Source organism: Bradyrhizobium sp. 170 (assembly GCF_023101085.1).
Lineage (GTDB): Bacteria > Pseudomonadota > Alphaproteobacteria > Rhizobiales > Xanthobacteraceae > Bradyrhizobium.
This window is the reverse complement of sequence record NZ_CP064703.1, coordinates 737,752-968,437: the sequence shown is the minus strand read 5'-3', so window position 1 is coordinate 968,437 and position 230,686 is coordinate 737,752. Positions and strand designations below refer to the sequence as shown.

Genomic DNA, 230,686 nt, shown 5'->3' with positions numbered 1-230,686 from the left:
GATCAACATCGACACCGATAACCGCATGGCGATGACCGGGCAGATCCGCAAAGTGCTGAAGGACAATCCGGAAGAGTTCGATCCGCGCAAATATCTGAAGCCGGCGATGGAAGCGATGGCCAAGCTGTGCAAGCAGCGGCTGCAGGAATTCAATACCGCAGGCCAGGCCAGCAAGATCAAGAAGGTGCTGACGACGGCCGAAATGGCCAAGCGCTATACAAAGGGTGAACTGGACCCGCGGGTTGCCTGAGCAGGCCGCCCGCGCCTCGCAAACACCCCCGCTGCGACGAACGTTTTCTAGGCAATTGCCCGAGAACCGCCTATTTTGGTGCGCAAGGGCATGATGTTTCTGGAGAACTTCGATGAATCTTGCTGACCTCAACAAGGTTGCCCTCGCCATGGTCACCCCGGGCAAGGGCATTCTCGCCGCCGACGAATCCTCCGGCACGATCAAGAAGCGCTTTGACGCCATCAAGGTCGAATCGACCGAGGAGAACCGCCGCGACTATCGCGAGATGCTGTTCCGCTCCACCGAGGCGATGAGCAAGTATGTCTCGGGCGTGATCCTCTACGACGAGACCATCTGGCAGAATGGGAAGGACGGCACGCCGCTGGTCAAGCTGATCGAGCAGTCCGGCGCGATCCCCGGCATCAAGGTCGATGAGGGGACGCAAGGCTTGCCGCAATGTCCGGGCGAACTGGTCACTGTCGGTCTCGACAAGCTCGCCGAGCGGCTGAAGAAATACTACGAGCGCGGCGCGCGCTTCGCGAAGTGGCGCGCAGTGATCGACATCGGAGCGGGCATTCCGACGATGGCCGCGATCAACGTCAACGCGCATGCGCTGGCGCGCTACGCCGCGCTGTGCCAGGCCGCGCAGATCGTGCCGATCGTGGAGCCGGAAGTGCTGATGGATGGCGATCACGACATCGACCGCTGCTATGACGTGACCCAGCGTGTGCTGAACAAGACGTTCCAGGAATTGCGGGTCCAGCGCGTCGAACTCGAAGGCATGGTGCTGAAGCCCAACATGGCCATTTCAGGCAAGAAGTGCGCGAAGCAGGCTTCCGCCGAGGAAGTCGCGGAGAAAACCGTGCGGCTGTTGAAGGCGTGCGTGCCCGCAGCAGTGCCCGGCATCGCCTTCCTTTCCGGCGGACAATCCGATGAGGATGCGACCGCGCATCTGAACGCCATGAACCGGATCGGCGGACTTCCATGGCGGCTGACCTTCTCCTACGGCCGCGCACTGCAGGCGGCGCCGCAAAAGGCGTGGTCGGGCAGGCCTGAGAATATCGCCGCGGGCCAGCGCGCCTTCACTCACCGTGCGCGGATGAATGCGCTGGCGAGCAAGGGCGAGTGGGAAACCGGCCTTGAAAAGAAGGTCGCCTAGACTTGGCTAATAAACACTTGGCCAATAAACCTGTTCCGCCGCGCCCAGCGCCGCGCCTCTATCTCGCGACATCAGAGGTGGACGACCCGGCGCAGCTCGCGGCCCAGCTTCCGGAACTATTGGCAGCGGCCGACGTCGCGGCGGTTCTGCTGCGGCTGAAGCAGACCGACCAGCGCACCATGATTTCGCGCGTGAAGGCGCTGGCGCCCATGATCCAGAACGCCGGCGCCGCGCTCCTGCTCGACGGTTACGTCGAACTGGTGGCGCGCGCGGGCGCCGACGGCGCGCATCTGAACGGCCTCGCCGCGCTGGAAGATGCCTTGCCGTCGCTGAAGCCGGACCGCATTGCCGGCGTCGGCAGCCTTGCCACGCGGCACGATTCGATGGCCGCGGGCGAACGGGGCGCGGACTACGTGCTGTTCGGCGAGCCCGACGCCAAGGGCCAGCGGCCCTCGGCTGAAGCGATTGCCGAGCGCCTGCAATGGTGGGACGAACTGTTCGAGCCGCCTTGCGTCGGCTTTGCCGTCTCGTGCGAGGAGGCTGCCGAATTCGCAGCCAGCGGCGCGGATTTTGTGCTGGTCGGCGATTTCGTCTGGGCCGACCCGCGCGGCGCAAAGGCGGCGCTGATCGATGCCGCGCAGGCGATCGCGCAAGCGCACGAAACAGCGTTTGGAAGAGCCAAGGCTGGTACTGACAAGGCTGGCGCTGACAAGGCCGGCACGGATAAGGCCGGGCACGGATAACGCCGGACCATGAAACTCCTGCGTCCCATATCGCTGCTTGCGGGCCTCTTGATGACGATGACCGGCGCCACCGCGCAGATCTCGCTGACGCCGCCTGCCGCGCAGCCGCCCGCGAGCCCTCCGCCTGCGAAAAAGGAGGCGCCCAAACCAAAGGCGCCGACGGCTGCGAAAAAGCCCGCTGCGACGCCGACGCCGACGCCGTCGGCGCCGCTCAAGCCTGCGGTAACGACCAGGCCCGCGGCAACGCCTGTGCCGTCCCCCTCGCCGACGGCTGCCTTCGAGGACCCGAATGTCGACCTCGTCTACGGCGCCTACCAGCGCGGCCTCTACAAGACCGCCTTCGATCTCGCCACCACGCGCGCGCAATATAACGGCGACGCCAAGGCGATGACGATGCTGGGGGAACTCTATGCCAACGGGCTCGGCATCAAGCGCGACTATGCGAAGGCCGCCAATTGGTACCAGCGCGCGGCGGATGCCGGCGATCGCGAAGGCATGTTCGCGCTCGCCATGATGCGGCTGTCCGGCCGCGGCGGCGCCACCAACCGCGAGCAGGCCGTCAAGCTCTTGGCCTCCGCGGCCAAGCTTGGCAACCCCAAGGCGGCCTACAATCTGGCGCTGCTCTATCTCGACGGCAACACGCTGCCGCAGGACCTCAGGCGCGCCGCCGAGCTGCTGCGCGCTGCGGCCGACGCAGGCAACCCGGAGGCGCAATACGCGCTGGCAACCTTCTACAAGGAAGGCACCGGCGTGCCGAAGGACATCGACAAGGCGGTGCGGCTGCTGCAGGCGGCTTCGCTGGCCGACAATGTCGACGCCGAGGTCGAATATGCCATCGCGCTGTTCAACGGCACCGGCACGCCGAAGAACCAGGCCGCGGCGGTCGCGCTGCTGCGCAAGGCGGCGCGGCAGAATTCGCCGATCGCGCAGAACCGCCTCGCCCGCGTGCTCGTGAGCGGACAGGGGGCGCCGATGGACAAGATCGAAGGCCTGAAGTGGCACCTTGTCGCCAAGACCGCCGGCAAGGGCGATCCCGAGCTGGATGAACGGCTCTCGGAGCTCAGCCCCGAGGATCGCGCCAAGGTCCAGGAGGCCGCAAAAAAATGGACCGGCACCACCGCTGGCACGGCCAACAAATGACGCCTTGACGGCGGCACATCTGCAGGGCACCCAGTCCCCAATCCCCTGACGGCTTGGGCCGTTCCCTCACACCATAAGCTCGCATCATGCTGTATTCCGCCCTTATCAACGTCATGGTGAAAGCCGCGCGCCGCGCCGGCCGCAGCCTCAAGCGCGACCTCGGCGAGATCGAGCACCTGCAGGTGTCGCTGAAGGGGCCGGCGAACTTCGTCACCAAAGCCGACAAGCGTGCCGAGGAAATGCTGTACGAGGACCTCGCCAAGGCGCGGCCGGGCTACGGCTTCATCGGTGAGGAAGGCGGCAGCCGCGAAGGCGCCGACAAGAGCCACACCTGGATCGTCGATCCCCTCGACGGCACCACCAACTTCCTGCACGGCATCCCGCAATTTGCGATCTCGATCGGCCTGCAGCGCGAGGGAACGATCATTGCCGGCGTGATCTACAACCCCGCCAATGATGAATTATACATCGCCGAGCGCGGCAAGGGCGCGTTCCTCAACGACCAGCGGCTGCGCGTCGCCGGCCGCCGCAGGCTCGATGAATGCGTGGTCGCCTGCGGCCTGCCGCATATCGGCCGCGGCGACCATGAATTGGCGCTGAAGGAAATGGCCGCGCTGCAGAACAAGGTCGCCGGCTTCCGCCGCTTCGGCGCCGCCTCCCTCGACCTCGCCTTCGTCGCCGCCGGCCGCCTCGACGGCTACTGGGAACGTAATTTGCAGCCCTGGGACATCGCCGCCGGACAGATCATGGTGCGCGAAGCCGGCGGCACGATCTCGGGCATTGAGGGCAGTGACGATCCGCTGAAGACGGGGCATGTGATCTGCGGGAATGAGTATGTGCATGCGGAGTTGGTGAAGATCCTGAAGCCGCTCGGCTAGTAGAGCGACGGTTCCAGCCGCGCGCCGTAGTCATCATCCGCGACCGGGTGATGCAGCCTTCCGGAGGCGGCGGAAGGACACGTAGGAGCCTCGGCGCTCCCAGCCAAAATATTGAAAACAACCCCATGCACAGTAGCCGGCACGCGTCGAGTGCCGAAGTAGACATTTGACACGTCGGGCAAATCAGCGAGACAAGACCATCATCCGCCGAACGAAGCGATTGTAACAAGTCGTGCGGAGACTATAGGTCGCCGGCAGGTCGCGCCATGACCTGAACGCAGGACCCAAACGATGCCATCGCGCACGCGGCGGTCATCTACTCGCCGAATGCCGCGCGGCTTGTTCGGCAACATCGGCTTAATGGCGGTCCACTCATGTTCGCTGAATTCGCAGCGCATGATTCGAGGCTCCGATCGAAGCTTGAATGACGTCCACGGTAGCGCCATCAATCCGCACCGGCCTGTAGCGAAGCCGCTAATGCTCTGAATTTCTTTCGGAGGCATAGCCGACATGGCCGAACTTGCCGCTGGGGTCGCCCGTGTAGCGATTGACCCATTTCGGATGTCGGCCGGTTTCACGGCTCATATTCGAATGCGTCGTCGGCGTAACTGCTGACGTTGCCGCGGCGTCCGAGATTGCAGATGTCAACCATGAAGACATTTGAGTCAGAGCTCGCGAGCCAGAAGCAATGCCGTCTCATTACCGCGTTTGGACAGCTCTTCGCAACGCGATATCGAGAGCATTGCACTAAAAACTGGAACGGCCAGTGTCCATCACCGATCAGCAGCCGCAAACTGAACGTCGCTTTGGCGCGTGGAAGTGCGTGATAATTGTTATGCCACTCCCGCCCGTCGGATTTCGTACTGTGATTTGAGAGCTGCCTCGAATACTTCGAGCCCGGAAGTCGTTAGTCCGTTTCGGGTGACTAGACCGCGCTGAATAAGGTCTGCCGTTTCGACGCTATCATCACCGCGTAATGACCCGCCTCCGAAGAGCTTGATGAGTATCCTTTGTTGACGGCGCGTAAGCTCGTTCCACGACATCGTGCCGGCCCCTCAACTCCGAGCGAATCCACAATCACTCAGCAAGAGTTAGTGGCACATGAGGCTAAATCGTGACGGTTCGCCGTTCAGTAGACGCCTTAACCTCGCAGGATGAGAAAGAGCGAATCCATCGAACAGGCTTGGTGCTGCTCCCACGGATGATGCAGACATAGCCCGATATCGGAGATCATCGATCTACGCTAGTAGACCACGCTCCGTGTGAGCCCTCGTGCTGAGCTTTAGGACGACACGGTCGTGGCGCTCCTTTGAGACGGGAGCTTTAGATAAATGCTTAATAGATTGGCGCTATGTTCACTGACGCGCGGATTGGTATTGCGTGGCTGAGTGCTCCTTCTTCCCACCGCCCCTCCACCTTTAACACTGGTCTGACGCAGCTCTGGCCTCGCAGGATGCAAAGTACTCTTCGGATTGCGACCGAAGGCCTGCTCGGCCTGGCGCGAATCCAAAAGTACGCGTGGACTTGGGTGACTGCCCAGAGACGACTCGCTCGATGCAAGGGGCTTTCAGGTGACCCCCACCGTCAGACGGAAATGAGCGCATAGGACAACCCTGAAGGCTTCTGCACGCCCATGGCGACGTTGTACACCCGCGCTCCGGCGGGCGTGCGGCCCTCATACTTCCCGCGATGCGCATGACCATGCACGACGGCGCATACTTTGAAGCGGTCAATGGTCTCTGCAAGGCGCGAGCACCCGAGGAAGGGATAAATTTCGAGAGGTTCACCCTCCACCGTGTCGACAATCGGGGCATAGTGAAGGACCACGACGGCGCGCCGGCTGTTCACCGTGCGCATGATGTTCTCCAGCCGCATCGCTTCATTCATCGCTTCGGCAACAAACGTCTTGATCGCCGGCTCGCCGAAAGAGCTTAGCATTCGTGGACCAAATCCGCCGGCAAAGCCCTTCACGCCAATAAATGCCACGCCATTAACTTCGGCTGCCTGGCCATCGAGCAGGTGTACGCCCGCGTCACAAAGGATTCGTTTCACCTCGTCGGCATGTCCCGACTCGTAATCGTGGTTCCCAAGGACGCCGATTACTGGGACAGAGCAGGCACGCAGCTCTTTAGCGAGGATTTCCGCCTGTGCCGGAGTTCCCGTATCGGTGAGGTCGCCGCAAAGGACCAGGGCGCCGGCACTCTTCGAGATTGCTTGAAACAATTCGCGGAGCGAGCCCGACTGCCCATCCTTCACATGAAGATCGCCCATGCCTGCAAATGTGAATGAACTTGCATCATCGTTCATTGCCGCACTCGTCTTCGACGTTCAGGAAGCCCCACTTCTCGGTCGCACTTCGGTAATCGGAGCTGGAAAGCAACCGACCGCGGCAGAGTTTCGTCGCCGGTGGCGGACCTTCCCGCTGCCGACTCAATCGTTCAAGAAGATCGTCAAGCAGCCAATCTGGAATGGCATCTCGCTCACTCGGATAGATCCAACGAAACGTGAGCAGATGACAAAGCAGTATCTCCCAATGTGGGTTCATGTACATGATCAGGCGCTGCCAATCGATTGCCTCTCGCTGCTTAAGAATGAGATGGACGATATCGACGCCATCATGACGGTTCCGCTTCTGGATGAACGCCTTGGTCCAGATCAGCTCGGTGGGGTTGATCACAGGCACGCAATGCCCGAGCACTTGAGCCTGTGTTGCATACTGAAACCACTCTTCCTGAACCGGCACGGCGCCATTGCTGGAACCAAAGATGACGTCGACGAAATCGCGACCGCGGTGAACTTTTCCCAGCCAACTCTCATTCGCCGATACCCGATTGTTCCGCTGTAGGTGAGAGAGCAGGCGAGGGAATTCCGCGGCAGTCGTAAAAATGTCTAGGTCCTTTGTCGGGTACCGCGCATGGGTATAAAGATTTACGGCGTACCCGCCTCCGATCATGAACGGAAGGTCCGATTCGAGGAGATCCCTCAGGACAATTGAATAGAACTGCTCCGTATGGGTAAGAGACGCGAGTTTGAACGCATCGACATCTGTCGAACGTACCGTACCCGGCGCTGGGCGATCTCGCGCGTGCACTGATCACTCCATTTGGTCCTGAATACTAATCGGCGCGCATCGTGGAAGTTCCTTTGAGTTCCGAATTGAACGACTCGGCGCGAACGGCCGGGCGACAGCAGAAGGCGTGCGAAAGAGCAGGACAAACGCTTCCTAGCGACGTGAGGTGGACAATCGGTTGATTGTCTTTGACTGCGTGCCGGCCCGCGCCGCGCCAGAAACTTCAGCCCTTGTCCCTGAGCGCATTCGTGGCGAAAAAGAACTCCTCCAATTCATCGCGCGCTCGCGACGAAAGGTGGCGGATGTCCTTCAAATTCGTCTCGAGAGGCAAACGGTCACGCACTGCGAGCGCGCTTCAACATTGCAATAACAGCGGCGACGACCTAGCGCGATCACTCTCAAAACGAACGGTCGCCGCAATCATTCCGATAGTCTCATCCAGGCGGCTGCAACCCCGGCGAAGTCAGCCATTCGTCGATATGAGCGGCATCGCGCGCCTTCTTCAAAAGAAAGTCTCGATCCTCTAAAAGAAGGTCTCGATCCTCTCCCGGCGGCAGACGCTCGGCTTGCCTTCTGACCTGCTCGGCTTCTCGGAGAAGGCTCTCTTCAATCGAGGTCGAGGGCCTACTACGGTGCTTCATGAGGGCCTCCGTCGTTTCGGTTCCCCGCCCGAGGCCCATTGATAACCCCGCTGACCAGGGCCGGGTTCCCTCTCCGCACGGTAGGAGCATCATGCTGATCGGCATGCTATCGGGCGCTTTCTCAGGCGCTACGTGCCTGCGCTCGAATTGCAGAATTGATCGGGATTTCCCTTCCTCCATCGCGGTCCTATCAGACGTTTGCTGGTTTTTTTGCTTCAGGAATTCGGTACCATCCCTACCATTGGCGATAGAATTGATGTTAAGGGATGGCGATTCGAAATTGTCGGCCTCGACGGCAGGCGCATAGACAAGGTTTTGGTCAACTGGCTTGGAGCCTCAATAAATGCTTGATAGCTGCTCCTGGCACTTTTGAGACATGTCCGCCTATCCTGAGAATGTCCGTTCGCCGGGGTAGACCGGAAGTCGCCGTCATCCGGTCAAACCGACGCGATTGACCCAGGCTGTGTGAAAACCCCGTCGATGCTATGATTCTCTTGCTGAATCGGCGGGGGAAGTGATGCGGGGTTTCGTTCAAGGGGCGGATCGCCAGCAGACGACGCTGTTGCCGGAATGCCTCGATGATTGGGTCGACGAGAGCAATTCTATTCGCGCGGTCGATGTATTCGTGGATGCATTGGAACTGCGCGACCTCGGGTTCGATGGCGTTGATCCTGCGGCGACCGGCCGGCCGGCGTACCATCCTTCGCCGATGCTCAAGCTCTACATTTACGGCTATCTCAACCGGGTGCAATCGAGCCGGCGGCTGGAGCGCGAGGCTGGCCGCAATCTTGAGGTGATGTGGCTGACCGGACGGCTCGCGCCGGATCACAAAACCATCGCCGACTTCCGCAAGGACAATGGCGCAGCGATCAAAAAGGTTTGCGCGCAATTCGTCGAGTTGTGCCGCAAGATGGGCCTGCTGACGAAGGCCAGCGTTGCCATCGACGGCAGCAAGTTCAAGGCCGTGAACAGTCGCGACAACAACTTCACGCAAGGCAAGATCCAGCGCCGCCAGAAGCAGATCGAAGAGAGCGTGGCGCGCTACATGAGCCAACTGGACACCGCCGACCGCCAGACGGCCGCAGGAGAAGAGCCGTCGGAAACGGTGCTGATGACCAAGACGCGGCTTAGGGAAAAGCTGGCGAAGCTCGAAGAAGAAGTGAAACGACTGGCCGCGATTGAAAAGGCATTGCTCGCCTCGCCCGACAAGCAGATATCGCTGACCGATCCCGATTGCCGCTCGATGGCAACGAGCGGGCGCGGCTCAGGCATGGTCGCCTACAACGTACAAAGTGCGGTCGACACCACGAACCATCTGATTGTCGCGCACGAGGTCACCAACGTCGGCACCGATAGATCGCAACTGGCGACGATGGCGCAGGCGGCGAAAGCCGTGCTGCGCAGCGATAACTTGGACGTCGTTGCGGATCGGGGCTACTTTAAAGGTGAGGAAATCCTGGCATGCGAACAGGCCGGGGTCGCGGTCACGCTACCCAAGCCGCAAACTTCGGGAGCCAAGTCGGCAGGCCGCTTTGGGAAACCTGATTTTGTCTATTTGGCCAAGGATGACGTCTATCGCTGTCCGGCCGGCGAGAAGCTGGCGCACCACTTCACCGCTGATGAAGATGGCCAGAAAATGCGGATTTACTTGACGAAGGCGTGCCGCACATGCCCGTTCAAGGATCAGTGCACAACGTCCAACGAGCGCCGCATCAAACGCTGGGAACACGAACACGTCGTCGAGGCCGCGCAGACGCGGCTCGATCAGAACCCGCAAGCCATGCGTGTGCGCCGCGAAACCGTCGAGCATCCGTTCGCCACACTGAAGATGCGGATGGGTGCGACACACTTTCTAATGAAGCGGTTGCCCAATGTCGCGACCGAAATGGCGCTGAACGTACTCGCCTACAACCTCACGCGCGTAGTGAACATCGTCGGCATCAAGCCGCTCCTGGTGGCAATCCGGGCGTGAAGAGCTCGTGCTGTTATGCGCATCGTGTAACCGCTCAGGTCGCTCAGCGTGGCCCGAGGTTGCGCCCGGATTGACTCCAGACTCGATACAGCAAAAATACGCTCAGACCGTCGTGTCGACGCGGATCGTCCCCGGTTGCGTGCAGTTTTTGGGGGCGGAAAAACGTTTTTACACAGTCTGGACCCAGAGCGGACTTCGCTGACGAGTTCGGAATAGTTTCCCGATACAGCTTTTTGTTCGCTATCTCCTTAAGATTGAGACAATCAATCCACGCTATTGTCTGGCCTGTGTCCTTCAAGATGGTAACGGTCGGCACCAAGTGTAATGTCTGGTTACTTCCTCACTGCCTGTCTGTTCGTGGTAGCCTTGGGTTTCGAGGTGTCGTTTCGCCGATCCTGGAATCTATCACGGAACTCTGATCTGCTTGGCCCGGCCCAGCGGCTCGCAGTTCGGCGGCGTGCGTTTTGGCCGGCAGGCTGCGGGCTAATCTGCATGCTGCTGGGGTGGATGGTCTTTCATTTTGTTCAAGACAAGCTTGTTCTCTCCGTGACGGGCAGTCTAATGATGCTTAGTGCTTCTTTTTTCACCGGATCGTTTATTGGCGCTATGGCCGGGACAGTGAATCGGGTTTGAAGCGCCGCAATCAACGCAAAGCGAAAAAGTGCATCAGGCTATGGCCGCCGACAAGCTGCCATGACTTTGGCATCGTCCTGTTGATTTCCGGTTTTGGCCCAGGCTGTGTGAAAACCCGGTCGATGCTATGATTCCCTTGCTGAATCGGCGGGGGAAGTGATGCAGGGTTTCGTTCAAGGGGCGGATCGCCAGCAAGCGACGCTGTTGCCGGAATGCCTCGATGATTGGGTCGACGAGGGCAATTCTATTCGCGCGGTCGATGTGTTCGTGGATGCGTTGGAACTGCGCGACCTCGGGTTCGATGGGGTTGATCCTGCAGCGACCGGCCGGCCGGCGTACCATCCTTCGTCGATGCTCAAGCTTTACATTTACGGCTATCTCAACCGGGTGCAATCGAGCCGGCGGCTGGAGCGCGAGGCTGGCCGCAATCTCGAGGTGATGTGGCTGACCGGACGGCTCGCGCCGGATCACAAGACCATCGCCGACTTCCGCAAGGACAATGGCGCAGCGATCAAAAAGGTTTGCGCGCAATTCGTCGAGTTGTGCCGCAAGATGGGCCTGCTGACGAAGGCCAGCGTTGCCATCGACGGCAGCAAGTTCAAGGCCGTGAACAGTCGCGACAACAACTTCACGCAAGGCAAGATCCAGCGCCGCCAGAAGCAGATCGAAGAGAGCGTGACGCGCTACATGAGCCAACTGGACACCGCCGACCGCCAGACGGCCGCAGGAGAAGAGCCGTCGGAAACGGTGCTGATGACCAAGACGCGGCTTAGGGAAAAGCTGGCGAAGCTCGAAGAAGAAGTGAAACGGCTGGCCGCGATTGAAAAGGCATTGCTCGCCTCGCCCGACAAGCAGATATCGCTGACCGATCCCGATTGCCGCTCGATGGCAACGAGCGGGCGCGGCTCAGGCATGGTCGCCTACAACGTACAAAGTGCGGTCGACACCACGAACCATCTGATAGTCGCGCACGAGGTCACCAACGTCGGCACCGATAGATCGCAACTGGCGACGATGGCGCAGGCGGCGAAAGCCGCGCTGCGCAGCGATCATTTGGACGTCGTTGCGGATCGGGGCTACTTTAAAGGAGAGGAACTCCTGGCATGCGAACAGGCCGGGGTCGCGGTCACGCTACCCAAGCCGCAAACCTCGGGAGCCAAGTCGGCAGGCCGCTTTGGGAAACCTGATTTTGTCTATTTGGCCAAGGACGACGTCTATCGTTGCCCGGCCGGCGAGAAGCTGGCGCACCACTTCACCGCTGATGAAGATGGTCAGAAAATACGGATTTACTTGACGAAGGCGTGCCGCGCATGCCCGTTCAAGGATCAGTGCACAACGTCCAACGAGCGCCGCATCAAACGCTGGGAACACGAACACGTCGTCGAGGCCGCGCAGATGCGGCTCGATCAGAACCCGCAAGCCATGCGTGTGCGCCGCGAAACCGTCGAGCATCCGTTCGCCACACTGAAGATGCGGATGGGCGCAACACACTTTCTAATGAAACGGTTGCCCAATGTCGCGACCGAAATGGCGCTGAACGTACTCGCCTACAACCTCACGCGCGTAATGAACATCGTCGGCATCAAGCCGCTCCTGGTGGCAATCCGGACGTGAAGAGCTCGTGCTGTTCTGCGCATCGTGTGACCGTTCAGGTCGCTCAGCATGGCCCGAGCTTGCGCCCGGGTTGACTCCGGACTCGATAAAGCAAAAATATCCTCAGACCGTCGTGTCGACGCCGATCGTCCCCGGTTGCGTGCAGTTTTGGGGGAGGAAAAACGTTTTTACACAGTCTGGGCCCTTTTCAGACCTGCCGATCCTCGCAGCGAACGTCGGCTTTGAGGGGTAAAGCGGAAGTGGCGCGGACGTCGCCAAACCGGCGCGAGGACGGAGAAGTCAGTGGAGCCGTTCTCGCCGGGTGTGAGGCCGTCGTGAAGGTCGTTAAACCTCATGAAGCGCGCAGCGAGTTCAACTTCAGTCGAGCGGCTAGCGCTTCGGCTTCCTTTTGGGTTCCTTCAGAAGCATCCGTTGCGCCCTCAACTCCGCACGTTTCTTGATCTCGGCCTTGATCTTATCAATCAAGGTCTTCGCTTCAGGTGGGCGTACTTTGAGGGTTGAACCCACTAGCGCCTCGACGTTTTCGCTTTCTTTTTCTTCGCAACTTTCTTCTTCCCAACAACCTTACGCCCGGCAGTTGCGGGTGAATGCTTGGCCGCCCTCTTTGATTTTTTAGCAGCGGATTTCTTTGCAGACTTCTTGGCGGTTTTCTTAGCCGCCTTTTCTCCGGCTGCTTTCTTCGGCGGCGTCTTCATCGGTGCGCGTTTGACCCGGGCCTTCCGCTTCTTTGGAGCAACAAGGGGTATAGGCATCGCCGCCGCATCGGCGACTAACGGCACGTCCATTACGGTCATCTTCTCTTCTTCACTTGGCGTAGCGGCTGACTTCGCAGCGTCCGTTATCGAACTCGCCATATCCTTCACGGCCTCTATCGCCTTCTCAATTCGAGACCTATCGCCCTCGTCGTCGTCCATGGCGCCCTCCGATGAGTCGGAAGGACAGTATAGCTCATTTGGCGCTCGCCGCATACGCGGCGGGCAACGCGTCCGACCATCCCATGGCTAATCTCATCCTGACGGAGGAGAACACGGCCAAGGCGGCCAGTGCGGCAAGGGCGCGCTACAACCCGCCCAGGAAATGCTGACTGCCGCCAACGCCGAGGTAGCGCAGGGTCACGAGCTTGCTCGCCGTCCGCCAACGCGATAGGCTCGTCAAACTTGCGGCTCCAGCCTGTTGAACGCTTCGACATCTCCCTCGCCCCGGGGCATACACGAACTACTTTTTTAACTGATGTCGGAGAGCACGAGCAAAAAAGTCGCGAGCTATCGTGTCTAAGACCGCGGAGATTTGTTCGCCTGGCTCCGGGGCCCTTTCGAGTCGTTCGGCCTCGCGAATGTAGTCTAACGACAATTCGCGCAAGCGCTGGACTTCGGAATCATCCGGCAAGGGAGCGATTTGAGCCAGCAAGTGTAGTGCGCGCGCACGCGCGCGTTCGCTTCTGGAGCCATCCATGATGGGCCTCCAAGATTGTTATTGTGAGCTTCTGATATTGAAGACCGCGGTTGCGGTCTGTTCTCCCCAGCCCGAACCATAACATTCGGCACACATTGGAGAGGGCCGTTGAGCCCGGCTCGATTAAACTAAACGCGCTTCCTTGTGTCTGGTTCCCGACACTAGGCTTCGCGCTGTGAGCCGCCTAAACGGCTACCATCCCGATCAGCCGCGCGGTCAGGGCGCCCGGCATCACAATTCGCTTTTCGTCACCGGGCTGGGGCTCTGGCGCGTATTCGGCGAAGCGGTTCGCAGCGACTAAGCATCGGTACCGGCCTCCAGCGAAGCCGCTGATGCTGTGAATCTACTTCCGCTTTCGGAGGCATAGCCGACATCGCCGACTTGCCGCTGGGTCGCCTGTGTAGCGATTGACCCGCAAGAGATATGCGGTAAGTCGTGACGACATCTGCCGAGTTCAGGAAAGGTTCTCGGTTATCGAACTGTGCCTATTGAAACTCGGGTGCTGGCCTGTTTTAGGCCCTAGTGACCTGTTCTGATTTTCGCAGTAGCCTAGTTTGCCTTAGCGATGTTCAAGCTGATCGCCATTGAAGATGTGCAACATGCCGGAGAAGGCAGGGTGGTCTGCCTCCACTACATACCGAACGGCCCCGGCTCGGTTTGTAAAAACCGACACGATGAAGCCCGGATATTCGTAGCCTGAGCGCTTCTTTACTCGGTCGCCTACTTTGAACGGTACGTCTGTCATTTTATCCCCTGTAGGCCGCCTCAGTGGGCGGCCTCTTTCATATCAAACCAAGCGTGCGATGTCGCCCATTGGCACATAGCGTCGTTTCGCTGCTATGGAGCAGCACGCCGGGTATCGGGGCATAGCGGACGCTGGCGCGGCGTCAGCCCGGCAAATTTATGGGTTCATGGACTGGATGCATCGGCCGCCGCCTGCGCCAAGGCTTCTCGACGGCCCGAGACCGCAAGTCCCGGCGAAGCTCTGGCGTCGCGGGGTCACGGAGCATGACAACGTCTATCACTTCACTGGCGCCGGCGGGCCGACCACCTCGGCTCCCGCCGCCTCCTCCACTTTCTCCCTGTCCCCCGCCAGCACGCGCTGCACGCTGACGAAGAACACCGGCACCATCAAGAGCGCGAGAATCACCACCGCGATCATGCCGCCCATGACGCTGGTGCCGAGGGCCTGCTGGCTGGCGCCGCCGGCGCCGGTCGCGACGGCCATCGGCAGCACGCCGCAGACGAAAGCGAGACCCGTCATCAGGATCGGGCGAAAACGTAACGAGCATGCCTCGATCGTTGCCTCGACCAGCGGCTTGCCCTGGGCGCGCAGATCCTTGGCGAATTCGATGATGAGGATGGCGTCTTTTGCCGCCAGGCCAATGATGGTGATCAGGCCGACGGTGAAATAGACGTCGTTCGGCAGGCCCCGGATGGTCGCGGCGATCACCGCGCCGCAGATGCCGAGCGGCACCGTCAGCAGCACCGCGAGCGGAATGGTCCAGCTTTCATAGAGGGCTGCGAGCAGCAGGAACACGACCAGCACCGAGAGGCCGAGCAGGAACGGCGCCTGCGAGCCCGACAGCTTTTCCTGCAGCGACTGACCGGTCCATTCGAAACCGAAGCCGCGCGGCAGCTTGCCCGCGAGCCGCTCCATCTCGGCGATGGCATCGCCGGAGGTGAAGCCGGGTTTTGCTTCGCCGGAGATGCGCACGGCGGGATAGTAGTTGAAGCCCGCGATCTGGGTCGGCCCCCTCGACCACTGAACCGTGGCAAAGGCCGAGAACGGCACCAATTGCCCGCGGCTGTTCTTGACGTTGTAATTGAGGATGTCGTCCGCGTTCATGCGGCTGGCGCGGTCGGCCTGCACGATCACGCGCTGCATCCGCCCGCGGTTCGGGAAGTCGTTGATGTAGTTCGAGCCGAGATTGGTCGAGATGGTCTGGTTGATGTCCTCGAAGGTAACGCCGAAGGCGCCCGCCTTTTCGCGGTCGATCACCAGGTTGACCTGCGGCGCCGGCGGCAGGCCCTCGACATAGACTTTCTGCAGCACGCGGCCGGCATTGGCTTCCGCGATCAGTTGGTCGGCCGCGCTGACCAATGCGGGATAGCCCTTCTGGCCGCGGTCCTGCAGGCGGAACGAGAAGCCCGAGGAATTGCCGAGATTGTCGATCGGCGGCGGCTGCAGCGCTGAAATCCTGGCGTCGCGGATCGATGACAGCTCGCGGTTGACGTCGGCGACGATCGCGGCGGCGGAATCCTTCGGACCGCGCTCCGACCAATCCTTCAACGAAATGAACGCCTGCGCGGTGTTCATGCCCTGGCCGAGGAAGCTGAAGCCGGTCAGGAACGTCACGTCCTCGACGCCGGCACGCTCGCGAAGATATTTTTCGACCTGCTCGACCGCGGCCTCGGTGCGGGCATAGGAGGAGTCGGACGGTGTCTGCACATCGGTGGTGATGAAGCCCTGGTCGTCGACCGGCAGGAAGCCGCCGGGCAGCCGGACGAAGGCCCAGCCGAGGCCGATGAACAGCACCGCGTAGATCGCCATCAGCCGCCCGGTCCGCTTTAACGAACCCTTGACGGTGCGCGTGTAGCCGCCGCGGCCCGACTCGAGCACGCGGTTGAACCAGCCGAACACGCCCTTGCGCGCATGGCCATGGCCGGCCTCGACAGGCTTCAGCAGCGTCGCGCACAGCGCCGGCGTCAGCGACAGCGCCAGCAGCGCGGAGAAGGCGATGGCCGAGACCATGGTGACGGAGAACTGGCGGTAGATGATGCCGACCGATCCCGGGAAGAACGCCATCGGCACGAACACCGCCATCAGCACCAGCGTGATGCCGATGATGGCGCTGGTGATTTGCGACATCGCCTTGCGGGTCGCTTCCTTCGGCGGCAGGCCCTCCTCGGCCATGATGCGCTCGACGTTCTCGACCACGACGATGGCGTCGTCGACGAGGATGCCGACCGCCAGCACCATGCCGAACATGGTCAGCATGTTGATGGAATAGCCGGCCGCCATCAGTATCGCGCAGGTGCCGAGCAGCGCCACCGGCACCACGATGGTCGGGATGATGGTGTAGCGGATGTTCTGCAGGAACAGGAACATCACGATGAAGACCAGCACCACCGCCTCGACCAGCGTCATCAGCACCTTGTTGATCGAGGCCTTGACGACGGGGGTGATGTTGTAGGGGATTTCGTAGCCGATATTGGCCGGAAAGAACTTCGACAGCTCTTTCATCTTGGCTTCGACGGCGCTCGCGGTCGCAAGCGCGTTGCCGGTCGGCGACAGCAGCACCGAAAGGCCCGCGGTCGGCTTGCCGTTGAGGCGCGTGTTGAACTGGTAGCTCAGGCCGCCGATCTCGATGCGGGCGACATCGCGCAGCCGCACGGTTGATCCGTCTGCGTTGGCGCGCAGGGTGATCGCGCCGAATTCATCGGGCGAGGCGAGCTGGCCCTTGACCAGCACCAATGCGGAAATCTTCTGCTCCGGCGTGCTCGGCTCGGCGCCGATGCTGCCCGAGGCGACCTGCGCGTTCTGGGCTGTTATCGCCTTGTTGACGTCGTCGGCGGTGAGGCCGTAACCGACGAGTTTTGCCGGATCGATCCAGATCCGCAGCGAACGCTCGGTGGAATAAAGCGTGGCGCGGCCGACGCCGGGAATGCGCCGGATTTCGCCGAGCACGTTGCGGATCATGAAATCGCCGAGGCCGATTTCGTCGAGCGAGCCGTCGGACGAGTTCAGGGTGATGATCTGCAGCACGGCGGAGGAGGCTTCCTCGACCAGGATGCCCTGCTGGATCACCGCGCGCGGCAGCCGCGCCTCGACGCGCTTGAGGCGGTTCTGAACTTCCACCGAGGCCGCGCCGGTTTCGGTGCCGGGCACGAAGTTGGCGATGATTTCGACCTGCCCCAGCGAGTCAGAGGTGGATTCGAAATTGAGAATGCCGGAGGCGCCGTTGAGCTCCTCCTCGATCAGCCGCGTGACGCTGTTGTAGAGGTTTTCGGGCGACGCGCCGGGATAACTGGTCGAGATCGAGATCGAGGGCGGCGCGATGATCGGATATTGCGCGACCGCCAGCAGCGGAATCGAGATGGCGCCAATCAAACAGATGAAAAGCGCCACGACCCAGGCGAAGATCGGCCTGTCGATGAAGAAACTAGGCATCGGCTAGCGGGCCGCTTGCGTCGCCGGTGCGGCCGGAATTGTACCAACCGAGGCATCCGCGTCGATCCACGCCTTCGCCTTGACCTTGTCGCCGGGCACGAATTTCTGGAACCCGTCGACGATGACGCGGTCGCCGTCCTTGAGGCCCTCGCTGACCAGCCAGAGGCCGTCCTGCACCGCGCCGGTGCGGACCGGCTGCGTCGCCACGCGGCCGTCGTCCTTGACCACGAACACTTCGCTGCCGCCGCCGGCGTCGCGCTGGATCGCCTGCTGCGGCACGGCGATGGCATCGGAATCGATACCCTGTTCGATCAGGACGCGGACATACATGCCCGGCAGCAGCTCGCGATGCGGATTCGGAAATTGTCCGCGCAGCGTGACCTGTCCGGTATAGGCATCCACCTTGGCTTCCGAAAACAGCAGCTTGCCGGGAACCGGATAGACCGTGCCGTCGTCGAGCACGAGGCGGACCTTGGCTGCATCGGGCGCAATCCGGTCGAGATCGCCATTGTCAAAGGCACGGCGCAGCTTGTGCATCTCCGAGACCGATTGGGTGAAATCGGCGTAGATCGGGTCGAGTTGCTGGATCGTGGCGAGACTGGTGGTCTCGTTCTGGATCACCAGCGCACCTTCGCTCACCAGCGCGGCGCCGACGACGCCGCTGATCGGCGCACGGATCGTGGCATAATCAAGGTTCAGCCGGGCGCGGGCGACGTCGGCCCTGCGGCTGCCGACCTCGGCCTCGGCCTGGCGCTGGGCCGCGATAGCCTTTTCGTTCTCGGCCTCGGGCGCCGCGCGCTGGCTGGTCAGCGTCGCGATGCGCCGCGCATGCTGGGCGGCGAGATCGAGCGCAGCTGCAGCCTTGTCCTGCGCGGCTTCGCTCGCCTGCAGTTCCACCTCGAACGGCTTCGGGTCGATCCGGTACAGCGGATCGCCGGCCTTCACCTCGGTGCCCTGCTGGAACAGGCGTTCGACGACGATGCCGGAGATGCGCGCACGCACTTCCGACACCCGGGTGGGCGAGATCCGGCCGGGCAGCTCGCGAACGAGGGCGCGGGACTGAGGCCGTACGGTGAAGGTGCCTACTTCAGGCTCGGGCGGCTTTGCCGCCGCAGTAGCGGCGATCGGTTCATTGCAGCCAGCCAAAAGCGGCGCCATCGCCGCTAACATCAAAACGATGCATGCCGATTGCGTTCGTAGTCCGGACATTGAAAGCATTGCCCCAGTTCAAAGTTGAAGCGCGAATTGAGCATTCGCGACGTTGTCGTAGGAGATCTTGGGAACTCACGGTTGATGGTATATAGGATAGAGAGAGCCTGCTGCGACGCAATACGGTCTCGCGGCGGCCCAATGTCACACAACGCTATCGCGCTGAATTAGCGCCCATTTTTCCGGACTCACTCGATTGTGAGCCGGAGTTCCATCGGAGCGTTCTTGGTTTGGATCGAAACCCAACGGCCGGGAACTGTCGTTTGGCCGCATGAGATCGCAGCAGATGCCGGAGCGCGAGGCATCCGGCACGAATCAGTTGAACCCGGCCTAACCGGCCGCCTTCAGCCGGTAATGGCTGACGCCCCACTCGCTGCCGTCGGCGTAACCGAACAGGCCTGATGTGGCGAGCAGGAACCAGCGCCAGCGCCGCATCCACAACGCGGTCTCGCCGCCATGGACCTTGCGAAGCACGCGCTCGATTTCGTCGCGATGGGAATCGAAATTGTCGAGCCAATCCTGCGCGGTGCGCTGATAATGCACGCCGCTCCAGCGCCATTCCTTTTCGACCTCGAACAGATCGGCATATTGCCGGATCAGATGGTGGCTCGGCATCACGCCGCCGGTAAAGAAACGTTGCGCGATCCAGTCCTCGCCACCGGCGCGGTCGAACAGATAGGCGCCGGAGCGATGGGTGAAGATGTGCAGGAAGAAGCGGCCGTCGGGTTCCAGCCATGTGCGCAGACGCGTCATCAGTTCGCGCCAGTTCACCATGTGCTCGAACATCTCGATTGCGAGGATGCGGTCGTACCGCGCTTCCGGCGCGAACAGGTTCACGTCTGACGTGATGACCCGCAGATTGGCTAGGCCGCGCTTTGCGGCCTCGCCCTCGGTATATTCGCGTTGCGCGTTCGAGCTGGAAACCGCCGATATTTGCGAATGCGGGAATTGCCGCGCCATCCACAGCGACAGCGAACCCCAGCCGCAGCCGAGTTCGAGGATCGATTGTCCGTCGGCCAGATCGGCATGCTCGACGGTCTGGCGCAGCGCTTCCTCCTCGGCCTCCTGCAGCGTCGAGGCCGCCTCCCGGTAGAAGCAGCAGGAATATTTGCGGTTTGGCCCGAGCAAGCGGGCAAAGAACTCGACCGGCACCTCGTAGTGCCGGACATCGGTCTCGTCGGAATATTCGGCGATGGCGCGCGCCGCCATTTCGTCGGCGAGCCAGGCATCGCTTTCCGCATTCCCGGTGGCGAGCCGCGCGGCGGTGCGCGAGCAGAGCTGGTGGATGGCGGCCCGGATAATGGCGTCGGGCAGCGGTACCCGCTCGGCAGTGCCAATGATCGTGGAGACGAAGCTCATGTAGCCACTCCCTTCGGCAGAGAACGGGCTGCTGCGGCTGGTCTATCCCGCAATAAGTGCTTCCTTCGAATAGCCGCGGGACGGGGCGGCCGACCCTGCGGGGGCGGCCGCCGATCCCGCGAGATATAAGGCCGTCATGAAAAATCCCGGTTGGACAGCGAAACGTTCCAAAATACGCTGATGTCAAAGCCGGGTTTCGGGAGAGGTTCCACCATCGTCTATTCGAAATCGCGGCTTCCCAGCTTTTTTCTCCAGCCCGCTGTGCCATATTGGTTCCACAACGCGGCTTTTCGTAACGGATGACACCTGCAAATGCCCTCAGGCCCTTCCTCCCGCTCCGAAATGGAGATCGAACTGAGCAAACTGTCTTCGCCCCGGATTTTCCTGGTGCGGATGCTGGTGTTCCTGGTGCTGTGCGCGCTGGTGACGGTCGTGCTCTACAAGCAGATCATCGTCGCGTTCTTTGCCAACCCCGGCCTCAACGCGCTGATCGGCGGGGTGCTCCTGATCGGCATCATCCTGTCGTTCCGGCAGGTGATCCGGCTCTATCCGGAAGTGGCCTGGGTGAACAATTTCCGTATCGCCGATCCCGGGCTGGCGATCGAGCGGCGGCCGACCCTGCTGGCGCCGATGGCGGCGATCCTCGGCGGCGAGCGCTCCGGGCGGATGACGATCTCGCAGCAGACCATGCGGCATTTGCTGGATTCGATCGCGACGCGGCTGGACGAGGCCCGCGATATTTCCCGCTACATGACCGGCTTGCTGGTCTTTCTCGGCCTGCTCGGCACCTTCTGGGGCCTGATCGAAACCGTCGGCTCCGTCGGCAAGGTGATCGACGGCTTGAAGGTCGGCGGCGATGCCGGTTCCCTGTTCGACACCCTGAAAGAAGGGCTGGCGGCGCCGCTCAGCGGTATGGGTATTTCGTTCTCGTCCTCGCTGTTCGGCCTCGCCGGCTCCCTGATCCTGGGCTTCCTCGACCTGCAGTCGAGCCAGGCGCAGAACCGTTTCTACACCGACCTCGAGGACTGGCTCGCCTCCACCGTGCGCGAATATGGCGATAGCGGACCCGGCATCGGCGGCGAATTGCAACATGCGATGGAACGTATACGCGCGGTGGTTGAAGAGAGCGGCGGCAGCCGCAGCACCACGGCGGCGATGGCCAACCTCGCCGAAGCCATCCAGGGCCTGGTCGCGCATATGCGCACCGAGCAGCAGATGATCCGCGAATGGGCCGACGGCCAGGGCGAGCAGAACCGCGAGATCAAGAAGCTGCTGGAGCGGATCGCCAAGCAGCCCGAGAAGAGCTGAACGAGAGCGCGCGCCCCGGACGCAGTGCGGCACCATAAGCGCGTTTACGCGCGTCTTCGACGCGCTATGGTGCTGCGCTGCAGAGCCGGGGCCCATCGAGACAGGTCCGGCTCTGCGGAGCAGCGTTTGCACGCTGTACCGCGTCCGGGACACGATAGTGGAGACGACGAATGGCCCTCGCCCGCGCACGCCGCAATGATTCCGGTTTCAACTACTGGCCGGGGTTCGTCGACGCATTGTCGACGCTGGTGCTGTCGATCGTGTTCCTGCTGTCGGTGTTCTTGGTGGTGCAGTTCTTCCTGTCGCAGGAGGTCACCGGCAAGGACAAGGCGCTGGAGCAGCTCAACGCCAAGATCGCGCAGCTCAACGACCTGCTGTCGCTGGAAAAGCTCGCCAAGATCACGCTCGACGACCAGGTCGGGCAATTGCGCGCCGGCCTTGCCGCCGCGGAAGGCGAGCGCGACCGCATCAAGGGACTTTACGACGGGCTGGCCGGCGCCGGCGGCGACGCCCAGGGCCGCACCAACGAGCTCAACAAGGCGCTCGAATCCGAAAAGACGGTGAGTTCGCGCGCGCTCGCCCAGATCGAGGTGCTGAACCAGCAAATCAGCGCGCTGCGCCGCCAGCTCGCGGCGCTCGAGGAAGCACTGGAAGCATCTGAGAAGCGCGACAAGGAATCGCAGGGGCGGATTGCCGATCTCGGCCAGCGCCTGAACGTCGCGCTGGCTCAGCGCGTGCAGGAATTGTCGCGCTACCGTTCGGAATTCTTCGGCCGCCTGCGCGCCATTCTGGGTAATCGCCCCGATATCCGCATCGTCGGCGACCGCTTTGTCTTTCAGTCGGAGGTGTTCTTCGATACCGGCCAGGCGCTGTTGCTCCCCGAAGGTCGCGCCGAACTCGACAAGCTCGCCACCGCGCTGATCGATCTGGACAAGCAGATTCCGAGCGAGATCGCCTGGGTGCTGCGGGTCGACGGCCACACCGACATGCGGCCGATCAACTCTCCGCTGTTCAAGTCGAACTGGGAATTGTCGTCGGCGCGCGCCATCTCCGTGGTGCAATATCTGGTCTTCCTCGGCGTCCCCGCGCAGCGGCTGGTCGCCGCCGGCTTTGCCGAATTCCAGCCGCTCGATCCAGCACCCAACGAAGACGCCTACAAGCGCAACCGCCGCATCGAACTGAAGCTGACGGAACGGTAGGGCATGATCCCGACCCGGAGGGCCGCGTTAGCGCAAAGTGGGCACCGGTTTTCGGATCAGATCATGCCCAACAAAAACGTCGCCACGTGATGACCGCAGATTTCACGCTCCGTCCCTATCGTCCCGAGGACGAAGACGCGGCGATCGAGCTGTGGCGGCTGACGTGGCAGCAGGCCTATCCCGCAATCGATTTCACCGCCCGCGTGGCGTGGTGGCGGGAGCGCTGGCGCAATGAACTGGTGGCGAATGCGGCGATCATTGTCGCCGAACAGGCGCACGCCCTGACCGGTTTCGTGACCATCGATGGCAACGGCTATCTCGATCAGCTCGTGGTCAGCCCGGAACACTGGGGCTCGAAACTGGCCACCGCATTGGTCGACGAAGCCAAGCGCCTGTCGCCCGGTGGCGTCACGCTTCTGGTCAACAAGGATAACGCACGGGCCATCCGTTTCTATGAACGCAACGGTTTTGAACATGCCGGCGAGGACGTGAACCCGACGTCGGGAAGGCCGGTACTGAAAATGGCGTGGCGGGCGTGACATCAGTCACGGCGTTGACGGCCTGGAACCTCTAGCCAGTTCGGCGATTGCAAGCCCAACGGCGGAGACGTTCACATGACGCTGGCTGAATTTGCCAAGGGTACGACAACGTTCGTGTTGGTGATCGTCGCCGGACTGCTTTCGGAGGCCTATCTGGATCGGCATCTCGCCGCGAGCGAGACTGACAAAAAAGTGGCGTCAAGCGATGGCGCCGAAGCGTCGGCGGCATGCGTCGAGAAAGACGGCACCTGGAAAAACTGGCCGTGGTCGAATGTGCCTGCGCTATCGCCGAAATGCCGCGAGGATCGCTAAATTCTTTGACGCGTTTTCTTCACGCGAACCGGCGTCCACTTCGCTCGAAAACACTATGGCCGCTCACACACGCCGAAACAGTACGCCAATAAGCAACACGACATAGGCAATGGCCAAAACGTCGAAAACCCGCGACGAGCTGACGATCGGGACGGAAACGTGGGCGTAACGAACAAGCAGGGCGATAGCCGCCAGCACCAGCGAAATCAGGAATATCACGAGCGACGGCGGCGTCAGCGCAAAACCTGCGCGGCGGTAAGGCATGCCCCTCTCCTGTTCGATCGAACCCCGGTTTGAACGAGGTTACAACAGGCACGCGACGTTATGGTTCCCGCTTTTTTATACTCCCTCGAACTGCAACCGTGCCAGCCGCGCGTACAACCCGTTCGCCGCGACCAGCTCCGCATGCGTGCCCTGCTCGACGATCTTGCCCTGATCCATCACCATAATCCGGTCGCAGGACAACACGGTGGCGAGGCGGTGCGCGATGACAAGCGTAGTCCGGTGGCGCATCAATTCCTCCAGCGCGGTCTGCACCAGCGTTTCGCTTTCGGCATCGAGCGCGGAGGTGGCCTCGTCGAGCAATAGCAGCGGCGCATCGCGCAGGATCGCGCGCGCGATTGCGATGCGCTGGCGCTGACCGCCGGACAGCGTCACGCCGCGCTCGCCGAGCTGCGCCTCGAAGCCGCCGGGCAGGCGCCGCAGGAATTCGGTGGCATGGGCGAGATCGGCGGCGCGCTCGACTTCGGCATCGGTCGCATCTGGCCGGCCGAAGCGGATGTTTTCGCGCGCGGAGGCCGCGAACACGACCGAGTCCTGCGGCACCAGCGCGATGCGTGAGCGAACGTCGACCGGATCGGCCGACCTGACCGGCACGCCGTCGAGCGAAATCGTGCCGCGTGCGGGATCATAGAAGCGCAGCAAGAGATGAAACAGCGTGCTCTTGCCCGCCCCTGACGGTCCGACGATCGCGACTTTTTCTCCCGCCTTGACCGCAAGCGAGACATTGTCGATCGCAAGCACGTCCGGCCGTGCCGGATAGGCGAAGGTGACATTCTCAAAACCGACGTCGCCGCGCGCAGGCTGCGGTAGTGCTGCCGGCTGCGGCGGGGCCGTGATCTGCGATTTGACCCGCAGGATCTCGAACAACCGCTCGGCGGCGCCCGAGGCAGCCGAGACTTCGCCCCAGACCTCGCTGAGCTGGCCGAGACCGGTGGCCGCGAACGCCGCATACAGCACGAACTGGCCGAGCCGGCCCGGCGTGATCTGGCCGGTCAGCACGTCGTGCGAGCCGACCCAGAGGATCGCCACGACGCTGGAGAACACGATGAAGATGATGATCAGCGTCAGCACCGCGCGCGCGCGCGTCGAGCTGCGCGCCGCCTCATAGGCCTGCTCGACCTCGCCGCCGAAGCGGTTGGTCGCCATCCGCTCGCTGGTATAGGCCTGCACGGTCCTGATCGCGCCGATCAGTTCGGAGGCGTAGGCGCTGGCGTCCGCCAGCGTATCCTGCGCGTTGCGCGACAGCCGCCGCACCCAGCGCCCGAACGCGACAAGCGGAATCACGATCAGCGGGATCGCCAGCAACACGAAGCCCGACAATTTCGGGCTCGTGATCACCATCATGGCGGTGGCGCCGATGAACAGCATCATGTTGCGCAGCGCGATCGATACCGAGGCGCCGACGGCGGATTTGATCTGGGTGGTATCGGCCGTCAGCCGCGACACCAGTTCGCCCGAGCGCGCGGAATCGAAGAATGCGGGCGACAGCGAGACCAGATGCGCAAACACGTCACGCCTGAGATCGGCGACGATGCGCTCGCCGATCGTCATGACGAGGTAGTAGCGCGACGCGCTCGCCGCGGCGAGGACCGCGACAATGGCGATCATGACGCTGAAATAGCTGTTGATCAGGGCGATGCCTTCGGGGCTGAAGCCGAAATCGATCATGCGCCTGACCGCGATCGGCACCACGAGCGTGGTGATCGCCGCGACCGTCAGCGAGATGAAGGCGAGAGCCGCGCGTCCGCGATAGCGCGCAACGTAAGGCGCCAGCTCCAGCAGCGGGCGGAGCCTGGCGCTCGTCTTGGCCGGCGACTGCGTCAGCTGGGCTTCGATGAAGGCCTCTTCCGCAAGCAGGGCATCGCGCCGTGGAGGCGTGCTGGGGGGGGCTTCAAACTGTTCCGCTGCGCTCATGAAATCCGACCGGTTTTGCCGCCCCCAGATAGGCCCCGCGGCCCCCGCTGGCAAATCCGGGAGATTCCCAATCAGGGCTTATACGTAGCTTGTTTTGGCGGGCTCCTTACGTTATAGAGCCGCCAAATCCCGTATCCCCTGACATTTGAGATGGGCGCCGGCGCGCCGAAGGATATGCCATGAAAGCCGAAATTCACCCGAATTATCATACGATTACGGTCGTGATGACCGACGGGACCGAATACCAGACCCGCTCCACCTGGGGCAAGGAAGGCGACAAGCTGAACCTCGATATCGACCCCAAGTCGCATCCGGCCTGGACCGGCGGCTCGCAGCAGCTGCTCGACCGCGGCGGCCGTGTGTCGCGCTTTCAGAAGAAGTTTTCGGGCTTCCTCAAGAAGGATTGAGGGTTTTCGGACCCCGCCTTTCCGGCCCAGAAATGCAAAAACGCCCCGGTTTGCCGGGGCGTTTTTTGTTGGGCGCGATCCTATCCCCGTCATTTGCGAGCGCAGCGAAGCAATCCATCGCGCCGCAAGCGGAGATGTGGATTGCGTCGTCGCTTCGCTCCCTTGCGCAAACGCTTCGCGTTCGTCGCAGGCAATGACGCTGATGGAGCGGGCCTTGGGGCTTACCGCTCGAAAGCCGCCTTCAGGCGGTTGAGCTGCGGAACCAGCGGGTTGCCGATCGGGGCCCGTTCGGCTGGCGACGCGTGGATCGTGGTGTCGAGCCGGCGGACCCGCGTCTGCAGGCTCATCGAGCGCGCAATCAAATCCTGCAATTGCTGCGGCAGCTTTGCGATCATCTCCTCAGTGCCGGGATCGGCGGCCGTGAGCTTGACCTTGGTCTTTTCCCGATTGGCCTGGGTCAGCGTCATCTCGCCTTCCTTGACCGCGCGATGCAGCAACAGCCAGGACGCGAGCTGCATCAGGCGGGTGGTCAGGCGCATGCTTTCGGTTGCGTAAGTCAGGCTGACAGAACGCTCGAGCGCCTTGGCCTCGGTGCGGCCGTCGCCGTCGAGATAGGCGGCGGTTTCCTCAACCAGGTCCATGCCTTCCCGAAACAGAACTCCGAATGCCGCGGAATTGGTGAGCCGCTCGCTGAACTGAACGAGCGCGGATTCGCTTTGCGAACGGTCCGCCATGGTTAACGCCCTCACGCCACTATTTGCCCCACCGGCTGTGAACCACCGGCTTATGATGAACAAATCATTGCTCGGGCGAGGTCGAGAGTCCAGCGGCAACCGGATTTATGGTTTCCAGCGTATGGGGGCACAAAATAGCCGTGCTGCGCACAAAAAAGAGCCGCCGTTTCCGGCGGCTTTTGAAGTTGATAACAGGGAGGCGTCAAACAGAGTGGACAGGAGCCACTCGGTGTCCAAACGAGGACAATGCCAGTCATAAAGGAGAAAGCTTAATCCTTCGTAAACGAGCGATTTTCTTTAGGGATTATTTGCCATGTCGGCCACTGGCCGAGTTTTGAGATTGACTCCGCAGCTGGTCGTCCCTGCGAACGCAGGGACCCATAACCACCGGCGGTGATGATTGAGGGAAAGTCGGCCAACGGCCTGCCACAAGATGGGCCGCGGCGTATGGGTCCCTGCGTTCGCAGGGACGACGTGGTGAGAGATCGCGTTCGAAGACCTTACGACTTGAAGAAGCTGTCCGCGGCGTCCTTTGAGGCGCGCTTTTTGGTGACCGCTTCTTGCAGCCGTTCGATTTCCGAATTCATCAGCGCGATGCGCTCGGTCAATTCCTCGACCGACAGCAGCGACAGATCCTGGCCGATTTCGTGGGTGATCTTCTTCCGCGGCTTGTCGTCATCCTCGATCGCCATGCGTTTCTCCTTGCGCTGGGCGGTCCCCGGAGCGGTTGCCAGCCGGGGCCGGGCTGGCTAATCAGGGGCCGCCTCAATTCTCAGCATTTCGCAAGGACAAATCATGGAAAAGCTGCCCGCGCAAATGACCGTCATCGGCATCAGCAAGCCCGGTGGTCCGGAAGTGCTGCTGCCCGAAACCCGTGCGGTGCCAACGCCCGGTCCGGGCGAAATCCTCGTCAAGGTGATGGCCGCCGGCGTCAACCGTCCCGACGTTGCGCAGCGTTCCGGCGCCTACCCGCCGCCGCCCGGCGCCAGCGACCTGCCTGGCCTTGAAATCGCCGGCGAAGTGGTCGCGCTCGGCGAAGGCGCCACCAAGCACAAGCTCGGCGACAAGGTGATGTCGCTGGTGGCGGGCGGCGGCTATGCCCAATATTGCATTGCGCAAGACGCGCAGGCGATGGCGGTGCCACCCTCGCTTTCGATCCAGGAAGCCGGTGCGCTCCCGGAAACGCTGATGACGGTCTGGCACAATGTGTTCGAGCGCGGCGCGCTGAAGCCGGGCGAAACCTTGCTGATCCACGGCGGCTCATCCGGCATCGGCACCATGGCAATCCAGCTTGCGAAAGCGTTCGGCGCGAAAGTGATCGTGACCGTTGGCTCGCAGGACAAGATCGACGCCTGCCTGAAACTCGGCGCTGACCGCGCCATCAATTACAAGACCGAGGACTTCGTCGCCGTGGTCAAGGCGGAGACCAACAATGCGGGCGCCAACCTGATCCTCGACATGGTCGCCGGCGACTATGTCGATCGCAACTATGACGCTGCCGCGGTCGATGGCCGAATCGTGCAGATCGCAACCCTCAACGGACCCAAGGTCACCGTCAACATTGCCAAGGTGATGGTGAAGCGGCTGACCCATACCGGCTCCACGCTGCGCCCCCGTACTAATGCGGATAAGGCGGCGATGGTGTCAGCAATTGAGGCCAAGGTGATGCCGCTCTTGCGCGAAGGACGCGTAAAACCGCTGATGGACAGCTCATTCCCGCTGGAAAATGCCGCCGACGCGCACCGGCGGATGGAGACCAGCGCACATATTGGCAAAATTGTGTTGGCGGTATAGCCGATCGCGCGCGGAGTGAAGGCGGAAACCCTTTGATTCACTTTGCTTTCATGTCATTTATCGCGGCAACGCCGACCCGTTCGCTGGGCCGGGAGGGTCGTTGTTCGCGGAGTAATGACATTGCGTCTGATCAGGTGCCTTGCGCTGGTTGCGCTGGGCCTCATGATTGTTGCGGCTGCGCCTCCGGCGCACGCCATTGACGCGGTCAGCGTCCGCAGTGACGCGCCTGCCATCGATCTCACCGCCGTGCTCGATCACCAGCGCAGCGAAACCGACCGCATCCAGGTTTCGACGGCGCCGGGAACCGATGGCATCGTCCGCCGCATCGAGGTCCGCGCCCGCGAGGGCGGACAGAACTGGGTGGTGTTCGCGCTCGCCAACAACACCGACGACCAGCTCGACCGCCTGATCGTCGCGCCCCACTATCGCATCGTGTCGTCGGGCCTGCTGTGGCCCGACCTCGGCCTGTCGCGCATCGCCACCATCACGCCATCGACCGGCGATCGTCCGGAGCGCCAGGAAAGCGCGACCGCCGACATCTTCCGCATCACGCTCGATCCCGGCGCCGTCATCACCTTCGTGGCGGAACTGCGCACCGACAAGCTGCCGCAGCTCTATCTGTGGGAACCCGACGCCTACAAGGACAAGGTCAACTCGTTCACGCTCTACCAGGGCATCGTGATCGGCATCTCCGGCCTCCTGGCCCTCGTGCTCACCATTCTGTTCGTGGTGAAGGGCAGCATCATGTTTCCCGCTGCCGCCGCGCTGGCCTGGGCGGTGCTGGTCTATATCGGTGTCGATTTCGGCTTCTGGGGCAAGGTGCTCGACATGTCGAACAACGCCGAGCGCGTCTGGCGCGCGGCGGGCGAAGCGATCCTGGCGGCGACGCTGCTGGTGTTCCTGTTCGCCTATCTCAATCTCAGTCGCTGGCACGTGCGCTATTCCCACATCACGGTCGGCTGGCTGGCCTTCCTCGGCTCGCTGGTGGCGCTGGCGCTGTTCGATCCCGCGGTAGCTTCCGGCATCGCGCGCATCTCGCTGGTGCTGATCGCCTTCGCCGGCTTTACGCTGATCGTCTATCTCTCGACGCATGGTTTCGACCGCGCGGTGCTGTTGATTCCGACCTGGTTCCTGCTGGTGGTCTGGGTGATCGCGGCCGGCATGACGGTGGGGGGCTCCGTCACCAACGACATCGTCGGCCCCGCTTTGCTCGGCGGCCTCGTGCTGATCGTGATGCTGATCGGATTTACGGTCATGCAGCACGCGTTCGCCGGCGGCGGCGCGACCACCGGCATCGTCTCCGACGTCGAGCGCCGCGCGCTGGCGCTGACGGGCTCCGGCGACCTGATCTGGGACTGGGACGTCTCCGCCGACAAGGTGTTCACCAGCCCGGAGACCGAAAGCCTGCTCGGACTGAAGCGCGGCACGCTGGAAGGCCCCGCCGCGAAATGGCTCGAGGTGCTGCACCCGCTCGACCAGGATCGCTTCCGTGCCGCGCTCGACAGCGTGCTCGACCAGCGCCGCGGCCGGCTGGTGCAGGATTTCCGCCTGCGCACGCCCGACGGTCATTTCATGTGGTTCGCGCTGAAGGCGCGCCCGGTGGTCGGGTCCGACGGCGAGGTCTCGCGGGTGGTCGGCACGCTCACCGACGTTACCGACATCAAGAACGCCGAAGAGCGCATGCTCCATGACTCCGTGCATGACAACCTCACGGGTCTTCCGAACCGCAAATTGTTCATGGACCGCCTCGGCGCGGTGGCCAATTTCACCAAGAGCATGCCGACGCTACGGCCAACGCTGATGGTGATCGACCTCGACCGCTTCAAGCAGGTCAATGATTCCGTCGGCATCGCGGTCGGCGACTCCATCCTGCTGACGCTGGCGCGGCGGCTGACGCGCATCCTCAAACCGCAGGACACGCTGGCGCGGCTGGCCGGCGACCAGTTCGGCCTGATCCTGATATCGGAGCAGGATCCGGCGCGCATCACCGCGTTTGCCGAAACCATCCGCAAGACCATCCGCGCGCCGATCGCCTTCAACGATCGCGAGATCTTCCTGACCGCTTCGATCGGGCTCGCGCTGTCAGATCCGCAGACGCAATTGACCGACGAGATCATCAAGGACGCCGAGCTTGCGATGTACCACTCCAAGCGCATCGGCGGCGACCGTATCGATGTGTACAAACCAGCCATGCGCGCCCGCAAGACCGACCGCCTGACGCTGGAAAGCGAACTGCGCCGCGCCATCGAGCGGCAGGAAATCACCATTCTCTACCAGCCGATCGTACGGCTGGAAGACCGCTCGATCGCCGGCTTCGAAGCGCTGGCGCGCTGGGATCATCCCAAGCTCGGGCGGATGTCGCCGTCGGAATTCATCTCGATTGCCGAGGAGATCGGCCTGATCGTCGATCTCGGCATGTTCGTGATGGACCAGACCGCGCGGCAGCTTTCGGTGTGGCAGCGCGCGATGCGCTCGCGCGAGCCGATCTTTGCCTCCGTCAACGTCTCCTCGCGGCAGTTGCTGCGCCACGATTTGATCCACGATATCCGCACCGTGCTGTCACGCTCGTCGGTCGCGCGCGGCACACTCAAGCTTGAGCTTACGGAATCGCTGGTCATGGAAAATCCCGAGCACGCGGCGCAGATGCTGACGCGCATCCGCGAGCTCGGCACCGGACTGTCGCTCGACGATTTCGGCACCGGCCATTCCTCGCTGGCCTATCTGCAGCGTTTCCCGTTCGACACCATCAAGATCGACCAGTCCTTTGTGCGCACCACCAGCCGCGGCACGCGCCCCGTGATCCTGAAATCGATCATCGCGCTCGCCCACGACCTCGGCATGGACGTGGTGGCGGAAGGCGCCGAGACGGATTCGGATGCGGTCGAGCTCTATCAGCTCGGCTGCGAATACGCGCAAGGCTTTGCCTTCGGCGAGCCGATGGACGCCGACGCCGCGATGCGGCTGCTCACGGAAGAGCGGCTGGAAGCGGCGAGCTAAGCAGCCCCGGCAAAGGCGGCGCGCCATACGCCGCGGCTTGTCTGTGAGGCGATGCTACAACAACGCTTGTGGTTACGGGTCCCCGCTTTCCCTACGCGCGGCGCGCCACGTCTTACTGCCACCAGCCCGGTTGCGCCGGACGATAGTACTGGCCGCCGCCGCGGCGGCGCGTATTACCGGTTTGGGAGTACGGATCGCGCGGGAAATTGAAGAAGCCGAAGCCGTTGTCGCCCTGGACGTCGTCGCTCGCAATGAGGACATCGGGCGTAGGCCGGCGCGTCACGAAGCCGCCCTGCGGCTCGGTGCTCAGCACCGCGACGAACTCGGTGCGATAGTTGGTCTCGCTGCTCAGCGGCTCGTCCGAGATGACGATCGAGGATCGCGGTAATGCGGTCGGCGCGATGCGATCGAGCACCTCCTGCGGGATGGTGATGCGGTCGAGCGCGGCCTTGGCGTTGTCGCCGTTGTCGATCGTGACCGCGGTCCAGCGCAGGCCCGCCTCGTTGCGCGCCACCGCCGTGAACACATGCGTGCCGATCGGTCTTTCGGGATTGCGGATCGTGACCGGAGCCTCAATCGTCGCATCGAACACGATGCCGCCGCCGTCAGGTGCCGGCTTATGCGTGGGGCGGCGCACGTAAAGCTTCTGCGTCGCGCGGCTGATGTAGATCGAGACCGGCTCGAGCGCGAGCTTCGCTTCGTTCGCCGCTTTGGCGCTGTCGGCCTTCCTGGTCTCGGCCGCCTTGGCGGCGTCCTTTGCGGCAGCAGCGGCGCCGGGTTTCGACTGCGCGTCATTCCTGGCAGTGTTGATCTGGTTCGCCAGTTCCGCGGCCTTGGCGGCGGCCTTTTGCTTGAGGTCCTCGGCCCGCGCCTTGGCCTCGTCGGTCTTGGCGGCAGCGAGCGTCTTGTCGGCGTAGGCGAACTCGGCGTCGGCGCGGGTCTTGAGCCCCTCCAGCTTGCGCAGCGACACCTTGAGCGACGCCGCCTCGCGCGCCACAGCCGCGGCGGCTTTCTTCGCCTCTTCGGCCGTCCTGGCGGCCTCCGCCGCCTCGCGGGCGAGCGTCTCGGCGCGCGTCGGTGCAGCCGCAATGGCTTCCGCCTTCGGCACCAACAGCGCCGGGTGGGAGAACTCGACCGGCTCGGCGTTATCAGGCGAGACGATTACCCGCATCCCGATCCGCGTCCTGTCGAACAGCTTCTCGGCAAAGCCAAAGGGCATCCGCACGCAGCCGTGCGAGGCCGCATATCCGGGCAGCGGCCCGCCGTGCAGCGCGATGCCGTTCCAGGTGACGCGCTGCATGTTCGGCATCTCGGCATCGTCATAGAGGCTCGAGCGGTGGTCCTTGTTCTTCTCGAGAATGGCGAACACGCCGGCGGGCGTCTCGCGTCCCGTGGTGCCGGTCGAAACCGGCGCGCGCAAGATCCAGCCGTCGGCGTCGTAGATCGTGACCTGCTGGGTCTTGATCGACACGATCGCCATGATCGGCTCGCCTGCATCGCGCGGCGCCGCCGCCTCGGTGGGAGGCTTGGGGCGCGCCGCCTGTCTCGCCGCGGCGTCGGCAGTCAGCGCCGTCAATGCGGCCATCACCGCGAGCGTCACAGCGGCGGGGGAACCCCAACGCCGCATCGCCACGGTGGATCGCGCCGTCGTAAATCGATTCACCATGCCATGCCCCGGTTGAAATGCCTGTCCGCGCTTGCGTCGATCAAGTGTCAGATCGCGACTTTGGATTAACTAACGCCGTCACCATCCACGCCGCCAATTCGCTCCCGGAACTATCGGCATGTTCCGTTGGGCAATTCTTCATATACGACAGCCCGCGTAGCAGGAAGGGTGGCTCGCGACTGAAATTGGCACTTTTGGGACGCGTAGAGCGCGGTTGCTGTGAGCAGCGCTCGTCCCCTCAAACAAGCCGGGACCGGTGTTACTGCGCCAGAAATCTAAATGCGACAATCAGCGCCACCATGCTCGCGAAAATCAGCAGTGCCGGAAGGTATTTTCGGCTCATTGGCCTGGTCGAATGGCGCGCAGCCGATAGACCGGGCTGAGGTTTAGGCCGTCTCTGGAGCCGCACGGCCTTGCCCTCTGTCGTCGGTGTGCGAGCCTTTTGTTCCGGGGCCGCGCCCACGCCTCCCATCTCGCTGTAATAAGCGCTGTAGACCTCGCGAATGGCCAGGGCCGTGGACTCGGCCTCGCTCATCGTCTCGAGTCGGGTTCGATAGTCAGTCAGAAAGCTCTGTGCGTTTGACGGAAGGTCATCGAAACCACCGAGCTTGGCCATCATGAGCCAAGTGGCGAAATCCGCCTCGGCCTTCGTGCGAGCTTTCTTGGCGATACTGGTGTTGGAGCTAGAGGACATGGTGGTCCGATTGGTTAGTCCGCCCAAACTCGCCGGCGTTCATGGCGATCGTTGGACAGTCCGCCCGCCTGGTCAGGCGGTCGATGTCCGCATGCGCGGTGATGACGGGTTAACGGCCACGCGCTCACTGCCTCACCGGCATCTTCTTGAACTTCACACTCTTGCCATCCGCCTGCCGCGTCGCAATATAGCCGGCTTCCAGGCAGGCCTCGCGCTGCGGCATCTTCTCCTGCGGGCTGCGCAGCGTCTCCCACCATGATGCGCGCTGCGCGGCGCGCGGCAGGGCTGCGTCGATGATCTCCTCGATCTGTTCGAAGCTCAGCACGAATTCAGGAAGTTTTTGCTTCTTCAGATAGTCCCGCAGCAGGTCGTAGTCGTTCACCCGTGTCTCCAATGGCGATTTGCATAAAACCGTCTCTCCCGGCAACCAAGCGTTAACTGATTATCATATCGCTGTCGCCGTTTAAGGCCGCAACAACATATCTGGCAGCATACCGGAAGGCTTGGAGCGGACCATGCTGTTCGGACGGCAAAGCGATGTGGCCGGAAAGGGTTGGTTCAGGAGAGACTCCGGCCGCCGGCCCTGGCGATTGTCCGCGAAGCTGTTGATTGCGTCGTCGATTGCGACCGTGATCGGCTTCTCCACGATTTGCGCCAGCGTCATGCTCGACATGCGCCGCGGCGAGGAAGAGCTCGCGCGCCAGACTCTGGAAAATCTCGCAGCCGGCATCGATGCCGATATCAGCCGGAACATCGAACTGTATGACCTCTCGCTCCGCAACGTCGCCAGCAATCTGGTGATGCCGGAGATCATGGGCGTCAGCAGAGAGATCCAGCACCTGATCCTGTTCGATCATGCCGCCACCGCCAGACATTTCGGCGCAATCCAGGTATTCGACGCGCAGGGCAAGCTGACACACGATGCGGCAAGCCTCGATCCGGCGCCGGAGGATCGCAGCGACGAGGAGTATTTCCAGGTCCATCGCGGAACTCCCGATGCAGGCCTGTACATGAGCCGCCCGATGCTGCGCCGCGGCGCCTATTCGATCGTGCTCAGCCGGCGCATCAACGACACCGATGGTGGTTTTCTTGGCGTCGTCGTGGGCTCGATCCGTTTCACTTATTTCCATGACCTGTTCGGCCGGCTCACCCTCAACCCCGGCGATACGATCACCGTGTTGCGCCGCGATCGAACGATCATCATGCGGACGCCGTTTGACCTGGATGTCATCGGGAAGAACCTGGCGGAGCGGCCAAAATGGCGCGCGGACAATCTGAAGGAAGGCACCGCCTATGCCGGCATCGGGCCGGTCGATCCGACACCGCGGCTTTATGTTCGAAGCGGCAGCACGAACTTGTTCTTTGTCGTGGTCGGAAAGCCGCTGGCGAGCATCCTGAACCTTTGGCACCGGGAAGTGCTGCGGATCGGAGCGGTCATGATGACGCTGATCCTGTTCGTGGTCGGCACCACGCTGTTCCTCGCGCGTGAGATCGGCCGCCGCGCCGAGGCCGAAGAGAAACTCGAAGAGCTCGCGACGACGGACTCGCTGACGGGGCTGAAGAACCGGCGCAAATTCGATATCGAGATCGATCTGGAGTGGCGGAGAGCAGCGCGCAACAAGACCCCCGTCGCGGTGCTGATGATCGATGCCGACCATTTCAAAGCCTACAACGACACCTACGGGCATCAGGCCGGCGACCAGGTCCTGGTCGGCATTGCGATCTGCATTTCGGACGCGGTTCGGCGGGCCGGCGACTGCCCGGCGCGCTATGGCGGCGAAGAATTCGCGGTACTGCTGCCGGGCCTCTCGGCCGTGGAAGCGTTCACCGTCGCCGAAACCATCCGCCTGAAGGTCGAACAATGGGCGGAAGATCCCAATGTCACGACGGTCAGCGTCGGCGTGGCGAGCATGACGCCCACGGCAGCCATCGACTGGTCCTATCTCATCGAAGCGGCCGACAAGGCGCTTTACGCGGCCAAGGCCAACGGCCGTAATCAGTCCGTGCTCGCCGCGATCCCGCAGCTCGCGCTGGTGGCGTGAGGCAGTCTCGTCATGCCCGCGAAGGCGGGCATCCAGTACGCCGCGCCGCATCGGATGAATCACCAATGCCGCGGAGTACTGGATCATCCGCCGGAGCCTGTCATCGGGCGCGCATTCGCGCGACCCGTTGGCGGATGATGACAGCGGAGAACACTGACCGAGTACGTCTCCTCGCCTCACTTCTCCAGATACTTCTTCATCTCCTCGCGCAGGCCGTCGCGCAGGTCGTCGCGCGCCATGCCGTAGGCGATGTTGGCGCGCAGGAAGCCGGATTTCGAGCCGCAATCGTGCCGCTCACCCTCGAACTCCACGCCGTAGAACTTTTGCGTCCTGGCAAGGGTTTTCATCGCATCGGTGAGCTGGATCTCGTTGCCCGCACCGCGCTCCTGGGTTTCCAGGATCTTGAAGATTTCCGGCTGCAGGATGTAGCGCCCGGTGATCGACAGGTTTGACGGCGCGGTGCCCTTTGGCGGCTTCTCCACCATGCCGTCGACCTCGAACATGTTTTTGGCGAGGCGCTTGCCGACGCCGCAGATGCCGTATTGGTGCGCGAGATCGTCAGGCACCGCCTCCACCGCGAGCAGGTTGGACTTGCCGCCGAGCTTGGCGGCAGCCTCGATCATCTGCTTTAGGCAACCGGGCGCATTCAGCACCAGTTCGTCCGGCAGCACCACCGCGAACGGCTCGTCACCGACGATGTCGCGCGCGCACCAGACCGCGTGCCCGAGGCCGAGCGGCGCCTGCTGGCGGGTGAAACTCGTGGCGCCGGCTTCGGGCTGGTCGCGCGCCAAAATGTCCTGCTCGGCCTTCTTGTTGCCGCGCGCAGCCAGCGTGGTGTCGAGCTCGAACATCCGGTCGAAATGATCCTCGATCACGCCCTTGTTGCGCCCGGTGACGAAGACGAAATGCTCAATCCCCGCTTCCTTGGCTTCGTCGAACACGTACTGAATCAGCGGCTTGTCGACGATGGTCAGCATTTCCTTCGGCATCGCCTTGGTGGCGGGCAGGACGCGGGTGCCGAGACCGGCGACCGGGAAGACGGCTTTGCGGATTTTCATGGGATGTCGCGGGCCTTGGAAATGAGGAATTTGGGAACGGGGGAAAGTGCTTTGATTGCACGTTGCTAGCCGGTTTGCATCCCCCAACAAAGGCGGATGTATGGTGCCGATTGTTTCGCCTCCCCTTGCGCTGGCGGGGGGCGACAACGAAATTCCGCCTCTGTTAAGCTGTTGGAAACCGTGGCAGGGCCTTCTGAACCGGGGTGAGAAGCAACGGACGGACACTGAATGGGTTTGCCTGAACGAGCGATGACTAATCGAGCCGGCGCGATCATAATCGCGGCGGCGCTGGTGTGTTCCAGCCATGCCGTTTTTGTCAGCCCGTCCCAAGCTCAATCTCAACCCCAATCCTCCGGCAACGGGGTTTCGAACTTTTTCGGCAACATCTTCTCCGGTCCTAAATCCGGCCCGGCGCCGCAGGCCGCGCCCGGTCCCGACGGCGGTCCGCCGCCCTGGAGCGGCGAGGACGGCGCCTCCGGCCATCCGCTGATGACCGCCTCCGCCATCCGGGAAGCGGCGGCGAATTTTCAAAATTGCGTCGCCTCGATGTGGCCTGATGCCGCACGGCGCAACATCACCCAGCAGAATTTCGAGCGCTTCACCGCAGGTCTCGCGCCTGATTTGCGCATCATGGACCTGATGGATTCGCAGCCCGAATTCACCAAGGCGATCTGGGACTATCTCGACATCCTCGTGAACGACAACCGCCTCGCCAAGGGCCGCGAGATCCTCGAGAAATACAAGCCGCAGTTCGACGCGGTGGAGAAGGCCTATGGCGTCGACCGCTACGCGATCGCCTCGATCTGGGGCATCGAATCCAACTACTCGACGCAGATGGGCGACCGCAACGTGGTGCAGTCGACGGCGACGCTGGCCTGCGTCGGCCGCCGCCAGGCCTATTTCAAGGACGAATTCCTCACCGCGCTGGAAATCCTTAACCGCGGCGATCTGCGTCCCGAACAGATGCGCGGCTCCTGGGCCGGCGCGTTCGGGCCGACGCAGTTCATGCCGACCGCCTTCAAGCGCTATGCCGTGGACGCCGACGGCGACGGCCGCCGCGACGTGGTCGACAACGCTGCCGATTTGATCGCCTCCACCGCCAACAACCTCAAGAAGGACGGCTGGCAGACCGGGCGGAGCTGGGGCTACGAGGTGGTGCTGCCGGAGGGTTTTAATTTCATGCTGGCGGACAAGGCCAAGGCGATGACGATCGCGCAGTGGCAGAGCCAGGGAATGAAGCGGGCCGACGGCAAGCCGTTCCCTGACACCACGGAAAAGGCCTACCTGCTGGCGCCTGCCGGCACGCAGGGGCCCGGCTTCCTGATGCTGCAGAATTTCCGGGTGATCATGAAATACAACCCGGCGGAGGCCTATGCGCTGGCGATCGGCCATTTTGCCGACCGCCTGCGCGGCGGACCCGCCTTCGTGCAGCCTTGGCCGCGGCAGGAACGGGTGCTGTCGCGCACGGAACGGCTGGAACTGCAGCAGCTCCTGGCCCAGCGCGGCTTCTACAAGGGCACGCCGGACGGCCAGTTTGGCGGCCAGACGCGGGAGGCGCTGCGCGGCTTCCAGGCCTCGATCGGGGCGCCGGCGGACGGATTCGCCTCCTCCGACGTGCTGGAGCGGCTGCGGGGGCGGTAAACCCCGCTTTTAGCCCTAGAGTAACCCTGAACACCGCGATTCGGCAGAAGCCTTGACGGTCAGGCCGGAACCCCGGTTTATGAGGAAAATCTGCCCGCTTGCGGCCCGATTCCAGTACTATATTTGACACCTCACGATCCATTGCGACCCGAGGCGGATGCGAAAGCCAAAGTCCTTTTTGCACGTGTTCACCGACACCGGCCCGCTGGTGGCGCTGGCGGTTGCGATCGCGCTCCCGATCGGGATCGTGGGCCCTGCCTCGGCGCAATTCTTCAATTTCGGAGGGCCCTCCCGCCCCGCCCCGCGCAGCGGCGGCAGCTGGTTCGGCGGCGATTTCTTTGCGCCATTCCAGCAGCAGGCCCCGCAACAAGCGCCGCGCCAGGACTTTTCCCGCGCGCCCGGGCCTGCCAAGCGCGACACGGTGCCGGAACGTAACGTGCTGGTGCTCGGCGACGCCATGGCCGACTGGCTCGGCTATGGTCTGGAAGACGCCTATACCGAGCAGCCCGACATGGGCGTGATCCGCAAGCACAAGACCGTCTCCGGCCTGATCAAGTATCAGCCGCGCGGCGAACCCGCCGATTGGGCCGCGGCCGCCAAGGCCATCCTCGCCGCCGAAAAGCCGGACGCCATCGTCGTCATGCTCGGCCTCAACGATCGCGTGGCCATCCGCGAAGCAGCGCCTGAGAAGAAGAGCGACAAGAAAGACGATAAGAAAGACGCGCGCGCCAAGCCGGGCGATGCAAAGCCCAAGCCCGAAAGCGCGACTGATACGGCCAAGGCCGATGCTGGCAAGGCTGATGGAACCAAGGCAGACACTGCCAGGACAGACGCTGCCAAGGCTGATACCGCGAAGGCTGACGATGCCGAGGACGATGATGCGCCGCAAATCGCCGCCCCCGAAAAGAGCGCGCGCGCGGGCGGCGGGCTGTACGAGTTTCGCGACGAGCGCTGGGTCGAACTCTATGCCAAGAAGATCGAAGAGCTGATCGGCGTTCTCAAGAGCAAGGGCGTGCCGGTGCTGTGGGTCGGCCTGCCGGCGATCCGCGGCCCGAAGGGAACGTCCGACATGCTGTTCCTCGATGCGCTGTATCGCGATGGCGCGGGCAAGGCCGGCATCACCTATGTCGATGTCTGGGACGGCTTTGTCGATGAAGCCGGCCGCTTCCTGCAGAAGGGCCCCGACTTCGAAGGCCAGATTCGCCAGCTGCGCACGTCCGACGGCGTCTTTTTCACGAGGCCCGGCGCCCGCAAGCTCGCGCACTATGTCGAGCGCGAGGTGACGCGCATCCTCGCTTCACGCTCGGGGCCGATCGCAGTGCCGATCGAGCCGACAACCCCGGACGCCAATGTCGTTCCAGGTCAACCGGCGCCGCGCCCTCTCGCCGGACCGGTTATGCCGCTGGTGGCCTCTTCCGTCGGCACCGATCAGTTGCTCGGCGGTCCCGGCACGCGCCCGGCCGGGGTGGATGCGCTGGCTGCGCGCACGCTCGTGAAGGGTGAAGCGCTGGCGCCACCGGCTGGCCGCGCCGACGATTACGCCTGGCCGCGCCGGGAAATCGGCCGCGAGCAGGCCAAGGGCGACACGCCGGTAGCAGCCACATCGCCAAGCGGAACGGTGGCGGCAGTGCCCGGACAGAAGCAGCTTTTGCTCCCGCCGCCGCAGCAAACGTTACAACAACAAAAGAAGCAGCCGCAGCAGCCGATGCAGATCCGACCCGCGCAAAACAACGGGCCGTCGCTGCGCGATTTCTTCGGCGGGTTCGGCGCGGGCGGGTTCGGCGCGGCGCCGCGTCAGCCCGCGCCGCCTGCGGCCGCACCGCCGCGTGGACCCGTGGCCCCGGGCGCGCCGCGCCCGCCGGGTAGTGTCGGACGATCGGCCGAGGTCCCGCCGGGCAATCTCACGCGATTCTGACGCCTCACCATGAGACGCAGGTCCGGACGATGCATTGCATCGCCGGGCAAACTAATCAGGGCTGTCCTAGCCGTAGTAGCGCCAGCGCGGCGGCGGGCGGCGCGGCGGGCGTGTCATCAACAGTGCCAGCGTAAATCCAATTCCACCTGCAACCAGCAGCGCGCCGAGCGGATTTTCCCGCACGGTCTTCGCCAACGCTTGCTGGCCGCTGCGAACCGTGTCACCGCTGTTTTCATAGGCGTCCTTGGCATAGTTGACGGCGGCATCCGAGGCGTCGCGGGCTGCATCCTTGGCCTGGCCGTAGAGATTTTGCACCGTGCCGGCCGCTTCGCGCGCGCTGCCCTCGGCTTGCGTCTTCGCATCGCCAGCAATGTCGCCGACAGTGCTTTCGACCCTACCGGCAAAGTCCTTGGCCGAGCCGACAATCCGATCCTTGTCCATCGCGGTCTCTCCTGTTTTCAGAGGATGTAACCGACGAGCCCCGCTCGGGTTCCTAAAACGCTCGAAACGCCTTCACTCAGAGTACTCGGCTCAAAGTATAAGCCCGCCATCGACCACGATGGTCTGGCCGATGATGTAGGACGAAAGCGGTGAGGCCAGGAACAGCGCCGCACCGGCCATGTCGGCCGGCGTACCGAGCCGCTTCAGCGGGATCCGCTCCAGCGCGCCTTCGAGGCGCTTCGGATTTGACGTCGTCGCCTTGGTCATCTTGGTGTCGACCAGGCCGGGCGCGATGCCGTTGACGCGGATGCCATTCTCGGCCCACGCCTCGCCGAGCGTGCGCGTCAAGCCCACCGCGCCGGTCTTCGAGGCGTTATAGGCCGGGTTGCCCATGGTGGAATGATAGGCGGCGGTCGAACTGACGATGATCAGCGAACCCTGGCTCGCGCTCAGCATCGCGTGGAATTTGGTCGCGCACGCCATCAGGCTCATCAGGTTGACTTCCAGCACTTTTCGAAAGCCATCCATCTCGAATTCGCCGCGGCGATAGATCACCGCGCCTTGCGCCAGCACCAGCACGTCGAGCTTTTCGAAGGACGGCTTGAAGGCTTCAATGGCTTGAGCGTTGCTGACGTCGAGCTGCGAATATTCGAGGCCCTGGAGGTCCGATCCTTCGCCGGCGAAGTAATCGGCAGGGTTCGCGCGGGTGCCGCAAACGGCGACGCGCGCGCCCTTGGCGCGGAAGGCCTGCGCGATGCCGTTACCGATGCCACTGGAGCCGCCGACCACCAGCACCTGTTTGCCGCTGAAATCCAGTTCGTTCATTCCTGCGATCCTTTTTTGATTGTGTTTTAACTCAAGTCTTCGTCGAGGAATTTGACCATCAGAACCTCGTCGAAATATCGGCCGTCCTGCTTGAGGGCTCGCTTTTCAAAGCCGTATTCGACAAAGCCCATGGCGCCGTAAAGCCGGCACGCAGCCTTGTTCTCGTTCACCACAGTCAGCTGAACCATCTCAACGCGCCCGTGTGCATGGTCGAGCACAGCGGCGACAAGTCTTTTTCCAAGATCCAGATTTCGCGCAGCAACTCGAACATACATGCCCCAAAGCAGCCCTTTATGCGCCTGCTTCGAACCATCCTGCGCGGCATATCCGGCTATTCCAACGAGCGCCCCATCAAGGAATGCGCCGAAGATATCTGCGCGGCCAACGACCGCTTCGAACCACGACAGCGGTTGCGCGTTTTCTCTCTCGAACGTGCTGGCGAAAGCCTCGGGATTTCTTTCCAGCGCCTCCAGCCGGATGTCCCTGTAGAGGGCGGCGTCTGAAGTCTCGAGGCGACGAATCTGCAGAGGGGGAATATCGGCCACCGTTGCACCTGTTCCTGCCTGGTTTGACCTGTCTGCGGATCGGTGCCAGCCTTGTCAATTCAGCACCTTCTGTCCGGACCCCATCATGTCAGATTTCAGACGGCTTAGCCGCTCGGTCAAAGGCCTGACCGTCCTCGTCACCGGCGCCGCCAGCGGCATGGGCCGCGCCACCGCGCTTGTGTTCGCCGCCGATGGCGCCAACGTCGCCGTCACCGACATCAGCGCCGAGGCCACGCAGGCCGTGGCCAGCGAGATCGCGGCAAGCGGCGGCGCGGCAAAGGCGTGGACCCTCGACGTCGCCGACCGCTACAACATCACCGCCGTCGTCAACGAGGTCGCGGCGCATTTCGGCGGAATCGATATCGTCGTCAACAATGCCGGCATCTCGGTGCGCGTCGCGATCGACGACGAGGGCTATGACGAGGCCTGGGCCAAAGGGTTGGCGGTGATGCTGACCGCGCATCAGCGCATCATCCGCGCCGCGTTGCCTTACCTGCGCAAATCGAAATCGCCGCGGATCGTCAATATCGCCTCCACCGAAGCGCTCGGCGCCACCGCGCTGCACAGCCCCTACTCCGCCGCCAAGGCCGGCGTCGTCGGCCTGACGCGTTCGCTTGCGGTCGAGCTCGGCCGCGACGGCATCACGGTGAACTGCATCTGCCCGGGGCCGATCCTTACCGGCATGACCGCCCGGATCGCCGCCGAGCACAAGGCAATCTACGCCAAGCGCCGCACCGCCCTCGGCCGCTACGGCGACCCCGAAGAGGTGGCGCACATGACGCTGAGCCTGTGCCTGCCGGCGGCCTCGTTCCTGACCGGCGCCGTCATCCCCGTCGACGGCGGGCTGATGGCGCGCAATGGTTGAGGCGTTCCCCGGATGCTGCGCAGCACCGAAAGCGCGTTCACGCGCGTCTTCGACGCGCTATGGTGATGCGCTGCTGATCCGGGGTCCATCGTGGGTCCCGGCTCTGCGGAGCAGCGTTTGCCGGACGATGCTCCGCATCGCCGGGGCTGCACCGCGTCCGGGACACGAAGCGGGCGCAATGCCGCATGCGCCCCGCAACGTTGACTTGGCCATTTCAGGGAGTAGTTTTTCTCACAAGAAAGCGGGACACACCGCGCCGCATCCTGGAGAAACGCCATGACGGTCACGATCCGGCAGCTTCATCCGCATTTTTTCGGCGAGGTTTCGGGCGTTGATTTGCGAAGTCCCCTGACGCCGCAGGAGGCGGCCGACATCGAGGCCGGCATGGACAAGTATGCCGTGCTGCTGTTTCGCAACCAGGACATCACGGACGAACAGCAACTGGCCTTTGCGCTGAATTTCGGCGAGCGCGAGAAGGCGCGGGGCGGCACCATCACCAAGAAAGAAGACTACCGCCTGACGTCGGGCCTGAACGACGTTTCCAACCTCGGCAAGGACGGCAAGCCGCTGGCGCGCGACAACCGCACCCATCTGTTCAATCTCGGCAACTGCCTGTGGCATTCCGACAGCTCGTTCCGCCCGATCCCGGCAAAGTTTTCGCTGTTGTCGGCGCGGGTGGTGAACCCCAAGGGCGGCAACACCGAATTCGCCGACATGCGCGCGGCCTATGACGCGCTCGACGACGACACCAAGACCGAGATCGAAGACATGATCTGCGAGCATTCGCTGATGTATTCGCGCGGCTCGCTCGGCTTCCTGGATTATTCCGACGAAGAGAAAGCGATGTTCAAGCCGGTGCTGCAGCGGCTGGTGCGGACCCATCCGGTGCACCGCCGCAAGTCACTGTATCTGTCATCGCATGCCGGCGCCATCAAAGGCATGAGCATGCCCGAGGCGCGGCTGTTGCTGCGCGACCTGAACGAGCACGCCACGCAGCCGGAATTCGTCTACGTCCACAAATGGACCCTGCACGACCTCGTAATGTGGGACAATCGCCAGACCATGCACCGCGTGCGGCGCTACGACCAGTCGCAGCCCCGCGACATGCGCCGCGCGACCGTTGCGGGCAGCGAGCCGACGGTGCAGCAGCAGGCAGCGGAGTAGCGAGCCAAAGCCGTAGGGTGGGCAAAGGCGCACTTGCGCCGTGCCCACCATCCATCCAAACCGTTGTCGTGAATGGTGGGCACGCTTCGCTTTGCCCACCCTACGAATCTGCGTTCGCAGGGACGACACCTACGCGTGCCCTGCCTCGTTCGACAGCATGCCGGGATCGATGCCGATCTTGCGCAACGCGCGCTGGTATTTGTCATCGACGTCGTCGCCGAAGATCAGCTCCGGGTCGGCGTCGCAATGCAGCCAGCCATTGTGCTGGATCTCGCTCTCGAGCTGGCCCGGCGCCCAGCCGGCATAGCCCAGCGCCAGGATCGCGTGCTTCGGTCCGGTGCCCTTGGCGATCGCCTTGAGGATGTCCACTGTCGCGGTCAGGCAGATGCCTTCGTCGATATTCAGCGTCGCGTCCTTGATGAAGAAATCGCTGGAATGCAGCACGAAGCCGCGGCCGGTATCGACCGGGCCGCCCTTCAGCACCTGCATCGTCTCGGCGTTTTCCGGCAGCTTGATCTGGTCCGCCTTCTCGATGATGTCGAGCTGCACCAGCAGTCCCGGGAAGTCGATGCTGCCGGCCGGACGGTTGACAATGATGCCCATCGCCCCTTCCGGCGAATGCGCGCACATGTAGATGACGGAGCGCTCGAAGCGCGGATCGCCCATGACCGGCATGGCGATCAGCAGCCGGCCGTCCAGGTAGCCCTCGCCGGACGAATTGTCGCCAATACCGGCGGCTTTGCGGCGAACGGGCTTCGGTGTCTTGCCTTCAGGGCTCATCCGCAAAGGCCTCTCTTGCTGATTCATATCCTGATATCGGGTGCGGTTTCTGTCAATCAAGCTTCCGGCATCGTTCGGCGGCCGATCACACGCAATTCAATGGTTTGCGCCGCAACTTGCCTGTAAAGACGTCCCATGATCGTGATGGTTCCCCTGCGCGCCGCGCTCGGCGTCGCCGCCCTATGTGTCGCGTGTGCGACGTCTGAGGTTCGCGCCGAGGATGCCTCGCCGTGGCAGCGCGACGCGCATTCCGCAGTGCGGTTGCTGGCGGGATCGCGCAGCGGCACGGTGCTGCTCGGCGGCGTTGCCATCCAGTTGCAGCCGGGATGGAAGACCTATTGGCGGACGCCCGGCGATTCCGGCGTCCCGCCCCGCTTCGACTTCTCCAAATCGGACAATGTCGAAGCCGTGACCGTGCTGTGGCCGGCACCGAAGAAATTCGACGACGGCGCCGGCGGCACCGCGCTGGGATACAAGCAGCAGGTCGTGTTGCCCCTGCGGATCGTCGCCAAAAATGCCGACAAGCCGGTGACGTTGCGCGCCCACATCAGTTACGCCGTCTGCGACAAGCTCTGCATTCCGGTCGAAGCCCATGCCGAACTCGCTTTTGCCAGCGTCGCAAGCACCGAGGACGGCAACCTGTCCGATGCGCTCAATACGGTGCCGAAGCCCGCCAATATCGGCGACCCCAATCCGCTGACCATCCGCGACGTCAAGCGCGAGGGGAAGAACAATGTGCTGGTCGACGTGACCGCGCCCGAGGCCAAGGAGGTCAGCCTGTTCGTCGAGGGGCCGACGCCCGACTGGGCGCTGCCGGTTCCCAGGCTGGTCGAGCAAAGCCCGCCCGGCGTCAAACGCTTTGCCTTCGAACTCGACGGCCTGCCGCCCGGCGCCAGCGCTGAAGGCGCCGCGCTCAAACTGACGCTGGTCAGCGGCGACCGGGCCTACGAGTTCAACGTCAGTTTGAATTGACGGTTTCTCGTCGCCCCTGCGAACGCAGGGGCCCATACGCCGCGGCCGGCGGAATGGGCAGGAGGGGGAGACGGCTTTGCTTCAGCAAGCCGCAGCGGTAGTTGGCAGAGCGTCGGCGACCACACTCCCTCGATGGATCACGCGGTATGGGTCCCTGCGTTCGCAGGGACGACGCCCGGGGAGGCTCCCACCCAACCGAATCTTAACGAATGGTTGATACATCCGGCCATCGCCGCCGCCTCGCGGCGCGTTTCGGGGATGCACCCTTGTGGCCGTGATGGATACGCAATCCGCAACCGCTTCACCTGCCGGCCTGATCGCGCGCCTGCGGTCCCTGCTTGGCGGCTCCAGTGAAGCCTCCGTCACCAGGCGGCTGGCCGGCACCATCTTCATCATCCGCGTCTTCAGCGCAGCGCTCGCCTATTTCGCGCAGATCCTGCTGGCGCGCTGGATGGGCGGCTCGGATTACGGCGTCTATGTCTATGTCTGGACCTGGGTGCTGCTGCTCGGCAGCATGATGGATTTCGGCATCTCGGCATCCGCGCAGAAGATCATTCCGGAGTATCGAACCCGCGGCGAACATGCCCTGCTGCGCGGCTTCCTCTCCGGCAGCCGATGGATCACGTTCGCCGTCTCCTCAATCGTTTCGCTGCTGCTGGCGAGCATGGTGAAGGGATTGTCGCCGTGGATCGACGCCAACGCGATCGTTCCCCTCTATATCGGCTGCCTGACGCTGCCGGCCTTTGTCGTCGCCAACACCCAGGACGGCATCGCGCGCTCGCATGACTGGATGCGGCTCGGCCTGATGCCGCAGTTCATCGTGCGGCAGTCGCTGATCATCGGCCTGACCGCCGGCGCCTTTGCGCTCGGCTTCAATCTCGGCGCCACCGCCGCGATGTGGGCCAGTGCCGCCGCGGTATGGATCGCGATGATCGGCCAGATGATCGTGCTGAACCGCAGGCTCGGCGGCCACATCGAGCCTGGCCCGAAGGCCTATGACTTCCGCGGCTGGCTCGCGGTCTCGCTGCCGATCCTGATGGTCGAAAGCTTTTATCTGCTGTTGTCCTACACCGACGTGCTGGTGCTGCAGCAGTTCCGCTCCTCCGAAGAAGTCGGTGTCTATTTCGCCGTGGTGAAGACGCTGGCACTGGTCTCCTTCATCCACTATGCGATGGCGGCGACGACGGCGCATCGCTTTGCCGAGTACCACGCGCAGGGCGACAAGGCGCGGCTGTCGGCCTATGTGGCGCACGCGATCCAATGGACATTCTGGCCGTCGCTGGCCGCGACCATCCTGCTGCTGGCGCTTGGCAAGCCGCTGCTGTGGCTGTTCGGACCGCAATTCGTGGTCGGCTACGACATCATGTTCATTGCCGCAATTGGCCTCGTGGTACGATCCGCCATCGGCCCGGTCGAGCGACTGCTCAACATGCTCGGCCACCAGCACATCTGCGCGCTGGCCTATGCGCTCGCTTTCGTCATGAACCTCGTGCTGTGCGTGATGCTGGTGCCGCGCTTCGGCGGCCATGGTGCTGCGGCCGCGACCTCGATCTCGCTGGCGTTCGAGACGGTGCTGCTGTTCTGGATCGTGCGCCGGCGGCTCGGACTGCACGTGCTGGCGTTCGGCAAACGCTGATCCGGGCGGCCCAACTGGCATTGATGTGCGGCGCACTTGCGCCAGCCTGCCCCTGGAAACAGACGATCCCGAGTGTGCTGGCCGCTGCCGTCTGACGGTTGCCTCATGTGAGGCGGCAGGACGTCGTTATCGTCCGGCGCTGGCATAATGGGGAAAAAAACCAGCGGACTCCGATGTGCGCAAGAAACATTCTTATTTCAGCCAAACCGGCACGATTGTTAGGCCCCCTGCGGCGGCGCTGCTATATAATCGAGCATGCAACTGGAACTTTCTCCCCTACATGATTGATCCCCTCTACGTAGCGTCGGGATTCGGCGTCGGACTGCTGGTCGGAATGACGGGCGTCGGCGGCGGCTCGCTGATGACGCCGTTGCTGATCCTGCTGTTCGGCGTCCACCCCTCCACCGCAGTCGGCACCGACCTGCTCTACGCCGCGGCGACCAAGACCGGCGGCAGCCTGGTGCATGGCGTGGCCCGCAGCATTCACTGGCCGGCGGTGATCCGTCTCGCCAGCGGCAGCATTCCGGCGAGCATCGTCACGCTGCTTGTGCTGTGGCAGCTCGAACTCAAAGGGGATTCCGCGCGCAGCCTGATCAATCTGGTGCTGTGCTTTGCGCTCATCCTCACGGCGACGTCGTTGATCTTCCGCAAGGCGATCATGGATCGATACCGCAAGCGCATGGAACGGCTCGGCGCCTCGACGACCGGCAACGCGACCGTGCTAGTCGGCGTGGCGCTCGGTGTGCTGGTCTCGATTTCGTCCGTCGGCGCCGGCGCGGTTGGCGTCACCGCGCTGTTGCTGCTCTATCCGCGCCTGCCGATGTCAAGCATCGTCGGCTCCGACATTGCACACGCCGTGCCGCTGACGCTGGTCGCCGGCATCGGCCACTGGGCGCTGGGCTCGGTCGACTGGGCGCTGATGGGTGTGCTGCTGATAGGCTCGCTGCCCGGCATCGTGATCGGCAGCTACTGTGCGGTTCGCGTCCCGGAGACGGTGCTGCGGCTGGTGCTGGCCTTGGTGCTGATTCTGGTCGCCAGCAAGCTTGCCTTCAGTGAGCTGCATTTGTCGACGGCGAGTGTCGCGGCGATTGCCAGGACCGCCACCCATTAGTGCATTCGGTTCTGATTGAATCAGGACCGAAGCCCTTGAATCAGGACCGAAGCCCTGGAATCAGAAGCCCCGGACTTTTGTCTTGACGCGTTTTCTTCAAGCGAACCGGTACCCACCCCGGATCAAGTCCGGGGCAGGCTTTCGCTCGAAAACTCCATGGGATTGAGGGTGCGCGCGCTCGGCCAGCTCGCAATTTCTATGCGGCGATCCAGCCGCCGTCGATGGAGTAGTTGGACCCGGTGATCTGGGCGGCATCGTCGCTGCACAGGAACAGTGCCAGCGCAGCAACCTGCTCTGACGTCACGAACTCCTTGGTCGGCTGGGCGTCAAGAAGCACGTCCTTGATGACCTGCTCCTTGGTCATGTTGCGCGCCTTCATGGTCTCGGGGATCTGGTGCTCGACCAGCGGCGTCCAGACATAGCCCGGGCTGATGCAGTTGCAGGTGATCTTGAAGGTCGCAACCTCCAGCGCCACCGTTTTTGTCAGCCCGGCGATGCCGTGCTTGGCAGAGACATAGGCCGACTTGAAAGGCGAAGCCACCAGCGAATGCGCGGAAGCGGTGTTGATGATGCGGCCCCAGCCGCGCTTCTTCATGCCGGGCACCGCGGCGCGGATGGCATGAAATGCCGATGACAGATTGATCGCAATGATCGCGTCCCATTTCTCGATCGGAAACTCCTCGATCGGGGCGACGAACTGGATGCCGGCATTGTTGACGAGGATGTCGACCGAGCCGAAGGTCTTCTCGCCGAGCGCGACCATTTCGGCGATTTCGGCGGGCTTGGTCATGTCGGCGGGCGAATGCACCGCGCGTACCTTGAAATCGGTCTCGATGCCGGAACGCTCGCGCTCGATATCGGCCGGGACGCCCATGCCATTGAGAACGATATTGGCGCCGGCGCCGGCGAAAGCGCGCGCATAAGCCAATCCGATGCCACTGGTCGAGCCGGTCACGACGGCGGTCTTGCCTTTTAATGTACCCATTGCATTCACTCCTGCTTGGCTCCGGGGGATTTGGGAGCATCCCCCGTCATATCGTAGGCCATCATGGTCGCGCCGGATTGCGGGCGCTCGAGCACATCCTTGTGACGCATCGACTGATGAACGTCGCGGACGCCTGCGTTCCAATGCTCGACCATGGCGACATGCGAAAAGTCGTAATCCTTGGACGAGGATTCGTAATTCTTGCTCTTGTAAATCAGGTGCACGACCGTGACGGTGTTTTCCTTCGAAGCCTTGCGCAGGAATTCGACCGACGGATCGTTGTTCAAATGATCCGGTAATTTGCCGAGCAGATCGCGCACCGCCTTCCGCGCGTTGTGGATCTGCTTGTTCTTGTCGGTACTCATGCGGGTGCGGCTGGAATAACGGATGTCCTTTTCCCGCTCGGCGGCCTCAAGCAGCGACGTCGGCAGGTCGCCGCGCGCGCTGAACAGGTCGACCTGGAAGATCAGGAGATCGCGGTTGAATTCTTCGTCCAGCACGTGATCGAGCGGCGTGTTGGAAGCGATGCCGCCGTCCCAGTAGTGCTCGCCTTCGACCTCGACGGAAGGAAAGCCCGGCGGCAGCGCGCCGGAGGCCATGACGTGCTCCGGCCCGATCTTCTTGCCGAGCTTTCTGAACTCGAAATTGTCGAAATATTTCAGATTCCCCGAAGCCACGCCGACCGCGCCGATGCTGAGCCGCGTCTTCAGATCGTTGATGCGATCGAAGTCGACCAGCCGCTCCAGCGTCTTCTTCAACGGCGCGGTGTCGTAATAGCTCTGCGATTGCGGGCTGCCGGGTGGCCACAAGGGCGCGGGCGGAATCCGCGGCGTGAAGAATCCGGGCACGCCGAAGGTGGCAATCAGCGCGGCACTGGTTTCGTTGAACAGCGAGCGCGCGCGGTCGCCCGACGTCACCGGACTCCACGACACCGGAGACGACACCATCTCCCAGAATTCCTTGAGGCGATCGACGCGCGTTTCAGGGCCATTGCCGGCAATGATCGCGGCATTGATGGCCCCGATCGAGATGCCCGCGACCCATTCCGGTTCGAAGCCTGCGCGACACAGCGCCTGAAAGGCGCCCGCCTGATAGGAGCCGAGCGCGCCGCCACCCTGCAGGACCAGCACGCGCTGCGCTTTGGCAGGTGTGGTTGCGGGCGCGGGGTTTGAATGATCCATCGTGACCGTCGATCAGTGGACAGAGAGGCCGGCACCGTGGCGACAGTTCGCGACGGCGTCAATCGGCGAGATCGAAGCAAGGATCACGCCGAGTTTACCGCCTTGTGAGGCATCGAAGCCCGTAACCGGACCTGCTTCAGGTTGATGCAAGGATGAGCGTCCAGAACACCTTGTATTTGGTGCCTGGAGCATAAGCCGCCGCGATGCCCAATTTTGTGACACCGTTCTTGAGCATATTGGCCTTGTGCGGCGGCGAATCGCGCCAGCCGGAGAAGGCTTCCGCCAAAGTGTGATAGCCGGCCGAGACATTTTCGACGGCGAGCTTCGCCGGATAGCCGGAGGCGCCCAGCCGCTTCTCCAGCGGGCCCTTCACATTGTGGTCCATCTTGTTACGCGCCGCCATCGCCTGCGACTGCTGCTCGGCGAGCCTGGTCAGCTCGGGATCGACCACCACGGTACCGAGGCCGTTGTTCTGGCGGTACTGCGAGATCATGATCGCCGCCGCGACCGGATCGAGCGTGGCCCCGGGTTGCGCCATGTCGAGATACATGGCCGGCTGATCCGGGATTTTGACGTCTGCCGAGCAGCCGGCAAGCAGCAAAAGCCCGATAATGGCGGTAGTCGCCCGTTTCACTGAAAGAATCCCCCAAAGAATCCCGAAGGCTGGACGCGGCCGTTGTTGCATACCAACCGTGGCTGAATGGTGAACGGGGGTGCGATTTTGGGGTCAGCCCTGGGCGCAATGCCCGTAACCCGGATGGAGCGAAGCGCAATCCGGGAACGGTCCATCCGCGTGGCAAGCGGCCCCGGATTACGCCGCGCTCCATCCGGGCTACGAGCTACGGGGCTACGAAATCACTCCTGGGCGGCAAAGATCCGGTAACGGCGGGGCTGCAGGCCGATAATCTCGCCGGCTTGGAGTTCCCGGTCCCGGGGGGCATCGATCTCGATCACGGTCTTGCCCTCACCGCCCGAGAGCGCGACCTCCGCCCGCTGAATCGGGCCGAACGAGCGGACATGGCGCACCGCGCCCTCCAGCGAGCCGGTTCCCGCCGGCCCGATCTGCATGTCGTGGCGGCGGACGAACAGCTTTGAGGCGCCGGAGGCCGCGCCTTCGGCGGCAATATTGAGCGGCCGGCCGCAGAGCCGCACCGAGCCGCCGGTAACCTCCACCGGCAGCACGATCGACTCGCCGATGAAGCCGTGGACGAAGGCGGTGGCGGGATTGTCATAGACATCGCCCGGCGTGCCGATCTGCTCGATCCGGCCCTTGTCCATGACAACCACGCGGTTAGCGACTTCCAGCGCCTCTTCCTGGTCATGGGTGACGAAGATCGAGGTGACGTGGATTTCGGAATGCAGCGAGCGCAGCCATTGCCGCAGCTCCTTGCGCACCTTGGCATCGAGTGCGCCAAAGGGCTCGTCGAGCAGCAGGATGCGCGGCTCGATCGCGAGCGCACGCGCCAGCGCAATGCGCTGCCGCTGGCCGCCGGACAACTGGCTGGGATAGCGGTTAGCCAGCCAGTCGAGCTGCACGAGATCGAGCAATTCCTTCACGCGGGCGCGGATCGTGGCCTCGTCCTTGCGGATGGCGCGCGGCTGCACGCGCAGGCCAAAGGCAACGTTTTCGAACACCGTCATGTGGCGGAACAGCGCGTAGTGCTGGAACACGAAGCCGACATGGCGCTCGCTCGCGCCGTGTCCCAGCGCATCCTCGCCATCGATCCGCACCTCGCCGGCGTCGGGCCAGTCGAGGCCGGCGATGATCCGCAACAGCGTGGTCTTGCCCGAACCGGACGGACCAAGCAGCGCCAGCAATTCGCCCTTGCCAACCTTCAGATCGACATTGTCGAGGGCGGCGAACGCGCCGAATTTCTTGACGATATTTTTGACTTCAATGGTCACGTGGATCGTCCCTTGGGGTTTGTCCTTCGTCCAGACGCTGTTCGAGAACGGTCTTCACGACCAGCGTAATCAGGGCCAGCATCGCCAGCAGCGAGGCAATCGCAAACGACGCCACGAATTGATACTCATTATAGAGAATTTCGACCAGCAGCGGCATGGTGTTGGTCTCGCCGCGGATATGGCCCGACACAACAGACACCGCGCCGAACTCGCCCATGGCGCGCGCGTTGCACAGCAGTACGCCATACAACAGGCCCCATTTGATATTGGGCAGAGTGACGCGGAAGAAGGTCTGCAGGCCTGACGCTCCGAGCGAGGTCGCCGCTTCCTCCTCCTGCGTGCCCTGCTCCTGCATCAAGGGGATCAGTGAGCGGGCGACAAACGGGAAGGTCACGAAGATGGTGGCGAGCGCAATGCCCGGCACCGCGAACAGGATGTGGACGTTGTTCGCCTGCAGCCACGTGCCCCAATAGCCCTGGGCGCCGAACAGGAGCACGAAGACGAGGCCCGAGATGACCGGGCTGACCGAGAACGGCAGGTCGATCAGCGTGATCAGGAAGGTCTTGCCGCGGAATTCGAATTTCGCGATTGCCCAGGCCGCGATCACGCCGAAGACGAGATTAAGCGTGACCGAGATCGCCGCAACCAATAGCGTCAGCCTGATCGCGGAAAGCGCCTCCGGCTCGGCGAGCGCAGTGACATAGGCGCTGATGCCTTTCGAAAAGGCCGATGCGAACACCACGGCCAGCGGCAGCACGACAAAGACGGTGAGGAAGGTGACGGCAAGCGCGATGATGATAAAGCGGACGGGTGCCGGCTCGGTCCGCAGGTCTCTTGGTGAACCAACCGCGCGTGCCCGGTCGCGCGCGTCGCGGTGCGACGGTGGAGAGATCGCGAGGTCCGTCGTTGACGCGTAGGCCCCTAGCGGCGTCGCTGGAGTCACAAAGCTCGTTTGCGTCGACATCGTCAGGTCCTCAATGCGCGGGAATGCGGGTTTGCGCCCAGCGTTGCAGGCGATTGACGACGAGGATGATCAGGAACGAAGCCAGCAGCATGATGACGGCGATGGCCGTCGCATCGGCATAACGAAATTCGGACAGCCTGATCACGATCAGGAGCGGCGCGATTTCCGACACGTTCGGCAGATTGCCGGCAATGAAAATGACCGAACCGTATTCACCGACGGCGCGCGCGAATGCCAGCGCAAAACCTGTCAGCAGCGCCGGGATCAGACTCGGCAGGATCACCCGGAACACCGTATGCCAGCGGTTGGCGCCGAGGCTCGCGGCCGCCTCCTCGATTTCAGGATCGAGATCGATCAGCACTGGTTGAACCGTCCGCACCACGAACGGAATGCCGATGAAGACCATCGCGATGAAAATCCCGATCGGCGTGAACGCCACCTTGATGCCGAGTTCGGCGAGCGGCGCGCCGAGCCAGCCCTTTTGCGCGAACAATTGCGTCAGCGCCACGCCCGCGACCGCGGTCGGCAGCGCAAAGGGAATGTCGACGATGGCGTCGAACAGCCGCCGGCCCGGAAAGCGATACCGCACCAGCGCCCACACGATGATCGTCCCCATCACCAGATTGACACAGGCGGCGGCAAAGGAGAGGCCGAACGAAATCTTCAGCGCGTTGAGGGTGCGGCGGCTGGTGAGGATATCCCAGAACTGTCCCGGCGAAAGCTCGAGCGTCTTGAGGAACAGGCCGGCGAGCGGGATGAGGATGATAACGGAGAGCCATGTCAGGGTCAGGCCCATGGTGAGCCCGAACCCGGGCAAGCTGCTTCGCCGTGCGACCGCTGTGCTCACAAATCCCCCTGCTTCCGCTACGGCTGGCCGTCGGCCAGATCAATTCTTGTAAATCTGGTCGAAAATGCCGCCTTCGCCGAAGTGATCCTTCTGCGCCTTGGTCCAACCACCAAAAACGTCATCGATGGTGAAAAGTTCGACCTTGGCGAAAGATTTTTCGTATTCCCTCGCGATCTCCGAATCGCGCGGACGATAGGAATTGCGTGCGGCAATTTCCTGACCTTCCTTGGTATACCAGTACTTCAGGTAGGCCTCGGCAACCGCGCGGGTGCCTTTTTTATCGGTAACCCTGTCGACGACCGCCACCGGCGGCTCGGCGAGGATCGACAGCGGCGGCGCCACGATCTCGAACTTGTCCTTGCCGAATTCGCGCTGCGCCAGGAACGCCTCGTTCTCCCACGCCAGCAGGACGTCGCCGACGCCGCGCTCGACGAAGGTCACCGTCGAGCCGCGCGCACCGGTGTCGAGCACCGGCACGTTCTTGAAAAGATCGCCGACGAATTGCTTCGCCTTGTCGGCGGAACCGAATTTCTTTTCGGCAAAGCCCCACGCCGCCAGGTAGTTCCAGCGCGCGCCGCCTGACGTCTTCGGGTTCGGCGTGATCACCTGCACACCGGGCTTGATCAGATCGTCCCAATCCTTGATGGCCTTGGGATTGCCCTTGCGCACCAGGAATACGATCGTGGACGTATAGGGCGATGCATTCAGCGACAGACGCTTCTGCCAGTCGGGCGCCACCAGCCCCTTGGCGGCGATGGCGTCGATGTCATAGGCCAGCGCCAGCGTGACGATGTCGGCCTGCAGGCCGTCGATCACCGCGCGCGCCTGCGAGCCCGAGCCGCCATGCGACTGCTTGATCTCCACACTCTTGCCGGCTTCCTTTTGATAGGCCGCGGCGAACGCCTTGTTGAAATCGGCGTAGAGCTCGCGCGTCGGATCGTAGGACACATTGAGCAGGGTATGATCGGCAGCGAAGGCCGAACTCGCCCAGAGCAATCCGGCGACGAGCGGCAGAATGCGACGGATCATCGTTGATCTCCATTCGGCTAGATGAAGCATACCATCAAACACGAACGTATAAGTCGCGACGAAAGGCCGCTTAGTCAACGAAACCGCATTTCATTGTTTGCGGTTCCGCAGCCTCGTTGTCCTAAGAAGTCTTCGTCGTATGGATGCCGCATTCTCTCTTGGCCTGGCCGCGCCAGCGGCCGGCCCGCGCATCCTCGCCAGGCGCCGTTCGGCTCGAGCACGGCATGCAGCCGACCGACAGGTAACCCGAGGCGATCAGCGGATGCGCCGGCAATTTTGCCATTTTGTAGATCGCCTCGATCTCCTCGCGGGAAACATTGGCGAACGGGTTGAACTTCAATTTGGCGCCATCGTCCTCGACAACGGGTATTTCGGCGCGTGCCCCACCCTGGAAACGCTTGCGTCCGTTGATCCAGGCCGCGAACGGCTTCAGCGCCCGCGCCAGCGGCTCCACTTTGCGGATACGGCAGCAGGCATCGGGATCGGAAAACCACAATTCGCGGTCCGGGTCCTCGCGCGACAGCGCTTCCTCCAGCGGCTTGATCGAGCGAACGTCGCGAAGGCCGAGCGTAGCGATCAGCGTGTCGCGATAGGCAAGTGTCTCCTCGAACAGCCAACCGGTGTCGAGGAAGACCACGGGAATTGCGGGATCGACATCCGCCATCACCTTGAGCAGCGCCGCCGATTCCGTGCCGAACGACGAGACCAGCGCGAGATGCTCGCGGCCGACGGTCTTCAGTGCGGATTCAATGACTTCCGCCGGAGACGCATCGCGCAAGGCGCGGTCGAGCACCTGCGCCGGCGAAACATTCGTCGTATCCGTGGCCAGGGCCTGATGTACGATCGTGCTCACTGGCCGGCACTCTCCGAATGACGCAACTGCATCCGCCGATTGAGCGCGGTGACGCGGCCATCGCCGGTCGGCTGGTAGAACACCGAATAGCGCTTCATGGTCTCGGCGAAGGCATCGGCGTCGGCATCTTTCTTCACCTCGAAGGTGTCGAAGCCGGCGCGCGACATGAACACGAACTGGTCACGCAGCACCTGGCCGGTGGCGCGCAATTCGCCGTCATAGCCGTGGCGTTCGCGCAAGAGGCGCGCCTGGCTGTAGGCGCGGCCATCGCGGAAGCTCGGGAACACCAGCGCCACCGCGGCGAGACGATCGAGATATGGGACGAGATCGTCGAGATCGCGATTGTTCGGCCAGATCACGCCGACTTTGCCAGCGTGCTTCAGAACAGCTTCCGGATCCTCGAGGAAACGTGCCGCCGGAACAAGGATCGCTCCATCGCCTGGCAGCTCGGCGCCGTCGGCAATATGGACGAACAGGTCGGTAGTGATTCTTCCGTTCTTAACGAGTGGCATAAACCCGCTCCTTGAATGGCTCGACGCCCAGACGCTTCACCGTATCGACGAACAGTTCCTCGGGACGGTCGCGCAGCGCGAGATAGGCTTCGACAATGTCTTCGATCACATCGGCAACTTCCGCATAGGGAACGGCCGGGCCGATCAGCGCGCCCATCTGCGCGTTCTCGTCGGCGCGGCCGCCGATCGTGATCTGGTAGAATTCCTCGCCGTTCTTCTCGACGCCAAGAATGCCGATGTGGCCGACATGGTGATGGCCGCAGGCGTTGATGCAGCCGGAGATGTTGATGTGCAGGCGGCCGATCATCTCGGCGGTGTCGTGATTGGCGAAGCGCCGGGTCAGTTCCTGCGCGATCGGAATCGAGCGCGCATTGGCCAGCGAGCAGTAATCCAGCCCCGGGCAGGCGATGATGTCGGTGACCAGATTGACGTTCGGGGTAGCGAGCCCGATCCGGTCAAGCGCCTTCCAAAGCTGCGGCAGGTCGCGCTTGGCGACATGCGGCAGCACCAGGTTCTGCTCATGACCGACGCGGATTTCGCCGAAGGAATACTTGTCGGCGAGATCGGCGACCGCATCCATCTGGTCTGCGGTGGCGTCGCCGGGCGGGCCGCCCACCGGCTTCAATGACAGCGTCACGATCGAATAGCCCTGCACCTTGTGCGGGGCCACCGAGTTCTTGCGCCAGCGCTCGAACAGCGGATCATGCGCGGCCTGCTTCAGCTCGTCCGGCATGTGCGGCAGCTTCTCATAGACCGGATAGGAGAAACGCGAACGCACTTCCTCAATGACGGAATGGTCGAGCGTCAGGGCGCTGTGACCCATCTGCTTCCATTCCTCATCGACCTCCTTGGCGAACTTCTCGATGCCGAGCTCATGGACGAGGATCTTGATACGGGCCTTGTAGATGTTGTCGCGGCGGCCGTACTGGTTATAGACGCGCAGGATTGCCTCGACATAGCTCAGAATATCGCGGCCGTGCACAAACGGCTTGATGGTCTTGGCGATGAACGGCGTGCGGCCAAGGCCGCCGCCGACCAGCACCTCAAAGCCGGTTTCGCCGTCCGCATTCTTGTGCAGGCGCAAGCCGATGTCGTGGACCTTGATCGCGGCGCGGTCGTGCTCGGACGCGGTGATCGCGATCTTGAACTTGCGCGGCAGGAACGAGAATTCCGGATGCAGCGTGGTGTGCTGCCGCAGGATTTCCGACCAGATGCGAGGATCCTCGATCTCACCCGGCGCGACGCCCGCCCACTGGTCCGAGGTGACGTTGCGCATGTTGTTGCCGGAGGTCTGCATGGCGTGAATGCCGACCTCGGCAAGATCGGCCAGCGCATCGGGCAATTCGGAAAGCTTGATCCAGTTGTACTGGATGTTCTGCCGGGTGGTGAAATGGCCGTAGCCGCGGTCGTAGCGGCGCGCGACATGCGCCAGTGTCCGCAACTGTTTCGACGACAGCGTGCCGTAGGGGATGGCGACGCGGAACATGTAGGCGTGCAGTTGCAGATAGACGCCGTTCTGCAGCCTCAGCATCTTGAATTCGTCCTCGGTGAGTTCGCCGGAAAGACGGCGCTTCACCTGGTCGCGGAATTCAGACACGCGTTCGTTGATCAGCGTGCGATCGAGTTCGTCATATGCGTACATGATGGATCAGCCTTAAGCCGGAAGAAGGTCGATGGTGAGACCCTTCGACCGGATGCGTTCGCGCAAATTGCCGGGTTTGATCTCTCCGCTGTCCTTGAGCTCGACCGGCGCGATATAGGCGCCGACCGCGCCGACATCGTCGGCATTGGCTTCGGCCAGCAGCGCCCGCGCCTCATCGGAGGTGCGCACGATCGCAGCGTCCGACAAGCTTGCCGACCAGCCCTGCTGCGCGGTGCGATAGATCACGATGCCATCCGAGGTGCGGTTGGCGGTCACCATCGAGGGACCCGTGATTTTGATTTTTTGTTGAAGCGGAGAAGTCATTCGGCAGCATCCAGCAGTTCGGAGATTACTTGGTTGAGGTTCGACTGGCGCCACGGCGCGGAATGCGCCACGACGTCGCCGATGATGAGGATGGCGGGACCGCCATCGATTTTTTCGACCAGCGCGGGAAGATTTTCGAGCGTACCGACCACGGCCTGCGCATCCGGCCGCGTCACCCGCGCGAATATGCCGACGGGGGTTTTCGGCGATCGTCCCGCGGCGAGCAGCCCCGCACGCACCGACGGCGCCGCGGTCATGCCCATATAGACCACGATGGTCATCTTCTTGTCTGTCAGCACCGACCAGTCGACCGTCTCGGCATCCTTTGCCTTGTGCGCAGTCAGGAAGGTTATGCGCAGCGCTTCGTGACGGTAGGTCAGCGGCGCCTCGAATTGCGCGGCGGCGCCGAGCCCTGCGGTAATGCCCGGCACCACCGAATAGGCGACGCCGGCTTCGCGCAGCACTTCGATCTCCTCGCCGCCACGGCCGAAGATGAAGGGATCGCCGCCCTTCAGCCGAACCGCGCGCTGACCGGATTTCGCTGCCTCAATCAGCAATTTGTGGATCGCATCCTGGCCGATGCCGGGCTTGCCGACCCGGCGGCCGACCGGGATGCGCGAGGCATCGCGACGGATGCGATCGAGAACTTCCGGCGATACGAGTTCATCGTAGAAAACGACGTCGGCATCCTGCAAGGCGCGCAGCCCCTTGATGGTGAGCAGATCCGGATCGCCCGGCCCGGCGCCGACCAGCGTCACCCGGCCTTCCGCCTTGCCGTCCTTGCTCGCGCCGGCGAAGGCGGAGGGATCGGCGATTTCGTTCAGCGCTTTTTCAGCCTCGTCCTTGCGGCCGGCGAGCACCAGTGCGCCGATCGGGCCGTCGATCACGCGCTCCCAGAAGCGGCGGCGCAACGGGAATTCGGGAATGCGCGCATGCATCGATTTGCGAAAGCTGCCGATGAAGGCGGCGAGATCGCCGATGCGCGCCGGCAGCACCGCCTCGATGCGCTCGCGCACGCGGCGCGCGACCACCGGTGACGCGCCGCCGGTGCCGACGGCAACGACGACGTCGCCGCGATCGACGATCGCCGGAAAGATGAAAGTGGAATGCGCGAGATCGTCCATCACATTGATGGGCAGCCCGACCGCCTTCGCGCGCGCCGACATCGCAACGCCGATATCGCCGGCGCCGGCGCAGAGCACCGCAATGACGCCGGAGAGATCGGAAGTGAGCGGATCGCCGGTGGCGCGCTCGATCCGCGCGGCATCGGCCGCATCGAGCCCCGAAACGTCATGGCTGCCGTCGGTCGCAAACCAGCGGATGTTGGCCCCGGCCGAAGCCAGCAGGCGCAACTTCGCGCGCACGAGTTCGCCGGCTCCGACGAGCAGCACCACGCCGCTTTGCAGATCGAGAAACACGGGCAGGAATCGCATGCGATACTCGCTTCCCCCACTTCCGGGGTTGACTGGAATTATTTTCTATATATGTGTCGTTCAACGCCCGCAAAGAGAAAATTATTTCTTCTCTATTGCATCGCAACTATAGAATTTTCGCCCCCGAAGGCCAAGGCCCAGAGATGCATCTTCTCAATCCCGACTCCGTCAAAGACCGGCTGCGTGGCGCCGACCTCACGAATGGCTCCGCCGTCCCACAAATTTTCGCCGACGGACGGCTGCCGCCGCCCTCGATGGACCATCTCGACGAACTCGAGGCGCAGAGCATCTACATTCTGCGCGAGGCGTTCGCGCGGCTGAAGAAACTCGCGCTGCTCTGGTCGCTGGGGAAAGATTCCAACGTGATGATCTGGCTGGCGCGCAAGGCCTTCTTCGGCCGCGTGCCGTTTCCGGCGCTGCACGTCGACACCGGCAAGAAATTTCCGGAGATGTATGCGTTCCGCGATCGCTTCGGCAAGGAGTGGGATCTCGATCTCAAGATCGAGCCCTGCCCGTCGATCGACGCCGTCGATCCGACCTTGCCGCCGGCTGCACGTTCCGCCGCGCGCAAGACCGAAGGACTCAAATGGGCGCTGACCAAATATGGTTTCGACGGCTTGATCGCCGGCATTCGCCGCGATGAAGAGGCGACGCGCGCCAAGGAGCGCGTGTTCTCGCCGCGCGGGCTGGAAGGCGGCTGGGACGTGCGCGATCAGCCCCCGGAATTCTGGGACCAGTTCAACGCTTCGCCGCCCCCCGGCGCACATCTGCGCATCCATCCGATCCTGCATTGGACCGAGGCCGACATCTGGGCCTACACCAAGCGCGAAAACATTCCGATCATCCCGCTCTATCTCTCGAAGGACGGCAAGCGCTATCGCTCGCTGGGCGATCAGGACATCACCAATCCGGTGGCTTCGATGGCATCAAGCATCGACGAGATCCTGACCGAACTCGACGGCACCAAGGTGCCGGAGCGCGCCGGCCGCGCGCTGGATCACGAAACCGAGGATGCTTTCGAGCGGCTGCGCGTCGCCGGCTATCTCTGACGGACATTTGGTGTGAGCGCTCTGATGAACATGATCCTCCCCACGGCAATCTCGGCAACCCCGAACGGCACCACGCGCCCGCAGGTGCGCATCGTCATCGTCGGCCATGTCGACCACGGCAAATCCACTTTGGTCGGACGCCTGCTGCACGAGACCGGCAGCCTGCCCGAGGGCAAGCTGGAGATGCTGAAGGCGGTCAGCGCGCGGCGTGGCATGCCGTTCGAATGGTCGTTCCTGCTCGATGCGCTGCAGACCGAGCGCGACCAGGGCATCACCATCGACACCACGCAAATCCGCTTCCGCACCCGCTCGCGCGATGTCGTGCTGATCGACGCGCCGGGCCACGCCGAATTCCTCCGCAACATGATCACCGGCGCCTCGCAGGCCGACGGCGCGGTCCTGATCATCGACGCGCTGGAAGGCGTGCGTGACCAGACCCGGCGTCACGGCTATCTGCTGCATCTGCTGGGCATCAAGCAGGTCGCGATCGTCGTCAACAAGATGGACCGCGTCGATTTCAACGCGGCGCGCTTCAAGGAGATCAGCGACGAGATTTCGGCGCATCTGATCGGCCTCGGCGTGACGCCGTCAGCGGTGATTCCGATTTCCGCCCGTGACGGCGACGGCGTTGCCGAACACACACCAAGGATCGGCTGGTACCAGGGGCCGACCGTCGTCGAGGCGCTCGACGCGCTCGAACCGGCGCGGCCGCTGGAGCAGCTTGCACTGCGGCTGCCGGTGCAGGCGATCTACAAGTTCGACGACCGCCGCATCGTCGCGGGCCGCATCGAGTCCGGCAGCTTGAGCACCGGCGACGAGATCGTCATCATGCCCGCCGGCAAGATCGCGAAGATCAAAACCGTCGAGAGCTGGCCAGTGACGCCGCTGAAGGGCAGCCACGGTGCCGGGCGCTCGGTCGGCATCACGCTGGACCGTGAATTGTTCATCGAACGCGGCGATGTCATCGCCCATGTGGGCGCGACCCCGCGCGATACGCGGCGAATTCGGGCGCGGATCTTCTGGCTGCACGACAAGCCGCTGTCGAAGGGCGATCAGATCCTGATCCGCCTCGGCACGCGGGAAAGCCGCGCCAGCGTGGTCGCGATCGAGAAGGCGGTCGATCCCGGCGAACTCTCCAATGAGGAGACCAAGGCGATCGCGCGCAATCACGTCGGCGAAATCGATATTTCGCTGGCGCAGCCGATCGCGGCCGACCCCTATCAGGAAAATCCACGCACCGGGCGGCTGGTGATCGAGGTCAACGGCCGCATCGCCGGCGGCGGTCTCGTGCTGTCGGTCGACGCCGGACAGCGTGCGGTCCCGATCGACATCGTGCCGGTCGAATCCGCACTTCGCCCCGAGGAGCGCTCGGCGCGCTACGGCCACAACGGCGCGGTGATCTGGCTGACCGGCTTGCCGGGCTCCGGAAAATCCACGCTCGCCCGCGCGCTTGAGCGCCGGCTGTTTTCGCGCGGCGGCTCGCCGATCCTGCTGGATGGCGACACGCTGCGCGCGGGCCTCAACGGCGACCTCGGCTTCTCCGCGCAGGACCGCACCGAAAACATCCGCCGGCTCGCCGAAGTCGCGACCCATCTGGCGCGCAACGGACATATCGCCGTCGTTGCCGCGGTGTCACCGTCGGCGGATGATCGTGCCGCCGCCCGGCGAATCGCCGACACGACGTTCCGCGAGATCTATGTCGCAACGCCGGCCGAGATCTGCGAGAGCCGCGACCCGAAGGGCCATTACGCCAAGGCGCGCGCGGGCACGCTGCAGGCGTTCACCGGGATCGGCAATGATTACCAGCCGCCGGCCCGGGCGGAGCTCAGCATCGATACCTCCGCCCGAACGGTTTCGGATGCGACCGACGAGATCGAGCGGATGCTGGCGGAGACCGGTATTCTGTTCGACGAACTCGTCGATCTGGCGGCTAACATCTGAAAGCGTTTTCGAGCGAAGCGGACGCCGGTTCGCGTATAGAAAACGCGTCCAAACAGGACCCTTCCCGGCTGCTCCTTTTTATGGAGCAGCCGCTCCCTTTTAGGGCCTTCTCATCGACCCGGCTTTAGGGCTAAAAGGGCGGCCAACGCTGCCCTTTTTGGCGCGTTTTTTGCTGCTTTTCGTCAGAAAACAGCCTTTCAACGCCAGTTTCTACCGAGAAAGCCCATCATGAATCGTGTCGACGCCCACGGATTGAAGATCGCCGCTGTCCTGTTCGATTTCATCGCCAAGGAGGCGACCCCCAAAACCGGGATTTCACCCGATACATTCTGGGCGGGGCTTGCCGCCATCATCAAGAAGCTGGGGCCGAAAAACCGTGAGCTGCTCGCCTTCCGCGACGCGCTGCAGGCCAAGATCGACGGCTGGCATCGCGCCAACAAGGGCAAGCCGTTCGACATGAACGCCTATACGGCCTTCCTGAAGGAGATCGGCTATCTGCTGCCGGAGCCGGCGACGCAGAAGGTCGAGACAGCAAATGTCGACGAGGAAATCGGCAATATCTGCGGACCGCAGCTCGTCGTTCCCCTCACCAACGCCCGCTACGCGCTGAACGCGGCGAATGCGCGCTGGGGCTCACTCTATGACGCCTTCTACGGCACCGACGCGATCCCGCACGATCCGAGCGAAGGCGGTAAGGGCTACAACAAGGCGCGCGGCGACAAGGTGATCGCCAAGGCAAAAGCCTTCCTCGATGCCGCCGTGCCGCTCGCGACCGGCAGCCACACCGACGTGACGTCGTACAGCGTCATCGCCGGCCAGCTCGCCGTGAAACTCAAGAGCGGCAACGCCACCGCATTGAAGTCTGCTTCGCAGTTCGCCGGATATCAGGGCGATGCCGCTCAACCTTCCGCGATCCTGCTGGTCAACAATGGCATGCATGTCGAAGTGAAGATCGACCGCAGCCATGTCATCGGCAAGGATGATCCCGCAGGCGTTGCCGACATGATCCTGGAATCGGCTGTCTCCACCATCCTCGACATGGAAGACTCGGTCGCCGCCGTCGATGCCGAAGACAAGGTGCTGGTCTATCGCAACACACTCGGCCTGATGGACGGCACGCTTTCAGCCGATTTCGAGAAGGGCAGCAAGACGCTCAAGCGTTCGCTCAACCTCGACCGCACCTACAAGACGCCCGACGGCAAGCAGCTGACACTGCATGGCCGCAGCCTGCTGCTGATGCGCAATGTCGGCCATCACATGTTCACCGACGCCGTGCTCGACGAGAAGGGCGAGGCGATCCCGGAAGGCTTGCTCGATGCCGCCGTTGCCGGCCTGCTCGCGATCCACGACCTCAAGGGCTCGTCGAAAACCAAAAACAGCCGCACCGGTTCGGTCTACATCGTCAAGCCGAAGATGCACGGCCCCGACGAGGTTGCGCTGACCTGCGAACTGTTCGGCGAAGTCGAGAAGCTGCTGGCGCTGCCGGAAAACACCATGAAGGTCGGCATCATGGACGAGGAGCGCCGTACCACGGTGAACCTCAAGGCCTGCATCCAGAACGCGTCGAAGCGCATCTGCTTCATCAACACCGGCTTCCTCGACCGCACCGGCGACGAAATCCATACGTCGATGGAAGCGGGGCCGATGATCCGCAAGAACGACATGAAGGCGCAGCCCTGGATCAAGTCCTATGAAGACTGGAACGTCGACATGGGCCTGATCGACGGCCTGCCCGGCCATGCCCAGATCGGCAAGGGCATGTGGGCGGCGCCCGACAAGATGGCTGACATGCTGACCCAGAAGCTCGGCCATCCGCAGGCCGGCGCGACCACCGCATGGGTGCCCTCTCCGACCGCCGCCACGCTGCACGCGCTGCATTATCACCAGGTCAACGTGCAGGCCCGCCAGCAGGAGCTCGCCAAGGGCGGCCAGCGCGCAAAGCTCTCCGACATCCTCACCATCCCGGTGTCGCAATCGAACTGGGCGCCTGACGACGTCAAGCAGGAGATCGACAACAACTGCCAGGGCATTTTGGGCTATGTCGTGCGCTGGATCGACCAGGGCGTCGGCTGCTCCAAGGTGCCCGACATCCATGACGTCGGCCTGATGGAAGATCGCGCGACGTTGCGCATTTCCAGCCAGCATCTGGCGAACTGGCTCGCCCATGGCGTCGTCAGCAAGGACCAGGTGATGGAATCGCTGAAGCGCATGGCGGTCGTGGTCGACAAACAGAATGCCGGCGACCCGCTCTACAAGCCGATGGCGCCTTCGTTCGACGGCGTCGCTTTCCAGGCCGCCTGCGATCTCGTCTTCAAGGGACGCGAGCAGCCGAACGGCTACACCGAATACATTCTCACCGCGCGCCGTCGCGAGGCGAAGGCGGCAGGATAAATTACGTCACGATGCCGCATCGGTTGTTAGGAACGCCTGAACTCTCCGTCCGTTGATTGGCATCTCAACATAAACAGGGAGAGATGACGATGGATTGGAACAGGGTTGAAGGGAACTGGAAACAGTTCAAGGGTGCCGCCAAGGAAAAATGGGGCAAGCTCACCGATGACGATCTCGACGTAATCGAGGGCCGCCGCGAACAGCTTGAAGGCAAGCTGCAGCAGCGCTACGGCTTTGCCAAGGACCAGATCCACAAGGACGTGGACGACTGGTTCCGGACGTTGAAGTAAGACCACGCTTCCGAGCATGAAAAGCCCCGGCAGGTTGCCGGGGCTTTTTTGCTTTGGCAGGTCGGCGCTAGATGACCGCGATGTATTTCAACAGCGAGATCACGCCGAGGATGATCACGACGACGCGGGCAATCTGCTTGGCGCGGCCATCGAGCGGCAGCAGGTTGATGAGATAGAGAACGAGAATAACGACCAGGAATGTGACGAGTACACTGACGAGCATGCGGGGTCCCCCCTCGGCATTTGCCGAAAAATGCGCTGGTAGTGTTTTGTTAACGTGAACGGGTGCGGCAGGTTCCTGTTGGCGGAACCTCAGATCGCTCGGAAAAACACAATCATTTCAAGAATCCTAGTATTTATACGGCAATAACGCTGTCCAACTAATTTACCGTTTTCCCGCCAAATGGCCCGCCAGCCTCTGGGGGGAGCATCATGTTGAACCGTCTGACCGTGTCCACGCTGCTGAAGACCGTCATCCTCGTCACCTCCTTCTGCGTAGTGCTTGGATTTTCGCTCAACGCCTGGGACTCCTGGGGCCGCTTGCAGGCGGCGAGCCGCATCGCCGTGATCGCGGATGCGTCCGCAAACATGTTCAAGGCGATGCATAATCTGCGCACCGACCGTTCCACAACCTACCGGCTGTTGAACTCCGATGCGCCGATGGAAGCCGACATCGAGAAATATCTGCGCAACATCCGCGATACCGAAATGCCCGCGATGGCCAGCGCGCTCGCCCAACTCGGGGGAATGGAATTCACGCAGCAACAGACACTGGTGCCCGAGTTCGACCGCCTGCTCAAGGCGATGACCTCGCAGCAGAAGGAATTCTGGGAGGCGATGGGCAAGCCGAAAGCTTCACGTCGCCCGACGTTGGCCAAGGAATACATGGACACCGCGACTGCGATGCTGGAAACGCTCGACAAGCTCTCCGCAACGCTGGCCGCCGCCGTCAATCACCAGGACGCAACGATCGACCAGTTGCTCGCGATCAAGCAGATCGCCTGGCTGCTGCGCAACACCGCCGGCGAAGCGTCGCTCATCGTCTCCGTCGGAATCAACTCCGGCAAGGTCTCACCGGAGGCGCGGCTCGCCTATACGAAATATTCCGGCGGCATCGATGCCACCTGGAGCGCGCTGGAACTGACGGCGTCGAGCATGAAACTACCTCCGGCTATTTCCAGCGCCATAGCCGCGACCAAGACCGCCTATTTCGAGCCGCAATATCTCGCCCTGCGCGATCGGTTGCTGACGCAGATCGCGGCCGGCGAGAAGCCGGAACTGACCGCCAACCAATGGACCCCGGTCACGGTCAGGCGTCTGTCTGCTGCCGTCGGCGTCGCCGAAGCAGCCCTCGACGCCGCCAAGGATCACGCCGCGCACCTGCGCTCCACCGCCCAGCGCTCGCTCACGATGCAACTCGCATTGCTGACCGGCGCGCTGGCGCTGGCGTTCGGCGCCATGGCGATCGTCACCCGCCGCGTCATCAAGCCGCTGCACATCATGCGCGACGCCATGCTGAAGGTCGCAGCCGGCGACCTCCACGTCGATACCGGCTACGCCGCGCGCCACGACGAAATCGGCGCGCTGGCCGGCGCGCTGGAGACCTTCAAGCAGCAGGCTGCCGACAAGGCCCGTATCGAGGTGCAGGAGCGCGAGCGCAATGCCGGCGCCACGGCGCGGCAGCAGGCGGTCGAGAGCTATGTCGGCGAGTTCGAGAGCATGGTGCGCCAGACGCTCAACCAGCTCGGCGACGCTTCCGGCCAGATGCGGACCACCTCGGCCGGCCTGTCGACGATCTCGCGCCAGACCAACGAACGCGTCCAGGTCGCCGAAAAGGCCTCGGGCGAGGCCTCGATGAGTGTCGAGACGGTTGCCGCGGCTTCCGAAGAGCTCAGCGCCTCGATCAACGACATCAGCCAGCAGGCGGCCCACGCCGCTGGCATCGCCAGCCGCGCGGTCGGCCAGGCGCGTGACACCGACGGCACCGTCCAGGGGCTCGCGCAATCGGCGGGGCGGATCGGCGAAGTCGTCGGCCTCATCAACACCATCGCCGCCCAGACCAACCTCCTGGCGCTCAACGCTACCATCGAGGCCGCGCGCGCCGGCGAGGCCGGCCGCGGCTTCGCGGTGGTCGCCTCCGAAGTTAAATCGCTGGCGAGCCAGACCGCGAAGGCGACCGAGGAGATTTCCGAGCAGATCGCCGACATTCAGAAGGTCGCCGGCGAAGCCATCGACGCCATCAAGAACATCGGCGGCATCATCGGCGAGGTCAACGAGGTCGCGACCGCGATTGCCGCCGCCGTGCAGCAACAGGGCGCCGCCACCCAGGAGATCACGCGCTCGACGCAATTTGCCGCGCAGGGCACCAAAAACGTGTCCGACAACATCACCGGCGTGAAGGCCGATGCCGACGCGGCAGCCGCCGCCGCCGAGGATGTGAAGCACGCTTCCCAGACGCTGGAGACGCAGAGCCAGCAACTGGGCAATCAGGTTACTGATTTCCTCGGCAAGATCCGCGCGGCTTGATAACCTCTCCCCGCTTGCGGGGAGAGGCAGGATCGCCTCGGCGATGCGAAGCATCGTCCGGTGCGATCCGGGTGAGGGGGTACAGGTCTCACCACTCTCACGACTCGCGGAGAGAGGCCCCTCACCTCGCTTGTCTCGACCCCGCAAGAGCGGGGCGAGGGAGAAGTGACAATCCGCTACTTCACTCCTTCGTCAGCTCTCACTCCCGCGCCACCACCGGCACGCGGCCATATTTGGCGCGGACCTTTTCGGACGCGGGTGAGAAATTCAGTTCGGCGCCGCGCCTGTCGGCGCTGCGGCCTGCGACCAGAAGGCCGTTCTCGCCGGCGACGATGTCGCCCTTGCGCAGCGTCGGGTCGTCCTCGATCTTGACCGGCGCCAGACCGATCTGGTCCTTGCCGTTGCACGTGCAGCCGCTGACGAGTTCGTTGCGATAGCGGAACGCGTTCGGCAGCTCCGAATAGGCCTTGCCGTTTTCGGCGGTCGCGTTGTCGATGCTGCTGCCGTAGAACAGCTTGGTCTCGCTCGCCGGGCAGAAGCTGCTGCAGGACGCCGCGCGGCTCGCATTGTCTGAGGCGGTGACCGGGAAATAACGCCCGTCGCAGGTCCGCACGCAAAACGCCTGGCCGCCGCCATAGCGAGCGCGTCCCTCGCCCCGCGGCGCATAGACCTGGCCGTCGTCATTGCCGAACGGCATCTGGATATAGGGCTGGTGGCGCGGGCGGGCGAACCCGCCGAACAGTTGCGAGAAAAAATCCTGGGCCTGCGCGGCAGGCGCCAGCACCGAAGCGCACACCAATGCGGCTGCCCCCCATGCTGCCAGTTTTTTCGATCGCATCAACCTTCTCCTCTCACGCAACATGACGCGTCCATTCAGTTAAGCTGCCGCGCCGTCAGGTTCATCGCCTGGTGGCCCGAGGGCGTGGTCGCGACCGGGCGCGGATGCGTGCCGGCCGGACGAGCCGTGATGCCGGTCCTGGTATCCCCGCCTCGCGCCATGACCGGCGCGTTCTTCGGCAGCACCACGACCTTGGTGCCGACATCGACCCGGCTGAACAGATCGGTGACGTCCTCATTGGTCAGGCGGACGCAGCCCGACGAGACGAACTTTCCGATCGTCGAGGGATCGTTGGTGCCGTGAATGCGGTACTGGCTGGTGCCGAGATACATCGCCCGCGCGCCGAGCGGATTGCCGGGACCGCCGGCCATGAAGCGCGGCAGATAGGGCTGGCGCGCGACCATCTCGGCTGGCGGATGCCAGTCCGGCCATTCCGCCTTGCGGCTGATGGTCTGCACCCCGGACCAGGTAAAGCCTTCGCGGCCAACGCCGACGCCGTAGCGGATGGCACGGCCCTGGCCGAGCACGTAGTAGAGCGTGGTGTTGCCGGTATCGATGATGACGGTGCCGGGCGCCTCCACTGTACCAAAGGCAACGATGGCGCGGCGAAGCCGATCGGGCGTCGCGGCCTCGTCGGACGCGATCACCTCATCGGTGGGATATGCATTCGGCTGGGCAGAAGCGTAGCCAAAGGTCTGCGCGCTCGCGGCGCTGGACAACATGGGCGCCAGCAGGACGGCGCTGATGAGCGCGCCCGTTACGCGCGACGAATGTCGGCGATCGGAGGACTGTGTCATGGGACTGCCCCGCTGGATGTGCATCATTGGATGCTCTGCACCAACAAACGCGCCCGGCGGTCGGCAGTTCCGTTCGGCCGACGTTGCGGCGCAACCTTATCAAGCGCGACAAAGCTCACACCTCCGCGATTGGAACCCGCGTATCTGCGCCACGTTGTGGTGCCAGTCCGGATCGCGAGGTCGCGTCTGCCTATGATCGCCGCCTCGGGCGGGGGAAAGCCATTGTGAGCGTCATTTCCACCAAGCCTGTGCCCGCCAAGCCTTTGGCTTCTAAATCTCCGCCAACAAAACCTTTGCCCGGTGAGCGCCAGCTTCCCAACGGGCACGAAGGCACGCCGGCCCCCGACAGCAAGGCCGAATTGCCGCCGGTGATCCGCCGCACCGAAGTGGTGGCCATCTGCCTCGTTGGCCTTCTGCTCATCTGCATCATCACCGGCCTCTATCTTGCTCAGGCGTTCTTTCTGCCGATCACGATGGCCTTCATCGTCGGCACCATGCTGTCACCGGCGGCCAGTTTCCTGGAACGCTATCGCATTCCGCGCGCGGTCGCGGCTGTGCTGATCGTGGCCGCGGTCAGCGCCGGGGCTGTCTTCATGGTCGGCCTGATTGCATCGCCCGTGATGGAATGGAGCAACAAGCTCCCGGAGCTGGGATCGATTCTGAAGGATAAAATGCACGTATTCGACCGGCCGCTCGCGCTCTGGCAGCAGCTGCAGAGCATGCTCGGCGGTCCCGACACCCTGACGACGTTCCATCTGCCCAAGGTCGACTGGGTGCAGCCGACGCTGGAATTCCTGTCGCCGACCTTCGCCGAATTCCTGCTGTTCATCGCAACGCTGATCCTGTTCATCGCGAGCTGGCGGGACCTGCGCCGGGCTCTGATCATGAATTTCGGCGAGCGCACGTCGCGGCTGCGGACGCTGCGGATCCTCAACGAGATCGAGGAGCATCTCGGCGGCTACCTGCTGATGGTGGCCACGATCAATGTCGGCGTCGGCATCGCCACCGGCCTGATCTGCGCACTCACGGGCATGCCCAATCCGGCCAGTCTGGGCGCGCTGGCCACGATCCTGAATTTCATTCCGATCATCGGCCCGGTGGCGATGTTCGCTGTCCTGGTCGTTGTCGGCCTCGTCGCGTTCCCGACCATCAGCGCCGGCCTGTTGGCGCCGGCCATGTTTGCGGCGATGACTTTCCTGGAGGGCCATTTCCTGACGCCGATGATCGTCGGACGCCGGCTGGCGGTGAACGCGCTCGCCGTGTTCCTGGCGCTTGCGTTCTGGACCTGGTTGTGGGGCCCGATGGGCGCATTCCTGTCGTCGCCGCTTCTGATCGTCGCACTGATCGTGAAGGAGCATCTGATGCCGGTCGATTCGCCGCAGTTGCCGGAGGACTAGCAAATCCCGCATCGGGAACTTCCCCTTCGACGGGGCGTTTGTTCCGCACCTGATTTCAGTACCTGGGAGCTTTCGATGTCGATGACGAACGGTGAAGCCGCGGCGAAAAATCCGACCGACAAAGCGACCTATGAACGCCTGCAGAAGGATGTAATCGCCGTGAAAAACGATATCGCAGCCCTGACCGAGCAGATCACCGATGCGTTGAACAATTTTGCCGGCAGCGCCTCCAAACAGGCGCGGCGCGGCTACAAGCAGGCGCGCGCCAATGCGGAACAGGCTGTGGAGGATGTGTCCGAACGCGGCAGCGCGATGATGGATGCCGCTCAAGACGCAGCCTCGTCCATCGAGGAGACGTTGGAAGACGCCATTACGCAGCGTCCGCTGGCAGCCGTGGGCCTCGCGCTCGGCATAGGCTTGCTGATCGGCTTGACGTGGCGCAGGTAGTTTTGGCGCAGGTAGTCTTGGACCCGGGCGCAAATCGTTCTCGCGTCGGTAATGATGGCGCGCGCCATGGTTTGTTGCGCTGTTGTTTTCAGATTGAGGCGTTTCAGATCGAGGCTTGGCCATGTTTCAGCGATGGATTGACGATTTCAAGAATTCGGCCAGCAGCACGCTGCGGCTGACATCGCTGGCGGCGGCCGCGGCGATGGCGTTGCTCATCACCGCCGCCTTTCTGTGCGCCGCCGCCTTCGTGTTCGTTCTGCAAAATTACGGCCCGGTGCAGGCCTGCCTGACCGGCGCGGGCTTCTTCTTCGTGGTCACTCTGATCGCGGCCGGCAGCTACATGGTGCGCAAGAAGCAGATCGAGGCGCGCGCCGAACTGGCGGCGAAGATGGCCAAGTCCACCGCGCAGACCGTGCTGTCCGATCCGATGCTGGTTGCGGCCGGCATCCAGGTGATCCGCGCCATCGGCGTCAAGAAGCTGATCCCGATCCTTGCGGTCGGCGGCTTGGCGCTGGGATTTCTCGCCACCCGCGCCAACGGGAGCAGCGGCGCCAACGAAGCACCGGCAGAGTAGCAGGTAGCAGGTCCGCACGCTGCGAAAACGGGCTATCCAGCATGACGCGGAGAGAGCTGTCATGCCCGCCTTGTGCGCAATTGCGCACTGGGGCGGGCATCCAGTACGCCGCGGCCTATCGATTCCATCATTGCTGTCTCTGGGATACTGGATCACCCGCCCCAGTGCGCAATTGCGCACAAGGCGGGTGATGACGATGGAATATGAGGCGACGTTCTCGCGGCGCATTGCGTCCGAGGTTTGCATCTTGGTTTGCCCTCCTCGAAATAGAGGGCGCAGGGAAGACCGGGTGCGCGCCGCACCCGCGGTCTCGCGTGCAATTGCGCACAAGGAACGCGCACACGAGCATACAGGTTCAGCGGGAGCATCCCGGCCTTCCCTGCGCAATGGCTTTACGGCTTATAGCGAGCTCTCCCCGGTGAACGGCTCTTTTGCCACCGTCGCCACGCAGGAAATAAATCTTGCGCAACTTGACGCCAGCACCGCGGCGTCGGGACCACACGACTTCGCCGTACGCTCGAGCCACACACGTCAGTCGCAGCTCTCGCGTCCATTGCATCTCACCGCACGTTCGTGACGATGGCCAACGCCCCTCATCTGCCGTGAGACGGGCGGGGTTATGCCGCTGATTTGCTCTGCAAGTTAAGCGGAATATTTTTGCGGGAAGGGCTGGACAGGTTTTGACTGATTTGCCCGACAAGTGGTTTTTGTCACAGCCTTTGCCTCCACTTCGTCATTGCGAGCGCAGCGAAGCAATCCATAGCGCCGCAAGTGGAGAGGTGGATTGCTTCGCTGCGCTCGCAATGACGTTGGGGGAGCAGCGTGCCCACCATCAGAAGCTCGCTCGATGATACATGGTGGGCACGGCGCTATCGCGCCTTTGCCCACCCTACAGATCCAGGCTCGCTTCAGATCCAGGCTCGCTTCGCAGACACATGCCGCACGCCGCGATCAGGTCACGCAGCGGCCGGGCTGAAGCAGTTTTGCGACCTCGGTCAGCACACTGACCGGCGGTTCGCAGGCCACCGTCATCTTCGAGGGGCCGGGCTTGTTCGGTGCAGCGGGCTGGGCCGGCGGCGCCGGGCGGTTCCGTACCTCCTCCTGGGCCACGGGAACACGCACCACCACGGACGTGTCCTCGAGGCCGACGGTCCGGATCGTGATCGTCTCGGTCTGCCTTTGCGCGGCTCTAAACGCCCCGCGGTCGGCCTTTGCGGCGCGGTTGATGTCGGCTGCAGGTTCGGTCGCAGCGAGTTGCCGACGGCCGGTGAGGTCATGGCCTGACGCGAGCTGGAAGGCGCTAAATGCCGTGGTAATGGCGAGAGCGGCTAAAATTGCTTTGAATATCTGTGACATGCTGGTTTGTCCCTCGCCCCGTGGCGATCACGGACACAACCCGAGCCGAGCCGAAGGGGGTCCGGCGCTTTTCGATCACTTAACCGTGTACGAAAAATATCGAAAAATATTTGCGGCGCCATGGAACGACTCCGGGGGCTCGGAGTCATCCCGGCAGCCGGTTATTCCCCCTGCCCCATTGACCGGCGACGTAGGGTGCGACCGTGGTGATGCCGGTCGCACCCTGCTTTTTTTGGCTGGAGCTTCAGAACCGAAGCTCCAGATTTTTTTAAGCGTTTTCTTCACGCGAGCCGGTTCCCACCCACGGATCTAGTCCGAGGGCATGCTTCGCTCGAAAACGCTGTGAAGTCAGCCTCTCAAGGCGCCAGCTTCTTCAAAGCGCGTTCCAGAAGTTCCAGCCGGTCCTGGCCCCAGAAAATCTCGCCTGAAGGCAGCACGTAGCTCGGCGCACCGAAGACGCCCGCGCTCAGCGCCTCCTGCGTAAACTTCTCATAGAGCGCGTCGAGTTCAGCGTCTGAAGGCCCGCCTGCGCGCAACTCCACAGCGTCGAGACCGGCGCGCTCGGCGGCCAACGCCATCGTTGCGGGATCGGTGAGCGTTTCCTCGCGCTCCCACAGCGCACGCCCGAGTTCCAGCGACAGTCTGTGGGCATTCTTGCCCTGCAGCCTGGCTGCAATGACCAGGCGGACCGCAGCGGCGTCGTCGCAGGGGAAATGCTTCGGCTCGAGATGGATGGGAGCGCTCCGCACCTCGCGCCAGCGCTTCAGCTCCATCATCCGGTAGGCGCGCCGCTGCGGCGAGCGCTTCGGCAGCGGCAGCCCGCCGGTCTGCTCGAAGATCGGTCCGAACTTGCAGGGCTTGATGTTGACGATCGCGCCATTGCGCTCGGCGATCTCGGCGAACGGCGCGCTGCCGAGGTAAGTCCACGGCGAGTTGAGCGACATGTAGTAGTCGATGGTGACCGGCACGCTTTCAGCCCGAGGCGTGCGTGATCTTGTGATCGAGATGACCCGTCTTGTAGTCGCGTCGAAGCTGGCTCAGCGACGTCTCGTTCAGGTTAAGAAAAACGTCGCTCAGCCTGTCGGTTGGGGGATAACCGGCGGCAAAACCTTGCCCGTAAATCTTGCGCAACGTGCCGATGGGGGTGGCGCCGTGCTTGTGACCGATTTCACCATCCTGCTTGCGAGTGTCGAGACCTGCCTTGCTCATGCCGCTCTCCCTTGTGCCTCCGTCGAAGCATCCTCCCACCGGGGCGAAATGGCAATCGTGCACCGCAACCAGGAATTAAAGCAGCTTGGCGCCCGAGCAAGCGGTACGGCGGGCAACGTAACCGGAGATTTGCTACTGCCGCACCGCCCGCATCTCGTCGCTCGGCTTCACATCCTGCGAGCGGCTGTAGATCGCAACCGCAACGATCAGCACCAGCGTCAACACGCCGAACAAGGCGCGGTAAGCCTCTTCCGTCCGCGCGCCGCTGGCCAGCGGTTCGAACGCGCCGATGATGATTCCGGACAGCGTCTGCATGCAGGCGACGCCGAGCATCACCGATGTGTTCATGGTCGAGATGCCGCGGCCGATCAGCCTATCCGGGAAGATGCCGCGGCCGTGCGTCATCACCATGGTGCTGGAGGCTGAGAAGAAGCCCATGGCGATGATGACGGCAACGGGCAGCCAGACCGGCGGGTGGGAAAACAGCGCCAGCATCGCGAGCAGCAAAATGATCACCAGCATGCCGCCGATCGCGATGCCCTTGCGGGTGTCGAGCCGGCGGTCAAGCGGGCCGAAGGCGAGCATGCCGGCCTGGTAGGCGATCACGGCACAGAGCAGGACGTTGCCGGCCGCGATCGGGCTTAACCCATGCACCTCGCGCAGGAACGCGCCGCCCCACAGGCCCTGCACGGTGAAGGTGCAGGCGTAGTTGCAGAAATTCAGCGCCAGGATCGGCTTCAGGCGCGGGTTGCGCAGCACCTCGAGCATGCCCATGAGCATCTTGCCTGATGGTTCCACCTTGCGGGAGAGGAAGGGATGACCGGGCGGTGCGTCGCGCACCACCAGCCAGATCGCGATCGTCGCCAGCGCCGTGAAGATGACGACGGCGCCGAACACCGGACGCCAGCCGACCGCCTCCGATGCCCAGGCGAGCGGCGTGGTGGCGGCGAGATTGCCGAGCAGGCCGATCGACAGCACCATGGCTGTCAGCGTCGAGAAGCGGTCCGGCGGAAACCAGCGGGAGATCACCACCATGCTGCCGATCAGCATCACGCCGCAGCCGGCGCCCATCAGCGCCCGGCCGGTCAACAGCACCGGCCAGCTCGGCGCCAGCGTGAACAGGGCGCCGCCGAGGCTCGCTATGATGAGCATTCCGACCACGGTATAGCGCGGCCCGAACCGATCGAAGAAGAAGCCGCAGGGAATCTGCATCGCGGCGAAGCCGAAGAAGAACGCGCCGGTCAGCGCGCCCAGCGCCTCGGGCCCGATGGCCAGATCGCGCATCAAATCGAGGCCGATGGTGACGTTGGAGGCGCGGAAAAAATGGCTGGCGACATAGGCGGTGGCCAATGTCGCGACGATGATCAGGCCCCGGCGGTAGGGGAAAGGCCGCTCGGCAGACTGCATCGGTTAAAGGGCGTTTCCGTTATCTTTTATTGTTGCTGCCGCAAGCCTATGCGGGCGAGGAGTGCAGTTCAACAAGCAATCTCCGGCTTCATCCTCGACACAGCGGGAAGCAAGGCACGGCCAAAATGCCGGAAAGCCAGAGAGCCAGGACCGACACACCTTGCAATCAACCTCAACGCGAATATGATCCGGCCGCTTGGAATCGCAGGTTTTGCCTATGTTGCGCCGGATTGTTTTGATTGCTCTGCTCATGGTTGTCTCGCTACCCGTGCACGCAGAGACCAACGACATCAAAGAGTGGCACAAGCAGATCCACATTCGACTAAAGAGCAATACGCGCTATCCACCGCTAGCAGCGGGCCAGTTGGGTGCAGCCAAGGTCGGGTTCGTGCTCGACCGTCAGGGTAAGCTGGTTTCTCACTGGTTGGCAGAAAGCGCGGGCAATCGCGCGCTCGATGAAGAAAGCCTGGCAATTCTCGAACGTACCGAGTCGTTTCCGATGCCTCCGCCGAACCTGAAAGAGGATCGTCTGAGGTTAGCGATCGAATTTGACTACCGTCTCCGGCCTGGACAGTCTGGCTCCTGGGAACAGGAACAGTCGAGGCTGAGGGCAAAGGTGAACAGTATCTGCCGCGGCTGCTGAGCAGGACCAGCGCCACCTTATGCCTTCTGCAGCGCCAGCGTCACGCCGCCGAGAGTCAGCACCATCGCGACGACTTCGCGCATGCCAAGCGGCTCGCCCAGAATCAGGGCCGCCGAGATCACGCCGATCAGGGGGACCAGCAGCATGCCGGTCGAGGTCGTGACGCCAAGGCAGAGAAAGCCGATCCATTTGCCGCGCCGCGCCGCATCCATTCCGGTTGCTTAGCAGCTGGGAACCCGCGGCTCCATGGCCAGCGCTCGCATGGCTCTTGCGCGTAAAAAATCCGGCGCGCAGATGGCGCGCGCCGGATAAGTCCGACCAGCTCTTGAGGCTGGTGGCCCGAGCCAGGGGGAGGTGCCTGGCCGCGAACTCGATAACGCCGACAATCGCCGGTGTCGGCGGTGAATCAGCAGAGTTAATGATAGCGCCGGCGTCGCGATCCGGAGGTGAACTGGTTCACATGGCGCATTCAATCAGAAATCATTTTGCGAGGTCACTGATCGTCGCGCGCGAACGAAGACCGAGGTGACGAGGCAGGCGGCGCCGACGACCGGGAGGAGAGATCGACGATGCGCAGGCAATTCGATGATGTACATCCTGCCTCGACGTGACGACGTTAAGCTCCTCGCGCGCCATGCTCAATTGTACCGAGGTAAGTTGCCGACATCGAAACGGATGGGCCGGCTATACGAAGGTTTATAGTTGGCTTGTACGGCGATCCGGCCAACGCGAGCTGCTGTTGTCCGGTCTCAGGCTGGCCACCACTGAGCAAGCCTGGAGCCAAAGCGCGGGAGGTCTTTTCGTAGAGGATATGCGGACTGAACGGGTGGCCGAACGGGACCGCCGCCATTTCAACTTTCGATTTTCCACACCATTCGCGATCTGGTGTGAAGGGCCGGACGAGCTGCGCCCAGGGCCTAGTCAATCGGCCTACTTCTTTTTCGGCGTCAGCCAGTCGTCGTCTTCCAGGGACGGCGCCAGCTTCTGCTGTTCCAGGATTTTCCTGTGCGCCTCGGGGATCACCTGACTGCGGGATGCCTCGTGCAGCGTGTGCGGGAACCAGGTCGCAATGCCGGGGAAGGCGATCATCAGCCCAACGCAGATCACCTGCAGGATCATGAACTGGAACATGCCGGCGTAAATCGTCGCGAGACTCCAGCCCTTGACTACCTGCCTGAGATAGTACGCCGACATGGCGACCGGCGGCGACAGGAAGGCGGTCTGCAGCACCACCGCAACCAATGCTCCGAACCATATGAGGTCGATACCCATGCCCTTCACGACCGGATAGAAGATCGGCAGGAACACCAGGATGATGGCTGGCCACTCAAACGGCCAACCCAACAGGAAAATGAGCAACAGCACGACAATCAGCATGAGGCTGGGCGGCAACTGGAGGCCGAGCATCGTCTCGGTGATCCAGTTTGCGGAGCCTAGGCGGGCGAATACCGCACCGAAAATGTTCGACGTGACCGCCAGCAGCAGGACCATGCTCGACGTCGCCATCGTCGAGATCAGCGCTCGTTGCAGTCCGCCGAGCGAGAATCTGCCATAGGCGATGGCCAGGATCAGCGCGCCGACGCTGCCGATGCCGGCCGCCTCCGTCGGCGTCGCAAGGCCCCCGATGATCGAGCCGAGCGTCGCCGTGATGAGCCCGAGCAGGGGCAGCGTGCCGACGATCACCTCGCGCGCAATGTACGCCGCCGAGTGGATGCGTTCGTCCATCGGCACCGGCGGCCCGAGCTTGGGGTTCATGAAGGCACGGCCCATCAGATAGGCGATGTACATGCCGGCCAGCAGGAAGCCCGGCCCGAAGGCTGCAGCATAGAGATCAGCGACCGACACCCCGAGCACCGGCCCCATCACGATCAGCATTACCGACGGGGGAATGAGAATGCCGAGGGTGCCGCCCGCAGTGATGGTGCCCGCTGAAAGCTTGGCGTCATAACCCGCCTTGGTCATGATCGGCGAGGCCATGATGCCAAGAACGGTGACGGCTGCGCCGACGATGCCCGTCGCCATCGCGAACACGGTCGAGGTCAGGATGACGACGAGGAAGAGCGCGCCGCGCACCGGCGCAAGCAGCATGCGGAACGCCGTAAAAAGGCGCTCCATGAGCCCCGCCTGCTCGGTGATGAAGCCCATGAAGATGAACAGCGGCACGGCGGCAAGGAGTTCTTCCTTCATCAGCCCGATGGTCTGGAAGTAGGCAAGGTCGAAGACCGTCGCGCCCATGCCGAGGTAACCGAACGCAAAGGCGAGAAACAGCAGCGTGAACGAGATCGGCACGCCGATGAAAATTGCTCCGAGCAGCACCAGGAGCATGATGAGGCCGATGAGCGCTTCTGCGGTCATATCTCGACCTTCTCCTTGTGCTCGAGCTCGACGCCGGTGCGCACCATGTAGATGCTCTTGATCAGCTCGGACACGCCCTGGATCAGCAGCAAGAGGCAGGCGAGCGGCACGACGAACTTGAACGGCCACAGCACCGGCCGCCACGGCGTCTGGTCCGACATCTCGTTGATCTGCCACGAGTAATGAAACTCGTTCCAGCTGATCAGCAACAGCATGATCAGGCTCGGGAAGAAGAAGACAATGTAGGAGATCGTGTCGATCAAGCCCTTCCTGCGGATGGAGAACTTCTCCCAGAAGAAGTCGGTGCGGATGTGAGCGCCCTTGTGCAGCGCGTAAGCGGCGCCGAGCATGAACAGCGAGCCGTAGAGCATGTAGGTTGCGTCGTAGGCCCATATGGTCGGCGCGTTGAACAGGTAGCGCGCTCCAACCTCGTAAGCGACAGCCAGAACCAGCGGCACCGACAGCCACGAGATGATCGTGCCGGTCCGATCCGTGAAACCGTCGATGACCCGGATTATGGCCAGCAGCGCCGGCGACTGCCTGTCTGTTATCTCAACCATCCCTCCCCCTACCGCCCACCGTTCGTGCGGCTCGCCTTTGGCGTGACGCAGGCCGCGCGCGCGAATGGAGGGGCGGCCGAACCGGCCGCCCTCGGACGAAGTCCTATTTCTCGACCGGGAAGTAGTAGTTCGCCATGAAGGAGTATGGCGGGAAATAGGATCGCTTGTACGGCACCACAGCGCTGGCATAGGCCTTCTGCGAGTCGTGCACCTTCTTGAAGAACGGGTTCCTGGCGCCCTCGGCCGCCGCGATCTCGTCCCACTTCTTGATGAAGGCCAGCAGGATTTCGGTCGGCGTGCGCAGAATCTGTACGCCGTGCTTCTGCTGCATCTCAATCAGCGCATCGGCGTTCTGGCGCTGCCACTTGGTCCACCAGACGAGGAATGTCTCGTTGGCCGCCGACTTGATGATCTCCTGGTGCTGCGGAGTGAGCTCCTTCCACACATCGCCGTTGATCACGATTTCGCCGACCGTCACGTTCTCGTGCAAGCCGGGCGAATAGTGGTACTTCCAGACGTTGTGGAAGCCGAGCTGCATGTCCTCGATGCCGCCGACCCATTCCGCGCAATCGATCACGCCGCGCTGCGCGGAGGGAATGATCTCGCCGCCCGGCATGTTGACCACCGTGAAGCCGAGCGCCTGCCAGACTTCGCCGGCCATGCCGGTCTGGCGGCATTTCATGCCCTTCATGTCCTCGATCGTCTGGATCGGCTTCTTGAACCAGCCGAAAGCCTGCGGCCCTGCAGGCAGGATGGGGAACACGACGACGTTGAGCTTGAGCTCCTTCTGATAGAACTCGTTGTAAAGATCGAGGCCACCGCCATGATAGAACCAGCCCATCACGTCCATGTAGTCCATGCCGAAGGTGCCGCCGGGACCACCGGTGAACAGGATCGCGGTCTTGTTCTTGCCGGTCCAGTAGCCGGCCCACGCATGCGATCCGTCGAGCACCTTCTTGTGGGTCGCGTCCAGCACCTCGAAGGCCGGCACGACCTGACCGGCGGGCATCGTTTCGATCTTCAGCGTGCCGGCCGATAGCTTGTTCACCCGCTCCGCGAAGTAGGTGAAGTTATCATAGAGCGTGAGCGATGCCGGCCACGTGGCCTGCATCTTCAGCACCTTCGTCTGCGCCATGACTGCAGTGGTAGATCCGACAAACGCCGATGCCATCAGGGCAGCAGCGAGTAGTCCCAGAAACAAGCGTTTCATGAGCCCTCTCCTCCCTTTGACGACGTAGACCTTGGCGAACCTATTTCTTCGTTTTTTCTTGCCGCGCCTGGTCTCGAAACCAAGTCTGCCACCATCCTGCCAAATTGTCATCTTGCTTTCTGGCCGCAGCAAGCGCCGGCAGGCTGCTGCGGCGTGGCGCTTTTGCGCTCCGGCGGATTTACCGCTGCTTGTTGCACCGCGGTCGATCTCACTGCTGACGTCAGCACGTGGAGCGTGTGGCTAAAGCTATGCCTGCCAGAGCCAGCGAAGCTGCAATGCCGGCGAGTCCCGCCTAGGACCCTTTCCGGCCGCCCTGCAGAAAACTCTTCAACAGTTTCCATGCAGGCGCAAAGACAAATCCGACGACCGGAATCGATGCGGCGCCGACCAGCAGGCCTATCACGCCGGATATGGCTGCCTCGACCGCCCATTCGAGGATCGCGGCAAGCGGCGGGAATGCGTGGGCCACAGCCTCGGCAGCGGCTTTGACGGCATGGTGGATTGCCGGCGGACCGTAGACCTCGAGGCCATGCAGGATGATGCCGCCGCCAACCCAGATCATGGCGGCAGTGCCGACCACGCTGAGAATCTTCAGAAGCACGGGCATGCCGCGGACGATGCCGCGTCCGAGCGCGCGGCCCATGGCCGAGGCGCGATCGCTCCGCGCCAGCGCCACACCGACATCGTCGGCCTTCACGATCAGCGCGACCACGCCATACACGGCGACGGTGATTCCGATAGCCACGACCGCCAGCACAAGCGCCTGCTTCCAGATGCTCCCCACCGGGAGAGCCGCCAGCGTGATCGCCATGATCTCTGCCGACAGGATGAAGTCGGTCTTGATAGCGCTTGCGATCTTCTCGTCTTCGACCGACTGAGCGTTCAACGCCACGGTGCCGAGCTGGGCCTCATGCTGATGGGCATGATGGGGCATGACGGCCTCGAGCACCTTTTCCGCCCCTTCGTAGCAGAGGTAGGCCCCGCCCAGCATCAGCAGCGGCGTAATCGTCCAGGGAAGGAAGTAGCTCAGCACCAGGGCCGCGGGGAGCAGGACCAAGAGCTTGTTGCGCAGCGATCCCGCCGCGATCTTGCCCACAATGGGAAGCTCGCGCTTCGGCTCGAATCCGATCACATAACCGGGCGTAACCGCGGTATCGTCGATCACGACGCCTGCCGCCTTCGCGCCCGCCTTGGCGGCCTGGCTGGCCACATCATCGAGGGAAGCTGCAGCTACCTTGGCGATACCAGCGATATCGTCGAGAAGGCCGATCAGCCCGACACTCATCGATCCCTACTCCACATCATCAAGAGGTTCGTCGCCAGGAGGACCGTAGCAGGTTGGCCCCACAAAAAATCCGGCGCGCAGTGGGAAGCGCGCCGGATCATTCCAAACTCTACACTAAAAAGCTTCGATCAGCCCGCGGCCGCCCGCGGGGCGCGGTTACGCGAGTTGCGCTGGAAGAACAGCGCCTGACTGGCGACGGCGGAGACCATCGCAGGCTGGAACGGCTTCGAGATCAGGAACGCCGGCTCGGGGCGTTCGCCAGTCAGGAAGCGCTCGGGGTAAGCGGTGATGAACACCACCGGCACCTCGAACACCTTCAACAGCTCGTTGACCGCATCCAGGCCCGACGAACCGTCGGCGAGCTGGATGTCGGCGAGGATCAGGCCGGGCTTCTTGTTCTTGGCGAGCGCCACCGCATCGGCATGGGTGCGGGCGACGCCGATCACGTTGTGGCCGAGGTTCTTCACGAGGCTTTCGAGGTCCATCGCGATGAAGGTCTCGTCCTCGATGATCAGGACGTCGGTGGCGATTTCCGCCGCCATCTCGCGGCCGGCGGCGTCCGTCAACTGGCGGGTCTCGGCGATGTCGGTATTTAGAATGAACGCCACCTCTTCCTCGGAGAAGCCTTCGAGCGAGAGCAGCAGGAAGGCCTGCCGCGGCAGCGGCGTGATGTTCGACAACCTCCGCTCCGGCGGTAGCGCCAGCGTCGCGACGTCGGGGTTATCGTTGAGCGAGACCGAGTTCCAGATCTGGGTGAAAAGCTTGAACAGCCCGGCGCGCGGGCCATGCCGTTCGTCCAGTAGCGAGCCATCCTGCAGCAGGGCCTCCAGCATGGCACCCACATAGGCATCGCCCGAGGCCTGGTTTCCGGTCAGCGCACGGGCATAGCGCCGCAACAGCGGCAGATGTTCAGCAACGAGCTGTGATCGGGACATCCCCATTTCATCCTTATCTTAGGCCGTAGGCTTGGCCATCTTACTTAGGGTCTCAGCCGGGCGGACGTAACCTTAAAGCGCCGCGTCGGGCGTCAATTTTAGTTTCGGCGGGGGGACCCCGGTTCCCCTGTCACCCCGATTACTCGCGGGGGGCAAAAAAGTTCCAGAAAAAGTTCCCAAAATTCGGAACCTTCCGCACATATTCGCATTAGCCTTTGACCTTTAACGCGGCGGCTAGGCCCAATTTCGAGGTAACCTCTTGAAACCACAGAGACTTAACTCTCGGGGAAGCGTGGATCAGACCATGAAGGAAGTAAAGAAGCAGGGCGGGCTCAACGCCGAGATTCAATCCAGGATCGGGCACCAGCTCCGCGCCATGTACGACGACGTGGTCCGACAAGGCGTGCCGGACCGCTTTGCAGAGCTGATCCGGAAGCTCGATGGGCCGGAGGCGGCGGCGGCCCAAATCGACGACCCAGCAAAAAATGACGGGAGGGACTAATGCCTCTCACCGACTCTCTTCGCGACGACATTTTGGCGTCGGTACCCAGCCTGCGCGCGTTCGCGATCTCGCTCTCTGGCAATGGCGACCGTGCGGACGACCTGGTTCAGGAAACGTTGCTGCGCGCCATTGCCAACATCGACTCGTTCCAGCCCGGCTCGAACCTGCCGGCCTGGCTGTTCACCATCCTGCGCAACCTGTTCCGCTCGGACTACCGGAAGCGGCGGCGCGAGGTGGAGGACGCCGAGGGCAATTACGCGAAGACCCTGAAGACCCAGCCGGCGCAAAATGCGCATCTGGAGTTCGAGGAGTTTCGTACCGCGCTCGACAAGCTGCCGCAGGACCAGCGCGAAGCGTTGATCCTGGTCGGCGCCTCCGGCTTCTCCTATGAGGACGCCGCCGCCATCTGCGGCTGCGCGGTCGGCACCATCAAGAGCCGCGTCAACCGCGCGCGCTCGAAACTCTCGGCGCTGCTCTATGTCGATGGCGCCGAGGATTTCGGACCCGACGAGACCGTGCGCGCGGTGATCGGCGGCAACGGCGGCTGATGACGCTATCGAAATGACATGGAAAGGCGGCCCGATCGGGCCGCCTTTTTTTCGTGGCAGCTTCGCAGCCCGGGTGAAGCGCAGCGTAACCCGGGACTCCCACGGCATAGACCGCCCCGGATTGCGCTTCGCTCCATCCGGGCTACGTCGGTTTGCGAATTCAGTTCAAGCCGCCGAAGGCGCAGATCAAGACCAGAATCGGAATCGGCACACCGAGCAGCCACAACAGCAGGTAACGTCCCATGACGAACTCCTCCGTCGCAGATTGATGCGGATTAATGCGGGAAAGTGCGGACGAGTTCCAGATGCATCTCCCTCGAAGCCGTCGTCCCTGCCTAGTGCGCAATTGCGCACGGGCGCAGGGACCCATACGCCGCGGCCGGTGTGAAGGGCACGCCGCGGGACGGCTTCGCTTCAACAGCCTGCAACGCTAGTTGATTGACGCAGAGCGTTAGCTGCCGCGCTTCCTCGATGGATCACGCGGTATGGGTCCCTGCGCCCGTGCGCAATTGCGCACTAGGCAGGGACGACAGCGGAGAGAGCACTCTACCGCACCGGTGCGGAAATCTGCTCGGTGCGGTCGCGCTCGGTCATGTCGACGACGGTTTCCATCGGCGCGGTGAGTTCGTAGACGTAGCTCACTTCGGTGAAATAGCGCTTCGCGGTGCCGCCGAGCGCTTCCGGCGCGACACGGTCGAGCAGGATGAGGCCGAAATCACTGTCTTCCCGCCGCGTTGCCGCGCTGGTGTTGAACTCTTCCCAGCGAAAATGAAAGATCGTATCCGGCTCCTCGCCCGTGACTTCCCAGTTGGCGACGATGTGTGGGTGCTTGCCGACCAGCGACAGGCCCTCGTCGGAATGCGACGCAAGTTCGAAGAACAACAGCGAGAGCGACTGCGCGGCGCGCGCGCTGACGGAGATATCCGGGCCGTTGACGACGATGCGGTCGGCATGCGGGATCGCGCGCGATTCAAACAGGCCCTTGAGCTTGACGCCCTGCCACTGGCTTTCGCTGAGCAACGTCACCACGTTCGACATCGCATGGATGCGGCCGATCAGGAGCTCGCGCGACACGTCCATGTCGGAGCCGTGGCGCAGCGTGCGCGTCACGATCGACTGGATCACGGCGAGGATGTTCTTGACCCGGTGGTTGAGCTCGTCGATGACGGCGGTCAACCGCCGCTCGAAACCGATCCGGACCTGGATCTCGCGGCTGAGCCGCAGGTTGTTGTAGGCGACGTAGCCGAACAGGCCGCAGACAATGCCGGTAAGCGCGAAGCCGATGGCCGCCACGATGATCGCCGTTTGCTGCGCGCGCTGAACGGCATTGTTCTTGGCATAGTAGGCGAGCGACCAGTCGCGGCCGCCGAACGTTACCGTCCGCACCACCGACGGCAACGGATCGCCCTGCTTGACCGGTCGCAAGGTGATGGCGCCCTGGTCGTTGGCGACATATTCGTCGCTGGCGTCATCGGGGTCTTTCAGCACCACCGAAAACAGCGAGCGGTCGTCGTTGGTCAGCATCAAGGGCGCCAACTCGTAGGAAAAGGTGACGAAGCCCAGGGGCTCCGCAGTACCTTCCTTCAGAAGGGCGGAGGCAAGCACGATGCCGATCTGCCCGCTCTGCCTCAGGAGCGGAATCGGGTCCGACGCCACCGGCTTGCCGGTCTCCGCCGCCTTCGCCAGCATCGGCTCGATCACCGAGTGACGGTCATAGGCGCGGCCCGGAAAGCCCAGCGTATCCGCGCTGCGCGGTTCGAGGTCCATCAGGACGTCGAGCGGCTTGTCGATCGTCTTGATGTCGAGCGGCCGATCGTTGAAATCCCTGATCGTCGGGTTGGTGAAGCCGGCGCTCTTCAGCTCCGCCTGCGCCGCGGCCAGTTCGCCTGGCTTGAGCCGCGCGATCCAGGACGCGATCACGAAATCGGTCTTGAAGGCATAGATCGCCGCGCGCAGCGGCTGCAGCATGTTGGCTTTCACCACCGAAGGTGCGCGGAACAATCCGGATGCAACGCGTGCGAGCAATTCGCGCTCGGTCAACCGGTCCTGCACCAGGCTGGCATGGACGTCGATGGCGCGGGACAGCGCGATGCCGTCGATCGCCAGTTCCTGTTCGTGAACGCGATAGGCCGCGAGACCGGAGAGCAGAACTCCGATCAGCGCGATAAAGCCGATAATGAAGCCCAGCCGAATCACTCGCTTACTCGGAAATGACGTATTGGCGAAGACGTATCGGAAGCATCTTTGGGTCTGCCGGGGCAGAGGCACATGGCAATAGCGCGAAGGCCAACCGCGGCGAATATGACGGAGCGCTCATCAGCACGCAACTGACAGGTGGCAGCGAGGTAAACGACACGGCCGCCGTTAACGCTGATTTGGCGGGGCCAGAGGTTGATAATCTGACAGTGCCGATTTGGTTCCAGCGAGGACGGGCAAATCCGAGGGCTGCGTCGGCGGACCGAATATTAATGTTAACGCCCCGCCCACCCGGGCCGCTGGCCTGACCGCTTTTCCGGTCGCTTGCTCGCCCCGCCTGGCCCGGCCCGTTTATCTTGACCGTTATCTTTGGCCGTCTATCTCGCCCTACCCGGCCTTGGCCTTCGTCGCCGGGCGCAGGCCGCCCTTGGTCTCGATGAAGCCGATGATGCGATCGAGCCCCTCGCTCTTCTTTAAGTTAGTCATCACGAACGGCCGCTCGCCCCGCATCCTTTTCGCATCAAGCTCCATCTTCTCGAGCGACGCCCCCACATGCGGCGCGAGGTCGATCTTGTTGATCACGAGCAGGTCCGAGCGGGTGATGCCCGGCCCGCCCTTGGAGGGGATCTTGTCGCCGGCGGCGACGTCGATCACGTAGATCGTGAGATCGGCGAGTTCGGGCGAAAACGTCGCGGCGAGATTGTCGCCGCCGGATTCGATCAGCACCAGATCGAGATCAGGGAATTTCGCGCGCATGTCGGCGACCGCTGCGAGATTCATCGAGGCGTCCTCGCGGATCGCGGTGTGCGGGCAGCCGCCGGTCTCGACGCCGGCGATGCGGTCCGGCGTCAGCGAGCCCGAGCGCACCAGGAACTCCGCATCCCATTTGGTGTAGATGTCGTTGGTGATCGCGGCGATGTCATAGCGCTCGCGCATCGACTTGCAGAGCAGGTCCATCAGCGCGGTCTTGCCGGAGCCGACGGGGCCGCCGACGCCGATGCGGAGCGGACCGTGAGATTTAGACATGTCGAACATTCCCTCGTCTATCGTCGTCCCTGCGAACGCAGGGACCCATACCGCGTGATCTAGCAATGCGGCAGGATGGTCGACGTCCTTCGCAACAACCAAGGCCGGTGGCTATGGGTCCCTGCGTTCGCAGGGACGACGAAAGAGTATACCCCATCATGACCGGAACAGCCGCGTATACTGCGTCTCATGGCGCAGGCTGGCGAGGTCGGCGCGGAAGGTGGCGCTGCCGAGATCGTCGAGCGACGCCTCCAGCGCGCGCTTCGCGGTGGCGGCGACATCGGCTTCGAGGCCTGCGAGAATGCGCTGGCTGTCGGTTTGCCCGAGCGGGACCAGCCGCGCGCCGGCGGAAATCCAGTTCGACACCACGGCGTGCAGGAAAGCGTGCAGCGCCGGCTCAAGCGGAACGGCGTGGCCCGCGCTGACGAGCCCGACCGCGACGGGATAGACCATGCTGCGGCCGCAAGCGGCGACCATGCCGTCGAGCCCGTCGCAGGCCCAGGCGGAGCGCGCGATCTCGATGAAGGCGCGGCCCTGCGTCGAGGTCTCGAGCTGGCGCTCGCGCGAGGGCACAAGAGCGGCCGCGAGTTCGGCAATCTCGCGCAAGGCGACGTCGTCCTGCGCGGATGCGGCGCGATGCACCTGCGCCAGAAACACCGCATCGCAGAAGCCCGAGCCATCGCCGAGCATCGCGGCCAGCCAGTCGCGCAGCGATGCGGCGTCCGTGATGTCACCCGCCTCCACCGCCCATTCGATGCCGCTGGAATAGGAGAACGCGCCGACCGGAAAGGATGGCGACAGCCAGGTCATCAACCGATACAGCGCCGCCGCCTCATCCGCATTCATTCCGCTGCTCGCGTCGGCCGGCGCGGGCTCACTTGTGGTCATGAGCATGGGAGTGATCGTGGTGGTGATGATCGTGGTCGCAATGTTCGTCATGGTGATGGTGGTCGTGATCACCGTGGTGGTGATCGGGATTACCGTGATGATCGTGATCACCGTGGTGATCGTGATCACCGTGGTGATCGTGATCGTCGTGATGATGATGGTCATGATCATGCGCGGCGTGATCATGCGCCGCCTGCGCATACGCGCCGCCCTCGGGATCGAACGGCGCCTCGATCTCGATGATGCGCGCACCCAGCCCCTTCACCATCGCCTCGATGACGTGATCCCTGCGAATCCGCAGGCCTTTTGGCATGATCTGCGTCGGCAGATGGCGGTTGCCGAGATGCCAGGCGATGCGAACCAGGTGCAGCGGATCGGCGCCCCTGATCTCGATCAGGGGCTCGGCGGCCGCGACCACCTCGATCAGCCGACCGTCCTCCAGCACCAGCGCGTCGCCGCCGCGCAGCGCCACGGCGTTTTCCAGGTCGAGCAGGAATTCCAGCCCGCGCGTCCCCGTCATCGCCATCCGCCGCCGGTGCCGGTCGTCGAAATCGAGCACGACGGTATCGGCGGCGGCGTGCGTCCAGCGATGCTGGCCCAGGACTTTGGTCGCGCGGATCATATCACCTGCTCAATACGCACTAAAATTTCTCCACCTTGCCGTCGCTGATGATTTCGATCACCGTCGGCGCCGTCTTCATCTGCGAGGAATACTCCCGCCAGACTTTCATGTGCGGCGCGCGGCCATGCGCATTGAGATCGTCGCGGGTCTCCCAGCGCTCGACCACCACATACAGATTGGGATTGTTCACGCTGACATGGCCTTCATAGGAGATACAGCCCTTCTCCTTGAGCGTTTCGGCGGTACAGGCCTTGTGCCCCTTGATGAAGTCGTCCTTGTTTTCCGGCTTCATCGGCGTGGTGGCGATGACGTAGATCATGAGTTTATCCCTTGCTTTTCTTGATTAGCGGACGTCGACCTTTTCGGGAGTGATGACTTCGATCTTCGGCGGCGCCGACATGCATTTCACGGCGACGCGGCCGAAGGTCTTCATGTGTTCGGCGCCACGATGCGGCACCAGCGCCTCGGCATTTTCCCACTGCTCGACGAACACCATTTTCGAGGGATCGGTGACGCTTTCGTGCAGGTCGTAGGCGATGTTGCCCGGCTCTTTCCGGGTTTCCTTGATGCAGGCGGTGGCGGCGGCGATGAATTCGGCGCGTGTTTCAGGCTTCACGGTCAGCGTGGCAACGACGTAAATCACTGGATTCTCCCGGACTTTTGTTCTGGCTCAAGTTCCGGGATGGACCTTAGAACATGAAATACCTCTGCGCCATGGGCAGAACCTCCGCCGGCGCGCATGTCAGAAGCTCGCCGTCTGCGCGCACCTCATAGGTCTCGGCGTCCACCTCGATTTTCGGCGTGGCGCCGTTATGGATCATGCTCTTCTTGGAGATGCCGCCGCGGGTGTTTTTCACGGGGTAGAGCTTCTTTTCGATGCCGAGCTTGCGCGCCAGCCCGCCTGTGATGGCGGCCTTCGAGGTGAACACGACGGAAGACGCCGTCAGCGATTTGCCGTAGGCGGCGAACATCGGCTGGTAATGCACGGGCTGCGGCGTCGGGATCGACGCGTTCGGATCGCCCATCGGCGCCGCCACGATCGAGCCACCCTTGATGATGCAATCGGGTTTCACGCCAAAGAAGGCCGGCGACCACAGTACGAGGTCGGCGAGCTTGCCCTTCTCTACCGAGCCGATCAGCTTCGAGACGCCGTGTGCGATCGACGGGTTGATGGTGTATTTCGAAATGTAGCGCTTGACGCGGAAATTGTCATTGTCGTTGCCCTTGTCCTCGGGCAGCGCGCCTCTTTGTTTTTTCATCTTGTCGGCGGTCTGCCAGGTGCGGATGATGACTTCACCGAGCCGGCCCATCGCCTGCGAGTCCGATGACATCATCGAGAGCGCGCCGAGGTCGTGCAAAATGTCTTCCGCCGCGATGGTCTCCTTGCGGATACGGCTTTCGGCAAACGCGAGGTCTTCCGCAATCGACGGATCGAGATGGTGGCACACCATCAGCATGTCCAGATGCTCGTCGATGGTGTTGCGGGTGAACGGCCGCGTCGGATTGGTCGAGGACGGCAATACGTTCTTCAAGCCGGCGATCTTGATGATGTCAGGCGCATGGCCGCCACCCGCACCTTCGGTATGGAAGGCATGGATGGTGCGGCCCTTGAAGGCCTTTACCGTGTCCTCGACGAAGCCGGATTCGTTCAGCGTGTCCGAATGCAGCATCACCTGGACGTCGTAATCATCGGCAACGCTGAGGCAGTTGTCGATCGCGGCCGGCGTGGTGCCCCAGTCCTCGTGCAGCTTCAGCGCACAGGCGCCGCCCTTGATCATTTCGACCAGCGCGGCGGGGCGCGCCGCGTTGCCCTTGCCCGAAATGCCGAGATTGACCGGGAAGGCGTCGAACGACTGGATCATCCGCCCCATGTGCCACGGCCCGGGCGTGCAGGTGGTCGCAAAGGAGCCGTGCGACGGCCCGGTGCCGCCGCCCAGCATCGAGGTGACGCCAGACATCAGCGCGTGCTCGATCTGCTGCGGGCAGATGAAATGAATGTGGCTGTCGAAACCGCCGGCGGTGAGGATCTTGCCCTCGCCCGCGATGATGTCCGTGCCGGGACCGATCACGATGGTGACGCCGGGCTGGATGTCGGGATTACCGGCCTTGCCGATCGCAGCGATCATGCCCTCCTTGATCGCGACGTCGGCCTTCACGATGCCCCAGTGATCGACGATCAGCGCATTGGTGATGACGGTATCGGCCGCGCCTTGCCTGTTGGTGACCTGCGACTGCCCCATGCCGTCGCGGATCACCTTGCCGCCACCGAACTTCACCTCCTCGCCATAAGTGGTGAAATCCTTTTCGACCTCGATGATGAGATCGGTGTCGGCCAGCCGCACCTTATCGCCGGTCGTCGGCCCGAACATGTCGGCATAGACGGAACGTTTCATCTTGAACGACATGAGAACTCCTGGTCAGTGGGTCGCCTGCAACAGGCCTTGTTTTCTGAACAATTCTCGCAACTTCAATTGCGCAATTTTGTATCCGGCCTCACGACGCCGCTCGATGCCTGTCTTGGAAAAATCGCGAAAGCTGCCCGACTCTTCCGACCTCGGCGACAAGCCGGCTTCCTTCATCAGAACGGGGTCGGCCAGATCGATGTCGGTGATTGCGTCAAGCACCTTGTAGCGGCTAGCGCCATATACACGCGCCTCGAGGTGTTGATCCATCGAACCTGCGGGAACCAGCGCCGCCAGCTGTTCGATCGTCTGCAACAGCTCGTTGACGGTATGCGCGTTCTGCCGGTCCTGGCGGAGCCGGTTTCCATAGCGCAGCTCGTTCAGGCGATCGTTTACCTCGATCATATCCTTCGGCGGCGCACGTTCCTTCCGGAACAGATTCATCACGATGAGAATACGGTCAACATCATCAGATCCGGAAAACGCATCGATCGCATCGCCAAGCGGCGTATTGTCGATGATGCCGCCGTCCCAGAAATCACCGTTGCCGATTGTCGTTGCCGGAAACGCCGGCGGCAGGCTGCCGCTCGCCAACACATGAGACGGCTCGATCTTCTTCGTTTCCCCTTTATGAGGATGATTCCGAAAGCGGATTAATTCGCCCGACGATCGATTGACCGCCGTGATCACGAAAGCCGTCTCGCTGGCGTTCAACAAATCGAAGTCCACATGCTCTTTCAGAGTCTCAAGCATCGGACGCGTATCGTAAAAATTCGTCCAGCCGAGGAAACTCCAGACATCGCGGCGCGGCTCATAGAACCCGTCCACGCCGAACAGCGCGAAATCGTTCTTTGCAATAGCCCACCAGTAGTGCGTGGCCTCCAGCGAGAGTGCGTCCCAAAGGGACTTCAGGCGCCTGCGCGCATCGGTTCGATTTTTGGCACCGACAACGCACGCCGCGTTGATCGCTCCGATCGAGACGCCGGTGACCGTCACCAGCCGCACTGCCCTGCCATTGGCTTCGATTTCGTCCATCAGCTCGAGCAGCGCGTCCATCGCACCGTACTCGTAGGCCCCAAGCGCGCCGCCGCCCTGGAGTACGACCCCGATTTCGATTTGACCTTTTGCTTCCACCGCTATTGCAACCTTGCTCAGAGTTTCCCCTGCACCTCGCCGCGAAAACCGTAGATGACGCGTTTGCCGGCGAGCGCGACGAGTTGCACGTCGCGGGTCTGGCCGGGTTCGAAGCGCACCGCGGTGCCGGCGGCGATATCGAGCCGCATGCCGCGGGCCTTTTTACGATCGAATTTCAAGGCCGGATTGGTCTCGAGGAAATGGTAGTGCGAGCCGACCTGGATCGGGCGGTCGCCGGTGTTGGCGACTGTGAGTGTCACCGTCTTGCGGCCGGCATTGAGTTCGATCTCGCCGTCCTTGATGAAGAGTTCGCCGGGGATCATTTTTTACCTCACAACACTTTGCTGCGTCATGGCCGGGCATAGCCGTCTGAAGGACGGCGTCGCTTCCGCTCGCCTATGCCCGGCCATCCACGTCTTAGCTCGCGGGTCAAAGGACGTGGATGCCCGGGTCAAGCCCGGGCATGACGAAAAACTAGAGAGCTTCGCCCTGCTCACCGGATCGGCTCATGCACGGTGACGAGCTTCGTCCCATCAGGGAACGTCGCCTCGACCTGGATGTCGTGGATCATCTCCGGGATGCCGTCCATGCATTGCGCGCGGGTGATGACCTGCGCGCCTGATTGCATCAGCTCAGCGACGGTGCGGCCGTCGCGGGCGCCCTCGACGATGAAGTCGGAGATGATGGCGATCGCCTCGGGGTGGTTGAGCTTGACGCCGCGCTCGAGCCTGCGGCGGGCCACCATGGCCGCCATCGAGATCAAGAGCTTGTCCTTTTCGCGGGGAGAGAGATTCATGCGGGCACTCGGGTGGTTGAAGACCTAGTTGAGCCATAGCCTCTAATTTAGCCAAAGCCTTGGGAGCGCCACGCCGCTGGCGCGGCCGAGCACAGCCATCATATCGGCGCGGAGCCGGGCCGCATCTTGGGCACAGAAACGGGCCATTGCAAATCCATTCCACGCGGAGATGCCGACCTCGCCGCCGAACGTTTCCGACGCCTCGCGAATTCGCTCCACCAGCGCCTCGTCACCGGGCACGATCAGTGCGGTACCGATGGCGACGCCGCCCTTCGCAATGGCCGGCCGCGCCAACTTCTCGCCGATGTCGCCGTCGAGCCGGATGGTTTCGGCGAACACGAGCTTTCCGCCGCGGCGCAGGCGCCAGCGGTCGACGAACTCGCCGTGCAGCATCTTTTCGCCCATCGCCGCGCGGCCGAACACCACGATTTCGCAGAGCAGAAGCGACGCGTCGTCCGCAAGCTCGATATCGATGCGCCTGATAATCCGCGCCCGGTCGAACAGGATGGTTTCCTGCGGCAGCCAGGCGAGATGCGCGCCCCTCTCCGCCTTCAGCGCGATATTGAGCTGCGCGGCGGGACCGGCCGCGCGATAGACCTTCTCGGCCGCCGCCGTCGTCAGCGTCAGCCGCGATCCCTCGCCTGCCGCGATATCGATATCGAAGCGGTCGCCGCCGGCGATGCCGCCGGCGGTGTTGACGAACACGCCCGACAGCCCCTCTTGCTCAGGGGAAGGAAAACGCACGCGCAGCGAGCCGGATTCATGCAGATCGCCGCGGCGGGTGGCGCCGTCCTTGACATGTACGCCAAACCGCACCGCGCCCTGGGCGCGGTTAGCCGCGAATGTTGCTGAAGCGCCGCGCGCCATATCGGTCCGCATCCATCCCCCAAACGGCGTTATGGAGCCGCAATCGAACCAGCGACGTTACAGCGCCATCTGGCGGCTGATCTCGGCCGGGTCGAGGTTGGCGCGGTCGCAGGCATATTTCACCGCGCCGCGATCCATGACCGCGAAATTGTCGCCGAGCTCGCAGGCAAAGTCGAGATATTGTTCGACCAGCACGATCGCCATGTTGCCGAGGCTGCGCAAGTACGTGATGGCGCGGCCGATGTCCTTGATGATCGACGGCTGGATGCCTTCGGTCGGCTCGTCGAGCAGCAACAATTTCGGCCGCATCACCAGCGCGCGGCCGATCGCCAATTGTTGTTGTTGTCCGCCGGAGAGGTCGCCGCCGCGCCGGCCCAGCATCGTACTCAGCACCGGAAACAGCGAGAACACGTCGTCGGGGATATGGCGGTCGTCGCGCTTGAGCGGGCCAAAACCGGTCTTGAGATTTTCCTCCACCGTCAGCAGCGGAAAGATCTCGCGGCCCTGCGGCACGAAGCCGATGCCGCGCCGTGCGCGCTCGTAAGGTTTCAGGCCGGTGATGTCGTTGCCATCGAGCGTGATCGACCCGCCCGCGATCGGGTACTGGCCGACCATCGCGCGCAAGAGCGAGGTCTTGCCGACGCCGTTGCGGCCGAGCACGCATGTCACCTTGCCCGGCTCTGCGGACAACGAGACGCCGCGCAGCGCCTGCGCTGCGCCGTAGTAAAGGCTGATATTGTCGACCTTCAGCATGGATCAGCGCCCCAGATACACTTCGATCACCCGCTCGTTCGACGAGACCTGATCGATGGTCCCTTCCGCCAGCACCGTGCCCTCGTGCAGGCAGGTGACCTTGACGCCGAGTTCGCGGACGAAGGTCATGTCGTGCTCGACGACCATGACCGTCTTTTCCTTGTTGATTTCCTTGAGCAGCTCCGCGGTCTGGTGCGTCTCGACGTCGGTCATCCCGGCGACCGGCTCGTCGACCAGCAGAAGTTTCGGATCCTGCGCCAGCAGCATGCCGATCTCTAGCCATTGCTTCTGGCCGTGCGAGAGGCTGCCTGCCAATCTGTTGCGCGCATCCGTCAGGCGGATGGTTTCCAGCACGCGGTCGATCCGCTCGGCTTCGTCTCTGCTGCCACGCCAGAACAGCGTGCCCTTGACGCTGTGATCGATATTGAGCGCCAGCAGGAGATTGTCCTCGATGGTCTGGCTCTCGAATACCGTCGGCTTCTGGAACTTGCGGCCGATGCCGAGTTCGGCAATGCGGGTCTCATCAAGCCGCGTCAGGTCGGTCATGCCGTCGAACAGCACCGTGCCCTCGTCGGGCTTGGTCTTGCCGGTGATGATGTCCATCATCGTGGTCTTGCCGGCGCCGTTCGGCCCGATGATGGCGCGCATCTCGCCGGGCTCGAGCGTCAGCGACAGATTGTTGATGGCGTGAAAGCCGTCGAACGAGACATGCACGCCGTCGAGATAGAGCAGCGCGGAAGTGGTCCTTCCTTCCATGACACTCATGCGCTCACTCCGCCGGCTTCGGTTCGCCGACGCCGTCTTCGAGATCGGCGCTTTCGGCGTTGGCAGTCATTTGTTTGGCCTTCCGCCCCTCCCACCACGCGTTGAAGGTGCCGATGATCCCCTTCGGCAGCAGCAGCGTCACCAGGATGAACAGCGCGCCCAGCATGAACAGCCAATACGGCGCCAGCGGACCCGATGTGAAGACGGTCTTCGCATAATTGACGACGACGGCGCCGAGCGCGGCACCGACCAGCGTGCCGCGGCCGCCGACCGCGACCCAGATCACCGCCTCGATCGAATTGCCCGGAGCGAATTCGCCGGGATTGATGATGCCGACCTGCGGCACATAGAGTGCGCCGGCGACGCCGGCCATGCAGGCCGACAGCGTGAACACGAACAGCTTGTAGGACTCCACGCGATAGCCGAGGAAGCGCGTGCGGGATTCGGCGTCGCGGATCGCAATCAGGACCTTGCCGAGTTTCGAGGTCACCACCGCGCGGCAGATCAGGAACGCCAGGATCAGCGCGAGACAACTCAGCGCGAACAGGGCGGCGCGGGTGCCGTCGGCCTGGACATTGAAGCCAAGAATATCCTTGAAGTCGGTCAGGCCGTTATTGCCGCCAAAACCGAAATCGTTGCGGAAGAACGCCAGCAGCAGCGCGTAGGTCATCGCCTGCGTGATGATGGAGAGATAGACGCCGGTGACGCGAGAGCGGAACGCCAGCCAGCCGAAGCAGAACGCCAAGAGGCCGGGCACCACCAGCACCATCAAGGCCGCGAACCAGAACATGTCAAAACCGTACCAGTACCATGGCAGGCCTGGATAGTTCAGGAACACCATGAAGTCGGGCAGGATCGGGTTGCCGTAGACGCCGCGGCTGCCGATCTGGCGCATCAGGTACATGCCCATGGCGTAACCACCGAGCGCGAAGAACGCGCCATGGCCGAGCGAGAGAATGCCACAATAGCCCCAGATCAAATCGATCGAGAGCGCGAGAATGGCGTAGCAGGCGTATTTGCCGAACAGCGCGACCAGATAGGTCGGCACCTGGAACATCGAGCCCGCCGGCAACAGCAGGTTCGACAGCGGGATCAGCACGCCGAGGGCTGCGACGACGACCAGGAAGATGGTGGCGCTGCGATCGAGCGAGCGCGTCAGCACGTGCGGCGTCATGCTTCCACCGCCCGGCCCTTGAGCGCGAACAGGCCGCGCGGCCGCTTCTGGATGAACAGGATGATCAGCACCAGAATGGCGATCTTGCCGAGGACGGCGCCCGCCACCGGCTCCAGGAACTTGTTGGCGATGCCGAGCGTGAAGGCGCCGACCAGCGTGCCCCAGAGATTGCCGACACCGCCGAACACGACCACCATGAAGCTGTCGATGATGTAGCTCTGGCCGAGATTGGGACTGACATTGTCGATCTGCGACAGCGCCACGCCGGCGATCCCGGCAATGCCCGAGCCGAGGCCAAAGGTCAGAGCATCGACACGCGAAGTCGCAATGCCCATCGAGGCCGCCATGCGGCGATTTTGAGTGACCGCGCGCATCTCGAGCCCGAGCGCCGTGTAGCGCAGCATGGCGAGCAGGATGGCGAACACGGCGAGCGTGAAGCAGAGGATCCAGAGCCGGTTATAGGTGATGGTGATCTGCCCGAGTTCGAACGCGCCGCTCATCCAGGAGGGGTTGCCGACCTCGCGGTTGGTCGGGCCGAACATGGTGCGCACCGCCTGCTGCAGCACCAGCGAGAGGCCCCAGGTCGCGAGCAGCGTTTCCAGCGGGCGACCGTAGAGAAAGCGGATGATGCCGCGCTCGATCAGGACGCCGATTGCGCCGGCAACCAGGAAGGCGAGCGGCACCGCGATCAGCAGCGAATAATCGAACAGGCCGGGATAGCGGGTGCGGATGACTTCCTGCACCACGAAGGTGGTGTAGGCGCCGATCATGACCATCTCGCCATGGGCCATGTTGATGACGCCCATGACGCCGAAGGTGATCGCCAGCCCAATCGCCGCGAGCAGCAGCACCGAACCCAGCGACAGGCCGTACCAGGCGTTCTGCACCATCGACCACATCGCGAGATTGCTCTGGATCGAAGCGATCGCGCTGGCCGTGGCGCGCGCGACATTGGGCGGCACGTCGCCGCTCAATCCGGTCAATAGCGCCATCGCCTCCTGGTCGCCGCGCGCCTTGACGATGGCGACGGCTTCGAGTTTTTCCACCTCGGTCGCATCCGCCTTGTAGAGCAGGATCGCCGCGCGGGCCTCGGTGAAGGCCGCCTTGGCGCCCTTATGGGTTTCCTTGGCGAGCGCGCCGTCGATGACGGCAAGCGCGCTCTCCTCATGGCTCTTGAAGACCGACTGCGCGGCCGCAATCCGCTTGGCGGGATCGGGCGACAGCAGCGTCAGGCCGCCAAGGGCCGCCTCCACGGTGCGGCGCAGGCGGTTGTTGAGGCGAACGGCAGCCGCGCTATCCGGCAGCTTGTCGACGGCGGCGCCGGTGGCGGCATCGATGATCTTGCCGTCGCTCCCTGTCACGAAAACTTTCTTGGATTCCGGATCGGCCGACAGCCGGCCTTCCTGCAGCGCGCTGATGATGGGAAAGGCCAGCGGATTGCCCGAAGTCGCGACCGCGCCGATCGCCTCGTCGGTATCGGAAAAATCGTCATTGGCGAATTTGGCGACCGCATCCTCGAACGGACCCGCCAGCGCCGGCGCGGCGAAGGCTGCGGTCAGGAGGATTGCGAGCAGAACCGCGCGAAAACGGTCGAGGAAATTGGCAGACACAATTACGACCCCGGCAGGAGTGTGAGGAGAAGGCGGCGGCAGCGCCGCCTTCTCCGTCTCGCTTGGTAGTTCTCTTGGAAGTTTTTTCTAGTTAGGAGGAGATCAGGAGCCCTGACCGCCGCACTTGTTGGTCTTGGTGTTGTAGTTGCCGCACTTCTTGCCGACCCAGTCGCCGATCAGGTCCTTGGAGCCGTCGAGCTCCTTCGACCATGCATCGCCGGCCACCAGGCCCGGGGTCTTCCACACCACGTCGAACTGGCCGTTGGCTTTGATTTCGCCAATGAACACAGGCTTGGTGATGTGATGGTTCGGCAGCATCTTGGAGGTGCCGCCGGTCAGGTTCTTGGCTTCGATGCCGGGCAGCGCGTCGATCACCTTGTCGGCGTCGGTCGACTTCACCTTCTCGACCGCCTTGACCCACATTTCGAAGCCGATGACGTGTGCTTCCATCGGATCGTTGGTCACGCGCTTCGGATTCTTGGTGTAGGCCTGCCAGGCCTTGATGAACTTCTCGTTGGCCGGGTCCTTGATCGACTGGAAGTAGTTCCAGGCGGCAAGATGGCCGAGCAGCGGCTTGGTGTCGATGCCGGCGAGTTCTTCTTCACCGACCGAGAACGCGACAACCGGAATGTCGGTCGCCTTGATGCCCTGGTTGCCGAGCTCCTTGTAGAACGGAACGTTGGCGTCGCCGTTGATGGTGGACACCACGGCAGTCTTCTTGCCGGCCGAGCCGAACTTCTTGATGTCCGCTACGATCGTCTGCCAGTCGCTATGACCAAACGGCGTGTAGTTGATCATGATGTCTTCCTGCTTGACGCCCTTCGACTTCAAGTAGGCTTCGAGGATCTTGTTGGTGGTGCGCGGATAGACGTAGTCGGTGCCGGCCAGCACCCAGCGCTTCACCTTCTCGTCCTTCATCAGGTAGTCGACGGCGGGAATCGCCTGCTGGTTCGGCGCAGCGCCGGTGTAGAACACGTTGCGCTCGCTCTCCTCGCCCTCGTACTGCACGGGGTAGAACAGGATCGAGTTCAGCTCCTTGAAGACCGGGAGCACGGACTTGCGCGACACCGAGGTCCAGCAGCCGAATACGACCGAGACCTTGTCCTTGGTGATCAATTCGCGCGCCTTTTCCGCAAACAGCGGCCAGTTCGACGCCGGGTCGACGACGACGGCCTCGAGCTTCTTGCCGAGCACGCCGCCCTTCTTGTTCTGCTCGTCGATTAGGAAGAGAACGGTGTCCTTCAGCGTGGTTTCGCTGATGGCCATGGTGCCGGAGAGCGAGTGCAGGACGCCGACCTTGATGGTCTCCTGCGCCTTGGCGTTTGAAAATGCGGCCAAACCCAAAACCAGGCCGGCAGTCGCCGCCAGCCAGCGACGGCGGCTCATCGTCGTTATATCGTGAGTCAATTGAGTAAGCATGAGGTGTCATCTCCCTGACGCAGACGCGTTAAACGCTGCGAACGGCCCCACGGCCGCCTGCGTTAACGGAATCGCAAGAACCATGCCATCGGTCGAAAACGGGATAAGTCCATATAATCGCTTTGGAATCTCGAGCGTGCGGAAACCAGCGGCGGCAAATTTGCTTATTTTTTAGACTGCGGAAATGTATGCTTTGGCGGCAAACTATCTATTTTTTGTGCAAATGTCGCAATTTGGCTAAATTTCTTGCACGAATTTTGGTCGTTTGGGTTTCTGGTGGGCGCGGCAGGAGCGGTCTGGCTGAGGGGTTTCCTTAACCGCGCGGACGACACGCGCGGAATTCACCTTGAAAGCGCCGCGCTTGTGCTCCATATGATCCTCGTGACCTAGAGAATCATCAGGTCCTTGCGAGCCGCGTGTTCTGAGCCCGTTCAACGGTTTCTGGCTTGCCCCTTTTCAGCTAGCACAACCGACGCCCCTAACACGCGGGTGTCTCAGACACCCTCGCGCGCTCCTGGCCATCGAAGCCGGGCGCCTGCCTTTTTTAATGGAAAGAACCCTCTTTTGACCTCCTTTCAGGATTTCGGCCTCGCCGATCCCATCTCGCGTGCACTCAAAGAAGAAAATTACCTCACACCCACGCCCATCCAGGCCCAGACCGTCCCTATCGCAATGACCGGCCGCGACGTCGTCGGCATCGCCCAGACCGGCACCGGCAAGACCGCAGCCTTTGCGCTCCCGATCCTGCACCGCATTCTGGAAAACCGCATCCGGCCGCAGCCCAAGACCTGCCGCGTGCTGGTGCTCTCGCCCACCCGCGAATTGTCGGGCCAGATTCTCGACAGCTTCAACGCCTATGGCCGCCACATCCGCCTGAGCTCGGCGCTGGCGATCGGCGGCGTGCCGATGGGCCGTCAGGTCCGCTCGGTCATGCAGGGCGTCGAAGTCATGGTCGCGACCCCCGGCCGGCTGCTCGATCTCGTCCAGAGCAACGGGCTGAAGCTTAACCAGGTCGAGTTCCTCGTGCTCGACGAAGCCGACCGCATGCTCGACATGGGCTTCATCAACGACATCCGCAAAATCGTCGGCAAGCTGCCGATCAAGCGGCAGACGCTGTTCTTCTCGGCCACCATGCCGAAGGATATCGCGGAACTCGCCGAAGCCATGCTGCGCGACCCCGCCCGCGTGGCGGTGACGCCGGTGGCCTCGACCGTCGAGCGCATCACCCAGCGCATCATTCAGGTCGATTTCTCGGCCAAATCGGGCGTGCTGGCGCAGATCCTCAAGCAGGAGACGGTCGACCGCGCGCTGGTGTTTACCCGCACCAAGCACGGCGCCGACAAGGTCGTGAAGACGCTGGCCAAGGCCGGCATCGACGCCAACGCCATTCACGGCAACAAGTCGCAGAACCACCGCGAGCGCGTGCTGGCGGCGTTCCGCACCGGCGAGATCCGCACCCTGGTCGCCACCGACATTGCCGCCCGCGGCATCGACGTCGACGGCATCAGCCATGTGGTGAATTTCGATCTGCCCAACATCCCGGAAACCTATGTCCACCGCATCGGCCGCACCGCGCGCGCCGGCGCCGAGGGCGTTGCGATCTCGCTGATCGCCGGCGCCGAGGAGATGGGCTATCTGCGCGACATCGAGCGGCTGATCCGCATCACGCTGCCGCGGGAAGACCAGCGGACGCCCGGCAGCCGCGACGCCGCGCCGGCCCCCTCGCAGCGCCCTGCACAGCAGCACCGGGGTGGACGGTCCGCCCCGCGCGCCCACACCGCCCGCTCCCAGGACTCCAGGGGGCATGACTCCAGGGGACACGAATCCCGTGGGCACGAAACCCGGGGACATGAATCGGCACCGGGATCAAAAGGCCCTCGCCGTCCCCGCCGCGGTGGTGGTAATAATGCCGCGCCGCAGCCGAACCGGCACGAACAGCCGCGTCCGGCGCAGCAGGCCGGCAAGAGCCAAGGCGGGAAAAGTGAGGGCATTCAGGGCGTCGCCTTCTTGCATCGCGAGAGCCGTCCGAATACTCAACCCAACCGTACCCACCGACCGCAGCGCTAAGCCTCGATCGACCTGGAGACCACCATGGCTAAAGAAGAGCTGATCCAGTTCGAAGGACTGGTGACCGAAATCCTCCCCGACGCGCGCTACCGCGTGCAGCTCGATGCCGGACACGAGATTGTTGCCTACACCGCCGGCAAGATGAAGAAGAACCGGATCAAGACGCTGGCAGGCGATCGGGTCACGATCGAAATGTCGCCCTACGATCTGGAGAAGGGCCGCCTGATCTTCCGTCACAAGGACGAGCGTCCCAGTACCGGAGCCCCGCGTAGCGGGCCGCCGCGCGGCGGCCAGTTCCGCCGCCGGTAAACGCGCCATTAACGCCTGCCGAGAACGCGCCCGATACCCCATATCGTGCGCGGTCGCGGCCGGCTGGCCGACCGAATCAAAAAATCGTGCACGTCAGGATTGTTTTGAACACTACTATCGAATAATATTGTTCATCGATTTTCGGCCGGACGACATTAGCTATCCACCGGTACAGCCGGTTTAGACGCTGACGACCCTTCCAAAAATTCGATCTCACCAGCCCATCGAAGGGTGGGCTACGACTTGTATATCTGAGAAGGGACTACCCCCGTGAGCATGGGAACCGTGAAGTGGTTTAACGCAACCAAGGGCTATGGCTTCATCCAGCCGGATGACGGCGGCAATGACGTGTTCGTGCACATCAGCGCTGTCGAGCGTGCCGGTCTTGGAACGTTGCGTGAAGGCCAGAAGATCTCCTACGAAATCGTGGCGGATCGCCGCTCTGGCAAATCTTCGGCCGACAATCTTCGCGCCGCCGGATAAGCGATTTTCCAGGGCGCGCGCGCCATGGAAAATTGCCTCTGAATAAAGCTAAAGGCCGCGCCCATGGCGCGGCCTTTTTCTTTGCCTTCGTTTTCCTTGCATTCAGCCGATCAGGCGCGGCCGTCTCACTTCGTTTCGCAGGCCGACGTCTTGTACAACACGCAAAGCCCCTGGCGCGGACGGGTGTAGCTGACGTCGCTCAGCGTGATGCCATTCACCTTGTTGATGAACCAGGCGACGCTGGGCACGTATTTATACTTGACCTCGCTGAAGATCAGGTAGGTGCCGCCGATCTTGAGCGCATCCGGGATGTCGATGATGTCACCCGGCGAATGCGCTGCGGCACCCTTGCTCCACTGCACCCGCGCCTTCAGCGTGCTGGGATTGATATAGAGTTCCGAGATCGTGCCCTCCACCGGTGTCGACGGGTAAGGCGTCATGATCGCCTTGCCGGCACTGAAGAAGTTGGTCAGCTTGTCGTCGGTGACCTCGGTGTTCTGGGACGTCAGGTCCGACAGCGTGCGCGCCATTATCGTCACCTTGCGGTCGATGGCGACGCCGGCAGAGAACTCGTTGGTTCCAACGAGCAGCACCGCCATGACCGGGATGATCATGGCGAATTCGATGGCGGCAACACCGCTGTTGTTGCCCCGCAATTCGAACGCCCGGCGGCGCATGCGAAGCCAAATTGTCCCCATCGTTTTCATTGCCATTGGCCCTACAGGTAAGGTTCGTTCTGGAACGCGGCGGTCGCAGTCAACAACCGCTGATTGTTGCCGATATTCGCGACATTGAAGCCGAGGCCGGTGATGAACAGCGGCCACTTGTAGAACAGCCGCACGACGACGATGTCATTGGGTCCGCCGGGGAGATAATTATTCGGAGGAACGAAATTTTTTCCCGAATCGATCGGGTCTTTGACGTCTACGGCGGAGAACGCCTTGTAGCTCTGCACGTCGATCGAAACGCCGTTCACGCAATCGAACATCACGGTGAGCTTGGCGCAAACGGCGTCCTTGAACGTTGCCTGGCTATAGGCGGCGTTCTGCGCCTGGCCGGTCATGATCAGGCGCGCCGTATCCTGCGTCACGGTTTCGAGGATCTGGCTGGCAAAGAACACCAGCGCCAGTTCGATGATTGCAAACAGAACGCCGAAGAATAGCGGCGCAACCAGAGCAAATTCGACGGCGGCCGAGCCCTTTCGGTTGCGACGAAACCGGCGCAGGATGTTGGTCTTGGGAACTGTGGAAGGCGGCATCGAGGAAACCTCAGAGCGCGAGGAGGAATTGCCGCAAAAACCTATCCGAAACTGATTGTTGAAGTGTTTCGGCCGTTCCAGACAGAGCGGCCTGCCCCGTTAACCGGATCTTAACCGTGCCGCGAGACCGGCGCCGATGCCATCAGCCAGATGCAGCCGGCGGTCGCCTTGCGCGACCGTCAGTTCACTTGCTGCCGCCGCCGCCTGCAGAGCCGGCAGCCTGGCTGGAGAGCGAGCCGGCCTGATCGATTGCGGTCTTGAAGTAGCCGTCGCCGTCGCCAAGGGTAACCCTGCGCTGACAAATCGGCATGCAGCTATAGGATTCGCGCTCGACGCCGCGATAGACGGTGACGAGTTGATCGGTCGGGCCTTCGACCTGGATCTGGCGGTCCACCAGCACCTCGCCGCTGCGATCCATGGCGATGAAATTGGTGGCGCCGTAGCCCTTGCCGGTGACGACGACGATCCCGCCGCTCTGCAGGGTGACGTCCGCGATCAGCGGGTTTCCCACCACGATGGTGGAGACCTTGGCAGGAAGCTTCACGAGCTTTGCCTGATCGACATAGACGGCGATTCGGTCGGGATCGGGCCCAGCCATGCAGACGGCCGGCCACAGCAGAAGGCCTGCAGCGAGGGAACGCGATCCAAAACGCGCGCGTGCGCGATTACGCTGGAACTTGAACGACATACTTTACCCCGGGGCATCAACAAGCCGGCAATGGCGATACGCAGCGGAACCGGCGCCCGACACGGTGAATCTGACGACAATTCATGAACAAAGGGCAAATAGGCCCCGAAATGGGGGCAAGAAATCCGCCAGGCGCATGTTTAATTGAGCATGAATTCCGCACAAACGCGTTTGCGCGTTTGCCGCAAGGGAAAACCGGCAACCACCTTTTCCTCGCGACAAACGCGGAAACGCGTTTGCGCGGCGATCATGCTCTACTTGCGGAACGGATAGGCCAGCTGTCCGATGATTTCGCGGGGAAACGAGGACTGATCGTCCACGCCATACTGGTCCGGCAGCATGCCTTTCGGCATCCGGAAGGTCCCGAACAGGATGTCCCAGAGCGGAAAGGTGCCCGCGAAATTGGTGTCGCCGCCCTCCTCGCGCGAGGTGTGGTGCCAGCGATGGAATACCGGCGTCGCCACGACGTATTTGAACGGGCCGAGCGTCCAGTTGAGGTTGGCGTGAACGAACGCCGAATGGAAGATATTGAACGGCCCGAGCCAGAGCATCACACCCGGCGAAATGCCAGCCATCAGCAGCACGACATCGACCCCGATGGTACCTAGCAGCAGGTTGACGGGGTGAAAGCGCGCCGCCGAGATCCAGTCCACATCTTCCGACGAATGATGGATGGCGTGGTATTTCCAGAAGCCGCCGCCATGAAACATGCGGTGCAGCCAGTACATCATGAAATCGGCCGCGACCAGGAACAGGATCGCCTGCAGCCACAATGGCAGCTTCGACAGCGGGCCATGGCCGTTGTCGTAGAAGGCGATCAGATCGTCGGCGTCGCGAATTCCAAACACCAGGGCGGCGCCGAGCACCAACAGCCCGATGCGGAATACGCGCGCGAACAGCGGCACCAGGAACCAGTAGCAGATGTCGGTGACGAGCTGGCGCTTGCGCCACCAGGGCCTGCCGGGATTGCAGGCCCAGAAATGCGCCAGCACCGAGAACACGAGCGCCAGCGCGATGGTGACCGGCACCACCTTGGCCACCGTCTGGCCCAGCATCTCGACGACTTCGCCCGGCAGGTTCATACGGCCCGCGTACCAGAATCCCGGCCCGCCCGCCAGTTCGCGCGTTCCAGCGCCTTTTCGATTCTGATTTAATCCGAACCGGGCTCCAGATTTTGACGCGTTTTCCTGACGCGAACCGGTGTCCACCCCCGGATCAAGTCCGCCAGCATGCTTCGCTCGAAAACGCTATCGAGACCGACCGGATCAGTTGGCCGTGCGAACGTGCAGCACGGCGTTCTCATCGGCATAGGCGCGCCGCCAGCCGCCGATATGATCGAGCAGGCCGACCGCCGGGGTGTGCGGCGTCAGCAGCACGGCATCGATGTCCCATTTCTTGAGAATGTCGAGAAACTGGTTGACGTCCTTGAGCTGCATCGCGCGGTAAAAGGCCATGTCGAACGCTTCGCCGTAGAGCTCGGCGCGCCCGTCGACGAACACGGGTATCTGCCGCCAGATCAGATAGCCGCCGAACGGAAGATCGTTGAGAACCCGCTTGGGATTATGCGCCTTCAGCGCATCGACGGCCGCGGCCGGCGACTGGTTTTCGGACGGTGCGAAAGTGGTGTTGGCCGCAAGCAGCCATGTCCAGCCGCCGAGCAGGATCATCACCACTGCCATCACAGGCATCGGGGCCCCGGTGCGGGCGGTCCATGCCGGCCGCAGCGCGAACTGCGATGCCACCGGCGCGAGCACCACGATCGGCAGCAGCAGGGCGAAGATCTCGACATTCCTGACATGCGACAGCGCCATGTGCAGCAGACCCAGCACCAGCGCGATCCGCGGCGGCGTGAGCTTGACGCCGCCATAGAGCGCACCGGCGATCAGCATGAGGATCGTCAGCTCGAACACGCTGAATTTGCTGAAATCCGCCGGCATCCATTCATAGATCAGATGCAGGAGTTCGCCGAGATCGAGGATCTTGCGTGCCGCGAGGATCGATCCCCACCCGTAAGGCGTCGCGCAGCAGGCTACCAGCGCGCCGATACCGAACGCTGCCCAGCGCAGCGCTACCGGCCTTTGCTGCGCGCGATCGGCATTCCACAGCGCATCGAGCGCGAACGCGCCGACCAGCACGAGGCCGAACACGAATCCGCCGTGCAGGTTCGCCCACAGCGCCAGCAATGGCAGCAGCCATGGCGACGGCGCCTGGCCGCGCTCGCTCGCCGACATCAGCCCGTTCGCCCACGCAAGCATGATCGGCAGCACCAGCACATGCGGGCGCGCCAGAAAATGCTGCATCGAAAGCGCCAGCACCACCATCGCGGCGGCGACCGCATAGGTCGCGGGAATACGGCGGCTGAGAATATGAGTGAACAAGGCGAAGGTTGCGGCAATGCAGCTAGCTGCAAGAACTACCGGCCCGGTCCAGCCCGCCAGATTGTAGCTCGTCGCATACAGCACCTGCGCCAGCCAGGACGACGACGTCCACGGCTCGCCCGCCTTGGTAAAGGAGTAGATGTCGACGCGCGGCAATGCGTGGTGATCGAGGATCCACTGGCCCACGGCGATCTGCCAGTAGGTATCGGAATCGTTCAGAAGCGCCCGTCCGCCGACCAGCAGCAGCGCGTAGACGCCAATTCCGATCCAGAGCCATGCCGGGACGTCGGCAAGGCTGAAGGCTTTGTCCCGCGGGATCGTTCCGACTTCAGTGCTCATGCAAAATTACCGGCCCGGCTAATGACGGAATGGATAGGCCAATTGCCCGGCGATCTCGGCAGGGATCTCCTGATCCTCCACGCCGTAATTGTCGGGCAGCCGGTTCTCCGGCATGCGGAACGTTCCAAACAGGAGGTCCCAGAGCGGGAACGTGCCCGCGAAATTGGTATTGCCGCCCTCTTCAAGCGGGGTGTGATGCCAGCGATGGAAGACCGGCGTGGCAAGCACGTATTTGAACGGCCCCAAAGTCCAGTTCAGGTTGGCGTGAACGAAGGCGGAATGGAAGGTCGTGAACGGTCCGACCCACAGCATGATGTTGGGAGAAATGCCCGCAATCAGCAGGATGACGTCGACCAGAATCGTTCCGATGAACAGGTTGACGGGATGAAACCGCGCCGCGGAGATCCACTCGAGATCCTCCGAGGAGTGATGGATGGCGTGATATTTCCAGAAGCCGCCGCCGTGAAACATGCGGTGCAGCCAGTACAGCATGAAGTCGGACGCAACGAGGAACAATATCGCCTGCACCCAGAGCGGAAGCTGCGACAGCGGCCCGTGGCCATTGTCGTAGAACGCCATCAGTTCGTCGGCATCATGAATGTTGAAGAGGATGGAAGCGCCGAGCACCAGCAACCCGATGCGGAAGATGCGTGCAAATACCGGCACGAAGAACCAGTAACAGATGTCGGTAGCGAGCTCGCGCTTGTGCCACCAGGGTTTGCCCGGATTGCAGGCCCAGAAGTGCGAGAGCACAGTGAACACAACGGCGAGCGCGATCGTCACCGGGACGACCTTCACCATCGTCTGGCCTACTACCTCGATGACTTCCATTGGCAAACTGGACATGACGGCCTCGTTCAATCGGAGACCTCAGGGGTATCTGCTCGCGCTTAAGGAGCTGTGAATCAACGGGGTCGACGAGACATTGCGCACGACCACGACGAACGACCCGACGTCTCGCCCGCATTTTCTTGAGCGGCTTAATTCGGTGTTTACTGTGCTCAAGAACAGCAAGTTCCAAGCATTTTTGCATGGTCGAATTAACTGCGTCGAAATTGTCGCACCCTTAGGGTCACGCCATGGTCACGGTGCTGAGAACGCCGGCAAGACCAAACTTAAGTTCGACCAGCCATGTGTACACAGGAGTTATCATCTATGAAGAATCTCGTTTCGCGTTTCGTGAAGGATGAGTCCGGCGCCACCGCCATCGAATACGGCCTGATCGCCGCCGGCATCGCGATCGCGATCATCACCGCCGTCAACGGTCTCGGCACCAAGCTGTCGACCAACTTCGTTACGATCTCGAACTCGCTGAAGTAAGCGACGTTTGCGAGCTAGCTTTAAAGGCCCCGGCAAGCCGGGGCCTTTATCGTTTTCGCAAAGCGCGCGTGCGCCGGACTCGGCACACCGCCGCCCGGACGCGGCACGAACTTGCGGTATTCCGGCGTTTCCCGATTGTTCATTTCTGATGGCTAGGCTCGGCCGAAGCCTGGACCCCGGGTCAACCGCAGCCTCGCGTGAAATCATGATCCTCGATACCGCCCGCCTCCTGCTGTTTCCGGCCCTGATGGCGTTCGCAGCCGCGAGCGACCTGTTCACGATGACGATTTCGAACCGGGTGTCGCTGGCGCTGATCGTCGGCTTTGTGGCGCTCGCGGTGCTGGGCGGCATGGGCCTGCACGACATCCTCCTGCATTTCGGCGCCGGCGCGGCCGTTCTGGTGGTGGCGTTTGCCTGCTTCGCGATGGGGTGGGTCGGCGGCGGCGACGCCAAGGTCGCGGCCAGCGTGGCGCTCTGGTTTGGTTTCGACCACCTCCTCAATTATCTGGTCTATGTCTCGCTGCTCGGCGGAGCGCTGACAGTCCTGTTGATTCAGTTCCGGCAATGGCCGCTGCCTGCCCTGCTTGCGGGACAAGCCTGGCTGAACCGGCTGCACGACAAGCAGGGCGGAATTCCCTACGGCATCGCGCTCGCCGTGGGCGCGCTGATCGTCTATCCGCAGACCGAATGGATCAAGGCGATCGACATCGCTCACCTCGCCATGCGCTGATCCAACGTCGCTAACTTTCCGTTAAGGCAATTTACACACGCCTCATTAACCATGCTTTGACGAATAGCTGGTCAACTCCCATCACGGCGGCGGAAGCGTCGCGGCGTAATGTGGAAAGTGAAGCGTAATGAATACCGCACGCATTGTGGTCCTGGCCATCGCCATCGGAGCCGGCGGCATTGCCGCATATCTCGCCAGCGGGTCCGACGACAAGCCAGCGCCGGCCCAGCCGATCGCGCAGATTCAGACTGTCGATATTCTCGTCGCCAAATCGGATATCGGCCTTGGCCGCTCGGTCAAGCCGGAGGATCTGCAATGGCAGACCTGGCCGGCCGCGACCGCCAGCAGCAACTTCATCAGCCGCGCCAGCAAGGCCGACGCCATCAAGGAGATCACGGGCTCCATCGCGCGCTCGCCGTTCATCGCGGGCGAACCGATTCGCGAACAGAAGCTGGTGAAGGCCGACGGCTCCGGCTTCATGGCGGCGATCCTGCCCGCCGGCTACCGGGCCATCTCCACCGAAATTTCACCGGAAACCGGCGCCGGCGGCTTCATCCTGCCGAACGACCGCGTCGACGTGCTTCTGACCAAGCGCGAGAAGAATCCGGACAAAGCAGGCCCGGACGTCTCCAGTGCTGAGGTCATCCTCACCAATGTTCGCGTTCTCGCGATCGACCAGGCGCCGAAGGAAAAAGACGGCACCAACTCGCTGGTCGGCAAGACGGTCACCCTCGAACTGAAGCCCGAGCAGGCCGAGACGCTGGCGCGATCGCGCCAGAGCGGCTCGCTGACGCTGGCGCTGCGCAGCATTGCCGACGTCAACACGGTCGAGAAGCCTGACGAACAACAACTCAACAAGCGCGGCGAAAACCTCAACGTCATTCGTTACGGCGTTGCCAGCCAGCAGACGATGCAGAAGTGACCGAAAGGACGCACGATATGAAGTGCAGGGAAATTCAGCCGATGATGCGAACGTTCATCGTCCGCGCCCTGTCGTTTTCGGCCGCGGCTGCTCTCACGCTCAATCCGGCACTGACGCCGGTGCTGGCAAGCGACTATCGCACCGCAGCTCCGGTCAGCACCGACGGACAGATGAACGCGCGGTTCGTTTCGCTCGGCATCGGAAAATCGATCGTGATCGACCTGCCGCGGGAGATCAAGGACGTGCTGGTCGCCGATCCGAAAGTCGCCAACGCCATCGTCCGCTCGACCCAGCGCGCCTATATCATTGGCGCCGCGGTCGGCCAGACCAACATCGTCTTCTTCGATTCCACGGGCGCGCAGATCGCGGCCTACGACATCGCGGTCAAGCGCGACCTCAACGGCGTGCGCGCTGCGCTGAAGCAGTCGCTGCCGAATTCGGACATCCTGATCGAGGGCGTTGGCGACGGCGTGGTATTGAGCGGCAGCGCGGCGAGCCCGATCGAGGCGCAGCAGGCCGCCGATATCGCCGCCCGCCTCGTGGGCGGCTCGGAGAAGGTCGTCAATTCGATCGCCGTCCGCGGCCGCGACCAGGTGATGCTGAAAGTTACGGTTGCCGAAGTCGCCCGCAGTATTGTCAAGCAGCTGGGCATCGACCTCTCGGCCAACATGAACTACGGCACCGCGGTCGTGAATTTCAACCATGCCAATCCGTTTGGCGCGCTCGGCCGTCCGCTGGTCGGGACCAACGGGGCGACGACATCGTTCGGAACCACGCCGACGGTAACGGCTACGCTCCGCGCGATGGAAAGCGCCGGCGTCGTGCGCACGCTGGCCGAACCCAACCTCACCGCGATCTCGGGCGAATCCGCGACCTTCATTGCCGGCGGCGAGTTTCCGGTCCCAGCCGGCTATGCCTGCGACCCGACCACGCATGTCTGTACGACCCAGATCTCGTTCAAGAAATTCGGTATCTCGCTCAATTTCACGCCGGTGGTGCTGACCGAAGGCCGGATCAGCCTCCGCGTGATGACCGAAGTATCCGAGCTGTCGAACGACAATTCGATCACGCTCTCGCAATCGGTGACCGCTTCGACGGTCAATTCGGTGACCATTCCCTCGATCAAGACCCGCCGCGCGGAAACCACGCTGGAAATTCCTTCGGGCGGCGCGATGGCCATGGCCGGCCTGATCCAGGAACAGACCAAGCAGGCCGTCAACGGCCTCCCCGGTCTGGCGCAATTGCCGGTTCTCGGCACGCTGTTCCGCAGCCGCGACTACGTCAACAACCAGACCGAACTGATGGTTCTGGTCACGCCCTATGTGGTGCGTGCGGTGGCGCAGAAGGACCTGTCGCGCCCCGATGACGGCTTTGCCAGCGCGTCGGATCCGCAGGCCGACCTGCTCGGCAGCATCAATCGCATCTACGGCGTTCCGGGCCGCGTCGAGAAGGCACGGAATTATCGCGGCACCTACGGCTTTATTACGGACTGAGGCGGGACGATGACACCGAGGATGAAATCCACAAGGCCCGCCGACCCCAAGCGCGCCCTCCGCCTGGCGGGAGCGCTGATCGGTCTTTCCATCGCGCTCAGCGCCTGCAAGCACACACCCGATGTTGTAACGACAGCGGGCGTGCCCGACGACTATCGCCTGCGCCATCCGATCGCGGTCCAGGAAGCCGACCGCTCGATCGTCGTTTTCGTCGGTCGCGGGCGCGGCGGCCTTTCCGCCTCCCAGCGCGCCGACGTGATGTATCTGGCCCAGACCTGGATGCGGGAAGGCACCGGCATCATCAGCGTCGACGTGCCCGTCAACACGCCGAACGCGCGGGCGGCCGAGGATTCGTTGCGCGAGATCCAGGCGACCTTCTCCGCTGCCGGCGTGCCGCCGCGCGCGGTCAATGTCCGCCAGTATCGCCCCGAAGACCCCAGGCATATGGCCGCGATCCGCCTCAACTATCCGAAGATTTCGGCGGTGGCCGGCCCCTGCGGGCTGTGGCCGGAGGACATCGGACCGTCGGTCAACAACAAGGGCTATTTCGACAACAAGCCCTATTACAATTTCGGCTGCTCCAATCAGCGCAATCTGGCGTCGATGATCGACAACCCGTCGGATCTCGTGCAGCCGCGTCCCGAAACCCCAGCCTTTGCGCCGCGCCGTGGTGTAGCCTTCGAAAAATATCGCAAAGGCATTTCCACCGCGACCACCTATCCCGAGAGCGACAAGGCCAAACTCAGCGATACCGGCAAATGATCACTTACTCGCGCCAGAATTCAGAACAGCAGCCGGAAGCCACGGCACCCTCCACCGAGGATCACATCGCGCCGGCGCCGCGGGTGTCGGTGCAGGCTTTCTGCGAGACGGTGGAAACCGCGGCCGCCGTGCAGTCGGCGGGCGAAGACCGCCGCCTGGGCAAGGCTCACCTCAAGATCCAGATGGGCGGCATGGCCGCCGCCATCGAGGCCTACCGCTCGGCGCCGACCCCGAACGTCATCATCCTGGAGACCGAAGGCCGCAACGACATTCTCCTCGGCCTCGACCAGCTCGCCACCGTCTGCGACGCCGGAACCCGCGTGATCGTGATCGGGCGCATCAACGACGTCATGCTCTATCGCGAACTGGTCCGCCGTGGCGTCAGCGACTACGTCATCGCCCCGGTCAACGCCATCGACGTCGTGCGCTCCATCTGCAACCTGTTCTCGTCGCCGGAAGCCAAGGCCGTCGGCCGCATCATTGCCATCGTCGGCGCCAAGGGCGGCGTCGGCGCATCCACCGTCGCCCACAACGTCGCCTGGGCGATCGCGCGTGATCTGGCGCTGGATTCCGTGGTCGCCGATCTCGACCTCGCTTTCGGCACCGCCGGCCTCGACTACAATCAGGACCCGCCGCAGGGCATCGCGGATGCGGTGTTCTCGCCCGACCGGATCGATACCGCGTTCCTCGACCGCCTGCTGTCGAAATGCACCGACCACCTCAGCCTGCTGGCGGCGCCGGCAACGCTCGACCGGGTCTACGATTTCGGCGCGGAGGCGTTCGATTCGATCTTCGATACGCTTCGCACCACGATGCCCTGCATCGTGCTCGATGTCCCCCATCAATGGTCGGGATGGACCAAGCGCGCCCTGATCGCGGCCGACGACATCCTGATCGTCGCGGCGCCCGATCTCGCCAATCTGCGCAACACCAAGAACATCTTCGACCTCTTGAAGGCATCACGGCCGAACGATCGCGCGCCGCTCTATTGCCTCAATCAGGTCGGCATCCCGAAGCGTCCGGAGATCCCCGCCGCCGAATTCGCCAAGGCGATCGAAAACCACCCGATCGCCACGATACCGTTCGAGCCGCAAATCTTCGGTTCGGCCGCCAACAACGGCCAGATGATCGCGGAAATCTCCGCCACGCATCGCACCACCGAGATGTTCCTGCAGATTGCGCAGCGGCTCACCGGCCGCGGCGAGACCAAGAAGCCGAAGAGTTCGTTGCTGTCGCCTTTGATCGAGAAGTTGCGGGCCAAGAAGTAAGTCGCCCGCGTGGAGTGCCATCGTGTTCGGTAAGCGTAGTGGAAATGATAGTGATACGCGGGTAATGAAGCCCGCCATCCAGGCGCCGGAGCCGGCTTTGGCGCCGGCGGTTTCGCGCGAGATGGCCGCGCCGGCCGTCGCTTCGCCCCCAATCGCGCCCATGAAGGCGCCGCCGCCCGCGCCCGCCATGGAGGCGCGGCGATCCGACAATTACTACCAGGTCAAGGCGACCATCTTCGGCGCCCTGATCGAGGCGATCGACCTTGCCCAGCTCGCCAAGCTCGACGGCGAGTCGGCGCGCGAGGAAATCCGCGACATCGTCAACGAGATCATCGCGATCAAGAACATCGTGATGTCGATTGCCGAGCAGGAAGAGCTGCTCGACGACATCTGCAACGACGTGCTCGGCTACGGCCCGCTGGAGCCGCTGCTGTCGCGCGACGACATCGCCGACATCATGGTCAACGGCGCCGGCACGGTGTTCATCGAAGTCGCCGGCAAGATCCAGAAGACCGGCATCCGCTTCCGCGACAACCAGCAGCTGCTCAACATCTGCCAGCGCATCGTCAGCCAGGTCGGCCGGCGTGTCGACGAATCGTCGCCGATCTGCGACGCCCGCCTCGCCGACGGCTCCCGCGTCAACGCCATCGTCCCGCCGCTGGCGATCGACGGGCCCGCGCTCACCATTCGTAAGTTCAAGAAGGACAAGCTGACGCTTGACCAGTTGGTCAAGTTCGGCGCGATCTCGCCGGAAGGCGCGCAGATCCTGCAGATCATCGGCCGCGTCCGCTGCAACGTGCTGATCTCAGGCGGCACCGGTTCGGGCAAGACCACGCTGCTGAACTGCCTCACCCAATTCATCGAGGAGGACGAGCGCGTCATCACCTGCGAAGACGCGGCCGAACTCCAGCTGCAGCAGCCTCACGTGGTGCGGCTGGAAACCCGGCCGCCCAACATCGAAGGCGAAGGCCAGGTGACGATGCGCGAACTGGTCCGCAACTGCCTGCGTATGCGTCCCGAACGCATCATCGTCGGCGAAGTCCGCGGACCCGAGGCATTCGACCTGCTGCAGGCCATGAATACCGGCCACGACGGCTCGATGGGAACGCTGCACGCCAACAACCCGCGCGAAGCCCTGTCGCGGTGCGAATCGATGATCACGATGGGCGGCTTCTCGCTGCCCTCGCGCACCATCCGCGAGATGATCTGCGCCTCGATCGACGTCATCGTGCAGGCCGCGCGTCTGCGCGACGGCTCGCGCCGCATCACCCACATCACCGAGGTGATGGGCATGGAGGGCGACACCATCATCACCCAGGATGTGTTCCTGTACGACATGATCGGCGAAGACGCGAACGGCAAGATCATCGGGCGGCACCGCTCGACCGGGATCGGACGTCCGCGGTTCTGGGAACGGGCGCGATATTACGGCGAAGAGAAGCGGCTTGCGGCCGCGCTCGACGCCGCCGAAGTCGCCGAGAATACGTGAGGGACCTATGAGCATACAGACGCTCGCACTGGCGTTTCTCGCCGCTACCGCCATTGGCGGCCTGGCCTGGGTATTCATCTATCCATCGCTGTCGGGCCAGAGGAAGGCCGAATCCCGCCGCGCCTCGATCGCACGTGCCGACGCGCCGGCGCGTCAGGTCGAGAAAACCCAGCGCTCGCGCCGCGAGCAGGTCGAGGGATCGCTGAAGGAACTCGACGCCCGGCGCAAAAAAGAGAAGTCCGTCCCGCTCACCACCCGCCTCGCCCAGGCCGGTTTGGGATCCTGGACACCCCAGAAATTCTGGATCGCGTCAGGCGTTTCAGGCGCGGTCGGTTTCGTGCTCGCCTTTGTGATCGGCGGCCACCTGCTGGGCGCCGCCGTGATGGCTTTCGGCACGGGCCTCGGCCTGCCGCGCTGGGTCCTGGGCTTTCTCAAGAAGCGCCGCGAGAAGGCGTTTCTGAAGGCGCTGCCCGACGCCGTCGACGTCATCGTGCGCGGCATCAAGGCCGGTCTGCCGCTGTTCGAATCGATCAAGGTGGTGGCAGCCGATTCACCCGAGCCGCTCAAGAGCGAGTTCAACGCCATCATCGAAACCCAGACCATCGGCATGCCGCTGGGCGAGGCCTGCACGCGGCTGTATGAGCGGATGCCGCTGCCAGAGGCGAACTTCTTCGGCATCGTGGTCGCGATTCAGCAGAAGTCCGGCGGTAACCTGTCGGAAGCGCTCGGCAACCTCTCCAAGGTGCTGCGCGACCGCAAGAAGATGGCGGAGAAGATTCAGGCGATGTCGACGGAAGCCAAGGCCTCCGCGGGCATCATCGGCTCGCTGCCCCCGATCGTGATGCTGATGGTCTGGATTTCGACGCCGGACTACATCTCGCTGCTTTGGACCCATAGTCTCGGCCAGTTCATGCTGGTGTGCTGCGTCGGCTGGATGACGATCGGCATTCTGGTGATGAAGAAAATGATCAATTTCGACTTCTGACGGTGCGGCCATGATTGATTTTCTGATCTCCAAGATGCACGACGCGCGGTTCATGACCATGCTGCTTGCCGCCATCGCGGCGAGCGCGACCGCCTATACGCTGATCATGCCGCTGTTTGCCGGCGAAGGCCTCGCCAAGCGCATGAAGGCGGTTGCCAGCGAGCGCGAACGGCTCCGGCAGCGCGAGCGCGACCGCCTCGCCAAATCGGAAAAGGTGTCGCTGCGGCAAACCCCGAAGCAGCTCGTTTCCAAGGTGGTGGAAGATTTCAACCTGACCAAATGGCTGGCGCAGGAAGCCGCGCGCGACAAGCTGATCATGGCCGGCTATCGCGGCCAGGCGCCCTACGTCACGTTCCTGTTTGCCCGCGCGGTGACACCGATCGTGCTGTTTATCGGCGCGGCCCTCTACGTGTTCGTGATCACGCAGATGGACAAATCGCTGACGGTCAAGATCGGCATCTGCGTCGCCGCCGCCTATCTCGGGCTGCAGGCCCCGATGCTGTTCCTGAAGAACGCCATCAGCAAGCGCCAGCTCTCGATCAAGCGCGCCTTTCCCGACGCACTCGACCTGCTGCTGATCTGCATCGAGTCCGGCATGTCGGTCGAAGTCGCCTTCCGCAAGGTCTCCACCGAAATTGCATCGCAGTCGATCGCGCTGTCGGAGGAATTCTCGCTGACCACGGCCGAATTGTCCTACCTGCAGGACCGCAAGGTGGCCTACGAGAACCTCGCCAAGCGCACCGGCCTCGAGGGCGTAAAATCGGTCTGCCTGGCGCTGATGCAGTCGGAACGCTACGGCACCCCGCTCGGCCAGAGCCTGCGCGTGATGGCGCAGGAAAACCGCGACATGCGGATGAACGAAGCCGAGAAGAAGGCCGCCGCGCTGCCGCCGAAACTGACCGTGCCGATGATCCTGTTCTTCCTGCCGTGCCTGTTCATCGTCATTCTCGGACCGACCTACATCAAGATCCAGATGATGCCGTAAGGCGATCGGCGCGGCGGATGCCGCGCCGCTCGACGTCATCAACCCCGGCTTGCCGCGGCACGCGCGACGCTGGATTGATTTTAGACGACCTTGAAGATTGGGAAGTCCGCTTCGCTGGCGACGACGGCTCACTGCCGGCCCATAGCGTTTTCGAGCGAAAGCTTGCCCCGGACTTGATCCGGGATGGATCAACGGTTCGCGTGAAGAAAACGCGTCAGAACAAAAATCCAGGGCATCGGCTCCGATTCAATCAGAGCCGACGCGCTAGTCCGGCCGGTTGAGGGCCGCGACCGGGACGGTCGCCTGTTTGCCGGGAGGACGCGAATTGTCCTTGTCCTTGCGGCTGAGCATTTCCCGCAAGTAAGCCACGTTGGCGGTCGCTTCGTCGGCCGGCAGATCGCCCTTGGCGATGGTCTCGGCTTCCGCGAAGCGGCCCTGCAGGCCGACCACGAGCGCCAGGTTCTGCCGCACCCTGCCGTCGGCGCGGGGATTGGAATGGGCGCGCCGCAGCGTTTCCTCGGCCTGCGGCAATTCCCGCGTCAGCATGTAGGACAGACCGAGATTGGAGAGCACCGAAGGCTCTTCCGGCACGATCTTCAGCGCGGTCGCGTAATAGCGGCGGGCCTCCTCGTGCTTGGCCATCTTGTCGAGCGTGGTGCCCTGCACCGAAAGAATGCGCCAGTCGGGATTGGCGGGCGAATGGGCGCGGCTGAGCACGTCGAAGGCCGCCTGCGAATTGCCGTTGTCGGCGAGCGCGCGGCCATAAGCGGCAAGCAGCGCCTTGTTGCCGGAATGGGCGATGGTGGCCTGCTCGAGCACGGCGGCGGCCTGCGCCCGCTGGCCGGTGGCGCGGAGCGCCTGGCCGTATCCCAGCGCCGCCTCGGCATCCTTGGGATTGGCGCGATATCGTTCGCCGTAGACCTCGACCGCGCGGCGCGGATCTTCGGGAACGGCTGGCGCCTTCGATGACGATGACGATGACGATGAAGTCAGCGACCCCGTTATGTCGGACATGGTCTGGCAGCCGCCAAGGCCGGCGGCGAGAACCGCCGTCACGGCCGCGGAGGAGAGGAACCGAGCGAGAGACCCGGCAAGAGACCGGGAATGGCTGGACGGTCGACGCATGGCACTTCAACTCACGGGAAATGGCTGTCGAATGAAGCCGAACGCGCCATCAATAGACCGTTAACCCTAACGGCCGGTTAATTGGCCGTGCTATGCCATCGGCACCACCCTGCCCGTCCTCTTCCGCGAGACCAGCATGCAATCCCCGTTCGAGACCGTACCCGACGCCGCTGCCATTCCGATCATTTTCGCCACCAAGACGACATGGACCGCGATCGCCCGGGAGCTTCCCGAGCAAGCCCGACAGTTTGCGGCGGCCAACGACTTCACCGCCAAGCCCGGCAAATGCCTGACGCTGCCCGCGCCCGACGGGAAGATCGCGCAGGTCGTGTTCGGCCTCGAAGACGAGAGCAGCAAGTCACGCGATCTGTTCCGGCCGGGCGCGCTGCCCGGCCTGCTGCCGCCGGGCGTCTATCGCTTTGCCAATGCGCCGCATGATGTGCGGCTCGCGACGCTGGCCTTTGCCCTTGGGACCTATCGGTTCGGCCGTTATCGCAAGAACGAAACGCCCAACGTCCGGCTGGCGCCGCCCGACGGCATCGATGTCGCCGATATCGCGCGGATGGCGGAGGCGGCAGCGCTTGCGCGCGACCTGATCAATACGCCGTCGAACGATATGGGCCCGGAAGAACTGGCGCAGGCTGCGCAAGCGTTGGCGACGCGGTTCGGCGCCCAGTTCAACTGCATCGTCGGCGACGAACTCGTGAAGCAGAACTTTCCGCTGATCCACGCCGTCGGCATGGCCTCGACGCGCGCCCCGCGCCTGATCGATCTGAACTGGGGCGATCCCGCCCATCCCAGGGTAACGCTGGTCGGCAAGGGCGTCTGCTTCGACACCGGCGGCCTTGACCTGAAGCCGTCCAGCGGCATGCTGATCATGAAAAAGGACATGGGCGGCGCCGCCAACGTGCTGGCGCTGGCGCAGATGGTGATGGATGCCAGGCTGAAGGTTCGGCTGCGCGTGCTGATCCCCGCGGTCGAGAACGCGGTGGCCGGTAACGCCTTCCGCCCGCTCGACATCTTCAAGTCGCGCAAGGGACTTAACGTGGAGATCGGCAACACCGACGCCGAGGGGCGGCTGGTGCTGGCCGATGCGCTGGCGCTGGCGGACGAGGAGAAGCCGGACTTGCTTGTCGACCTCGGCACCCTGACGGGTGCGGCGCGGGTGGCGCTGGGGCCGGAATTACCGCCCTTTTACACCCATGATGAGACGCTTGCCGAAAGCGTCTCAGCTCATGCGAAACGGGAGAACGATCCGTTGTGGCGAATGCCGCTGTGGCCGCCCTATGATTCCTGGCTGGATTCGAAGGTCGCCGACATCAACAACGCGCCGTCCGGCGGCTTTGCCGGCTCGATCACCTGCGCGCTGTTTTTGCAGCGCTTCGTGACGGATGCAAAGAGCTGGCTGCATGTCGATATCTATGGCTGGACGCCGTCCGCAAAACCCGCGCGCCCCGAAGGCGGCGAATGCCAGGCCGTGCGCGCCATCTACAAGCTGCTGAGCGAACGCCATGCATGATCCGCGCCTGACGCCGGCACGGCCGGACCTCGCCGCCAAATATCTCGAAGGCAAGGTGAAGGCCGCGCGCTTTGTCACCGGCGAAGAATACTGCGTGCGCGATGCCATCGCGCCGCTGCGCGAGGCGCCATCGGCAGATGCCATGCTGTCGACGCAGGCGCTGAAGGGCGAACGCGTCACGATCTACAATCGCGATGGCGAAGGCTTTGCCTGGGGCCAGCTTAACAGCGACGGCTATGTCGGCTGGATTCCGGATGCCGCACTGGTCAGGCCCGCTGCGGCTCCGACGCACAAGGTCACGGCGTTGCGGACGTTCGCGTTCCCGGGCCCCTCGATCAAGCTGCCGCCGGTCGAAACGCTGCCCATGGGTGCAAGGGTGACGGTCGTGCGTGAAGACGGCGGGTTCGCCGTAACGGGCGAGGGCTGGTATCTGCCGCGGCGGCATGTCGGCGGCCTCGACGCCATGGAGCAAGATTTCGTAGCAGTCGCGGAGCGATTTGCCGGCACGCCCTATCTATGGGGTGGCAAGAGTTCGCTCGGCATCGATTGCTCCGGTCTCGTCCAGGTTTCGCTGAACGCCGCCGGCACCGGCTGCCCGCGCGACAGCGACATGCAACAGGACGGCCTCGGGCGGGAATTGAGTGCTGCCGAGATGAAGACGCTGCAGCGCGGCGATTTGATCTTCTGGAAAGGCCACGTCGCGATCGTCCGCGACGCCGACAGCATCGTGCACGCCAACGCGCATCACATGGCGACGGTCGTGGAGAACACGCAGGAAGCGATCGCGCGGATCAAAGCGGCGGGCAGCGAAGTCACGGCGATAAGGCGGTTGTAGAACCAATCTCACCGTCATCACCCCGCCTTGTGCGCAATTGCGCACCGGGGCGGGTGATCCAGTATTCCAGAGGCCTCAGCAATAGAACCGAAAGGCCGCGGCGTACTGGATACCCCGCTTTCGCGGGATATGACGACCTCTACTATGCCTCCGGCACGGCCTCGATGCGGAACGCGGCGGCGAACAGCGCGCGGGTGTAGTCGCTCTTCGGATTCTTGAAGAGCTCCGCGGCCGGCCCCTCCTCCACCACCTTGCCGTGGCGCATCACGATCAGATGGCTCGCCAGCGAAGCCACGACGCGCAGATCGTGCGAGATGAACATATAGGTCAGGTCGCGCTTGCGCTGCAGCTCGCGCAACAGGTCGACCATCTGCGCCTGGAAGAGCATGTCGAGCGCTGAGGTCGGCTCGTCCAGCACGACGAAATTCGGCTCCAGCACCGCCGCGCGCGCGATCGAAATGCGCTGGCGCTGGCCGCCAGAGAATTCATGCGGATAGCGGAAGCGCGTCGCCGGATCGAGGCCAACGTCCTGGAGCGCCTTGACGACACGCTCCTCGCGCGCTTCATACGACAGCGACTTCTGATGCACGCTCAGGCCCTCGGCGACGATATCGCCGACCGACATGCGCGGGCTCAGCGCGCCGAACGGATCCTGAAACACGATCTGCATGTCGCGGCGGAACGGCAGCATGGCCTTGAAGCGCAGGCCCTGAATGTTGTTGCCGAGGAACACGATCGGTCCGTCAGAGGAAATCAGCCGCAGCAATGCGAGGCCCAACGTGGTCTTGCCCGAGCCGGATTCGCCGACGACACCGAGCGTCTCGCCCTTGCGCACCGCGACGCTGACGCCATCCACCGCCTTGATATGGCCGACGGTCGAGCGCAACAGCCCGCGCTTGATCGGAAACCAGACCTTGAGATTGTCGGCCGACATCACCACCGGTTCGTTGGGCCGCGGCGGCGCCGGGTCGGGCTTTGGCTCGGCCGCGAGCAGCGCGCGCGTATAGGCGTGCTTCGGGGCGGTGAAGACCTGTTCGACCGGCCCCTGCTCGACGATCTTGCCAGAGTTCATCACGCAGACGACGTCGGCGATGCGGCGGACGATGCCGAGATCGTGGGTGATGAACAGCATGCTCATGCCGAGCCGGGACCTGATCTCGGCGAGCAGCGCCAGGATCTGGGCCTGCACCGTGACATCGAGCGCGGTGGTCGGCTCGTCCGCGATCAGCAAGTCCGGCTCGTTGGCGAGCGCCATCGCGATCATGACGCGCTGGCGCTGGCCGCCTGACAATTGATGGGGATAGCTCTTCAGCCGGGTTTCGGGATCGGGAATGCCGACCTGCGTCAAGAGCTCCAGCGTGCGCGCCCGCGCCATCGATCCGCTGATGCCGGTATGCAGCGAGAGGATCTCGCCGATCTGCGCCTCGATGGTATGGAGCGGATTGAGCGAGGTCATCGGCTCCTGAAAGATGATCGAGATGTCGTTGCCGCGGATTTCGCGCATCTCGCGCTCCGAGGCGTTGAGCAGCTCACGGCCTTTGAAATGGATAGTGCCGGAGGGATGCGAGGCGGTCGGATAGGGCAACAGTTTGAGCACCGACAGCGCGCTGACCGACTTGCCGGAGCCGGACTCGCCGACGAGGGCCACGCACTCGCCGCGTTTGATGGAGAAAGAAATGCGGTCGACGGCAGTCGTGGCGCCGCTCGGCTGGTGGAACGCCACCGAGAGGTCGCGCACATCGAGCAAGGGCTGGTTGATGGCGTCCATGCCCGATCCCTATCTGAACGTCTTGCGCGGATCGAAGGCGTCGCGCACGCCCTCGCCGATGAAGATGAGGAGCGACAGCATGATCGCGACCGAAAAGAAGCCGGTAAAACCGAGCCAGGGCGCCTGCACGTTGGACTTGCCCTGCGACAGCAGCTCGCCGAGTGATGGCGAACCCGGCGGCAGGCCGAAGCCGAGGAAGTCGAGCGCGGTCAGCGTCATCACCGAGGATGATACGATGAACGGCAGAAAGGTCATGGTCGCCACCATCGCGTTCGGCAACAGATGCCGGAACATGATCACGCCATTGGAGACGCCGAGTGCGCGCGCCGCCTGAATGTATTCGAAATTGCGACCTCGCAAGAATTCCGCGCGCACGAGGCCAACGAGCGTCGTCCAGGAAAAAAGCAGGAGGATGCCGAGCAGCACGAAGAAACCGGGCACCAGCACCGATGACAGGATCAGTAGCAGGTAGAGCGAAGGGATCGCGCTCCAGATTTCGATGAAGCGCTGGAAGGCGAGATCGATCCAGCCACCGAAATAGCCCTGCACGCCGCCGGCGATGACGCCGATGATCGAGGACAGGATGGTCAGCGTCAAACCGAACAACACCGAGATCCGGAAGCCATAGATCAGCCGCGCTACCACGTCGCGGCCCTGGTCGTCGGTGCCGAGCCAGTTGTATTCGAGGTCGCTGCAGCTCTTCAGGCCCTTCTTCTCCACCACGGGCTTGCACTGCTCTTCCGTCAGCATCCATGTCGGCTTCGACGGCGCCGGCGTCGGCAAATCGAGATTGTGGGTGGCGTAGGAATAGCGGATCAAGGGCCAGATGACGGTGCCGCCCTTCTCGGCGATCAGCTTCTGCAAATAGGGATCGCGGTAGTCGGCTGAGGTCTCGAAATCGCCGCCGAACGTCGTCTCGGAATAGCTGACGAAGGCCGGCCAATACAGCTTTCCGTCATATTTGATCAGGAACGGCCGGTCGTTGGCGATCAATTCGGCAAACAGCGACACCACGAACAGGATCAGGAATATCCAGAGCGACCAGTAGCCTCGGCGGTTGGCCTTGAAATTCTGCCAGCGCCGGCGGTTGAGCGGCGACATCGCAAGGGGATGACGCGTGACCGGCACGGCGGCACCGAGCGGCGACTGCGTCGAGGTCTCGATCGGCTGCGGGGCGAGCATCGTCATCAGACCTCCCGCGCCTCGAAATCGATCCGGGGATCGATCCACATGTAGGCGAGATCGGAGATCAGACCCACCACAAGGCCAACGAGGGAAAAGATGAACAGCGTGCCGAACACGACCGGATAATCGCGGTTGAGCACGCTCTCGAAGCCGAGCAGCCCGAGCCCGTCGAGCGAGAAGATGGTCTCGATCAGCAACGAGCCGGAGAAGAAGGCGCCAATGAACGCACCGGGAAAGCCTGCGATCACGATCAGCATGGCGTTGCGGAAGATATGGCCGTAAAGCACCTGCCCCTCGCTGCAGCCCTTTGCGCGCGCGGTCATCACGTATTGCTTGCGGATCTCGTCAAGGAACGAGTTCTTGGTTAGCAGCGTCATGGTGGCAAAGGCACCGAGACCCATCGCGATTAAAGGCAGCGTGAGGTGCCAGAAGTAGTCGATGATTTTCCAGTACCAGGGGAATTGTGACCAGCCGTCCGAGGTCAATCCGCGCAGCGGAAACACGTTGAAGAACGAACCGCCGGCAAACAGGATGATCAGCAGGATCGCGAACAGGAAGCCGGGGATCGCAAAGCCGACGATGACAACCGCCGAGGTCCAGGTATCGAAGCGCGTTCCGTCCGCCACCGCCTTGCGGATGCCGAGCGGGATCGAGATCAAATAGGTCAGCAGCGTCAACCAGAGGCCGAGCGATATCGAGACCGGCAGCTTCTCCTTGATCAGCTGCAACACGCTGGTGTCGCGGAAATAGCTCTTGCCGAAATCGAAGCGGGCAAAATTCCACACCATCAGCGCAAAGCGCTCCGGCGCCGGCTTGTCGAAGCCGAACTGCGCCTCGAGTTTTTTGATGAATTCCGGATCAAGCCCCTGCGCGCCGCGGTATTTTGAATTGACGGCGTCTGCCGCCGCGCCGGCCTGGGGCCGTGCACCGAAATCGCCGCCGGAGGAGCCCGACACACGAGAGGCGGCTCCGGTGTCTGCACCCGAGAGCTGCGCGATCACGCGCTCGACAGGCCCGCCGGGCGCGAACTGCACGACCACGAAGGAGACGAACAGGATGCCGAGCAGTGTCGGCAGCATCAGGAGAACGCGGCGGGCGATATAGGCGGTCATGGACTACTTCGCCTGCTCAAGTTTTGCGGCCTTTGCCGATTCGTACCACCAGGTTTCCGGCGCGCCGCGGGCATAGCGGGGCTTGGTCGGCGGGAAACCGAACTGGTCCCAATAGGCGATCCAGTGCGAAGCCTTGTTCCAGTGCGGAATCCAGTAACGACCGGAGCGCAGCACACGATCGAGAGCACGACAAGCGTTGTTCAGTGCGGCCTGCGTCTGCGCACCCACCGCTTTCTCGACCAGCGCATCGACGATCGGATCGGCGATCCCGGCAAGGTTATTGGAGCCCTTGGTGTTGGCGGAAGCGCTTGAGAAATAGTTGCGCAGCGAGCTTCCGGGAATTTGCGGGAAGATGAATCGCGCGATGGCGATATCGAAGTCGAAGTCCTTGAGCCGCACCTCGGCCTGAGCCGGGTCGACCAGGCGAATGTTGGCATCGATGCCGAGCACACGAAGGTTCTTGATGAAGGTCTGGTGATGCGGCTCGAAGGAACGCTCGGTCAGCAGGAATTCGGCCAATAGCTGGTCGCCCTTCGCGTTTAGCCGGCGGCCGTCCTTCACGGTCCAGCCCGCCGAATTGAGCAGTTCACCGGCGCTGCGCAAGAGCTTGCGATCCTGCCCGGACCCGTCGGTCTCCGGAGGTATCCATGCCGGTCCGAACACTTCCGGCAGCAGACGGTCGCGGAACGGCTCGAGCAGCGCGATCTCTTCCGGCGACGGCTCGCCGCGCGCCATCATGTCGGAATTCTGGAACACCGAATGCGTGCGCTGGTAAGAACCATACATCAGGTTCTTGTTGGTCCATTCGAAGTCGAAGGCGATCGTCAACGCCTCGCGAACGCGCCTGTCCTTGAATTTATCCCGCCGCGTGTTGAGCAGCCAACCTTGCGCGCCGGAGGGGCGCTCGTCCGGAATGACGTCCCGCTTGACGCGGCCATCACGGATCGCAGGAAAATCGTAGCGCGTGGCCCAGACTCGCGATGTGAACTCCTCGCGGAACAGGTAGTTGCGACCGGTGAAGGCCTCGAAGCCGGCTTCGCGGTCCCGGTAGTACTCGTCCCGCAGAATATCGAAATTGTACAGGCCGCGACAAACCGGAAGGTTCTCACCCCACCAGTTCTTCACCCGCTCGAATTCCACGAAGCGCCCCTGCTCGAACCGGGCGACGCGATAGGGACCCGATCCGAGCGGCGCTTCCAGCGAGGTCTCGTCGAACGGCCGCGTCGAATAGTATTTCTCCGAAAAGATCGGCATAGCCGCCGCAAGCGCCGGCATGTCGAGGCCGCGAGTCGGCTGGAAGCGCAACTGGACCGTCCGCTTGTCCTCGACCGTGGCATCGGCGAGATCGCGCAGCACGGAAGCGTACGCAGGATGTCCCTTGCTCTTCAGCGTCGTCAGCGAAAACGCAACATCGGATGCCGTGATCTCGCTGCCGTCATGAAAGGTAATGCCTGGGCGCAACTGGAAACGGAATACCAGCCCGTCGGGGGATACGGTCAAATCCTCTGCCGCCAGGAGATAGACCGCGTCCGGCTCGTCGAACGCCCGCGCCATCAGCGATGCAAAAGTTAGCTCCATTCCGTTCGCCCTGTCGCCCTTCACGATAAAGGCGTTGAGCGAATTGAAGGTCGAGCCACCCGCGCCAACGAGTTGCGAGAACATCCCGCCTTTCGGCGCATCCGCATTGACGTAGTCGAAACGACGAAAGTCGGCGGGATATTTCAGGTCGCCGAATGCCGAAAGACCGTGGAGCTTCTTGCCGCCATTATCTGCGAACGCGGGAGCGAGGCGTGCAGCCGCCAGCGCGCCGACACCGAGACCGAGCACATGCCGGCGAGAGAATTGCGCCATGCGCAAGCTATCCTTCAAGAGCGTCTTCCGTTCCGCGCCGCCTTGTCCGCATCGAACCACCACAGCGACGGGAAACCCGACTGGCCGTACTTCGGCAATTCGGACGGCCGGCCGAAGCGATCCCAGCGCGCGGTACGGACCTTGGGATAATTCCACTGCGGCACGACATAGTGATTCCACAGCAGCACGCGATCGAGCGCCTTGGTCGCGGCAATCAGGTCATCTCGACCCTTGGCGTAGATCAGCCGCTCGATCAATTTGTCGATCGCCGGGTTCTTGATGCCGATGACATTGCGCGAACCTGCCATGTCCGCCGCATGCGAACCCCAGTATTCGCGCTGTTCATTTCCGGGTGACAAGGATTCCGCCCACGACGAGACGACCACATCGAAATCCCAGCTGCGAAGCCGATTTTCATACTGTGTCGGATCGATCGTGCGCACGCTGACGGCAATACCAAGCCGCTCCAGGGAAGGCTTGAAAAACAGCATGACCCGTTCGAAGGACGGGTCTGCACCGAGCAGTTCGAGCGAAAACTGCGCACCCGTCTTGCCATCGACCAGCTTGCGCTCGCGCACCTCATAGCCGGCTTCCTTCAGCAAGCGCAGTGCCTCACGAAGATTTTCGCGAACCGCCTCGGGACTTCCGCCGATCGGATTCGTATAGGGCTTCGTGAATACCTCGGACGGCACCTCCGCGCGAACGGCTTCGAGTATCTCCAGCTCCTTGCCTTCCGGCAGTCCGCTTGAAGCCAGTTCAGTGCCATCGAAATAGCTGCTGATGCGCTTGTACTGACCGAAGAATATCTGCTTGTTCATTTCCTCGAAATCGAACGCAAAATTCAGCGCGCGACGCACCCGCGGATCCCTAAACTGGTCACGCCGGACATTCAGCGCGAACGCCTGCATGATTCCGGAACTGCGGTTTGGAAACTCCTCGAGCAGCACGCGCTTGTCATTGACGGCCGGGAAGTCGTAGGCCGTTGCCCAGTTCTTGGCGCTGTTTTCAGTGCGCCAATCGACCTGGTCGCCCTTGAACGCCTCGAGCGCGACCGTCGAATCCCGGAAATATTCCAGGCGCAGCTCGTCGAAATTGTTGCGGCCGACATTCGTGCTGGAATCGCGCCCCCAATGGTCCTTCACCCGCTCCAGCGTCAGCGTCCTTCCCGGGACAAACTCCTTGATGCGATAGGGACCCGAACCCAGCGGCTTCTCCAGCGTCGTCGCGGAGATGTCGCGCTTGCGGCCCTCGCTGTCAGTGCCCTCCCACCAATGCTTCGGCAATATCGTGAGTTGTCCTACGATCTGCGGAAGCTCGCGATTGCCTGGCGCATCGAAGCTGAACTTGATTTCGCGATCACCGACTTTTTCAGCTTTCACCACGTGGCGATAGTAAGCCGAGTACTGCGGATGATTTTGCTTGAATGCGTTAAGCGAGAAGATCACGTCGTCAGGCGTGACAGGCTTTCCGTCGTGCCATTTCGCCTCTCGCTTGAGACGATACGTGACCCAGGAGAAATCCTCGGGGTGGCTGACGGCTTCGGCCAATTCGCCGTACTCGGTCGAAACCTCATCCAGCGACTGCGTCATTAGAGATTCGTAGATCAGTTGAACGCCGGCTGCGAGCGAGCCTTTGACGCCGGCAACCACGAGGTTGAAGTTGTCAAACGTCCCGACCTGTATTTGACGTACGATGCCGCCCTTCGGAGCCTCCGGATTGACGTAGTCAAACCGCTTGAAGTCAGCCGGGTACTTGACCTCGCCGAACAGCGACAGCGCATGCCGCCACACCGGTTCGCCCGATTGTGCCTGGGCCGGCGAAATTGCAGGGGTGCCCGGGGTCAGTCCCAGCGCAGGGGCCATGGCGACGACAGCGCCGCCCTGAAGAAGATGTCGTCGGGTAATCGCCAAATGCAGAATTCCTGTTGCTGACGCCAGTATCTGTGCTGTCGAAGTCCGCGGCGGCCCCAGACGCGAACAACGCAAACACGAGGCGAGTTAGTGAGGACCCAATATAAGGCAAGGTTTCGACAGATTACGTTGCTTTTTCCTCATGATAGCAGCTTGGGAACACCGCCGCTGCGGCGAAAAGTCCCGATAACAACTCCGGCAACAACAAAGCGATCCCTCATAGCGAAACGGCCAGGCAATGCCTGGCCGCAATGTCGCGCGGAAGTCCCTGCAGGACTGTCGAAATCTTACTTCGCCGCGGTCGGCAGCGGGGCCGGGCTTTCCGAAAGGCTGCGCAGATAGGCGATCACGTCGGCGCGCTCGCTGTCCTTCGAAATACCGGCAAATCCCATCGCCGTGCCCGGAACAAAGCCCTTGGGGTTGGCAAGAAACTTGTTGAGATCGTCATAGGTCCAGGTGCCGCCCTTGCCCTTCAAGGCGGCCGAGAAGTTGAAGCCGCCGCGACCCTGGCCCTTGGGCTCGTTCAGCACGCCGTAGAGGTTCGGACCCACGCGGTTGGGACCGCCCTTTTCGAACGTATGGCAGGCCGCACACTTCTTGGCGGCGCCGGTGCCCTTCTCGACGGAAGCCGTCTGCAGCAGCTTCTCGATCGGCTCGGAGGGAGCTGCGGCTTCCTTGGCGCCACCGTGAGAAGCGTCTTCCTTCACGGCAATCTCGAAGCCCGGCTTTTCCGGTTTCACGGGCGCGAAAATCGCGTGGGCGGCAAAGCTCGTGACCAGGATAACGAGGCAGGTGGCGAGGATGGCGCCGAGAATCTTGTTGAGTTCGAAGGAGTCCATAGTTGGATCAGGCTCCAGGCCGGAAAGGTCGACTGAAGGCCGGCAAAACGGCCGCGGGTGCGCATCAGGAATCAGCCTTTCGCGCCGCACCCTCAGCAGGGTTGAGATATCGGTTTGCCCGGGCTCTGGCAACCCGTATAAACGCCCCGACTTTCCGCCAATCCCCCATTATTTCCGGCCTGTTTTTGCTGGCCGCAAGACCTCGTTCCGGATGACCGAAACCCGCATTCTCGTGCTGATTCCCGCCCGCATGGCGGCAACCCGCCTGCCCGGCAAGCCGCTGCTCGACATCGGCGGCCTGCCGATGATCGTCCATGTGCTGCGGCGGGCCGAGGAGGCCCAAATCGGCCGGGTGGCGGTGGCCACCGACACGCCCGAGATCGCGGCCGCCGTGAAGGCCGCCGGCGGCGAGGTAGTGATGACCCGTGCCGATCATCCCTCCGGCTCCGACCGGATCCACGAGGCCATGCGGACGATCGATCCCGATGGCCGGGCCGAGATTGTGGTCAACCTGCAGGGCGACTTTCCCACGATCGCGCCGGACACCATCCGCGCCGCGCTGCCGCCGCTCGACGACCCCACCGTCGACATCGCGACGCTGGCCTCGCAGATCCATACCGAGGAAGAGGACCAGGCCCCCAGCGTGGTGAAGGCGGTCGGCTCGCCGATCGGCCCGAACCGGCTGCGTGCGCTCTATTTCACCCGCGCCACGGCGCCCCATGGCGACGGCCCCCGCTACCACCACATCGGCCTCTACGCCTACCGCCGCGCCGCGCTGGAACGGTTCGTGGCGCTGCCCCCGTCTCCGCTGGAACAGCAGGAGAAGCTCGAGCAGCTCCGCGCGCTGGAGGCCGGGATGCGGATCGACATCACCATCGTCGACAGCGTCCCCCGAGGGGTCGACACCCCGGCCGACCTCGAAACCGCCCGGCGCATGCTGGCAAAAACCTGAGCCGCTGCTAAAAGGCCCCGCATGACCAAGAAGCTCAAAATCGCATTCCAGGGCGAACCTGGCGCGAATTCCCATATCGCCATCGCCGAGGCCTATCCGGACGCCGAGCCGTTGCCGTGCGCGACCTTCGAGGACGCGCTGTCCGCGATCTCCTCCGGCGAGGCCGATCTCGGCATGATCCCGATCGAGAATTCGGTGGCCGGGCGCGTCGCCGACATCCATCATCTGCTGCCGCATTCCGGCCTGTTCATCGTCGGCGAATGGTTCTTGCCAATACGCCACCAGTTGATGGCGGTGCGCGGGACAAAGCTCACTGACATCAAGACGGTCGAGAGCCATGTCCATGCGCTGGGCCAGTGCCGGCGCATCATCCGAAAACTCGGCATCAAGCCGATCGTCGCGGCCGACACCGCCGGCAGCGCGCGCGATGTCTCCGAGCGCGGTGACAAGGCCGTCGCCGCGATCGCCTCGCGCCTCGCCGCGAAAATCTACGGCCTCGATATCCTGGCCGAGGACGTCGAGGACGAGGCCCACAACACCACGCGCTTCGTGGTGCTGGCGCGCGACCAGAAATGGGCCGCCCAGGATTCGGGGCCGCTGGTCACGACTTTTGTTTTCCGGGTACGCAATTTGCCCGCCGCGCTCTACAAGGCACTCGGCGGCTTCGCCACCAACGGCGTCAACATGACCAAGCTGGAAAGCTACATGGTCGACGGCGAGTTCTTCGCGACCCAGTTCTACGCCGATGTCGACGGGCATCCCGACGACAAGGGTCTCGCCTTTGCGCTAGAAGAGCTGAAATTCTTCTCACGCGAATTCCGTATTGTCGGCGTTTATCCGGGGCATCCGTTCCGCGCGACATTTTCCGAGAAGGCGGATTGAGCTAAGCGCCAGTCTCTCGATAGGGTCGTCCCTGCGAAAGCAGGGACCCATAGCCACCGAACGCAATTGGGTTAAAAGGCGTCAGCCACACTGCCTCATCGATGGATCACGCGGTATGGGTCCCTGCGTGCGCAGGGACGACACTTTATTACGCCGCGACCCTCTTTCCCAATCCAAATGCTTCCGCGAGCAGACTGTATGACTTCTTCCGCGCGTCATGATCGTACACCGCGGTGATGATCATGAGTTCATCCGGCTGGCCGGCCGTAATCATAGGCTGCAGCTTCGCCATGATCGTCGCGGGGCTGCCGACGAACAGCCGCGAGCGGTTGCGCATAACCGAGGCGCGCTCGGCGTCGCTATAATTGTAGGCCAGCGCTTCCTCAACACTCGGCAACGGCAGGTATTGCCCGCGGTCGCGGCGCAGGCGGCTGAGGTCCATCGAGGAGGCGAGTTGTTCGGCTTCCGCATCGGTTTCGGCGGCTACCGCAGCAACCGCGAGAATGCCGTGCGGCGCAGCGCGCCAGCCGGACGGCTTGAAGTGGTCGCGGTAGTTGCTCATCGCCGCGATCGCGTCATAGGACGCAAAATGATGCGCGAACGCGAAACCCATGCCGACTTGCGCTGCGAGTTCGGAAGAGTAGTCGCTGGAGCCGAGCAGCCAGATCGGCGGCAGCGGCGTATCGTCCGGCATCGCCACCACATTGTTGTAGGGATGGCCGGCCGGGAAATCGCGGGTCTCCCACAACACCAGTTCACTCAACCGTTCGAGAAAATCATCGCCTTCGCGGCGATCGAGCCGGCTGCGCAACGCATGCGCCGTCGCGCCATCGGTTCCGGGTGCGCGGCCGAGGCCGAGGTCGATGCGGCCGGGAAACAGCGCCTCCAGCATCTTGAAGCGCTCGGCCACCACCAGCGGCGCGTGGTTGGGCAGCATCACGCCGCCGGAGCCGACGCGGATGTTGTTCGTCACCGCCGCGATCTGCCCGATCATCAAATCGGGCGCCGGGCTCGCCACCGAAGCCAGATTGTGGTGCTCGGCGAGCCAGTAGCGGACATAGCCGAGCCCATCGACATGGCGCGCCAGATCGATGCTGTTCTGCAGCGCGTGGGCCGGACGGGTGCCTGTGGTGACGACGGAGAGGTCGAGGACTGAAAGCGGGATCATGACGCTAGACTAGTGCGGCGCAGGAGGGTGACAAAGGCCCAGCGAGCGCAGATCAGGCCCGCGCTTGTGGGAAAAGGCAGTAAGCATCGCAGCCACTGAGTGGGACGACATATGACTAATGCAAAACATTTTGCTATTGCCCACCATCTTGAGCACCCATCCAAAGCCATCAAAATTTGACTATCCTACTGTTTTAATTACATAAATATATAAGCCGTTTCAGCCCATCACCCTACTCCAATGGAACGATTATTCCAAATAAATTGCAGTAATTGGGCCATTTCCCATCGATGATGGGCTGTTTGGCCAGCCCTGTTTGGCCTATTTTAGCTCCTGGCCGCTAGGCCTGATGCCTGCCCATCCTTTCGGAGCTTTGTGAAGTGCCATGACCGAGGTTACGCCCCCCGCCGTTGCCGGCCATCGCGCGCTGCATTCGCCAAAGATTTCCTTCGAGTTCTTCCCGCCCAAGACGGAAGAGATGGAGCGGAGCCTGTGGGAGACGATTAACCGGCTGGCGCCGCTGACGCCGAATTTCGTGTCCGTGACCTATGGCGCCGGGGGCTCGACCCGCGAGCGTACCCATTCGACCATCGCGCGCATCCTCAAAGAGACCAGCCTGACGCCGGCCGCGCATCTGACCTGCGTCGGCGCGCCGAAGGGCGAGATCGACGACGTGGTGGCGCGCTATCACGAGATCGGCGTCCGCCACATCGTGGCGCTGCGCGGCGATCCGACCACCGGCATCGGCACCGCCTATCATGCCCACCCGGACGGCTATCAGAGCTCGCCCGACCTGATCGAAGGCATCAAGAAGCGCTATCCCGATATCGAGATCTCGGTTTCGGCCTATCCCGAAAAACATCCGGAGAGCCCGACCATCGATACCGACATCGATACGCTGAAAGCCAAGGTCGACGCCGGCGCGGCGCGGGCCATCACGCAGGTGTTCTTCGATAACGATCTCTACTTCCGCTACCTCGATCGCGTCCGCGCCCGCGGCATCGACATTCCGGTCGTGCCCGGCATCATGCCGATGCACAATTTCAAGCAGGCTCGGACCTTCGTGACCCGTGCTGGAACGACGGTGCCGGCGTGGCTGGCGGACAAGTTCGACGGCCTCGACGACGACGCCGAGACGCGCAAGCTCGTCGCCGCGACGGTCGCGGCCGGCCAGGTGCAGAAACTCGCCAAGCATGGCGTCGACACCTTTCACTTCTACACCATGAACCGCGCGGACCTCGTGTTTGCGATCAGCCATTTGCTGGGCATCCGTCCCAATGGCGCACAGAAGGCCGCTTGATCCGATGACCGCCAAGATCTCGCCCAAACGTGCCGCCCTGCTCGCCGCCGCCCGCGAGCGCATCCTGGTGCTCGACGGCGCCATGGGCACCATGATCCAGGGCCTGCAGTATGACGAAGCCGCGTTTCGGGGGAAGCGTTTTGCGGATTTCCATCGCGATGTCCGCGGCAATAACGACCTGCTGATCCTGACGCAGCCGAAGGCGATCGAGGACATCCACGCCGACTATCTGCGCGCCGGCGCTGACATCGTCGCGACCAACACGTTCTCCTCGACCTCGATCGCGCAGGCCGACTACGACATGTCGGACCTCGCCTACGAACTCAACCGCGACGGCGCAAAACTTGCCCGCGCCGCCGCCGAACGCGTCACCGCCGAGGACGGCAAGTCGCGCTTCGTTGCGGGCGCGCTGGGCCCGACCAATCGCACCGCTTCGATATCGCCCGACGTGTCCAACCCCGGCTATCGCGCCGTCACCTTCGACGATTTGCGCAAGTCCTATGGCGAGCAGATCAACGGCCTGCTCGACGGCGGCGCGGATTTGCTGCTGGTCGAAACTATCTTCGACACGCTGAACGCCAAGGCTGCGCTCTACGCCATTTCCGAAATCACGGAAGCGCGCGGCATCGACGTGCCCGTGATGATCTCGGGCACCATCACCGACAAGTCGGGCCGGCTGCTGTCGGGGCAATTGCCGGAAGCGTTCTGGAATTCGGTGCGGCACGCCAAGCCGATCACCATCGGATTCAACTGCGCGCTCGGCGCCGAAGACCTTCGCGCCCATATCGCCGACATCGGCCGCGTCGCCGACACGCTGGTGTGCGCCTATCCGAACGCCGGCCTGCCCAACGAATTCGGCCAGTACGACGAAAGCCCGGAATACATGGCGCGGCTGATCGGCGAGTTTGCCGAGGCCGGTCTCGTCAACATCGTCGGCGGTTGCTGCGGCACCACGCCGGACCATATCGCGGCGATTGCCGCCGCGGTTGCCCCGCACAAGCCGCGCGCCGTCCCCACGATCGAGCCGCGCCTGCGGCTGTCGGGCCTCGAGCCGTTCGAACTGACGCCGGCGATCCCGTTCGTGAACGTCGGCGAGCGCACCAACGTCACGGGCTCGGCGAAATTCCGCAAGCTGGTCACCGCGGGCGATTACACCGCAGCGCTTCAGGTGGCCCGCGACCAGGTCGAGAACGGCGCGCAGATCATCGACGTCAACATGGACGAAGGCCTGCTGGATTCGGAAGCCGCGATGGCGACCTTCCTCAATCTCGTCGCCGCCGAGCCCGACATCGCCCGCGTGCCTGTCATGGTGGACTCCTCGAAATTCAACGTGATCGAAGCCGGCCTGAAATGCGTTCAGGGCAAGCCGGTGGTGAATTCGATCTCGATGAAGGAAGGCGTGGAGAAATTCATCCACGAAGCCCAGATCGCGCGCCGCCATGGCGCGGCTGTCGTGGTGATGGCGTTCGACGAAGTCGGCCAGGCCGATACGTTCGCGCGCAAGACCGAAATCTGCAAGCGCGCCTACGACATCCTGGTCAACGAGGTCGGCTTCCCGCCCGAGGACATCATCTTCGATCCCAATATCTTTGCGATCGCGACCGGACTTGAAGAGCACAACAATTACGGCGTCGACTTCATCGAAGCGACGCGTTGGATCCGCCAGAACCTGCCGCATGCGCACATCTCCGGCGGCGTGTCGAATCTCTCGTTCTCGTTCCGCGGCAACGAGCCGGTGCGCGAGGCCATGCATTCGGTGTTCCTCTATCATGCCATCAAGGCCGGGATGGACATGGGCATCGTCAACGCCGGGCAGATGATCGTCTATGACGACATCGACCCCGAGCTGCGCCAAACTTGCGAGGACGTCATCCTCAACCGTGACCCCGGCGCATCCGAGCGGCTGCTGGCGCTGGCGGAGAAATTCCGCGGCAAGGAGAAGCAGACCAGGGAGCAGGACCTCGCCTGGCGCGAATGGCCGGTCGAAAAGCGGCTGAGCCACGCGCTGGTGCACGGCATTACCGAATTCATCGAAGCGGACACCGAAGCCGTGCGGCTGACGGTCGAACGGCCGCTCAACGTGATCGAAGGCCCGCTGATGGCCGGCATGAACATCGTCGGCGACCTCTTTGGCGACGGAAAAATGTTCCTGCCGCAGGTGGTGAAGTCCGCCCGCGTGATGAAGCAGGCGGTCGCCTATCTGATGCCGTTCATGGAAGAGGAGAAGGCGCGCAACCTTGCGAACGGCGTGACCAGCGACGGCCGCAACGCCGCCGGCAAGATCGTGCTGGCCACCGTGAAGGGCGACGTCCACGACATCGGCAAGAACATCGTCGGCATCGTGCTGCAATGTAACAATTTCGAGGTGATCGACCTCGGCGTCATGGTGCCCGCCAGCAAGATCATCGAAACTGCCAAGGCGGAAGACGCCGATATCATCGGGCTGTCCGGCCTGATCACGCCTTCGCTCGACGAGATGAGTTTCCTGGCCGGCGAAATGGAGCGGCAGGGCATGAAGATGCCGCTCTTGATTGGCGGCGCCACGACGAGCCGCGTCCACACCGCCGTCAAGATCGATCCGAACTACAAAGGTGGCCCGGTGGTGCACGTCAACGACGCCAGCCGCGCCGTCGGCGTGGCGTCGTCGCTGCTCTCGCCCGAGCGGCGCGAGGCCTATGCCGCCGACATCCGCGCCGAATACGCCAAAATTTCCGCGGCGCATTTCCGTGCGCAGGCCGACAAGAAGCGGCTCAAGCTCGCCGCCGCCCGCGCCAACGCGGTCAAGGCCGACTTCGCCAAGACGCCGCCGAAGAAGCCGGCGTTTCTGGGCATCAGGAGCTTTGACGCCTACGACCTTGCGGAATTGGCCGAGTACATCGACTGGACGCCGTTCTTCCAGACCTGGGAACTGACCGGGCGTTTCCCGGCCATCCTCGACGATCCCAAGATCGGCGAAGTCGCGCGTTCGCTCTACGACGACGCGCGCAAGATGCTGGACCTCATCATCAAGGAAAAATGGTTCAAGGCCCGCGCCACCATCGGCTTCTGGCCGGCCAATGCCGACGGCGACGATATCGCCGTCTATGGCGACGACAGCCGCAAGCAAAAGATCGCGACCTTCCACACGCTGCGCCAGCAACTGGAGAAGCGCGAAGGCCGCTTCAACGCCGCGCTGTCGGACTTCATTGCGCCGGTGGCGTCGGGCGTGCCGGATTATATCGGCGCCTTCGTGGTCACGGCGGGGATCGGCGAGGACGTGGTTGCCGACCGCTTCAAGAACGCCAACGACGATTACTCCTCGATCCTGTGCAAGGCGCTGGCCGATCGTCTGGCGGAAGCGTTTGCCGAGCGGATGCATCAGCGCGTCCGCAAGGAATTCTGGGGTTACGCGCCGGACGAGGCGCTGGCGTCCGATCAGCTCATCCTCGAACAATATGCCGGCATTCGCCCGGCGCCCGGCTATCCCGCGCAGCCCGATCACACCGAGAAGGCGACGCTGTTCCGCCTGCTCGACGCCGAGAATACCGCCGGCGTTGTCCTGACCGAGAGCTTTGCGATGTGGCCGGGCTCGTCGGTGTCGGGGCTTTATTTCTCCCACCCCGAGAGCTTCTATTTCGGCGTCGGCAAGATCGAGCGCGACCAGGTCGAGGACTATGCCGCGCGCAAGGGCATGAGCGTCGCCGAGACCGAGCGCTGGCTGGCGCCGGTGCTGAACTATATTCCCTCGCAGGAACAGGCGGCGGCGAAGACGCCGGCGGTGGCCGAGATCGTCCCTGCCAATGACGTAGCCTCCAAGGATTTGGCCTCGCATCCGCCCGGTTGCGCCTGCGCCGTGCATCTGGCCTGGCGCAAGAAGGCCGTGGGGGCCTGACTTGTCATCACCGGGCTTGACCCGGTGATCCATCTCACGAAGATGGATGGATGCGCGGGTCAAGCCCGCGCATGACGAGTGCGTGGAGCCCCCATGAAGTTCTTCTCCTTCTGGCGATCGCTGGCGAGCTTTCGCGTTCGCATCGCGCTCAATCTGAAAAATGTTCCGGCCGAAGTGATCTTCGTCGATCTCGACGCCAACGCCCATCGTGATCCCGAGTATCGCAAGATCAATCCGCAGATGGCGCTGCCGGCGCTGGTCGAAGATGACGGCACCACGCTATTCCAATCGCTCGCCATCCTCGAATATCTCGACGAGAAATATCCCTCCCCGCCGCTGCTGCCCACTGACCCCAACGGCCGCGCCCGCGTCCGCGCGCTGGCGCTGATGGTCGCCTGCGAGGGCCATCCGCTGCTGGTGCCGCGGGTGCGGCGCTATCTCGACCACGAACTCAATCTGCGCGACACGCAGCAAGCGGCATGGCGGCGGCATTGGACCATCGAGACGCTGGCGGCGCTGGAGGGACATCTTGCCGGCCACAAGGACACGGGAAAATTCTGCCATGGCGATGCGCCGACGCTGGCAGACATCTGCATGGTCGGCCATGTCACCGTCGCGATCACGCAGCAGATCGACCTGAAAATCTATCCAACGGTGAAGCGCATCTTCGAGACCGCGATGGCGCTGCCGGAATTTGCGAAAGCACATCCGCTGGCGCAGCCGGACACGCCGGAAGCGATGCGGCCGAAGTAGAGCGTGCGGCCTCTCACTTCCCCTCTCCCCTTGTGGGAGAGGTGGATCAATTCGTGCGAAGCACGATTGAGACGGGTGAGGGGTTCTCCGGCGGAGCCGCTCTTTCTTACCTCGCCCCGCTTGCGGGGAGAGGTCGGATCACATCGTAGATGTGATCCGGGTGAGGGGGTACAGGTCTATCAATTCACACCGGCTTCGAGGAGAGAGCCCCTCACCCGTCTCAATCGCGCTTCGCGCGATTGATCCACCCTCTCCCCGCAAGAGCGGGGCGAGGGAGACGCTACCCCTTCGGCGGCGCCAACGGCTGCACGATTTCCTGGAAAGGCGGCAGCGCCTCGCACCGCTCGGAATGCGCCTTCAGCGCGGGATAGCGCGCGTCGAACAGCGCGGGATGCGCCTCGCCGGTGAAGCGCAGCACGCAAGCGACCGCGATATCGGCATGGCCGATGTTCTCGCCGAACCAATACGGCGTCTTCACCGCCGCACGCTCCTTTTCCAGCACGTCGAGCACGCCCGATATCTGCGACTTGCAGCGCTCGACCCAGAGATCGAGTTGCTTCTCCTTCCGCAGCACGCGCTCGTACAGCAGGCTGACGCCCTTGTCGCCCAGCCCCATCGCCAGCGCCGCGATCCGCAAATGCCGCCGCCGCGTCTCGCCGCGCGGCGCGATCATCGCCTTGTCGGGGCCGACGACATCGTCAAGATAATCCAGGATCATCGCGCTCTCGATCAGCGCCTCGCCGTCGTCGAGCACCAGCGTCGGCACCCGCCGCAGCGGATTATAGGGAGCGATCTTGTCGGCATCGCCGAAGGTCGACCACGGCTTGTGCTCGAAGGCGATGCCATACAGCCGCATGGCGATGGCGACGCGGCGGACGAAGGGAGAGTCGAATTGGCCGATCAGGATCATGTTGCTACACACTCAGGTTCGTCATTGCCGGGCAAAAGCGCGAAGCGCGTCTGCACGTTGGAGACCCCGGCAATCCATCCCTCTTCAAAAGACTTTCTTGAAGAGGGATGGATGCCCGGATCATCCCCGATCAGGTCGGGGACAGGCGTCCGGCATGACATGCGGGTCGGGGTTGCGCTCCCTGCCATCCTAAGTACGCTGCTTCACATTGCAACCAACGAGTCACATGATGATGCGCACCTTACCCATGCTTTCCGCGCTGTCCGTGCTGACACTTACCGCCACAGCCCACGCCCAGTCCGGCCCCGCCGGCTTCCAGTCGCCATCCAAGAACATCGCCTGCCAGTATTTCGACTACGACAAGCAGAACATCCTCCGCTGCGACATCAACGCAATGGAAACCAAGACGCGCCGGCCGGCCGATTGCGACCTCGATTACGGCGGCGCCTTCGAGATGAACGCCAAAGGCCCCGCCACGCGCCTCTGCCACGGCGACACTGTGATGGACAAATCACTGCCGGTGCTGGGCTATAGCGAGGTGTGGCAGCGCGGCGGGTTTACGTGCAAGTCGGAGCAGGCGGGGATTACTTGCTTCAACACCGACCGGCGCGGATTTTCGCTGGCGCGGGCGAAGCAGGAGATGTTCTAGCTTACTCGATCATCGGAACATGCCGCGCCGCATCGCGCGGCGCGGTGCCGTCGACCCGCGGATCATCCGCCACCTCGACCTGCCGCCGGAACGGGCGAAAGCCCGAGCGCTGATAGAAGGCCAGCGCCGCCGGATGATCAAAGGTGCAAGTGTGCACCCAGACCCGCGCGACCGGCCGCGACCATGAAAGCTCCAGCGCGCGGTTCATCAACCAGCGGCCGGCACCGCTGCCAATCAGCTTTGCGCTGACGCCAAAGAACGCGATCTCGCATTGGCCGGCGTCGCGAAAATCCAGCTCAAGCAGGCCTTCGTCGCGGCCCTCGTGCTCCAGCGCGTAGACTTCCACCAGTGGGGCGTGAATGATCGCGGCCAGTTCAGCGTCCGGCATCCGGATCCGTGAGAACCACAGCCACTCCTCGCCGACGCGAAGGTAGAGATCGCGAAACCAGTCGAGCGGCGGCATCTCAACCCGGCGCAGCGACCATGCGCCGGCGGGATCCGGACGCGGCGCGGGGCGCGCGGTCATTTCCAGATGCGTGACGACGGCGGCGATCTTGCCGGCGGGCACATCCGAGTAACCGTCGGGCAGGATCATCCGGCGCTACTCCCCCTCGTCGCTCGCCAGCACGCCCTTCACAGCCCTCGCCCACCCCGCCAGCTTCCGCTCCCGCGTCGCCGCGCTCATCGCCGGCTTGAAGCGGTGCTCCAGCCGCCAGTTGTCGGCGAACTTTGCGGGCTCGGGATAGACGCCGGCCTGCAGCCCGGCGAGATAGGCGGCGCCGAGTGCGGTGGTTTCCTGGATCATCGGGCGGTCGACCGGGGCGTCGAGCAAGTCCGCAAGGCGCTGCATGGTCCAGTCGGAGGCGGTCATGCCGCCGTCGACGCGGAGCACGTTGGCGGCCTTCTCGCCCGGCCAGTCGGCGCGCATCGCTTCGCGGAGATCGAAGGTCTGGTAGCAGACGCTTTCCAGCGCCGCATGTGCGAGTTCGGCAGGACCGGTGTTGCGGGTGAGGCCGAACAGCGCGCCGCGCACGCGGGGATTCCAGTAGGGGGCGCCGAGGCCGACGAAGGCGGGCACCAGATAGACGCTCTGCATGGAATCGGATTTGTCGGCGAGCGGGCCGGTCTCGGCCGCCTGCTTGATGATGCCGAGGCCGTCGCGCAGCCATTGCACGGCGGAGCCTGCGACGAAGATCGAGCCTTCCAGGGCGTAGGTGCGTTTGCCGTTGAGCTGATAGGCGATGGTGGTGAGCAGCTTGTTCTTCGAGGCGACCGGTGTCGTGCCGGTGTTGAGCAGCGCAAAGCAGCCGGTGCCGTAGGTCGACTTGATCATGCCCGGCGTGAAGCAGGCCTGGCCGATGGTGGCGGCCTGCTGGTCGCCGGCGATGCCGGAGATTGCGATCGAACCGCCGAACAGGCCCGCGTCGCTGTCGCCGAACTTGGCGGAGGAGTTTTTTACCTCCGGCAGCATCGAGCGCGGCACGCGCAGGAGTTTCAAGAGCTCATCGTCCCACTCGCCGGTGTGGATGTTGAACAGCAGCGTGCGCGAGGCGTTGGTGGCGTCGGTGGCGTGCACACGGCCAGCGGTCAGCCGCCACAGCAGATAGCAATCGACGGTGCCGAACATCAGCTCGCCGCGGCCAGCGCGTTCGCGCGCGCCCGGCACGTGATCGAGGATCCATGCGACTTTGGTGCCGGAGAAATAGGGATCGATGATCAGGCCGGTCTTGGCTGAAATTGCCGGCTCATGACCCTCGGCCTTCAGTTTGGCGCAGACGTCTGATGTGCGGCGGTCCTGCCAAACGATGGCGCGGTGCACGGCCTGCCCGGTGGCGCGATCCCAGACGACAGTGGTCTCGCGCTGGTTGGTGATGCCGATCGCGGCAATGTCTTTTGCGGTCAGGCCGGCCTTTTCCAACGCGGCGCGGCAGACCGTGATGGTCGAGGTCCAGATGTCCTCCGGCTCGTGCTCGACCCAGCCCGAGGCCGGAAAATGCTGCGGGAATTCGGCTTGCGCGGTCGCGGCGATGGAGATGTCTGATCGAAACACGATGGCGCGCGAGGACGTGGTGCCCTGATCGATGGCCAGCACAAAGGACATGCGTTGCTTCCCCGGGAGGATTGTTGGTTGCGTGAGAGGCAATCCGATTGGGAGGCGAAGGTCAATATCTCCGTCGTCCCTGCGAAAGCACTAGGGCATGCACACATTTCTGAGGCTCCATCCGACCGCGACGGCGTGGAAGTACTCGAGACCGTGTTTCATGGTGATTGGACCGGGCGGCTTGGACGAGGGATAGCCGTCCCAGCCGCCGAGACGGCCGATGATCCAGGCAGCCCAGGCAAGGCTGTCGGGCGGATACGGATTGTTGAGCCGTTTGCTTTTGGCTTCGATATCTTGATTGAGGCAGTGAGCGCCGCGACCTCGTTCGCTTTGAAGGCGAGATAGATCGGCTGTTGGCCGCGGCCATCGCGCGCCTGCAAGAGTTGGATGGTAATGACCGCGGCTTTGGCCGCGATGGCGACCAGCTTGAGGAGCCGATCGGCGGTGGAGAGCTGGCTGTCTTCGAGCTTGAAGCCTTGGGTCTTGAGGACGCGGAAGAACTGCTCGATCAGCCAGCGCTGCTTGTACCAATCGACGATACGCCAGGCCTGTTCTGCATTCGTCACCGAATGGGTGGTGAGAAGCCGCCAGTGCAGCGGCTCGGTACCGGCTTGAGGATCAACCTCACGCACATCGACCAGGGTCAGCGGCAGGCTTTCTGGCAGATGGCGCAGGAACTTGCTTTGTGGCCGGGCCAGGTTCACCGCGCCGAAGCGCAGTTCGAGAGGCACGACCCGCTCGGCCCGCTGTGCCCGCGCAGGCAGCACGATGGTGCGCTGGTCCACGGCCGCCATGGCCTCACTGCTCGCGTACAGGCCGCTATCGTCCGCCAGCTTGCGATCATGCATGCTGCGGGCGATCACGTGGAAGTGCTGCTCGGCGGCGCTGGCATAAAGCGCGAAGATGTCGCTCTCGCGGTCACCGAGCGCGGTCACCATGGCGGCCCCAGCCAGCAGCGGCTTGGCCGCCAGCGCCGTGGCGATCCAGCGCTGCGATTCCTTGTCCGACAGCTCGCGCCGGTCGTGCGAGACGGTACGGCGGCCCTTGCGCGTCCATATCTGACCGCTCAACAGACCGAGGCAGGTGCCGTTGTCGGCGTCTACCGCCAGCATCGGGTGCAGCAGCAACCCGTGGACATTGCCCTTGGCGGTCTCTCCGAGCCCGCGTCGGCGCTCTGCCGTGGTGGTGAAGTTGATCTCACTGGTGTCCTGGATCGCCAGCACGTGGCGGCCCTCTGCCGCGGCAACCGTGCCCTCGCTCCAGCTTTCGATGATGCGCTCTGTCGTCACCTTGGCATTGCCGAGAAGCCGGTTGAACCGAACCTCCCGGGCGCGGTTGCCTTTCGAAAGCCGGCGCAGGCAGACATCTTTGCCCGCGACCATGCATTCGACAAGCGCCGCCCCCCTTTATCGAGGCGACGATCCCCGAACCGACCCAGTGACCAATCGATCTGTGACAGCATCCCGACACCCCTGCCAAAGCTGAAGTGCCGCAATACAAATCACACAGATTCCTGATTCTGGAATCCCCCGACCCGAGTCAATCCGTCGCACCAGAAGTGTGCATGCCCTAGTGCGAAAGCAGGGACCCATAGCCACCGGCGCTCATTTTGCGAAAGACGTCAGCCAACTCGGCTTGAGCCGAGAGCACGACGCGGTATGGGTCCCTGCGTTCGCAGGGACGACGATGGAGAGAGGTGGAGCTTCTCTTACCCTCCCCTGGAGGGCGAGGGTAAGAGATCACGTCGCCGCCGTCGTCACGCCGCCGTCGACCACGATGGTCTGGCCGGTCATGAAGGTGGAGGCGTCGGAAGCCAGATACGCCACCGCGCCGGCGATTTCGTCGGGTTCGCCGATCCGCCGCAGCGGCGTGCCGGCGGTGCGGCGCTTGAGCATTTCCGGATCTTCCCAGAGCGCCTTGGCGAAATCGGTCTTGACCAAGCCCGGTGCCACGCAATTGACGCGGACGCCTTTCGGGCCCCATTCGCCGGCGAGGCTGCGGCACAGCGCAAAATCAGCGGCTTTCGAAATGCCGTAGGCGCCGATCACGGTAGAACCGCGCATGCCGCCGATCGAGGAGATGATCACCACCGAGCCGTTGCCGCGTTCAGCCATTTGCGGGATCGCCAGCGCGCAGAGCCAGATGTTGCTCTTGACGTTACTGCCCATGATCTTGTCGAAGGCCTCGTCCTTGATGTCGAGCAGCGGGCCGTAATAGGGATTCACCGCGGCGTTGCAGACGAGGATGTCGACCTTGCCGTAATGCTTCGTGGTGCCCGCAACCAGCGCCTCGACTTCCTCGCGGCGCGAGATGTTGCAGGGAATGACATGGGCGTCGCCGCCGGCGTTCTTGATGCCTTCGGCGACTTCGTGGCAGGCGTCCGCCTTGCGGCTGGAGATCACGACTTTTGCGCCGAGCTTGGCGAGCAGCTCGGCGGAGGAACGGCCGATGCCGCGGCTGGAGCCGGTGATGATGGCGACCTTTCCGGTGAGATCGAACGGGGTGTTTTTCATTGTTGTTGGCTCCCTGACCCTTGCCCCGTCATTCCGGGGCGCGACGAAGTCGCGAGCTATGATGTGCAATTGCACATCAGAGAATCCATCGGGCCGCTGCGCAAGTTGCGAGATGGATTCCGGGCTCATCGCTTCGCGATGCCCCGGAATGACGGAAGAACTACACCAGCCCGCCCGCGTCCGTGACGCGGCGGAGGTGGTAGTCGGTGTCGCCAAAGGTGTTTTCGATCATGGTCAGCCGCTTGAAGTAGTGGCCGATCTTGGCTTCCTGGGTCATGCCGATGCCGCCGTGAAGCTGGATCGACTGCTGGCCGATGAACTTGCCGGACTTGCCGATCTGCACCTTGGCGGCGGCGACCGCGGTCGCGCGCTCCTTGGCGCTGTCGAAATCGGCCGCCATGGTCGCGAACATCGACATGCTGCGGGCCTGTTCGAGCGCCACGAACATGTCGGCGGCGCGGTGCTGCAGCGTCTGGAAGCTGCCGATCGGCACGCCGAACTGTTTGCGGGTCTTGAGATATTCGACCGTGCTCTTCAGCGATTCATCCATCGCGCCGACGGCTTCCGCGCACATCGCGGTGCGGGCTTCGTCCACCACGCGCTCGATCAGGGCGAGGCCGTTCTCGGGATCGCCGATCGCGGCATCTGCGCCGACTTCGACGCCGGTGAAGGTGATGTCAGCCGCATGCAGGCCGTCCTGGGTCGGATAGCCCTTGCGGGTAACGCCCTTGGCGTTCGCCGGGACCAGGAATACGCCGATGCCGGTCTTGTCGCGCTGGCCACCCTTGGTCCGCGCGGTCACGATCAGGGTGTCGGCGTTCTCGCCATTGAGGACGACGAACTTTTCGCCGTCGATGACCCATCCCGAACCCTTCTTCTTGGCGGTGGTCGCGACATCGCCGAGGTCGTAGCGCGAGTTCTTCTCGAGCTGCGCGAACGCAAAGGTCTTGCTGCCGTCGATGATGCCGGGGATGTGCGCGGCCTTCTGCTCGGCCGAGCCGCCGTGGCGCAGGAAGCCGCCGCCGATCACGACGGTGGCGAGATACGGCTCCAGCACCAGCGCCTTGCCGAGCGCCTCCATCACGATCATGGTCTCGACCGCGCCGGCGCCAAAGCCGCCATCGGCCTCGGCGAACGGCAGGCCCAGCAAGCCCTGCTCGGCGAGCTTGCCCCAGACGGCCTTGCTCCAGCCGCCCTTCTCTTTCTGGTACTTCTTGCGCGCATCGAAATCGTAGGAGTCGGTCAACAGACCGTCGATGCTTTCCTTGAGAAGGCGCTGCTCCTCGGACAAATCAAAATCCATGTTCGTTACTTTCTCCAGAATTCAATTCGGGCAACGCCGTTGCCGAGCTTTCAATCGTCATCCCCGCGTAGGCGGGGATCCAGTAATCGCAGGCGCCTGCCGTAAGCATGCCCGCCGCGGCGTACTGGGTCCCCCGCCTTCGCGGGGGACGACACCTGTGTTGTTCGCTAAGCCTCTTAAAGCCCCAGCACCGCCTTGGTGATGATGTTGCGCTGGATCTCGTTGGAGCCGCCGTAGATCGAGACCTTGCGGTTATTGAAGTAGCTCGGCGCGATCTGGGCGGTCCAGTCCATGGTCTCGTTGGAGCCGTCGTCGCCATGCACGTCGTAGGGTGCTGCGAACGGGCCGATCACTTCCATCAGGAGTTCGGTGGTGGTCTGCTGGATTTCCGAACCCTTGATCTTCAGCACCGAAGACGCCGGGTTGGGCTTGCCCTTGCCGTGCTTGCCTTCATCCGCGACGACGCGAAGCTGCGTGAGTTCGAGCGCCTTCAGCTCGATCTCGCAGGCGGCGAGTTTTTCGCGGAAACCCTGGTCCTCGATCACGGGCTTGCCGTTCTGCTCGACCTTGGAGGCGAGGTCCTTGATGCGGCGCAGCCGCTCCTTGGAGACGCCGACGCGGGCGATGCCGGTGCGCTCGTTGCCGAGCAGGAATTTTGCGTAGTCCCAGCCCTTGTTCTCCTCGCCGATCAGATTCTCGACCGGCACCTCGACGTCGTCGAAGAACACTTCGTTGACCTCACGGCCGCCGTCGATGGTCTCGATCGGGCGCACGGTGACGCCCTTCGACTTCATGTCGAACACGATGAAGGAGATGCCCATCTGCTTCTTCGCATTGGTGTCGGTGCGGCACAGGCAGAAGATCATGTCGGCGTGCTGGGCCAGCGTGGTCCAGGTCTTCTGGCCGTTGATGATGTACTTGTCGCCCTTGCGCTCGGCCTTGGTTTTCAGCGACGCAAGATCTGAGCCGGAGCCGGGCTCCGAAAAGCCCTGGCACCACCAGTCGTCGACATTGGCGATGCGCGGTAAATACTGCTTCTTCTGCGTCTCGTTGCCAAAAGTGTAGATGACCGGGCCGACCATGCTGACGCCGAAGGCGAGCGGCGCCGGCGCGGGGTGCATCTGCAGCTCTTCGTTGAAGATGTAATGCTGCACGGAGGTCCAGCCTGTGCCGCCATATTCCTTCGGCCAGTGCGAGCAGCCCCAGCCCTTCTTGTTCAGGATGCGCCACCAGGCGACCATCTCGTCCTTGGAGAGGTGGCGGCCCTCCACCATCTTGCGCCGCGTTTCCGGCGGCACGTTGTCCCGGAAGAAGGCCCGCACCTCCTCACGAAACGCGATTTCTTCCTTGCTGAAAGCGAGATCCATCGGATCCTCCTGTGAGCGAATTCAATTCCTGCTAACGCGAACTCTATATCTCGTCGTCCCTGCGAACGCAGGGACCCATAGCCACCGTCGCAAGTGTTGTCCGAGCCGTAACCCCAAGTGCCCCAGGCCGGGACCGCGGCGTATGGGTCCCTGCGTTCGCAGGGACGACGGCGGAGTGCTAAGAACGGCCTCCTGTTGCGACTTGTTGCTGTTTAACTGATGCGGCCTGCGACGACTGCTGCATCCGCAGTTCGTGACGCGACAATTTGCCGACCGCCGTGCGCGGCAGCTCGTCGACGAAATCGAGCGCAGCCGGCAGTTCGTGCCTGCCGATCTTGCCTGTCAGGAACGCACGCAATTCGTCCAGCGTGAACGGCTTGGCGCCGCCGCGCAGCTTGATGAAGGCCTTCGCAGCCTCGCCGCGGTAGTCGTCGGGAATCCCGATCACGATCACTTCCTGCACGGCGGGATGGGTGTAGATCGCCTGCTCGATCATCTGCGGATAGACGTTGAAGCCACCGGAAATGATCATGTCCGTCTTGCGGTCGACCAGGTAGAAATAGCCGTCGGCATCCATGTAGCCGATGTCGCCGGTGAGGAAGCGATCGCCGACAAAGGCCTTCGCGGTTTCCTGCGGCCGGTTCAGGTAGCCTTTGGTGACGTTCGGGCCGCGGACGCGGAGTTCGCCGGTTTCGCCCACCGGCATCAGCTTCGTCGGGTCTTCCAGCGATACCACGTCCACTTCGATGCCGGGGAGCATCAGGCCGATCGAGCCTGGCTTGTCCGGACCTTCCTTGGGGTGGGCGGTGCCGGGGGAGCCGGTTTCTGTCATACCCCAGCCGCTCTTCAGCTTCATGCCGACCCTGCGCTCCAGGATCCGCGCCACTTCCACCGGCAGCGGCGCACCGCCCGAGCCAGCGATGACCAGCGACGACAAATCGCGCTTGTCCAGATCCGGCAAGGCGGCGATCGCGATCCACATCGTCGGCACGCCGGGAAACACCGTCGCGCGCTTCACTTCGATGTCGCGCATCACAGCCTCGACGTCAAAACGCTGGTGCATCGAAATAAGATTGCCGCGCAGGATCGACGACAGCAGCACCACCGTCAGCGAATAGATGTGGAACAGCGGCAACACGCAGATCACGCGCTCGATCGCATTGCGCTCGGCACGCCCCGGCTTGCCCCAGGCGTCGAAGATCGACACCGCGGACGTCAGATTGCCATGGCTCAGCATCGCGCCTTTTGGAAGCCCTGTAGTGCCGCCGGTATATTGCAGCAGCGCGACGTCATCGGGCGAAATCGCAGGCCATTGCTCTGGCTTCGCCGCGCCGTCGATGAATTGTCTATAAGTGATGACCGCAGGGTTTTCCGGCAGCCCCGTCTGCGGCGCTCCGATCCTGCCCCAATGATCGTCCTCGCAGACGATCAAGCGATCGAGCAAACCCTTGTCCAGCAATTTCAGCGCGGTCGGCAACAGCGCCGAGAGACTGCTGGTGACCAGCACGCGCGCACCGGAGTCCGTGAGCTTGTGCGACAGCGCGATCTCGCCGTCCAGCGGCGACAGATGCACGATTCGGGCGCCCGCTTTCAGACCGCCGAAGAAATTGACGGGATGGTCGGGCGTATTGCCGAGGAACAGCGCGATCGAGCTGTTCCTGCCGTAGCCGGCGCGAAGGAAGGCGCTGGCTGCGGTCTCCACCAGTGCTTCAAGCTCGGTGAAACTGATCGGCCGGTCGCGAAATTCGATGGCGGGGCGCGATCCGAATTCGGCGACCGCTGCCGACAACAGGTCGGGCAGCGTGCCGCGTGCGATCGGATCGTCCCAGCGAACGCCTTCCGGATAGAACTGCTCTCCGGGGTGTCCCATTCAAGCCGCTTTCGACTGCGCGGCCAGCGACGCAAAGGTCTTGCCCTCCGCGGCCAGACGCTTGAGCAGCGGCGCCGGTTCGAGCGAGGGATCGTTGGTCTCCTTGGCGTAATAGGAGAGACGATCGGCGATGTGCTTGAGGCCGACCTGGTCGGCGTAGAACATCGGGCCGCCGCGATAGATCGGCCAGCCATAACCGTAGAGCCAGATCACGTCGATGTCGCTCGGCCGCGCCGCGATGTTCTCTTCGAGGATGCGCGCACCCTCGTTGATCATCGGGTACATCATGCGCTCCAGAATTTCGTCGTCGCTGACGACGCGCTTCTTGCGGCCGAGGCGCTGCAGGGTCTCGTCGATCAGCTTTTCGACTTCCGGATCCGGCAACGCCGCGCGCGACCCGGCTTCATACTTGTAATAGCCCTTGCCGGTCTTCTGGCCGAAGCGCCCGGCCTCGCACAGCGCGTCGGCTATTTCCGACTTGATGCCGCGGTCCTTGCGCGAACGCCAGCCGATATCGAGGCCTGCGAGATCGCTCATCGCGAACGGGCCCATCGGCATGCCGAACTTCGTCACGACCGCATCGACCTGCTGCGGCAACGCGCCTTCGAACAGCAACTTTTCCGACTGCTTGCCGCGCTGGGCCAGCATGCGGTTGCCGACAAAACCGTCGCAGACGCCGACCACGGCCGGCACCTTTGCGATCTTGCGCGCGATGGAGACGGCGGTCGTCAGCGCGTCCGGCGCGGTCTTCTCCGCGCGCACGATTTCGCACAGCTTCATCACGTTGGCCGGCGAGAAGAAGTGCATGCCGAGCACGTCCTGCGGACGTTTTGTAACCTTCGCGATTTCGTCGATGTTGAGGTACGAGGTGTTGGAAGCCAGCACCGCGCCCGGCTTGGCGTGCTTGTCGAGCGCCTCGAACACTTCCTTCTTGACCGCCATGGTCTCGAACACGGCTTCGATCACCAGGTCAGCGTCCTTGACGTTCTCGAGGCCGACAACGCCCGTGATCAGGCCCATGCGCTTGGCCGGAGCATCGGCGGGGATGCCGCCGCGCGCGGCGGTTGCCTCGTAGTTCTTCTGCATCACGCCCAGGCCGCGCTTGAGCTGCTCTTCGCCGGTCTCGATCAGCGTCACCGGGATACCGGCATTGGCGAACGACATCGCGATACCGCCGCCCATGGTGCCGGCGCCGATGATGGCGACGCGCTCGACGGGACGCGCCTTCGTTCCTTCAGGAACTCCGGCGATCTTGGCGGCTTCACGCTCGGAGAAGAACGCATAGCGCTGCGCCTTCGACTGGTCGCTGGCGACGAGCTTGAGAAAACCTTCGCGCTCCTTCTTCAATCCTTCGTCGAACGGCAGCTCGATCGCGGCGCGGACGGCATCTGCGGCCGCGAACGGCGCTTCGAGCCCGCGCGCCTTCTTGGTCAGGACTGCGACCGCATTGGTGAAGATCGAAATGTCGGCCTTGGCCGCTGCGAGCTTGGAGTCGTCGTCGCGCAGCTTGCGCAAGGGACGCTTCTCCGCCAGCACCTTGCGGGCAAAGGCCTCGCCGCCGACGGCCGGGCCTTCGACGATTTCCTCGATCAGGCCGTTCTTGAGCGCGTCCGCCGCGCCGATCGGATCGCCGCTGACAATCATCTTGACCGCGAGTTCCGGGCCGACCGCGCGCGGGAGCCGCTGGGTACCGCCGGCACCCGGCAGAAGGCCGAGCTTCACTTCCGGCAGGCCAAGCTTCGCTTCCTTGGTCGCGACGCGATAGTGGCATGCCAGAGCGACTTCGAGGCCGCCGCCGAGCGCGGTGCCGTGGATGGCGGCAATGATCGGCTTCGGCGAGTTCTCCATCAGGACAAGCACTTCGGCGAGGCCGGGCGGCTTCGGCGGCTTGCCGAATTCGGTGATGTCGGCGCCGGCGATGAAGGTGCGGCCGCCGCAGGTCAGCACGATGGCCTTCACTTCGGCATCGGCGATCGCGCTTTTCATGCACTCGAAAATACCGCCGCGCACCGCGGCGCTCAGCGCGTTGACGGGAGGACTGTTGACCGTGACGATGGCGATGACGTCTTGACGCTCGAGTTTTACCACTTCGCTCACGGGACTCTCCCTGGATCGTTTGTTCTCTGGATCGTTTGTTCTTGGATGCTGCTCGACTTGCGTTGAGTAGCTACGGTCATTTTCGCTAATTTCGCACTGCGAAATTTAATTCCACATCTTGACAGGGAGGGTTATTTTGAAGCACGTCCCTTGTCAACGAGCTCATCAGCAGTAGCGGGTAATGAAGCGTCCAGGGAAAAAGGTGGCGACCGATCGCAGCTTCGTCGTCGCGCTTTCCCGCGGACTTGATGTGTTGCGCGCATTTCATCCCAACGACGGACTGCTCGGCAATCAAGAACTCGCCGCCCGTACCAATTTGCCGAAGCCAACCATTTCCCGGCTGACCTACACCCTGACCAAGCTGGGTTATCTTACACCCGTTCCGCGCTTCGAGAAGTATCAGCTCGCGCCATCAGCCATGGCGCTGGGGTATGCCGCCCTTGCCAATCTCGGCGTTCGGCATTTGTCCGAACCCTATCGTGAAGAACTGATGCGCGAGACCGGCGGCGCCGTCGCCGTCGGCGGACGCGACCGTCACAGCATGATCTATTTCGGGCAGAGCCGTACCGGGCTACTTGGTGTGCAGCTCGACGTCGGTTCGCGCGTACCGATCGCGACGACCGCGATGGGGCGCGCCTATATCTGGGCGCTGCCCGAGGATGAGCGCGCCACCTTGTTGCGCGAACTGCGCGATCATTACGGTAGCCGCTGGTCGCGGATGCGCGACGGTATCGAACGCGCGGGTGAAATGGTTGTGCGTCACGGATTCACGATCTCCGCAGGTGAATGGCAAGAGGACGTGCACGCAGTAGGGGTGGCGTTGAAGCTCAACGACGGAACCGGACCGTATGCCTTTAATTGTGGCGCGCCTGCTTTCCGCTTCACGGAAGATCGCTTGATCAACGATATTGGACCTCGCCTTGTCACGATGGTAAGGAACATTGAGGCAGCGCTGGGCGGCGCAGCACCGCAATCAAAAAAAGCAGAAAACAAGAAGTTGAAAGCAGGAGGAAAAGTTGCACGTGTGTCCGAGGGGATCAGATAGCCTTCATCACGACTGGCGAAAATCTTCGCGTGGTCATTCCCGCCCTGTGATCAGCGCGGGCGAGACCCGATGACGCAGGCCCAGCTCGCGCAGGGAAATGCTCCCCTGCTCGCGGTTCGCGACGTCAGCGTCGTGTTCGGCGGCATCATCGCGTTGAACGGCGTGTCGTTTAACATGCACAAGGGAAACATCCTTGGACTGATCGGTCCGAACGGCGCCGGCAAGACGACGTTGTTCAACTGTCTCTCCCGACTCTATCAGCCGAGCTCCGGCGATATTCTGATGGAGGGCGTGAGCATTTTGACGCGTCCGCCGCACCGGATCGCCGAAATCGGCATCGGCCGCACCTTCCAGAACGTCGCGCTGTTTCCCAATCTGTCGGTGCTCGACAACGTTCGCGTCGGCACCCACGCGCGCACCTCGAGCGACATCATCTCGGACTCGCTCAAGCTCGCCTGGGTTCGCCGCACCGAAGCCGACGTCAACAAGAAGGTCCATGAGATCCTCGATTATCTGGATCTCAATGACGTCGCCCACACGGTGGTCTCCGGCCTGCCCTTCGGCACCCAGAAGCGCGTCGAACTCGCGCGCGCACTCGCCGCCGATCCGAAGATCCTGCTGCTCGACGAGCCCGCCGGCGGCCTCAACCACGAAGAAGTCCATGTGCTCGGCGATCTGATCCGCCGCATTCGCGACGAGCGCCACATGACCGTGCTGCTCGTCGAACATCACATGGGTCTGGTGATGTCGATCGCCGACCACGTCGTCGCACTCAACTTCGGCCGCAAGCTCGCCGAAGGAACACCGGCCCAGGTCCAGGCCGACCCGGATGTCATCAAAGCCTATCTGGGGAGCAAGGACCAATGACCGCGATGCTTAACGTCAAGGATCTCCGCGCTTATTACGGGCAGGTCCAGGCGCTTCATGGCCTCAGCTTCGCCCTCAACGAGGGCTCGCTGACCACGCTGCTCGGCGCCAACGGCGCCGGCAAGACCACCACCTTGCGCGCGATCTGCAACATGGTGCGTTCGACCGGGGCGATCGAGTTCGAGGGCAAGCCGCTCTCCGGCCGATCAACCGAAAACGTCGTCCGTCTCGGCATCGCGCATGTGCCGCAGGGCCGCGGCACCTTCACCACCATGACGGTGGAGGAAAACCTGCAGCTCGGCGCCATCACCCGCAACGACAAGAAGGGCGTGGTCGCCGACATCGAGCGCATGTACGAGCACTTCCCGGTGCTGAAGGAACGGCATACCCAGCAGGCCGGCACGCTGTCGGGCGGTGAGCAGCAGATGCTCGCGGTCGCGCGTGCGCTGATGCTGCGGCCGCGGCTGATGCTGCTGGACGAGCCGTCATTCGGTCTGGCGCCCCTGATCGTGCGCGAACTGTTCAAGATCCTCGGCAAGATCAACCGCGAGGAGAAGGTCACCATTCTGGTGGTGGAGCAGAACGCGCAACTGGCGCTGGAGCTCGCCGACCAGGCCTATGTCATCGAAACCGGACGGATCGTGATGTCGGGCAACGCCAAGGACATCGCGAACAACGAAGACGTCCGTAAATCCTATCTCGGCTACTGAGGAGCAGGACAATGGAGCTTTTTACCAACCAGGTCCTGGCCGGCATTGCCACAGGCGCGATCTATGCCTGTATGGCGCTCGCCGTCGTGATGATCTTCCAGGCGATCGACCACCTCAATTTCGCCCAGGGCGAAATGGCGATGTTCTCGACCTTCATTTCATGGCAGCTGATGCAGTGGGGCATACCTTACTGGTGGGCCTTCCTGGCCACGCTGATCATCTCCTTTGTCGGCGGCATCGTCATCGAGCGGCTGCTGTTCAAGCCGCTCGCCAAGGCCCCGATCCTGACCAACGTCGCCGGTTTCATCGCATTGTTCGCGATCGTCAACAGCTGCGCCGGCCTGATCTGGGACTTCACCATCAAGCAGTATCCGACACCGTTCGGATCCTCGCCGTTCCTCGGAAGCCAGCTGATCTCGACCCACCAGGCCGGCATGATCGGCGTCACGCTGGGGCTGCTGATCGCACTTTATTTCTTCTTTCAGTTCACGCGGATCGGCCTTGCGATGCGCGCCGCCGCCTCGCTGCCGGAATCGGCCCGCCTGGTCGGCATCAACACCTCGTGGATGATCGCACTGGGCTGGGGCATGGCTTCCGCCATCGGCGCGATCGCCGGCATCCTGATCGCACCTGTCGTGTTCCTGGAGCCGAACATGATGGGCGGCGTGCTGATCTACGGATTTGCCGCGGCCGTTCTTGGCGGCCTGACCTCACCGCTCGGCGCCGTGCTCGGCGGCTTCCTGGTCGGCGTGTTTGAAAATCTCGCCGGGACCTACATTCCCGGCGTCGGTAACGAGCTGAAACTGCCGATCGCGCTTGCGCTGATCATCACCGTCCTGGTCGTCAAACCGGCAGGTCTGTTGGGCCGGCCCATCGTGAAGCGAGTTTGATCATGAGCGCTGCTGCAGAAGACGTCGTCACAGAGGCACCGGCCGTCGAGGCCGTTCCGAAGCGAGCGATGACGCTCGGCCTGGGCACCTCGCTGGTGGTGCTGGGTGCGCTGATTCTCGCGCCGCTGTTCGTCAAGAATTTCATCATCTTCCAGATGACGATGCTCCTGATCTACGGCCTTGCCGTTCTGGCGCTGAACATCCTGACCGGCGGAAGCGGCCAGTTCTCGCTCGGCCAGAGCGCGTTCTACGCGGTCGGCGCCTATACGTCGGCGATCCTGATGGAACATGTCGGGATGAACTACGCGCTGACGCTGCCGATCGCCGGGATCATCTGCTTTGCCTTCGGTTTCGTATTCGGCCAGCCGGCGCTGCGGCTCTCCGGCGTGTATCTCGCGCTGGCGACCTTTGCGCTTGCGGTCGCCATGCCGCAACTCCTGAAGCTCGGCTTCTTCGAGCATTGGACCGGCGGCGTGCAGGGATTGGTCGTGACCAAGCCCGATGCGCCGTTCGGCCTGCCGATGGGCCAGGACATGTGGCTGTATTACTTCACGCTCGTGATCACGATCGGCATCTATATCGCCTCGGTCAACCTGCTGCGATCGCGCTCGGGTCGCGCCTTCATGGCGATCCGCGACAACGAGATCGCGGCCTCCGCCATGGGTGTCGATGTCGCGCTGTACAAGACGCTGGCGTTCGGCGTCTCGGCCGGCATCACCGGCGTTGCCGGCGGTCTCGGCGCCATCGCGGTCCAGTTCGTCGCGCCCGACGGCTACACCATCACGCTTGCGATCTCGCTGTTCCTCGGCATGGTCGTCGGCGGCGTCGGCTGGCTTCCGGGATCGATCGTAGGCTCCGCCTTCATCATCTTCGTGCCGAATATGGCCGAACATATCTCGAAGGGTCTCTCCGGCGCCGTATTCGGCGTGCTTCTGTTCCTCGTCATCTTCCTCGTGCCGCACGGCGCCAGGCAGGTCGCGATCGTTGCCCAGCAACTGATCGGCAAACTCAAGAAGAACTAAGAACCAAAAGAAGAAACTCAGGAGAAACTATGCTTGCAACACTACAGACTGCCGCCTTCCCGGCGGCGGTCGTCGCTTTCGTCTTTGCTTCCAGCAACGCGCTCGCTCAAAAGAAGTACGATACCGGCGCGACCGATACCGAAATCCGGATCGGTCACATCGTGCCCTACAGCGGTCCTGCCTCGGCCTATGGCGTCATCGGCAAGACCGAAGAAGCCTATTTCAAGATGGTCAACGAAAACGGCGGCATCAACGGCCGGAAGATCAAGTTCGTTTCCTATGACGACGCCTACTCTCCACCGAAGGCCGTCGAGCAGGTGCGCAAGCTCGTCGAGAGCGACGAGGTGCTGGTGGTGTTTAATCCGCTCGGCACGCCGTCCAACAGCGCGATCCAGAAATACCTGAACGCCAAGAAAGTCCCGCAACTGTTCGTCGCCACCGGCGCGACCAAGTGGAACGATCCAAAGCACTTTCCGTGGACCATCGGGTGGCAGCCCAGCTATCAGAGCGAAGCGCTGATCTACGCGAAGTACCTGATGAAGGAAAAGCCGGACGCTAAAATCGTCGTGCTCTACCAGAACGATGATTTCGGCAAGGACTACGTCAGGGGGCTCAAGGACGGCTTCGGCGCCAAGGCGTCGATGATCGTTGCCGAGGAAAGCTACGAGATTTCGGAGCCGACGATCGACAGCCATATCGTCAAGCTCAAGGCCACGGGCGCCGATGTCTTCATCAGCATCACAACGCCAAAGTTCGCGGCCCAGGCGATCAAGAAGCTCGCCGAGATCGACTGGAAGCCGATGCACATCCTCTCCAACGTTTCGATTTCGGTCGGCAGCGTGATCAAGCCGGCAGGATTCGAGAACGCGCAAGGCATCCTGTCGGCCGCCTACGCCAAGGACGCAGCCGACCCGCAATGGCAAGACGATCCCGGGATGAAGAAGTTTCTCGCCCTGCTCGACAAGTACTATCCGGAAGCCGACCGCCTCAACACATCGGTGGTCTATGGGTATGGCGCGGCACAGACCCTGACCAAGGTTATCGAGATGTGCGGCGACGATCTGACCCGCGCAAACATCATGAAGCAGGCCGCGAACCTGAAGGACTTCACGCCCGATACGCTGCTGCCCGGCGTCAAGATCAACACGTCGGCCACCGACTTCGCTCCGATCGAGCAACTTCAGATGATGCGCTTCAAGGGCGAGAAGTGGGACCTGTTCGGCGACGTCATCAGCGGCGAAGCCGGCCATTAACTAATATTCCGCCGGACGGTAGTTTCCCGGGGATCAGACAAAATATCGCCTCCCGCGACGCCGTCGCGGGGGGCTTTTTGTTGCTGGACGCGGCCGAAAGGTATTCAATGTTCGCAAAGGGCCGCCAAGCGCTCCAATCAAAAACAGTGACACAGTCATCGATCCCAGGGAGATCAAAAAATGTCCGTAATCAACTTGCGACTGGGAGCCTTTGCGGCTGCCCTCGCATTGCTTGCCGCGACCAGCAGCGGCGCATTGGCACAAAAGAAATACGACACCGGCGCGAGCGATACCGAAATCAAGATCGGCAACATCATGCCCTACAGCGGGCCGGCCTCGGCCTACGGCGTGATCGGAAAAACCGAAGAGGCCTTTTTCAGGAAGATCAACGCCGAGGGCGGCATCAACGGTCGCAAGATCAACTTCGTCAGCTATGACGACGCCTACAGCCCGCCGAAGACGGTGGAGCAGGCGCGCAAGCTGGTCGAGAGCGACGAAGTCCTGCTGGTCTTCAATTCGCTCGGCACGCCGCCGAACACCGCGATCCAGAAATACCTCAACACCAAGAAGGTGCCGCAACTGTTCGTCGCAACCGGCGCCACCAAGTGGAACGACCCCAAGGACTTTCCCTGGACCATGGGCTGGCAGCCCAACTACCAGAGCGAATCCGCGATCTATGCGAAGTACATTTTGAAGAACAACCCGAACGCCAAGATCGCCGTGCTTTATCAGAACGACGATTACGGCAAGGACTATCTGAAGGGCTTCAAGGACGGGCTCGGCGCCAAGGCGGCTTCGATGATCGTCATTGAGGAAAGCTACGAGGTTTCCGCGCCGACGATCGACTCCCACATCGTCAAGATGAAATCGGCCGGCGCCGACGTCTTCTTCAACATCACCACGCCGAAATTCGCGGCACAGGCGATCAAGAAGAACATGGAGATCGGCTGGAAGCCACTGCACTTCCTCAACAACGTCTCCGCCTCGATCGGCAGCGTGATGAAGCCGGCCGGGTTCGAGAATGGACAGGACATCATCTCGTCGCAATACTTCAAGGATCCAACCGACGCCCAATGGAAGAACGATGCCGCGATGAAGGCATGGAATGAGTTCCTGGATAAGTATTATCCGGAAGCCAACCGGGCCGATGCATCGGTGATGTACGCCTATATCGTCTCTCAAGGCTTGGTGCACGTGCTAAAGGCCTGCGGCGACGACCTCACCCGCGCGAACGTCATGAAGCAGGCGGCCAGCATCAAGGACCTCGAACTCGGCGGCCTGCTGCCTGGGGTCAAGGTCAACACGTCGGCGACCGATTTTGCTCCGCTCTCGCAATTGCAACTGATAAGGTTCAAGGGCGAGAACTGGGAACGCTTCGGCGAAATTCTCTCGGGTGACGTCGGCGGCTGACCCGACTGCGAGCTCTGCTGAAGATGCAGCCCCTGCGGCTTTTGCCGCAGGGGCTTTTTGTTTGTGAGGCTTTCGGCAAGATGCTAATCACGACGCTGTCAAAAGAGCCTCGTCAAGGGGACCGACGGTTGCATTAATAAATGAAAAGGGAGAGACAGAAATGTCCACAATGAAAAAACTTGCGGTTGTTTCGACCGCGTTTGGACTACTCGCGGCAACTTCGAGCGGCGTTCTCGCACAGAAGAAATACGACCCCGGCGCGAGCGATACCGAAATCAAGATCGGCAACATCATGCCCTACAGCGGACCGGCTTCCGCCTATGGCGTGATCGGCAAGACCGAAGAGGCCTACTTCAAGAAGATCAACGCCGAAGGCGGCATCAACGGCCGCAAGATCAACTTCATCAGCTATGACGACGCCTACAGCCCGCCGAAGACGGTGGAGCAAACGCGCAAGCTGGTCGAGAGCGACGAGGTGCTGCTCGTCTTCAACCCGCTCGGTACGCCGCCGAACACGGCGATCCAGAAGTACCTCAACACCAAGAAGGTGCCGCAACTGTTCGTCGCGACCGGCGCCACCAAGTGGAACGATCCGAAGAATTTTCCGTGGACGATGGGCTGGCAGCCCAACTACCAGAGCGAAACGCAGATCTATGCGAAGTACATTCTGAAGAACAAGCCGGACGCCAAGATCGCGGTGCTCTACCAGAACGATGACTACGGCAAGGACTATTTGAAAGGCTTCAAGGACGGGTTAGGCGCCAAGGCCGCGTCGATGATCGTCATGGAGGAAAGCTACGAAGTCTCCGAACCGACCATCGACTCCCACATCGTCAAGATGAAAGCGACCGGAGCCGACGTGTTCGTCAACATCACCACGCCGAAATTCGCGGCGCAGGCGATCAAGAAGAACGCCGAGATCGGCTGGAAGCCGCTGCACTTCCTCAACAACGTCTCGGCCTCGATCGGCAGCGTCATCAAGCCGGCCGGCTTCGAGAATTCCCAGGACATCATCTCGTCGCAATACTTCAAGGATCCGACCGATGCGCAGTGGAAGAACGACGAGGGCATGAAGGCCTGGAGCGAGTTCCTGGACAAGTATTATCCGGAAGCCAACCGCGCCGATGCGAATGTCATGTACGGCTACACCGTCGCACAGGGTCTCGTGCATGTGCTGAAGGCCTGCGGCGACAATCTCACGCGCGAGAACGTCATGAAGCAGGCGGCCAGCATCAAGGACCTCGAACTCGGCGGCCTGCTGCCGGGCATCAAGGTCAACACGTCGGCAACCGACTTTGCGCCGATCTCATCCGTGCAACTAATCAAGTTCAAGGGCGACACCTGGGAACGCTTCGGCGAAATCCTCTCCGGTGACGCCGGCGGCTAGTTATTCTGAATCCCGATTGGCCGATTTGCAGGCCAGCAAGGCCCCCGCAGGCACCCTGCGGGGGTTTTCTTTTGCAGCGATTGGATGGATAACCTGACTTCCCGTCCCTCTTCGTCCCCGAGCAGACATGACCGACCGGCGTCCCCTCCTGCGTGCGATATTTGATGCGGCCGTTGCGGCCGCGCATCCCGACGTCGTGCTGTCGGCGCATCTGCGCCCAGTGCCTAAGGGCAAGGTGATCTGCCTGGCCGCCGGCAAGGGAGCGGCAGCGATGGCCGCTGCGGCCGAACGGCACTACCTCGATACGCTGGGGCTCGATCCCGCGCGACTGACCGGCCTCGCCACCACGCGCCACGGCCACGGTGTGCCGACGCGCCGGATCAGGGTCGTCGAGGCCGGCCATCCCGTGCCCGACGAGGCCGGACTGAAAGCCGCCGACGAAACGCTGCGTCTCGCCGCCGAGGCAACCGCTGACGATCTGTTGCTGGTGCTGTTGTCCGGTGGCGGCTCCGCGAACTGGATCGCACCGGCCGAGGGCGTTTCGTTCGCACAGAAGCAGCAGGTGAATCGCGCATTGTTGCGTTCGGGTGCGCCGATCGGCGAGATGAATATCGTCCGCAAGCATCTGTCGCGGATCAAGGGCGGACGGCTGGCCCGCGCCGGACAGCGCGCCGCGGAAATCGTGACGCTGGCAATCTCCGACGTGCCGCATGACGACCCGTCCGCGATCGCATCGGGACCGACGGTGCCGGATCCGAGTACGCTGGCGGATGCCCGCGCACTGGTGGCGAAGTATAATCTCACGGTCGACGATGCCGTCAGGCGCGCCCTCGAAGATCCCGGGAATGAGAGCTGCAAGCCCGGCGATGGCGCGTTTGCCCGCGCGCAATTCGAGATGATTGCAAAACCGAAGGCTTCGCTCGACGCGGCCATCAAGGTCGCAAAGGACGCCGGCTATGAGGTCATCGGCCTTGGCGCGGATCTCGAAGGTGAGGCGCGCGACGTTGCGGCCGATCATGCACGCCTGGCGCTGAAAGCACGCAGCGAAGGCAAACGCATCGCGATCCTTTCGGGCGGCGAACTCACAGTGACCGTGCGCGGCAATGGCCGTGGCGGCCCCAACCAGGAATATGCGCTGGCGCTGGCGGATCTTCTGAAGGACAGCCCCGGCATCGTGGCGCTGGCCGCCGACACCGACGGCGCCGACGGAGGCGCCGGCAGCGCAACCGATCCGGCCGGCGCCGTGATCGATCAGACGACGTTTGCGAAGATGAAGTCGCTCGGCCTCGAGCCTGCGGCTTATCTCGCCAACAACGATGCCACCGCGTTCTTCTCCGCCACCGGCGATCTGCTGCTGATCGGCCCGACGCTCACCAACGTCAATGACGTCAGGGTGATTTTGGTGGACCCCGCCTAGGTTTTTCGGGCGGCTGCCGGCATCCTGTACGTGCCAAACGGCGTTAACGCTTTGTTGAGCAAGTTGCGAAGAACCCGCACGCATCTGCCCATCTCGAAGATGCAATTCACCAGCTTCGGCTTCTAATGGCCGCGCTCCTGGAGGGAGGAGAGCCGCCGATAGCGGCTGGGGAAATGCTACATGACGGATCACGGCCAGCTAACCGTCCCGCGGTCTGCGCAGTTGAGTGCGCGGCTCGAAGAGGCGTTCAACAATTTATCGCTCGGCATCGCCGTCTTCGACGAGAATCGTGAAGTCGTTTTCTGCAACGCCCGTTACAGGGAAATGTATGGGCTGTCGCCTGAACAGGTGGAGCCGGGCACACCGACCAGTGAACTGATCCGGCATCGGCTGGATCTCGGCCTGAAGGTGCCGGTCGCGCCCGATGATTACATCCGCGAGCGCGTCGGCCATGACATCGCACTCGACACCACGGTGCAGGAATTCACTGACGGCCGGATCATCGCCTACACCGTCTACCCGATGCCCGGCGGCGGCGGGATGGCGACCCACGAGGACATCACCGAGCGCGAAGAGCTCAATGCCCGGCTGAAGAAACAATACGAACACGGCAGGGAGCAGGAAGAGACGCTGCGCGTCAGGAACTTCCAGTTCGACACCGCGATCAACAACATGTCGCAGGGGCTGTGCTTCTTCGATTCCGACCACCGCCTGATCGTCTGCAACGATCGCTTTGTCGAGATGTACGATATCGCGCCCGAGCGCGTCAGCCCCGGCATGTCGCTGATCGAGATCGTCGACCTGCGCTTCGAAGCCGGCAGCTTTCCCGCCATGACGCGGGACGAATATCTGCGCTGGCGCACCAATGTGGCGGTTTCCAACGAAGCAAAGGACAGCATCGTCGAATTGATGAACGGGCGCACCTTCAAGATCCGTCACCGGCCGATGCCCGGCGGCGGCTGGGTCGCGACGCATGAGGACATCACCGAGCAGCGCCAGTCCGAGGTCAAGATCGAATACATGGCGCACCACGATGCGCTGACGGATTTGGCCAACCGGGTGTTGTTGAACGACCGGCTCGAATATGCACTCGGCCGGGTTCAGCACGGCGAAATGGTGGCCGTCCATCACCTCGACCTCGATCAGTTCAAGGCCGTCAACGATACGTTCGGCCATCCCTGCGGCGACAAGCTGCTGCGGATCGTCGCCGAACGGCTGCGCTCCCTGGTTGGCGAGGCCGACACGATCGCGCGGATGGGCGGCGATGAATTCGTGATCGTGCAGGCCACGATCGCGGACCCCGCCGACGCCACTTCGCTGGCGCAGGGCGTCATCGACGCGCTGAGCGAGCCCTATGACATCGACGGCCAACAGGCCGTGATCGGCGTCAGCATCGGCATTTCCGTCGGTCCCGGCGACGGAGCGAACCCCGACAAATTGTTGCGCAACGCCGACCTCGCGCTCTACCGCGCCAAGAGCGACGGCCGCGGCACGTTCCGCTTCTTCGAACCCGTGATGGACCTGCAGATGCAGACTCGCCGCATCATGGAACAGGATCTGCGCAAGGCGCTGCCGGCAGGCGAATTCGAGCTGCACTATCAGCCGGTCGTCAACCTGGCGAGCAAGGAAATCAGCGGCTTCGAGGCCCTGATACGCTGGAATCATCCGAGCAAGGGGATGATCTCGCCGGCCGACTTCATTCCGCTGGCCGAAGAGATCGGCTTTATCGTCCCGATGGGCGAGTGGGTCATCCAGCAGGCCTGCGCCACCGCGGCGCAATGGCCCGACAACCTTCATGTCGCCGTCAATATTTCAGCGATCCAGTTTCGCAGTCCCGGCCTGATGCAGGTGATCATCAGCGCGCTCGCGGCTTCCGGCCTCGCGGCCACGCGGCTGGAAATCGAAATCACCGAGAGCGTGCTGCTCCACAACAAGGAGGCGACGCTTGCGGTGCTGCATCAGTTGCGGGCGCTCGGAATCCGGATCGCGATGGACGATTTCGGCACCGGATACTCGTCGCTGACCTACCTGCAGAGCTTTCCGTTCGACAAGATCAAGATCGATCGTTCCTTCGTCAAGAACATCACCGAGGATTCGAGCTCGCTCACCATCGTGCGGGCGGTTGCCGCGCTCGCCAATGGCATGGGCATGACGGCTACCGCCGAGGGCGTGGAAACCGCGGAGCAGCTCCACAGCATCGCTTCCGAGGGATGCACGGAGATGCAGGGCTTCCTGTTCAGCAAGCCGCTTCCCGCCGCCGAGATCGAGCGGCAATTCCTGTCGGGACGCGGGACGCGAGACGTTCAAGGCCGCATCGTCGCGGCCTGATCGCGCCGCTCAGAACTCCGCCGCGATCTTCGACAGCATTTCGAGCAGGGCTACGCGATTGGCGGGGCCAAGCAATTCGTTGAGCCGCGCCTCGTGCTTGCTGGCCACGAGCTTTTTGGCGCGCGCCAGCACCGCCCTTCCCTTGTCAGTCAGAACCAGGATGTGCGAGCGCCGGTCGTTGGTCGAACGCATCCGGGCGCACAGGCCGCGGCTCTCCAGCGCATCCAGCATCGAGACGAAATTCGGCCTGAGGATGCCGAGCGTGTTGGCGATTTCGGTCTGGTTGCGTCCGGGGTTGCGGTCGAGCAGCAGCAGCACCGAGAATTGCGCCGGCGTCAGTTGCAGCGGCGCGACGCAGCGCAGAAAGTCCTCGAACACCTTGAGCTGCGCACGCTTGAGCGAATAGCCGAGCAGCTCGGCCAGTTCGCCCAGCTGCAGCCCGGAATGCTCCGCGCCGCCGCCCGCAATTTCCTTGCCGTTGCTGCGCGACGGCTTGACGGCATCGGTCGCTGCCTTGGAAACTGTCATGCGTGAGGCTCGCACCCGAAAAAAGGCTCGGCCGGCGGCCGAGGCCTTGATGTTATATTTGATAATTGTTATTGAATATATCAAATATCGGCGCCTTTCAACTGCCGAGATATCGGACGGCCGGCGGACCGCGTGAGGTCAGGACCGGCGACGCTTTTAGGGGGAGCGCCAGTCTTGAACACGACGATCATGCTGTTCCTGCTGCAGGACGGCATCACCAATGGCGCGATCTATGCGCTGCTCGGGCTTGCGCTGGTGCTGGTGTTTGCCGTCACCCGCGTGATCCTGATCCCGCAGGGCGAATTCGTCACTTTCGGCGCGCTGAGCTATGCCGTGCTGGCGACCGGCAAGGTGCCGGGCACCGCGTGGCTCGCCATGGCGATGGGCGTGGTCGCCTTCGGCCTCGACCTGTTCGACGCGCGGCGATCGCTGCGGCTCAAGAAGGTCTTGCGCTCCCTTGCCCTCAACATCGTCCTGCCGGCTGCCATCCTGGCCCTGACCTACGGGTTCGCCAGCCCCACGACCCCGATTGCGGTCAACATCGCGCTGTCGCTTTTGATCGTCGCGGCAATCGGGCTGTTCCTCTACCGCATCGCATTCCAGCCGATCGCCCATACTTCGGTGCTGGTGCTGCTGATCGCCTCCGTCGGCTGCCATCTCGCTTTGCAGGGCCTGGGCCTGGTGTTCTTCGGCGCAGAGGGCCTGCGCGGACCGGCACTGTCCAACACCGCATTGACGATCGGCCCGCTGCGCTTCACCGGCCAGAGCCTTGCGGTCTACGGGCTGACGATTGCCTTCATCATAGCACTCTGGCTGTTCTTCGGCTTCACGCTGATGGGCAAGGCGCTGCGCGCCACCGCCGTCAACCGGCTCGGCGCCCGCCTCGTCGGCATCCGCACCACGCTGTCAGGACAGATCGCCTTCCTGCTGGCGTCCCTGATCGGCGCCATTTCCGGCATCCTGATCGTGCCGATCACCACGCTCTATTACGACACCGGCTTCCTGATCGGCCTGAAAGGTTTCATTGCCGCAATCATCGGTGGTCTCGTGAGCTATCCGCTAACGGCGGTGGCGGCCTTGATCGTCGGCAGCGTCGAGGCCTTTTCCTCATTCTACGCCAGTAATTTCAAGGAGGTCATCGTCTTTACGCTGATCCTTCCCGTGCTGGTGCTGCGTTCGCTCGCAGCGCCCGCGGTCGAGGAAGAGAAGGACTGACGGCGATGAATCAACGAACCCCTCTCATCATCTTCGCAGCTGTCATGGCGGCGATCCCGTTCATTCCGGGCGTGCCGCCGTTCTGGATCGTGCTGCTCAACAATATCGGCCTCGCAGCCCTGGTGGCGATGGGGCTGGTGCTCCTGACCGGCGTCGGCGGCCTCACCTCGTTCGGCCAGGCCGCGTTTTGCGGCTTCGGCGCTTACACCACAGCGGTGCTGACGACTGCCTACGGTTTTTCGCCGTGGCTGACGTTGCCGCTCTCGCTGCTCGTCAGCGGCGTGGCGGCCGTCCTGCTCGGCATCGTCACGGTGCGGCTGTCCGGCCACTATCTGCCGCTTGGCACCATCGCCTGGGGCATCGGCCTGTTCTATCTGTTCAGCAAGCTGGAATTCCTCGGCCGCAATGACGGCATCTCGGGCATCCCGCCGCTCTCGATCGGCAATTTCAAAATGCTCGATCCCGGCACGATCTATTTCGCGATCTGGATCGGAGTCCTGATCTCGGCATTGCTGACCATGAACCTGCTGGACTCCCGCACCGGCCGCGCGATCCGCGCGCTGCGGCGCGGACACATCGCCGGCGAAGCGTTCGGCGTGCAGACGCCACGCGCCAAGCTTCTGGTGTTCATCTACGCGGCGGTTCTCGCGGGCCTGTCCGGCTGGCTCTACGCGCATTTCCAGCGCGCCGCCAATCCGACGCCGTTCGGCGCGCAGGCCGGCATCGAGTATCTGTTCATCGCGGTGGTCGGCGGCGCCGGCTATGTCTGGGGCGCGGTGCTCGGGGCCGGAATTGTCGTCATCCTGAAAGAGGTGCTGCAGAGCTACCTGCCCTACATCTTTGGCGGCCAGAGCCAGCTCGAAACCATCGTGTTCGGCATCCTGCTGGTCGTTTTGCTGCAACTGGCGCCGACCGGCGTCTGGCCCTGGCTGATGGCAAGGTTGCCGCTCAAGCCGGGCCGCAAGGTGCCCGATACGTCGCTTCCCCTTGTCAAGCGCGAGCGCGCACCGGCTTCATCCGCCGCGCTGCTGCAGATCGAGAAAGCGCGCAAGCAGTTCGGCGGCGTGATTGCCGTTAACGACGTCTCGTTCGACGTCCAGGCCCGCGAGATCGTCGCCCTGATCGGCCCCAACGGCGCCGGCAAGAGCACGACCTTCAACCTGATCACGGGCGTGCTGACGACAACCGGCGGCACCATCTCGGTGCTCGGCCACAAGGTCGATAACGCCCCGCCGCAGGAAGTGGTGAAACTCGGCGTCGCACGCACGTTCCAGCACGTCAAGCTGGTGCCCGACATGACCGTGCTGGAAAACGTCGCGATCGGCGCGCATCTGCGCGGGTCTTCCGGCGCGATATCAAGCATGTTCCGGCTGGACCGGGCCGACGAGGCAAAACTGCTGGCGGAAGCCGCGCGCCAGATCGAGCGCGTCGGCCTCGGCGACCAGATCGACCAACTGGCGGGAAGCCTGTCGCTCGGCCAGCAGCGCATCGTCGAGATTGCACGCGCGCTGTGTGTCGATCCATTGCTGCTGCTGCTCGACGAGCCGGCCGCAGGATTGCGCCACATGGAGAAGCAGCGGCTCGCTGCGCTACTCCGGCAATTGCGCGACGGCGGCATGTCGGTGCTGCTGGTCGAGCACGACATGGGTTTTGTGATGGATCTCGCCGACCGCATCGTCGTGCTGGATTTCGGCACCAAGATCGCCGAGGGCACGCCGGCTGCGATCAAGACCAATCCCGATGTGATCAAGGCCTATCTCGGAGCTACCGCATGAGTGCGCTGTTATCGGTCTCCGACGCGCATGTTTCCTACGGCAAGGTCGAAGCCGTGCGTTCGGTGTCGCTCGACGTCGCCGACAACGAGATCGTCACCATCATCGGCGCCAACGGCGCCGGCAAGACCACGCTGCTGAACGCCATCATGGGCGTGCTGCCGCTCAAGGGCGCCACCGCCTTCGCAGGCCTGGACATGGCCCCGCTCGACATTGAGGATCGCGTCGCCGCGGGCTTGTGTCTGGTGCCCGAGCACCGCGAATTGTTCAGCACGATGAATGTCGAGGACAATCTGGAGCTCGGCGCCTTCCGGATTCCAAAGGCAACGGCAGCAAGATCGTTCGAGCGCGTCTATACGCTGTTTCCGCGGCTGAAGGAGCGGCGCAAGCAGCTGGCCGGCACGCTGTCGGGCGGCGAGCAGCAGATGCTGGCGATGGGCCGCGCATTGATGGGCGCGCCAAAACTGTTGATGCTGGACGAACCGAGCCTCGGCCTCGCCCCGATCATCGTCGCCGACATCTTCCGCACCATCGGCGAACTGCGCGCCGCCGGCGTCTCGGTGCTGCTGGTCGAGCAGAACGCAAAGGCGGCCCTGCAAATCGCCGACCGCGCCTATGTCATGGAACTCGGCGAGTTCATCCTGTCCGGATCGGCCAAAGACATTGCGTCCAACCAGCGCGTCGCCGCGAGCTATCTCGGCTTCCAGCACGAGGGCGCGAGCGAGATCTAGAGGGTGACCCCATAAGTTCAGAGTGGTCGGTGGACGTCCGCTTTGGTGCGCATTCCGGACTCAGGTTGGAAATCGCGTGATGTCCGAACCCGGCGCAGCGAACCGCGCGTCCCCTCCGACGAGCCGGCGGGCTTCGCCATGCCCTTCCGAAGTCAACCGACCCTCAAATTCTCCGCCGACGTCTTCCCCTTGTTGGGCACTTCCTCATAGCTGACCTTTGCACCCTCATTGAGTGTGCTGAGCCCAGCTTTCTCGACCGCGGAGATGTGCACGAACACATCCTTGCTGCCGTTATCGGGCTGAATGAATCCATAGCCCTTTGTCGCGTTGAACCACTTCACCGTTCCGGTTGCCACCTTGGTCGTCTCCCATATCCGATAGGACCTAGAGACAACCTCGTGCCGATCTAGAAGGCAAGCAAAACCCGCCGGGGGTGAGCCGGCGGGGCCCGAACTATGGGCTGGTGCCTGCCCTTCCTTCCAAATATCGGCGAATTAACTCGCTTTTGAGTTCCCTGGAGGCGCATACTCGGACAATCACCGCTCCGCCTCCTGGGCATTACCGGTGACAGAGAGTGTTGCGCTCCCGCCTATTCGAGGGAAGCATCATGCCCCAGTCTCAACGCCTGTCGTCCGTCATTCCATTCGTTGCAATTGAGCGCCCCGCTTGTCCGAAGTGCAAGGCCCCGATGATGCTCGTCAGTATCGAGCAAGCACGCCCGGGCGTCGACTTGCATACCTTTGAATGCGCCATCTGCAACCACGTACATACGACCCTTGCCGCATATGAAGACCCTATGAAGTCCAAGTCCCTTGGACGCTGGCTTCAAGGCGATTTGCACCCACCCAGGTAAGGCGCGCCGGCGTGAACCTTCGGATTTTGTAATACTTGAAGGACTAGCGCCCGCAAAGGGTCCCTGATTGAAATCGAAATGTCCGCGATCGCGGCGCCAACAATGCCCTGCATGTTCGGCAATGCCGCGAAGGGAATTGCCGAAGTCCGGAAAGACGGCAAACTAAACTTGCCACTAGAGATGGATCTTTCGCCGTAGCCGCTCCTAATTGTTTTTGACAGGTTAAGCCACTCATGCCGGCATCAAGCGCCTTAGTTCTTTCTGGGCGGCGGTTCGCTCGCTACTTCCTCTGCCAGTAGCTTTAAAAGCTTCTCCTGCCGCGCGTCAGCTTTCGCTGCCGCCGCTTCCGATGCAGCCACGAGACTGCGATAGAGCTTAAGGTTTTGCCGGCGAATGAAAAATTGATGTTCCATAGCTACCTCCTCTGAGGGCATGGACCGAAGCGCATCGTGCGCTTAAGAATGGAGGATGGGAAGTGTGGACGTGGCAGACCACTTGCTAATTTTCGCGACCTTTGCCTTCAGTTACCCCCTCGTGCTAAGCGGTACGTCCAACATATGCATATGCGCTTTTACTGTTTTCGCACCCGGAGTGCGATTCAATGCCTTTGCGATTTTCGTAGCGCCGGCGTTAATGCAGCCGGAAGACTCCGTCCACGGCGCGTAGTTCGGCAGGCTTGATCAGTTTGGAGTGCGCGACGGTGACCGCAAACAGCGGGCCTTCGAGCTTTGTTTCCCAGAACGCGAGGAAATCCTTCAATGCCGGGAAATCCGGAAACATATCGTAGTCCTGCCAGACGTAAGTTTGCAGCAGCCAGCGCCGATCCGGACGGCGATAAACGATTTCCGCTGTTGTCAGCCCGTAGCCTAAGACCTGCTTCCTGAAATCCTTGGAAACCGCATCTTTCTCGACCATGCCAACCTCCAGCCCAACTGAAGAGTAACGCGTGATTCTCAATTCGCCAAAAAGGAAAACGTTCAATAGGTCATAGCAATCAACGCGCTAGCAGCATGTTACTTCACCTGCTAGCAGTCGCCCTCCTCCAGAAACTCTGGCCGCAGTCAAACATCGTGAGCCGAAGCCCTTGTGCCCCAGTGTCACAGGCTTATGTGAAGAGCGGCTAGCACTCGCTCATTGCGACTGCCAATCCAGAAACAATCACAAATCACAAAAGCCATGGAGGATCGCATGAAGTTCCGTCCGCTCCACGACCGCGTCGTGGTCAAGCGCATCGATGCCGAAGACAAAACCGCAGGCGGCATCCTCATTCCGGACAGTGCCAAGGAAAAGCCCTCGCAGGGCGAGATCGTCGCCGTTGGTCCGGGCGGCCGTGACGAAGCCGGCAAACTGATCCCGATCGACCTCAAGGTCGGCGACCGCGTGCTGTTCGGCAAGTGGTCGGGCACCGAGGTCAAGCTCGATGGTCAGGAACTTCTGATCATGAAGGAAAGCGACATCATGGGCGTTCTCACTGACGTTCCCGCCGCCAAGAAGAAGGCCGCTTAAGCGCTTTAGCCCGTTCCCTCATCCTGAGGAGCCGGCGCAGCCGGCGTCTCGAAGGAAGAGGCCTGCAATCCAAATCTCATCCCTCAGGAATCCGCCCAGTCGCGCGGACCTTGGGATCTGGGAATACGGAGACCATTATGTCAGCCAAGGAAGTTAAATTCGGCGTTGATGCCCGCGACAGGATGTTGCGCGGCGTCGAAATTCTCAACAACGCGGTGAAGGTCACGCTCGGTCCGAAGGGCCGCAACGTCGTGCTCGACAAATCGTTCGGCGCTCCCCGCATCACCAAGGACGGCGTCACCGTCGCCAAGGAAATCGAGCTTGACGACAAGTTCGAGAACATGGGCGCGCAGATGGTGCGCGAAGTCGCCTCCAAGGCGGCCGATGCTGCCGGCGACGGCACCACCACCGCGACCGTGCTGGCCGCAGCCATCGTGCGCGAAGGCGCCAAGTCGGTTGCCGCCGGCATGAACCCGATGGATCTGAAGCGCGGTATCGACTTGGCAGTGGACGCCGTGGTCGCCGACCTCGTCAAGAACTCCAAGAAGGTCACCTCGAACGAGGAAATCGCCCAGGTCGGCACCATCTCCTCCAATGGCGATGTCGAAATCGGCAAGTTCCTCGCGGATGCGATGAAGAAGGTCGGCAATGAGGGCGTCATCACGGTTGAAGAAGCCAAGTCGCTTGAGACCGAACTCGAGGTCGTCGAAGGCATGCAGTTCGACCGCGGCTACATCTCGCCCTACTTCGTCACCAACGCCGACAAGATGCGCGTTGAAATGGAAGATGCCTACGTCCTCATCAACGAAAAGAAGCTATCTCAGTTGAATGAATTACTGCCCTTGCTCGAAGCTGTGGTGCAGAGCGGCAAGCCGCTTGTAATTATAGCGGAAGATGTCGAAGGCGAAGCGCTTGCCACCCTCGTTGTCAACCGTCTGCGCGGCGGTCTGAAGGTTGCCGCCGTCAAGGCTCCGGGCTTCGGCGATCGCCGCAAGGCCATGCTGCAGGACATCGCGGTTCTGACCGGTGGTCAGGCGATCTCGGAAGATCTCGGCATCAAACTCGAGAATGTCACGCTCGCCATGCTCGGCCGCGCCAAGAAGGTGATGATCGACAAGGAAAACACCACCATCGTCAGCGGCGCCGGCAAGAGGGCCGACATCGAGGCGCGCGTTCAGCAGATCAAGGCGCAGATCGAGGAAACCACCTCGGACTACGACCGTGAGAAGCTGCAGGAGCGTCTGGCCAAGCTCGCGGGCGGCGTCGCGGTGATCCGCGTCGGCGGCGCGACCGAAGTCGAGGTGAGGGAGCGCAAGGATCGCGTGGATGACGCGATGCATGCGACCCGTGCGGCGGTTGAAGAAGGCATCGTGCCGGGCGGCGGCGTCGCCTTGCTGCGTGCCTCCCTGCATCTCAAGGGGCTGCGCACCAAGAACGATGACCAGAAGACCGGCGTCGAGATCGTGCGCAAGGCGCTCTCCGCGCCGGCCCGCCAGATCGCGGTCAACGCCGGCGAAGACGGTTCCGTGATCGTCGGCAAGATCCTGGAGAAGGAGCAGTACTCCTACGGCTTCGACTCGCAGACCGGCGAGTACGTCAACCTGATCTCCAAGGGCATCATCGACCCGACCAAGGTGGTTCGCGTGGCGATCCAGAACGCGGCTTCCGTTGCGGCGCTGCTGATCACCACCGAAGCCATGGTGGCCGAAGTGCCGAAGAAGAACGCAGGCGCCGGCATGCCTGCGGGTGGCGGCATGGGCGGCATGGGTGGTATGGACTTCTAAGTCCAACCAGTCAGAGCACATCAATAAGAAAGGCCCGGCAGCGATGCCAGGCCTTTCTCCATTAGCGACACGTCCGTCTCGACGACAATAGCTGCATGGAGGTGACCGCTCTCAAGGGATCGAGTTGCAAGCGGGCTGGAAGAGTGCGAATTTCCGACCATGTCTTCGTCGATTTTCGCGAGCCAGTTAATGACGCCACTTCGCACGCTCTATCCACCGATTGAGCCGTACAAAGCTGGTATTGTAGATGTCGGCGACGGCCATACGATCTACTACGAACGCTGCGGCAAACCCGGCGGTAAACCAGCCGTGTTTCTTCACGGTGGTCCGGGTGGCGGCATTACTCCAGATCATCGCCGGTTATTCAACCCCACCCTCTACGACGTGATGCTATTCGATCAGCGCGGATGCGAACGCTCGACACCGCATGCCGAGCTCAATGCAAATACGACGTGGCATCTCGTCGACGATATCGAGCGGCTACGTCAAATCGCAACCGTGGAGAAGTGGCTTGTTTTTGGCGGGTCGTGGGGGTCGACGTTGGCACTTGCATACGCGCAGACGCATCCCGAGCGAGTTTCCGAACTCATCCTGCGCGGCGTTTATACTGTCACTCGGCCCGAGATCGAATGGTATTACCAACACGGCGTTTCAGAGATTTTTCCCGAAAAATGGGACTGCTTCCAGGCACCGATCCCGGAGGCCGAACGCGACGATATGATCGCCGCTTATCGCAAGCCGGTTGACAAGCGACGATCCCACCATACGGCTGGAAGCGGCAAGGGCCTGGAGCGTTTGGGAAGGCGAAACGATTACGCTTCTTCCGAATAAGAAACTGTCGAGCGCGCACGCCGACGATCACTTCGCCCTCGCGTTCGCGCGCCTCGAGAACCACTACTTCTCCAATGGCTGCTGGCTTGAGGAAGGTCAGATTCTGCGGGATGCTTTCCGGCTCCATGGTATCAAAGGCGCGATCGTGCATGGCCGCTACGACATGCCATGCCCGGCACGCTATGCGTATCAGTTGCACAAGGCGTGGCCTCAAGCGGACTTTCATCTGATCGAGGGCGCTGGCCACGCCTATGATGAACCAGGCATTCTTGATGCGCTGATTAAAGCGACGGATCGTTTTGCGCAGCAGGTCTGACCGGTTATCACCAAGCTGACCTGGTCAGATATTTCGCCTATGGGTCGTTTCGCCTTGGACGAGGTCAGCGTTAGGTCCCGCCTGAAAGCGGATTTCGCGCCCGCCCTTATTAACGAAGCCTTAATCATGATGGAAGTTCCAACCCGCTCATTGTGAGTTGCACAACTTCCTGAACACTCGCGGCCTTCTAACCTTGTGGTACAGCAGCCATTTTCCGCCCGACGCCCGGCGTCGACGATGGCTGCCGGGTTACGAGGTTCAGACGATGCGCGCCTCCGATTACCCCACGGTCGAGACCACCGAATTCCTGCTGGCGGCACTTGAGCAGGCGAGCGAGGCTGTCGTCATCGTCGACAGCGACCTGCGTGTAAGCCATTTCAACGCTGCGGCCGAGTTGATCTGGGGCGTCACCCGCGAGGAGATTCTTGGCCTCGATGCAAGCTGTCTCGGGCTCAATGACCTCAGGCAAGATTCCGAGATCACGATCCGGCGCAGTGACAGCAGCCGGCTTCGGGCCTCGCTATCGGTGTCGCGCGTCGAGATCGACGACCGCAGCAACTACATGGTCTTTGTTCGCGACATCACCGCAGAGGTCGAACGACGCGAGAGGATCGCGCTGCTCAACCTGGTGGCCGACAAGACCAATCGCGCCGTCGTCCTCACCGATCGCAAGCTGAGAATCATCTACACCAATGCTGCGTTCTCCGGACTGTTCGGATACTCGCCTGAGGAAAGCCAGGGGCAGCAGGCCAACCAGTTGCTGGCCGGCCGGCTCACTGACCGCAAGACCCTGGCGAGGTTGCGGCGCCGAATCTGCGACGGCGGCGGCGACGAGGAGGAAATCCTCGCCTACGGCAAAAATGGCGATGAAATCTGGGTCTCGGCCATGGTCAAGCCGTTCCGCAACGCCCGCGGACGGATCAAGTACATCTTCGCCCTGTTGACCGACATCACCGAGAGCAAGCAGCTGAGGTCGCTGCAGCAACTGATCATGGGGGCGCTGGCCGACGAGCTTCCGCTCACCGAGATTGCCGACCGGCTTTGCCGGCGCGTCGAAGCCATCGCGCCTGATGTCGTCGCTTCGGTGCTGCACGTCGATTCCGACGGATTGGTGCATCCGCTGGGCGGCCCCAGCCTGCCTGACGACTATTGCCGCGCGCTTGAAGGCATCGCCATCGGTCCGGACGTCGGCTCATGCGGGTCGGCGGCGTATTACGGCAAGCCTGCATTGGCCGAGAATATCGACACCGATCCACGCTGGCAGCCGTACAAGGCGCGGCCGCTCGAGATCGGCCTGAAGGCCTGCTGGTCGACGCCGATCAAGGCCAAGGACGGCCGCGTGATCGGAACCTTCGCCTTCTATTTCCGGGAATGCCGGGCGCCGAGCCGCTGGCATCAGCGGATCGTCGACGCCAGCGTTCACCTCGGCGCGCTGGCGATCGAGCGAAAGGAGGCGCGCGCCCAGATCGCCCGGCTCGCCTACCACGACATGCTGACCGGGCTGCCGAACCGCGCCCAGCTGCGCCAGTTGGTCAACCAGGCGATCGACGATTGCAGGGGGAGGCAACTCGCGCTGGTATTCCTCGATCTCGATCACTTCAAGGACGTCAACGATACGCTCGGGCACTCGGCCGGCGATGCGCTGCTCGTCGAGTTTGCAAAACGACTGCGCGCCCGCATCCAGCCGTCCGACCTGCTGGGACGCCTGAGCGGCGACGAGTTCGTCATCGTGTTGCCGAATTGCGATCCGGCTCGCGCCTCGCTGGTCGCCTCCAACATCACCGAAGCGCTGGCGTCGCCGCTGTTGATCGACAACAGGCAGGTGCCGATTTCCGCCAGCATGGGCATCAGCATCTATCCCGACAACGCCACCGATATCGATACGCTGATACAGCAGGCCGATGCGGCGATGTACAAGGCCAAGCAGGCGGGCCGCTCCACCCACCGCTTCTTCAGCGCCGACATGAACCGGCTTGCCGAGCAGCGGCTCGTATTCAGTGCGGCGCTGCGCCAGGCCATCGCCAATGACCGGTTGAGGCTCGTCTATCAACCGCAGACCCGAACCGTCGACGGCGCCCTCTACGGCGTCGAAGCGCTGTCGCGCTGGCACGATCCTGATCTCGGTGAAGTCCCGCCTTCGAAATTCATCCCGCTGGCCGAGGAAGTCGGCCTGATCGAGCAGATCGGCCTGTGGTCGATCCGCGAAGCATGCCGGCAAATGGCCGCGTGGCGCCATGCCGGACTGGATGTCCCCTGCGTGGCGGTCAATTTGTCGCCGCTCAATTTCCAGAATGCGAAGCTTGCGGCGGTGGTGGCAGAGACCATCGCGGCCAATGGCCTGCCGCCCGAAGCATTGATGCTCGAGATCACCGAAGGCGTGCTCGTGAACGAGCGTTCCGCCGCGATCGAGACCATGAATGCGATCCGCAAGCTCGGCGTCGGCCTGTCGCTGGACGATTTCGGAACGGGGTATTCGAGCCTGAGCCGGCTGGCGCATTTGCCGATCCGCGAATTGAAGATCGACCGCAGCTTCATGCGCAACATCGAGCGCGACGCCAGCGCGCTCGCGATCGCCACCGCCGTGGTCCGTGTCGGCCAGAGCCTGAAAATGGCCGTGGTCGCCGAGGGCGTCGAAACTGAGGGGCAACGCAAGCTATTGGCCGAACTTGGATGCGACGTCGTGCAGGGATATCTCTGCGCGCCTGCGATGTCGCCCGAAGCGTTCGAGCGATGGCTGCTCGACCATGTCGCCGAGCAAGCGCGGATGATGCGCAGATGCGTCGACGAGGCCCGTTCGCAGCCGACGCCGTCGCTGCTGATCGCTTCCACCGGCGGTTAGATGAACAGTCTCCGGCTTCCGTAGGGTGGGCAAAGGCGCGCATGCGCCGTGCCCACCATCTCTCCTCTTCACCGGCCTATGGTGGGCACGCTTACGCTTTGCCCACCCTACAGACCGCGCCCCCTCACTTCGCCGGGATGTACTTTCCGTCCTTCACCGTCAAAATGATGCGCGAGCGGTCGTCGAGGCCGTAGCGATCCTTTTCGGTGAAGTTGTAGACGCCCTGGCTGGCCGCGATTTCCTTCTCCGTGAGCAGCGCCTGGCGGATCGCCTCGCGGAATTCCGGGGTGCCCGGTTTTGCCGTCTTCAGCGCCACCGGCACCACGCGCTTCAACACTTCGAAGGCGTCGTAGGAATGGCCGGCGAACTGGCTGCGGCTGTTGGCGCCATACTTGGCTTCATAGGCGGTGTTGAGCGCGAGGCCCGGCTTCTTGGTCAACGCGCTGTCGGACTGGGTTTCCGGCGACATCACCGGACCGGACGCCATGATAACACCTTCAGCGGCCGCACCGGCGATGCGGATGAAGTCCATGCTGGCTGCGCCATGGGTCTGGTAGATCAGGCCTTTGTAGCCGCGCTCGCGCAGCGTGGTCTGCGGCAGCGCCGCGGCGGTGCCGGAGGCGCCGACGAGAATCGCGTCCGGATTGGCGGCGAGGAGTTTTAGAACCTGTCCCGCGACCGACGTATCCGGACGTGCAAAACGTTCCTCGGTAGCGAGCGTCATTCCCATCGGGATCGCCTGGTTCTTGAAATCGTTGAACCAGAGATCGCCGTAGGAGTCGGAGTAGCCGATATAGCCCACAGACTTGATGCCATGCGCCTTCATATGCTCGTACAGCACCTTGCCCATGATCGGTATAGGCTGCGGCATGGCGACCGACCACTTGATGCGCGCTTCGGTGATCGGGAACGGCGCGAGACCGATATGCGGAATGCCGGCCTCGTTCGCCACCGTCGCAACCGCGACCGTCGAAGGCGTCGTCGAGGAGCCCATGATGATGTCGGCCTTCGACTCGGTGACGAAGCGCCGCGTGTTGGTGGTGGCGGTAGTCGGATCGCCACCGTCGTCGAGCGTGATGATCTTGATCGGCACGCCGCCGATTTCCTTCGGCACGAAGTCGAGCGAGTTACGTTCGGGAATGCCGAGCGCCGCGGCGGGGCCGGTGGTGGTGATGGAAATGCCGACCGTGATCTCGTTGGTTTGCGCCATGGCCGGCAAGCCCGGCAAAGCGAGGGCCGCTACGACAGACGCAGCGGACAAAAAAGCCTTCTTCATTCATTCCTCCCTGGATTATCTATTGATCGCTTTAAGCAAAGTCCCGTGGGCTAATCAGCCCCTTCTTTAGGTCATGCGGGGGACTGAGTCAGCCCCGAGGGGACTGAGTCAGCCCCGAGGAGGCCTCGTCAGCCCCGCATGAATCGCTCGATGATCTCCGGTGGCATCGGGGCCGATTTGAGCTTCGCAGGATCGTCCGGATGCTTGCCGACCAGCACGCGGGTCTCGAACGCCTCGATCGCCAACGCCTCTCCCTTGAACACGTTGTGAACTACCTCGAAGCTCGACCGCTTGAAGCTGTCGATCCGGCTTTCGATTCTGATCCAGTCGCCATGGGTCGAGGGAATGTGGAATTTCGCCCGCGTATCCACCATGGGTATGCCGACCAGGCCATATTTGTGGATGAGGTCCTGCTTCGAGTAACCGGCCGCTTCGAACATGATCGAGGTCGAATCGTCGAACATTGCGAAATAACGCGGATAGTAAACGATGTTGGCGGGGTCGCAATCGCCCCACTGGATCTGCACGTCGCGCCGGTTGACGAACATGGATTGCAATATCCTAGCGCGGTGCCATGCGAAGCGCGGCATCGAGCCGCACCACTTCGCCGTTCAGATAAGGGTTGTCGATCATGTGCAGCGCCAGCGAGGCGAACTCATCGGCCTGACCGAGCCTGCGCGGAAACGGGATCGAGGCAGCAAGCGAGTCCTGCGCCTCCTGCGGCAGATTGGCGAGCAAGGGCGTGAGGAACAGGCCCGGCGCGATCGTCAGCACGCGAATGCCGAACTGCGCCAGTTCGCGCGCGATCGGCAGCGTCATGGCGACGATGCCGCCCTTCGAGGCCGAATAGGCCGACTGACCGATCTGGCCGTCATAGGCCGCGACCGAGGCAGTAGAGATCACGACGCCGCGCTCGCCGGTTGCAAGCGGCTCCAGCTTCGACATGCCGGCCGTTGCCAGCCGCAGCATGTTGAAGGATCCGATCAGGTTGACCTTGATCACCTTGTCGAAGTCGCCGAGCGCCATCGGGCCTTCCTTGCCGATCACGCGCTTGGCAACGCCGATGCCGGCGCAATTCACCAGCACGCGCGCCGGGCCGTGGGCCGCCGCAGCCTTGGCGATCGCGGCTTCCGCCGAAGCCGCATCGGAGACGTCGCAGATTACGGCTGTGCCGCCGATCTCGGCGGCAACGGTTTCCGCGAGCGCGGCGTTGAGATCGCAGACGGCGACCTTGGCGCCCTGCGCCGCGAGCCGGCGCGCGGTCGCAGCGCCCAATCCCGATGCACCCCCGGTGACGATGGCGGCCTGGTCCTTCAACTGCATGGCGTTCTCCCTGACTAACTCTTGTTCGAATTCGGTTACAGCGTAATCACCTGCGCCGGCGGCGCGGGCGAATAAATCTCCTCGATCAGCGCGCTGCGATTTTCCAGCACCGCGCGCTGGTTGATCGAGCCCTTGTCGGTGACCTCGCCGCGATCGATCGACAGCGGCCTGTCGAGCAGCACCGCGCGCGTGATCCGGGTCGACGAACCCGTGGCGCCAGCCACCAGCTGCTGGAAGCGTTCGCGGAAGGCCGCAACGATCAGCGGGTCGGACGCAGCAGTGGCAATGTCGTCAGGCGGAAGCGTTGGATTGATCAGGCGGCAACCGTCGAGGTCGAGCACCACCAGCGCCGATATTTCGTCGCGGTTGATGCCGGCAATGACGACGTCGCGCACCAGCGGCGCGCAGGTCGCAACGAAGCGCGCCCGCAACGGTCCAACACTGACCCAGGTGCCGCTGGCGAGCTTGAAGTCTTCGCCGGTGCGGCCATCGAAGTCGAAACCGGCGTCGAAATTATCGGGGTCGACCGGCTTCAGCGCGTCGCCCATTTTGTAGAAGCCTTCCTCATCGAAGGCCTTCGCGGTCATATCCGGCTGACGCCAATAGCCCGGCATCACGTTCGGCCCTTTGGCGCGAACTTCGAGCTTGCCATTGTTGGGCACGAGTTTGGCATCATTGCCCAGCACCGGCAGCCCGACATGGCCGGAGCGGCTGGTGTGCGGATTGACCGACATGAAGAACGGCGCGGTCTCGGTGGCGCCGAGGCCGGTCAGCATCGGCACGCGATAGCCGGTTTCCTGAACCGAAAGTTCGTCGAGGCTATTCCAGACGAAGGCCGACAGCGCGGCGCCTGAGAAGAACATCGCATGGAGGCGAGCAAAGAATTTTTTGCGCAAGGCCCCATCGTCGCGCAGATAGGGCAACAGCGATTCGTAGCCCTTGGGCACGTTGAAATAGACGGTCGGCGAAATCTCCTGAAGATTGCGCACGGTCTCCTCGATGCCGCCGGGCATCGGCTTGCCCTCGTCGAGATACATCGAGCCGCCATTGTACAGCGTCAGCCCGATATTGTGATTGCCGCCAAACGTGTGATTCCAAGGCAGCCAGTCGACGATAACAGGCGGCTCATCCTTCAGGAACGCCAGCGTCTCACGCAGCATCACCTGGTTGGCGCAGATCATGCGCTGGGTGTTGATGACCGCCTTCGGGTTGCCCGTCGAACCCGACGTCAGCAGGAATTTTGCGATCGTATCGGGGCCGATGGTCTCGTGCACCGCGTCGAGGCGGGGATGCAATGGGGTCGCCATCAGATCCGCCAGCGCGGTGACGTCGCGGCCGGGCACGGCGCCGCGCGACGCCGCGATTTCGGTGCCGAACGATACATTGGCGGCCAGCGCATCGGCGAATTTCGTGGCGTCGTCGGTGAACACGAGGCCCGGCGTCAACAGCTTCATCAGATAGCCGAGCTTGCCGTAGTCGCGCGACACCAGCGAATAGGCCGGCGACACCGGACAGAAGGGAATGCCGGCATAGAGCGCGCCGAACGCGATCAGCACATGATCGATCGAGTTGCCGGAGAGAATGACGACCGGCTTCTCGGCGGAAAGGCCACGCGCCAGCAGCGCGGACGCGATGTGCCGCGAGGAGGCGAGCAGCTCCGCATAGGTGATCTGCCGCCAGCCCCGTGCCGCGTTCCGCTCCGCCATGAAAATCCGATCGGGCGCGGCCGCGGCCCAATGATGCAGGCGGTCGGTGATGCGCACGGGATAGTCGAGCAGCTGCGCTTTCGGGCGCAGGTAGATGGTGCCGTCGTCGCGGCGCTCGACATGCACCGCGGGCGTGCCGAACGAGATCGGGCGCAGCGGATGATCGGCGCGCGCGGCTGAATCGGTCGAGGCGGACATGCTGGGCTTGGCGCTCATGTCAGGTCGGCTTCACCTTTGCGGTCTTGTGGTCGAGAAACGCGCGAATGCGGCGCTTGGCCTCTTTGTCGCTCTGCGCCACCGTCGCCATCAAGGATTCCATCAGCAGGCCGGCCTGCGGATTGGCCTCCGCGATCATCGGCAACGCCTGCAGCACCGCAAAATTGGTCAGCGGCGCGTTCGCAGCCACTCTTTCGGCGAGTTCCAGCGCCTTCGGCAGCGCGCCGTCGGCGTCCGTGAGGTATTGCGAGAAACCATAGGCCGAGCCTTCAGTGGCCGAATAGACCCGCCCCGTCAGCATCATGTCGATCATCCGCGCCACGCCGATCAGCCGCGGCAGCCGCACCGATCCGCCGCCACCGACGAAAATGCCGCGCTGGCCCTCGGGCAACGCGAAATAGGCTGACGGTTCGGCGACGCGGATATGCGCCGCGCAGGCCAGTTCCAGGCCGCCGCCGATCACCGCGCCCTTCAGCGCCGCGATCACGGGGACGCGGCTATACTGGATGCGGTCGAATACCCGGTGCCACATCTGCGAGTGCCGCAGGCCCTCGGTGGCGTCGTGCTCGGTCAGTTCGGACAGATCGAGGCCGGAGGAGAAATGGTCGCCGACGCCATGGATGACCACGGCGCCGGTCCCCTCGGGGAGATTGGAGAAGCAATCCTGGATCGCGAGGATGATGCCGTCGTTGAGCGCATTGCGCTTGGCCGGGCGGTTGAGGCCCACGGTCAGCACCGCGCCCTTCTGCTCGATCTTGAGCAGGTCGGATTGACCCGCAGCGGCGGTGGAGGCGTTTCCCATGGGCGTGTATTATTTCCTGTCGAGAATAGTTATATTTTATAACGATTTTGGGAGGAGTCAAGGCGGCTGTCCGGGAGGTTCTGGTATCGCTCGTTCCACGTCATTGCTTGGCGGGAGCCTGTCATCACTGTGCGAGCGCGATTGCGCTCGTCGCGGGGCGCGCATTCGCGCGACCCGTTGGCTCGCAATGACGGGTAGATAACAGCGCAGCATAAGGTCGTCGTACCCCGCGAAGGCGGGGTACCCAGTACGCCGCGGCCTATCGGTTTTATCACTGGCGTCTCTGGAATACTGGGTCACCCGCCCCAGTGCGCAATTGCGCACAAGGCGGGTGACGACAACTGAATGTGCATCTGCGTTCTCGCGGCTCAATGAGCCCGAGGTTTGCATGAACCTTGTCCCTCCTGAGAGGGAGCAGGGAATGCCGGGTGCTTGCTGCACCCGCGGTCTCGTGTGCAATGTGCACGAGGAAGTGCGCACACGAGCATACAGGTACAGCCGGAGCACTCCGGCATTCCCTGCGCAATGGTTTGACGGCTTATGCCGCGCTCTCCCTGGAGACGAATTCGTCTTGCCTCCATCACTGCCGGCTTGATGGCTCAATCGATCCGGTTGGATCGAAGTCGCCACCGGCAGCTTGGCACCAGCCACGGGTGTCGGGACCACACGGTTTTGCCGTACGCTTCAGCGCCGTACGTCCTGCGCGCGGTGCTCGCTCACGGATAACCGCCCTGCGAACAGCCTCTCGCGCCTGACGCTGCCGCGTCCACCGCAACCCGTCCCAACGTTCGTGACGATGGCCAACGCCCCTCTTCTCGGGACGGGATGCCCGGTTTGTAGGACTGATTTGGGGTGGCGGCGAAGCGGATTATTTTTGCAGCCGAGACTGGACGGGGCAAATCAGCTTGAAACCATTGCGGAAAATCGCCTGAACGCGCACGCCTCCCTCCACGTCATTGCGAGCGCAGCGAAGGGATCGTAGGGTGGGCAAAGGCGCACTTGCGCCGTGCCCACCATCCATCAACAGCATTCCACTGAATGGTGGGCACGCTTCGCTTTGCCCACCCTACGGCCCCAAAAAAACTCAAAGCACCTGATGCACGTCGATCACCACCCGGTCGGCGTGGCGGGCGGCGGAGCCGATGAACAGGTTTTCCATCAGCCAGCGGTATTTTGCGGCCCCGGTCTCGAACCGCGGCACGGTGCGGCAATAGATCAGTTTTGGGTCCACCGGCTCGCCGCGCTTCAGCTTCTGCAGCAAGTCGACCGGGCCGAAGCGCAGGCCCTTGTTCTCGACATAGACCACCGCGCCGTCGTCGGTCTCGAAGGCGTATTTCGCTTCCAGCTCGATCAGTTCGTTTGGGCGGATGATCTGGAAGTCGGCGCCGAACGCGCAGACCTTGCCGTTGATCCCCTCGCCTTTCACCTCGCCGCCGATGATCGGAATGATCCGGCGCACGCCGGTGCCGATCTCGCCCGCCGAGGTCACCTCGCCGATCCGGGCGGTGATGGTGAAGACGTATCTGGTCGAAAGCTGCGGGGTCATCGGAAGAACCCTAAAGTGTGAGCATGATCTAGTCCGAAAACCGATTCCCACTTTTCGGGATCATGCTCAGTGAGCCATCATGCGGGTCGGCAACCAAAGCGCCAGCATCGGAAATGCGATCAGGATCACCAGCCGGATCAGGTCGGTCACGACGAACGGGATCACGCCGCGGAAGATCGTCGAGAATGACACGTCTTTCACCACGCTCTTGATGACAAAGACGTTCATGCCGACGGGCGGATGGATCAGGCCGAGTTCGACCGTCATGACGATGATGATGCCGAACCAGATCGGGTCGAAGCCGAGATGGATGATGACCGGGAAGATGATCGGCACGGTGAGGATGATCATGGCCATGGCGTCCATCAGGCAGCCCAGCACCAGATACATCACCATGATGAGAGCAAGAATGCCGTAGGGGCCGAGCCCAAGCCCGGTGAGAAGTTCCGTGACCTTCTGCGGGGTCTGCGTCACCGTCAGAAAATAGCCGAAGATCAGCGCGCCGATCAGCACCGTGAAGGCGGCGGCCGCCGTGCGGGTGGCTTGCAAGAGCGACGCGAGGATCTTTTCCTTGTTCAGCCGTCCGGTGAGCAGGCCAATCAGGAACGCGCCGGTGGCGCCAACGCCGCCGGCCTCGGTCGGCGTAAAGCGCGGCAGAAACGGCAAGCCGTAAAGTCCGCCAATGACGAAGATGAACAGCAGTACCGGGGCCCAGATGCTCTTCAGGCCCGCAAAGCGCTCGCGCCACGGGATCGGCGTCCCCCTCGGCAGGAAGTCAGGCCTGAACCAGCCGATCAGCGCGATGGTCATCATGTACATGGTCATCGCGAGGATGCCGGGAATGATGCCGGCGATGAACAGCTTTCCGATGTCCTGCTCGGTGATGATGCCGTAGACCGCAAGCACCGTGGACGGTGGCAGCATGGCGCCCAGCGTGCCGCCGGCCGCGATCACGCCGGTGGCGAAGGATTGCGGATAGCCGAAGCGGCGCATTTCCGGATAGGCCACGGCCGAGAAGGTTGCGGCGGTCGCGACCGACGAGCCGCAGATCGCGGCAAAGCCGCCGCAGGCGCCGACGGTGGCAATGCCGAGCCCGCCGCGCAGATGACCGACAAAGCCATTGGCGGCGCGGAACAGCTCCTGACTCATGCCGGAATTGCTGACGAAGGTGCCCATCAGCAGGAACATCGGGATGACGCCAAAAGTGTAGTCAGTCACCGTGCGCATCGAGGTCTGGCCGACCAGTTTCAGCGCCGGCGTGAAACCGACGAGGTAGCCAAAGCCGCAGACACCGACGAGCCCCATCGCCATGCCGACGGGCACGCGCAGCAGCATCAGCGCGAACAGCGCGACAAATCCGAGGACGGCGACCGCGTCTGTGCTCATCACCTACTCCACGGCCTTGATCTTGGGTTCTTCCTGCATCTCTTCCGGATGGAAGATCAGGCGATAGGTGCGGATCGCGATCAGCAGCACCGCCGCGCCATCGCCGGCCCAGGCAACGGCAAAAAACGGCCAGGTCGGCATGTGCAGGTCGAAGGTGAGAACGTTGTCGTTGTAGGTGCCGCGCACCTTGTCGAACAGCGTCCAGGTCTGCACCGCCACCACGAACAGCAGCACCAGCGTGGCGAACACGTCGATCATGCGCTTGTATTTCGGGCCGACATTGGCCCAGACCAGATCGACGGTGATGTGGCCGCCGCGATAGCTGGTGGCGGCAATGCCCCAGAAAATCAGAATGCCGAGCAGCATGCGACCGATATCGAACGAGTCCGGAATGTTGTAGCTGAGCGTGTTGCGCAGGATCACGGCCAGGAAAATGTTCAGCGCAACGATGCCGACAAAGGCGGCTGCGATCCATTCGATCGTGTCGATGAACCGGTCCATCCACGCGCGACTCATGGCGGCTCCGAGAGGCTGATTAAATGTAAGGAAAAGGCGCGGCGGAGGTCCCGCCGCGCCGGGGTTACGGGATCAGGCTATTCCGCGAGCGCATTGTGCTTCTTCAGCGCCGCGCGCAGCTCCGTCATTGCCGGATCGGGATCGACGCCGTTCTTCTTGACGCCGTCGCCCCAGGTCTTGGTCAGCGGCTCGGAAGCCTTCTTCCACAGCGCGATCTGCTCCGGCGTGAGCTTGTAGACCTCGTGGCTGGTGTCCGCCTTGATCTTCGCGATGCCGGCATCTTCCATCTTGCCCCAGTACTCGCCGACACGGCCGGAGGCCTCGGTGTTGCAATTGTTGTCGATCGCCTTCTTCTGCTTGTCGGACATCTGGTTGTACTTGTCCTTGTTGACAACGAAGGCGAAGGTCGTGACGTAGAGCGGCGCGTCCATGTCGTACTTCGTCACCTTGTCGATGCCGAACAGAAGCAGCGAGCCCCAGGGGAAGGTGACCGCGTCGGCGACGCCGCGTTCGATGATGTCGCGCACTTCCGGCGCCGATGATTGCACATTGGTGCCGCCGAGCGACGTGACGAAGTTGGCCATGGTGGCGTGCGCCGGGCGGATCTTCATGCCCTTGACGTCGTCAGGCACCACGATCTTCTTGGTGCGCGAATGGAACGACGACGGCGAATGGATGAAGGCGAGACAGAACTTGACGTCCTTCATCTCCTTGTCGGCATATTTGCGGTACCATTCGTCCAGCGCCATCGAGCCGCCCTTGGCGTCCGACATCAGGAACGGCAGCTCGCCCGCGCCGATGATCGGGAAGCGGCCGGGCTGATAGCCGGGATTGACGTAGGTGACGTCGGCGATGCCGTCGCGCGCCATGTCGTAATGGTCGAACGCCTTGCCGAGCTGCTGGGCGGGAAACACTTTTGACTTGATGGTGCCGCCGGAATCCTTCTCGACCGCGGCCGCCCAGTCTTCCAGCGACTTCTGCAGCGGATGCGAAGCCGGCACCCAGTGCGAAATCTTCAGGTCGATATTCTTCTCCTGCGCCACCGCAGGCGTCACGCTGGCGGCCAGCAGCAGCGCCAGAAATGTTTTCCTCATCGACATTCTCTCCCTTGGCACGTGGACTCTTTTCGATGCCCGATGTTGTTAGTTAACATGTTATCTAAGTCGCCGGTGTTTTCAAGGCGGACATTCGGCCGCGGCGCCTTCTCTCCCCTGTTTGCTATGGGTGCACTGCCGCGAAGTGCACCGCATTGTTTTGCGCCAATGTCCTTTGCCAAAACCGTTATATGATATAACTACCACTGCAAGTCCGGGGACCGCCACCCGCGGACCCCTAACCTATAATACCGGGAGGAGCGGGTATTGAGGACAAAAGTAGCAATCATAGGTGCAGGTCCGGCAGGATTGTTGCTTGGGCAACTATTACACCTTTACGGCATCGAAAACATCATTCTCGAGCGCCAGACGCCGGAATATGTGCTCGCCCGCATCCGCGCCGGTCTGCTCGAGGAAGGCACCGTGGCGCTGCTCGACGAGGTCGGCGCCGGCGCGCGCGCTCATCATGAGGGGCTGGTCCACCATGGCGTCGAACTCGCGTTCGGCGGCGCGCGGCATCGCATCGACATGTACGGCGCCACCGGCAAGACCGTCATGATCTACGGCCAGACCGAGGTGACGCTCGACCTGATGAACGCCCGCAAGGCGGCCGGCCTCACCACCGTCTACCAGGCCGCCGACGTCAAACCGCTCGATTTCGATACCGACCGCCCGCGCGTCAGCTATGTCAAGGACGGCGTCAGCCACGAGATCGAATGCGACTTCATCGCCGGCTGCGACGGCTTTCACGGTGTCAGCCGCGCCAGCGTGAAACCAACAGCGATCCAGACCTACGAGAGGATCTATCCGTTCGGCTGGCTCGGCATCCTGTCGGAGACGCCGCCGGTCAGCCCCGAGCTGATCTATTCCAACCACGCGCGCGGATTTGCGCTCTGCACCATGCGCTCGACCCGCCGCAGCCGCTATTACGTGCAATGCCCGCTCGACGACGATATCGCGCAATGGCCGGACGAACGCTTCTGGGACGAGCTGAAGCGCCGGATCGACCAGAAGGCGGCGGACGAACTCGTCACCGGCCCCTCGATTGAAAAGAGCATCGCGCCACTGCGCAGCTTCGTCGCCGAGCCGATGCGCTTCGGCCGGATGTTCCTGGCCGGCGACGCCTCCCACATCGTGCCGCCGACCGGCGCCAAGGGTCTCAACCTCGCCGCCAGCGATGTGCATTATCTCTCGCAGGCTTTCCGTGAATATTACGACGAGAAGTCCTCCGCCGGCATCGACGGCTATTCGGCCAAGGCGCTGGCGCGGGTCTGGAAGGCGGTACGCTTCTCGTGGTGGATGACCTCGATGCTGCACAAATTCCCCGACGAAGGCGAATTCGGCGCGCGGATTCAACTCGCCGAGCTGGATTATGTGGTCAACTCGAAGGCGGCTTCGGCTTCGTTGTCGGAGAATTATGTGGGATTGCCGTTTTAGAAGGCCGTCATTGCGAGGAGCGAAGCGACGAAGCAATCCATCTTACTTACTTGCGGAGAAATGGATTGCTTCGCTTCGCTCGCAATGACGGGGCGACGGCAGTCACGGCGTTCATTTCAAACACCCATGCGAATCCCGTTTAAAACTTTGTAGGCGGTGACTTCGCAGGCGCGTTGCGTTCAATGACGAGAAACATCGTCAGCACGTGAGCCACACATGACAGTCACCGACATCCCCGAAGGCTTCGAGCGCCACACCCGCAGGAGTCCACTCACCGATCCCTGGGAGCCGCTGTATTCAAAGCGGACCGACAAGGCTGTGATCATCGGGCTGCGTCTTGCAAAACCGCACACCAACGGCCGCGGCCTCATTCATGGCGGGCTGATTGCAGCGCTTGCCGACAACGCCATGGGCCATAGCTGCGCCCACGTGATGGGCGGCGTGTCCTCGCTGGTGACGATCGGGCTCGCGGTCGATTTCGTCGGCACCGCCGAGGTCGGACAATGGCTCGCGGTCGAGAGCGACGTCGTCAAAACCGGCAGAACGATCTGTTTCGCGCAGAGCCTGATCAAGGCCGACGATGTCGTGATCGCGCGGGCGAACGCGACGTTTCGCGTGGTGCCGAAGAAGGCGACGGTGTAGCGATATCTCGCGTCCCGGCTCTGCAGCGCACCACTGCGCGGCGCACCGCGTCCGGGGCACGATTGCCTTAACCAAAATGCCAGTCGGCCATTTCAGTCACGAGATCGATGAACGTGCGCACCTTGGCCGACAGCAGCCGCGACGTCGGATAGACGATCTGGATCGGCATCGCCGGCTGTTCAAACGACGCCAGTATGATGCTGAGCCGCCCCGCTTTGAGCGATTCGGCGGCCTGGTAGGCCATCACCCGCGTCAGCCCGCCGTCCGCTTCCGCATATTGGATCGCGGCATCCGAGCTGTTGGTGGCGAATCGCGGCGTGCTGGCGACGCGGATCTCGCGGCCATCCTCGACGAAGCGCCAGTCGAGCGCCGCCATCATGGCGCCGAACTGGATGGTGTCATGCCCGGAAATCTCCCGCGGCCGCCCCGGCTCGCCGCGCTTTCTGAGATAGCCGGGCGAGGCCACCACGATCCGCCGCATCTCCCCGACATGGCGCGCCACCAGCGTCGAGTCGGGCAGATGGCCGATTCTAACAGCGAGATCGACGCCATCTTCGACGAGGTTGACCATGCGGTCCGACAAACGAAGGTCGACGGCGACATCGCCATAGCGCTTCAGGTAGGCGGTCACGATTCCGCTGACATGCAGCCGGCCGAACCCGACCGGCGCCGAGATGACGAGCTGCCCCTCCGGCCGCGTGCGCTCGCCCTCGATGGCGCCCTCAGCCTCCTCGATATCGGCCAAAATCCGCCGCGCGCGCTCCAGGTAACGCGAGCCGGCGTCGGTCAGCGTCACCTGCCGCGTGGTTCGCTGCAACAATCGCGCGCCGAGGCGATCCTCCAGCGCCGCAATCAGCCGCGTAACGCCGGAAGGCGACAGGCCAAGCTTGCGCGCCGCGGGAGCAAAGCCCCGCAGGTCGGCCACCGCGACGAAAGCCTGCATGGCATCGATCCGGTCCATCGGACTATTGCATATTCCGCAATAGTGAAGTGTCAATTCTCAAGATTGTTTTAGTTACGAGAACGTCCATCTTGGAGCCGAAGGACGACCGTTTTGGCGCCCATGACGGAAAGGCCCACGGGAGGCTCAGATGTCTGACGTTCACACCTATTCCAGCGACGTCGCCTTCACCCCGGCGGTAAAGGCGATCCAGGCCCGCAAGGGCTCGCGCGAGGCCTATGCCCATGTCGAGGAGCGCGGCGGCTGGCGCACCGGGATCGACGAAAATCTCGCCGGCTTCCTCGCCGAGACCAACAGCTTCTATCTCGCGACCGCCTCAGGGGACGGCCAGCCCTATATCCAGCACCGCGGCGGGCCGAAAGGCTTCATCAAGATTCTCGACAAGAACACGATCGCGTTCGCCGACTACAGCGGCAACCGGCAGTACATCACGCAAGGCAATCTGTCGGAGAATCCAAGAGCGCATATTTTCGTGATGGACTACACCCATCGCCGCCGCGTGAAGATCTGGGGCGAGGCGCGCGTGGTGGAGGACGATCCCGCGCTGACGAAATCGCTGATGCCGCAAGGCTACAAGGCGCGCCCAGAGCAGGTCATTCTGTTTCGGATTTCGGCGTGGGACACCAACTGCCCGCAGCACATCCCGCAGAAGTTCGATGCCGCCGACGTCGCTCAGGCGCTGGCCGTGCGCGATGCCCGTATCGCCGAACTCGAGGAGGAGCTGGCCGCATTGCAGGGCCAGCCCGCGGCGACGCCGTAATCAGGCGGCTTGCTCTTGTTGCAGCGGCGACCAGGCGAATTCCGGATAATACAGCAGCATCATCCGGTCGACATAGGCGGTGAGATTGGCGAACTGCTCCGTCCGCTGCCGCAGGGCTGACTCGAAGAATGGCGTCAAAATTCCGGCGAGCGCGCCGAAGGCGGTGGCGTCCATGCCGCATGGCGTTTCGCCCATCAGGAACGGCTTGTCGCCAAGCTGCACCGACAACGCAAACAGCGAGCGCACGGCAAGATCGACGTCCTCTTCCGGCGCGTGGCGGCCGAGGCCGCTGAGCAGGTAATTCTCGGCGACGCGGAACTGCGCGTCCTCGCGGAGTTTTTCCCGCAGATGCAGCGGCACGCTGTCGAAGAAATGCGCAGGGCCCTTTGCAAAATTGTCGCCATCGACCCAGCGCGCGCCGACCAGCGCCCAATAGACATGATGCTCGATCATCCGCTCGAAGGCCCAGGCCTGCGCACGCGCCTGCAGGCTGAGCGGCGCATCGAAATCGAAGCCGTATTTCGCTTCCAGATGCGCGCGAATGAACGTTGAATCGGCGATCGTCTCGGCATCATCGACGATATAGGGCAGTTGCCCCTTCGGCGAGGCCGGCGGCTTGGCCTTCTCCTTGCGATAGGCAAGACCGGCCATCTTCAGCTGGACCTCGGTTTTGGTCACAAAGGGGCTGATCTCCGGCAGGCCGAAACCGGCGCCGAAGCCATAAAGGGTAATCATGCTGGTCTCCCGATCTCCTTAAAACGTGCCCGAGGCTAGCGTCCCCCTGCTGCCACCATGGTGTCAGCAGCAGCAATGCCGGCCGCCGCCCTCCTCGGCCCGCGGCGTGCGGGCCTTGCGCACCCACGAGACAAGCTGCCCTTGCGCAAAGGCGCACATTGCGCTGAATGAGCGCCACGCCAGTTCGACCATCGCCCAGCGCAGATCGGTGGTGACGCACTGGATGGAAACCAGCTGTTCCAGTGCAAATCCCTGGGCATTTTCGAGAGGTCCGCGGCTTCCCCGGAAGCCGTATTCGCTGAAAATCGTCATGGACAAATTCCCTTCACTTGAGGTGTTGTCCCGATATACCCACCCCCTGCTGCCAACATGCTGTCAGCATCGGGCAGATGCCTCTTCGAAAAGAGTGCCTTTTAGAAAAGAGAACGAGCCATGCGACGCGCCGACCGGCTGTTCCAGATCATTCAGGTGCTTCGGCGCACCCGGAAGCCCATGACGGCGGACGCGATTGCGGCCGAACTGGAGACTTCGAAGCGGACCATCTACCGCGATATAACGACCCTGATCGAACAGAGGGTGCCGATTCGCGGCGAGGCCGGCGTGGGCTACATCCTGGAAAAGGGATTCGACCTGCCGCCGTTGATGCTCACGCCTGATGAGATCGAGGCCTGCGTGCTCGGCGCACAATGGGTGGTCGGCCATGCCGATCCCACGCTGGCGCGCGCAGCCCAGGACCTGATGGCCAAGGTCGCCGAAACCGTGCCCGAGCGCCTGCGGCCATTCGTGCTGGAGCCCGCCAGCCGCGCCCGATCGGCATGGAACCGGGAGCCCGACCGCATCGACATGGTGCGGACACGGACACAAATCCACGAGGGCAAAAAGATCACGCTGAACTATCGCGACGAGCACGGGCGCGGCAGCCAGCGTACGATCTGGCCGATCGCAGTCGGCTATCACGAGGCGGTGCGGATACTCGCGGCGTGGTGTGAACTGCGCAAGGATTTTCGCAGTTTCCGCACCGACCGCGTCGTCGACGCTGTCTACCACGACGAAAAATATCCGGAGCGGCGCGACATCCTGCGGGCGAAATGGCGGCGCAGCCTGGTCTGGGAAGCGCCCAAAGATACCTGAAAAGGATACCTGACGCGGGTGGCTGGCCGCGGCCGTCGTTCCGGGCTAAACGCAGGCATGCAAGGAATCGCCGCCGACCACGAAAACCCCTGCCAAGCCTGCGGCGCCTGCTGCAGCTACTCGCAGAACTGGCCGCGTTTCACCACCGAGGACGATGCGGCGCTCGACCTGATCCCGGAAGGGCTGGTCAACGAAAGATTGTCGGGAATGCGCTGCGACGGCGACCGCTGTTCGGCGCTGTCAGGCAAGGTCGGCGAGGCGACGGCGTGCCTGATCTATGCGGTGCGGCCCGAAGTGTGCCGCACCTGCATGCCCGGCGATGTCGAATGCGCGATGGCGCGAAAGCGGCACGGCTTGCCGGTATTGGTGTGAGCCGTAGCCCGGATGGAGCGAAGCGCAATCCGGGACGACTTGGGCCGGTTGTGAGAGAGCCCCGCGTTACGCTTCCGCTTCACCCGGGCTACGATGGCGGCGTTACGCCGTCACCGCTTGCGCCAAATCTTCGTCGTCGATCTCGTCCTCGATCGGCTTGAAGGTCGAGAGCGGCTTGGTCGAAAGGGTGATCGGCTTGCGGCCGCCGTGGGATGACGACGCGACGGAACGCGCGGCGGGTTCGCGCGACAGCGCATAGAGCGTGGAACCAACCCGGCCGCCAAAATGGATCAGCTCGCGTTCGGTACAGCTTGCTGCAATCGCAACGGCCAGCGCGTGGAGGTGGCTGCGGCGGTAGCAGAACAGCGCCAGCATGGCGCGGACGTCGGACGAAACGCTGTCCACCAGCAGCGGCAGGCCGTTGGCATTGGCGCGATACATCTCGCCAAGCAGCTCGTCCCGGACCGGACAGAAATCGTTCTCGAATGCGTCGCGGCTTGAAAACATTGCGGGTTCTCCCTTTGCGGAAGATGCAGTGCAATACTCTAATGAAAGGTTAACCACGCACACCAGTAGTGTTCCGGGGGACTTGCCAGTTACGGCTGAATTGGAATCGGGACATGATTCGCGGCGCGAAGCGGCTACACGCCTTCCGATGCCGGTGCAAGATTGAAACAGGGAGGACGATACCGCCGCGCTGGATCAGTTCGCCGCCATGAAGATCGACAGGCCGAAACCGGTGAGATGGTGCAGCGCCTGGTCGACGCCGATCAGCGTCCAGAACCACGGATGCTCGTTCTCCATCGTCACGCCGAACCGGGAAGCGAAGATCCCCTTGATCCGGTCGATGGTGATGTGAATCGCGAAGTCGATGAAGGCGACGAACCAGAATCGTGGCGCGACGATCAGGATCAGCGCCATCCCTACCGCGAGGTGGACGAGGCAATGCGCCAATAGCGGCAAGGCCCAGCCGGTCTTTTGATCCTTGCCGATCGCCATCCAGGAATTTTGCAGCATGAAATCGGCAATGACGTGCTTCACGGTGAGAAGCAGCATCCATCCTACCAGCGCACCTACCGGGACCGCGGACGACATCGAAGGAAACAACAAAGCTGACGCCCTTTGCTGGGACTGACGGGGTGGCGAAAAACCGGGGCCTAGGCTGTCAGCGCAATGTTTTTTTTCAAACCCGGACTATTCGAACGTTGCCTTTATTTATGACACCTCCCGCGCCGGAATGCACCTGTGGGTAGTCTGAAAATCGCACGGTGTGGCGGAACTGCGATACTGCGGCACCGGCGCGCAGCGTGGCCTGCGGGGTAAGGTTACCGGCGGGCGCGGTTTGCAATCCCATAGGAGCGGGCTATCATTGGCCAGCGGGCAAATTATCGTTCTTTTCTAGGCATTTACGAATTCATTTGGACGGCCTGCGGCCTGCTTGGCAGCGACCCGTCCCTGACCTCCGGGTACGAGCCATGAGTGCTGAAGCCCCAACGCCGCATCCGGAAATGCCGCGTCGCCGCTCGCGGGTCGTCAAGAGCAACCGGACCCAGATCCTGCTGTTTTCCATCCTGACCCTGATCCTGACCGCCGCCGTGGTATGGGGCGGCCGGACCTGGGTTCGCAATTCCGAGACGCTGGTATTTGCCGTAGGCGAGGCCAACGGCCCCGAGGCGCGCTTCGCCGCCCGTCTGGCGACGGTGCTGAAGAATAATTCCTCGCGGCTGCGGCTCAAGATCGTGCCCAACGGCGACAATGCAAAGGCGCTGTCGCAGTTCGACCGCAAGGAAGCCAACCTTGCGATATTGCGCACCGACGCCAGGATACCGCCCCGCGCCCGCGCAGTTGCGATCCTCGAACACGACCTGCTTTTGCTGATCAGCCCGACCGGCAAGAAAATCAAAACCATCGCCGAGCTGAAGAAAAAGAAGATCGCGGTCATGGCCGACAGCGAGAGCGGAGCTGCACTGGTACGCAATATCCTCGAGCTCTCGGACGCCCCGGATGCGGGCGCGCGGGTCCAGATGGCGCCGCCGGGCGCGACCTTCGACCAGCTGTTCGCCGCAGGATTCGGCGCCGTGGTCAAGATCGCGCACGCCTCGCAGATCGTGAAGGACAAGAGCTACGAGCAATATACCAGGCGCGGCGGCTTCACCCTGAATGCGATCGATTCGGCGAAAGCGATCGCCAGGAAATACCCGGCGATATCAGAGGAAACGGTGGCGACCGGAATGCTGTCCGCCTCGCCCGCTGTCCCTGCGGAAGACGTCGACACGATCGGGCTCGAATGGCTGCTGGTCGCCCAATCCAAGCTCTCGACCACGACCGTGAGCGACCTGGCGCGGATCATCTACGAGAACAAGGCCGAGCTCTCGCTGACCGACGGCTTCGCCTCCAAGATCGAGCCGGCCGCGACCGACAAGGACGCCTTCATCGTGGCGCATCCGGGCGCCGCCGAATACATCAACGACGAAATCAAGTCCTTTGTCGAGCGCTACAGCGATTTGATGTATGTCGCCCTGGCGGCGCTCAGCATCATCGGCACGATCTTTGCCGCCATCTACACCAAGGTCACCCGGATTGCGCCGGAGAAGGCCAGCCAGCTCGCAACCGCCATTCTCGATATCGGCGAGCGCATGGAATATGCCAAATCGCTGGACGCTCTCGACGAACTCCAGGACGAACTGGAAACGATCCTGCGCGGCGTGGTGATAGGGTTGCGCGACGGCACCATTTCCAGCGACGGACTGGACACCTTCAAGCTCGGCTATGAGTTCGTGCGCGACGAGATCGGTCTGCGCCGCGAACATATCAAGCGGCACCCGCCGTCACAGGATGACAAAGTGGTGGCCGTGAAGACCGCGCAGAGCGCGTAAAATCAGGCCGCGTTCGACCCGACCGAAGCCCGCGCCCGGATTTCGGCGATCTTGCGCTTCAGTGCCGCCTGCCGCGGGTCCGGCATCGCGGCAGCGCGCGCCTCGGTCACCGCGCTCCCCAGATCAGGCAGCGCCAGCACGCCATCGAAGGTCGGCTTGACCAGGCCGTCGATGATCGCATTCCAGTCCGCCAGGCCCTGACGATAGACGTCGCCATATCCCTCGATCATGGTCGCGGTGTGCACGATCGCGGGCGCAGCCTGGGGCTGCTTGGTCAGGCTGCGGTCGATCATGTGCAGCCAGCGTTCGACCAAAACCCGCTCCTTGGCATAACGCATCGAAAACAGCCGCCATCGCCGCAGTCCCGCCTCGATCTTGAGGCGCCGGATGCCAAACCGGCTTGCCGTGCTGAAGCGGATGGCGACCCGCTTGTTCGACCAGCCTGCCCAATCGAGTGCATCGAGCACATACTCGGAGATAACAGCGGGAAGCGCGCCGATCAGTTCCTCGAGCCTGAACTTCCTGACATCGACGGCAGGCCTGGCAGGATTGCCGGACGTTTGATTCAGTTCGGCAAGCTTCAGTTGCGCGATCCGGATCGGATCTTCATAGGCCATGCGCACCGCCATCAGCCGCGCAATGTCGGTCAGCATCGCATCGTCGACACCTTGCTTGCCGACGAACCGCCGCAGCCGGTGGACGTAAAGTTCGGCATAGCTTGTTCCTTGATAGTCGATCAGGAAATGGATGGCGTCGCTCGCCACCGCCATCACCGGCGCCGGCAGCCCTTCGGGCAGGAACGGCGGCGTGTCGTCATCCTCGCCGATGAAATCCGCGAACAGATAACGCAACGACGACAGGATACCGCGGTCTGACACTCCCTTGGGCTCCTGGCCTCTATGCGGGCTTCGGCGCCGCGGCGGACGCCGTTTGCTGGTTCAACTGCTGCTGCAGCGTCTCGAGATTCTGAAACAGCCGCGCGCTGGACAGGCGAAGGAAATAGAAGCCGAAAGCCGGGTTCTGCACATAGAGCTCCTCGACCTTGCTGTAGCTGACGCTCAGGACGAGACCGGCTTCCACGCATTCCAGCGTCTGGGTGCGCATGTTCGACGGCGACAGCATGCCGAGCTCGCCAACGATCGCGCCGACCGGCAGCACGATGCCCGACTCGACCAGCTTGAACTTGCCGCTGACGATATAGAGCATGTCCTCGGCTTTTTCGTCCTTGTAGAACATGATCTCGCCGGCCGCGCATTGACGCTCGGTCATGAACGGCTTCAGCCATTCCATCGAGAGGTCGCTGTTGACGGACTTCTTCACGTCGCGCACCAGTTGCAGCATCTGGTGCAGGCGATAGGAGTTGACGAACAGCATGACCACCTGCACCACCATGACCAGATAGTTGCGGGCCGGGATCGCGGTCAGGATCAGGATGACGTTGGCGAGAATGCCGAAGACCCGCAACGGGATCATGGTCTTCATCGTGGTGGTGGCGACCACGAAAATTGTCGCGAACAGCGCGCCCGCGGTTCCTGCGTGTTGTGCCAGATGAGACGTATCCATCGGAAACCAACCAATATCTAAACGTGTGCGTTTTCATGATTCTGTTGCAGTGCCCGCTATCGTAATGTCCGCGGGACCATTTTGATATACGAGGAAAGAACGACGATTTGTCGGGATTCTCACCATTCCCGGGTAAATTTCGGCTTCAACCGGGCTCCCGGCCGTGGCCTGGACCGGCAGCCCGGGGACGCGTAGCGCCGTGTGAAGGCCGTCGTTGACGGCCTCCCCGCAGGCAGGCACTTTGCGGGCATTGGTCACGCTGCGGCTTGACCGTTATCCAGCTTTTATTGCACCATCAGGCCTCCCTTCATCCGATGTCCAAGCGGCTCGTTCTCTCGGCACTGGCTCAGTTCACCGCCAAGACGGCCGGCCGCAACATGACCAAAGCGGCCTATGCCGCGGTGGCGGCCGGCGTCGCTGCGATGGTGGTGCTCACCGCGGCCCCCGCCTACGAGGCGGCGCATCACTGGGTCGATGCGGTGCTGTGGACGTGCCTCGTCTATTTCGTGTTCGAATGGCTGGTGCGGCTGCGCCACATGGCGCGGCAGGGGCGGCTATCGCTGTACGCGCTCTCCGGCAGCGGGGTCGTCGACGCGATCGGTGCCCTTGCCGTACCGGTCGCGCTGCTCTCGGGCATCGAGCCCAGGACGGCGTGGCTGCTCAGCATCCTCTGGGTGCTCAAGGTCGTTCCGGGCATCCCGGGGCTGCGGCAACTGCGGCGCGTGCTGGTGCTGGAATCAGGACCGCTGCTCAGCGTGCTCGTGATCTTCCTGATGGTGGTGTTCCTGGCGTCGGTCGCGGAATATTTCCTGGAACGCGACGTGCAGCCGGCGACCTTCGGCAGCGTGCCGGCGGCGCTGTGGTGGGCGGTGGTGACGCTGACCACGACTGGCTATGGCGACGTGGTGCCGATCACGCCGCTCGGTCGCCTGGTCGCGGCGCTGGTCATGATCTCCGGCCTCGGCGTGTTCGGGCTCTGGACCGGTATTCTGGCGACCGGCTTTGCCGCCGAGACCCGTCGCGACAATTTCCTGAAGACGTGGGAGACCGTCAGCAAGGTGCCGTTCTTTGCTACCCTCGGCCCGGCCGCGATCGCCGACGTCACGCACATGCTGCGAACCATGGACCTGCCGGCGCGCACCATGATCATCCGCAAGGGCCAGCACGGCGACTGCATGTATTTCATCGCCGCCGGCGAGGCCGAGGTTGAATTGCCCGGCAAGAAAATCGCGCTTGGCGAAGGCGCGTTCTTCGGCGAGATGGCGCTGCTCGGCAACAATGTGCGCGGCGCCAATGTCACGACCACCAAGGTGACGCGGCTGCTGGTGCTCGATCTCGTGGATTTTCGCCTGCTGATGGCGCGGCATCCCGATCTCGCCGAGACCATCGACGCCGAAGCCAGGCGGCGCGCGCAAGAGAACAAGTAACCAAAACCACAGGCCGTCATTGCCTGTGACAAACGCAGAGCGTTTGCACAAGGGAGCGAAGCGACGAAGCAATCCATTCTTTCCTTGCGCGGCAAGATGGATTGCTTCGCTTCGCTCGCAATGACGGCTAACAATGGAGAAAATAATGTCCGACACAGCAAGCGCGCCGATACTTGAAGTCACAGGCGCGCGCGCCACCATCCGCCTCAACCGGCCGAAACATCTGAACCGGCTGCAGAGCGAGGATCTCGGCGATCTCGTCAAGCTGTTCGACCGGATCGAGGCCGATCCCGCGATCCGCGTGCTGGTGCTGACCGGCACCGGCCGCGCCTTCAGCGCCGGCTACGATCTCAATTCGGTGGCCGACCGCGCCACCAGCGCGACCGCGCAACCGAGCGCGGGATCGGCGTTCGAAGCGGTGGTCGACCGCCTGGAGGACCTTGGCGTACCGACGATCTGCCGGCTCAATGGCGGCGTCTATGGCGGCGCGACCGACCTGGCGCTGGCCTGCGACTTCCGCATCGGCGTCGACACGGCCGAGATGTTCATGCCGGCGGCGCGGCTCGGCCTGCACTATTACAAAAGCGGCATCGCCCGCTATGTGTCACGGCTCGGTGTCGACAACGCAAAAATGCTGTTCCTCACCGCGCAGAAAATCGCAGCGCCGGAAATGCTGCGGATCGGCTACCTCACCGCCATGGTGCCGGTGGAAGCGCTCGACGAGGAAGTCGACCGGCTCGCCACCATCCTGGCCGGCAACGCGCCGCTGGCCATGCGCGGCATGAAGCGCGCCATCAACGAATTCGCCCGCGGCAAATTCGACGAGGAGGCTGCCGATCTCCGCCACCGCGAAAGCATGCGCAGCGCCGAGATCAAGGAAGGCATCAAGGCTTTTGCGGAAAAGCGTTCGCCGAAATTCTGAGGGGCCAAAATTCTGAGGGGCCAAAATTCTGAGAAGCCCTGGAAAACTCAGGCTCGCTTCGTTCGCATCGCCCGCACCTGCTTGATACCGGGATCCCGCGCAAGCGCCTGGTAGCGCTTGCTGTTGACCGCATAGATCGCGACGCGCCCCTCGGCATCGGCATGCACGCCCCAGCCGAAGCGCTTGCCAAGCCCTGATGCTCTCAGGCACGCCTGCCCCTTGGAGAAGAATTCGTCGCGGGCAAGGCTTCGCTCTTTCTTCGTCGCCTTCGCATCGAGCTGCCGGCCGCGGGCGGAGGTCGCGAATATCACGTCGTCCGACGTGTACGTGTAGGGCGCTTCCGCAATCATCTTGTATTGCAGGCCGGCTACGGTCGGATTCTCCGCGCGGGCCGGCGGCTCCTCGCCGGCGCGCGCGGGACAATCTTCCGCGACCTGGATGAAGGTGTCGAAGCAGTTGGTCGTGTGAACTGTCTTTGTCATCAGGAAATCCATGGTGCCTCACCCGCCGCAGGCCGCGGCGTGCTGGGCCGCCATTTCGTCATCGGCCGCGTTGATCCGCTGGAAGGCGGGCCGCGACGTGATGCGCTCGGCATAGGCCACAAATACGTCGTTTCGCGGCACGAGGCCAAACATCATCGTCCAACTGAACGCCACACCCCAGAGAATGTCGGCTGCCGTCATGCGGTCTCCGAGCAGATAGGGTCCCCTGGAAAGCTGCGCCTCCAATGCACCAAGCATGGAGTCGTAATCGGAATATGGCGAATGCGTCGGCGGCGCCGGCTCGCGCTTCATGAATTTATCGATCAAGGCCGGCTCGAAGGACGAACCGTAATAGGCGATCCAGCGCAGATACGGACCTCGGCAGGGATCATCGAGCGCGGGTGTCAGGCCGGCTCCCGGAAACAGGTCGGCGAGATAGATGTAGATGGCCACCTGCTCGGTCACCAGCGCCTCGCCATGGCGAATCACCGGCACCTTGCCCAGCGGGTTGATGGCGAGATAGGCCGGCTGGCGCTGCTCGCCCGCCTTCATGTTCAGGACATGGAGATCATAGGGAGCTCCCAGTTCCTCCAGCAGCACCCGTGTGCCCGTCGCGCGGCTCTGCGGCGAATAATAAAGCGTGATGCGGTCCTGGCTGGTCATTGGCAGTCTCCATTTGATCTCTCGGGCAACGGACCTTGTATGCCCGACCATACCTGACATCTTGTGTCAGGTATGGTTTAAGGGATCATGCGCGCGAGCCGGCTGCTTTCGATACTCACCACCTTGCAGGCGCGGGGACGGATCACTGCGCCTGAGCTCGCCGACGCTTGCGAGGTATCGGTGCGCACCATCTATCGCGACATCGATGCGCTCGCCGCAGCCGGCATTCCGGTCTATGCCGAGCGCGGCGCGGAAGGCGGCTATCGCCTGCTCGATGGCTATCGCGTACGGCTGAACGGACTATCGCAGCCGGAGGCCGAGGCGCTGTTCATGACGGGACTGCCGGGCCCCGCCGCCGCGCTTGGCCTCGATGCCGCGATGCTGGCGGCGCAGACCAAGCTGATGGCGGCGCTACCGGCCAATCTGCGTACGGACGCCGGCCGGATGCAGGAACGCTTTCATCTCGATGCCCCAAGCTGGTTCGGCGAAGCCGAGCAGCCGAAACATCTGCGCGCCATTGCCGGCGCGCTGCTGCGCGGGAGCCTGATTGAAATCCGCTACCAGAGCTGGCGGGCCGAGAAGCGCCGCCGCGTCGCGCCGCTTGGTCTCGTGCTGAAAGGCGGCAGCTGGTATCTCGCCGGAAGCGTCGATGGCAGCGTGCGCACCTATCGCGTGGCGCGTGTTCTCGACTGCAACGTTCTGGAGGAGCGCGGCGTCCGGCCCACCGATTTCGATCTCGCCGCCTATTGGCAGGCCGCAACGATCCGGCTCGAAGCCGAGATGCATCCGAACTGCGCCACCGTGCGGCTGTCGCCGTTCGGCGTAAAACTGCTCAACGCCTTGAGCCAGCCTTACGTGAGGACGCGCACCCGTATCGAGGAGGCCGCAGATGCCGCCGGCTGGCGGATCGCCGTGGTGCCGATTGGAAAAACGGTGTGGCATGCGGCGGCCGAGCTGCTGCGTCTCGGCGCGGAGGCGGAGGTGCTGGCGCCAGCCGAACTGCGCGACAAGATGGCCGAACTCACCCAGGCCATGGCCGCGCGCTACCAGACGGCGCAGGATGGTTACCAGGATGACACGGATTTCCGCAGATCTCGCGCCACGAAACACTCCTGAAACACGATTCTCCCCTTCGCGCGTGAACGCAGGACGTCGTCGGCCCGACTGATGGGCAGGGACGCAACAACGGCCTCGCGCCAATCTATTGGAGAGTATTTAAAATGCTTCGCAAGATGACCCTCGGACTGATCGCCGCCGCCTCGCTCACCATTGCCGCTGCAGCGCCCGCTTCCGCCGGCGGCTTCTACCACGGCCATCATCATCACTGGGGTCATGGTTGGGGCCATGGCTGGGGTCCCGCCATCGGCGTCGGCTTCGGAGGCGTCTATGTCGACACCGGTTTGAACGGCTGCCTGCAACAGCGCTGGGTCGAAACCCGCCGCGGCATGCGCCTGCGCACCGTGAACGTCTGCGCCTACTGATCGAACGTTACCCGCAATAAAGATCCCGGCCGCCTGCTGTGCGGCCGGGATTTTTCTGCCTGGAATCGTGCCTCGTCCGGCGACGTTGACCATCGCCTGCGCTGGCCATATTGTAGCTGATGCGGTGCAAGCCGCTCCCGGGCCCGCGGGAAGGGTTGAACCCACTTGCAGCTTTCGAGCGACATCTAGAGCCTTTGTGCAGCCGGTATTGCGGGCCGTCGGCGATGTCATGCACGGAGGTGTTTGATGAACCCGCTCCCCGATCGATTGAACCTCGATCATCTGAAGAAACAAGCCAAGCAATTGATCCGCCTCTATCGAAGCCGCGATGCGGCAGCGATGGCGCGGTTTCGGCACGCGCTGCCGGCAACGGCGGGCCTCAGCGATGAGGACCTTTCGTCCCGGGGATTGCGCCTGCACGATGCGCAATCATGCATCGCGCGCGAACACGGTTTTGCATCCTGGCCTGACTTGAAGCGTTACGTCGAGGTGCAGGCGGTCGCGCAGAAGGAGCGCGCCGTTCGCGTCCTGCACTGGCTGCAACTGATCTATCGCGGCGATGTCAGCAACACGTCCGGTCGCGCCAACCTGCGCGTCGGCTTGCGGATGCTGGCGGAAGATCCCGGACTGGTCGCCGGCGATCCCTATCTTGCCTGCGCCATCGGCGACGAAGACGCATTGCGGCAGGCCACGCAGGCCGATCCGTCATGGGTCAACCTATCAGGCGGCCCGCTACGATTGCCACCGCTCTTTGCCGTCACGCATTCAGGCCTGCTGCGCGTGGAGGAATTTCGCGAGCGTCTGCACAGAAGCGCGCGGCTGCTGATCGCGGCTGGCGCCGACGTCAATCAGCGGATCTACAGCCGCTGGCCGCCGGCGTCGCTTGAGAAGCCCGACATGCGCTATCCACTCTCGACACTCTATGGCGCCGCGGGAGCCAACCATGACCTTCCATTGACGAGGCTGCTGCTCGACGCCGGCGCGGATCCCAATGATGGCGAGTCGCTCTACCACTCCCTCGAAAATCCGGCCTGTACCCGCCTGCTGCTGGAGTACGGCGCGCGCATCGCAGAAAGCAATGCGATCTATCGCTCGATCGACCTTGAGGACGACACCGCGCTGAAATTGCTTCTGGCGCATGGCGGCGACCCGAACGAGCCCGCGCGAAATGCGCCGCTGACCGATTGGGGTTCGCCGCTCACATGGGCCATCTACCGCCGCCGGCCCCTTCATGTGAAGGCCCTGCTGGATGCGGGCGCCGACCCGTCGCGCGCCACACGGGAAGGCCTCAGCCCGTACCGGCTGGCGCTGCAGTTCGGGCTTACCGAGGCTGCCGCCCTGCTGCGGGCGCAAACCGATGCGCCTGAGATTTCCGACGACGAACGCTTTGTCGCCGCATGCGCGCGCGGTGACGAAGCCGAGGCGCGCGCGGTGGCGACGCGGCGGCCCGATCTGCCGGCCGCGCTGTCGACGGTGCAATTGCGCTTATTGCCTGATATGGCGGCAGCAGGCGCGGATGATGTCGTCAGGCTGATGGTCAGGCTCGGCTGGCCGATCACCGTGCGCGGCGGCGACTGGGACGCGTCCGCGCTCAATCTCGCAGTGTTCAGCGGCAACGCCGCCTTGACGCGTTTTCTGCTCGAACATGGCGCCAGATGGACGGAGCAGCACGGCCATGGCGACAACGCCTGCGGCACGCTGTCATGGGCGTCTCTTAACGAGCCGGTCGAAGCTGGTGACTGGGTTGGTTGCGCGCGCGCCCTGCTCGATCACGGCATGCCGCGCGCAACGGCAGTTCCGGACGATCCCGAATGCGTCGTCATCGCAGGAATCAGAAAGCAGTTCTCCGACGAAGTCACCGAAGAACTGCTGGGCTAGTTGCACGTGCCCCAGGCTGGCCATGCCGGGGTTTGACCCGGGCATGGCCCAAAACCCTACACCCTGCCCTTCAGCGCGTCGCCGATTTCGTCGAGCACCTTGGGGTCCTCGATGGTGGCCGGCATCGTCCAGCTCTCGCCGTCGGCGATCTTCTTGATGGTGCCGCGCAGGATTTTTCCCGAGCGCGTCTTCGGCAATCGCCCAACCGTGATCGCGAGCTTGAACGCCGCGACAGGCCCGAGCTTGTCGCGCACCAGCGCCACGATTTCCTTTTCGATCTCGGCAGGCGCTCGCGTCACGCCGGCTTTCAGCACCAGGAAGCCGCAGGGCACTTCGCCCTTGATCGCGTCCTTGATGCCGAGCACCGCGCATTCGGCGACGTCGGCATGGGAAGCCAGAATTTCCTCCATGCCGCCGGTGGAGAGCCGGTGGCCGGCGACATTGATGATGTCGTCGGTGCGGCCCATCACCCAGACGTAACCGTCCTCATCCTTGTAGCCGGCGTCGGAGGTCTTGTAGTAGCCGGGAAACTCCGTGAGGTAGGCTTCCCTGAAACGCGCATCCTGCTCCCACAGCGTCGGCAAGCAGGCGGGCGGCATCGGCAGCTTGATCACGATCGAACCCATGGTGCCCGCGGGCACCGGCCTGGAAGCCTCATCCACCACATCGACCTGATAGCCCGGCATCGGCACCGTCGGCGAGCCGTGCTTGACCGGCAGCATGCCCAGCCCCACCGGATTGCCGGCGATGCACCAGCCGGTTTCGGTCTGCCACCAGTGATCGATCACCGGCACCTTCAACTGCGCTTCCGCCCATTCCACCGTCGGCGGATCGGCGCGCTCGCCGGCCAGGAACAGCGTGCGGAATTTCGACAGGTCGTATTTGCGGATGAATGCGCCGTCGGGATCCTCCTTGCGGATGGCGCGGAAGGCGGTCGGCGCGGTGAACAGCGCGACCGCCTTGTGTTCCGAGATCACGCGCCAGAACGCACCGGCATCCGGCGTGCCAATCGGCTTGCCCTCATACATGATGGACGTGGCGCCATGAATCAGCGGCCCGTAAACGATGTAGCTGTGACCAACGACCCAGCCGATGTCGGAACCGCACCACCAGACTTCGCCGGGCTTGACGCCGTAGAGATTGAACATCGACCATTTCAGCGCGACCAGATGCCCGCCATTGTCGCGCACGACGCCCTTCGGGATTCCCGTGGTGCCTGACGTGTAGAGGATATAGAGCGGATCGGTCGCCAGCACCGGCGTGCACGGCGCGGCCTTGCCGGCATCGAGCGCGGCGCCACGGAGCGTTGCCCAGTCGTGATCGCGGCCGGCCGTGAGTTCGCAAGGGTGCTGCGGCCGCTGCAGGACGACGCAAGCCTGCGGCTTCGCGCTTGATAGCCTGATCGCCTCGTCGAGCAGCGGCTTGTACTGCACGATGCGGCCGGGCTCGATGCCGCAGCTCGCCGAAAGAATCAGTTTCGGCTTGGCGTCCTCGATCCGCGTTGCCAGCTCCTTCGCGGCAAAACCGCCGAACACCACCGAATGCACCGCGCCGATCCGCGCGCAGGCCAGCATCGCGAACACCGCTTCCGGGACCAGCGGCATATAGAGGATGACGCGGTCGCCCTTGCCGACGCCGAAATCGGCCATCACCGCGGCGAGCGTCTGCACCTCCTTGAGCATCTCGGCATAGGTGAATTTCGAGACGCTGTTGGTAAGCGGCGAATCGTGGATCAGCGCGACTTGATCCGCACGTCCGTTCGCGACGTGGCGGTCAAGCGCGTTGTAGCAGGTGTTGACCACGGCACCGGCGAACCAGCGGCCATACGCGCCCATCGAGGGATCGAATATTTTTTTGGCCGGCTCGATCCAGTCGATCTCACGCGCGGCCTCAGCCCAAAAGCCCTCGGGGTCCCTGAGCGAGCGGGCGTGGACATCGTGGTACCGGCTGTTGTTCTGAACGTTCATGGCGCACTCCCCGCTCGTTCGCCCCTTGTCGTCATGCCCGGCCTTGTGCCGGGCCTCCACGTACTTTGCTTCGAAAAAAGGCAAGGCGTGGATGGCCGGGACAAGCCCGGCCATGACGGCTGGGCAAGCATTTATTCCAGGCATTGTCACGGGAAGTCGCGCCAGATCAAGCCGGAACAGCTTGGCTGTTCGCGCTAAAGCCCTATTGCAGGGCGATGGCCTTGAGCTTCTCCAGCCGGTCCTCCATCGCCTGGCGGAGGTCGCAGCCGCGCTTGTCGAACGAGGCGTTGCGCTTCTCAAGAAAATCACACTGCTGCCGCGTCAGCGCCAGCGCCAGCGCCGCGCGATGGCTGTCGGATTCCGCACTCGCGATCACGCGGCGTTATGTGTTGACCTGTATCCGTGCATAGCCTAGTGAGATTTCCATGAAACGCACGATGATCATTGGCAAACTTTGGTGGCTGGCCTGCTGACAGGGCGGCCGGACGTTTCATTGCATCTGGGGCCGCCGCAAGGGCGGCCTTTTGTTTTGATGATTCCCCCATGCGGTGTTCCCCTCATCTCACGAGGACACCTCATGACCAGACCCGTTATTCTGACAGGCGACCGCACCACCGGCCCGCTGCACATTGGCCATTATGCCGGATCGTTGCTCAACCGTCTGCGATTTCAGGACACCCACGAGCAGTTCCTGCTCCTGGCTGATACGCAAGCCCTGACCGACAATGCGCACACCCCCGACAAGGTGCGGCTCAATGTGATGGAGGTGGCGCTCGACTACCTTGCCGTCGGGATCGACCCAGCCAAGACCACGATCTGCCTGCAATCCCACCTGCCCGCGCTGGCCGAGCTGTCGATGCTCTATTTGAACTTCGTGACCGTCGCCAGATTGGAACGCAACCCCACGATCAAGGACGAGATCCGCGGCCGCGGCTTCGGACGCGACATCCCGGCAGGCTTCCTGTGCTATCCTGCGGCGCAGGCGGCGGACATTACCGCGTTCAAGGCAACTGTAGTGCCGGTGGGCGAGGATCAGGCGCCGCTGATCGAACAAACCAACGAGATCGTGCGCCGTATCAACACCACGGCCGGACGGGCAGTCCTGCCGGAAGCGCAGGCCGTCATTCCGCAGGCGGGGCGGCTGCCGGGCGTGGACGGGAAAGCGAAAATGTCGAAATCCGGCGGCAATGCCATCGCCCTTTCGGCCTCGCCGGACGAGATCGCGGCGGCAGTGAAGGCGATGTTCACCGACCCGAATCATCTGCGGGTCGAAGATCCCGGGCGAGTGAAAGGCAATGTCGTATTCACCTATTTGGATGCATTCGACGAGGACCGCACCACGCTGGAAGAGCTGAAGGCGCAGTATCGGCGGGGCGGACTCGGCGACAGCAAGATCAAGCGCCGCCTCGAAGACATCTTGCAGGCGCTGATTAGGCCGACGCGAGAACGAAGGACGCAACTGGCCAAAGATCCGGCTTATGTGCTCGACGTGATTCGCCGCGGTACGGAAAAGGCGCGGAGCCGGACCGAGACAACGAAGCGGGAAGTTGTCGAAGGCCTCGGGCTGTTCATGTTGTAACCTAATACCCGACGATCCCGCTGATCTTTTGCAGGCGGTCGCGCATGGCCTTTTTCAGATCGTAGTCGGGCCGGCGGCCGTATTCCGCATCGCGCCGGGCAAGGTATTCCTGCTGCTCCCGCCGCAGCGTGCGCGCTTGCTGCGGGGTCATCTTTGCGGCGGCCGCCTTGACATAGGCCGCGTGGACTTCGCGATCGAGATCGGCAAGTTCGGGATTGGCGCAGATCGCCTTCTCCACCTTGCGGCGGGCAGTTGCGCAGTTGAAGCTCGGCTTGCCGGCGATCGCCTTCAGCGCGCCCAACCGCTCCAGTTCCTGCGCCAGCGCCCGGTGGTTGGCTCTTGCGCCGACATGGTTCGGGTTCAGCTTGATCGCTGCGGCAAAATCGGCCACCGCCTTCGGCAGGTCGCCCTTCTTGCGCCAGAGTTCGCCGCGCGTGTTGTGGATATCGGCGAGTGAGGGATCGAGCCGCAGCACGCCGTCATAGTCGGCGATGGCGCGGTCGGCCATGTCCTTGCGCGCATAGGCGGCACCACGCGCGATCAGCGCCTTGATGCGGTCGGCCTTTTCCGTCTTGGCGTTGTCGATCAACGCGCCGCAAGCCGCGACCGTCTTGTCGTCGTCACGCGCGTGGGCGGCGGCCAGGCAGAGCGCGGGATCGACGCGCAAATCCTTGACCGGTTCGACACCGGTCGCCAGTACGCCCTGCGCAAACGCGATCCATAGCAAGGAAGCCGCGACCAGCCTGCAGATGTCGGAATAGCCTCGCATCAATTGATCCGGGAAGCCTTGTTATCCGGGAAGCGTTGGATTAACGCGCGATCCTAGCAAGCTGCCCGCTTTTTCGACAACGGGCACGTGCGCGTATCCGTTTTCGTACGGGGACAGATTCTGGCCGAAACGTGGCGCGCGGGAAACGTAATCCTCTTCACATACGGAAGAATACATCCGTGAGAAAATCTGCTGTGAACCTTTTGCAGTTCTCGCGGACTCAACAACCATGACCACATTGACCGACTTCAATCCGCCGCGCGCCATCGCGCAATCCCAAACCGGCTACTTTTACTACTACATGGCGCTGGCCTGCATGGCCGTCGCTTTTCTCGGCTTCGCGCCGACCTACTGGCTGCCGCTGGCGAAGCGGTCGTTCTCGGCCTCCCCGGTCGTGCATTTTCACGGGCTGCTTTTTTTCGCCTGGTCGCTCTATTTCGCATTCCAGAGCTGGCTGGCCGCGTCGGGCAAGATCGCCCGGCACCGCGCCATCGGCATGATCGGCGTCTCGCTGGCCACCGCGATGACGATCTTCGGCTTCCTGGTCGCGGTCAACGCCATGAAGCGCTCGGCGGCGGCCGGACTGACCGACGACGGAATCGCGTTCGCGATTGTTCCGCTAAGCGGAATTCTGTTCTTTGCGGTCGTCTTTGCGCTGGCGATTTCGGCCATCCGCAAGCCGGAAACGCACAAGCGGCTGATGCTGCTGGCCAGCATCTCGCTGCTCGACGCCGCGGTCGCGCGCTGGTTTCTCACCTTCCTGGCGCCTCCCGGGCCGCTTGGTCCGCCCCCGGTGCCGGTGACCATCCCGCCCGCCTTCGTCGCCTATCTCCTGCTGGTCGCCGCCATCGTCTATGACTGGCGCACGCGCGGCCGGCCGCATCCGGTCTATGTCTATGGCGGCATTGCGCTGATCGCCGTCAAGCTCCTGAACTGGCCGATCAGTGCAACGCCACTCTGGCATTCCTTCGCTGGCGGCATATTGGCGATGGCGCAGTAGGCTCAGGTCGACTTCACCGTAATCCCGCCATCGACGACCAGCTCAATGCCGGTGACGTAGCGGGATTCATCGGAGGCGAGAAACAGCGCGGCATTGGCGACGTCCCAGGCGTCACCCATGTGCCCCATCGGCACCTGCGCGTCGCGCGCCCGCCACATCGCCTCGACGTCGCCAGCCGAATAGCTGGCCGCGAGTCCGGCGGAGTGCGCGACCATCGGTGTCTTCATCAGGCCCGGCAGGATGCAGTTGACGCGGACATGGTCGCGCGCGAATTGCACGGCGGTCGTCTTCGTCATCTGGTTCATCGCCGCCTTCGAGGCGCCATAGGTGACGTAGGAAATGCCGAGATGGCGGATCGAGGCGATCGAGGAGATGTTGATGATCGAGCCGCCGCCCTGCTTCTGCATCACGGGAATGGCGTGCTTCATGGCGAAATAGGCGCTCTTGAGATTGACGGCGAAGACGTGATCCCAGCTCGCCTCGTTCACCTCGACGACGCTGCCCATCTCGGCGATGCCGACATTGTTGTCGAGCACGTCGATGCGGCCATAGGCCTTGAGGCACGCCGAAACCATTGCCTCCACCTCGGCTTCTCGCGAGACATCGGCGGTGAAGGCAGTCGCCTTGCCGCCCTCGCCCGCGATGATGTCGACGGTCTCCTTTGCGGCCGCCGCGTTGCGATCGACGCAAAACACCTGCGCGCCCTCGCGCGCGAAGGTCACGGCGGTCGCCTTGCCATTGCCCCAGCCGGGACCGATCGAGCCTGCCCCCACCACCATCGCCGTCTTGCCCTTGAGCCGTTCCATCGACTTCTCTCCCTTTCAAACTGTTTTCTTGTAGCCCGGGTGAAGCGAAGCGCAACCCGGGAATCTTGTTTGGCAGTTTCCCCGGATTTCGCTTCGCTCCATCCGGGCTACGGATTGGAGGCGGCTCCGGGTCAAGCCGTGCGATAAGCTAAAAAAGATGTCCCGCCATAGGCACATAAGGCTCTTGCCACGGTTACCCAAATTGGACTGAATGCGCCCGCGAAAGACCCGCAGGGAACGCCGGGTCTAAAGAGTCAACGGGTACCCGGGGAAAGCATGGCCGTAGACAAGACAACGCCGCCCAATGACGAGGTCGTCGCCGTTTCGGACGAAGCCTTGCACAAGGCAGAAGCCTACATCGAGGCAGAGGAAGGCGCGGCTAACCGCCTGATGGGATGGGCGGGAAGAATCTCGACCACGATTGCCGTGGTCATGAGCCTGTTTCACCTCTACGCGGCCTACGCCATCGTTCCGACCCAGGAACTGCGCTACACCCACGTCGCCTTTACGCTGGTCCTGAGCTTTCTGCTGTTTCCACTGGCGACACGCTTTCGCAACCGCGTACGCTGGTGGGACGTCGTCCCCGGAATAGTCGCGGTCGCGACCATCGTCTATGCGCTGTGGGGCGGCGAAGATTTCACCGACCGTGCCACCACGCCCGACCGTTGGGACATAATCGTCGGCATCGTCTTCATCGTGCTGCTGCTGGAGGCCACCCGGCGCACCACCGGCGCGATCATGCCCGTGGTGTCGCTGCTGTTCATCGCTTACGCCATGCTCGGCCCGTATCTGCCGGCGCCGTGGACCCATCGCGGCTACGACCTGGCCCGGCTGGTCGGTCACCTCTTCATTACGTTGGAGGGTATCTTCGGCGTCGCGGTCGACGTGTCGGCGACGCTGATCATCCTGTTCACCATCTATGGCGCATTTCTGCAGCATTCCGGCGCCGGCAAGTTCTTCATCGATTTCTCGCTGGCTTTGATGGGCGGAAAGCCGAACAGCGCCGGCCGCACCGTCGTGCTGTCGTCGTTCCTGCTCGGCGGCCCTTCCGGATCGGGCGTCGCCACCACCGTGATGATCGGCACCGTGGCCTATCCGATGATGGCCAAGGCCGGCTTCGAGAAAAACGCCGCGGGTGGATTGCTGGCCGCCGGCGGGCTGGGCGCGATCCTGTCGCCGCCGGTGCTGGGCGCTGCCGCGTTCTTGATCGCCGAGTTTCTCAAGATCAGCTATCTCGATGTGATCTGGATGGCGACCATTCCGACCTTTCTTTATTACATGTCGCTCTTGTTCATGGTCGAACTGGACGCCAAGAAGTTCCACGCCAAGAACGTGAGCATCACGACTGAGATGTCGCTCGGCCAGATGACGAAGCGATACGGCTTCCACTTCATCTCGCTGCTCGCCGTCGTCGTGTTCATGGTCATCGGCTACTCGCCGTCGCTGTCGGTGTTCTACGCCATCGTCGTTACGTTCGCGCTGAGCTTCCTGCGCAGGGATACCGCGCTGGTGCCGACCAAACTGGTGAAGGCGCTGGCCGACGGCTCGATCGGCGCGCTCAATGCCGCGACCACCTGCGCCTGCGCCGGCATCGTCGTCGGCATCGTGACGCTGACCGGTCTCGGCCTCAAATTCTCGTCGATTGTCATCGCCTATGCCGGCGGCAGCCTGTTGCTGACCGCGATCTACACCTCGCTGATCGTCTGGATCATCGGCCTCGCCGTGCCGGTGACCGCGTCCTACATCATCTGCGCGGTGATCGCGGCGCCCGCGCTGATCAAGCTCGGCGTGCCCGACTACGCCGCACACATGTTCATCTTCTATTATGCCGTGCTGTCGGAGGTCTCGCCGCCGACGGCGCTGTCGCCATTCGCGGCGGCTGCGATTACCGGCGGGGATCCCTACAAGACCACGCTGCAATCCTGGAAATACACGCTGCCGGCGTTCCTTGTGCCGTTCGTGTTCGTGCTCGACCCGCAGGGCGTCGGCCTGCTGCTGTCGATCCCCAAGGGCGGATCGTGGGTCGACATTCTCGAAATCACGATCAAGACGAGCCTGGGCCTGCTGGCGCTGGCCGCGTTTGCCCAGAACTGGGCGCTGCGACAAAATACAGCGGTCGAGCGCGGCCTGCTTCTGCTATCCGGATTGGTGCTGGTGTTCCCGAGCCTGATTGAGGCAATCGTCGAATGGATCATCGGCCGCGATATCAGCTACACTTATGTGCCGGGCCTGATCATCGGTCTCGGCGTAGTGCTGTGGCAGGCCCGAACGCGTTCACCAGAGCGTCCTGCGCTCACAACATAGAAACGATTGAGGAGACAAGAATGAAAAAGACCACGGCCATACTGGCGATGACTCTGAGCCTCGCCTTCGCGGGCGCGGCCCACGCCCAGCAGAAGACCATGTCGATCGGAACCGGCGGCACCGGCGGCGTCTACTATCCGCTCGGCGGCGCCGTCGCCAACGTGCTGTCGAAGAACCTTCCCAACGTGCAGGCCACCGCCGAGGTCACCGGCGGCTCGGTCGACAATCTCAAGCTGATCGGCGCAGGCAAGAGCGAACTGGCCTTCACGATGGCCGACGCCGCGCTCGATGCGCTGAAGGGCGAGGACAAGTTCAAGAGCGGCAAGGTGCCGTTGCAGGCGTTGCTCGTGGTCTATCCTAACCGCATGCATGTGGTGACGGTGGAAGGCACCGGCATCCAGACCATGGCAGACCTGAAGGGTAAGCGCGTTTCGACAGGATCGCCCGGCAGCGCCACCGAAGTGATGGCGTTCCGCGTCATCGAAGCCGCCGGTCTCGACAAGGATAAGGACATGAAGCGCGAGCGGCTCGGCGTCTCCGAATCCGTCAACGCGGTCAAGGATCGCAAGATCGATGCGTTCTTCTGGGTCGGCGGCATCCCGACCGCTGCGGTAACCGATCTCGCGGCGACGCCCGGCCTGAAGATAAAGCTGATCGACCATGGCGATCTGGCCGAGAAGATGAACGCGAAATACGGCAAACTCTATTCTTCCAGCAAGATCAAGGCAGGGTCGTATCCGGGCTACGACAAGGACAATTCCATCACCGACGTCTGGAACCTGATCGTCACCGGCGACAAGATGAGCGACGAGGACGCCTACACCATCGTCAAGACGCTGGTGGAGAAGAAGGCCGACATTGTTGCCGTGCACAAGGAAGCCGAGAGTTTTACGCTCGACAACCAGGTGCAGGAGCGTTCGCCGATCCCGTTCCATCCCGGCGCGCTGAAATATTTCAAGGAAAAGGGTATCGGCGGCTAAACGTCGGCATTCGCCGTCCGGACCGCGCGGAAGCGCTGTCCGAACGCAGGCTATAGTGACCGCGGCCTGCCGAGGGCCGCGGTCACTTTTTTTTGCCAGACGAAGAGTTGTGTGCGTCGCGTCATTGCTGCTCCCGCGAAGCAAAGCGGAGGTGCCGCAGCCCGACACGCTCAGGCCGCGGACATCGCGGCGCCGACAAGCGACCACAGGCGTTAACAGGCCGTGCTGTTCAAATATCGAACAGCCGTCGCATCATCGCATTGCAGCACCAGTCAACGCCTGCGAAAATCAGCGGATGGGCTTGTCGGCCAAGGCGGCGCGCCCCTGAAGGTGCGATTTCCCTAAAGTTTTATTCTTGTCGGCGGCTTTAACCCTACTGAAGTAATCATGTGACCTCCCGCAAAAATTCCATCATTGCGACCTCAACACGGATGTACCACTGGCGCCGGGGTATCTGTTGGGAGGGCGGCATGGAGCAAATCAATTTTAGCGAGCATTCGCGCGCAATGCACTTCGGGCACCGCAAGCTGGCGCCCAGAGCCTGCGTCGTCGACAGCAAAAAGCACCTTCGATTGTTCCTTTCCGACGCGCTCGAGGATCTTGGGTTCGTGACCTGCGAATGCGGTCAGGCCGGCGATCTGGCCGGCGTGCTGCAGGCGGAGCAGCCGGACCTGATCGTACTCAGCGTGTGTGTCGACGGGATCAATGTCGGCGAAATTCTCGAGGTCATTGTCCGCAAGAATTTCGGCGGCAAGGTCCTCGTCATCGGTCAACCCGACTCGATTATGGTAAAGGCGGTCAGGCAAATTGGCGACGAATACGGCATTGCCATGCTGCCCTCGCTGCAAACGCCGTTCGGCGCGGCGAGCCTGCGTGCCAGCGTCGCGGAGCTGCTGCCGGCCGAGCCGGCGCCAAGCCCCGCCGTCGATGTCGCCGAAGCCTTGAAGGCCGGCTGGCTCGAATTGTGGTATCAGCAGAAGATCAACACCCGCACGCTGGTGCCGAGCGGCGCGGAGGCGCTGGTCCGGATGCGGCATCCTGCCTGGGGCGTGGTCCCGCCGGCCTATTTCATTCCGGACGACAAGGATCCGCATTTTCGCGCGCTGTCCGAATTCGTGGTCGGCCGTGCCATCGAGGACTGGCGCTATCTGCTGGAGAGCCAGGGGCCGGTCGATCTTTCGATCAACCTGCCGGTATCGTTCTTCGGCAATGCCGCGGCGGTGCTCGATCTGTGCCGCGCCATGCCGGCCCATCCCGCCTTTGGCGGGCTCCTGATCGAAATCAACAGCAGCGAGGTGATCGACCATCCGGACCTCGCGGTGGACGCCGCGAGACGGCTGCGCCTGCACAATATCGCGATCGCAATCGACAATGTCGGCGCCGAATGGCCGTCTCTTTTGGAACTTCGGAGCTTCCCGTTCGCCGAGTTGAAGGTGGACCAGCAATATATCAACGGCTGCGCGGACGACCGGCTGAAGCAGACGGTATGCCGGCGCATCGTCGAACTGGCCCGGGACAACGGCGCCCGCGCCATCGCCCAGGGCATCGAGACCCGCGCCGATTTTCTCGCCGCTCACGACATGGGATTCGATCTGGTCCAGGGCTACCTGTTCGGCAAGCCGGTGGCGGTGCGGAAATTTGCTCGCTCCCGCCCTCAGCTTGCAACCGGCTCCGACAAGCCGTCCTGAGCCAGGCTCACTCGAACTTCATGTCGATGCATTTCGAGATATCGGAGCCGAGGCCGGACGAGATGATGATGCAGCCACGCACCTTCAGATTATTGTTGTCGCTAGCCCACACCGCATAGCCGCCGGGACCGAAGAACGAATTGGTATTCGGCCCCTCGGTTTCGGTGGCGTCGAACGAATAACTCGAATCGGTATCGAAGATGCGCGGCTTCTTGGTGCAGCCGCCATCGGCCTGCACGTTGATGACCTCCTTGTTGTCCCGCGTCAGCGCCAGCGAAACCTGGCAGCGGAAATGTTCGGAGGTCTTGACGTTGAACACGTAAGCATAGGACTTGCAGGTCGAGGTGTTGAGCTTGCCCGCGCTCAATCCCCGGCTGCAGGCAATCCGCTGGTTGTTGCTGAGCTTGAAATTGTCGGCCTGTGCCGCGGAAGCCAGCGTCATGAACGACAGCGCAACACCCAGACCGATCTTCATGACGTGTTTCATCCTGACCATCCCTAAGACGTTTTTCGCAATGCATGCTTGTAGCTGGAAAGGCGAACATAGTCGCGAAGTCGAACGCGGGAAATCACAAAGTCTCAAGGGAGTTGTGATGCGTCGAAGGTGCCAATTGACGGCACGACACCGTTCGTGATTTGTTCAAAGCGTGGGGCAAGAGGCCGAATGGCTGTGGGGAGGATGGATGATGACGAGCATTTCAACGAAGACGGTTTTGGCGATGGCCGTCCTGGCGGGGTTTTCGACCTGCGCATTTGCGCAAGGTGCGGCGCCGACACCCTGGGAGCTGAAACAGGACATGGGCTATGCCTACGGCAAGGACGGCAAGACGCTGTCCTACAAGATGGGCACCAACAATGCCGGCACCCTGCTGAAAGGCGCCAAGAAGGTGCCGAAGGGGACGTTATTCTTCATCGGCCAGAACGGACAGCTCTATATGCGCTCGGGCCCCTATCTGGAGAGCGACGGCAGGTTCATGTTCGGGTCGGATTGAGCTGTCTTCCTTCTCCCCTTGTGGGAGAAGGTGGCGCGGACACAGTCCGCGCCGGATGAAGGGTTTCTATCCGCGGAGACAGACCCCTCACCCGTCTCGCCGCCGCTTCGCGGCGTCGATCCACCCTCTCCCACAAGGGGAGAGGGAAGAAATCGGCACCGACTGGCAAATCAAAACGCCCCGGCCAATTCTTTCGCGCCGGGCTTGGCACTGTTGAAATCCATGCGCTCGTCGGTGACCGCCAATAGTTTCGCCACGGTGTTGTGGCGGATCGCGACGGGGTTGCGCTCGTAGCCGCCGCGCTGGAAGAAATTCGAGGTCGGCACCTGTTCGCGCATCGCCTGCGGCATGGTCACCATGTCGAGACCTGTGCCGTCGCCGGTCAGGTTCATCATTTCGAGTTCGGCGGCCGAGAGCGGGCGATTGTAGCCCTTGGCGCGCGCGAAGATCACCGACGTCAGCAGCTTGTGGGTCTGCAGCATCGGCCCGACGTCGATATCGAGCACCATGGCGTGCACCGCCCAGCCCTGCGCCGTATTGGCGAGCTTCTCATGCTCGGACCACGTGTCCGGCACGGTGCGCGAGAACGCCACCATCTTTTTCAGCACGGCGAGTTTGTGATCCATCGCCTTGCGCGGCGCGCCCGATAGCGTCGCGGCCCTTGCGGTCAGTTCCTTGATTAGTTCGTGGCCCTGTTCGGCCAGCAGTTCGACGCTGTTGGTGGTGAGCAACTGATTGTAGCCGATCGCGGTCGAGATCGCGCGGGAGCCCGGCCGCGAGGCGCTCAAGCCCGATTGCATGTCGTAATTGCCATTGCCGCCGGTCTCGAACGAATAGACCCGCACCGCCTGCTCGCGCGTGAGACCTGCGGCCAGCGCGTAGCGGGCATAGGCGCGCTTGAATTCGACTTCGGCGGCCGGCCGCTGCGGCGTGAACTGGAACTGCTCGGCGGCGGCCTTGAGAAAATCGGCGACGACGGGAAGCGGCTTGCGCTCGCGCGGCGGCTTCTCTTCCTCCGGCTCCGGATTCACCGGGCGCTTCGGACCGGTGTAGACCGGCGGCTGCGTCAGCACGTAATCGTTCAACGCAATGGCCTGGCGTTCCCGACGCTTGGCGTTGCGGCCCTTTCGTTTCTCCGAGATCGAAGACCAATAGGCCCCCGCCTCCTCCTCGAACGCGGCGCGCGCTTCCTGGTACTCTTTCAGCTTGCGGCGATATTCGGCAATCGCCTGCGGCGACGCCGCTTGCGCCATCGCGTCGGCGGTAGAGGGAGCGAGTACGTCCGCATCCATCGCCATTGCAGGCGCGCCCACGAACAGCGCGAGCGTGACAAATCCGGAACCCATGCGAATCAATTGCAGGCGCATCGGCTTGTTGTAGCAAGCGTGCCCGCGAAGTCAGCCCCGAAAGGAGCGACATTTGGCGGCCTTCTTTCTTCCCTTCTCCCCTTGTGGGAGAAGGTGCCGTAGCGAAGCGGAGGCGGATGAGGGGTTCTATCCGCGGAGAGAGACCCCTCATCCGGCTCGCCGCCGCTTCGCGACCATAGCCGATGCAAAGCATCGGCGTTCTCTTCTAAGTACGGCGGCCGGAGGCCGCCTATGCCACCTTCTCCCACAAGGGGAGAAGGGAAGAAAGAAGCCCCTACTCCTGCTCGACGCCGCTGGTCTTCACAAGAAGCGACCACTTCTTCTCATCCTTGTCGATGAAGTCGGCATAGTCTTCCGGCGCGCCGGGCGTGATCTCGGTGCCGTCATTGCCCAACTGCTTCTTCACCTCGTCGGAAGCGAGCGCGTCGCGCAGCGCCTTGTTGAGCTTGTCGATGATCGGCCGCGGCGTGCCGGCGGGCGCGACAAGGCCGTAATAGAGCGAAGCGTCGAAGCTGGACAAACCCGCTTCCATCATCGTCGGCACGTCGGGCAACAGGCCCGAACGGGTGAGGCTGGTGACCGCAAGCGCGCGCAGCTTGCCGGCGGAGACATTGGCGTGCGAGGCCGGAATCGGCGCGAACGCCATCGGGATGTGGCCGCCGAGCAGATCGGTCAGCGCCGGGCCGGTGCCCTTGTAGGGGATGTGCACGAGCTTGATGCCAGCGGCGCGGGCGAAATATTCGCCGGTGATGTGGCTGGCGGTACCGGCGCCGGCCGAGCCGAAATTGACCTTGCCGGGATTGGCCTTCGCATAGGCGATCAGTTCGGCGACGCTCTTCGCGGGGAATGACGGATGCACGACCAGCGAATTCGGCGCGTTGCCGATCATGCCGATCGGCGCAAAATCCTTGCGCGGATCGTAGCCGGGATTCCTGTAGAGCGAGGGACCAATCGCGAGCGTGCCGGTGTAGCCCAGCAGCAGCGTGTAACCGTCGGGATCGCTTTTGGCGACGGCCTTGGTGCCGACCGTGCCGCCCGCGCCGGGGCGATTGTCGACCACGACCTTCTCGCCGAGCACTTCGCTCATCTTGTCGGCAATGGCGCGGCCGACGATCGAGGTGCTGCCGCCGGGTGCGAATGGAATGACCAGCGTGATCGCGCGTGCCGGATAGTTTTGCGCTTGCGCTGAATCGATCGCTGCGTTCACACCAAGCAGTGCGGCGACGACACAAAAGCTCTTGATCCACATGGACATGATGCGCGCGCTCCCAAAACTGTTCTTATTGTTGGTGCGGCCATCGTCGCTGAAACGATCCGTATTCGCAAGTTGACGAACCATCAATTCATCTCACATGGTGAGATGGATGCGCTTGTTCACAACGCCTACCTCCACGCAAATACCGGCTGTTCCAGCTCCGCAACGCGCGTGTTTCTTCCCGCCAGCACTTCGGCAAACTGATAGATCAGCGCCGCCGTCGGCGCGTGGATGTGCTGACCGGCATGGCGGAAGCGGATCACGCGCCGCGTGCTTTCGGGGATCGTGGTGAAGCTGAAGGCGTCGTTTCGTTCGATATCGGCGAGGGCTACGCGATGCACCGAGGCGACCTCCGCGGGGTTGGGCACGAAATCGGCGCTGGTGCTCACCCAGACGACCACAGGCGTAATGAGATAGCCTGATCGCGTCGGGTAATCGTCGAGCAGGCCGAGCACATCGCTCTCACCGAGACTAACGCCGAGTTCTTCGTGAAGCTCGCGCAACGCGGCCTGCGCCTGCGTCTCGCCATGGTCGCAGCGCCCGCCCGGCAGCGCCCATTGGGCGGCGTGCGAACGCAAGGTCGCGGCGCGGAGGGTCAGCAGAAACGTCGTGCCACCGCCGGCCTCCGCTTCCGTCAGCGCGATGGCTACGGCAGCGCGTTTCAGCCCAGCCACCGCCTCACCGGATGAAGTCCGCGTGAATGCCGAGCAAAGCTCTGCGATATTCCGCCTTGTGGTATCGTCAAATGACCGGGCCATCCCGCTTGACTACAACACAAGCGCATCAGATGAAATGACCCCGGACAGCATGACAACCCGCAACGGAAAGCACAGCATGACAGCCAAGGCCGCGGACAAACGCAAATCCGACGGCTGGAAGATCGTCGAAACGTCAGGTTTCCTGCACCTGATCGGCCCGCTATGGCAGCGCGTGGTCGACGGCACCCACGAATACGCGCTTGCTACCGAGGACAAGCATCACAACCGCCGCGGCCTGGTGCAGGGCGGCGTGATCATGACTTTTGCGGATCGGACCTGCGGCATGACCGCCCGCTTCATCTCGGGCAAGCCGACGCTGGCGACCGTGCAGCTCGATACGCACTTTGTGGAAGCCGGCAAGATCGGCGAGGTTTTGGTGTCGAAGCCGCACGTGGTGCGCTCCACCCGCAGCCTCATTTTCATCACCACCGAGGTCACCGTCGACAAACGCTGTATCGCGATGGCGAGCGGCGTGTTCAAGATACTGAAGAACGAGAGCTGAGGCGTTTTTTTCTTACCTCGCCCCGCTCTTGCGGGGAGAGGTCGGCGCAAAGCGCCGGGTGAGGGGCTCTCTCAGCGAGTCCACCTGTGGAGAGAGCCCCTCACCCCGACCCTCTAAGAGCGAGCTTCGCTCGTCTCGACCCCGTGAAGAACGGGGAGAGGGAGGGAATGCAACAAATATGGAGGACCACCCCATGCAGTACCGCCAACTTGGCCGCAGCGGCCTGAAGATTTCGCCGATCTGTCTGGGCACCATGATGTTCGGCGGCCCGACCGACGAGGCGACGTCGACGCGGATCGTGGCGAAAGCACGCGAGGCCGGCATCAACTTCATCGACTCTGCGGATGCCTATAATGGCGGCCAGTCCGAGCAGGTGGTCGGCCGCGCCATCTCGAACAACAGGCACAACTGGATTCTGGCGACAAAGCTCGCCAACCAGATCGGCGACGACCCCAATCGCGGCGGGCTGTCGCGGCGCTGGGTGCTGCAGGCCGCGGACGAAAGCCTGAAGCGGCTCGGCACCGACTTCATCGACATCTATTACCTGCACAAGGAGGACCACGCGACGCCGCTGGAGGAGACGGTGCGCGCTATCGGCGACCTGATGCGGCAGGGCAAGATCCGGTATTTCGGCGTCTCGAACTACCGCGCCTGGCGCGTCGCCGAGATCTGCAACATCTGCGACAGCAACGGCATCGACCGCCCGATCGTCAGCCAGCCCTACTACAATGCCATGAACCGCATGCCCGAGGTCGAGCATTTCCCGGCCTGCGGCTATTACGGCCTCGGCATCGTGCCCTATAGCCCGTTGGCGCGCGGCGTGCTGACCGGCAAGTACAAGCCGGATGCGGCACCCGACAAGGAGACGCGCGCCGGCCGCGCCGACAAGCGCATGATGCAGACCGAATGGCGGCCGGAATCGCTGCAGCTCGCCCAGGAGATCAGGCGGCACGCCGAGGCCCGCGGCATCACCGCCGGGCAGTTCGCGGTGTCATGGGTGCTGAATTCGTCGTTCGTCTCGGCGGTGATCGCGGGCCCGCGCACCGAGGAGCAATGGGACGATTACCTGAAGGCGCTCGACTATCGCTTCACTGCCGAGGACGAGGCGCTGATCGATCAACTCGTGGTGAGCGGCCACCCCTCGACGCCGGGGTTCAATGACCCGGCCTATCCGATCGAGGGACGGCGGGCCCGGACGGATGACGCTGCCCGATGAACGAACGGAACGGCCCTGCGGCACACCACCACCTTTCGTTGCATAATTGCTGGAGCATACCTTAACGGGATAGTAACCTCGCGCGTCGAAACTCCCCCGTTCAGGCGGAGGTCCATGTGGTGGACGAGCACAGAGAAGCACCACGGCGGCGGTTGTTGAAGGCGGGCAGGATTTCGTTTGGCGGCGGCGCTGCCTTCGATTGCACAATCCGCAATCTTTCCGAAACCGGCGCCGCACTCGAGGTGATTTCCCCCGTCGGCATTCCCGAACGCTTCACACTGGTGATCGAATCCGACCACCTCCATCTGCCGTGTCGCGTCGTCTGGCGAAAAGAGAAGCGGATCGGGGTTCATTTCGAAACCTGAACGGCGCGGCCGCACCGCAGGCGGACCTGATAGATCGCAGCGGATCCGGCCTGATACGTCGTGACCGGACCCGCCGCGAAATGATCGCTCCTCTCAGTTTCAAGCGTCAGTGTCTGGATTCGAGGCTGACGATAACGCCAGTGGGCTCCGGCTCGTGCGGCGACAGTTTCGTCAGTGTCTCATCGCTCCAATAGGCAAGGTTTACGATCATGCCGACGGGCGCTTCCGGCTGGGAAGCCTCGGTCGGTTCCAGGACATTGAGCCCGCCGCTGTCGAGGAAGAACGTATGTTCCCCGAACATGCTGGCCAGTTGCGGGACCACCGGATGATCCTCGGGAAGCGCCTGGGCTTCGAATTGCTTCAAGGCGCGTTCCACCTGTGCCGAGTTCAATTTCATGCACGACTCCTTCACTTGGCTTCCTGGTTGGTTGAGGACCGCGTAGGCGGCTAGGACCGCACGCGGCTGCTTCCTGCGAAGGATACGAAAGGCGTCAAGGGTGTCGGATCCTGATCGCTCGTCCCCACCAGCACAGTGCGCTGGTTCGCAAGTTCTCCTTCAATCCGCGAGCAGCGCGAACTGAGCACGGGACAGTGGTGCCTCTTTGCGCCCGTACAACCCGGCAACGAAAATAAATTCGCAATGTTCCGCAGAAAAGCATGTTCGAAATCCTGCGACGACCGCACGGAACCCTGCGGAACGCGCCGGCAACGGCGCGGCCGGCTATCTCCCGTCGGGAATGGGATGCAGCCTCGCCAATTCGTCGAGCGACAGATGCGCCTCCGCATCGCTCAGCGCGAAACGAACGATGACATCCTGACGGCCGACCTGCCCCCAAAGCCCATCCGACGACCATTTCTGCGGCACGGGCCCGCGCAGACCTTCGACCCAGACAAAATACCATTCCGTCATCGAACACCTCCTGGCCCAAGACTCCTTGCCCACGCCCCGGAACCAGATGCGCCGCGGTCTCGTTGAAAAGACATCGCGGGGCCTCGAAAGCGAAAAAGCAGCCGGGCTCGTGCCGGCCCTTCCGAAAATCAGCGACGCGCCCGGAAGTCTCGTACACATCCTACAAAAGGATTTCGTCATGGAAATCAGCAATTTCAAGGACATGTACCTCGCCGAGCTTCAGGAACTGGTGAGTGTCGAGGAGCAGCTTTCGGAAGCGCTGTTGCGCATGGCGGCAGCCGCGTCCCACCCGGCGTTGAAGGATGCCCTGGTGGACCATCATGCGGAGACAATGCGGCAGAAGGAACGCCTTATCAGCATCCTTCGCAACCACGGCGCCGACCCGGCGGCGCATGTCGATCAGGCCATGCAGGCGCTCATCCGCGAAACCCGCAAGATGCTCGCCATCCTGGAGGGAGATGATCTTCGCGATGCGGGCCTGATCGCATCCGCCCAGAAACTCGAGCACTACGAGATCGCCGCCTACGGCTCGGCCGCCGCACTTGCCGGCCAGCTCGACCTGCGTGATGACCAGATGCTGTTGCACGACAGCCTTTTGGAAGAGAAAGAGGCCGACGCCATTCTCACCGACATCGCCAAGGGCGAAGTCAATCCGGACGCGCTGGCGGCGTAATCGCTGGCAAGTACGCGCACGGGCATATGACGCTGCGATCCGTGCAGCCTGATCGTCCCTGACAGAACTGCAGGGAGACCGCCCTTGGGCGGTCTTTTGCTCTGCACGAAATGGCTTACTCTGTCGGGATGAATTGGCTCCTGATCATGGCCGCCGTGACCTGCAATCCCGGCGACCGACTGGTTGACCTGCGCGACAAGATTCCGCGCGGCATGAATTCGATCGACCTGATGGTCACCGTTGAACCTTTCTATGCCCGCTTCTACATCTACCAGCCGGGTTTCCCTGACAGCCTCCAACATTGCTGCGGCAACAAGCGTGCTTCGATTATCAAAGTGCCCGTTGTCGACGGCCGTTTCTGCGTCAGACAAAGTCAGCCGCAGATGAAATGGACGGTTCGGGCCATCTTCAGGCCCGATATTCAGATGTAGCAAATTGCGGTGCGCATGTTGGGGGACTGATCTCCTTGGGAAAGGTAGGTCAGTCAATTATTCTAACCACGCCAGACGTGCAGCACGAGTTGCGGACGGCGGCGGGGACCACGCTCTTCAGCCAGCAACGGGCAGATGCCCCCTGGATGCCGGGTTTGACGAACGTCCATGCGCGGCAGCCGCGTGTCGTGCGGCAGAGTTCCCCACAAGCTCCCGAATTGCCCCTGAGGGCGATGTTGCGGAAATCACTGCCCGGCCGATCCGTGTTCTGCAGGGGCCCGTCCTGCGCTGAAGCGGTGCCGGCAAAGCCAGAAAAGGCAAAGACGCATGCGGATGCGATCATCAGGCTACAGAGACACATGGCAACCTCCTGTGGCATCTTACTTTGTTCGCAATTTAAGCGTTTTTCGATCGCAACCGGATATGAACTGGCTCACATGCTTGCCGCCATTGACGAGGCGGCCACTGAAGCCGGAAATGCGATTGGTCCATCCACGTCACGCCCCCTCGTTACGAGGTCATCGTTCGGATTCAACTGTCAAACAGCGAGAGGGTATGCGTCGGCGTTCTCGCGGCATGAAGCGCCCGAGCTTTGCTTAAGCTTCCGCCCTCCACAAAAACAAAGGGCGCAGGGAAAGCCGGGTGCACGCTGCACCCGCGGTCTCGTGTGCAATTTGCGCATAAGAAGACTCACACGAGCATACAGGTCCAGCGGAGGCATCCCGGCTTTCCCTGCGCGATGGGTTACGGCTTACTTCGTGCTCTTCCCGGTGAACGGCTCTTTTGCCACCGTCGCCCCCAAGAAGCTTGCTTCTCACGAGCTTGACGCCAGCACCGCGGCGTCAGAACCACACGACTTCGCCGTCCGCGTCAGGCGCCAACGTCAGCTGCGCCATTCGCGTCCACCGCATCTCACCGCGCGTTCGTGACGTGGCCAACGCCCCTTTGGTGGATGAGATGCGCGGAGTTATGGCGTTGATTTGGGTTGCGCGTGAAGCGGAATATTTTTCGTGAAGGGGCTGGACAGCTTTTGCTGATTTGCCCGTCGTGCCAATGGGTCGCACCCGCGAGCGGCAATCTGTCCTTGCGCTTCAGGCAAATCAGCCGGCAGCAGTGCTAGGCTACGGCTTGGCGGTCGCTCTCGGAATGGACTTGCAGCAACAATTCGCCGAACGGCACGGGCTTGCTGAACAAATAACCCTGGCCCAGGGCAATTCCGAGCGAGCGGATCTTTTCGACCTGTTCGTATGTCTCGACGCCTTCAGCGACGATCGAGAGGTTCAACGTCTTCGCAAGCTGGACGATCGATCCGAGGACGGCAACGGTCTCGGAGCGACCGATCCTGTCGATGAAGGACTTGTCGATCTTGACCTTGTCGAACGGAAAAGCGGTCAGATAAGACAGTGACGAATAGCCGACGCCGAAATCGTCCAGCGCAATGGAAACGCCAAGCCTCTTCAGGCGTTCGAGCGTCCTGAGATTTTCCTGGCTGTCAGCCAGAAAGACGCTCTCGGTGATCTCGAGCTCCAGCCGTGTCTCGGCAAGTCCGCTGCCTGCCAACGCGTCCATCACGGAATCGACGAGATTGCCGTTCGCAAATTGCAGGGCAGACAGGTTGACCGCAACCTTGATATCATCCGGCAGCATCACGGCATGGCGACACGCCTTGGCGAGCACCAGATTGCCGAGCTCGCCGATCAGCCCGCTCTCTTCCGCAAGCGGAATGAATTCAGCGGGCGGGATCAAGCCTCTGGTCCTGTGGCGCCAGCGCGCCAGGGCCTCGACCGACGTCGCGCGGCCCGTGCCGAGCTCGAACACGGGCTGATAGAACACCTCAATCTCTTCGCGCCAGATCGCCTCGCGAAGCTCGATTTCAAGGATGTCGCGCTGGTCGGCTTCGGCCTTGAGCTCCGGCGAGTAGAAATTGAAACAGTTTCGACCGTCATTCTTCGACTTGTAGAGCGCAAGATCGGCATTGCGAAGAATTTCATCGACGCGCGTGCCATGCTCGGGCACTACGGCGACACCGATGCTGCATCCGATCGCGACCGGGTGGCCGTCTATTTCATAGGGCTCGGCAATTGCCTGTACCAGCCGCGCGGCGAGTGTTGCGGCGCCGTCCTGCAGCGCGGACGGCCCCGGCACCACGATCAGCGCAAACTCGTCACCGCCGATCCGGGCCGCCGTATCGACGTCGCGGACCTGCGCCCTGATTCGAGCAGCGACGTGCTTGAGAAGCTTATCGCCGCACTGGTGACCGAGAGCGTCGTTGACGGACTTGAACTTGTCGAGATCCAGCAGGAGCACGGCGAACGGCGCATTGTGCAGAAAATACTTGTCCAGCGCTTCGTCAAGGGACCCCTTGAACAGGTTACGATTCGCAAGGCCGGTCAGGCTGTCATAGTGAGCCAGCCTCTCGATACGGTCCTCGGAAGCCTTGCGTTCGGTGATGTCTTCATGCGTCGCAACCCAGCCACCGCTCTCGCGCCGTCCATAGGAAATATAGATGACGCGCCCGTCCGGAAACTGCACCGTATTCGAGGTCTGTTCCGATTTGGCGAGCCGGTCGTTCAGGTCGGCCAGATAGGCATCGAGATCGCGCACGGCTTCCTGCTTTGCAAACACCTCCCGGAAATTCATGCCGATCCGAACGTCGTCCGGCGAAAGCCCATAGGCGTCGAGCCATTGCCGGTTGAACGCGATCAGGCGATCCTGACCATCGAACATGCTCAGCCCTTGCGGCAGGTTTCGCAGCGCATCCTCGAACTTGCTCACGGAGTCGCGCAATTCGCGCTGTGCGGCGTAGAGAGCCTTCTGTCTTCGCCAGTGGAGCGCGGTCGCCACCAGGATGATGAAGGTGAGCAGAAGCGCTCCGCCGAGATAGATTTTCTGCCTGGATTGAGCGCGCGAATAGATCTCCTGCTCCGAAATGCCGGCGGTAAAGATCAGCGGAAAAGCGTGCGATCTGCGCGCGGTGACCAATCTGTTGCTCCGGTTCGGGCGACCTTCGCTCCGGCCCCAATTCCAATATTGGCTATGGGAGCTGTCCCGTAACTCGCCTTCAACGTGGCCGGGACTGCGCTGTGCCAGCACTGTGCTTTGGTCTATTCCCCGCGCGGCGAGCACGATGTAGTCGGCATTTCTGAGAACAAGGGTTCCTCCGATACCGAGCTTTGCGGTGTCGTAGAACCTGCCAATCAGGTCCACACTGATCGAGCCCACAACGACGCCCGCCGGCTTTCTGTCGTTGTCGAACAGTTTTCTTGCGAGCTGGATGGTCCATTTGTTCGATGCCCGCCCGAGCACCGGCTTTGCGACATAAAGCCGATCTTCGGCCATCTCCATCACCTTGATGAAGTGCTCCCGGTCCCCGAGATACATCGGCGGGCCGGAGTAGGCGGTCGTCGTATCGAACAAATAGCCGTCCCGTCCGATCAGCGAGAACTGAACCACGTCGCCGCTGGCCATCTGGGCTTTATCGGCCCAGAATTTCAGGCTGAAGGTGTCCGGATTCTGCACGTAAAGCGCCCGCGCGACCCGCAGTGACTGATCTACCCTTTCGAATATCCGCTCGGTATTTTCCTCAAACAATTCGGCGACACTGTTTCCGTGAGCCCGCGCCTGCTGCAGCGCTTCCACCCGTTCCGAAGACGTGATCGCGAAGTAGCCGATCCACACAAGCGGCAAAAAGAACAGCGCGATCTGCAGCGGGGCATTTCGCAGGATTGCCTTTGTGGCTTTGCGGACGATTTTGCGGGCGTGAATCACGGCGCGCGATTCCCCGCAAGCCGGAACCGCAGAGTGACGCGCTCAGAGCATCGCAACGCCGTCAAATATGACACCAACTATCTCCGCCTGAAACCGCCCGAAGTCCGCATGGACGCAGCCGGGCATCGCCGAGATCTTGCAATCCTGAGAAAGTAGGGTCGGCAGCCTTAAGCTTTGGTTTCGTGTGGGCTTAATGTTTGTGTCTAAACCCCCGTAAGATCACGGAGATAGCTGGGTTTCCAGTGTGCCCGGCCGGGAGGACCGGCATGCGGGCCGGATCTCGTTTCAAGGCCAGAATGAATCCACCGCGTTGCCCGATTTGAGCCGCATTGTGACCTAGGTCGCGGCAAAAGGTCGTGCCCGCGGGGGCGCAGCACCGGGGGTCTCCATGTCCGGTCATTTGCGATTTTGCTTCGCTGCTTTTGTCCTTCTCGCAGGTCTCTCGGCATCGCCTGCGTCTTCGAATCCTTTTGCAGACTTGTTCAATGTCGCTCCCCGGCAAACCCCCGCTCCCGCGGAAGAGGAGTGCCTGTCGCGGCCCGGCAAGTCGACAGCGGCCGGCCAGCGCTGGGTCTATCGTTTTGATGGCCACCGCAAATGCTGGTTCCAGGCCGCTGAGGAGATCGCGGTGAAGAAGCAGGTTCGTTATCGCGCCGCGAAGCCTCGCGTCGCCGCTCCCGAGGAGAACGAGGTCGCGCGGCGCAAGCCGAAGGCGGTCGTGGATGCGCGTGCGGAGCTGCTGCGCTCCGCACCGGCGGAAACGTCTCAGCCGATGCGGCCCGCGCCCGAGCTCAAGATGGCTGATGCCGCTTCCGCCCTGACTATGGGGGCCGCGGCCTTCGTGCCGCCCGCCCCCATCGAAAACCTCAAGACCGATCGGCTCACGCCCGACCACCGCACGCCGCGCCAGGTCGACGTGGAGACGCTTCTGACGGCCGCACCGGCCGCTAGAGACGCGGTCGCCGTCTCCGTGCCTACGGCCGCGCCGGTCGCCTTTCCCATCGCCGAGGCAGCCGACGGGCGGAGTTGGATGGCAACTTGGCTTGGCGTGTTGCTTATGGCGCTGGGGCTCGTCTTCGTCTTAGTCTCGAGCCGAACCCTTCGGGAGGCCGCGCTGTTGCGCGATTGATGCGAGGACGGAGTTGGCGGCCATCGCGGCGCGACCAATGTTAGCCTGGGGTCAAAACGCGACGTACACCCTTCTCAAGTAGCCCGCATGAATAAAGCGATATGCAGGGATCGGCACAACCAAAACTCGGATATCGCTCCGCTGCGCCGGTATAGTTCTTACTGAATTCGATGGCATGCCTGTGAAGGCAGGCTTGGAGGCGGTATGCCCCCTTGGGCCGCAAGTGTCGTCGCAGTCTTGCTGGTGGCCCTTCCCGGCGCTGCGGGCGGGCAGGTGAACTGCGAAGCGATACCTCGCGGACCGGCACGCACCGATTGCTACCTTGGCCTAAGTCAGTTCTATCGTGCACAATCGGATCTTGCCGCGGCCAGAGCGCTCGCGCAATCAGACGCCGCGTGGTATCGGGCAATTACCGGAACGGACCCTCCGAAACACAAACCACGTCGGCGACGATAAAAGCTTACCGAGCTTGATGGTGCCCAGGGGCGGGATCGAACCACCGACACTGCGATTTTCAGTCGCATGCTCTACCAACTGAGCTACCTGGGCATACCCGCGAGAGCCCAAAGGCCGGGCGAGCGGGCGGTTTATAGAGAGGTCGGACGGTCATGTCCACCCAGCTTCGCCTTCGGCTTCGCTGGGCGCGGCCCGCATTCGAGCTCGTCCCCAAATATTTGGCAAAACACGGCTATTCGGCGTCTTCGGGGTCAGTGTCGCGGCCGGGGATGACGTACTTGCCCGATAGCCAGCGGTTCAAGTCGACGTCGCGGCAGCGCGGGGAACAGAATGGCAGCGTGGCTGGGTTGGCCGGCTTGCCGCATTCCGGGCAGGGCTTTGGTGGCGGCTTTCCGCCAGCGTCCTTGGGCCCGCCGGCATGCTTGGCGGTATCCTTGGGCGGATCAGGAGGCATTCAACCAGCCGAAGCGGATCGGGAAGCCCTCGCCGCCCAATAGCGTGACCGATTCGTAGAGCGGCAGGCCGACGACGTTGGTGTAGGAGCCGACCATCTTGACCACGAACGATCCGGCGATGCCCTGCACGGCGTAACCGCCGGCTTTGCCGCGCCATTCGCCGGAGCCGATATAGGCTTGGATGTCGTCCTCGTTGAGCCGCTTGAAGCGGACGCGGGTTTCGATCAGGCGCTGGCGGAACGCCTCCTTCGGCGTCACCAGGCAAATGGCCGTGTAGACGCGGTGATTGCGCCCCGAGAGCAGCCGCAGGCACTGCGCGGCTTCATCCACCAGATTGGCCTTCGGCAGGATGCGGCGGCCCACCGCGACCACCGTATCGGCGGCCAGGATGAAGGAGCCGCGCAGCTCGTCATCGAGCTGGACGGATTTCAGCGCCGCGTCGGCCTTGGCGCGCGCAAGGCGATTGGCGCAGGCGCGCGGCAGCTCGCCCCGCTTCGGGGTCTCGTCAACATCGGCCGGGCGCAGCGCGTCGGGCTCGATGCCGGCCTGGTTGAGCAGGCTGAGCCGTCGCGGCGAACCGGAAGCGAGAACGATTTTGGGGCGGCCAAGCATGCGGGATGTGTCAGGGATTGGATTCGGATGGGGATGCGCGCGCGGAACCTATCGGAAGGCACTCCATTCCACAACCGGGGAACAAGTCATTGAGGGAACGGCGATTCTTACGTCGTCCCTGCGAAAGCAGGGACCCATAACCACGGGCCGTTGTCATGGGAATGACAAGACGAACTTGGCACTGCCTTAAATCGCTCGGCCGCGGCGTATGGGTTCCTGCTTTCGCAGGAACGACGGGAAGTCACCCCGCCCCCCACGGCGGCACTCAGCGCACCGGGTTAATCGGCGTCACGACGCCCAGGCGGGCCTCGATCGCCTCGGCCGCTTCCAAGCACAAATCCTCGCGCAACCGCGGCCCGGTGATCAGCACGCCGATCGGCAACCCCGTCGCCTCGTCGCGCCCGGCCGGCACGCATGCCGACGGCAGGCCGAGCAGATTGGCCGGGACCACCGGGCGCATCAGCTCCTTGGTCGCGGCCGTGCCAGCAGGGGTCGCCGAATCAAAACCATGCTCGAACGGCAATTGCGTCCAGGTCGGCGACAGCAGCAGCGGCCGGTCGGCCATGAAGGTCGACCATGCGCGCGCGATGCCGTCGCGCTCAGTCATCAATTGCGACCATGACGCCGCGTCGGCCAGGGGCGGTATGCCCTCATTGAAGTTGTTCAGGAAGGCCATCGCATCCGCGCCCATCATCGGGGCCAACAAATTCAGCACCGAGCCGAAATCACCCATGATCAGGCGGCGCCA

Annotated in this window: 211 protein-coding genes, 1 tRNA gene and 3 pseudogenes (2 of these 215 running past the window's edge); 94 read left to right on the top strand and 121 right to left on the bottom strand. The window is 62.8% G+C overall.

Annotated features, from left to right (window positions below):
- From fba to IVB05_RS04525, 5 genes are all read left to right on the top strand, one after another.
- Positions 1–250, top strand: the 3' portion of a protein-coding gene (gene fba / locus IVB05_RS04545; RefSeq protein WP_247783253.1) for a class II fructose-bisphosphate aldolase. Its footprint begins 818 nt before the window's first position; only the last 250 of its 1,068 coding nucleotides appear in the window; its start codon lies off the left edge, out of view; it ends in the stop codon at positions 248–250.
- A 112-nt stretch (positions 251–362) separates the two neighbouring features.
- Positions 363–1,388, top strand: coding sequence for a class I fructose-bisphosphate aldolase (locus IVB05_RS04540; protein WP_247783252.1), 1,026 nt, complete (start codon positions 363–365; stop codon positions 1,386–1,388).
- 17 nt (positions 1,389–1,405) lie between these two features.
- Complete coding sequence (locus IVB05_RS04535; RefSeq protein ID WP_247783251.1) at positions 1,406–2,131, top strand: thiamine phosphate synthase; 726 nt, start codon at positions 1,406–1,408, stop codon at positions 2,129–2,131.
- A 9-nt stretch (positions 2,132–2,140) separates the two neighbouring features.
- The gene (locus IVB05_RS04530; protein ID WP_247783250.1) at positions 2,141–3,271 is read left to right on the top strand and encodes a tetratricopeptide repeat protein; all 1,131 of its coding nucleotides are present in this window, start codon (positions 2,141–2,143) and stop codon (positions 3,269–3,271) included.
- An 86-nt stretch (positions 3,272–3,357) separates the two neighbouring features.
- Entirely contained in the window at positions 3,358–4,149 is a 792-nt protein-coding gene (locus IVB05_RS04525; protein ID WP_247783249.1) for an inositol monophosphatase, read from the top strand.
- A 207-nt stretch (positions 4,150–4,356) separates the two neighbouring features.
- Here IVB05_RS04525 and IVB05_RS04520 read toward each other — a convergent pair.
- The 3 genes and pseudogenes from IVB05_RS04520 to IVB05_RS04510 form a co-directional block, all read right to left on the bottom strand.
- Positions 4,357–4,547, bottom strand: a pseudogene (locus tag IVB05_RS04520) (transposase); the annotation flags it as partial.
- 1,186 nt (positions 4,548–5,733) lie between these two features.
- A complete protein-coding gene (locus IVB05_RS04515; RefSeq protein WP_247780060.1) occupies positions 5,734–6,456 on the bottom strand; it encodes a metallophosphoesterase in 723 nt (240 codons plus the stop codon).
- A complete protein-coding gene (locus IVB05_RS04510) occupies positions 6,446–7,240 on the bottom strand; it encodes a hypothetical protein (RefSeq protein ID WP_247780059.1) in 795 nt (264 codons plus the stop codon). The genes IVB05_RS04515 and IVB05_RS04510 overlap by 11 nt, the downstream gene beginning before the upstream one ends.
- Positions 7,241–8,058: 818 nt before the next feature.
- Between IVB05_RS04510 and IVB05_RS04505 the strand changes: the two genes are divergently transcribed.
- The 3 genes from IVB05_RS04505 to IVB05_RS04495 all read left to right on the top strand — a co-directional run bounded on the left by IVB05_RS04505 (position 8,059) and on the right by IVB05_RS04495 (position 12,079).
- Positions 8,059–8,211 (top strand): transporter associated domain-containing protein, encoded by a 153-nt coding sequence (locus IVB05_RS04505; protein WP_346771828.1) that lies wholly within the window; start codon positions 8,059–8,061, stop codon positions 8,209–8,211.
- Positions 8,212–8,377: 166 nt separating this feature from the next.
- Positions 8,378–9,832, top strand: a complete 1,455-nt coding sequence (locus IVB05_RS04500; RefSeq protein WP_247779201.1) for an IS1182 family transposase — start codon at positions 8,378–8,380, stop codon at positions 9,830–9,832.
- 792 nt (positions 9,833–10,624) lie between these two features.
- Complete coding sequence (locus IVB05_RS04495; RefSeq protein WP_247780100.1) at positions 10,625–12,079, top strand: IS1182 family transposase; 1,455 nt, start codon at positions 10,625–10,627, stop codon at positions 12,077–12,079.
- 506 nt (positions 12,080–12,585) lie between these two features.
- Here the strand turns inward: IVB05_RS04495 and IVB05_RS04490 are convergent.
- The 5 genes from IVB05_RS04490 to IVB05_RS04470 all read right to left on the bottom strand — a co-directional run bounded on the left by IVB05_RS04490 (position 12,586) and on the right by IVB05_RS04470 (position 20,273).
- On the bottom strand, positions 12,586–12,993 hold the full coding sequence (locus IVB05_RS04490; RefSeq protein ID WP_247783247.1) for a hypothetical protein: 408 nt from the start codon (positions 12,991–12,993) through the stop codon (positions 12,586–12,588).
- A gap of 1,097 nt (positions 12,994–14,090) precedes the next feature.
- Positions 14,091–14,276 (bottom strand): hypothetical protein, encoded by a 186-nt coding sequence (locus tag IVB05_RS04485; protein WP_138829429.1) that lies wholly within the window; start codon positions 14,274–14,276, stop codon positions 14,091–14,093.
- A 276-nt stretch (positions 14,277–14,552) separates the two neighbouring features.
- Positions 14,553–17,705: a multidrug efflux RND transporter permease subunit gene (locus tag IVB05_RS04480; RefSeq protein WP_247783246.1), complete on the bottom strand. Its 3,153-nt coding sequence runs from the start codon at positions 17,703–17,705 to the stop codon at positions 14,553–14,555.
- A 3-nt stretch (positions 17,706–17,708) separates the two neighbouring features.
- The gene (locus IVB05_RS04475) at positions 17,709–18,914 is read right to left on the bottom strand and encodes an efflux RND transporter periplasmic adaptor subunit (protein ID WP_247783245.1); all 1,206 of its coding nucleotides are present in this window, start codon (positions 18,912–18,914) and stop codon (positions 17,709–17,711) included.
- A 330-nt stretch (positions 18,915–19,244) separates the two neighbouring features.
- Positions 19,245–20,273: a cyclopropane-fatty-acyl-phospholipid synthase family protein gene (locus IVB05_RS04470; RefSeq protein ID WP_247783244.1), complete on the bottom strand. Its 1,029-nt coding sequence runs from the start codon at positions 20,271–20,273 to the stop codon at positions 19,245–19,247.
- Positions 20,274–20,585: 312 nt separating this feature from the next.
- On the opposite strand from IVB05_RS04470, the gene IVB05_RS04465 reads away from it, so the two are divergent.
- The 4 genes from IVB05_RS04465 (at position 20,586) to IVB05_RS04450 (ending at position 23,631) form a co-directional block, all read left to right on the top strand.
- Positions 20,586–21,581 carry a flagellar motor protein MotA gene (locus IVB05_RS04465; RefSeq protein WP_247783243.1) on the top strand — a complete coding sequence of 332 codons (996 nt, stop codon included), beginning with the start codon at positions 20,586–20,588 and terminating at the stop codon, positions 21,579–21,581.
- A gap of 170 nt (positions 21,582–21,751) precedes the next feature.
- The gene (locus IVB05_RS04460) at positions 21,752–22,780 is read left to right on the top strand and encodes a peptidoglycan -binding protein (RefSeq protein WP_247783242.1); all 1,029 of its coding nucleotides are present in this window, start codon (positions 21,752–21,754) and stop codon (positions 22,778–22,780) included.
- 89 nt (positions 22,781–22,869) lie between these two features.
- Complete coding sequence (locus IVB05_RS04455; protein ID WP_247783241.1) at positions 22,870–23,319, top strand: GNAT family N-acetyltransferase; 450 nt, start codon at positions 22,870–22,872, stop codon at positions 23,317–23,319.
- A gap of 75 nt (positions 23,320–23,394) precedes the next feature.
- A complete protein-coding gene (locus IVB05_RS04450) occupies positions 23,395–23,631 on the top strand; it encodes a hypothetical protein (protein WP_247783240.1) in 237 nt (78 codons plus the stop codon).
- A gap of 63 nt (positions 23,632–23,694) precedes the next feature.
- On the opposite strand, the gene IVB05_RS04445 is transcribed toward IVB05_RS04450, so the two are convergent.
- Together IVB05_RS04445 and IVB05_RS04440 are read right to left on the bottom strand one after the other, a co-directional pair.
- Positions 23,695–23,895 (bottom strand): hypothetical protein, encoded by a 201-nt coding sequence (locus IVB05_RS04445; RefSeq protein WP_247783239.1) that lies wholly within the window; start codon positions 23,893–23,895, stop codon positions 23,695–23,697.
- A 75-nt stretch (positions 23,896–23,970) separates the two neighbouring features.
- Positions 23,971–25,827, bottom strand: coding sequence for an ABC transporter transmembrane domain-containing protein (locus IVB05_RS04440; protein ID WP_247783238.1), 1,857 nt, complete (start codon positions 25,825–25,827; stop codon positions 23,971–23,973).
- 179 nt (positions 25,828–26,006) lie between these two features.
- On the opposite strand from IVB05_RS04440, the gene rpmE reads away from it, so the two are divergent.
- The gene (rpmE, locus tag IVB05_RS04435) at positions 26,007–26,234 is read left to right on the top strand and encodes a 50S ribosomal protein L31 (RefSeq protein WP_108514241.1); all 228 of its coding nucleotides are present in this window, start codon (positions 26,007–26,009) and stop codon (positions 26,232–26,234) included.
- A 221-nt stretch (positions 26,235–26,455) separates the two neighbouring features.
- On the opposite strand, the gene IVB05_RS04430 is transcribed toward rpmE, so the two are convergent.
- Together IVB05_RS04430 and IVB05_RS04425 are read right to left on the bottom strand one after the other, a co-directional pair.
- Positions 26,456–26,968 (bottom strand): DUF1465 family protein, encoded by a 513-nt coding sequence (locus IVB05_RS04430; RefSeq protein WP_247783237.1) that lies wholly within the window; start codon positions 26,966–26,968, stop codon positions 26,456–26,458.
- A gap of 500 nt (positions 26,969–27,468) precedes the next feature.
- On the bottom strand, positions 27,469–27,660 hold the full coding sequence (locus IVB05_RS04425; RefSeq protein WP_247783236.1) for a DUF1192 domain-containing protein: 192 nt from the start codon (positions 27,658–27,660) through the stop codon (positions 27,469–27,471).
- Between the two features lie 103 nt (positions 27,661–27,763).
- Between IVB05_RS04425 and IVB05_RS04420 the strand changes: the two genes are divergently transcribed.
- Together IVB05_RS04420 and IVB05_RS04415 are read left to right on the top strand one after the other, a co-directional pair.
- Complete coding sequence (locus IVB05_RS04420) at positions 27,764–28,762, top strand: NAD(P)H-quinone oxidoreductase (protein WP_247783235.1); 999 nt, start codon at positions 27,764–27,766, stop codon at positions 28,760–28,762.
- A gap of 120 nt (positions 28,763–28,882) precedes the next feature.
- On the top strand, positions 28,883–31,759 hold the full coding sequence (locus IVB05_RS04415) for an EAL domain-containing protein (protein ID WP_276578740.1): 2,877 nt from the start codon (positions 28,883–28,885) through the stop codon (positions 31,757–31,759).
- A gap of 112 nt (positions 31,760–31,871) precedes the next feature.
- Here IVB05_RS04415 and IVB05_RS04410 read toward each other — a convergent pair whose 3' ends face one another.
- From IVB05_RS04410 to IVB05_RS04400, 3 genes are all read right to left on the bottom strand, one after another.
- Positions 31,872–33,425 carry a L,D-transpeptidase gene (locus IVB05_RS04410; RefSeq protein ID WP_247783233.1) on the bottom strand — a complete coding sequence of 518 codons (1,554 nt, stop codon included), beginning with the start codon at positions 33,423–33,425 and terminating at the stop codon, positions 31,872–31,874.
- A 259-nt stretch (positions 33,426–33,684) separates the two neighbouring features.
- Positions 33,685–34,119 carry a hypothetical protein gene (locus IVB05_RS04405; protein ID WP_247783232.1) on the bottom strand — a complete coding sequence of 145 codons (435 nt, stop codon included), beginning with the start codon at positions 34,117–34,119 and terminating at the stop codon, positions 33,685–33,687.
- A gap of 124 nt (positions 34,120–34,243) precedes the next feature.
- Positions 34,244–34,501 (bottom strand): hypothetical protein, encoded by a 258-nt coding sequence (locus tag IVB05_RS04400; RefSeq protein WP_247783231.1) that lies wholly within the window; start codon positions 34,499–34,501, stop codon positions 34,244–34,246.
- 133 nt (positions 34,502–34,634) lie between these two features.
- Between IVB05_RS04400 and IVB05_RS04395 the strand changes: the two genes are divergently transcribed.
- A complete protein-coding gene (locus IVB05_RS04395; RefSeq protein ID WP_247783230.1) occupies positions 34,635–36,161 on the top strand; it encodes a sensor domain-containing diguanylate cyclase in 1,527 nt (508 codons plus the stop codon).
- A 176-nt stretch (positions 36,162–36,337) separates the two neighbouring features.
- Here IVB05_RS04395 and IVB05_RS04390 read toward each other — a convergent pair whose 3' ends face one another.
- Complete coding sequence (locus tag IVB05_RS04390) at positions 36,338–37,219, bottom strand: UTP--glucose-1-phosphate uridylyltransferase (protein ID WP_247783229.1); 882 nt, start codon at positions 37,217–37,219, stop codon at positions 36,338–36,340.
- A 249-nt stretch (positions 37,220–37,468) separates the two neighbouring features.
- Here IVB05_RS04390 and IVB05_RS04385 point away from each other — a divergent pair, with 249 nt between their 5' ends.
- Positions 37,469–38,860 (top strand): lytic murein transglycosylase, encoded by a 1,392-nt coding sequence (locus IVB05_RS04385; RefSeq protein ID WP_247783228.1) that lies wholly within the window; start codon positions 37,469–37,471, stop codon positions 38,858–38,860.
- A gap of 157 nt (positions 38,861–39,017) precedes the next feature.
- Entirely contained in the window at positions 39,018–40,775 is a 1,758-nt protein-coding gene (locus tag IVB05_RS04380) for a DUF459 domain-containing protein (protein WP_247783227.1), read from the top strand.
- A 66-nt stretch (positions 40,776–40,841) separates the two neighbouring features.
- Here the strand turns inward: IVB05_RS04380 and IVB05_RS04375 are convergent, their stop codons facing one another.
- From IVB05_RS04375 to IVB05_RS04365, 3 genes are all read right to left on the bottom strand, one after another.
- The gene (locus IVB05_RS04375) at positions 40,842–41,216 is read right to left on the bottom strand and encodes a CsbD family protein (protein WP_247783226.1); all 375 of its coding nucleotides are present in this window, start codon (positions 41,214–41,216) and stop codon (positions 40,842–40,844) included.
- 90 nt (positions 41,217–41,306) lie between these two features.
- Positions 41,307–42,041, bottom strand: coding sequence for an SDR family oxidoreductase (locus IVB05_RS04370; protein WP_247783225.1), 735 nt, complete (start codon positions 42,039–42,041; stop codon positions 41,307–41,309).
- Between the two features lie 26 nt (positions 42,042–42,067).
- Positions 42,068–42,586, bottom strand: a complete 519-nt coding sequence (locus IVB05_RS04365) for a GNAT family N-acetyltransferase (protein WP_247783224.1) — start codon at positions 42,584–42,586, stop codon at positions 42,068–42,070.
- An 85-nt stretch (positions 42,587–42,671) separates the two neighbouring features.
- On the opposite strand from IVB05_RS04365, the gene IVB05_RS04360 reads away from it, so the two are divergent.
- Together IVB05_RS04360 and IVB05_RS04355 are read left to right on the top strand one after the other, a co-directional pair.
- On the top strand, positions 42,672–43,451 hold the full coding sequence (locus IVB05_RS04360) for an SDR family NAD(P)-dependent oxidoreductase (RefSeq protein ID WP_247783223.1): 780 nt from the start codon (positions 42,672–42,674) through the stop codon (positions 43,449–43,451).
- Between the two features lie 276 nt (positions 43,452–43,727).
- Positions 43,728–44,615 carry a TauD/TfdA family dioxygenase gene (locus tag IVB05_RS04355; RefSeq protein ID WP_247783222.1) on the top strand — a complete coding sequence of 296 codons (888 nt, stop codon included), beginning with the start codon at positions 43,728–43,730 and terminating at the stop codon, positions 44,613–44,615.
- Positions 44,616–44,744: 129 nt separating this feature from the next.
- Here the strand turns inward: IVB05_RS04355 and IVB05_RS04350 are convergent, their stop codons facing one another.
- Entirely contained in the window at positions 44,745–45,395 is a 651-nt protein-coding gene (locus IVB05_RS04350; protein WP_247783221.1) for a YqgE/AlgH family protein, read from the bottom strand.
- A 135-nt stretch (positions 45,396–45,530) separates the two neighbouring features.
- Between IVB05_RS04350 and IVB05_RS04345 the strand changes: the two genes are divergently transcribed.
- The 3 genes from IVB05_RS04345 to IVB05_RS04335 all read left to right on the top strand — a co-directional run bounded on the left by IVB05_RS04345 (position 45,531) and on the right by IVB05_RS04335 (position 49,114).
- Positions 45,531–46,367 (top strand): protein-disulfide reductase DsbD domain-containing protein, encoded by an 837-nt coding sequence (locus tag IVB05_RS04345; RefSeq protein WP_247783220.1) that lies wholly within the window; start codon positions 45,531–45,533, stop codon positions 46,365–46,367.
- A 277-nt stretch (positions 46,368–46,644) separates the two neighbouring features.
- The gene (locus IVB05_RS04340) at positions 46,645–48,003 is read left to right on the top strand and encodes a polysaccharide biosynthesis C-terminal domain-containing protein (protein ID WP_247783219.1); all 1,359 of its coding nucleotides are present in this window, start codon (positions 46,645–46,647) and stop codon (positions 48,001–48,003) included.
- Between the two features lie 280 nt (positions 48,004–48,283).
- A complete protein-coding gene (locus IVB05_RS04335) occupies positions 48,284–49,114 on the top strand; it encodes a sulfite exporter TauE/SafE family protein (protein WP_247783218.1) in 831 nt (276 codons plus the stop codon).
- A gap of 196 nt (positions 49,115–49,310) precedes the next feature.
- Here the strand turns inward: IVB05_RS04335 and IVB05_RS04330 are convergent, their stop codons facing one another.
- From IVB05_RS04330 to cysG, 12 genes are all read right to left on the bottom strand, one after another.
- Positions 49,311–50,099 (bottom strand): 3-hydroxybutyrate dehydrogenase, encoded by a 789-nt coding sequence (locus IVB05_RS04330; RefSeq protein WP_247783217.1) that lies wholly within the window; start codon positions 50,097–50,099, stop codon positions 49,311–49,313.
- Positions 50,100–50,104: 5 nt separating this feature from the next.
- A complete protein-coding gene (locus tag IVB05_RS04325; RefSeq protein WP_247783216.1) occupies positions 50,105–51,280 on the bottom strand; it encodes a DUF3734 domain-containing protein in 1,176 nt (391 codons plus the stop codon).
- A gap of 136 nt (positions 51,281–51,416) precedes the next feature.
- Positions 51,417–51,965, bottom strand: coding sequence for a CAP domain-containing protein (locus tag IVB05_RS04320; protein ID WP_247783215.1), 549 nt, complete (start codon positions 51,963–51,965; stop codon positions 51,417–51,419).
- Between the two features lie 170 nt (positions 51,966–52,135).
- Positions 52,136–53,185 carry a sulfate ABC transporter ATP-binding protein gene (locus IVB05_RS04315; RefSeq protein WP_247783214.1) on the bottom strand — a complete coding sequence of 350 codons (1,050 nt, stop codon included), beginning with the start codon at positions 53,183–53,185 and terminating at the stop codon, positions 52,136–52,138.
- Positions 53,175–54,149, bottom strand: coding sequence for a sulfate ABC transporter permease subunit CysW (cysW, locus tag IVB05_RS04310; RefSeq protein WP_247783213.1), 975 nt, complete (start codon positions 54,147–54,149; stop codon positions 53,175–53,177). Before cysW ends, IVB05_RS04315 begins: the two co-directional genes overlap by 11 nt.
- A gap of 10 nt (positions 54,150–54,159) precedes the next feature.
- On the bottom strand, positions 54,160–54,966 hold the full coding sequence (gene cysT / locus IVB05_RS04305) for a sulfate ABC transporter permease subunit CysT (protein WP_256473436.1): 807 nt from the start codon (positions 54,964–54,966) through the stop codon (positions 54,160–54,162).
- Positions 54,967–55,035: 69 nt separating this feature from the next.
- Positions 55,036–56,025, bottom strand: a complete 990-nt coding sequence (locus IVB05_RS04300; protein WP_247783212.1) for a sulfate ABC transporter substrate-binding protein — start codon at positions 56,023–56,025, stop codon at positions 55,036–55,038.
- 121 nt (positions 56,026–56,146) lie between these two features.
- On the bottom strand, positions 56,147–56,869 hold the full coding sequence (locus IVB05_RS04295; RefSeq protein ID WP_247786585.1) for a phosphoadenylyl-sulfate reductase: 723 nt from the start codon (positions 56,867–56,869) through the stop codon (positions 56,147–56,149).
- Between the two features lie 5 nt (positions 56,870–56,874).
- Complete coding sequence (locus IVB05_RS04290; protein ID WP_247783211.1) at positions 56,875–57,390, bottom strand: DUF934 domain-containing protein; 516 nt, start codon at positions 57,388–57,390, stop codon at positions 56,875–56,877.
- Positions 57,377–59,032: a nitrite/sulfite reductase gene (locus IVB05_RS04285; protein ID WP_247783210.1), complete on the bottom strand. Its 1,656-nt coding sequence runs from the start codon at positions 59,030–59,032 to the stop codon at positions 57,377–57,379. The genes IVB05_RS04290 and IVB05_RS04285 overlap by 14 nt, the downstream gene beginning before the upstream one ends.
- 12 nt (positions 59,033–59,044) lie before the next feature.
- On the bottom strand, positions 59,045–59,356 hold the full coding sequence (locus IVB05_RS04280; protein ID WP_214489196.1) for a DUF2849 domain-containing protein: 312 nt from the start codon (positions 59,354–59,356) through the stop codon (positions 59,045–59,047).
- A complete protein-coding gene (gene cysG / locus IVB05_RS04275) occupies positions 59,353–60,789 on the bottom strand; it encodes a siroheme synthase CysG (protein ID WP_247783209.1) in 1,437 nt (478 codons plus the stop codon). Before cysG ends, IVB05_RS04280 begins: the two co-directional genes overlap by 4 nt.
- A 254-nt stretch (positions 60,790–61,043) precedes the next feature.
- Here cysG and cysD point away from each other — a divergent pair, with 254 nt between their 5' ends.
- The 4 genes from cysD to IVB05_RS04255 all read left to right on the top strand — a co-directional run bounded on the left by cysD (position 61,044) and on the right by IVB05_RS04255 (position 66,460).
- On the top strand, positions 61,044–61,838 hold the full coding sequence (gene cysD, locus IVB05_RS04270) for a sulfate adenylyltransferase subunit CysD (protein WP_247786584.1): 795 nt from the start codon (positions 61,044–61,046) through the stop codon (positions 61,836–61,838).
- 24 nt (positions 61,839–61,862) lie between these two features.
- The gene (gene cysC / locus IVB05_RS04265; RefSeq protein ID WP_247783208.1) at positions 61,863–63,779 is read left to right on the top strand and encodes an adenylyl-sulfate kinase; all 1,917 of its coding nucleotides are present in this window, start codon (positions 61,863–61,865) and stop codon (positions 63,777–63,779) included.
- 228 nt (positions 63,780–64,007) lie between these two features.
- A complete protein-coding gene (locus IVB05_RS04260; RefSeq protein ID WP_247783207.1) occupies positions 64,008–66,170 on the top strand; it encodes a malate synthase G in 2,163 nt (720 codons plus the stop codon).
- 89 nt (positions 66,171–66,259) lie between these two features.
- On the top strand, positions 66,260–66,460 hold the full coding sequence (locus tag IVB05_RS04255) for a CsbD family protein (protein ID WP_247783206.1): 201 nt from the start codon (positions 66,260–66,262) through the stop codon (positions 66,458–66,460).
- 67 nt (positions 66,461–66,527) lie between these two features.
- Here the strand turns inward: IVB05_RS04255 and IVB05_RS04250 are convergent, their stop codons facing one another.
- A complete protein-coding gene (locus IVB05_RS04250; RefSeq protein WP_211999735.1) occupies positions 66,528–66,683 on the bottom strand; it encodes a Thivi_2564 family membrane protein in 156 nt (51 codons plus the stop codon).
- Between the two features lie 209 nt (positions 66,684–66,892).
- Between IVB05_RS04250 and IVB05_RS04245 the strand changes: the two genes are divergently transcribed.
- Positions 66,893–68,986, top strand: a complete 2,094-nt coding sequence (locus tag IVB05_RS04245; RefSeq protein ID WP_247783205.1) for a HAMP domain-containing methyl-accepting chemotaxis protein — start codon at positions 66,893–66,895, stop codon at positions 68,984–68,986.
- A gap of 199 nt (positions 68,987–69,185) precedes the next feature.
- On the opposite strand, the gene IVB05_RS04240 is transcribed toward IVB05_RS04245, so the two are convergent.
- Both IVB05_RS04240 and IVB05_RS04235 read right to left on the bottom strand, forming a co-directional pair.
- Positions 69,186–69,824, bottom strand: a complete 639-nt coding sequence (locus tag IVB05_RS04240; RefSeq protein ID WP_247783204.1) for a DUF2865 domain-containing protein — start codon at positions 69,822–69,824, stop codon at positions 69,186–69,188.
- 35 nt (positions 69,825–69,859) lie between these two features.
- On the bottom strand, positions 69,860–70,621 hold the full coding sequence (locus tag IVB05_RS04235; RefSeq protein ID WP_247783203.1) for a L,D-transpeptidase: 762 nt from the start codon (positions 70,619–70,621) through the stop codon (positions 69,860–69,862).
- 293 nt (positions 70,622–70,914) lie between these two features.
- Here IVB05_RS04235 and IVB05_RS04230 point away from each other — a divergent pair, with 293 nt between their 5' ends.
- From IVB05_RS04230 to IVB05_RS04220, 3 genes are all read left to right on the top strand, one after another.
- A complete protein-coding gene (locus tag IVB05_RS04230; protein WP_247786583.1) occupies positions 70,915–72,018 on the top strand; it encodes an AI-2E family transporter in 1,104 nt (367 codons plus the stop codon).
- 75 nt (positions 72,019–72,093) lie between these two features.
- Entirely contained in the window at positions 72,094–72,465 is a 372-nt protein-coding gene (locus IVB05_RS04225; protein ID WP_247783202.1) for a DUF883 family protein, read from the top strand.
- A gap of 121 nt (positions 72,466–72,586) precedes the next feature.
- Positions 72,587–73,039, top strand: a complete 453-nt coding sequence (locus IVB05_RS04220) for a hypothetical protein (protein WP_247783201.1) — start codon at positions 72,587–72,589, stop codon at positions 73,037–73,039.
- A gap of 951 nt (positions 73,040–73,990) precedes the next feature.
- On the opposite strand, the gene IVB05_RS04215 is transcribed toward IVB05_RS04220, so the two are convergent.
- The 4 genes from IVB05_RS04215 to IVB05_RS04200 form a co-directional block, all read right to left on the bottom strand.
- Positions 73,991–74,395: a hypothetical protein gene (locus tag IVB05_RS04215; protein ID WP_247783200.1), complete on the bottom strand. Its 405-nt coding sequence runs from the start codon at positions 74,393–74,395 to the stop codon at positions 73,991–73,993.
- A 356-nt stretch (positions 74,396–74,751) separates the two neighbouring features.
- On the bottom strand, positions 74,752–75,363 hold the full coding sequence (locus tag IVB05_RS04210; protein WP_247783199.1) for a 2-hydroxychromene-2-carboxylate isomerase: 612 nt from the start codon (positions 75,361–75,363) through the stop codon (positions 74,752–74,754).
- A gap of 4 nt (positions 75,364–75,367) precedes the next feature.
- Entirely contained in the window at positions 75,368–75,604 is a 237-nt protein-coding gene (locus IVB05_RS04205; protein ID WP_247783198.1) for a hypothetical protein, read from the bottom strand.
- A 132-nt stretch (positions 75,605–75,736) separates the two neighbouring features.
- The gene (locus IVB05_RS04200; protein WP_247783197.1) at positions 75,737–77,011 is read right to left on the bottom strand and encodes an MFS transporter; all 1,275 of its coding nucleotides are present in this window, start codon (positions 77,009–77,011) and stop codon (positions 75,737–75,739) included.
- Between the two features lie 196 nt (positions 77,012–77,207).
- Here IVB05_RS04200 and IVB05_RS04195 point away from each other — a divergent pair, with 196 nt between their 5' ends.
- A complete protein-coding gene (locus tag IVB05_RS04195; RefSeq protein ID WP_247783196.1) occupies positions 77,208–77,654 on the top strand; it encodes a TonB family protein in 447 nt (148 codons plus the stop codon).
- A gap of 17 nt (positions 77,655–77,671) precedes the next feature.
- On the opposite strand, the pseudogene IVB05_RS04190 reads toward IVB05_RS04195, so the two are convergent.
- From IVB05_RS04190 to IVB05_RS04165, 6 genes and pseudogenes are all read right to left on the bottom strand, one after another.
- Positions 77,672–77,809, bottom strand: a pseudogene (locus IVB05_RS04190) (EamA family transporter); the annotation flags it as partial.
- Between the two features lie 775 nt (positions 77,810–78,584).
- The gene (locus IVB05_RS04185; RefSeq protein ID WP_247783194.1) at positions 78,585–80,009 is read right to left on the bottom strand and encodes a TRAP transporter large permease subunit; all 1,425 of its coding nucleotides are present in this window, start codon (positions 80,007–80,009) and stop codon (positions 78,585–78,587) included.
- Positions 80,006–80,569, bottom strand: a complete 564-nt coding sequence (locus IVB05_RS04180) for a TRAP transporter small permease subunit (RefSeq protein WP_247783193.1) — start codon at positions 80,567–80,569, stop codon at positions 80,006–80,008. Before IVB05_RS04180 ends, IVB05_RS04185 begins: the two co-directional genes overlap by 4 nt.
- 103 nt (positions 80,570–80,672) lie before the next feature.
- Positions 80,673–81,779, bottom strand: a complete 1,107-nt coding sequence (locus IVB05_RS04175) for a TRAP transporter substrate-binding protein (protein WP_247783192.1) — start codon at positions 81,777–81,779, stop codon at positions 80,673–80,675.
- 292 nt (positions 81,780–82,071) lie between these two features.
- Complete coding sequence (locus IVB05_RS04170) at positions 82,072–83,064, bottom strand: DUF808 domain-containing protein (protein ID WP_247783191.1); 993 nt, start codon at positions 83,062–83,064, stop codon at positions 82,072–82,074.
- Positions 83,065–83,192: 128 nt separating this feature from the next.
- Complete coding sequence (locus IVB05_RS04165; protein WP_247783190.1) at positions 83,193–83,999, bottom strand: response regulator; 807 nt, start codon at positions 83,997–83,999, stop codon at positions 83,193–83,195.
- A 304-nt stretch (positions 84,000–84,303) separates the two neighbouring features.
- Between IVB05_RS04165 and IVB05_RS04160 the strand changes: the two genes are divergently transcribed.
- Both IVB05_RS04160 and IVB05_RS04155 read left to right on the top strand, forming a co-directional pair.
- The gene (locus IVB05_RS04160; protein ID WP_108514289.1) at positions 84,304–84,501 is read left to right on the top strand and encodes a NepR family anti-sigma factor; all 198 of its coding nucleotides are present in this window, start codon (positions 84,304–84,306) and stop codon (positions 84,499–84,501) included.
- Entirely contained in the window at positions 84,501–85,049 is a 549-nt protein-coding gene (locus tag IVB05_RS04155; protein ID WP_108514290.1) for a sigma-70 family RNA polymerase sigma factor, read from the top strand. The genes IVB05_RS04160 and IVB05_RS04155 overlap by 1 nt, the downstream gene beginning before the upstream one ends.
- A gap of 546 nt (positions 85,050–85,595) precedes the next feature.
- Here IVB05_RS04155 and IVB05_RS04150 read toward each other — a convergent pair.
- From IVB05_RS04150 to urtA, 16 genes are all read right to left on the bottom strand, one after another.
- On the bottom strand, positions 85,596–87,245 hold the full coding sequence (locus tag IVB05_RS04150) for an HWE histidine kinase domain-containing protein (RefSeq protein WP_247783189.1): 1,650 nt from the start codon (positions 87,243–87,245) through the stop codon (positions 85,596–85,598).
- 387 nt (positions 87,246–87,632) lie between these two features.
- Positions 87,633–88,271, bottom strand: a complete 639-nt coding sequence (gene ureG / locus IVB05_RS04145) for an urease accessory protein UreG (protein WP_247783188.1) — start codon at positions 88,269–88,271, stop codon at positions 87,633–87,635.
- A gap of 156 nt (positions 88,272–88,427) precedes the next feature.
- Entirely contained in the window at positions 88,428–89,165 is a 738-nt protein-coding gene (locus IVB05_RS04140) for an urease accessory protein UreF (RefSeq protein WP_247786582.1), read from the bottom strand.
- A complete protein-coding gene (gene ureE / locus IVB05_RS04135) occupies positions 89,146–89,781 on the bottom strand; it encodes an urease accessory protein UreE (protein WP_247783187.1) in 636 nt (211 codons plus the stop codon). The genes IVB05_RS04140 and ureE overlap by 20 nt, the downstream gene beginning before the upstream one ends.
- Before the next feature lie 19 nt (positions 89,782–89,800).
- Positions 89,801–90,100, bottom strand: a complete 300-nt coding sequence (locus IVB05_RS04130; RefSeq protein ID WP_247519403.1) for a putative quinol monooxygenase — start codon at positions 90,098–90,100, stop codon at positions 89,801–89,803.
- Between the two features lie 24 nt (positions 90,101–90,124).
- Positions 90,125–90,424: a putative quinol monooxygenase gene (locus IVB05_RS04125; RefSeq protein WP_247519404.1), complete on the bottom strand. Its 300-nt coding sequence runs from the start codon at positions 90,422–90,424 to the stop codon at positions 90,125–90,127.
- 46 nt (positions 90,425–90,470) lie between these two features.
- Positions 90,471–92,186 (bottom strand): urease subunit alpha, encoded by a 1,716-nt coding sequence (ureC, locus tag IVB05_RS04120; protein WP_247783186.1) that lies wholly within the window; start codon positions 92,184–92,186, stop codon positions 90,471–90,473.
- 12 nt (positions 92,187–92,198) lie between these two features.
- Entirely contained in the window at positions 92,199–93,317 is a 1,119-nt protein-coding gene (locus tag IVB05_RS04115; protein ID WP_247783185.1) for a patatin-like phospholipase family protein, read from the bottom strand.
- A gap of 17 nt (positions 93,318–93,334) precedes the next feature.
- Entirely contained in the window at positions 93,335–93,640 is a 306-nt protein-coding gene (locus IVB05_RS04110) for an urease subunit beta (RefSeq protein WP_247783184.1), read from the bottom strand.
- A gap of 170 nt (positions 93,641–93,810) precedes the next feature.
- On the bottom strand, positions 93,811–94,113 hold the full coding sequence (locus tag IVB05_RS04105; protein WP_025588283.1) for an urease subunit gamma: 303 nt from the start codon (positions 94,111–94,113) through the stop codon (positions 93,811–93,813).
- 42 nt (positions 94,114–94,155) lie between these two features.
- Complete coding sequence (locus tag IVB05_RS04100; protein ID WP_247783183.1) at positions 94,156–94,992, bottom strand: urease accessory protein UreD; 837 nt, start codon at positions 94,990–94,992, stop codon at positions 94,156–94,158.
- Positions 94,993–95,037: 45 nt separating this feature from the next.
- On the bottom strand, positions 95,038–95,733 hold the full coding sequence (urtE, locus tag IVB05_RS04095) for an urea ABC transporter ATP-binding subunit UrtE (RefSeq protein ID WP_247783182.1): 696 nt from the start codon (positions 95,731–95,733) through the stop codon (positions 95,038–95,040).
- 3 nt (positions 95,734–95,736) lie between these two features.
- Positions 95,737–96,498, bottom strand: coding sequence for an urea ABC transporter ATP-binding protein UrtD (gene urtD / locus IVB05_RS04090; protein WP_247783181.1), 762 nt, complete (start codon positions 96,496–96,498; stop codon positions 95,737–95,739).
- A gap of 4 nt (positions 96,499–96,502) precedes the next feature.
- On the bottom strand, positions 96,503–97,672 hold the full coding sequence (gene urtC / locus IVB05_RS04085; protein ID WP_247783180.1) for an urea ABC transporter permease subunit UrtC: 1,170 nt from the start codon (positions 97,670–97,672) through the stop codon (positions 96,503–96,505).
- Complete coding sequence (gene urtB, locus IVB05_RS04080; protein WP_247783179.1) at positions 97,669–99,282, bottom strand: urea ABC transporter permease subunit UrtB; 1,614 nt, start codon at positions 99,280–99,282, stop codon at positions 97,669–97,671. Before urtB ends, urtC begins: the two co-directional genes overlap by 4 nt.
- A 102-nt stretch (positions 99,283–99,384) precedes the next feature.
- Entirely contained in the window at positions 99,385–100,701 is a 1,317-nt protein-coding gene (gene urtA, locus IVB05_RS04075; RefSeq protein WP_247783178.1) for an urea ABC transporter substrate-binding protein, read from the bottom strand.
- A gap of 564 nt (positions 100,702–101,265) precedes the next feature.
- On the opposite strand from urtA, the gene IVB05_RS04070 reads away from it, so the two are divergent.
- The 3 genes from IVB05_RS04070 to IVB05_RS04060 all read left to right on the top strand — a co-directional run bounded on the left by IVB05_RS04070 (position 101,266) and on the right by IVB05_RS04060 (position 103,560).
- Complete coding sequence (locus IVB05_RS04070; protein ID WP_247783177.1) at positions 101,266–102,768, top strand: DEAD/DEAH box helicase; 1,503 nt, start codon at positions 101,266–101,268, stop codon at positions 102,766–102,768.
- Positions 102,769–102,792: 24 nt separating this feature from the next.
- The gene (gene infA, locus IVB05_RS04065; protein WP_057853167.1) at positions 102,793–103,077 is read left to right on the top strand and encodes a translation initiation factor IF-1; all 285 of its coding nucleotides are present in this window, start codon (positions 102,793–102,795) and stop codon (positions 103,075–103,077) included.
- A gap of 270 nt (positions 103,078–103,347) precedes the next feature.
- Positions 103,348–103,560, top strand: a complete 213-nt coding sequence (locus tag IVB05_RS04060) for a cold-shock protein (RefSeq protein WP_002714433.1) — start codon at positions 103,348–103,350, stop codon at positions 103,558–103,560.
- 125 nt (positions 103,561–103,685) lie between these two features.
- Here the strand turns inward: IVB05_RS04060 and IVB05_RS04055 are convergent, their stop codons facing one another.
- The 6 genes from IVB05_RS04055 to IVB05_RS04030 form a co-directional block, all read right to left on the bottom strand.
- Entirely contained in the window at positions 103,686–104,258 is a 573-nt protein-coding gene (locus IVB05_RS04055; RefSeq protein ID WP_247783176.1) for a TadE/TadG family type IV pilus assembly protein, read from the bottom strand.
- A gap of 20 nt (positions 104,259–104,278) precedes the next feature.
- Positions 104,279–104,818: a TadE/TadG family type IV pilus assembly protein gene (locus IVB05_RS04050; RefSeq protein WP_247783175.1), complete on the bottom strand. Its 540-nt coding sequence runs from the start codon at positions 104,816–104,818 to the stop codon at positions 104,279–104,281.
- Positions 104,819–105,002: 184 nt separating this feature from the next.
- Positions 105,003–105,506 (bottom strand): pilus assembly protein N-terminal domain-containing protein, encoded by a 504-nt coding sequence (locus IVB05_RS04045; RefSeq protein ID WP_247783174.1) that lies wholly within the window; start codon positions 105,504–105,506, stop codon positions 105,003–105,005.
- Positions 105,507–105,760: 254 nt separating this feature from the next.
- On the bottom strand, positions 105,761–106,588 hold the full coding sequence (locus IVB05_RS04040; protein WP_247783172.1) for a sterol desaturase family protein: 828 nt from the start codon (positions 106,586–106,588) through the stop codon (positions 105,761–105,763).
- A 183-nt stretch (positions 106,589–106,771) separates the two neighbouring features.
- Positions 106,772–108,223 (bottom strand): hypothetical protein, encoded by a 1,452-nt coding sequence (locus IVB05_RS04035; protein ID WP_247783170.1) that lies wholly within the window; start codon positions 108,221–108,223, stop codon positions 106,772–106,774.
- Between the two features lie 18 nt (positions 108,224–108,241).
- Positions 108,242–109,069, bottom strand: a complete 828-nt coding sequence (locus IVB05_RS04030; protein WP_247783168.1) for a sterol desaturase family protein — start codon at positions 109,067–109,069, stop codon at positions 108,242–108,244.
- A 309-nt stretch (positions 109,070–109,378) separates the two neighbouring features.
- On the opposite strand from IVB05_RS04030, the gene IVB05_RS04025 reads away from it, so the two are divergent.
- The 9 genes from IVB05_RS04025 to IVB05_RS03985 all read left to right on the top strand — a co-directional run bounded on the left by IVB05_RS04025 (position 109,379) and on the right by IVB05_RS03985 (position 118,177).
- On the top strand, positions 109,379–109,543 hold the full coding sequence (locus tag IVB05_RS04025; protein ID WP_247783166.1) for a Flp family type IVb pilin: 165 nt from the start codon (positions 109,379–109,381) through the stop codon (positions 109,541–109,543).
- Between the two features lie 205 nt (positions 109,544–109,748).
- On the top strand, positions 109,749–110,273 hold the full coding sequence (locus IVB05_RS04020; protein ID WP_247783164.1) for a prepilin peptidase: 525 nt from the start codon (positions 109,749–109,751) through the stop codon (positions 110,271–110,273).
- A gap of 127 nt (positions 110,274–110,400) precedes the next feature.
- Complete coding sequence (gene cpaB, locus IVB05_RS04015; RefSeq protein WP_247783163.1) at positions 110,401–111,195, top strand: Flp pilus assembly protein CpaB; 795 nt, start codon at positions 110,401–110,403, stop codon at positions 111,193–111,195.
- A 17-nt stretch (positions 111,196–111,212) separates the two neighbouring features.
- Positions 111,213–112,688 (top strand): type II and III secretion system protein family protein, encoded by a 1,476-nt coding sequence (locus IVB05_RS04010; RefSeq protein ID WP_247783161.1) that lies wholly within the window; start codon positions 111,213–111,215, stop codon positions 112,686–112,688.
- 21 nt (positions 112,689–112,709) lie between these two features.
- Complete coding sequence (locus IVB05_RS04005; protein WP_247783159.1) at positions 112,710–113,450, top strand: CpaD family pilus assembly protein; 741 nt, start codon at positions 112,710–112,712, stop codon at positions 113,448–113,450.
- The gene (locus IVB05_RS04000) at positions 113,447–114,718 is read left to right on the top strand and encodes an AAA family ATPase (RefSeq protein ID WP_247783157.1); all 1,272 of its coding nucleotides are present in this window, start codon (positions 113,447–113,449) and stop codon (positions 114,716–114,718) included. The genes IVB05_RS04005 and IVB05_RS04000 overlap by 4 nt, the downstream gene beginning before the upstream one ends.
- Positions 114,719–114,740: 22 nt before the next feature.
- On the top strand, positions 114,741–116,207 hold the full coding sequence (locus IVB05_RS03995; RefSeq protein ID WP_247783155.1) for a CpaF family protein: 1,467 nt from the start codon (positions 114,741–114,743) through the stop codon (positions 116,205–116,207).
- Between the two features lie 7 nt (positions 116,208–116,214).
- Positions 116,215–117,192: a type II secretion system F family protein gene (locus tag IVB05_RS03990; protein WP_247783154.1), complete on the top strand. Its 978-nt coding sequence runs from the start codon at positions 116,215–116,217 to the stop codon at positions 117,190–117,192.
- A gap of 10 nt (positions 117,193–117,202) precedes the next feature.
- Positions 117,203–118,177: a type II secretion system F family protein gene (locus IVB05_RS03985; protein WP_247783152.1), complete on the top strand. Its 975-nt coding sequence runs from the start codon at positions 117,203–117,205 to the stop codon at positions 118,175–118,177.
- A 264-nt stretch (positions 118,178–118,441) separates the two neighbouring features.
- On the opposite strand, the gene IVB05_RS03980 is transcribed toward IVB05_RS03985, so the two are convergent.
- Positions 118,442–119,302 carry a tetratricopeptide repeat protein gene (locus IVB05_RS03980; RefSeq protein WP_247783150.1) on the bottom strand — a complete coding sequence of 287 codons (861 nt, stop codon included), beginning with the start codon at positions 119,300–119,302 and terminating at the stop codon, positions 118,442–118,444.
- A 136-nt stretch (positions 119,303–119,438) separates the two neighbouring features.
- Here IVB05_RS03980 and IVB05_RS03975 point away from each other — a divergent pair, with 136 nt between their 5' ends.
- The gene (locus tag IVB05_RS03975) at positions 119,439–120,821 is read left to right on the top strand and encodes a leucyl aminopeptidase family protein (protein WP_247783148.1); all 1,383 of its coding nucleotides are present in this window, start codon (positions 119,439–119,441) and stop codon (positions 120,819–120,821) included.
- Complete coding sequence (locus tag IVB05_RS03970) at positions 120,814–121,656, top strand: NlpC/P60 family protein (RefSeq protein ID WP_247783146.1); 843 nt, start codon at positions 120,814–120,816, stop codon at positions 121,654–121,656. The genes IVB05_RS03975 and IVB05_RS03970 overlap by 8 nt, the downstream gene beginning before the upstream one ends.
- Before the next feature lie 142 nt (positions 121,657–121,798).
- Here the strand turns inward: IVB05_RS03970 and IVB05_RS03965 are convergent, their stop codons facing one another.
- The 6 genes from IVB05_RS03965 to IVB05_RS03940 form a co-directional block, all read right to left on the bottom strand.
- A complete protein-coding gene (locus IVB05_RS03965) occupies positions 121,799–123,424 on the bottom strand; it encodes an ABC transporter ATP-binding protein (protein WP_247783145.1) in 1,626 nt (541 codons plus the stop codon).
- A 9-nt stretch (positions 123,425–123,433) separates the two neighbouring features.
- Complete coding sequence (locus IVB05_RS03960) at positions 123,434–124,612, bottom strand: ABC transporter permease (protein WP_247783143.1); 1,179 nt, start codon at positions 124,610–124,612, stop codon at positions 123,434–123,436.
- Positions 124,612–125,721, bottom strand: coding sequence for a microcin C ABC transporter permease YejB (locus IVB05_RS03955; protein WP_247783141.1), 1,110 nt, complete (start codon positions 125,719–125,721; stop codon positions 124,612–124,614). Before IVB05_RS03955 ends, IVB05_RS03960 begins: the two co-directional genes overlap by 1 nt.
- Positions 125,722–125,724: 3 nt before the next feature.
- The gene (locus tag IVB05_RS03950) at positions 125,725–127,572 is read right to left on the bottom strand and encodes an extracellular solute-binding protein (protein WP_247783140.1); all 1,848 of its coding nucleotides are present in this window, start codon (positions 127,570–127,572) and stop codon (positions 125,725–125,727) included.
- Positions 127,573–127,586: 14 nt separating this feature from the next.
- Positions 127,587–129,482 (bottom strand): extracellular solute-binding protein, encoded by a 1,896-nt coding sequence (locus tag IVB05_RS03945; protein WP_247783138.1) that lies wholly within the window; start codon positions 129,480–129,482, stop codon positions 127,587–127,589.
- A gap of 287 nt (positions 129,483–129,769) precedes the next feature.
- Entirely contained in the window at positions 129,770–130,321 is a 552-nt protein-coding gene (locus IVB05_RS03940; protein ID WP_247783137.1) for a cytochrome c family protein, read from the bottom strand.
- 211 nt (positions 130,322–130,532) lie between these two features.
- On the opposite strand from IVB05_RS03940, the gene IVB05_RS03935 reads away from it, so the two are divergent.
- The gene (locus IVB05_RS03935) at positions 130,533–131,273 is read left to right on the top strand and encodes a 3-deoxy-manno-octulosonate cytidylyltransferase (protein ID WP_247783136.1); all 741 of its coding nucleotides are present in this window, start codon (positions 130,533–130,535) and stop codon (positions 131,271–131,273) included.
- Between the two features lie 21 nt (positions 131,274–131,294).
- Positions 131,295–132,155 (top strand): prephenate dehydratase, encoded by an 861-nt coding sequence (locus IVB05_RS03930; protein ID WP_247783135.1) that lies wholly within the window; start codon positions 131,295–131,297, stop codon positions 132,153–132,155.
- A 148-nt stretch (positions 132,156–132,303) separates the two neighbouring features.
- Here the strand turns inward: IVB05_RS03930 and IVB05_RS03925 are convergent, their stop codons facing one another.
- Entirely contained in the window at positions 132,304–133,323 is a 1,020-nt protein-coding gene (locus IVB05_RS03925; RefSeq protein ID WP_247783124.1) for an LLM class flavin-dependent oxidoreductase, read from the bottom strand.
- A 385-nt stretch (positions 133,324–133,708) separates the two neighbouring features.
- Between IVB05_RS03925 and metF the strand changes: the two genes are divergently transcribed.
- From metF to maiA, 3 genes are all read left to right on the top strand, one after another.
- Positions 133,709–134,623 (top strand): methylenetetrahydrofolate reductase [NAD(P)H], encoded by a 915-nt coding sequence (metF, locus tag IVB05_RS03920; protein WP_247783123.1) that lies wholly within the window; start codon positions 133,709–133,711, stop codon positions 134,621–134,623.
- 4 nt (positions 134,624–134,627) lie between these two features.
- A complete protein-coding gene (gene metH, locus IVB05_RS03915) occupies positions 134,628–138,494 on the top strand; it encodes a methionine synthase (protein WP_247783122.1) in 3,867 nt (1,288 codons plus the stop codon).
- 93 nt (positions 138,495–138,587) lie between these two features.
- The gene (gene maiA, locus IVB05_RS03910) at positions 138,588–139,247 is read left to right on the top strand and encodes a maleylacetoacetate isomerase (RefSeq protein ID WP_247783121.1); all 660 of its coding nucleotides are present in this window, start codon (positions 138,588–138,590) and stop codon (positions 139,245–139,247) included.
- A gap of 280 nt (positions 139,248–139,527) precedes the next feature.
- On the opposite strand, the gene IVB05_RS03905 is transcribed toward maiA, so the two are convergent.
- Positions 139,528–140,157, bottom strand: a complete 630-nt coding sequence (locus IVB05_RS03905; protein ID WP_247786581.1) for a glutathione S-transferase family protein — start codon at positions 140,155–140,157, stop codon at positions 139,528–139,530.
- A 232-nt stretch (positions 140,158–140,389) separates the two neighbouring features.
- Here IVB05_RS03905 and IVB05_RS03900 point away from each other — a divergent pair, with 232 nt between their 5' ends.
- Positions 140,390–140,806, top strand: coding sequence for a DUF6636 domain-containing protein (locus IVB05_RS03900; protein ID WP_247783119.1), 417 nt, complete (start codon positions 140,390–140,392; stop codon positions 140,804–140,806).
- A 1-nt stretch (position 140,807) separates the two neighbouring features.
- Here the strand turns inward: IVB05_RS03900 and IVB05_RS03895 are convergent, their stop codons facing one another.
- The 8 genes from IVB05_RS03895 to IVB05_RS03860 all read right to left on the bottom strand — a co-directional run bounded on the left by IVB05_RS03895 (position 140,808) and on the right by IVB05_RS03860 (position 152,057).
- The gene (locus tag IVB05_RS03895) at positions 140,808–141,401 is read right to left on the bottom strand and encodes a GNAT family N-acetyltransferase (RefSeq protein WP_247783117.1); all 594 of its coding nucleotides are present in this window, start codon (positions 141,399–141,401) and stop codon (positions 140,808–140,810) included.
- A gap of 6 nt (positions 141,402–141,407) precedes the next feature.
- Positions 141,408–142,907: a glycerol kinase GlpK gene (gene glpK, locus IVB05_RS03890; protein WP_247783116.1), complete on the bottom strand. Its 1,500-nt coding sequence runs from the start codon at positions 142,905–142,907 to the stop codon at positions 141,408–141,410.
- A gap of 158 nt (positions 142,908–143,065) precedes the next feature.
- Positions 143,066–144,289: an IS4 family transposase gene (locus IVB05_RS03885; protein ID WP_247783115.1), complete on the bottom strand. Its 1,224-nt coding sequence runs from the start codon at positions 144,287–144,289 to the stop codon at positions 143,066–143,068.
- 357 nt (positions 144,290–144,646) lie between these two features.
- The gene (locus tag IVB05_RS03880; RefSeq protein ID WP_247783114.1) at positions 144,647–145,420 is read right to left on the bottom strand and encodes an SDR family oxidoreductase; all 774 of its coding nucleotides are present in this window, start codon (positions 145,418–145,420) and stop codon (positions 144,647–144,649) included.
- Between the two features lie 160 nt (positions 145,421–145,580).
- Positions 145,581–146,723, bottom strand: coding sequence for a pimeloyl-CoA dehydrogenase small subunit (gene pimD, locus IVB05_RS03875; RefSeq protein ID WP_247783113.1), 1,143 nt, complete (start codon positions 146,721–146,723; stop codon positions 145,581–145,583).
- 176 nt (positions 146,724–146,899) lie between these two features.
- Positions 146,900–148,090: a pimeloyl-CoA dehydrogenase large subunit gene (gene pimC, locus IVB05_RS03870; RefSeq protein ID WP_247783111.1), complete on the bottom strand. Its 1,191-nt coding sequence runs from the start codon at positions 148,088–148,090 to the stop codon at positions 146,900–146,902.
- A 178-nt stretch (positions 148,091–148,268) separates the two neighbouring features.
- Complete coding sequence (pimA, locus tag IVB05_RS03865; protein ID WP_247783110.1) at positions 148,269–149,960, bottom strand: dicarboxylate--CoA ligase PimA; 1,692 nt, start codon at positions 149,958–149,960, stop codon at positions 148,269–148,271.
- On the bottom strand, positions 149,961–152,057 hold the full coding sequence (locus IVB05_RS03860; RefSeq protein ID WP_247783109.1) for a 3-hydroxyacyl-CoA dehydrogenase NAD-binding domain-containing protein: 2,097 nt from the start codon (positions 152,055–152,057) through the stop codon (positions 149,961–149,963). It abuts the gene before it with no gap.
- Between the two features lie 181 nt (positions 152,058–152,238).
- On the opposite strand from IVB05_RS03860, the gene IVB05_RS03855 reads away from it, so the two are divergent.
- The 10 genes from IVB05_RS03855 (at position 152,239) to IVB05_RS03810 (ending at position 164,386) form a co-directional block, all read left to right on the top strand.
- Positions 152,239–153,102, top strand: a complete 864-nt coding sequence (locus IVB05_RS03855) for an IclR family transcriptional regulator (protein ID WP_247783108.1) — start codon at positions 152,239–152,241, stop codon at positions 153,100–153,102.
- A gap of 69 nt (positions 153,103–153,171) precedes the next feature.
- Entirely contained in the window at positions 153,172–153,969 is a 798-nt protein-coding gene (locus tag IVB05_RS03850; RefSeq protein WP_247783107.1) for an ABC transporter ATP-binding protein, read from the top strand.
- Positions 153,966–154,679 (top strand): ABC transporter ATP-binding protein, encoded by a 714-nt coding sequence (locus IVB05_RS03845; protein ID WP_247783106.1) that lies wholly within the window; start codon positions 153,966–153,968, stop codon positions 154,677–154,679. The genes IVB05_RS03850 and IVB05_RS03845 overlap by 4 nt, the downstream gene beginning before the upstream one ends.
- An 11-nt stretch (positions 154,680–154,690) precedes the next feature.
- Positions 154,691–155,569, top strand: a complete 879-nt coding sequence (locus tag IVB05_RS03840; protein ID WP_247783104.1) for a branched-chain amino acid ABC transporter permease — start codon at positions 154,691–154,693, stop codon at positions 155,567–155,569.
- A gap of 2 nt (positions 155,570–155,571) precedes the next feature.
- Positions 155,572–156,591 (top strand): branched-chain amino acid ABC transporter permease, encoded by a 1,020-nt coding sequence (locus IVB05_RS03835; protein ID WP_247783102.1) that lies wholly within the window; start codon positions 155,572–155,574, stop codon positions 156,589–156,591.
- Positions 156,592–156,620: 29 nt separating this feature from the next.
- Positions 156,621–157,844, top strand: coding sequence for an ABC transporter substrate-binding protein (locus IVB05_RS03830; protein ID WP_247783101.1), 1,224 nt, complete (start codon positions 156,621–156,623; stop codon positions 157,842–157,844).
- 180 nt (positions 157,845–158,024) lie between these two features.
- Positions 158,025–159,254 (top strand): ABC transporter substrate-binding protein, encoded by a 1,230-nt coding sequence (locus IVB05_RS03825; RefSeq protein WP_247783100.1) that lies wholly within the window; start codon positions 158,025–158,027, stop codon positions 159,252–159,254.
- Between the two features lie 160 nt (positions 159,255–159,414).
- Positions 159,415–160,641 (top strand): ABC transporter substrate-binding protein, encoded by a 1,227-nt coding sequence (locus IVB05_RS03820; protein ID WP_247783099.1) that lies wholly within the window; start codon positions 159,415–159,417, stop codon positions 160,639–160,641.
- 127 nt (positions 160,642–160,768) lie between these two features.
- Complete coding sequence (locus IVB05_RS03815) at positions 160,769–162,058, top strand: glycerate kinase (RefSeq protein WP_247783098.1); 1,290 nt, start codon at positions 160,769–160,771, stop codon at positions 162,056–162,058.
- Between the two features lie 180 nt (positions 162,059–162,238).
- Positions 162,239–164,386: an EAL domain-containing protein gene (locus IVB05_RS03810; protein ID WP_247783097.1), complete on the top strand. Its 2,148-nt coding sequence runs from the start codon at positions 162,239–162,241 to the stop codon at positions 164,384–164,386.
- A 9-nt stretch (positions 164,387–164,395) separates the two neighbouring features.
- On the opposite strand, the gene IVB05_RS03805 is transcribed toward IVB05_RS03810, so the two are convergent.
- A complete protein-coding gene (locus IVB05_RS03805; protein WP_247783096.1) occupies positions 164,396–164,914 on the bottom strand; it encodes a MarR family transcriptional regulator in 519 nt (172 codons plus the stop codon).
- 174 nt (positions 164,915–165,088) lie between these two features.
- Between IVB05_RS03805 and IVB05_RS03800 the strand changes: the two genes are divergently transcribed.
- Genes IVB05_RS03800 through IVB05_RS03790 form a run of 3 tightly spaced genes read left to right on the top strand, consistent with a single transcriptional unit; the run spans position 165,089 to position 168,632 of the window.
- A complete protein-coding gene (locus tag IVB05_RS03800; protein WP_247783095.1) occupies positions 165,089–166,129 on the top strand; it encodes a branched-chain amino acid ABC transporter permease in 1,041 nt (346 codons plus the stop codon).
- Between the two features lie 5 nt (positions 166,130–166,134).
- Positions 166,135–167,904 carry a branched-chain amino acid ABC transporter ATP-binding protein/permease gene (locus IVB05_RS03795; RefSeq protein ID WP_247783093.1) on the top strand — a complete coding sequence of 590 codons (1,770 nt, stop codon included), beginning with the start codon at positions 166,135–166,137 and terminating at the stop codon, positions 167,902–167,904.
- Entirely contained in the window at positions 167,901–168,632 is a 732-nt protein-coding gene (locus IVB05_RS03790) for an ABC transporter ATP-binding protein (protein WP_247783092.1), read from the top strand. Before IVB05_RS03795 ends, IVB05_RS03790 begins: the two co-directional genes overlap by 4 nt.
- Before the next feature lie 152 nt (positions 168,633–168,784).
- On the opposite strand, the gene IVB05_RS03785 is transcribed toward IVB05_RS03790, so the two are convergent.
- From IVB05_RS03785 to IVB05_RS03775, 3 genes are all read right to left on the bottom strand, one after another.
- The gene (locus tag IVB05_RS03785) at positions 168,785–168,988 is read right to left on the bottom strand and encodes a cold-shock protein (protein WP_074278830.1); all 204 of its coding nucleotides are present in this window, start codon (positions 168,986–168,988) and stop codon (positions 168,785–168,787) included.
- Positions 168,989–169,736: 748 nt separating this feature from the next.
- Positions 169,737–169,898, bottom strand: a complete 162-nt coding sequence (locus tag IVB05_RS03780; RefSeq protein WP_247783091.1) for a hypothetical protein — start codon at positions 169,896–169,898, stop codon at positions 169,737–169,739.
- 217 nt (positions 169,899–170,115) lie between these two features.
- Positions 170,116–170,400, bottom strand: a complete 285-nt coding sequence (locus IVB05_RS03775) for an usg protein (protein WP_247783090.1) — start codon at positions 170,398–170,400, stop codon at positions 170,116–170,118.
- Between the two features lie 273 nt (positions 170,401–170,673).
- Here IVB05_RS03775 and IVB05_RS03770 point away from each other — a divergent pair, with 273 nt between their 5' ends.
- From IVB05_RS03770 to IVB05_RS03755, 4 genes and pseudogenes are all read left to right on the top strand, one after another.
- A complete protein-coding gene (locus tag IVB05_RS03770) occupies positions 170,674–170,991 on the top strand; it encodes a co-chaperone GroES (RefSeq protein ID WP_108514357.1) in 318 nt (105 codons plus the stop codon).
- A gap of 137 nt (positions 170,992–171,128) precedes the next feature.
- On the top strand, positions 171,129–172,775 hold the full coding sequence (gene groL / locus IVB05_RS03765) for a chaperonin GroEL (protein WP_247783089.1): 1,647 nt from the start codon (positions 171,129–171,131) through the stop codon (positions 172,773–172,775).
- A 189-nt stretch (positions 172,776–172,964) separates the two neighbouring features.
- A pseudogene (gene pip / locus IVB05_RS03760) lies at positions 172,965–173,922 on the top strand (prolyl aminopeptidase).
- A 265-nt stretch (positions 173,923–174,187) separates the two neighbouring features.
- Entirely contained in the window at positions 174,188–176,761 is a 2,574-nt protein-coding gene (locus IVB05_RS03755; protein ID WP_247783088.1) for an EAL domain-containing protein, read from the top strand.
- A gap of 124 nt (positions 176,762–176,885) precedes the next feature.
- On the opposite strand, the gene IVB05_RS03750 is transcribed toward IVB05_RS03755, so the two are convergent.
- The 9 genes from IVB05_RS03750 to IVB05_RS03710 form a co-directional block, all read right to left on the bottom strand.
- Positions 176,886–178,037, bottom strand: a complete 1,152-nt coding sequence (locus IVB05_RS03750; RefSeq protein WP_247783087.1) for an ABC transporter substrate-binding protein — start codon at positions 178,035–178,037, stop codon at positions 176,886–176,888.
- A 128-nt stretch (positions 178,038–178,165) separates the two neighbouring features.
- On the bottom strand, positions 178,166–178,585 hold the full coding sequence (locus tag IVB05_RS03745; RefSeq protein ID WP_247783086.1) for a thioesterase family protein: 420 nt from the start codon (positions 178,583–178,585) through the stop codon (positions 178,166–178,168).
- A gap of 13 nt (positions 178,586–178,598) precedes the next feature.
- The gene (locus IVB05_RS03740) at positions 178,599–179,360 is read right to left on the bottom strand and encodes an SDR family NAD(P)-dependent oxidoreductase (RefSeq protein ID WP_247783084.1); all 762 of its coding nucleotides are present in this window, start codon (positions 179,358–179,360) and stop codon (positions 178,599–178,601) included.
- 35 nt (positions 179,361–179,395) lie between these two features.
- Positions 179,396–181,282: a feruloyl-CoA synthase gene (locus IVB05_RS03735; protein WP_247783083.1), complete on the bottom strand. Its 1,887-nt coding sequence runs from the start codon at positions 181,280–181,282 to the stop codon at positions 179,396–179,398.
- A gap of 1 nt (position 181,283) precedes the next feature.
- Complete coding sequence (locus tag IVB05_RS03730; protein ID WP_247783082.1) at positions 181,284–182,084, bottom strand: crotonase/enoyl-CoA hydratase family protein; 801 nt, start codon at positions 182,082–182,084, stop codon at positions 181,284–181,286.
- A gap of 1,084 nt (positions 182,085–183,168) precedes the next feature.
- Positions 183,169–183,630: a DUF3237 domain-containing protein gene (locus IVB05_RS03725; RefSeq protein WP_247783081.1), complete on the bottom strand. Its 462-nt coding sequence runs from the start codon at positions 183,628–183,630 to the stop codon at positions 183,169–183,171.
- A gap of 66 nt (positions 183,631–183,696) precedes the next feature.
- A complete protein-coding gene (locus tag IVB05_RS03720; RefSeq protein ID WP_247783080.1) occupies positions 183,697–185,016 on the bottom strand; it encodes a TRAP transporter permease in 1,320 nt (439 codons plus the stop codon).
- Positions 185,017–185,019: 3 nt separating this feature from the next.
- Positions 185,020–185,532: a TRAP transporter small permease gene (locus IVB05_RS03715; RefSeq protein ID WP_108514368.1), complete on the bottom strand. Its 513-nt coding sequence runs from the start codon at positions 185,530–185,532 to the stop codon at positions 185,020–185,022.
- 77 nt (positions 185,533–185,609) lie between these two features.
- Entirely contained in the window at positions 185,610–186,626 is a 1,017-nt protein-coding gene (locus tag IVB05_RS03710; RefSeq protein WP_247783078.1) for a TRAP transporter substrate-binding protein, read from the bottom strand.
- Positions 186,627–186,893: 267 nt separating this feature from the next.
- Between IVB05_RS03710 and pobA the strand changes: the two genes are divergently transcribed.
- Together pobA and IVB05_RS03700 are read left to right on the top strand one after the other, a co-directional pair.
- On the top strand, positions 186,894–188,063 hold the full coding sequence (gene pobA, locus IVB05_RS03705; protein ID WP_247783076.1) for a 4-hydroxybenzoate 3-monooxygenase: 1,170 nt from the start codon (positions 186,894–186,896) through the stop codon (positions 188,061–188,063).
- Positions 188,064–188,279: 216 nt separating this feature from the next.
- Complete coding sequence (locus tag IVB05_RS03700; protein ID WP_247783075.1) at positions 188,280–188,705, top strand: PaaI family thioesterase; 426 nt, start codon at positions 188,280–188,282, stop codon at positions 188,703–188,705.
- A 67-nt stretch (positions 188,706–188,772) separates the two neighbouring features.
- Here the strand turns inward: IVB05_RS03700 and IVB05_RS03695 are convergent, their stop codons facing one another.
- Positions 188,773–189,666, bottom strand: coding sequence for a LysR family transcriptional regulator (locus tag IVB05_RS03695; RefSeq protein WP_247783074.1), 894 nt, complete (start codon positions 189,664–189,666; stop codon positions 188,773–188,775).
- A gap of 130 nt (positions 189,667–189,796) precedes the next feature.
- Here IVB05_RS03695 and IVB05_RS03690 point away from each other — a divergent pair, with 130 nt between their 5' ends.
- On the top strand, positions 189,797–190,426 hold the full coding sequence (locus IVB05_RS03690; protein ID WP_247783073.1) for a pyridoxamine 5'-phosphate oxidase family protein: 630 nt from the start codon (positions 189,797–189,799) through the stop codon (positions 190,424–190,426).
- Here the strand turns inward: IVB05_RS03690 and IVB05_RS03685 are convergent, their stop codons facing one another.
- Both IVB05_RS03685 and IVB05_RS03680 read right to left on the bottom strand, forming a co-directional pair.
- Positions 190,427–191,161, bottom strand: coding sequence for a glutathione S-transferase family protein (locus IVB05_RS03685; protein WP_247783072.1), 735 nt, complete (start codon positions 191,159–191,161; stop codon positions 190,427–190,429). It abuts the gene before it with no gap.
- A 63-nt stretch (positions 191,162–191,224) separates the two neighbouring features.
- Positions 191,225–191,473, bottom strand: a complete 249-nt coding sequence (locus IVB05_RS03680) for a hypothetical protein (protein ID WP_247783070.1) — start codon at positions 191,471–191,473, stop codon at positions 191,225–191,227.
- 120 nt (positions 191,474–191,593) lie between these two features.
- On the opposite strand from IVB05_RS03680, the gene IVB05_RS03675 reads away from it, so the two are divergent.
- Positions 191,594–192,292 (top strand): YafY family protein, encoded by a 699-nt coding sequence (locus tag IVB05_RS03675; RefSeq protein ID WP_247783069.1) that lies wholly within the window; start codon positions 191,594–191,596, stop codon positions 192,290–192,292.
- Between the two features lie 57 nt (positions 192,293–192,349).
- The gene (locus tag IVB05_RS03670; RefSeq protein WP_247783068.1) at positions 192,350–192,664 is read left to right on the top strand and encodes a YkgJ family cysteine cluster protein; all 315 of its coding nucleotides are present in this window, start codon (positions 192,350–192,352) and stop codon (positions 192,662–192,664) included.
- Positions 192,665–192,766: 102 nt separating this feature from the next.
- Here IVB05_RS03670 and IVB05_RS03665 read toward each other — a convergent pair whose 3' ends face one another.
- Both IVB05_RS03665 and IVB05_RS03660 read right to left on the bottom strand, forming a co-directional pair.
- Entirely contained in the window at positions 192,767–193,171 is a 405-nt protein-coding gene (locus IVB05_RS03665) for a hypothetical protein (protein ID WP_247783067.1), read from the bottom strand.
- A gap of 195 nt (positions 193,172–193,366) precedes the next feature.
- Positions 193,367–193,720 carry a DUF3307 domain-containing protein gene (locus IVB05_RS03660; RefSeq protein WP_247783066.1) on the bottom strand — a complete coding sequence of 118 codons (354 nt, stop codon included), beginning with the start codon at positions 193,718–193,720 and terminating at the stop codon, positions 193,367–193,369.
- A gap of 419 nt (positions 193,721–194,139) precedes the next feature.
- Between IVB05_RS03660 and IVB05_RS03655 the strand changes: the two genes are divergently transcribed.
- Positions 194,140–195,540: a TAXI family TRAP transporter solute-binding subunit gene (locus tag IVB05_RS03655; RefSeq protein ID WP_247783065.1), complete on the top strand. Its 1,401-nt coding sequence runs from the start codon at positions 194,140–194,142 to the stop codon at positions 195,538–195,540.
- A gap of 2 nt (positions 195,541–195,542) precedes the next feature.
- Here IVB05_RS03655 and IVB05_RS03650 read toward each other — a convergent pair whose 3' ends face one another.
- Both IVB05_RS03650 and IVB05_RS03645 read right to left on the bottom strand, forming a co-directional pair.
- A complete protein-coding gene (locus tag IVB05_RS03650) occupies positions 195,543–196,418 on the bottom strand; it encodes a DUF6537 domain-containing protein (RefSeq protein WP_247783064.1) in 876 nt (291 codons plus the stop codon).
- A gap of 19 nt (positions 196,419–196,437) precedes the next feature.
- On the bottom strand, positions 196,438–197,103 hold the full coding sequence (locus IVB05_RS03645) for a cyclic nucleotide-binding domain-containing protein (RefSeq protein WP_247783063.1): 666 nt from the start codon (positions 197,101–197,103) through the stop codon (positions 196,438–196,440).
- Between the two features lie 314 nt (positions 197,104–197,417).
- On the opposite strand from IVB05_RS03645, the gene IVB05_RS03640 reads away from it, so the two are divergent.
- Together IVB05_RS03640 and IVB05_RS03635 are read left to right on the top strand one after the other, a co-directional pair.
- Entirely contained in the window at positions 197,418–198,530 is a 1,113-nt protein-coding gene (locus IVB05_RS03640) for a cyclic nucleotide-gated ion channel (RefSeq protein ID WP_247783062.1), read from the top strand.
- A gap of 145 nt (positions 198,531–198,675) precedes the next feature.
- Positions 198,676–199,452, top strand: coding sequence for an enoyl-CoA hydratase/isomerase family protein (locus IVB05_RS03635; protein WP_247783061.1), 777 nt, complete (start codon positions 198,676–198,678; stop codon positions 199,450–199,452).
- A 47-nt stretch (positions 199,453–199,499) separates the two neighbouring features.
- Here the strand turns inward: IVB05_RS03635 and IVB05_RS03630 are convergent, their stop codons facing one another.
- Together IVB05_RS03630 and IVB05_RS03625 are read right to left on the bottom strand one after the other, a co-directional pair.
- Entirely contained in the window at positions 199,500–199,934 is a 435-nt protein-coding gene (locus tag IVB05_RS03630; RefSeq protein WP_247783060.1) for a DUF6157 family protein, read from the bottom strand.
- 18 nt (positions 199,935–199,952) lie between these two features.
- Positions 199,953–200,597, bottom strand: a complete 645-nt coding sequence (locus tag IVB05_RS03625) for a glutathione S-transferase family protein (RefSeq protein WP_247783059.1) — start codon at positions 200,595–200,597, stop codon at positions 199,953–199,955.
- 87 nt (positions 200,598–200,684) lie between these two features.
- Here IVB05_RS03625 and IVB05_RS03620 point away from each other — a divergent pair, with 87 nt between their 5' ends.
- From IVB05_RS03620 to IVB05_RS03610, 3 genes are all read left to right on the top strand, one after another.
- Positions 200,685–201,713 carry a YafY family protein gene (locus IVB05_RS03620; RefSeq protein ID WP_247783058.1) on the top strand — a complete coding sequence of 343 codons (1,029 nt, stop codon included), beginning with the start codon at positions 200,685–200,687 and terminating at the stop codon, positions 201,711–201,713.
- Positions 201,714–201,817: 104 nt separating this feature from the next.
- Positions 201,818–202,078, top strand: coding sequence for a hypothetical protein (locus IVB05_RS03615; protein ID WP_247783057.1), 261 nt, complete (start codon positions 201,818–201,820; stop codon positions 202,076–202,078).
- A 246-nt stretch (positions 202,079–202,324) separates the two neighbouring features.
- On the top strand, positions 202,325–203,956 hold the full coding sequence (locus IVB05_RS03610) for a hypothetical protein (protein ID WP_247783056.1): 1,632 nt from the start codon (positions 202,325–202,327) through the stop codon (positions 203,954–203,956).
- 56 nt (positions 203,957–204,012) lie between these two features.
- On the opposite strand, the gene IVB05_RS03605 is transcribed toward IVB05_RS03610, so the two are convergent.
- A complete protein-coding gene (locus IVB05_RS03605) occupies positions 204,013–205,923 on the bottom strand; it encodes a propionyl-CoA synthetase (protein ID WP_247783055.1) in 1,911 nt (636 codons plus the stop codon).
- 202 nt (positions 205,924–206,125) lie between these two features.
- The gene (locus IVB05_RS03600; protein ID WP_247783054.1) at positions 206,126–206,299 is read right to left on the bottom strand and encodes a hypothetical protein; all 174 of its coding nucleotides are present in this window, start codon (positions 206,297–206,299) and stop codon (positions 206,126–206,128) included.
- A gap of 201 nt (positions 206,300–206,500) precedes the next feature.
- On the opposite strand from IVB05_RS03600, the gene trpS reads away from it, so the two are divergent.
- Positions 206,501–207,502, top strand: a complete 1,002-nt coding sequence (trpS, locus tag IVB05_RS03595) for a tryptophan--tRNA ligase (protein ID WP_247786580.1) — start codon at positions 206,501–206,503, stop codon at positions 207,500–207,502.
- 1 nt (position 207,503) lies between these two features.
- On the opposite strand, the gene IVB05_RS03590 is transcribed toward trpS, so the two are convergent.
- Positions 207,504–208,271, bottom strand: a complete 768-nt coding sequence (locus tag IVB05_RS03590) for a tetratricopeptide repeat protein (protein WP_247783053.1) — start codon at positions 208,269–208,271, stop codon at positions 207,504–207,506.
- A 229-nt stretch (positions 208,272–208,500) separates the two neighbouring features.
- Between IVB05_RS03590 and IVB05_RS03585 the strand changes: the two genes are divergently transcribed.
- On the top strand, positions 208,501–209,271 hold the full coding sequence (locus tag IVB05_RS03585) for a hypothetical protein (RefSeq protein WP_247783052.1): 771 nt from the start codon (positions 208,501–208,503) through the stop codon (positions 209,269–209,271).
- 2 nt (positions 209,272–209,273) lie between these two features.
- Here IVB05_RS03585 and IVB05_RS03580 read toward each other — a convergent pair whose 3' ends face one another.
- Positions 209,274–210,077, bottom strand: a complete 804-nt coding sequence (locus tag IVB05_RS03580; RefSeq protein WP_247783051.1) for a glucose 1-dehydrogenase — start codon at positions 210,075–210,077, stop codon at positions 209,274–209,276.
- 276 nt (positions 210,078–210,353) lie between these two features.
- Between IVB05_RS03580 and IVB05_RS03575 the strand changes: the two genes are divergently transcribed.
- From IVB05_RS03575 to IVB05_RS03565, 3 genes are all read left to right on the top strand, one after another.
- Positions 210,354–212,381 (top strand): TRAP transporter fused permease subunit, encoded by a 2,028-nt coding sequence (locus IVB05_RS03575; RefSeq protein WP_247783050.1) that lies wholly within the window; start codon positions 210,354–210,356, stop codon positions 212,379–212,381.
- A gap of 20 nt (positions 212,382–212,401) precedes the next feature.
- Positions 212,402–213,361, top strand: coding sequence for a TAXI family TRAP transporter solute-binding subunit (locus IVB05_RS03570; protein WP_247783049.1), 960 nt, complete (start codon positions 212,402–212,404; stop codon positions 213,359–213,361).
- A gap of 470 nt (positions 213,362–213,831) precedes the next feature.
- A complete protein-coding gene (locus IVB05_RS03565; RefSeq protein ID WP_247783048.1) occupies positions 213,832–215,049 on the top strand; it encodes an EAL domain-containing protein in 1,218 nt (405 codons plus the stop codon).
- A 7-nt stretch (positions 215,050–215,056) separates the two neighbouring features.
- On the opposite strand, the gene IVB05_RS03560 is transcribed toward IVB05_RS03565, so the two are convergent.
- Positions 215,057–215,545 carry a hypothetical protein gene (locus tag IVB05_RS03560; protein WP_247783047.1) on the bottom strand — a complete coding sequence of 163 codons (489 nt, stop codon included), beginning with the start codon at positions 215,543–215,545 and terminating at the stop codon, positions 215,057–215,059.
- A gap of 190 nt (positions 215,546–215,735) precedes the next feature.
- Here IVB05_RS03560 and IVB05_RS03555 point away from each other — a divergent pair, with 190 nt between their 5' ends.
- On the top strand, positions 215,736–216,041 hold the full coding sequence (locus tag IVB05_RS03555) for a hypothetical protein (protein WP_247783046.1): 306 nt from the start codon (positions 215,736–215,738) through the stop codon (positions 216,039–216,041).
- Between the two features lie 170 nt (positions 216,042–216,211).
- Here IVB05_RS03555 and IVB05_RS03550 read toward each other — a convergent pair whose 3' ends face one another.
- From IVB05_RS03550 to IVB05_RS03540, 3 genes are all read right to left on the bottom strand, one after another.
- Entirely contained in the window at positions 216,212–217,387 is a 1,176-nt protein-coding gene (locus IVB05_RS03550) for a hypothetical protein (RefSeq protein ID WP_247783045.1), read from the bottom strand.
- A gap of 295 nt (positions 217,388–217,682) precedes the next feature.
- The gene (locus tag IVB05_RS03545) at positions 217,683–218,663 is read right to left on the bottom strand and encodes a tripartite tricarboxylate transporter substrate binding protein (protein ID WP_247783044.1); all 981 of its coding nucleotides are present in this window, start codon (positions 218,661–218,663) and stop codon (positions 217,683–217,685) included.
- A 128-nt stretch (positions 218,664–218,791) separates the two neighbouring features.
- Positions 218,792–219,421 carry a CoA pyrophosphatase gene (locus IVB05_RS03540; RefSeq protein ID WP_247783043.1) on the bottom strand — a complete coding sequence of 210 codons (630 nt, stop codon included), beginning with the start codon at positions 219,419–219,421 and terminating at the stop codon, positions 218,792–218,794.
- A gap of 76 nt (positions 219,422–219,497) precedes the next feature.
- Between IVB05_RS03540 and IVB05_RS03535 the strand changes: the two genes are divergently transcribed.
- From IVB05_RS03535 to IVB05_RS03525, 3 genes are all read left to right on the top strand, one after another.
- Positions 219,498–219,923, top strand: a complete 426-nt coding sequence (locus IVB05_RS03535; protein WP_247783042.1) for a PaaI family thioesterase — start codon at positions 219,498–219,500, stop codon at positions 219,921–219,923.
- Between the two features lie 193 nt (positions 219,924–220,116).
- Entirely contained in the window at positions 220,117–221,139 is a 1,023-nt protein-coding gene (locus IVB05_RS03530; protein WP_247783041.1) for an aldo/keto reductase, read from the top strand.
- A gap of 119 nt (positions 221,140–221,258) precedes the next feature.
- The gene (locus tag IVB05_RS03525) at positions 221,259–221,504 is read left to right on the top strand and encodes a PilZ domain-containing protein (protein ID WP_247783040.1); all 246 of its coding nucleotides are present in this window, start codon (positions 221,259–221,261) and stop codon (positions 221,502–221,504) included.
- Between the two features lie 106 nt (positions 221,505–221,610).
- Here IVB05_RS03525 and IVB05_RS03520 read toward each other — a convergent pair whose 3' ends face one another.
- Complete coding sequence (locus IVB05_RS03520; protein WP_247783039.1) at positions 221,611–221,901, bottom strand: hypothetical protein; 291 nt, start codon at positions 221,899–221,901, stop codon at positions 221,611–221,613.
- A gap of 324 nt (positions 221,902–222,225) precedes the next feature.
- Entirely contained in the window at positions 222,226–222,414 is a 189-nt protein-coding gene (locus tag IVB05_RS03515; protein WP_247783038.1) for a hypothetical protein, read from the bottom strand.
- A 202-nt stretch (positions 222,415–222,616) separates the two neighbouring features.
- On the opposite strand from IVB05_RS03515, the gene IVB05_RS03510 reads away from it, so the two are divergent.
- Together IVB05_RS03510 and IVB05_RS03505 are read left to right on the top strand one after the other, a co-directional pair.
- Entirely contained in the window at positions 222,617–223,087 is a 471-nt protein-coding gene (locus IVB05_RS03510) for a DUF892 family protein (RefSeq protein ID WP_247783037.1), read from the top strand.
- 146 nt (positions 223,088–223,233) lie between these two features.
- Complete coding sequence (locus IVB05_RS03505) at positions 223,234–223,518, top strand: hypothetical protein (RefSeq protein ID WP_247783036.1); 285 nt, start codon at positions 223,234–223,236, stop codon at positions 223,516–223,518.
- A gap of 1,116 nt (positions 223,519–224,634) precedes the next feature.
- Here IVB05_RS03505 and IVB05_RS03500 read toward each other — a convergent pair.
- Entirely contained in the window at positions 224,635–227,286 is a 2,652-nt protein-coding gene (locus tag IVB05_RS03500) for an EAL domain-containing protein (RefSeq protein ID WP_247783035.1), read from the bottom strand.
- Positions 227,287–227,764: 478 nt separating this feature from the next.
- Here IVB05_RS03500 and IVB05_RS03495 point away from each other — a divergent pair, with 478 nt between their 5' ends.
- On the top strand, positions 227,765–228,415 hold the full coding sequence (locus IVB05_RS03495; protein ID WP_247783034.1) for a hypothetical protein: 651 nt from the start codon (positions 227,765–227,767) through the stop codon (positions 228,413–228,415).
- A 473-nt stretch (positions 228,416–228,888) separates the two neighbouring features.
- Here IVB05_RS03495 and IVB05_RS03490 read toward each other — a convergent pair.
- The 4 genes from IVB05_RS03490 to IVB05_RS03475 all read right to left on the bottom strand — a co-directional run.
- Positions 228,889–228,964: transfer RNA gene (locus tag IVB05_RS03490), tRNA-Phe, on the bottom strand.
- A gap of 139 nt (positions 228,965–229,103) precedes the next feature.
- On the bottom strand, positions 229,104–229,325 hold the full coding sequence (gene yacG / locus IVB05_RS03485) for a DNA gyrase inhibitor YacG (RefSeq protein WP_247783033.1): 222 nt from the start codon (positions 229,323–229,325) through the stop codon (positions 229,104–229,106).
- The gene (locus tag IVB05_RS03480; protein WP_247783032.1) at positions 229,315–229,938 is read right to left on the bottom strand and encodes a Maf-like protein; all 624 of its coding nucleotides are present in this window, start codon (positions 229,936–229,938) and stop codon (positions 229,315–229,317) included. The genes yacG and IVB05_RS03480 overlap by 11 nt, the downstream gene beginning before the upstream one ends.
- 265 nt (positions 229,939–230,203) lie before the next feature.
- Positions 230,204–230,686, bottom strand: the 3' portion of a protein-coding gene (locus IVB05_RS03475) for an amidase (protein WP_247783031.1). Its footprint extends 930 nt past the window's final position; the window shows 483 of its 1,413 coding nt (coding positions 931–1,413); its start codon lies off the right edge, out of view; it ends in the stop codon at positions 230,204–230,206.

Coding starts and splice junctions, on each gene's coding strand:
- IVB05_RS04040 (WP_247783172.1), bottom strand. CDS start 106,588: ATGAACCTGCCGGGCGAAGTCGTCGAGATGCTGGGCCAGACGGTGGCC.
- IVB05_RS04180 (WP_247783193.1), bottom strand. CDS start 80,569: ATGGTTGAGATAACAGACAGGCAGTCGCCGGCGCTGCTGGCCATAATC.
- IVB05_RS03735 (WP_247783083.1), bottom strand. CDS start 181,282: ATGAGCGCCAAGCCCAGCATGTCCGCCTCGACCGATTCAGCCGCGCGC.
- IVB05_RS03610 (WP_247783056.1), top strand. CDS start 202,325: ATGAACCCGCTCCCCGATCGATTGAACCTCGATCATCTGAAGAAACAA.
- IVB05_RS03570 (WP_247783049.1), top strand. CDS start 212,402: ATGAAAAAGACCACGGCCATACTGGCGATGACTCTGAGCCTCGCCTTC.
- IVB05_RS04375 (WP_247783226.1), bottom strand. CDS start 41,216: ATGGACAAGGATCGGATTGTCGGCTCGGCCAAGGACTTTGCCGGTAGG.
- IVB05_RS03630 (WP_247783060.1), bottom strand. CDS start 199,934: ATGACAAAGACAGTTCACACGACCAACTGCTTCGACACCTTCATCCAG.
- IVB05_RS03770 (WP_108514357.1), top strand. CDS start 170,674: ATGAAGTTCCGTCCGCTCCACGACCGCGTCGTGGTCAAGCGCATCGAT.
- pimC (WP_247783111.1), bottom strand. CDS start 148,090: ATGGATCTCGCTTTCAGCAAGGAAGAAATCGCGTTTCGTGAGGAGGTG.
- IVB05_RS04055 (WP_247783176.1), bottom strand. CDS start 104,258: ATGGGGACAATTTGGCTTCGCATGCGCCGCCGGGCGTTCGAATTGCGG.
- IVB05_RS03885 (WP_247783115.1), bottom strand. CDS start 144,289: ATGGTCGCGGGCAAAGATGTCTGCCTGCGCCGGCTTTCGAAAGGCAAC.
- IVB05_RS04360 (WP_247783223.1), top strand. CDS start 42,672: ATGTCAGATTTCAGACGGCTTAGCCGCTCGGTCAAAGGCCTGACCGTC.
- IVB05_RS04035 (WP_247783170.1), bottom strand. CDS start 108,223: ATGAGCACTGAAGTCGGAACGATCCCGCGGGACAAAGCCTTCAGCCTT.
- IVB05_RS03575 (WP_247783050.1), top strand. CDS start 210,354: ATGGCCGTAGACAAGACAACGCCGCCCAATGACGAGGTCGTCGCCGTT.
- IVB05_RS03540 (WP_247783043.1), bottom strand. CDS start 219,421: ATGGCCCGGTCATTTGACGATACCACAAGGCGGAATATCGCAGAGCTT.
- IVB05_RS04215 (WP_247783200.1), bottom strand. CDS start 74,395: ATGTCACAGATATTCAAAGCAATTTTAGCCGCTCTCGCCATTACCACG.
- yacG (WP_247783033.1), bottom strand. CDS start 229,325: ATGCCTCCTGATCCGCCCAAGGATACCGCCAAGCATGCCGGCGGGCCC.
- IVB05_RS03730 (WP_247783082.1), bottom strand. CDS start 182,084: ATGGGAAACGCCTCCACCGCCGCTGCGGGTCAATCCGACCTGCTCAAG.
- IVB05_RS03510 (WP_247783037.1), top strand. CDS start 222,617: ATGTACCTCGCCGAGCTTCAGGAACTGGTGAGTGTCGAGGAGCAGCTT.
- IVB05_RS04320 (WP_247783215.1), bottom strand. CDS start 51,965: ATGCAACAACGGCCGCGTCCAGCCTTCGGGATTCTTTGGGGGATTCTT.
- IVB05_RS04345 (WP_247783220.1), top strand. CDS start 45,531: ATGATCGTGATGGTTCCCCTGCGCGCCGCGCTCGGCGTCGCCGCCCTA.
- IVB05_RS04335 (WP_247783218.1), top strand. CDS start 48,284: ATGATTGATCCCCTCTACGTAGCGTCGGGATTCGGCGTCGGACTGCTG.
- IVB05_RS03850 (WP_247783107.1), top strand. CDS start 153,172: ATGACGCAGGCCCAGCTCGCGCAGGGAAATGCTCCCCTGCTCGCGGTT.
- IVB05_RS03660 (WP_247783066.1), bottom strand. CDS start 193,720: ATGCTGCTTCTCACCGTGAAGCACGTCATTGCCGATTTCATGCTGCAA.
- IVB05_RS04105 (WP_025588283.1), bottom strand. CDS start 94,113: ATGAATCTCTCTCCCCGCGAAAAGGACAAGCTCTTGATCTCGATGGCG.
- IVB05_RS03545 (WP_247783044.1), bottom strand. CDS start 218,663: ATGTCCATGTGGATCAAGAGCTTTTGTGTCGTCGCCGCACTGCTTGGT.
- urtD (WP_247783181.1), bottom strand. CDS start 96,498: ATGAGTGTCATGGAAGGAAGGACCACTTCCGCGCTGCTCTATCTCGAC.
- IVB05_RS03755 (WP_247783088.1), top strand. CDS start 174,188: ATGCGCGCCTCCGATTACCCCACGGTCGAGACCACCGAATTCCTGCTG.
- IVB05_RS03750 (WP_247783087.1), bottom strand. CDS start 178,037: ATGAAGAAGGCTTTTTTGTCCGCTGCGTCTGTCGTAGCGGCCCTCGCT.
- IVB05_RS04420 (WP_247783235.1), top strand. CDS start 27,764: ATGGAAAAGCTGCCCGCGCAAATGACCGTCATCGGCATCAGCAAGCCC.
- IVB05_RS03690 (WP_247783073.1), top strand. CDS start 189,797: ATGTCTGACGTTCACACCTATTCCAGCGACGTCGCCTTCACCCCGGCG.
- IVB05_RS03530 (WP_247783041.1), top strand. CDS start 220,117: ATGCAGTACCGCCAACTTGGCCGCAGCGGCCTGAAGATTTCGCCGATC.
- IVB05_RS04445 (WP_247783239.1), bottom strand. CDS start 23,895: ATGCCTTACCGCCGCGCAGGTTTTGCGCTGACGCCGCCGTCGCTCGTG.
- IVB05_RS03505 (WP_247783036.1), top strand. CDS start 223,234: ATGGCCGCCGTGACCTGCAATCCCGGCGACCGACTGGTTGACCTGCGC.
- IVB05_RS03715 (WP_108514368.1), bottom strand. CDS start 185,532: ATGAGTCGCGCGTGGATGGACCGGTTCATCGACACGATCGAATGGATC.
- IVB05_RS04100 (WP_247783183.1), bottom strand. CDS start 94,992: ATGCGGACCGATATGGCGCGCGGCGCTTCAGCAACATTCGCGGCTAAC.
- IVB05_RS03810 (WP_247783097.1), top strand. CDS start 162,239: ATGACGGATCACGGCCAGCTAACCGTCCCGCGGTCTGCGCAGTTGAGT.
- IVB05_RS04255 (WP_247783206.1), top strand. CDS start 66,260: ATGGATTGGAACAGGGTTGAAGGGAACTGGAAACAGTTCAAGGGTGCC.
- IVB05_RS04010 (WP_247783161.1), top strand. CDS start 111,213: ATGAAGTGCAGGGAAATTCAGCCGATGATGCGAACGTTCATCGTCCGC.
- IVB05_RS03655 (WP_247783065.1), top strand. CDS start 194,140: ATGAGTGCTGAAGCCCCAACGCCGCATCCGGAAATGCCGCGTCGCCGC.
- ureE (WP_247783187.1), bottom strand. CDS start 89,781: ATGATCCGCGCGACCAAAGTCCTGGGCCAGCATCGCTGGACGCACGCC.
- rpmE (WP_108514241.1), top strand. CDS start 26,007: ATGAAAGCCGAAATTCACCCGAATTATCATACGATTACGGTCGTGATG.
- IVB05_RS04005 (WP_247783159.1), top strand. CDS start 112,710: ATGAAATCCACAAGGCCCGCCGACCCCAAGCGCGCCCTCCGCCTGGCG.
- IVB05_RS03880 (WP_247783114.1), bottom strand. CDS start 145,420: ATGAAAAACACCCCGTTCGATCTCACCGGAAAGGTCGCCATCATCACC.
- IVB05_RS04455 (WP_247783241.1), top strand. CDS start 22,870: ATGACCGCAGATTTCACGCTCCGTCCCTATCGTCCCGAGGACGAAGAC.
- infA (WP_057853167.1), top strand. CDS start 102,793: ATGGCTAAAGAAGAGCTGATCCAGTTCGAAGGACTGGTGACCGAAATC.
- IVB05_RS03925 (WP_247783124.1), bottom strand. CDS start 133,323: ATGATCCCGCTTTCAGTCCTCGACCTCTCCGTCGTCACCACAGGCACC.
- IVB05_RS03840 (WP_247783104.1), top strand. CDS start 154,691: ATGGAGCTTTTTACCAACCAGGTCCTGGCCGGCATTGCCACAGGCGCG.
- IVB05_RS03845 (WP_247783106.1), top strand. CDS start 153,966: ATGACCGCGATGCTTAACGTCAAGGATCTCCGCGCTTATTACGGGCAG.
- IVB05_RS04465 (WP_247783243.1), top strand. CDS start 20,586: ATGCCCTCAGGCCCTTCCTCCCGCTCCGAAATGGAGATCGAACTGAGC.
- IVB05_RS03520 (WP_247783039.1), bottom strand. CDS start 221,901: ATGAAATTGAACTCGGCACAGGTGGAACGCGCCTTGAAGCAATTCGAA.
- IVB05_RS03855 (WP_247783108.1), top strand. CDS start 152,239: ATGAAGCGTCCAGGGAAAAAGGTGGCGACCGATCGCAGCTTCGTCGTC.
- IVB05_RS03950 (WP_247783140.1), bottom strand. CDS start 127,572: ATGGCGCAATTCTCTCGCCGGCATGTGCTCGGTCTCGGTGTCGGCGCG.
- IVB05_RS04495 (WP_247780100.1), top strand. CDS start 10,625: ATGCAGGGTTTCGTTCAAGGGGCGGATCGCCAGCAAGCGACGCTGTTG.
- IVB05_RS03835 (WP_247783102.1), top strand. CDS start 155,572: ATGAGCGCTGCTGCAGAAGACGTCGTCACAGAGGCACCGGCCGTCGAG.
- IVB05_RS04245 (WP_247783205.1), top strand. CDS start 66,893: ATGTTGAACCGTCTGACCGTGTCCACGCTGCTGAAGACCGTCATCCTC.
- IVB05_RS03820 (WP_247783099.1), top strand. CDS start 159,415: ATGTCCACAATGAAAAAACTTGCGGTTGTTTCGACCGCGTTTGGACTA.
- IVB05_RS04110 (WP_247783184.1), bottom strand. CDS start 93,640: ATGATCCCCGGCGAACTCTTCATCAAGGACGGCGAGATCGAACTCAAT.
- IVB05_RS04430 (WP_247783237.1), bottom strand. CDS start 26,968: ATGGCGGACCGTTCGCAAAGCGAATCCGCGCTCGTTCAGTTCAGCGAG.
- IVB05_RS04300 (WP_247783212.1), bottom strand. CDS start 56,025: ATGATCCGTCGCATTCTGCCGCTCGTCGCCGGATTGCTCTGGGCGAGT.
- IVB05_RS03895 (WP_247783117.1), bottom strand. CDS start 141,401: ATGATCCTGCCCGACGGTTACTCGGATGTGCCCGCCGGCAAGATCGCC.
- IVB05_RS03975 (WP_247783148.1), top strand. CDS start 119,439: ATGCAATCCCCGTTCGAGACCGTACCCGACGCCGCTGCCATTCCGATC.
- IVB05_RS03900 (WP_247783119.1), top strand. CDS start 140,390: ATGCGCACCTTACCCATGCTTTCCGCGCTGTCCGTGCTGACACTTACC.
- IVB05_RS04285 (WP_247783210.1), bottom strand. CDS start 59,032: ATGTACGCATATGACGAACTCGATCGCACGCTGATCAACGAACGCGTG.
- IVB05_RS04350 (WP_247783221.1), bottom strand. CDS start 45,395: ATGAGCCCTGAAGGCAAGACACCGAAGCCCGTTCGCCGCAAAGCCGCC.
- IVB05_RS03615 (WP_247783057.1), top strand. CDS start 201,818: ATGCTTCGCAAGATGACCCTCGGACTGATCGCCGCCGCCTCGCTCACC.
- IVB05_RS03740 (WP_247783084.1), bottom strand. CDS start 179,360: ATGCAGTTGAAGGACCAGGCCGCCATCGTCACCGGGGGTGCATCGGGA.
- IVB05_RS03780 (WP_247783091.1), bottom strand. CDS start 169,898: ATGGAACATCAATTTTTCATTCGCCGGCAAAACCTTAAGCTCTATCGC.
- IVB05_RS04030 (WP_247783168.1), bottom strand. CDS start 109,069: ATGTCCAGTTTGCCAATGGAAGTCATCGAGGTAGTAGGCCAGACGATG.
- IVB05_RS04355 (WP_247783222.1), top strand. CDS start 43,728: ATGACGGTCACGATCCGGCAGCTTCATCCGCATTTTTTCGGCGAGGTT.
- IVB05_RS03905 (WP_247786581.1), bottom strand. CDS start 140,157: ATGATCCTGATCGGCCAATTCGACTCTCCCTTCGTCCGCCGCGTCGCC.
- IVB05_RS04130 (WP_247519403.1), bottom strand. CDS start 90,100: ATGATCTACGTCATCGCCACCACGCCGATGAAGCCGGAAAACAAGGAC.
- IVB05_RS04225 (WP_247783202.1), top strand. CDS start 72,094: ATGTCGATGACGAACGGTGAAGCCGCGGCGAAAAATCCGACCGACAAA.
- IVB05_RS04485 (WP_138829429.1), bottom strand. CDS start 14,276: ATGACAGACGTACCGTTCAAAGTAGGCGACCGAGTAAAGAAGCGCTCA.
- cysD (WP_247786584.1), top strand. CDS start 61,044: ATGGACCATCTCGACGAACTCGAGGCGCAGAGCATCTACATTCTGCGC.
- IVB05_RS04050 (WP_247783175.1), bottom strand. CDS start 104,818: ATGCCGCCTTCCACAGTTCCCAAGACCAACATCCTGCGCCGGTTTCGT.
- IVB05_RS04045 (WP_247783174.1), bottom strand. CDS start 105,506: ATGTCGTTCAAGTTCCAGCGTAATCGCGCACGCGCGCGTTTTGGATCG.
- IVB05_RS03795 (WP_247783093.1), top strand. CDS start 166,135: ATGAATCAACGAACCCCTCTCATCATCTTCGCAGCTGTCATGGCGGCG.
- IVB05_RS03695 (WP_247783074.1), bottom strand. CDS start 189,666: ATGGACCGGATCGATGCCATGCAGGCTTTCGTCGCGGTGGCCGACCTG.
- IVB05_RS04325 (WP_247783216.1), bottom strand. CDS start 51,280: ATGGATCATTCAAACCCCGCGCCCGCAACCACACCTGCCAAAGCGCAG.
- IVB05_RS04340 (WP_247783219.1), top strand. CDS start 46,645: ATGGATACGCAATCCGCAACCGCTTCACCTGCCGGCCTGATCGCGCGC.
- IVB05_RS03725 (WP_247783081.1), bottom strand. CDS start 183,630: ATGACCCCGCAGCTTTCGACCAGATACGTCTTCACCATCACCGCCCGG.
- IVB05_RS03535 (WP_247783042.1), top strand. CDS start 219,498: ATGACAGCCAAGGCCGCGGACAAACGCAAATCCGACGGCTGGAAGATC.
- IVB05_RS03720 (WP_247783080.1), bottom strand. CDS start 185,016: ATGAGCACAGACGCGGTCGCCGTCCTCGGATTTGTCGCGCTGTTCGCG.
- IVB05_RS03930 (WP_247783135.1), top strand. CDS start 131,295: ATGACCAAGAAGCTCAAAATCGCATTCCAGGGCGAACCTGGCGCGAAT.
- IVB05_RS04020 (WP_247783164.1), top strand. CDS start 109,749: ATGATCCTCGATACCGCCCGCCTCCTGCTGTTTCCGGCCCTGATGGCG.
- IVB05_RS04425 (WP_247783236.1), bottom strand. CDS start 27,660: ATGGCGATCGAGGATGACGACAAGCCGCGGAAGAAGATCACCCACGAA.
- glpK (WP_247783116.1), bottom strand. CDS start 142,907: ATGTCCTTTGTGCTGGCCATCGATCAGGGCACCACGTCCTCGCGCGCC.
- IVB05_RS04525 (WP_247783249.1), top strand. CDS start 3,358: ATGCTGTATTCCGCCCTTATCAACGTCATGGTGAAAGCCGCGCGCCGC.
- IVB05_RS04490 (WP_247783247.1), bottom strand. CDS start 12,993: ATGGACGACGACGAGGGCGATAGGTCTCGAATTGAGAAGGCGATAGAG.
- IVB05_RS04250 (WP_211999735.1), bottom strand. CDS start 66,683: ATGCTCGTCAGTGTACTCGTCACATTCCTGGTCGTTATTCTCGTTCTC.
- IVB05_RS04205 (WP_247783198.1), bottom strand. CDS start 75,604: ATGAGCAAGGCAGGTCTCGACACTCGCAAGCAGGATGGTGAAATCGGT.
- cysW (WP_247783213.1), bottom strand. CDS start 54,149: ATGTCGACGCAAACGAGCTTTGTGACTCCAGCGACGCCGCTAGGGGCC.
- trpS (WP_247786580.1), top strand. CDS start 206,501: ATGACCAGACCCGTTATTCTGACAGGCGACCGCACCACCGGCCCGCTG.
- IVB05_RS03640 (WP_247783062.1), top strand. CDS start 197,418: ATGTCCAAGCGGCTCGTTCTCTCGGCACTGGCTCAGTTCACCGCCAAG.
- IVB05_RS03515 (WP_247783038.1), bottom strand. CDS start 222,414: ATGACGGAATGGTATTTTGTCTGGGTCGAAGGTCTGCGCGGGCCCGTG.
- IVB05_RS03590 (WP_247783053.1), bottom strand. CDS start 208,271: ATGCGAGGCTATTCCGACATCTGCAGGCTGGTCGCGGCTTCCTTGCTA.
- IVB05_RS04390 (WP_247783229.1), bottom strand. CDS start 37,219: ATGAAAATCCGCAAAGCCGTCTTCCCGGTCGCCGGTCTCGGCACCCGC.
- IVB05_RS03700 (WP_247783075.1), top strand. CDS start 188,280: ATGACAGTCACCGACATCCCCGAAGGCTTCGAGCGCCACACCCGCAGG.
- IVB05_RS03625 (WP_247783059.1), bottom strand. CDS start 200,597: ATGACCAGCCAGGACCGCATCACGCTTTATTATTCGCCGCAGAGCCGC.
- IVB05_RS03790 (WP_247783092.1), top strand. CDS start 167,901: ATGAGTGCGCTGTTATCGGTCTCCGACGCGCATGTTTCCTACGGCAAG.
- metH (WP_247783122.1), top strand. CDS start 134,628: ATGACCGCCAAGATCTCGCCCAAACGTGCCGCCCTGCTCGCCGCCGCC.
- IVB05_RS03965 (WP_247783145.1), bottom strand. CDS start 123,424: ATGGACGCCATCAACCAGCCCTTGCTCGATGTGCGCGACCTCTCGGTG.
- IVB05_RS03955 (WP_247783141.1), bottom strand. CDS start 125,721: ATGACCGCCTATATCGCCCGCCGCGTTCTCCTGATGCTGCCGACACTG.
- pimA (WP_247783110.1), bottom strand. CDS start 149,960: ATGGGACACCCCGGAGAGCAGTTCTATCCGGAAGGCGTTCGCTGGGAC.
- IVB05_RS04220 (WP_247783201.1), top strand. CDS start 72,587: ATGTTTCAGCGATGGATTGACGATTTCAAGAATTCGGCCAGCAGCACG.
- IVB05_RS04160 (WP_108514289.1), top strand. CDS start 84,304: ATGAAGGAAGTAAAGAAGCAGGGCGGGCTCAACGCCGAGATTCAATCC.
- IVB05_RS04475 (WP_247783245.1), bottom strand. CDS start 18,914: ATGTCCGGACTACGAACGCAATCGGCATGCATCGTTTTGATGTTAGCG.
- IVB05_RS03940 (WP_247783137.1), bottom strand. CDS start 130,321: ATGGACTCCTTCGAACTCAACAAGATTCTCGGCGCCATCCTCGCCACC.
- IVB05_RS04330 (WP_247783217.1), bottom strand. CDS start 50,099: ATGGGTACATTAAAAGGCAAGACCGCCGTCGTGACCGGCTCGACCAGT.
- IVB05_RS03665 (WP_247783067.1), bottom strand. CDS start 193,171: ATGTTTTCAAGCCGCGACGCATTCGAGAACGATTTCTGTCCGGTCCGG.
- IVB05_RS03745 (WP_247783086.1), bottom strand. CDS start 178,585: ATGTTCGTCAACCGGCGCGACGTGCAGATCCAGTGGGGCGATTGCGAC.
- IVB05_RS03635 (WP_247783061.1), top strand. CDS start 198,676: ATGTCCGACACAGCAAGCGCGCCGATACTTGAAGTCACAGGCGCGCGC.
- IVB05_RS03830 (WP_247783101.1), top strand. CDS start 156,621: ATGCTTGCAACACTACAGACTGCCGCCTTCCCGGCGGCGGTCGTCGCT.
- cpaB (WP_247783163.1), top strand. CDS start 110,401: ATGAATACCGCACGCATTGTGGTCCTGGCCATCGCCATCGGAGCCGGC.
- IVB05_RS03825 (WP_247783100.1), top strand. CDS start 158,025: ATGTCCGTAATCAACTTGCGACTGGGAGCCTTTGCGGCTGCCCTCGCA.
- IVB05_RS04405 (WP_247783232.1), bottom strand. CDS start 34,119: ATGTCCTCTAGCTCCAACACCAGTATCGCCAAGAAAGCTCGCACGAAG.
- pimD (WP_247783113.1), bottom strand. CDS start 146,723: ATGGATTTTGATTTGTCCGAGGAGCAGCGCCTTCTCAAGGAAAGCATC.
- IVB05_RS03670 (WP_247783068.1), top strand. CDS start 192,350: ATGCAAGGAATCGCCGCCGACCACGAAAACCCCTGCCAAGCCTGCGGC.
- IVB05_RS04395 (WP_247783230.1), top strand. CDS start 34,635: ATGCTGTTCGGACGGCAAAGCGATGTGGCCGGAAAGGGTTGGTTCAGG.
- IVB05_RS04025 (WP_247783166.1), top strand. CDS start 109,379: ATGAAGAATCTCGTTTCGCGTTTCGTGAAGGATGAGTCCGGCGCCACC.
- IVB05_RS03580 (WP_247783051.1), bottom strand. CDS start 210,077: ATGGAACGGCTCAAGGGCAAGACGGCGATGGTGGTGGGGGCAGGCTCG.
- IVB05_RS04370 (WP_247783225.1), bottom strand. CDS start 42,041: ATGAACGAACTGGATTTCAGCGGCAAACAGGTGCTGGTGGTCGGCGGC.
- urtA (WP_247783178.1), bottom strand. CDS start 100,701: ATGCTTACTCAATTGACTCACGATATAACGACGATGAGCCGCCGTCGC.
- IVB05_RS04540 (WP_247783252.1), top strand. CDS start 363: ATGAATCTTGCTGACCTCAACAAGGTTGCCCTCGCCATGGTCACCCCG.
- IVB05_RS04470 (WP_247783244.1), bottom strand. CDS start 20,273: ATGAGCTTCGTCTCCACGATCATTGGCACTGCCGAGCGGGTACCGCTG.
- urtC (WP_247783180.1), bottom strand. CDS start 97,672: ATGACGCCGCACGTGCTGACGCGCTCGCTCGATCGCAGCGCCACCATC.
- IVB05_RS04155 (WP_108514290.1), top strand. CDS start 84,501: ATGCCTCTCACCGACTCTCTTCGCGACGACATTTTGGCGTCGGTACCC.
- IVB05_RS03585 (WP_247783052.1), top strand. CDS start 208,501: ATGACCACATTGACCGACTTCAATCCGCCGCGCGCCATCGCGCAATCC.
- IVB05_RS04140 (WP_247786582.1), bottom strand. CDS start 89,165: ATGCTCATGACCACAAGTGAGCCCGCGCCGGCCGACGCGAGCAGCGGA.
- IVB05_RS04500 (WP_247779201.1), top strand. CDS start 8,378: ATGCGGGGTTTCGTTCAAGGGGCGGATCGCCAGCAGACGACGCTGTTG.
- IVB05_RS03605 (WP_247783055.1), bottom strand. CDS start 205,923: ATGAACGTTCAGAACAACAGCCGGTACCACGATGTCCACGCCCGCTCG.
- metF (WP_247783123.1), top strand. CDS start 133,709: ATGACCGAGGTTACGCCCCCCGCCGTTGCCGGCCATCGCGCGCTGCAT.
- IVB05_RS03815 (WP_247783098.1), top strand. CDS start 160,769: ATGACCGACCGGCGTCCCCTCCTGCGTGCGATATTTGATGCGGCCGTT.
- ureC (WP_247783186.1), bottom strand. CDS start 92,186: ATGTCGTTCAAGATGAAACGTTCCGTCTATGCCGACATGTTCGGGCCG.
- ureG (WP_247783188.1), bottom strand. CDS start 88,271: ATGTCTAAATCTCACGGTCCGCTCCGCATCGGCGTCGGCGGCCCCGTC.
- IVB05_RS03550 (WP_247783045.1), bottom strand. CDS start 217,387: ATGGGTTCCGGATTTGTCACGCTCGCGCTGTTCGTGGGCGCGCCTGCA.
- IVB05_RS04170 (WP_247783191.1), bottom strand. CDS start 83,064: ATGAGTGTCGGGCTGATCGGCCTTCTCGACGATATCGCTGGTATCGCC.
- IVB05_RS03985 (WP_247783152.1), top strand. CDS start 117,203: ATGATTGATTTTCTGATCTCCAAGATGCACGACGCGCGGTTCATGACC.
- IVB05_RS03560 (WP_247783047.1), bottom strand. CDS start 215,545: ATGGTCAGGATGAAACACGTCATGAAGATCGGTCTGGGTGTTGCGCTG.
- IVB05_RS03680 (WP_247783070.1), bottom strand. CDS start 191,473: ATGACGATTTTCAGCGAATACGGCTTCCGGGGAAGCCGCGGACCTCTC.
- IVB05_RS04450 (WP_247783240.1), top strand. CDS start 23,395: ATGACGCTGGCTGAATTTGCCAAGGGTACGACAACGTTCGTGTTGGTG.
- IVB05_RS04185 (WP_247783194.1), bottom strand. CDS start 80,009: ATGACCGCAGAAGCGCTCATCGGCCTCATCATGCTCCTGGTGCTGCTC.
- IVB05_RS04440 (WP_247783238.1), bottom strand. CDS start 25,827: ATGAGCGCAGCGGAACAGTTTGAAGCCCCCCCCAGCACGCCTCCACGG.
- IVB05_RS03960 (WP_247783143.1), bottom strand. CDS start 124,612: ATGACGATGCTCGCCCCGCAGCCGATCGAGACCTCGACGCAGTCGCCG.
- IVB05_RS04530 (WP_247783250.1), top strand. CDS start 2,141: ATGAAACTCCTGCGTCCCATATCGCTGCTTGCGGGCCTCTTGATGACG.
- IVB05_RS04515 (WP_247780060.1), bottom strand. CDS start 6,456: ATGAACGATGATGCAAGTTCATTCACATTTGCAGGCATGGGCGATCTT.
- IVB05_RS03620 (WP_247783058.1), top strand. CDS start 200,685: ATGCGCGCGAGCCGGCTGCTTTCGATACTCACCACCTTGCAGGCGCGG.
- IVB05_RS03775 (WP_247783090.1), bottom strand. CDS start 170,400: ATGGTCGAGAAAGATGCGGTTTCCAAGGATTTCAGGAAGCAGGTCTTA.
- IVB05_RS04175 (WP_247783192.1), bottom strand. CDS start 81,779: ATGAAACGCTTGTTTCTGGGACTACTCGCTGCTGCCCTGATGGCATCG.
- cysC (WP_247783208.1), top strand. CDS start 61,863: ATGAACATGATCCTCCCCACGGCAATCTCGGCAACCCCGAACGGCACC.
- IVB05_RS03675 (WP_247783069.1), top strand. CDS start 191,594: ATGCGACGCGCCGACCGGCTGTTCCAGATCATTCAGGTGCTTCGGCGC.
- IVB05_RS03980 (WP_247783150.1), bottom strand. CDS start 119,302: ATGCGTCGACCGTCCAGCCATTCCCGGTCTCTTGCCGGGTCTCTCGCT.
- IVB05_RS03805 (WP_247783096.1), bottom strand. CDS start 164,914: ATGACAGTTTCCAAGGCAGCGACCGATGCCGTCAAGCCGTCGCGCAGC.
- urtE (WP_247783182.1), bottom strand. CDS start 95,733: ATGCTGAAGGTCGACAATATCAGCCTTTACTACGGCGCAGCGCAGGCG.
- IVB05_RS04385 (WP_247783228.1), top strand. CDS start 37,469: ATGACTAATCGAGCCGGCGCGATCATAATCGCGGCGGCGCTGGTGTGT.
- IVB05_RS03480 (WP_247783032.1), bottom strand. CDS start 229,938: ATGCTTGGCCGCCCCAAAATCGTTCTCGCTTCCGGTTCGCCGCGACGG.
- IVB05_RS03970 (WP_247783146.1), top strand. CDS start 120,814: ATGCATGATCCGCGCCTGACGCCGGCACGGCCGGACCTCGCCGCCAAA.
- IVB05_RS04165 (WP_247783190.1), bottom strand. CDS start 83,999: ATGTCCCGATCACAGCTCGTTGCTGAACATCTGCCGCTGTTGCGGCGC.
- IVB05_RS04280 (WP_214489196.1), bottom strand. CDS start 59,356: ATGACTTCTCCGCTTCAACAAAAAATCAAAATCACGGGTCCCTCGATG.
- IVB05_RS04200 (WP_247783197.1), bottom strand. CDS start 77,011: ATGCAGTCTGCCGAGCGGCCTTTCCCCTACCGCCGGGGCCTGATCATC.
- IVB05_RS03710 (WP_247783078.1), bottom strand. CDS start 186,626: ATGAGGAAAACATTTCTGGCGCTGCTGCTGGCCGCCAGCGTGACGCCT.
- IVB05_RS04290 (WP_247783211.1), bottom strand. CDS start 57,390: ATGCCACTCGTTAAGAACGGAAGAATCACTACCGACCTGTTCGTCCAT.
- IVB05_RS04235 (WP_247783203.1), bottom strand. CDS start 70,621: ATGACACAGTCCTCCGATCGCCGACATTCGTCGCGCGTAACGGGCGCG.
- IVB05_RS04240 (WP_247783204.1), bottom strand. CDS start 69,824: ATGCGATCGAAAAAACTGGCAGCATGGGGGGCAGCCGCATTGGTGTGC.
- IVB05_RS04410 (WP_247783233.1), bottom strand. CDS start 33,425: ATGGTGAATCGATTTACGACGGCGCGATCCACCGTGGCGATGCGGCGT.
- IVB05_RS03565 (WP_247783048.1), top strand. CDS start 213,832: ATGGAGCAAATCAATTTTAGCGAGCATTCGCGCGCAATGCACTTCGGG.
- cysG (WP_247783209.1), bottom strand. CDS start 60,789: ATGCGATTCCTGCCCGTGTTTCTCGATCTGCAAAGCGGCGTGGTGCTG.
- IVB05_RS03685 (WP_247783072.1), bottom strand. CDS start 191,161: ATGATTACCCTTTATGGCTTCGGCGCCGGTTTCGGCCTGCCGGAGATC.
- IVB05_RS03555 (WP_247783046.1), top strand. CDS start 215,736: ATGACGAGCATTTCAACGAAGACGGTTTTGGCGATGGCCGTCCTGGCG.
- IVB05_RS04480 (WP_247783246.1), bottom strand. CDS start 17,705: ATGCCTAGTTTCTTCATCGACAGGCCGATCTTCGCCTGGGTCGTGGCG.
- IVB05_RS03990 (WP_247783154.1), top strand. CDS start 116,215: ATGAGCATACAGACGCTCGCACTGGCGTTTCTCGCCGCTACCGCCATT.
- maiA (WP_247783121.1), top strand. CDS start 138,588: ATGAAGTTCTTCTCCTTCTGGCGATCGCTGGCGAGCTTTCGCGTTCGC.
- IVB05_RS03645 (WP_247783063.1), bottom strand. CDS start 197,103: ATGGATACGTCTCATCTGGCACAACACGCAGGAACCGCGGGCGCGCTG.
- IVB05_RS04000 (WP_247783157.1), top strand. CDS start 113,447: ATGATCACTTACTCGCGCCAGAATTCAGAACAGCAGCCGGAAGCCACG.
- IVB05_RS03935 (WP_247783136.1), top strand. CDS start 130,533: ATGACCGAAACCCGCATTCTCGTGCTGATTCCCGCCCGCATGGCGGCA.
- IVB05_RS04460 (WP_247783242.1), top strand. CDS start 21,752: ATGGCCCTCGCCCGCGCACGCCGCAATGATTCCGGTTTCAACTACTGG.
- groL (WP_247783089.1), top strand. CDS start 171,129: ATGTCAGCCAAGGAAGTTAAATTCGGCGTTGATGCCCGCGACAGGATG.
- IVB05_RS04260 (WP_247783207.1), top strand. CDS start 64,008: ATGAATCGTGTCGACGCCCACGGATTGAAGATCGCCGCTGTCCTGTTC.
- IVB05_RS04380 (WP_247783227.1), top strand. CDS start 39,018: ATGCGAAAGCCAAAGTCCTTTTTGCACGTGTTCACCGACACCGGCCCG.